At 52.6% G+C, this 230,686-nt stretch carries 181 protein-coding genes, 13 tRNA genes, 3 rRNA genes and 2 pseudogenes (1 of these 199 only partly in view); 58 read left to right on the forward strand and 141 right to left on the reverse strand.

Annotated features, from left to right (window positions below; translation table 11 throughout):
• From MKX42_RS29405 to MKX42_RS29420, 4 genes are all read right to left on the reverse strand, one after another.
• A protein-coding gene (locus tag MKX42_RS29405) for a vWA domain-containing protein (RefSeq protein ID WP_340756689.1) crosses the window boundary here: on the reverse strand, positions 1 to 1,019 show its 5' portion. The gene continues 253 nt to the left of window position 1, outside the view; 1,019 of the gene's 1,272 nt are visible here — the first part of the coding sequence; its start codon is at positions 1,017 to 1,019; its stop codon lies off the left edge, out of view.
• Positions 1,020 to 1,771: 752 nt separating this feature from the next.
• Positions 1,772 to 4,198 (reverse strand): transcription initiation factor TFIID, encoded by a 2,427-nt coding sequence (locus MKX42_RS29410; RefSeq protein ID WP_340756691.1) that lies wholly within the window; start codon positions 4,196 to 4,198, stop codon positions 1,772 to 1,774.
• 4 nt (positions 4,199 to 4,202) lie between these two features.
• Positions 4,203 to 7,592, reverse strand: a complete 3,390-nt coding sequence (locus MKX42_RS29415; protein ID WP_340756693.1) for a tubulin-like doman-containing protein — start codon at positions 7,590 to 7,592, stop codon at positions 4,203 to 4,205.
• Between the two features lie 85 nt (positions 7,593 to 7,677).
• Positions 7,678 to 9,498: a vWA domain-containing protein gene (locus MKX42_RS29420; protein ID WP_340756695.1), complete on the reverse strand. Its 1,821-nt coding sequence runs from the start codon at positions 9,496 to 9,498 to the stop codon at positions 7,678 to 7,680.
• A gap of 244 nt (positions 9,499 to 9,742) precedes the next feature.
• On the opposite strand from MKX42_RS29420, the gene MKX42_RS29425 reads away from it, so the two are divergent.
• From MKX42_RS29425 to MKX42_RS29435, 3 genes are read left to right on the forward strand one after another with little or no spacing between them, the layout of a single operon-like run.
• Positions 9,743 to 9,895 carry a hypothetical protein gene (locus MKX42_RS29425; protein ID WP_155991665.1) on the forward strand — a complete coding sequence of 51 codons (153 nt, stop codon included), beginning with the start codon at positions 9,743 to 9,745 and terminating at the stop codon, positions 9,893 to 9,895.
• Positions 9,888 to 10,811 (forward strand): hypothetical protein, encoded by a 924-nt coding sequence (locus tag MKX42_RS29430; protein ID WP_340756696.1) that lies wholly within the window; start codon positions 9,888 to 9,890, stop codon positions 10,809 to 10,811. Before MKX42_RS29425 ends, MKX42_RS29430 begins: the two co-directional genes overlap by 8 nt.
• Before the next feature lie 57 nt (positions 10,812 to 10,868).
• Positions 10,869 to 12,671 carry a hypothetical protein gene (locus MKX42_RS29435; protein ID WP_340756697.1) on the forward strand — a complete coding sequence of 601 codons (1,803 nt, stop codon included), beginning with the start codon at positions 10,869 to 10,871 and terminating at the stop codon, positions 12,669 to 12,671.
• Positions 12,672 to 12,804: 133 nt separating this feature from the next.
• Here the strand turns inward: MKX42_RS29435 and MKX42_RS29440 are convergent, their stop codons facing one another.
• From MKX42_RS29440 to MKX42_RS29455, 4 genes are all read right to left on the reverse strand, one after another.
• Positions 12,805 to 13,137 carry a hypothetical protein gene (locus tag MKX42_RS29440; protein ID WP_340756699.1) on the reverse strand — a complete coding sequence of 111 codons (333 nt, stop codon included), beginning with the start codon at positions 13,135 to 13,137 and terminating at the stop codon, positions 12,805 to 12,807.
• Between the two features lie 62 nt (positions 13,138 to 13,199).
• A complete protein-coding gene (gene aroB / locus MKX42_RS29445) occupies positions 13,200 to 14,342 on the reverse strand; it encodes a 3-dehydroquinate synthase (protein WP_340756701.1) in 1,143 nt (380 codons plus the stop codon).
• Between the two features lie 41 nt (positions 14,343 to 14,383).
• Positions 14,384 to 15,133 (reverse strand): WecB/TagA/CpsF family glycosyltransferase, encoded by a 750-nt coding sequence (locus MKX42_RS29450; protein ID WP_340756702.1) that lies wholly within the window; start codon positions 15,131 to 15,133, stop codon positions 14,384 to 14,386.
• Positions 15,134 to 15,164: 31 nt separating this feature from the next.
• Complete coding sequence (locus tag MKX42_RS29455) at positions 15,165 to 16,049, reverse strand: hypothetical protein (RefSeq protein WP_340756704.1); 885 nt, start codon at positions 16,047 to 16,049, stop codon at positions 15,165 to 15,167.
• 161 nt (positions 16,050 to 16,210) lie between these two features.
• Here MKX42_RS29455 and MKX42_RS29460 point away from each other — a divergent pair, with 161 nt between their 5' ends.
• Positions 16,211 to 16,912 (forward strand): class I SAM-dependent methyltransferase, encoded by a 702-nt coding sequence (locus MKX42_RS29460; RefSeq protein WP_340756706.1) that lies wholly within the window; start codon positions 16,211 to 16,213, stop codon positions 16,910 to 16,912.
• A 719-nt stretch (positions 16,913 to 17,631) separates the two neighbouring features.
• On the opposite strand, the gene MKX42_RS29465 is transcribed toward MKX42_RS29460, so the two are convergent.
• The 5 genes from MKX42_RS29465 to MKX42_RS29485 form a co-directional block, all read right to left on the reverse strand.
• Positions 17,632 to 18,555: an ADP-ribosylglycohydrolase family protein gene (locus MKX42_RS29465; RefSeq protein ID WP_340756708.1), complete on the reverse strand. Its 924-nt coding sequence runs from the start codon at positions 18,553 to 18,555 to the stop codon at positions 17,632 to 17,634.
• Positions 18,556 to 18,591: 36 nt separating this feature from the next.
• Complete coding sequence (locus tag MKX42_RS29470) at positions 18,592 to 19,590, reverse strand: Gfo/Idh/MocA family protein (protein WP_340756711.1); 999 nt, start codon at positions 19,588 to 19,590, stop codon at positions 18,592 to 18,594.
• Positions 19,591 to 19,701: 111 nt separating this feature from the next.
• Positions 19,702 to 20,493, reverse strand: a complete 792-nt coding sequence (locus MKX42_RS29475; protein ID WP_340756714.1) for a hypothetical protein — start codon at positions 20,491 to 20,493, stop codon at positions 19,702 to 19,704.
• A 120-nt stretch (positions 20,494 to 20,613) separates the two neighbouring features.
• Positions 20,614 to 20,937, reverse strand: coding sequence for a hypothetical protein (locus MKX42_RS29480; RefSeq protein WP_340756715.1), 324 nt, complete (start codon positions 20,935 to 20,937; stop codon positions 20,614 to 20,616).
• 17 nt (positions 20,938 to 20,954) lie between these two features.
• The gene (locus MKX42_RS29485; RefSeq protein WP_340756716.1) at positions 20,955 to 21,668 is read right to left on the reverse strand and encodes a YceI family protein; all 714 of its coding nucleotides are present in this window, start codon (positions 21,666 to 21,668) and stop codon (positions 20,955 to 20,957) included.
• Positions 21,669 to 21,812: 144 nt separating this feature from the next.
• Here MKX42_RS29485 and MKX42_RS29490 point away from each other — a divergent pair, with 144 nt between their 5' ends.
• From MKX42_RS29490 to MKX42_RS29505, 4 genes are all read left to right on the forward strand, one after another.
• Complete coding sequence (locus MKX42_RS29490; RefSeq protein ID WP_340756717.1) at positions 21,813 to 22,493, forward strand: response regulator transcription factor; 681 nt, start codon at positions 21,813 to 21,815, stop codon at positions 22,491 to 22,493.
• Positions 22,481 to 23,911 carry a HAMP domain-containing sensor histidine kinase gene (locus tag MKX42_RS29495; RefSeq protein WP_340756719.1) on the forward strand — a complete coding sequence of 477 codons (1,431 nt, stop codon included), beginning with the start codon at positions 22,481 to 22,483 and terminating at the stop codon, positions 23,909 to 23,911. The genes MKX42_RS29490 and MKX42_RS29495 overlap by 13 nt, the downstream gene beginning before the upstream one ends.
• Before the next feature lie 178 nt (positions 23,912 to 24,089).
• Positions 24,090 to 24,605 (forward strand): hypothetical protein, encoded by a 516-nt coding sequence (locus MKX42_RS29500; RefSeq protein ID WP_340756721.1) that lies wholly within the window; start codon positions 24,090 to 24,092, stop codon positions 24,603 to 24,605.
• Between the two features lie 145 nt (positions 24,606 to 24,750).
• Positions 24,751 to 25,488 (forward strand): hypothetical protein, encoded by a 738-nt coding sequence (locus MKX42_RS29505; RefSeq protein WP_340756722.1) that lies wholly within the window; start codon positions 24,751 to 24,753, stop codon positions 25,486 to 25,488.
• A gap of 108 nt (positions 25,489 to 25,596) precedes the next feature.
• Here MKX42_RS29505 and MKX42_RS29510 read toward each other — a convergent pair whose 3' ends face one another.
• Positions 25,597 to 26,523 carry a DUF6612 family protein gene (locus MKX42_RS29510; protein ID WP_340756724.1) on the reverse strand — a complete coding sequence of 309 codons (927 nt, stop codon included), beginning with the start codon at positions 26,521 to 26,523 and terminating at the stop codon, positions 25,597 to 25,599.
• 427 nt (positions 26,524 to 26,950) lie between these two features.
• Here MKX42_RS29510 and MKX42_RS29515 point away from each other — a divergent pair, with 427 nt between their 5' ends.
• Positions 26,951 to 28,408 carry an amidase family protein gene (locus MKX42_RS29515; protein WP_340756726.1) on the forward strand — a complete coding sequence of 486 codons (1,458 nt, stop codon included), beginning with the start codon at positions 26,951 to 26,953 and terminating at the stop codon, positions 28,406 to 28,408.
• Between the two features lie 124 nt (positions 28,409 to 28,532).
• Here MKX42_RS29515 and MKX42_RS29520 read toward each other — a convergent pair whose 3' ends face one another.
• Positions 28,533 to 29,090 (reverse strand): DUF1273 domain-containing protein, encoded by a 558-nt coding sequence (locus MKX42_RS29520; RefSeq protein WP_340756728.1) that lies wholly within the window; start codon positions 29,088 to 29,090, stop codon positions 28,533 to 28,535.
• A 238-nt stretch (positions 29,091 to 29,328) separates the two neighbouring features.
• On the opposite strand from MKX42_RS29520, the gene MKX42_RS29525 reads away from it, so the two are divergent.
• Genes MKX42_RS29525 through MKX42_RS29535 form a run of 3 tightly spaced genes read left to right on the forward strand, consistent with a single transcriptional unit; the run spans position 29,329 to position 33,293 of the window.
• Positions 29,329 to 30,981, forward strand: coding sequence for a spore germination protein (locus tag MKX42_RS29525; RefSeq protein ID WP_340757886.1), 1,653 nt, complete (start codon positions 29,329 to 29,331; stop codon positions 30,979 to 30,981).
• Positions 30,982 to 31,009: 28 nt separating this feature from the next.
• Positions 31,010 to 32,113, forward strand: coding sequence for a GerAB/ArcD/ProY family transporter (locus tag MKX42_RS29530; RefSeq protein ID WP_340756730.1), 1,104 nt, complete (start codon positions 31,010 to 31,012; stop codon positions 32,111 to 32,113).
• Positions 32,106 to 33,293: a Ger(x)C family spore germination protein gene (locus MKX42_RS29535; protein ID WP_340756732.1), complete on the forward strand. Its 1,188-nt coding sequence runs from the start codon at positions 32,106 to 32,108 to the stop codon at positions 33,291 to 33,293. The genes MKX42_RS29530 and MKX42_RS29535 overlap by 8 nt, the downstream gene beginning before the upstream one ends.
• 88 nt (positions 33,294 to 33,381) lie before the next feature.
• On the opposite strand, the gene MKX42_RS29540 is transcribed toward MKX42_RS29535, so the two are convergent.
• A complete protein-coding gene (locus tag MKX42_RS29540; RefSeq protein ID WP_340756734.1) occupies positions 33,382 to 35,412 on the reverse strand; it encodes a beta-galactosidase in 2,031 nt (676 codons plus the stop codon).
• Positions 35,413 to 35,531: 119 nt separating this feature from the next.
• Here MKX42_RS29540 and MKX42_RS29545 point away from each other — a divergent pair, with 119 nt between their 5' ends.
• Positions 35,532 to 36,368: an AraC family transcriptional regulator gene (locus MKX42_RS29545; protein WP_340756736.1), complete on the forward strand. Its 837-nt coding sequence runs from the start codon at positions 35,532 to 35,534 to the stop codon at positions 36,366 to 36,368.
• A gap of 177 nt (positions 36,369 to 36,545) precedes the next feature.
• Here MKX42_RS29545 and MKX42_RS29550 read toward each other — a convergent pair whose 3' ends face one another.
• On the reverse strand, positions 36,546 to 37,472 hold the full coding sequence (locus MKX42_RS29550) for a LysR family transcriptional regulator (protein ID WP_340757887.1): 927 nt from the start codon (positions 37,470 to 37,472) through the stop codon (positions 36,546 to 36,548).
• A 125-nt stretch (positions 37,473 to 37,597) separates the two neighbouring features.
• On the opposite strand from MKX42_RS29550, the gene MKX42_RS29555 reads away from it, so the two are divergent.
• The gene (locus MKX42_RS29555) at positions 37,598 to 37,786 is read left to right on the forward strand and encodes a hypothetical protein (protein ID WP_340756737.1); all 189 of its coding nucleotides are present in this window, start codon (positions 37,598 to 37,600) and stop codon (positions 37,784 to 37,786) included.
• Between the two features lie 193 nt (positions 37,787 to 37,979).
• On the opposite strand, the gene MKX42_RS29560 is transcribed toward MKX42_RS29555, so the two are convergent.
• From MKX42_RS29560 to MKX42_RS29570, 3 genes are read right to left on the reverse strand one after another with little or no spacing between them, the layout of a single operon-like run.
• Positions 37,980 to 39,284, reverse strand: a complete 1,305-nt coding sequence (locus MKX42_RS29560; RefSeq protein ID WP_036731279.1) for an ABC transporter substrate-binding protein — start codon at positions 39,282 to 39,284, stop codon at positions 37,980 to 37,982.
• A gap of 59 nt (positions 39,285 to 39,343) precedes the next feature.
• Positions 39,344 to 40,177 carry a carbohydrate ABC transporter permease gene (locus MKX42_RS29565; RefSeq protein ID WP_340756739.1) on the reverse strand — a complete coding sequence of 278 codons (834 nt, stop codon included), beginning with the start codon at positions 40,175 to 40,177 and terminating at the stop codon, positions 39,344 to 39,346.
• Positions 40,177 to 41,058, reverse strand: coding sequence for a carbohydrate ABC transporter permease (locus MKX42_RS29570; RefSeq protein WP_036731275.1), 882 nt, complete (start codon positions 41,056 to 41,058; stop codon positions 40,177 to 40,179). The genes MKX42_RS29565 and MKX42_RS29570 overlap by 1 nt, the downstream gene beginning before the upstream one ends.
• A 133-nt stretch (positions 41,059 to 41,191) precedes the next feature.
• Between MKX42_RS29570 and MKX42_RS29575 the strand changes: the two genes are divergently transcribed.
• On the forward strand, positions 41,192 to 43,030 hold the full coding sequence (locus tag MKX42_RS29575; protein WP_340756741.1) for a sensor histidine kinase: 1,839 nt from the start codon (positions 41,192 to 41,194) through the stop codon (positions 43,028 to 43,030).
• Positions 43,027 to 44,706: a helix-turn-helix domain-containing protein gene (locus MKX42_RS29580; RefSeq protein ID WP_340756743.1), complete on the forward strand. Its 1,680-nt coding sequence runs from the start codon at positions 43,027 to 43,029 to the stop codon at positions 44,704 to 44,706. The genes MKX42_RS29575 and MKX42_RS29580 overlap by 4 nt, the downstream gene beginning before the upstream one ends.
• A gap of 174 nt (positions 44,707 to 44,880) precedes the next feature.
• On the opposite strand, the gene MKX42_RS29585 is transcribed toward MKX42_RS29580, so the two are convergent.
• Entirely contained in the window at positions 44,881 to 46,056 is a 1,176-nt protein-coding gene (locus MKX42_RS29585) for an SGNH/GDSL hydrolase family protein (RefSeq protein WP_340756744.1), read from the reverse strand.
• Between the two features lie 438 nt (positions 46,057 to 46,494).
• The gene (gene yicI / locus MKX42_RS29590; protein ID WP_340756745.1) at positions 46,495 to 48,816 is read right to left on the reverse strand and encodes an alpha-xylosidase; all 2,322 of its coding nucleotides are present in this window, start codon (positions 48,814 to 48,816) and stop codon (positions 46,495 to 46,497) included.
• A gap of 126 nt (positions 48,817 to 48,942) precedes the next feature.
• On the opposite strand from yicI, the gene MKX42_RS29595 reads away from it, so the two are divergent.
• Both MKX42_RS29595 and MKX42_RS29600 read left to right on the forward strand, forming a co-directional pair.
• Positions 48,943 to 49,860, forward strand: a complete 918-nt coding sequence (locus MKX42_RS29595; RefSeq protein ID WP_340756747.1) for a helix-turn-helix transcriptional regulator — start codon at positions 48,943 to 48,945, stop codon at positions 49,858 to 49,860.
• 161 nt (positions 49,861 to 50,021) lie between these two features.
• The gene (locus tag MKX42_RS29600; protein WP_051494108.1) at positions 50,022 to 50,372 is read left to right on the forward strand and encodes a nuclear transport factor 2 family protein; all 351 of its coding nucleotides are present in this window, start codon (positions 50,022 to 50,024) and stop codon (positions 50,370 to 50,372) included.
• A gap of 72 nt (positions 50,373 to 50,444) precedes the next feature.
• On the opposite strand, the gene MKX42_RS29605 is transcribed toward MKX42_RS29600, so the two are convergent.
• The 9 genes from MKX42_RS29605 to MKX42_RS29645 all read right to left on the reverse strand — a co-directional run bounded on the left by MKX42_RS29605 (position 50,445) and on the right by MKX42_RS29645 (position 61,069).
• Positions 50,445 to 52,535, reverse strand: a complete 2,091-nt coding sequence (locus MKX42_RS29605) for a class I SAM-dependent methyltransferase (RefSeq protein ID WP_340756749.1) — start codon at positions 52,533 to 52,535, stop codon at positions 50,445 to 50,447.
• A gap of 170 nt (positions 52,536 to 52,705) precedes the next feature.
• Positions 52,706 to 53,644, reverse strand: coding sequence for an alpha/beta fold hydrolase (locus MKX42_RS29610; RefSeq protein ID WP_340756752.1), 939 nt, complete (start codon positions 53,642 to 53,644; stop codon positions 52,706 to 52,708).
• Positions 53,645 to 53,768: 124 nt separating this feature from the next.
• Positions 53,769 to 55,136, reverse strand: a complete 1,368-nt coding sequence (locus MKX42_RS29615) for a sensor histidine kinase (RefSeq protein ID WP_340756754.1) — start codon at positions 55,134 to 55,136, stop codon at positions 53,769 to 53,771.
• A complete protein-coding gene (locus tag MKX42_RS29620) occupies positions 55,133 to 55,807 on the reverse strand; it encodes a response regulator transcription factor (protein WP_340756757.1) in 675 nt (224 codons plus the stop codon). The genes MKX42_RS29615 and MKX42_RS29620 overlap by 4 nt, the downstream gene beginning before the upstream one ends.
• A gap of 114 nt (positions 55,808 to 55,921) precedes the next feature.
• Positions 55,922 to 56,797, reverse strand: a complete 876-nt coding sequence (locus MKX42_RS29625) for a radical SAM/SPASM domain-containing protein (RefSeq protein WP_340756758.1) — start codon at positions 56,795 to 56,797, stop codon at positions 55,922 to 55,924.
• 42 nt (positions 56,798 to 56,839) lie between these two features.
• Positions 56,840 to 57,826: a Gfo/Idh/MocA family protein gene (locus MKX42_RS29630; RefSeq protein WP_340756760.1), complete on the reverse strand. Its 987-nt coding sequence runs from the start codon at positions 57,824 to 57,826 to the stop codon at positions 56,840 to 56,842.
• 796 nt (positions 57,827 to 58,622) lie between these two features.
• Entirely contained in the window at positions 58,623 to 60,011 is a 1,389-nt protein-coding gene (gene thrC / locus MKX42_RS29635; RefSeq protein ID WP_340756763.1) for a threonine synthase, read from the reverse strand.
• A gap of 98 nt (positions 60,012 to 60,109) precedes the next feature.
• Entirely contained in the window at positions 60,110 to 60,604 is a 495-nt protein-coding gene (locus MKX42_RS29640; RefSeq protein WP_340756765.1) for a CYTH domain-containing protein, read from the reverse strand.
• 120 nt (positions 60,605 to 60,724) lie between these two features.
• The gene (locus MKX42_RS29645) at positions 60,725 to 61,069 is read right to left on the reverse strand and encodes a winged helix-turn-helix transcriptional regulator (protein ID WP_340756766.1); all 345 of its coding nucleotides are present in this window, start codon (positions 61,067 to 61,069) and stop codon (positions 60,725 to 60,727) included.
• 155 nt (positions 61,070 to 61,224) lie between these two features.
• On the opposite strand from MKX42_RS29645, the gene MKX42_RS29650 reads away from it, so the two are divergent.
• Positions 61,225 to 62,142 (forward strand): DsbA family protein, encoded by a 918-nt coding sequence (locus MKX42_RS29650; protein ID WP_340756768.1) that lies wholly within the window; start codon positions 61,225 to 61,227, stop codon positions 62,140 to 62,142.
• 297 nt (positions 62,143 to 62,439) lie between these two features.
• Here MKX42_RS29650 and MKX42_RS29655 read toward each other — a convergent pair whose 3' ends face one another.
• A complete protein-coding gene (locus MKX42_RS29655) occupies positions 62,440 to 65,004 on the reverse strand; it encodes a beta-mannosidase (RefSeq protein WP_340756770.1) in 2,565 nt (854 codons plus the stop codon).
• Positions 65,005 to 65,209: 205 nt separating this feature from the next.
• Positions 65,210 to 65,905 carry a TetR/AcrR family transcriptional regulator gene (locus MKX42_RS29660; RefSeq protein ID WP_340756772.1) on the reverse strand — a complete coding sequence of 232 codons (696 nt, stop codon included), beginning with the start codon at positions 65,903 to 65,905 and terminating at the stop codon, positions 65,210 to 65,212.
• A gap of 133 nt (positions 65,906 to 66,038) precedes the next feature.
• Between MKX42_RS29660 and MKX42_RS29665 the strand changes: the two genes are divergently transcribed.
• Together MKX42_RS29665 and MKX42_RS29670 are read left to right on the forward strand one after the other, a co-directional pair.
• A complete protein-coding gene (locus MKX42_RS29665; protein WP_340756774.1) occupies positions 66,039 to 67,391 on the forward strand; it encodes an MATE family efflux transporter in 1,353 nt (450 codons plus the stop codon).
• A gap of 216 nt (positions 67,392 to 67,607) precedes the next feature.
• A complete protein-coding gene (locus MKX42_RS29670; protein ID WP_340756776.1) occupies positions 67,608 to 68,348 on the forward strand; it encodes a spermidine synthase in 741 nt (246 codons plus the stop codon).
• On the opposite strand, the gene MKX42_RS29675 is transcribed toward MKX42_RS29670, so the two are convergent.
• From MKX42_RS29675 to MKX42_RS29705, 7 genes are all read right to left on the reverse strand, one after another.
• Positions 68,311 to 70,836 (reverse strand): chemotaxis protein CheW, encoded by a 2,526-nt coding sequence (locus tag MKX42_RS29675; protein ID WP_340756778.1) that lies wholly within the window; start codon positions 70,834 to 70,836, stop codon positions 68,311 to 68,313. The two genes, MKX42_RS29670 and MKX42_RS29675, sit on opposite strands and share 38 nt — an antisense overlap.
• Before the next feature lie 34 nt (positions 70,837 to 70,870).
• Positions 70,871 to 71,299: a chemotaxis protein CheW gene (locus tag MKX42_RS29680; RefSeq protein ID WP_340756780.1), complete on the reverse strand. Its 429-nt coding sequence runs from the start codon at positions 71,297 to 71,299 to the stop codon at positions 70,871 to 70,873.
• 15 nt (positions 71,300 to 71,314) lie between these two features.
• Positions 71,315 to 72,886: a methyl-accepting chemotaxis protein gene (locus MKX42_RS29685; RefSeq protein WP_340756782.1), complete on the reverse strand. Its 1,572-nt coding sequence runs from the start codon at positions 72,884 to 72,886 to the stop codon at positions 71,315 to 71,317.
• Positions 72,887 to 73,076: 190 nt separating this feature from the next.
• On the reverse strand, positions 73,077 to 75,188 hold the full coding sequence (locus MKX42_RS29690; RefSeq protein ID WP_340756783.1) for a LuxR C-terminal-related transcriptional regulator: 2,112 nt from the start codon (positions 75,186 to 75,188) through the stop codon (positions 73,077 to 73,079).
• A gap of 703 nt (positions 75,189 to 75,891) precedes the next feature.
• Complete coding sequence (locus tag MKX42_RS29695) at positions 75,892 to 80,877, reverse strand: DUF4132 domain-containing protein (RefSeq protein ID WP_340756784.1); 4,986 nt, start codon at positions 80,875 to 80,877, stop codon at positions 75,892 to 75,894.
• A gap of 13 nt (positions 80,878 to 80,890) precedes the next feature.
• Complete coding sequence (locus MKX42_RS29700) at positions 80,891 to 81,310, reverse strand: hypothetical protein (protein WP_340756787.1); 420 nt, start codon at positions 81,308 to 81,310, stop codon at positions 80,891 to 80,893.
• Positions 81,311 to 81,369: 59 nt separating this feature from the next.
• The gene (locus MKX42_RS29705) at positions 81,370 to 81,999 is read right to left on the reverse strand and encodes a hypothetical protein (RefSeq protein ID WP_340756788.1); all 630 of its coding nucleotides are present in this window, start codon (positions 81,997 to 81,999) and stop codon (positions 81,370 to 81,372) included.
• Between the two features lie 206 nt (positions 82,000 to 82,205).
• Between MKX42_RS29705 and MKX42_RS29710 the strand changes: the two genes are divergently transcribed.
• A complete protein-coding gene (locus MKX42_RS29710) occupies positions 82,206 to 82,958 on the forward strand; it encodes a 3'-5' exonuclease (protein ID WP_340756790.1) in 753 nt (250 codons plus the stop codon).
• A 242-nt stretch (positions 82,959 to 83,200) separates the two neighbouring features.
• On the forward strand, positions 83,201 to 83,965 hold the full coding sequence (locus MKX42_RS29715) for a MerR family transcriptional regulator (protein WP_340756791.1): 765 nt from the start codon (positions 83,201 to 83,203) through the stop codon (positions 83,963 to 83,965).
• Between the two features lie 79 nt (positions 83,966 to 84,044).
• On the opposite strand, the gene MKX42_RS29720 is transcribed toward MKX42_RS29715, so the two are convergent.
• From MKX42_RS29720 to rbsK, 6 genes are all read right to left on the reverse strand, one after another.
• Positions 84,045 to 84,605: a PepSY domain-containing protein gene (locus tag MKX42_RS29720; protein WP_340756793.1), complete on the reverse strand. Its 561-nt coding sequence runs from the start codon at positions 84,603 to 84,605 to the stop codon at positions 84,045 to 84,047.
• Positions 84,606 to 84,721: 116 nt separating this feature from the next.
• Positions 84,722 to 85,324, reverse strand: coding sequence for a PepSY domain-containing protein (locus tag MKX42_RS29725; RefSeq protein WP_340756795.1), 603 nt, complete (start codon positions 85,322 to 85,324; stop codon positions 84,722 to 84,724).
• On the reverse strand, positions 85,321 to 86,688 hold the full coding sequence (locus MKX42_RS29730) for a sensor histidine kinase (RefSeq protein WP_340756797.1): 1,368 nt from the start codon (positions 86,686 to 86,688) through the stop codon (positions 85,321 to 85,323). Before MKX42_RS29730 ends, MKX42_RS29725 begins: the two co-directional genes overlap by 4 nt.
• Positions 86,685 to 87,377, reverse strand: a complete 693-nt coding sequence (locus tag MKX42_RS29735; protein WP_340756799.1) for a response regulator transcription factor — start codon at positions 87,375 to 87,377, stop codon at positions 86,685 to 86,687. The genes MKX42_RS29730 and MKX42_RS29735 overlap by 4 nt, the downstream gene beginning before the upstream one ends.
• A 173-nt stretch (positions 87,378 to 87,550) precedes the next feature.
• Positions 87,551 to 88,315, reverse strand: coding sequence for a type I 3-dehydroquinate dehydratase (gene aroD / locus MKX42_RS29740; protein WP_340756800.1), 765 nt, complete (start codon positions 88,313 to 88,315; stop codon positions 87,551 to 87,553).
• A gap of 112 nt (positions 88,316 to 88,427) precedes the next feature.
• Positions 88,428 to 89,366: a ribokinase gene (gene rbsK / locus MKX42_RS29745; RefSeq protein ID WP_340756802.1), complete on the reverse strand. Its 939-nt coding sequence runs from the start codon at positions 89,364 to 89,366 to the stop codon at positions 88,428 to 88,430.
• A 303-nt stretch (positions 89,367 to 89,669) separates the two neighbouring features.
• Between rbsK and glgP the strand changes: the two genes are divergently transcribed.
• Entirely contained in the window at positions 89,670 to 91,286 is a 1,617-nt protein-coding gene (glgP, locus tag MKX42_RS29750; RefSeq protein ID WP_340756805.1) for an alpha-glucan family phosphorylase, read from the forward strand.
• Positions 91,287 to 91,634: 348 nt separating this feature from the next.
• Entirely contained in the window at positions 91,635 to 93,089 is a 1,455-nt protein-coding gene (gene katA, locus MKX42_RS29755; protein ID WP_340756807.1) for a catalase KatA, read from the forward strand.
• Between the two features lie 192 nt (positions 93,090 to 93,281).
• Here the strand turns inward: katA and MKX42_RS29760 are convergent, their stop codons facing one another.
• The 18 genes from MKX42_RS29760 to MKX42_RS29845 form a co-directional block, all read right to left on the reverse strand.
• Positions 93,282 to 94,124, reverse strand: coding sequence for a DNA-binding protein (locus MKX42_RS29760; RefSeq protein WP_340756808.1), 843 nt, complete (start codon positions 94,122 to 94,124; stop codon positions 93,282 to 93,284).
• 176 nt (positions 94,125 to 94,300) lie between these two features.
• Entirely contained in the window at positions 94,301 to 95,254 is a 954-nt protein-coding gene (locus tag MKX42_RS29765; protein ID WP_340756810.1) for a helix-turn-helix transcriptional regulator, read from the reverse strand.
• A gap of 727 nt (positions 95,255 to 95,981) precedes the next feature.
• A tRNA-Gly gene (locus tag MKX42_RS29770) sits at positions 95,982 to 96,052 on the reverse strand.
• 17 nt (positions 96,053 to 96,069) lie between these two features.
• Positions 96,070 to 96,143: transfer RNA gene (locus MKX42_RS29775), tRNA-Pro, on the reverse strand.
• Between the two features lie 32 nt (positions 96,144 to 96,175).
• Positions 96,176 to 96,252, reverse strand: a tRNA-Arg gene (locus MKX42_RS29780).
• 10 nt (positions 96,253 to 96,262) lie between these two features.
• Positions 96,263 to 96,337, reverse strand: a tRNA-Gly gene (locus MKX42_RS29785).
• Positions 96,338 to 96,344: 7 nt separating this feature from the next.
• Positions 96,345 to 96,428: transfer RNA gene (locus MKX42_RS29790), tRNA-Leu, on the reverse strand.
• A 16-nt stretch (positions 96,429 to 96,444) separates the two neighbouring features.
• A tRNA-Lys gene (locus tag MKX42_RS29795) sits at positions 96,445 to 96,520 on the reverse strand.
• Positions 96,521 to 96,546: 26 nt separating this feature from the next.
• Positions 96,547 to 96,621, reverse strand: a tRNA-Gln gene (locus MKX42_RS29800).
• Positions 96,622 to 96,716: 95 nt separating this feature from the next.
• Positions 96,717 to 96,794: transfer RNA gene (locus MKX42_RS29805), tRNA-Asp, on the reverse strand.
• 75 nt (positions 96,795 to 96,869) lie between these two features.
• A tRNA-Met gene (locus MKX42_RS29810) sits at positions 96,870 to 96,943 on the reverse strand.
• 32 nt (positions 96,944 to 96,975) lie between these two features.
• A tRNA-Val gene (locus MKX42_RS29815) sits at positions 96,976 to 97,051 on the reverse strand.
• Positions 97,052 to 97,167: 116 nt separating this feature from the next.
• A tRNA-Glu gene (locus MKX42_RS29820) sits at positions 97,168 to 97,242 on the reverse strand.
• 149 nt (positions 97,243 to 97,391) lie between these two features.
• Positions 97,392 to 97,481: transfer RNA gene (locus tag MKX42_RS29825), tRNA-Ser, on the reverse strand.
• 3 nt (positions 97,482 to 97,484) lie between these two features.
• A tRNA-Asn gene (locus tag MKX42_RS29830) sits at positions 97,485 to 97,560 on the reverse strand.
• Between the two features lie 51 nt (positions 97,561 to 97,611).
• A 5S ribosomal RNA gene (rrf, locus tag MKX42_RS29835) occupies positions 97,612 to 97,728 on the reverse strand.
• A gap of 78 nt (positions 97,729 to 97,806) precedes the next feature.
• A 23S ribosomal RNA gene (locus MKX42_RS29840) occupies positions 97,807 to 100,733 on the reverse strand.
• 297 nt (positions 100,734 to 101,030) lie between these two features.
• Positions 101,031 to 102,591: ribosomal RNA gene (locus tag MKX42_RS29845) — 16S ribosomal RNA — on the reverse strand.
• Together the 16S, 23S and 5S rRNA genes with 13 tRNA genes alongside form the textbook arrangement of a ribosomal RNA operon.
• A gap of 471 nt (positions 102,592 to 103,062) precedes the next feature.
• Here MKX42_RS29845 and MKX42_RS29850 point away from each other — a divergent pair.
• On the forward strand, positions 103,063 to 103,188 hold the full coding sequence (locus MKX42_RS29850; RefSeq protein WP_076161612.1) for a DUF4023 family protein: 126 nt from the start codon (positions 103,063 to 103,065) through the stop codon (positions 103,186 to 103,188).
• 90 nt (positions 103,189 to 103,278) lie between these two features.
• Here MKX42_RS29850 and MKX42_RS29855 read toward each other — a convergent pair whose 3' ends face one another.
• Together MKX42_RS29855 and MKX42_RS29860 are read right to left on the reverse strand one after the other, a co-directional pair.
• The gene (locus MKX42_RS29855; RefSeq protein ID WP_340756813.1) at positions 103,279 to 103,995 is read right to left on the reverse strand and encodes a hypothetical protein; all 717 of its coding nucleotides are present in this window, start codon (positions 103,993 to 103,995) and stop codon (positions 103,279 to 103,281) included.
• Between the two features lie 104 nt (positions 103,996 to 104,099).
• On the reverse strand, positions 104,100 to 104,609 hold the full coding sequence (locus MKX42_RS29860) for a GNAT family N-acetyltransferase (protein ID WP_445669398.1): 510 nt from the start codon (positions 104,607 to 104,609) through the stop codon (positions 104,100 to 104,102).
• A 344-nt stretch (positions 104,610 to 104,953) separates the two neighbouring features.
• Between MKX42_RS29860 and MKX42_RS29865 the strand changes: the two genes are divergently transcribed.
• Positions 104,954 to 106,492, forward strand: a complete 1,539-nt coding sequence (locus tag MKX42_RS29865; RefSeq protein ID WP_340757888.1) for an acyl-CoA synthetase — start codon at positions 104,954 to 104,956, stop codon at positions 106,490 to 106,492.
• A 133-nt stretch (positions 106,493 to 106,625) separates the two neighbouring features.
• On the opposite strand, the gene MKX42_RS29870 is transcribed toward MKX42_RS29865, so the two are convergent.
• Positions 106,626 to 107,198: a hypothetical protein gene (locus MKX42_RS29870; protein ID WP_340756818.1), complete on the reverse strand. Its 573-nt coding sequence runs from the start codon at positions 107,196 to 107,198 to the stop codon at positions 106,626 to 106,628.
• A gap of 101 nt (positions 107,199 to 107,299) precedes the next feature.
• Positions 107,300 to 107,740, reverse strand: a complete 441-nt coding sequence (locus tag MKX42_RS29875; RefSeq protein ID WP_340756820.1) for a HEAT repeat domain-containing protein — start codon at positions 107,738 to 107,740, stop codon at positions 107,300 to 107,302.
• Positions 107,741 to 107,941: 201 nt separating this feature from the next.
• On the opposite strand from MKX42_RS29875, the gene MKX42_RS29880 reads away from it, so the two are divergent.
• Together MKX42_RS29880 and MKX42_RS29885 are read left to right on the forward strand one after the other, a co-directional pair.
• Positions 107,942 to 108,886 carry an NADP-dependent oxidoreductase gene (locus MKX42_RS29880; RefSeq protein WP_340756822.1) on the forward strand — a complete coding sequence of 315 codons (945 nt, stop codon included), beginning with the start codon at positions 107,942 to 107,944 and terminating at the stop codon, positions 108,884 to 108,886.
• A 167-nt stretch (positions 108,887 to 109,053) separates the two neighbouring features.
• On the forward strand, positions 109,054 to 109,470 hold the full coding sequence (locus MKX42_RS29885) for a hypothetical protein (protein ID WP_340756825.1): 417 nt from the start codon (positions 109,054 to 109,056) through the stop codon (positions 109,468 to 109,470).
• 24 nt (positions 109,471 to 109,494) lie between these two features.
• On the opposite strand, the gene MKX42_RS29890 is transcribed toward MKX42_RS29885, so the two are convergent.
• On the reverse strand, positions 109,495 to 110,205 hold the full coding sequence (locus MKX42_RS29890) for a DUF554 domain-containing protein (protein ID WP_340756827.1): 711 nt from the start codon (positions 110,203 to 110,205) through the stop codon (positions 109,495 to 109,497).
• Between the two features lie 203 nt (positions 110,206 to 110,408).
• Here MKX42_RS29890 and MKX42_RS29895 point away from each other — a divergent pair, with 203 nt between their 5' ends.
• Positions 110,409 to 111,605: a nucleotidyltransferase domain-containing protein gene (locus MKX42_RS29895; protein ID WP_340756829.1), complete on the forward strand. Its 1,197-nt coding sequence runs from the start codon at positions 110,409 to 110,411 to the stop codon at positions 111,603 to 111,605.
• Positions 111,606 to 111,789: 184 nt separating this feature from the next.
• Here the strand turns inward: MKX42_RS29895 and MKX42_RS29900 are convergent, their stop codons facing one another.
• From MKX42_RS29900 to MKX42_RS29925, 6 genes are all read right to left on the reverse strand, one after another.
• Entirely contained in the window at positions 111,790 to 113,586 is a 1,797-nt protein-coding gene (locus MKX42_RS29900) for an ABC transporter ATP-binding protein (RefSeq protein WP_340756832.1), read from the reverse strand.
• 13 nt (positions 113,587 to 113,599) lie between these two features.
• A complete protein-coding gene (locus tag MKX42_RS29905) occupies positions 113,600 to 114,058 on the reverse strand; it encodes a lasso peptide biosynthesis B2 protein (protein WP_340756833.1) in 459 nt (152 codons plus the stop codon).
• The gene (locus MKX42_RS29910) at positions 114,055 to 114,360 is read right to left on the reverse strand and encodes a lasso peptide biosynthesis PqqD family chaperone (RefSeq protein WP_340756836.1); all 306 of its coding nucleotides are present in this window, start codon (positions 114,358 to 114,360) and stop codon (positions 114,055 to 114,057) included. Before MKX42_RS29910 ends, MKX42_RS29905 begins: the two co-directional genes overlap by 4 nt.
• Positions 114,357 to 115,295, reverse strand: coding sequence for an aldolase (locus MKX42_RS29915; RefSeq protein ID WP_340756838.1), 939 nt, complete (start codon positions 115,293 to 115,295; stop codon positions 114,357 to 114,359). The genes MKX42_RS29910 and MKX42_RS29915 overlap by 4 nt, the downstream gene beginning before the upstream one ends.
• Before the next feature lie 178 nt (positions 115,296 to 115,473).
• Entirely contained in the window at positions 115,474 to 115,599 is a 126-nt protein-coding gene (locus tag MKX42_RS29920; protein WP_036694602.1) for a paeninodin family lasso peptide, read from the reverse strand.
• A 28-nt stretch (positions 115,600 to 115,627) separates the two neighbouring features.
• Positions 115,628 to 117,553, reverse strand: coding sequence for an asparagine synthase-related protein (locus MKX42_RS29925; RefSeq protein ID WP_340756839.1), 1,926 nt, complete (start codon positions 117,551 to 117,553; stop codon positions 115,628 to 115,630).
• A gap of 270 nt (positions 117,554 to 117,823) precedes the next feature.
• On the opposite strand from MKX42_RS29925, the gene MKX42_RS29930 reads away from it, so the two are divergent.
• Both MKX42_RS29930 and MKX42_RS29935 read left to right on the forward strand, forming a co-directional pair.
• Positions 117,824 to 118,408 (forward strand): GNAT family N-acetyltransferase, encoded by a 585-nt coding sequence (locus MKX42_RS29930; RefSeq protein WP_340756840.1) that lies wholly within the window; start codon positions 117,824 to 117,826, stop codon positions 118,406 to 118,408.
• A 42-nt stretch (positions 118,409 to 118,450) separates the two neighbouring features.
• Positions 118,451 to 119,326, forward strand: coding sequence for a GNAT family N-acetyltransferase (locus MKX42_RS29935; protein ID WP_340756841.1), 876 nt, complete (start codon positions 118,451 to 118,453; stop codon positions 119,324 to 119,326).
• 32 nt (positions 119,327 to 119,358) lie between these two features.
• Here the strand turns inward: MKX42_RS29935 and MKX42_RS29940 are convergent, their stop codons facing one another.
• The 13 genes and pseudogenes from MKX42_RS29940 to MKX42_RS30000 all read right to left on the reverse strand — a co-directional run bounded on the left by MKX42_RS29940 (position 119,359) and on the right by MKX42_RS30000 (position 136,752).
• Positions 119,359 to 120,015, reverse strand: a complete 657-nt coding sequence (locus MKX42_RS29940) for a M48 family metallopeptidase (RefSeq protein ID WP_340756843.1) — start codon at positions 120,013 to 120,015, stop codon at positions 119,359 to 119,361.
• 33 nt (positions 120,016 to 120,048) lie between these two features.
• The gene (locus tag MKX42_RS29945) at positions 120,049 to 121,350 is read right to left on the reverse strand and encodes a hypothetical protein (protein ID WP_340756845.1); all 1,302 of its coding nucleotides are present in this window, start codon (positions 121,348 to 121,350) and stop codon (positions 120,049 to 120,051) included.
• Positions 121,351 to 121,595: 245 nt separating this feature from the next.
• Entirely contained in the window at positions 121,596 to 122,621 is a 1,026-nt protein-coding gene (locus tag MKX42_RS29950) for an ABC transporter ATP-binding protein (protein WP_340756847.1), read from the reverse strand.
• Positions 122,618 to 123,634, reverse strand: coding sequence for an ABC transporter ATP-binding protein (locus MKX42_RS29955; protein ID WP_340756849.1), 1,017 nt, complete (start codon positions 123,632 to 123,634; stop codon positions 122,618 to 122,620). Before MKX42_RS29955 ends, MKX42_RS29950 begins: the two co-directional genes overlap by 4 nt.
• The gene (locus MKX42_RS29960; RefSeq protein WP_340757889.1) at positions 123,601 to 124,560 is read right to left on the reverse strand and encodes an ABC transporter permease; all 960 of its coding nucleotides are present in this window, start codon (positions 124,558 to 124,560) and stop codon (positions 123,601 to 123,603) included. Before MKX42_RS29960 ends, MKX42_RS29955 begins: the two co-directional genes overlap by 34 nt.
• Positions 124,561 to 124,619: 59 nt before the next feature.
• Positions 124,620 to 125,591, reverse strand: a complete 972-nt coding sequence (locus tag MKX42_RS29965) for an ABC transporter permease (RefSeq protein WP_340756851.1) — start codon at positions 125,589 to 125,591, stop codon at positions 124,620 to 124,622.
• Between the two features lie 120 nt (positions 125,592 to 125,711).
• Positions 125,712 to 127,454 (reverse strand): ABC transporter substrate-binding protein, encoded by a 1,743-nt coding sequence (locus MKX42_RS29970; protein ID WP_340756852.1) that lies wholly within the window; start codon positions 127,452 to 127,454, stop codon positions 125,712 to 125,714.
• A 595-nt stretch (positions 127,455 to 128,049) separates the two neighbouring features.
• A pseudogene (locus MKX42_RS29975) lies at positions 128,050 to 130,518 on the reverse strand (ABC transporter permease); the annotation flags it as partial.
• Between the two features lie 103 nt (positions 130,519 to 130,621).
• The gene (locus MKX42_RS29980) at positions 130,622 to 131,323 is read right to left on the reverse strand and encodes an ABC transporter ATP-binding protein (protein ID WP_340756855.1); all 702 of its coding nucleotides are present in this window, start codon (positions 131,321 to 131,323) and stop codon (positions 130,622 to 130,624) included.
• A gap of 634 nt (positions 131,324 to 131,957) precedes the next feature.
• On the reverse strand, positions 131,958 to 132,854 hold the full coding sequence (locus MKX42_RS29985; protein WP_340756858.1) for an SDR family oxidoreductase: 897 nt from the start codon (positions 132,852 to 132,854) through the stop codon (positions 131,958 to 131,960).
• A 163-nt stretch (positions 132,855 to 133,017) separates the two neighbouring features.
• Complete coding sequence (locus MKX42_RS29990) at positions 133,018 to 133,857, reverse strand: aldo/keto reductase (RefSeq protein ID WP_340756860.1); 840 nt, start codon at positions 133,855 to 133,857, stop codon at positions 133,018 to 133,020.
• Between the two features lie 43 nt (positions 133,858 to 133,900).
• Positions 133,901 to 134,356 carry a putative immunity protein gene (locus tag MKX42_RS29995; RefSeq protein ID WP_235218408.1) on the reverse strand — a complete coding sequence of 152 codons (456 nt, stop codon included), beginning with the start codon at positions 134,354 to 134,356 and terminating at the stop codon, positions 133,901 to 133,903.
• Entirely contained in the window at positions 134,353 to 136,752 is a 2,400-nt protein-coding gene (locus MKX42_RS30000; RefSeq protein WP_340756861.1) for a GH36-type glycosyl hydrolase domain-containing protein, read from the reverse strand. The genes MKX42_RS29995 and MKX42_RS30000 overlap by 4 nt, the downstream gene beginning before the upstream one ends.
• 171 nt (positions 136,753 to 136,923) lie before the next feature.
• Here MKX42_RS30000 and MKX42_RS30005 point away from each other — a divergent pair, with 171 nt between their 5' ends.
• Positions 136,924 to 137,898 (forward strand): DUF4003 family protein, encoded by a 975-nt coding sequence (locus MKX42_RS30005; protein ID WP_340756863.1) that lies wholly within the window; start codon positions 136,924 to 136,926, stop codon positions 137,896 to 137,898.
• Between the two features lie 492 nt (positions 137,899 to 138,390).
• On the opposite strand, the gene MKX42_RS30010 is transcribed toward MKX42_RS30005, so the two are convergent.
• On the reverse strand, positions 138,391 to 139,770 hold the full coding sequence (locus tag MKX42_RS30010) for an amino acid permease (RefSeq protein ID WP_340756865.1): 1,380 nt from the start codon (positions 139,768 to 139,770) through the stop codon (positions 138,391 to 138,393).
• Positions 139,771 to 140,010: 240 nt separating this feature from the next.
• Here MKX42_RS30010 and MKX42_RS30015 point away from each other — a divergent pair, with 240 nt between their 5' ends.
• Positions 140,011 to 141,786 carry an ABC transporter ATP-binding protein gene (locus MKX42_RS30015; RefSeq protein ID WP_340756867.1) on the forward strand — a complete coding sequence of 592 codons (1,776 nt, stop codon included), beginning with the start codon at positions 140,011 to 140,013 and terminating at the stop codon, positions 141,784 to 141,786.
• The gene (locus MKX42_RS30020; RefSeq protein ID WP_340756868.1) at positions 141,773 to 143,548 is read left to right on the forward strand and encodes an ABC transporter ATP-binding protein; all 1,776 of its coding nucleotides are present in this window, start codon (positions 141,773 to 141,775) and stop codon (positions 143,546 to 143,548) included. The genes MKX42_RS30015 and MKX42_RS30020 overlap by 14 nt, the downstream gene beginning before the upstream one ends.
• 503 nt (positions 143,549 to 144,051) lie before the next feature.
• Here the strand turns inward: MKX42_RS30020 and MKX42_RS30025 are convergent.
• Both MKX42_RS30025 and MKX42_RS30030 read right to left on the reverse strand, forming a co-directional pair.
• Entirely contained in the window at positions 144,052 to 144,654 is a 603-nt protein-coding gene (locus MKX42_RS30025; protein ID WP_340756872.1) for a GNAT family N-acetyltransferase, read from the reverse strand.
• Positions 144,655 to 144,678: 24 nt separating this feature from the next.
• Complete coding sequence (locus MKX42_RS30030; RefSeq protein ID WP_340756874.1) at positions 144,679 to 145,596, reverse strand: AraC family transcriptional regulator; 918 nt, start codon at positions 145,594 to 145,596, stop codon at positions 144,679 to 144,681.
• Between the two features lie 66 nt (positions 145,597 to 145,662).
• Between MKX42_RS30030 and MKX42_RS30035 the strand changes: the two genes are divergently transcribed.
• Positions 145,663 to 146,217, forward strand: coding sequence for a histidine phosphatase family protein (locus MKX42_RS30035; RefSeq protein ID WP_340756875.1), 555 nt, complete (start codon positions 145,663 to 145,665; stop codon positions 146,215 to 146,217).
• 76 nt (positions 146,218 to 146,293) lie between these two features.
• Positions 146,294 to 146,824, forward strand: coding sequence for a ClbS/DfsB family four-helix bundle protein (locus MKX42_RS30040; protein ID WP_340756876.1), 531 nt, complete (start codon positions 146,294 to 146,296; stop codon positions 146,822 to 146,824).
• Positions 146,825 to 146,878: 54 nt separating this feature from the next.
• Here MKX42_RS30040 and MKX42_RS30045 read toward each other — a convergent pair whose 3' ends face one another.
• The 7 genes from MKX42_RS30045 to MKX42_RS30075 all read right to left on the reverse strand — a co-directional run bounded on the left by MKX42_RS30045 (position 146,879) and on the right by MKX42_RS30075 (position 154,317).
• On the reverse strand, positions 146,879 to 147,127 hold the full coding sequence (locus MKX42_RS30045) for a hypothetical protein (RefSeq protein ID WP_340756877.1): 249 nt from the start codon (positions 147,125 to 147,127) through the stop codon (positions 146,879 to 146,881).
• Positions 147,117 to 148,682, reverse strand: a complete 1,566-nt coding sequence (locus MKX42_RS30050; RefSeq protein ID WP_340756878.1) for a glycosyltransferase family 39 protein — start codon at positions 148,680 to 148,682, stop codon at positions 147,117 to 147,119. Before MKX42_RS30050 ends, MKX42_RS30045 begins: the two co-directional genes overlap by 11 nt.
• A 325-nt stretch (positions 148,683 to 149,007) precedes the next feature.
• Positions 149,008 to 149,868: a formylglycine-generating enzyme family protein gene (locus tag MKX42_RS30055; RefSeq protein ID WP_340756880.1), complete on the reverse strand. Its 861-nt coding sequence runs from the start codon at positions 149,866 to 149,868 to the stop codon at positions 149,008 to 149,010.
• A gap of 161 nt (positions 149,869 to 150,029) precedes the next feature.
• Entirely contained in the window at positions 150,030 to 150,653 is a 624-nt protein-coding gene (locus MKX42_RS30060) for a glycoside hydrolase family 11 protein (RefSeq protein WP_209875283.1), read from the reverse strand.
• Between the two features lie 477 nt (positions 150,654 to 151,130).
• Positions 151,131 to 152,171: an NAD(P)-dependent alcohol dehydrogenase gene (locus tag MKX42_RS30065; protein WP_340756882.1), complete on the reverse strand. Its 1,041-nt coding sequence runs from the start codon at positions 152,169 to 152,171 to the stop codon at positions 151,131 to 151,133.
• A 204-nt stretch (positions 152,172 to 152,375) separates the two neighbouring features.
• Entirely contained in the window at positions 152,376 to 153,503 is a 1,128-nt protein-coding gene (locus MKX42_RS30070) for an ROK family transcriptional regulator (RefSeq protein ID WP_340756883.1), read from the reverse strand.
• A 169-nt stretch (positions 153,504 to 153,672) separates the two neighbouring features.
• A complete protein-coding gene (locus MKX42_RS30075; protein WP_340756885.1) occupies positions 153,673 to 154,317 on the reverse strand; it encodes a hypothetical protein in 645 nt (214 codons plus the stop codon).
• Positions 154,318 to 154,391: 74 nt separating this feature from the next.
• On the opposite strand from MKX42_RS30075, the gene MKX42_RS30080 reads away from it, so the two are divergent.
• Positions 154,392 to 154,847 carry an acetyltransferase gene (locus MKX42_RS30080; RefSeq protein ID WP_340756887.1) on the forward strand — a complete coding sequence of 152 codons (456 nt, stop codon included), beginning with the start codon at positions 154,392 to 154,394 and terminating at the stop codon, positions 154,845 to 154,847.
• Here the strand turns inward: MKX42_RS30080 and MKX42_RS30085 are convergent.
• From MKX42_RS30085 to MKX42_RS30110, 6 genes are all read right to left on the reverse strand, one after another.
• Entirely contained in the window at positions 154,842 to 158,225 is a 3,384-nt protein-coding gene (locus tag MKX42_RS30085; protein ID WP_340756888.1) for a HEAT repeat domain-containing protein, read from the reverse strand. The two genes, MKX42_RS30080 and MKX42_RS30085, sit on opposite strands and share 6 nt — an antisense overlap.
• A gap of 142 nt (positions 158,226 to 158,367) precedes the next feature.
• The gene (gene yaaA, locus MKX42_RS30090) at positions 158,368 to 159,126 is read right to left on the reverse strand and encodes a peroxide stress protein YaaA (protein WP_340756890.1); all 759 of its coding nucleotides are present in this window, start codon (positions 159,124 to 159,126) and stop codon (positions 158,368 to 158,370) included.
• An 81-nt stretch (positions 159,127 to 159,207) separates the two neighbouring features.
• The gene (locus tag MKX42_RS30095) at positions 159,208 to 160,374 is read right to left on the reverse strand and encodes a GyrI-like domain-containing protein (protein WP_340756891.1); all 1,167 of its coding nucleotides are present in this window, start codon (positions 160,372 to 160,374) and stop codon (positions 159,208 to 159,210) included.
• A gap of 58 nt (positions 160,375 to 160,432) precedes the next feature.
• A complete protein-coding gene (locus MKX42_RS30100) occupies positions 160,433 to 161,704 on the reverse strand; it encodes an AraC family transcriptional regulator (protein ID WP_340756894.1) in 1,272 nt (423 codons plus the stop codon).
• A 154-nt stretch (positions 161,705 to 161,858) separates the two neighbouring features.
• Positions 161,859 to 164,039, reverse strand: coding sequence for a 1,3-beta-galactosyl-N-acetylhexosamine phosphorylase (gene gnpA, locus MKX42_RS30105; protein ID WP_340756896.1), 2,181 nt, complete (start codon positions 164,037 to 164,039; stop codon positions 161,859 to 161,861).
• A 12-nt stretch (positions 164,040 to 164,051) separates the two neighbouring features.
• Entirely contained in the window at positions 164,052 to 165,071 is a 1,020-nt protein-coding gene (locus MKX42_RS30110; protein WP_340756897.1) for a glycoside hydrolase family 88/105 protein, read from the reverse strand.
• 194 nt (positions 165,072 to 165,265) lie between these two features.
• On the opposite strand from MKX42_RS30110, the gene MKX42_RS30115 reads away from it, so the two are divergent.
• The 3 genes from MKX42_RS30115 (at position 165,266) to MKX42_RS30125 (ending at position 166,930) form a co-directional block, all read left to right on the forward strand.
• Entirely contained in the window at positions 165,266 to 166,207 is a 942-nt protein-coding gene (locus tag MKX42_RS30115; RefSeq protein WP_340756900.1) for an AraC family transcriptional regulator, read from the forward strand.
• A gap of 283 nt (positions 166,208 to 166,490) precedes the next feature.
• Positions 166,491 to 166,670, forward strand: coding sequence for an IS3 family transposase (locus MKX42_RS33515; protein ID WP_445669399.1), 180 nt, complete (start codon positions 166,491 to 166,493; stop codon positions 166,668 to 166,670).
• Positions 166,671 to 166,720: 50 nt separating this feature from the next.
• Positions 166,721 to 166,930, forward strand: coding sequence for a hypothetical protein (locus MKX42_RS30125; protein ID WP_340756904.1), 210 nt, complete (start codon positions 166,721 to 166,723; stop codon positions 166,928 to 166,930).
• Positions 166,931 to 167,110: 180 nt separating this feature from the next.
• On the opposite strand, the gene MKX42_RS30130 is transcribed toward MKX42_RS30125, so the two are convergent.
• Both MKX42_RS30130 and MKX42_RS30135 read right to left on the reverse strand, forming a co-directional pair.
• On the reverse strand, positions 167,111 to 171,838 hold the full coding sequence (locus MKX42_RS30130; protein ID WP_340756906.1) for an S-layer homology domain-containing protein: 4,728 nt from the start codon (positions 171,836 to 171,838) through the stop codon (positions 167,111 to 167,113).
• Positions 171,839 to 172,115: 277 nt separating this feature from the next.
• On the reverse strand, positions 172,116 to 172,850 hold the full coding sequence (locus MKX42_RS30135; protein WP_340756908.1) for a hypothetical protein: 735 nt from the start codon (positions 172,848 to 172,850) through the stop codon (positions 172,116 to 172,118).
• Positions 172,851 to 173,001: 151 nt separating this feature from the next.
• On the opposite strand from MKX42_RS30135, the gene MKX42_RS30140 reads away from it, so the two are divergent.
• Positions 173,002 to 173,604, forward strand: a complete 603-nt coding sequence (locus MKX42_RS30140; protein ID WP_340756910.1) for a DUF4304 domain-containing protein — start codon at positions 173,002 to 173,004, stop codon at positions 173,602 to 173,604.
• Positions 173,605 to 173,694: 90 nt separating this feature from the next.
• On the opposite strand, the gene MKX42_RS30145 is transcribed toward MKX42_RS30140, so the two are convergent.
• The 6 genes from MKX42_RS30145 to MKX42_RS30170 form a co-directional block, all read right to left on the reverse strand.
• Positions 173,695 to 174,864 (reverse strand): DUF4317 domain-containing protein, encoded by a 1,170-nt coding sequence (locus MKX42_RS30145; RefSeq protein WP_340756912.1) that lies wholly within the window; start codon positions 174,862 to 174,864, stop codon positions 173,695 to 173,697.
• A gap of 180 nt (positions 174,865 to 175,044) precedes the next feature.
• Complete coding sequence (locus MKX42_RS30150; protein ID WP_340756915.1) at positions 175,045 to 175,545, reverse strand: hypothetical protein; 501 nt, start codon at positions 175,543 to 175,545, stop codon at positions 175,045 to 175,047.
• 269 nt (positions 175,546 to 175,814) lie between these two features.
• Positions 175,815 to 176,432, reverse strand: coding sequence for a hypothetical protein (locus MKX42_RS30155; RefSeq protein ID WP_340756916.1), 618 nt, complete (start codon positions 176,430 to 176,432; stop codon positions 175,815 to 175,817).
• A 147-nt stretch (positions 176,433 to 176,579) separates the two neighbouring features.
• Positions 176,580 to 178,127, reverse strand: coding sequence for a GGDEF domain-containing protein (locus MKX42_RS30160; protein ID WP_340756917.1), 1,548 nt, complete (start codon positions 178,125 to 178,127; stop codon positions 176,580 to 176,582).
• A gap of 73 nt (positions 178,128 to 178,200) precedes the next feature.
• Positions 178,201 to 179,955 (reverse strand): ABC transporter ATP-binding protein, encoded by a 1,755-nt coding sequence (locus MKX42_RS30165; RefSeq protein WP_340756918.1) that lies wholly within the window; start codon positions 179,953 to 179,955, stop codon positions 178,201 to 178,203.
• Entirely contained in the window at positions 179,952 to 181,685 is a 1,734-nt protein-coding gene (locus MKX42_RS30170; protein ID WP_340756920.1) for an ABC transporter ATP-binding protein, read from the reverse strand. Before MKX42_RS30170 ends, MKX42_RS30165 begins: the two co-directional genes overlap by 4 nt.
• Positions 181,686 to 181,854: 169 nt before the next feature.
• On the opposite strand from MKX42_RS30170, the gene MKX42_RS30175 reads away from it, so the two are divergent.
• Together MKX42_RS30175 and MKX42_RS30180 are read left to right on the forward strand one after the other, a co-directional pair.
• Positions 181,855 to 182,058, forward strand: a complete 204-nt coding sequence (locus MKX42_RS30175) for a helix-turn-helix transcriptional regulator (RefSeq protein WP_340756921.1) — start codon at positions 181,855 to 181,857, stop codon at positions 182,056 to 182,058.
• The gene (locus MKX42_RS30180; RefSeq protein WP_340757893.1) at positions 182,058 to 182,489 is read left to right on the forward strand and encodes a hypothetical protein; all 432 of its coding nucleotides are present in this window, start codon (positions 182,058 to 182,060) and stop codon (positions 182,487 to 182,489) included. The genes MKX42_RS30175 and MKX42_RS30180 overlap by 1 nt, the downstream gene beginning before the upstream one ends.
• A 30-nt stretch (positions 182,490 to 182,519) precedes the next feature.
• On the opposite strand, the gene MKX42_RS30185 is transcribed toward MKX42_RS30180, so the two are convergent.
• The 4 genes from MKX42_RS30185 to MKX42_RS30200 form a co-directional block, all read right to left on the reverse strand.
• Positions 182,520 to 184,241, reverse strand: coding sequence for an AraC family transcriptional regulator (locus tag MKX42_RS30185; protein ID WP_340756923.1), 1,722 nt, complete (start codon positions 184,239 to 184,241; stop codon positions 182,520 to 182,522).
• 51 nt (positions 184,242 to 184,292) lie between these two features.
• A complete protein-coding gene (locus tag MKX42_RS30190; protein ID WP_340756925.1) occupies positions 184,293 to 185,060 on the reverse strand; it encodes a (2Fe-2S)-binding protein in 768 nt (255 codons plus the stop codon).
• A gap of 1 nt (position 185,061) precedes the next feature.
• Positions 185,062 to 186,129: an ABC transporter substrate-binding protein gene (locus MKX42_RS30195; protein ID WP_340756927.1), complete on the reverse strand. Its 1,068-nt coding sequence runs from the start codon at positions 186,127 to 186,129 to the stop codon at positions 185,062 to 185,064.
• Positions 186,130 to 186,374: 245 nt separating this feature from the next.
• A complete protein-coding gene (locus tag MKX42_RS30200) occupies positions 186,375 to 187,532 on the reverse strand; it encodes a 5-methyltetrahydropteroyltriglutamate--homocysteine methyltransferase (RefSeq protein ID WP_340756928.1) in 1,158 nt (385 codons plus the stop codon).
• A gap of 222 nt (positions 187,533 to 187,754) precedes the next feature.
• Here MKX42_RS30200 and MKX42_RS30205 point away from each other — a divergent pair, with 222 nt between their 5' ends.
• The 5 genes from MKX42_RS30205 (at position 187,755) to msrAB (ending at position 192,359) form a co-directional block, all read left to right on the forward strand.
• Positions 187,755 to 188,207 carry a hypothetical protein gene (locus MKX42_RS30205; RefSeq protein WP_340756930.1) on the forward strand — a complete coding sequence of 151 codons (453 nt, stop codon included), beginning with the start codon at positions 187,755 to 187,757 and terminating at the stop codon, positions 188,205 to 188,207.
• A gap of 75 nt (positions 188,208 to 188,282) precedes the next feature.
• The gene (locus tag MKX42_RS30210) at positions 188,283 to 188,987 is read left to right on the forward strand and encodes a response regulator transcription factor (protein ID WP_340756932.1); all 705 of its coding nucleotides are present in this window, start codon (positions 188,283 to 188,285) and stop codon (positions 188,985 to 188,987) included.
• Positions 188,987 to 190,027: a sensor histidine kinase gene (locus tag MKX42_RS30215; protein ID WP_340756935.1), complete on the forward strand. Its 1,041-nt coding sequence runs from the start codon at positions 188,987 to 188,989 to the stop codon at positions 190,025 to 190,027. The genes MKX42_RS30210 and MKX42_RS30215 overlap by 1 nt, the downstream gene beginning before the upstream one ends.
• Before the next feature lie 43 nt (positions 190,028 to 190,070).
• Positions 190,071 to 190,787: a cytochrome c biogenesis CcdA family protein gene (locus MKX42_RS30220; RefSeq protein WP_340756937.1), complete on the forward strand. Its 717-nt coding sequence runs from the start codon at positions 190,071 to 190,073 to the stop codon at positions 190,785 to 190,787.
• 18 nt (positions 190,788 to 190,805) lie between these two features.
• Positions 190,806 to 192,359 carry a bifunctional peptide-methionine (S)-S-oxide reductase MsrA/peptide-methionine (R)-S-oxide reductase MsrB gene (msrAB, locus tag MKX42_RS30225; protein WP_340756939.1) on the forward strand — a complete coding sequence of 518 codons (1,554 nt, stop codon included), beginning with the start codon at positions 190,806 to 190,808 and terminating at the stop codon, positions 192,357 to 192,359.
• Between the two features lie 95 nt (positions 192,360 to 192,454).
• Here the strand turns inward: msrAB and MKX42_RS30230 are convergent, their stop codons facing one another.
• Positions 192,455 to 193,558, reverse strand: a complete 1,104-nt coding sequence (locus tag MKX42_RS30230) for a slipin family protein (RefSeq protein ID WP_340756941.1) — start codon at positions 193,556 to 193,558, stop codon at positions 192,455 to 192,457.
• Positions 193,559 to 193,582: 24 nt separating this feature from the next.
• Positions 193,583 to 193,819, reverse strand: coding sequence for a hypothetical protein (locus MKX42_RS30235; protein ID WP_340756943.1), 237 nt, complete (start codon positions 193,817 to 193,819; stop codon positions 193,583 to 193,585).
• Positions 193,820 to 194,091: 272 nt separating this feature from the next.
• Here MKX42_RS30235 and MKX42_RS30240 point away from each other — a divergent pair, with 272 nt between their 5' ends.
• From MKX42_RS30240 to MKX42_RS33525, 3 genes and pseudogenes are all read left to right on the forward strand, one after another.
• Positions 194,092 to 194,574: a hypothetical protein gene (locus MKX42_RS30240; protein ID WP_340756945.1), complete on the forward strand. Its 483-nt coding sequence runs from the start codon at positions 194,092 to 194,094 to the stop codon at positions 194,572 to 194,574.
• Positions 194,575 to 194,613: 39 nt separating this feature from the next.
• Positions 194,614 to 194,676: pseudogene (locus MKX42_RS33520) on the forward strand (putative holin-like toxin); the annotation flags it as partial.
• Between the two features lie 308 nt (positions 194,677 to 194,984).
• Positions 194,985 to 195,068, forward strand: coding sequence for a putative holin-like toxin (locus MKX42_RS33525; protein ID WP_367272796.1), 84 nt, complete (start codon positions 194,985 to 194,987; stop codon positions 195,066 to 195,068).
• A gap of 184 nt (positions 195,069 to 195,252) precedes the next feature.
• Here the strand turns inward: MKX42_RS33525 and MKX42_RS30245 are convergent, their stop codons facing one another.
• The 7 genes from MKX42_RS30245 to MKX42_RS30275 all read right to left on the reverse strand — a co-directional run bounded on the left by MKX42_RS30245 (position 195,253) and on the right by MKX42_RS30275 (position 203,919).
• The gene (locus tag MKX42_RS30245) at positions 195,253 to 195,927 is read right to left on the reverse strand and encodes an NADAR family protein (protein ID WP_340756948.1); all 675 of its coding nucleotides are present in this window, start codon (positions 195,925 to 195,927) and stop codon (positions 195,253 to 195,255) included.
• Positions 195,928 to 195,966: 39 nt separating this feature from the next.
• Entirely contained in the window at positions 195,967 to 196,794 is an 828-nt protein-coding gene (locus MKX42_RS30250) for a DUF6602 domain-containing protein (protein ID WP_340756949.1), read from the reverse strand.
• A 66-nt stretch (positions 196,795 to 196,860) separates the two neighbouring features.
• Positions 196,861 to 199,275, reverse strand: a complete 2,415-nt coding sequence (locus MKX42_RS30255) for a restriction endonuclease-like protein (RefSeq protein ID WP_340756951.1) — start codon at positions 199,273 to 199,275, stop codon at positions 196,861 to 196,863.
• Positions 199,247 to 201,487 carry an MrcB family domain-containing protein gene (locus tag MKX42_RS30260; protein WP_340756953.1) on the reverse strand — a complete coding sequence of 747 codons (2,241 nt, stop codon included), beginning with the start codon at positions 201,485 to 201,487 and terminating at the stop codon, positions 199,247 to 199,249. The genes MKX42_RS30255 and MKX42_RS30260 overlap by 29 nt, the downstream gene beginning before the upstream one ends.
• Positions 201,488 to 201,579: 92 nt before the next feature.
• Entirely contained in the window at positions 201,580 to 202,602 is a 1,023-nt protein-coding gene (locus MKX42_RS30265; RefSeq protein WP_340756955.1) for a restriction endonuclease, read from the reverse strand.
• 33 nt (positions 202,603 to 202,635) lie between these two features.
• Complete coding sequence (locus tag MKX42_RS30270; protein WP_340756958.1) at positions 202,636 to 203,319, reverse strand: nuclease-related domain-containing protein; 684 nt, start codon at positions 203,317 to 203,319, stop codon at positions 202,636 to 202,638.
• 141 nt (positions 203,320 to 203,460) lie between these two features.
• Positions 203,461 to 203,919, reverse strand: coding sequence for a hypothetical protein (locus tag MKX42_RS30275; RefSeq protein WP_340756960.1), 459 nt, complete (start codon positions 203,917 to 203,919; stop codon positions 203,461 to 203,463).
• Positions 203,920 to 204,110: 191 nt separating this feature from the next.
• On the opposite strand from MKX42_RS30275, the gene MKX42_RS30280 reads away from it, so the two are divergent.
• The 3 genes from MKX42_RS30280 to MKX42_RS30290 all read left to right on the forward strand — a co-directional run bounded on the left by MKX42_RS30280 (position 204,111) and on the right by MKX42_RS30290 (position 207,524).
• A complete protein-coding gene (locus MKX42_RS30280) occupies positions 204,111 to 204,359 on the forward strand; it encodes a helix-turn-helix domain-containing protein (protein WP_340756962.1) in 249 nt (82 codons plus the stop codon).
• 887 nt (positions 204,360 to 205,246) lie between these two features.
• The gene (locus MKX42_RS30285) at positions 205,247 to 205,852 is read left to right on the forward strand and encodes a DUF2971 domain-containing protein (protein ID WP_340756964.1); all 606 of its coding nucleotides are present in this window, start codon (positions 205,247 to 205,249) and stop codon (positions 205,850 to 205,852) included.
• 73 nt (positions 205,853 to 205,925) lie between these two features.
• Positions 205,926 to 207,524 (forward strand): hypothetical protein, encoded by a 1,599-nt coding sequence (locus MKX42_RS30290; protein ID WP_340756966.1) that lies wholly within the window; start codon positions 205,926 to 205,928, stop codon positions 207,522 to 207,524.
• Positions 207,525 to 208,018: 494 nt separating this feature from the next.
• Here the strand turns inward: MKX42_RS30290 and MKX42_RS30295 are convergent, their stop codons facing one another.
• Positions 208,019 to 208,375: a hypothetical protein gene (locus tag MKX42_RS30295; protein ID WP_340756967.1), complete on the reverse strand. Its 357-nt coding sequence runs from the start codon at positions 208,373 to 208,375 to the stop codon at positions 208,019 to 208,021.
• 384 nt (positions 208,376 to 208,759) lie between these two features.
• Positions 208,760 to 208,882, reverse strand: a complete 123-nt coding sequence (locus tag MKX42_RS30300; RefSeq protein WP_340756968.1) for a hypothetical protein — start codon at positions 208,880 to 208,882, stop codon at positions 208,760 to 208,762.
• A 399-nt stretch (positions 208,883 to 209,281) separates the two neighbouring features.
• Between MKX42_RS30300 and MKX42_RS30305 the strand changes: the two genes are divergently transcribed.
• A complete protein-coding gene (locus MKX42_RS30305; protein WP_340756970.1) occupies positions 209,282 to 209,614 on the forward strand; it encodes a hypothetical protein in 333 nt (110 codons plus the stop codon).
• A gap of 412 nt (positions 209,615 to 210,026) precedes the next feature.
• Here MKX42_RS30305 and MKX42_RS30310 read toward each other — a convergent pair whose 3' ends face one another.
• The 6 genes from MKX42_RS30310 to MKX42_RS30335 form a co-directional block, all read right to left on the reverse strand.
• On the reverse strand, positions 210,027 to 211,643 hold the full coding sequence (locus tag MKX42_RS30310; RefSeq protein ID WP_340756972.1) for a type I restriction-modification system subunit M: 1,617 nt from the start codon (positions 211,641 to 211,643) through the stop codon (positions 210,027 to 210,029).
• Positions 211,644 to 211,662: 19 nt separating this feature from the next.
• Positions 211,663 to 212,880 (reverse strand): restriction endonuclease subunit S, encoded by a 1,218-nt coding sequence (locus tag MKX42_RS30315; protein WP_340756974.1) that lies wholly within the window; start codon positions 212,878 to 212,880, stop codon positions 211,663 to 211,665.
• Positions 212,881 to 212,922: 42 nt separating this feature from the next.
• A complete protein-coding gene (locus MKX42_RS30320) occupies positions 212,923 to 215,979 on the reverse strand; it encodes a type I restriction endonuclease subunit R (RefSeq protein ID WP_340756976.1) in 3,057 nt (1,018 codons plus the stop codon).
• 4 nt (positions 215,980 to 215,983) lie between these two features.
• Entirely contained in the window at positions 215,984 to 216,562 is a 579-nt protein-coding gene (locus MKX42_RS30325; protein WP_340756978.1) for a restriction endonuclease subunit S, read from the reverse strand.
• Between the two features lie 794 nt (positions 216,563 to 217,356).
• Positions 217,357 to 218,865, reverse strand: a complete 1,509-nt coding sequence (locus MKX42_RS30330; RefSeq protein WP_340756980.1) for a DNA/RNA helicase domain-containing protein — start codon at positions 218,863 to 218,865, stop codon at positions 217,357 to 217,359.
• Positions 218,866 to 218,884: 19 nt separating this feature from the next.
• Entirely contained in the window at positions 218,885 to 219,214 is a 330-nt protein-coding gene (locus MKX42_RS30335) for a nucleotide pyrophosphohydrolase (RefSeq protein WP_340756982.1), read from the reverse strand.
• Positions 219,215 to 219,521: 307 nt separating this feature from the next.
• Here MKX42_RS30335 and MKX42_RS30340 point away from each other — a divergent pair, with 307 nt between their 5' ends.
• Positions 219,522 to 220,160, forward strand: coding sequence for a hypothetical protein (locus MKX42_RS30340; protein ID WP_340756984.1), 639 nt, complete (start codon positions 219,522 to 219,524; stop codon positions 220,158 to 220,160).
• 104 nt (positions 220,161 to 220,264) lie between these two features.
• On the opposite strand, the gene MKX42_RS30345 is transcribed toward MKX42_RS30340, so the two are convergent.
• From MKX42_RS30345 to MKX42_RS30370, 6 genes are all read right to left on the reverse strand, one after another.
• Positions 220,265 to 220,672 (reverse strand): hypothetical protein, encoded by a 408-nt coding sequence (locus MKX42_RS30345; protein ID WP_340756986.1) that lies wholly within the window; start codon positions 220,670 to 220,672, stop codon positions 220,265 to 220,267.
• Positions 220,673 to 220,778: 106 nt separating this feature from the next.
• A complete protein-coding gene (locus tag MKX42_RS30350) occupies positions 220,779 to 221,105 on the reverse strand; it encodes a DUF3139 domain-containing protein (protein WP_340756988.1) in 327 nt (108 codons plus the stop codon).
• 17 nt (positions 221,106 to 221,122) lie between these two features.
• Complete coding sequence (locus MKX42_RS30355; protein WP_340756990.1) at positions 221,123 to 221,683, reverse strand: DinB family protein; 561 nt, start codon at positions 221,681 to 221,683, stop codon at positions 221,123 to 221,125.
• A 48-nt stretch (positions 221,684 to 221,731) separates the two neighbouring features.
• Complete coding sequence (locus MKX42_RS30360; RefSeq protein ID WP_340756992.1) at positions 221,732 to 222,196, reverse strand: hypothetical protein; 465 nt, start codon at positions 222,194 to 222,196, stop codon at positions 221,732 to 221,734.
• Positions 222,197 to 222,410: 214 nt separating this feature from the next.
• A complete protein-coding gene (locus MKX42_RS30365; RefSeq protein ID WP_340756993.1) occupies positions 222,411 to 223,739 on the reverse strand; it encodes a 6-phospho-beta-glucosidase in 1,329 nt (442 codons plus the stop codon).
• Complete coding sequence (locus tag MKX42_RS30370) at positions 223,736 to 224,716, reverse strand: N-acetylglucosamine kinase (protein ID WP_340756995.1); 981 nt, start codon at positions 224,714 to 224,716, stop codon at positions 223,736 to 223,738. Before MKX42_RS30370 ends, MKX42_RS30365 begins: the two co-directional genes overlap by 4 nt.
• A gap of 199 nt (positions 224,717 to 224,915) precedes the next feature.
• Here MKX42_RS30370 and MKX42_RS30375 point away from each other — a divergent pair, with 199 nt between their 5' ends.
• Entirely contained in the window at positions 224,916 to 225,632 is a 717-nt protein-coding gene (locus tag MKX42_RS30375) for a GntR family transcriptional regulator (protein WP_340756997.1), read from the forward strand.
• 91 nt (positions 225,633 to 225,723) lie between these two features.
• On the opposite strand, the gene MKX42_RS30380 is transcribed toward MKX42_RS30375, so the two are convergent.
• The gene (locus MKX42_RS30380) at positions 225,724 to 228,273 is read right to left on the reverse strand and encodes a hypothetical protein (protein WP_340757000.1); all 2,550 of its coding nucleotides are present in this window, start codon (positions 228,271 to 228,273) and stop codon (positions 225,724 to 225,726) included.
• A 16-nt stretch (positions 228,274 to 228,289) separates the two neighbouring features.
• Complete coding sequence (locus tag MKX42_RS30385; RefSeq protein WP_340757001.1) at positions 228,290 to 230,200, reverse strand: S-layer homology domain-containing protein; 1,911 nt, start codon at positions 230,198 to 230,200, stop codon at positions 228,290 to 228,292.
• Positions 230,201 to 230,686: the final 486 nt, after the last annotated feature.

Raw genomic sequence — 230,686 nt, forward strand, 5'->3', positions numbered from 1 at the left:
CTGAAGCTCCGGGCCAGATGGCGGTTATCGAACACAATGCCAAGGCCCAGACCCAGCGCCGTGCCGAGCAGCATCAATGCAAGCACACGCACCACAGCATAATAAGGGCTGTCCGCCGTCTGGTCGCTGCGCTCGGTCAGCAGTGTCCGGTCGCCCAGACGGTCATAAATCTGCTGGAATACATCGCCCAGCCGGTTCGCATCGGCCACATCATAATACTGTCCGCCGGTGCTGCTGGCGATATTCTGGAGCAGACTTGCGCCGGACGGATCATCCAGGGCCAGCCCGATCGTATTTACTTTAATTCCCCGGGCCACATAGTCTGTCAGCTCCGTTGCGGTATTGAACTGGCTGACACCGTCGGATAAAAGAATAACCATCGCCCCGCGGTCCGCGCCGTCTTCATGAATCACCTTCATCGCTTCGGCCAGCGCGCCGCTGATATTCGTTCCGCCTTCGGTCGTCTTCAGGCTGCTGATGACCTCCATGACCTTCTCGCGGTTCGCCGCTTTGGAGAGCGGGAGCAGCGGCTGGACGACGGAAGCCTTGTTGCTGAAGGTGACTACAGCGACTTTGTTGTCTTTTTTGAGCTGCTGCACCAGATTCTTGGCCGCCGCGTAGCGCCGGTCTGACGGGTCGCTCTGCGACATGCTGCCGGAATCGTCAATCACCATGACGACATTCTTAACCGGCTTGCTGCCGCCGAAGTTCAGCTCATACACGAACTCGGTCAGCGTGCCCACGCCAAGCAGCAGCACGACCATGAGCGGGAACATTTTCCATGAGGTGCCCAGATAACGCAGCTTCCAGGACTGTCCGTTCAGCCTCGGTGAGATCGTCTCTGCGACCAGAGCGCCTATTCCAACACATAAGGCCACAATGGCAAAATAAATACCGACCAGCACCATCTGAGGTAAATCATACGGCCTGCGGTCCAGCAGCAGCTCACCGAGCACAAACGCTACACCCGCGCCGAGCAGACTGAACAGCAGCAGGAGCAGATTGATTTTTCGCTGCATTGCATTTCATCCTTTCCGGGAAAAGCTTGATCATCACACGCTTCCCCATTCCATTCTATTGCACATCCGGCAGTGGAATGAATGAGAATTGTCCTACAGATGCACTTGTGCTCCTCATTTGGTGGGTTAGCGCGCTTTGGCTGAATTTAGGTGCACTAATGCTCTTCATTTGGTGGTTTGGCCAACTTTCGCTAAATTCAGGTGCACTATTGCTCCTCATTTGGTGATTTAGCACACGTTCGGCGAATTCAGGGGCACTTTTGCCCCTCATTTGCTCGTTTAGCATGCGTCCGGCGAATTCAGGGGCACTTTTGCCCCTCATTTGCTCGTTTAGCGCGCGCCCGGCGAACTCAGGAGCACTTTTGCCTACACTCACCAGCATCAGAGGGATTTATCCCTCTCTTTCCGCCATCCGGCCTACTTTCAGCAGCATTAAAGGGATTTATCCCTCTCCTTCCGCCATCCGGCCTACTTTCAGCAGCATTAAAGGGATTTATCCCTCTCTTTCCCGCCATCCGGCCCACTTTCAGCAACAGTAAAGGGATTTATCCCTCTCGTTCCTCCATCCGGCCCACTTTCAGCAGCCCATGGTCAGCCGCCGAACTCATGTGGACTATAGATCCAGCGGCTATAGCAGCCTGACCATGAATGATATTTTGTCATAGCACTCTATCATCTCATCTCCGCTCATCTGCCCAGCACAGCACTCATCCCGTCTCCGCTCATCAGCACTAATCACATCTGATCGCCACTTATCTCATCTCCGGCAGCAGTTCTTCTTCCAGACCGTGGAGCTGGTATCCGTTGCCGGCATAAGTCTCGTAATAGACCTTACCGTTGCGGTAGTAGAGCAGGTCTTCCAAGTGGAAGCCGCCCATCAGATTCAGCTTCTCCACGCCGCTGCGGCGCTGCTCATGGACGAAGCCGAGCCGGTAGATGCGGGTGGTCTCGTCTGCACTGAAGGCATAACGCAAGAATTCGGAGGAGCTGTCGCCGAAGAAGTACTTCTCCTCATGCCGGTGCTCCTGCGTATACTCGAACAGGCGGACATTCATTGCCGCCTCCTCCTCCAGACTGCGGTAGAGCTGCTTGAACAGCTCCTCCTTGGAGACGATGTCCCGGTTCTCGTAAGCGGCTGCAACATTGGCGCGCCGCAGCAGCTCCTCCTCGAACGGAAGCGTGAACGGCCCCGCCGTCAGCAGCTCCCGGCGGCACAGCTCGATTAGCCGCTCGGCCACCGCCTGGCCGCCTCCGTTCACCAGCAGCCCGGAGAGACTGCCCAGGAACCGCTCGCTGAAGAAGATTCCCGCGCCGCGCCGAGTCTCAATATCCTTCATCACCTCATCCGTCACACTGCGGTAATACTCCATGATGTTCTGATCCACCGTCTCCTTGCTGCGGCCGATGCTAGCGAGGGCCACGTTGTGCAGCTCCTCCTCCAATGCGTCCATCGCCGCAACCTTCGTTCTGCTGTCTGCGTGCAGCTGCTCCAGTGCAGCGTCATAGCGGAGACAGAGGGCCAGCTCGCTCTCCAGCAGCAGAAGCTCATACTTCTTGCCGTAGACGGACTCGAACAGGTAATGAATGAAATTGCGCACCGTCCGTTTGTCCAGCAGCGGCACCCGCTGGAACGGCTGGCGCTCCACGCTCTCTGCATAGAGACGCTCCAGCTCCTCCTGACCGGAGAGCAGGGCGGAACGCAGGCCGCCCATATGCTGGCGCAAGGCCTGTAGAACGCTGCCTCCCTCCCCTGTCTTCTCACTGGTCCATTCCGCCAGCTGGTAGAAGGTGACCGGGGAGGCTCCTGCTTCCCCGGCAGCCAGTACTCCGGCCCACTCCCGGGCCGGGTCGATGCCCGCCGCCCTTCTCACTGACACCTCCGCAAAATTACTGCGGAAGTAAGCCTGCGCCCCTTCCCCAAAGAGCAGCTCCTCAGCCTCGCGCAGCGAGAGCATCCGAAGCTGTGAATAGGACGGACGTCCATGGCTCATCAGCCCGGTCATCTCGGCAAGAGCGGACTGCTCCGGCAGCAATTCCGCCGCGCGGTCCCGCAGGGTATCCGCTCCAAGGCCAAGCATCGCCTGCCGCTCCTTCAGACTCCGGGGTTGGCCTGCACGCAGCCGCCCGGCCAGATAATGCAGCGCATGGTACAGCACCGCCAGCGCAATCTGGCGGTTCGGCCGCCGCACCGCCGAGAAGCCGGCAGACGCGTAGCCTTGTCTGCCTGTGCTGCCGCGGATGCCGCTTTTGAACGTCATATTATTGTAGCCGCCATGCCCCGAGGCCTGGTCGGCCGCAGGCCGGACCCGGTTCTTCAGCAGGCTGATGTGGGCGATAATCTCGTAATTGTCGTCCATGCCATGGACCGACATCAGTCCGCGCTCGTTCTTGTCGGAGAGCAGATAGACCAGATCGAACAGCGGAGAAGGGCCATGCGTCACGGGAATGGACAGCCCCTCCTCCGTCACCAGCAGGGGAGCACTTAAGGCATAATCTGCCGCCTGCATCCCATCCAGCTCACGCAGACAAGCCAGCCCGACCGAGCTGGAATAGCCGAAGTTATCCCCCTGCTCCCGTTCGTTAATCAGCGCGTACAGATCAATCTGTACCGATTTGAACGACTGGCTGAGAATCGCACGGGCCAGCAGCACGATCTCCGGCAACAGCACATTCTGCGGGTCATCGACCCGTGTAATGACAGACAGATGGATGACGTCAAAAGAAGAATACAGCCGCCCGTAATCCGCTATGCTGTTGCTTAACTGACGCAGCGTGCGGTTCATTCCGGCCAAATACTCGCTATCCTCATGAAATTCGCGGTACAGCTCACGCCGGACCGTACGCGGATCACGCCCTGCCGTATCCGGCAGGGTCATGTGCATCACGCGTTCATGGACGCTGCTGTTTCCGCTGCCGATCCGCCCCTTGACTCCCTCCTTCTCCTGCGTACTGCCGCTGCCGTTATGCGAACCGGCATGCAGTGCCATAACGCCGCCTGCATTGTCCCATTTGCGCTGGCAGCGTTCCAGCACGGGGCTGATGGCCGGGGTCACCTTATCGCCCAGGAACAGGAACAGTGCAGGGTAATGGATACTGCTGCGCCCATCCCCCTTATGATGTTGTGCTTCCTCCTGGGCAGCGTATTGCTCCGCATATTGTAAGGCCTGATCTCTGATCATAGGCCTACTTCAGCTTTCTGCGGATGCTGCCAAGCTTGCCGGTCAGGCTCTTGTAGAAGCCGTACATTTCATCTCCGTTGGCATGCTCTACCCGCTCATATTCCAGAGCGTCACGCGCTTCCAGGAATGAGACATACATTCCTTCCAGCTTATACAGCAGCGGAGTTACATCTTCAGCTGCGGTCATTTCTCCGGCCCGGCGCGCTGCCTTGCGGAGCAGGAGACTGCGGCTTTTTTCATCCAGCTCACGGAAATGGCGGTAGACGGCATACTCCACATAGCTGCGTTCCTTCATCAGATTCGCGAACGGCTCCCAGGCATCCTCGTCCTCGTCGCGATCGTAGACATAGAGCGCACCTTTTTTGGTGATGGTATCGGTGTATAGCGCTTCGATGAACTGGTCCAGCCATTTGTCTTCATCCAGATGCTGATGCACCAGTGCTTCCAATTCCGCAGATTTGGCTGCCAGCGCATCGTATTTCGCCAGCTCCTCACGGACACGGGCAATGAGCTGCGGGGAACGGATCAGGTTCTCCTGGGCCAGCTCCAGATTAATGCTGCCGAAGATATCCTTCACGGCTTCGCGTTCAAGACCTCCTGTGCGGAGCGCTTTGAGCTCCTCAGCAGCCTTGCGTACTTCACCAAGATTCGGGCGCGGCGCATCCAACTGCAGATCATAAGCGCCCAGCAGCTTGCCCAGATCCAGCGGCTTCGTGAAAATTACGGAGAAGCGGCTGCTCGTGTTCTCATCTACACCCTTCTCGATAATCACACCAGACTCCAGCGCCCGGCCGAAATCTGCCCGCACTCTGGCATTGTACTCACGAACCCGTGGATTCGCATACGTATCACCCCAAGACTTCTCCGGGATCGGCGAAGGCAGATAGGTCCAGTTGTCCTTATCGGTCATCACCAGATGGCGGCCGATGCCTTCCTTGTCAAGAATGGTCCGCTCGTAGTTCTCCTCGTACACCCGCAGCGGCGTATATACGAACAGCGGCACCCCGTTGCGTGTATTCAGCCAGAAAATCCGGTTCTTGACCTCGCTCTCCTTGATCGTGAACTGCGATTTGCCCAGCGCATTGTTCTGATAATTCCGCACACCCTTCAGAATCCCCGGCGCCTTCACCGGCACAGAGACGAAGCCCCAGGATGGGAAGTGCAGACTGCCCGAACTGTTGCTGAGGTGGAAAATCGGCACCGCATCCTCATCCAGACGTCCGGCAATGATCCGCTCCACGAACTTATCCAGCGGCTCCTCACGCCCGTATTTCATCACCAGGAAGTCCTCCATTGAACGGGTAATGAGGTCCCCGAACTTGTCGCTGAGGAACTCGGATATGGAGCGGACAATATCAATCTCCTGCTCTCTAACCCAGCGCCCGGAATGCTTCAGCATCTCGCGTGTGAAGTCACGGATCAGATCATCGCCGTCCTTCTGGTCCATGATTTTGGAGATGGTCGCCGAGATATCCGGCACATTGACGATATTCCAGTAGTAGGTTTTGTTGCCCTTGTGGTCTGCCTGCTCTTCGCCGTTAATCAGAATATCGCCGTTCTTCTCGAAGATCGAGCTGAGCGCGGTCAGAATCTCGGTGAACACACCGTAGATCCGGCTGTTCTCTTCATTCAGCAGCTCATACAGATCTTCATAGAACTGGATCATCTGTTCGGTGCGCTCCACATCGGCATGCAGCCAGTATTCATTGATTTTGGCTTCAATATAGGCGTTCTTCTTCTTCTCCTTGGACACAAAAGCGCTTCGCGCATCGCCCAGCTTATCCTCTGCACTCTCCTGTGCGGTCTCAATATCACGCGGCAGGCGCAAGAGACTCTCGCGCAGCGCTTCAATATAAGACTGGATCAGCTTCAGGATGCAGAAGCCCTTCTCTGTGTACAGCAGCCGCGACACATAGAACGGCCCCTGCTCAGGATGCAGGAAGATGCGCTCCAGCTCTTCGCCGAAGCGTCCGGCAATCTCGCCGGGAAGCTGCTTCTTGGATTTGATATATTCCTCACGCGCACGGGCCAGGAAGTTCTGCTCCAGCTCCGTATCCATGCTGACGACCTGATTCTTGACCACGTTCGCATGGCTGAGACGCTCGCTGTTCTGATAGCCCGGCAGCGGCTCCGGCACACGGGACTCGAACGTTTTGATCATCGTATCGAGATCAATGCCGAGCTTGCGCGCCATCTTCTCCACATCCTCCTGATTCGGGGCGTGATGGAACATCTTGTCCATTTTGTCGAAGAGGCGGTAGGCCAGGTATGTTGTCATTTCCTCAATCGGCAGCACGGCCGAGGATGCCCCGATAATGTTGTATTCATAGTTGGCAGGATAAGTCTTGTTCATCTGGGCAATGTTCGTGCGGATGTTGCTGATATAGTCATGGATGGCGAATTCCTCGCCGGAGGCCTTCTCTTCACTGGCCATGAAGTTGGTGATGTTCTCAGCCGTCACGTTCATGCAGTAATCGTAGGCATTCTCCAGCAGCTTGCCCTCCGTATTGGTTGCGGAGATGAGATGACAGAGATTGAACGGCGGGAGCGGCGAGTTAACGCTCAGAATATTGCCGTACTTCTGGCGGAAGCGTTCGCCCCGGCTGTCCACGTTCATCCAGTAGTCCAGCTCTTTGAGCGCGGCATACCCGTTCTTGCGGATATACTCGCGGGTATGCTCACTGAGGCTCTTGTTCGACAGATTGACGTCCGGTGTGAACAGATAGCCCAGCGTATTGACACGGTCTATCCCGGCTGCGCCGTAGTCACGTTCAATGATGCCGCGCACGATGTAGGCTATATCCAGAAACGCCCCGCTGCCTGTGCCGCCGGACAGACCGGTAAGCAGGAAGACCATGAGCTTCTTGCTGGTGCCGACAGACAGCGTCTTGATCTTCTTGTCGATGGCGGCAACCACCTGGTTGATCTTCGTGAACAGCAGCAGGCGTCCGGCCTGGCGCACCCCGGCAGCTCCGTTCATGCCGTCTGTGATGCTCAGCTCCGGCGACAGCCAGTCTGTAATGTAAGAATCCAGGATGCTGCGGTTCTGCAGCAGTCCGCCGATCTCTGCATTGGCCAGCAGCACGAATTCATTCTGCGGGTCGAGGCCGATGCCCTTGTATTTTTTGCCGCGGTCCTGTTCATTGGTCTCGAACGCCAGGAATTCCACGTTATCGGGCTTATCCCGCTTCTTCTTGGACAACGGATCTTCAGGCAGCTTGAAGCGGCGGTTAATCTGGTATTTGAGCCGCAGCAGGGCATCAATGCCCGTGCCGCCAAGCCCGATAATGAGGATCGGGTTATCGATGGTATCCACTCTGATCTTGTCGCTGACGATCCCTCCGCCAAGCGATACATCCAGCTGTTGAATATGTTCTCTTACTACCGGTTTCATAGGTTTTCCCCCAAAAGTTGTGATAGCCTACGCATCCCGAATCACTTCGCATGATTGCTTTGGGAGCGTACGCTTAGCCTGCTTATCAGATCAGATATTCCAGAGAAATCGTCTTGTCTACCGTCTGCAGAGAGACCGTCACCCGGTCCCCGCTCTTCATCTCCAGGCCCCGCGAGGTATCAGCAGCACGCCCTGAGCGTTCTACAGTAATGCCCTCGCCGCTGCGCAGCAGCAGGCGGTCATTCGTTCCCGGCGTGAAGACCAGCTTCTCGCTCTCCTTCAGCTCCGGGGCCAGCTGCAGCAGCTGATGAAGCGTGAACTTGCCGCGGAAGCCGGAGAGCTTCTTGTACTGCGGATAGGTTTTCTCCCCGGTATTGGTATCCAGCACCTCCACCACCATCTGTCCGACGAACCCTCTGTTTGCCTTACTCCGCAGCAGCCAGAATGCGGCAGCCGCAGCCAGCAGCAGCACAATGCCGCCGATGATATAGTACAGCGTGTTCGAGGTCTCTTCAGCGGCTGGCTCTTCGCCCGCAGGAGTGCCTGCTGACGGCGGGGTGGTCGCCACCGTTCCGGTCTTGGCATTGATGGTCAGCACATCGCTCTCCCGATAGAAGCTGCTCTCTTCGGCCCGGACCTTCAGTTCGTATTCATGATTATCCTTGATTTCAAAAGCACCCTTGAACTCGGCACCCGAGTTATCCAGCGGAATCTCCTGCACCTGGCCGGTGTCCTTATCTGTAGCCAGCAGCACAGCCTTCATCTCCTGATACAGGCTGCCTTCCGTTACCTCCGCCCCGTTGCTGTACAGATGGGAAGAGATCTCAACCTTGTCGCCTTTGCCGTAAGACTTGGCGGGCAGGGCATCCAGCTTCAGCTCCAGATCGTAGTTGAATACCAGATTAATATCGATCTTATCCTTCGGCACGCCCTTGACCTGGAGCTTCCAGTCCCCCTGCTCCGGCGAGAGCAGCTTGATCAGGGTGTAGGTGGACGACTTCGACAGCAGCACCTTATCCGAGGGAATAGCAACTTCCTTGCCGGAAGGATCGCTCAGCTTCGCCGTCACCGGCTTCGAGGACATAATGGAGATATTCGCTTCCAGCACACTGCTGTTCGGCACGTTCACCGTTACGTCCTGATAATCGCCGTTTGCCGTAATGGATGGCACCGGCACCACCTTCAGCTTCAAATGGCTGGCAAAAATCTCGCTGAGAATCTGCGGCAGATCATCGGCGGAATTGGTAGTGAATGCCTTACCGCCTGTCTCACTGGACAGCCCGGCCAGAATATTCTTGTTCAGCTTGCCGTCTGCATTCAGCCCTATGGTATATACGGGATACCCCTTCTGCTTGGCAGCCTCTACTGCCGCCTTCAGCTCCTTGTCGGAATCGGACTGCTTCCGGCCGCTGGCTTCATTCAGGTCATTGTTGCCGTCCGCCAGCATGACGATCATTGGCTCATGGCCGGGATCGCTGCCGTTCTCCAGCACCTTTACCGCCTCTTCCATCCCGACCGCAAGGTCCGTGTAGGGTCCGCGGCTAAGCCCGTCGATGAAATTCTTCAGATCCTCCTTGTCGCCGGCGGATTTGATGCCGAGCAGCGCCTTCTCGCGCTGCACCTTATCGGTGTAAGCTACAATGCCTACCTTATCGCCTTGAGTGGACAGCATATCTATGAACATCTTCATCGCTTCATTGGCAATCTTGTTCTTGTCGCTCTTGTTCATCGAGTTGCTGACATCGATCAGCAGCACAGCGTCGATATGTGAGGGTGCGGCCGAAGCCGCGCTGGCTCGCGAAGCAGCATATGGAGATACAGTGATGCATAAGATCATAAGCAATACAGGCAATATGCGCTGCAGTCTATTCTTGGCCTTGCTGAAATTACGTTCGTTACGAAGCATAAATAGGGCTCCTCTTGTGTGAAATTAGGCGGATATGGCAGATCCGTAACGCATAGCTAAATTCTGTCAATAGCATGCCATTATGATATAATTAAACCTTGTAAACTTCAACATAGTGACCGCTGGACCGGCACTTCCGCTAGTAACAATCGCCATCCTGAGCCGGATAGACTATTCTAAGTATACGCCGCATTCCTGAATATTTGATTAAAAGACCGTAACCAGAGCAGAAAGGAAGAGTTCCATGATTACATACGCCATACTCGGGATAACGTTTCTCTATGCTGTGATTCAGATCATTCTATATGCTTCCCGCCAGCGGAAGCCGCTCACCCGTGAGGATATCGACGAGCGCCTGCTGGCTGCATTGAACGGAGGAGATACGGCCCGTGAGTAAAAAGAAACCGGTGATCTTCCGTCCCTTCAAGGCTCCCCGTTACGCCTTCGAAAAGCTGCGCATCTGCCGCCGCTGTCACCGTTACACCGCGCTGGGCGAGGAACGCTGCACCCACTGCGGCCGTGCCTCGCTGGCTCCGGTAGAGAAGCATGCTGCTTCCTTAGCCGGGCGCAGGGTACAGACCCGGCTGCTCGTTATTCTCCTGCTGACCCTGGCCGGAATCTATTTCGGACAGAATCTGCTGCAGATGGTATTGTGCGGCGCAGGCGGTCTTGTATTAGCCGGACTGGTCTACTATACGCAGCGAAAAGTTCGGCAGAACGAAAATCTGTATGCGCTGAACAAACTGCTTGGCCGTAATATTATCAGCATCAAGGAAGATCTGGAGCTGAACCGCCAGGAAGCCGTGACGGTACTGCGCGAGAATGATGTGCTCGCTTATGAGAAGCTGCGCGAGATCTCCGTGCTGCTGCGCGGAGACCGGATCTCCCGCCAGCGCGTCGCCCTGCTGCACGGCTTCCAGCTGCGCAAGGACATGACGCTGGAGTTGGAGCAGCTGCTGCTGAAGGACTTCGAGCCGCTGCTGGCTGAATATATCGGCGAGATCGCCAGGGTCCGTCCCGAGCTGATCAAAGACCGCACTCTGCGCTATGTCAAGAATTACGAGGTGCAGATTCTCGAAATGGATGAGGGATTGGTCATTATGACCGCCGTTGCCAGTGCTGCGGTCCGCATGAAGCGATACGCACTGCTCTACTCCGGCATGATCGGCCGCTATGTGCAGGAGCTGCCTAAGGACCGGTTCCTGCGCTTATCCAAACTGATTGCCGCAAATCCCTATGAGCCGTGGAACGGCCTGGATGCCAAGGTGGAGGAGATCCGTGAGCTTAAGTACCGCTGGGACCCTGAAGTATAAGGTTAGAAGCATACTGCCGCTCTAAACCTTATCTATGAAATAAAGGGGCTATATTATATGACGATCATGCGGGCTATAACCCTGCGGAATATTATGATTATTCTGTGTATTTTGATGCTGCTCCCGCTGGGACAGAAGGCGCTGGGGATTAAGAATAAGCTGCAGGATGTACAAGAAGCCGGAAAACTGTACGCTGCCGGGGAGCTTATCGCTGCCGAGAACCGGTACCGCCAAGCAGCGGCCAATCACGCGATTTCCTATAAAGAAGAAGAAATTAATGCAAGACTGGCAGAGCTGGCTCCCATCACGGGCATCCGCAGCAGTCTAAGCAGACTGTCCTTAACACTTGCGGACCAGCTGACTGTGAAGGATTTCGCAGGGATGATGGAGAGCTATGCTTCACTGCTCAGCCTGAAGAGAAAGTATATGACGCCGGGCGGTCCCTATGAAGCCTATTATCGCCAGCTCTCGGCGGATTCAGGCGTCTCAGACAAGATGACCGCCGGGTTCCGGCAGTTCAAGGATGAGTATCTGGCCGGACTTGCCGCAGGTTCGTCTAAGGAGTCAGATTCGGGGACGGGCAGCGGCAGTACGGACAGTCTCAAATGGAGCCTGTTGCAGATTCCGGCAGACTATTACGGGGGAGCCGCCGCCAAGGATAAGCTGCTCGCTGCGAGCTTCAAGGCTCATGATACCGCGAGGCTCAAGGCTCTGGCCGCAGCCGGAAGCTTCGGGCCTATGCTGGAGAGCGCCCTCTCTATGGAAGAAGCTTATAAGAATCATAGTTATACCGCGCCCTGGCTTAACAAGCAGGTTCAGGAGAGCGCTTCGCTCATCCTGAACAAGGATCTGGACGGTGACAACACCGCAGCCTTCGCCGGACATGCCGCCCGCTACCGCAGCTATGCGGCATCCGCCGGCATCACCAGTTCCAAGGCGCTGAAGCTGATCGATAACAGCATTGCCCGGCTGCTCCGCGAGGGCACGCGCCATGTGCGCGGCGGCCAGTATGCGGATGCCATCAGGCTCTATGCGGAGCTGGCTCCAGTGCAGGATACCTCCAAGGAGACCGCTGCCGCAACGCTGGCCTGGAACCTGGCCGAGCCGCTCCGGCTGCTGCCGGGCGGCGAAGTGCAGGGCAGCTACTCCCTTACAGCCTCCGTCACTGATAAGTACGGTGCCAAGGTGGCCGTAGCCGGAGTAGACACTGGCGGCAAGCTGGTCTACGCCGAGATGAGCGGGGACGGCACGGTCTCCACCCGGACCGGGGAGGTGATCCCGGGTTCGGGGATGCTGAGCGCTCTTTCTTTTGACGAAGCGTTGTCTGCTTACTCCGAAGTTCCAGTAGTTGTAGCTAACAGCGGTGAGACTGACGGACGCAGCACCTTCACAGGCTATGCCATCCGGCCGGAGGGAATCTCCCTGCTGTTCAGCTTCACAGGCAGCAGCTATGAGCTGATGGCGGAGGATGGCTCCATCCGCGTAATGAACACCGATCTGGCCGATGGTGCCGCCGGCAGGACGGCTATCTTCCGCCAGGTGAACGGGATATATGAATTCTCGGAACTCTATCAGGAGTTCACTTACACGCCTATAGATGCTACACAACTTGAGCTGTTTCCTTATGAGAAGGTGATGCTGACCTGCGAGATCTCGATTGACGCTGCCGGAAGAGCCGTCGCCCGTTCGAACGGCCGCTATCTGCTGCTTCAAGGCGAGATAAGCCAGATTACCGGACTCACCGCAGTCAGCGGCCAGTTCGAGAATGGATACGGCACGGTGGTGACGGAGCTTGGCGAGGAGTCTGTCCCTGTGTTTGTAGTCGATTCGATGGGGAGCTTAAGCTTGACGCCGCCTTGATGTGCGGAAACGGCCCTTCAGTCCGCATGGACCGGAATACCAAAAACGCAAGAGCCACACGGTACGGATGCCGCATGACTCTTGCGTTTTCTTTTGGCGCGTGGAATATGTCCCAGCACAAGTGGGGTGTAGATTACAAACGGAGGGCCTTGGCGGTTTGCGGTTTTCTTTTGCGGCTGAACAGTCTTAGATATCGCTTCCTCTTGTACAGCACCTCCGCCGATGCGCTCAGCGTCTCCTTCACCTCACCGAGCACCTCCTGAGTATCCTTGACCGACTTTTTCATCCGCCCAAGCTCCGACTTCACCCCGTCACTCCGCAGCTTTGCCGACTCCACCGTCTCCTGCATATTCGCTTTGAACTCCTCGACCGGAGCCTTCAGTCCATCGACTGACTGCTTCACTCCATCCAGTGACTGCTTCAGCCCATCGATGCTGTTCTTGAATTCCTTCAGCGGGTTACCCATGTTCGTCCCTCCTAAGCTCTCTTTCTCTATATTACCCTGAATGGAGGGATGCGGATTCAGCTTCAGCTCCCACGAATCTCCTCCAGCAGCTCCATGACCTCCGATTCTTCAACCGGAACCGAATAAGAGCCGTCTGCGAAAAGCTTCATCCTCCCGATACCGTCCTGGAAGACGAAGCGGATGCGGCCGCTGCGCACTTTTTTGTCCGTGTACATCTTGTTCACTAACGCCCGGTTTGAAATGTACTCCGGAAGCTCTGTTGGCAGACCCGCCTTCTTCAGCAAAGCCACTACCCGGTTAGCCTCTTCCTCCGTCATATAACCAAACTTCACACCCAGCTTCGCCTGGATGACCAGCCCCACGGCAACGGCTTCACCATGCAGCAAGCGGTAACCGCTGAGCGCCTCAAGCGCCCGGCCTGCCGTATGCCCCAGATTCAGAATCTGCCGCAGATTATGCTCATGCTCGTCCTGCTCCACCACTTCATATTTGATCCGGCAATTCGTCAGCGCAATATGCTCGCACACCTGGGCATCGAGGATCAGCTCCCCTTGCTCCGTAATGATTCTGTCCATGTTCGCTTCCAGGTAACCGAAGAACTGCTCATCGCCCAGACAGGCATGCTTGATGGTCTCGGCCAGACCGCTTCTGAACTCACGGGACGGAAGTGTGCGCCAGGCAGCCAAGTCTATGTATACTTTACGGGGCTGGTGAAATACGCCGATCAGGTTGGTGGCGACGGGTGTGTTCACGCCTGTTTTGCCGCCAACGGAGGCATCTGCTGCTGCCAGCAAGGTGGTAGCATAATTCAGAGAAGGTACTCCCCGGCCAAAGGTTCCTGCCAAAAAGCCCGCCAGATCCGTCACCGCTCCGCCCCCCACCGCAATGATGCAGCAATCCCTTCCATAAGCATGGCTTAGCAATTGGTCCTCCAGTATTGCCTTCGTCTCCCGGGTCTTCGAGCCCTCTCCCGCCGGAAAGGAGAACAATTCCGCCTGGAATCCCTCGCGCTGCAGCAGCTCCAGTAAGGGACGGCCATATAACGGCTCCACCGTAGAGTCTGTGATAATAGCAAATTTACTAATCCCCGTAAGCAGCCCCTGCTGCAAATCGCGAACTAATGAGGCAAACAGATGCTCACCGATTTCAATAGAGTAAGAGTGGTCGACTACTTTTTGGAGTGTTACTTCAAAGCTCTTGGACATGGGTTTAGCCCCTTTCTCTATAAGACTATTGCTTGTAGATTTCATTTTCGGATCATTGTCTGGTAGACGAACTTCGGCAGCGCAGATTGTCTGCGCCAGCGTGACTTCTGGCCTTTGGCGACGGGTGAGAACAACAGTCTGTGCGCCCACTCCAGATTCATTTTTTTCCAGATGGCCGGTGCCGGTCGTACTTTCCCGGAGATCACATCCAGACTTCCGCCCACGCCAAAAACAAGCTTAATCCTCTGTAATTCTTCCTTGTGCTTATACAGCCATTTATCTGAGTACGGAGCACCCAGGGCAAGAATGAGCACATCCGGCTTGGACTGCTGAATACTGGCGATAATCCCTGGCTCTTCGTCAGGTGCAAAGAACCCGTGATGCCTCCCGGCAATCTTCACCTGCGGATAGCGCAGATTAATCTGCTCCACCGCCAGTCTGCTAGTAGACTCATCTGTACCCAGAAAATAAAAACTCCAGCCCCGTTCATTTCCCTTCGCAAGTAAACTCAGCAGCAGATCGTAGCCGGTCACCCGCTCCGCAATAGGATTGCCTTGTCTTCGCGCCGCCATCACAATGCCGATCCCGTCAGGGACAATCAGATCTGCCGAGTCGATGATCTCCTGCAGCTGTTCGTCCGTTTGACTCGCCAGGGTAATCTCCGGATTCGCCGTAATGAGATGAAACAGCCCTCCCTGCCCGTCCATGATCTGCTCGTCCAGCAGCGAAGTCGTCTGTTCCAGCGTCAATTTGGAGAAGGGGACTCCCAGAATACACACCTTGTCCTTCATCTTTTCACCTCTCCCATTTATCTAACTCCATTTAATCCTCTAAGTACTTCCACCATTCCACCAGCCAAGGCTCATCTACGCCGCGTAGGCGGAATTCCTCCAGCAGCACCTGACGGACCCGCTTCTCCATCTTCACAAAGCTGTTATCTTCCTGGTACATTGGCGCGTAGGACAGATCTTCTGATAGGTAGAGCCGGAAGTCCTTCATACAGTCAAGCACCCTTTTCCCTACTGGAAGCTGCTCTGCTACCTGTACAAGCCATTTGTCATACGGGTACGGGTAGCCCTCCACCGTGATGGCACAGCGTAAGGCCTGTTTGAACACCTCCACCGCCTGAAAAAGAATCGGAAAAGCGTCTCCCCGGCGCACGGGATTATCCAGGCTTTTGGCAGCACTCCGAAGGTCTATGTAGGTCTTCTTCCGCAGGCTCATCAGAAGATCTGAAGACAGCGGAACCGCTTTCGCGAACAACGCTTTCAGGTCCAGCGGATCATGATAGAGACAGGAGACGGATGCATTCCACAGCCAGTCCAGTTGCCCCTTCCCCAGAGCCTGCTCCAGCTCCGATAATGTGAGCAGGGTGTAATGTCCTGTTTTGCCGCTGGGCAGATGCACATCGACAAATAAGCTGCTGCTCTCCGGGATCAGCCCTGCCCGTTCAAACCGGCTCGTAATCGGCTCATATTGTTCATTCCGGCAGACCAGAATCAGATCGATATCCGAGCTGTCGTCCACAATCCCCAAGGCCGTTGATCCATCAAGCAGGATGCTGATATGCCCGCAATCTTCCGCAAGCAGCGGATGATTCAGAATATGAGTGCTTATATAGCTGGCGATTTCCTGAAGTAATTCGCTGTGCCGCTGCCGGTTGTCCGGCTTCAGCAGCAGATTGGATAGACTTGCCGTCCATAGCACACGCTTCCCTCCTTCTCATAGAATTTCCGCTCCCTGCAACCAACCGCACAGAACGTATTCCCGGAATATTATAACATAATTTAGGAGAGTCACTATCTGGATTGTCTCATAGTGTACATTCGGTTTGCCGCATGATGATGAGAAGGGAGACTGTGATAAGAATGGCAGAGGAAACGATTTATAGCCATGAGGACACGCTGAGGATGCTGGACTCCCTTTTCCGGGACGAGGGGGAGTGGTGGAATGGGTTCTATGCGGATAAGGAGAAGGGCATTCCTTTTTTCCGGGATTGTCCCGATGAGAATCTGGTGGAATCCTTCAGCAGCGGGGTGCTTACCCCGGGCAGGGTGCTTGAGCTAGGCTGCGGAGGCGGCAGAAATGCGGTGTACATGGCGCAGCAGGGCTGTAAGGTAGACGCTGTGGATATCTCTCAGGCAGCGGTCGATTGGGGAATGGAGCGTGCGGCGGCACACCGGGTAGAGGTTAGTTTTACTTGCGGGAATATCTTTGACCTGGAACTGGCGCCCGGGAGCTATGACCTGATCTATGACAGCGGATGCTTCCATCACATCTATCCCCACCGCAGAGCCAGTTATCTGGAGCTGCTGAACCGGACGCTCACGCCCGGCGGTTATTTCGGCTTGACCTGCTTCGCAGCGGGCTCCATGGGTGCAGAGATTACCGATTGGGAGGTCTACCGTCAACGGCGGATGAGAGGTGGATTAGGGTTGACGGAGGAGCAGCTTAAGATGTTCTTCAGCGGGTTCGAGAATGTGAAGTTCCGGCGGATGCGCCAGACGGAGCAGAGTGAGAACCTGTTTGGTGAAGCTTTTCTGTGGACGGCCTTGTTCCGAAAAAGATAAGGAGTAGAGCATCAGAGCTATAACAAACCAGCGCCTACAGGAGCAGTTATTCGGATGCTGTGGGCGCTGGAACTGTGGTAACTGTATTTTGTACAATGGAATGCTGTCAAAAAGGCTACGAAATAGAATCTACTGTATTCGGTGCAATTGAATGTTGAATAAAGGCCATTTTCCGCCCAAAACGCAACATTCCGCTGCACGAAATACAATAGAATCTCATTTCATGGTCAAATATGAGTTTTCTAATGCAGGAAATACAATCAGCTACTTTCAAATCAGCGTAGAAGTCGGCGATGGGTGCAGAATCTGCCTAAGATCATCATTCATGCCCCCATTAAGTCACAAGCGATTAGTTAAGTGCATTCTGTACAACTAAAACGACTGATGTACCATCGAATCGCAGTTTAGCTGTATTCCGTACATCTAAAATACCTCCATGCCCCGGTTCTCGACCACTCGGGTAAATTTAGTTGTACAGACTACAGTTAGGAGAGGAAAGCTTACCATTTCGCGGTTTTTAATTGTACAGAATACACTTATCTCTGAATGTCTCCTCCAAACGCAGATTCACACATTATAGCGTTAACGCAATGAACCAACTTCAATAGTTCACATGCGAAACTCCGCATGTCCTGCACTGCACAACAAACAGGCGGGGCACCCTGTAACCCATGCGCCCCGCCTGTTTGTTGCAGCTTAACTACCTCCGCTTACTCCGCCTATTGCACCCGCTCCGTAAACAGCCGCCCCGCGTAGTCGCTGATCAGCTCACGCATTGCCAGCTTGCGGCTCCATCCCGCTGGAATGCCGCTGAGCCCATAGTATGCCCCGGCAATCTGGCCGTATATGGCACCAGTGGTGTCGGCGTCATTGCCGAGATTCACGGCGAGCAGCGCGCCCTCTGCGAAGCTGTCCGACTTATGGAATGCCCATAATGCCGCTTCCAGCGACTCCACGACATAACCCGAGCCTTGAATCTGCGGCGGCTCCTTCAGCTTGTAGGAGCCTTGCTTGATGTTCAGCGTATGCGGCGTCAGCGAATCTTCATCCAGCCATTCATGGAAAGCCTCCGGCGCCAGCATCTCCTGCTTGCTCCAGCCGTGCAGCCCGGCGAGAATATATGCCGCAAGCAGGCGGCAGGCAGCAAGACACTCGGCGGCCCCGTGCGTGGTTCTTGAGCTCATTGCTGCATAGCGGATCGCCTCAGCGGGCTGCTCCGCGTAGTACATCACCACCGGAGCCAGACGCATAATTGAGCCGTTCCCGGCCGAGAACGGGTCCTCTGAACCGCTGTACGCCTCCCCGCTTGCTTCAAACCGGTGCAGCGCTTCGCGCGTTGCGTTACCGATATCAAAGCACCGGCCGGTGCTGCTGAGTGCTCCTTCGCGGTACCATTTCACATAACGCTGCATCTGATCTGCCGGATCGAAACCCTGCATGGCAAGCAGACTCTCCGCAAGGCTGAGAGCCATGGAGGTATCATCCGTCCACTGACCCGGCTGGAGGGCGAATACCCCGCCGCCGACAATATCTGTCATTGGCTTGAAGGTGCCCGGCGCTTGGAACTCTACAGTTGTTCCCAGTGCATCTCCGGCGGCCAGCCCCTGCAGGCAGCCCTGATAACGGTCCATTGTCAATGTCACTTGGTCTCCCCCTTTCCAGAAGCCTCATGCCGGCGGTTATTCGCCAGGGTATTTCAGCCCCCATTGTGCCCGGACAGTATCCAGCAGCTTCATTATGGCTAAGGATTCATCCAGGGTCATTACCGGACTCTCAATAAGCCCCGCTTGAAGGCAGCGGCCCACCTCTTCCGCCTCGAAGGCATAGCCTACCGAAGCACGGTCATCTTCGAACTTCTCCGCTAATTCGCCGTTCACGTAGAGCTCGGCCGATTTCGGATTAACCAGGGTGCCATTAACCACAATACGGCCTTCCGCTCCATAGATATAGGCTTCATCGTCCAGATTCAGGCGGATGCCGGCATTCAGTGAAGCAGATACGCCATTCCCGTAGGATAACAGCAGCGAGAAGTGCTCATCCACGCCGGTCTCCCCAATATGAACGGTACTGGCGATCGATTCTGGATGAGGTCCAAGAACCATTGAGGTAAAGGAGACCGGATAGATGCCGACATCCAGCAACGCACCGCCGCCAAGGGCCGGATTCAATAGGCGTCCCTCCGGCTTCCAGTCGGAGCGGAACCCAAGGTCCGCCTTCACCAGCTTCACCTCGCCAATCCGCCCGGCGGCCAGCCATTCCCGCACCTTCACATGCGCCGGGATATACCGGCTCCACATCGCTTCCATGAGGAACAGCTTATGCTCCCGGGCATAGGCCACGACTTCCTCCAGCTCACCACTGTTCACGGTAAAAGGCTTCTCGCACAGCACAGCCTTACCTGCACGCAGCGCGAGCAGCGCGTTCTCACGGTGGAACGGATGCGGCGTTCCAATATAGATGGCGTCCACTTCAGGATCGCTAACCAGCTCTTCGTAGGTGGCGTATGCGACAGGAATGCCGTGATCGGCGGCGAACTTATCCGCGCTCTCCTGCGAGCGCGAGCCGACCGCATAGGCCACCCCATTGCTGGCGTGGGCCAGATCCGTGGCGAACTGATGGGCGATCCAGCCTGTGCTGAGAATGCCCCATTTTATCGTGTAAGCGTTATCTTCTGCCATAGTAATCTCCTCCTCTTAATGAAGCTCAGGTCCCTCTGATTCTATCAAAATCTCCCTGGTGTGTACATGTCCGCCTCCCGGCAGGACCCTCCAGCTCCAGACAAGTGTGTATTACAGCCCGAACAACAGATTCAGGCGTTCCTCCGAATAACCGTCCTCACCGCGCCAGTTAGCTACAGCGTTGAAGTCATTGTCTCCGCCCCGTCCCTGGCGCGGCTCCTCCTGCGGAACCAGAATGCCAGCATATCCCCAGATCTCCATCACCACATCCCGCTCATACTGATTAGAAGGGAAAATATTCTTCCAGTGCTTCTCCAGCTTCCGTGCCCCGTCCTTGCTGCCGCATTGCTTAACGGCCTCGGCCATGTCCTGCAAAAAACGAAGATCCTGCGGAGTTGCCTCCACCTCCTCTTCCCGGCTAAACAGCTCCAGATCCAGCCAGCAATACAGCAGCTTATTGAGGCGGATGCCGCCCCATTTGACCCGCTCGAAATTGAGCACATTCAGATCCACAGCGTTGTACTGCTGATCAGACATCAAGTGTCTGGCATCACAGGCCGCACAGCTGCTATACCTTGGCTGCTCAGCGGGGGGCTGGGCGTAGGTATGTGCAGCCAGCTCCGAGGTCAAAGCCCAACTGGACAAGGCGCTCCGCAGATGAACCTTCCGGGTAGACAGGCTATGCAGGAAGGCAGCCGCCACCTTGTCCCGGGTCACACTTCTGCTGTGCAGCACCCGTAGCTTCTCCACCAGTTCATCATGAGTGATTGTGAGAGGATCGAACATGACCCCCTTGCTCTTGGCATAGTCGAAATCTTCACCGGAAAAAGGCCCGTACGCCCCCTTCCAGCCGCTGGCGCTCCAGAATGTTTTTTGCAGTATGGTCTTGGCCTTTCGGTCCATATATCTTAGCTCCCTTCCTTACTTGATGGTCCTGTTGAATGACTATGTATCTCTTATACTTAACCTGGAGGCGGGAATTTGCACCGTCAGCACGAATTCGCCAATTCTGAGAGCATTCTCTCACCGACCGCTTGTATGAATAGCATATGTCCATCTCACCGCAGCAGCACCGATAGTGTTCGGTTTATCGTCTACATTCCGCTCATCCGCCCAGCTCCAGCCTAATGTAATCGTTTTTTCGATTACATTCCGGCCATATGCCCACGCTGAGCCTAATGTAATCGTTTTTTCGATTACATTCCAGCCATACGCCCTGCGCCGGCCCAATATGGTCGGTTTTCCACATACAGCCGCCCCCACCTTCGCCTCCGCCCAAGTTACATCAAAAACCCTCCCCGCCAGCCGCAAATCCACGGCAACGGGGAGGGTCCTCTCCAACTTCATCTTCTCCAACTTCTATGTTATTTCTTAAGCACAAGCTCCAGGCGCACCTCAAGGTTGTTCTCGGTACTGAGCACGATGGAGTGCGGATTGCTGAGGCCGAAATCCTCGAAGGTTACGGTAGTCGTGCCCGACAGCTTAAGCTCTCCGCCGCTGTATGCGGCCTGCGAGTCGAACGTGACTTCCTTCTCAATGCCCTTTACAGCCAGCATCCCCTTCAGTTGTACCGGTACCGCTGTACCCTCTGTCCATTCCTTCGGCAGCTCCGAGAAGGACTTCACCTTGAAGGTGGCTTCCGGGAACTCTGCCACGGACAAGAAGTCCGATCCCTTAACATGCTCGTCCCGTGGGGCGGTTCCCGAATCAAGTGCGTTCATCTCTACCGACCCTTCGCCGGTCATCGCGGAGGCATCCTCCAGATTCACCTTCCAGGTTCCCTTAACGGAAGGGTCTACGAAGTTCACGGTTTCTTTGGATGTGGTCACAGACCAGTAGACCTTGGACGGCTCTGTAATGTTCCAGGTTCCGTTCAACTGTTCTGGCGTTACAGCAGCAGCGGCCGCAGCCGCATTGGCTGTTCCTTCCTTCTGCGCTTTGCTGTCCTGGGCCTGCTCAGGAATCACCGATTCAATCTCCACCTTATTGCCAAGGCTGTTGTTCACTAAGATGAAGGCGGTGATGGCTCCTGCAATAATTACAATGGCTGCGGTTATAGCGACGGTTCTCTTCTTCATACGATCTCCTCCATTCCATACTCTTATCTCTGCTCTATTGGCTTGGCTCCCATTCTACCAAAGGAATATGTCGGGAATAAGTCAAAGCATACCGGCCTGCAATGTGATAGAATTGTCGTACTTTTAACTAGGAGACTGAAGCTGATGAAATCGATACTAATCGTTGAGGATGAAGAAGCCATCGCACGGGTGCTAAGTGCCTATCTGCGAAAAGCAGGCTTCCACGTCACCCGGGCCGCAGACGGCCGGAGTGCCCTGGACACCTTCGGGGAGGCGCCTCCCTCGCTGGTCCTGCTCGATATCATGCTGCCGGAAATGGACGGCTTCGAGCTGCTGCAGCTCATCCGTGAGCGGAGCAGCTGCCCGGTCATCATGCTCACCGCCCGCGACGGCATCAATGACCGGCTCGCGGGACTGGACGGCGGTGCCGACGACTATATGTCCAAGCCCTTCATTCCCGAGGAAGTGGTCGCACGGGTGAAGGCGGTACTGCGCCGTCCCTCGCAGTGGTCGGACGGCAGCCGCAAGCGCCATTTCGGCAGTCTGTTCATCGATTTCTCGGCGCGCAGCATCTTTCTGAACGGGGCAGAGGTCAGCCTTAGCCCGCGCGACATGTCGGTACTGCTGTTCCTGGCCGAGCGCCCGAATCAGATCTGCACCCGTGACCAGCTGCTGGAGCATGTATGGGAGATGGATTACGATGGAAGCGACCGGGCCGTTGATCTCTCCATCAAGCGGCTACGTCAGGCACTGTCGCACTGGCCGGAACGCGAGGGCGAGATCCGCACACTGAGAGGAACAGGATATCAATTATGGACAACATAAATAAGAGTAAGAGGAAACGCAACAAGAAGAAGACCACCTCCATTCTCACTTACTGGACTCTGAGGTATCTGCTGATCATCAGCATCGGTCTGCTGGTGACGGCACTGTTCACCTTCTGGTGGATTCAGCAGGAGGCGATGAGCAACCGGATGCAGACGACCGCCCTGCTGGCGCAGGAGATCGCTGACCGCAGCGTGGACACAGACGGTCAATTAGCCATTACCAGGGGCCTGAATAAGCTGGTGGAGGACCGCAAACGCTTCTTTAAAGTAAACGAGGAGATGTGCGTAATCATTACCGGATCAGAAGGCGAGCTGCTGTACTCCCAGCCCCCGATGACGGACGAGGAGATGCGGTACAAGCTCAATGATAGCCTGACCGATTCGCGGACCTCGGAATACAAGGCCGCTGCCGCGCAGATCCAGGGGGACCAGGGCACGCTGGGGCAAGTGCTGGTTATGCAGTCCAAGCGCTCTCTGCGCCACATTCCGACAGAGGAGATCACCTTCTTCTCGATCATCATCGTCTTCCTGATTATCTTAAGCTGGCTGACGATCTATCTCTTGTCGATCAAGCTGGCCAAGCCGGTTCAGCGGGTAGCCGCCGCCGCCGCGCAGATCAGCAGCGGCCAGTATAATATCGTGCTTGAGACCGGGGCCAGAGAGCGAGAGATTCACGAACTCCTCGTCTCCTTCCAGGAGATGGCGGGCAAGCTGCAGCAGTTCGAGCAGTCGCGGGCCATCATGCTGGCCGGCGTCTCCCATGAGCTGAAGACGCCGGTCACCTCAATCAAAGGACTGCTCCATGCAGTACGCGAGGGCGTTGTCGAAGGCGAGGAGGCCAATGAATTCCTCGATATCGCTCTGCTTGAGACCGAACGGCTGCAGCATATGGTCGCCGATCTGCTGGACTACAATGCGCTGACCGCAGGCATGGTTGCCGTCCGTCATGATAACCTTGAAGCAGCGCCGCTGCTGGAGGAGATCCTCTATCAATGGATGCTGACCCAGAGCGAGGAGGTCAATAAGCCCATCCTGCTGCTGCCGGAGGCCCCGCTTGTGCTGCGGGGAGACCCGCTTCGCATCCAGCAGATTATTGTGAATCTGCTGGGCAACAGCCTGCAGGCGAAGACGCCGGACCGCAAGCTTCAATTGAAGCTTGAACTTACGGCTACGCCGGAGGGGCAGGCTGAAATCACCGTTACAGATAACGGGCCGGGCATCCATCCGGACAGCCGGGAACGGATCTTCGAAGCCTTCTACCGCAGCTCGGGCAAGCAGAGCCTTCTCCGCGGACTCGGGCTGGGCCTGACGTTCAGCAGACTGCTGGCCGAGGCCATGGGCGGCAGTCTGGAGCTGGGCAGCCACCAGCCGCAGGGCTGCTCCTTCGTGCTGCGGCTCCCGCTGGCAGAGTCATGAGCCTAGGAAGCACGCCTGTAGTCCCGCGCCACACTGCGTGTTATAATCAACTGACTACAAGTGGAAACGGCATTGTCGTCCTTTTAGAGGATGGGACCGTTTCAGCGAGAAATAGAAGGATAATTTATAGCGTAAAACATATAAATTCTTATATTTCAAGTGGAAACCGGAGGCGTATATGCTTACTTTTGAACAGAAATTAGCTATTCTTGATTCCTATCCCCAGCTCGAAGCGCGGAAGGTCTCGCTGGGACGGGTGAACTATCACCTGGAGCAGAGCCGTCACGATAAGAAGACCGTGGCTTCGCATATTCACCCGAACGGGAACGGCTTCGTCTATGCCGGGCTGCTGCGGGGCTATGAGACGGATGATAAGGGACTGGTTAACATCCGCGATTATTCGGAGGCTGCGCTGCGCGAGCTGCTGGATGCGTCCATCACCTCTCTCTTGATGTACATTCCCGAGGCCCCGGCCCCTTCCAAAAGAAAGAAAAAAGCGCAAACTGTCGCAGCTGAAGCGCAGTCGCTGTGGACGAATGAGGATGGCCATACGCTGAGCCTGAGATTCGAAGAGGATCTGTGGTATCTCTATGCCGGACTGCAGCTTGAAATGGCCTTCGAGACGGTGGCTGAAGCGGAGGAATATCTCGCTGAAGAGGGCTTTGTCCGGGTGGCGGACGAACCACAGGAATAGAATGGCCCCGGCCCGTTAATCGACGATTAACGGGCTTTTTCGCATGAATTGCTGCATATTCCGGCAAATTTATAGAATTTCCCGGTGAGTCCCCTTATACTATAGCCAATGGCATTTTCCATATATTTCACAAGGAGGAATCACCATGAACAATCCGGAAGGCGGAACCCCCTTCACGAATCCTGATGGGCCAAACAACCAACCCCGGCAACCGCAGCCCCAGCGCAAAGTAACTGAGCAGTTCAATAATCTGCTCAAGGATGAACGTGTACAACAGGCACAGGCGGTAGGCAAGCAGTATTGGAGCTTTTACCTGAGAGCCCTTACCCGCCCGTACAGTACAATGAGGGAAATTCCTGTAGCCCATTTCATGAACAGCCTGATCACTATGGGGCTTACGGCCTTGCTGACGGCCTTATATTTCCTCACCCTGTTCATCAAATGGGATGTCTCAGCCATCTTCGGCCCCGGCTTCCTGAAGCCGCTGCTAATGACGGCTGTAGGTCTTGCCGTTGCTTGCGGAGCTACTTATGCCGTACTCCGGCTGGAGAAGGTCAGCTTCGATTTTAAATTGCTGATTACCCGAATGGGGACGCTGCTCGTTCCGGCCGTGGCGCTGTTGGTGCTGGCGATTCTCACACTACTTGTCAGCCTGCACTCCTTCTCGACCACACTGGTGGCGTTGTCCTTCCTGTTCGTCTTCATCAGCATGAATACGGCTTTGTTCCAATATCCGCTGAACACCGCAGGCAGCAGGGGAATTGACACCTTATACCCGATTGCCCTCGCTAACATTGTGACCGGATATATTTTCTACAAGCTGATCACCTCCGTCATTGCCGGTGCAGCCTTTGGTATGCTCAGCAACTCGTTTAATTTATAAAAATGCCCCGCAAAACAACTTATGCAAAAAAAAACGGCGCTGCTGTCCTTGTTAAGGACGGCAGCGCCGTTTCCATGTGCTACATTGCTATTCAGCCCGATACGCCTGTTACGGCGTTGTTGGGGCTGACGGTGCTGAAGGCATTTCAACTTCCTTCGCGTCCAGCGCTTCCTGCGGAATCTTGATCTCATCAACCTTGTTGTGATCGCTGATGGTCGCCTTCATATCCATATCAATGGATACCGTCTGGTCTCCGGTGGTCATATCCATGACCATGGTAACATCTGTACGGGTTGGGAAATAAGTCTTCTTATCCACCGCATACGCGATATTCATGCTCTTGATGTTCATCTGCTCCATCATGGCAGCCATCTGCTGATCGGAGCCTCCGTTCTGGTTCATATAAGACTTCGCCAGCTCCTTGACGTCATCGCCGGATACCTCTGCACTCAGCAGATAATTATCGCCATCCTCCGTGATCTTCGTCTTTTCGGAAATCGCCTTGAATTGCTCCAACTGCTTCTCCGGGTTAGAGGACTGCTGCATAGCCGTAAGGACCTGTTGACCCATCGTAGCAGGCAGCTTCATCCATTGACCGTTCATCTGCGAATAGAAGCCGTCCGCAGTCACATACTGCTCAAACTTCTGGTCGCCTTGAGCGGATTTCATCAGCACCTCCTGATGCATCATTACCGGGTCCTTGATGTATTCGGATTTCGTGGTCATATCGGTATCTTGCTCGTTATTCTCTGTGCCCTTCTTCACGTTGATCTTCTGCTTCACTTGCGATTCCATCGCGAAGCTCTTCAGCTGATCCGACGCAGCAACCGTCTTCTTAATCAAATCCTCTACACTTGGAACTCCATCCGATGTCTGTTCAGCAGGCGCAGCCGATGCAGAAGCTTCTGGAGCCGCGCTCCCTGCAGGCGCAGCTGTTGCAGCCCCCTCCGAGGGTTTGAGTTCCTCATTATTGCCGCAGCCAGCCAAGGCAGCAGTTAGCATAACACCCATAAATATCGTAGTCCATTTCTTCAAGTTCGATTCCTCCTAGTCATATCAGCAAGTAGTATTGTTAAATCTTGTGATGTATTTAACCACAGGAGCCCTCCTTTTAATCAGCCGTTTAAAAGTTACATCCAAAGTTAGCGTCGTCCCGCCCGCAAAACAACACTATGAAGACTGGCAAAACTGTGCTTATATATGGAGAAACCAATATATAGATTGAATTTGGAAACACAAGGACAAGGAAAGTGACGGAAGAGAATTTTGGAACTGTAGGAGCGGTAGCGTCCGCCTGAAAGCTTTCCGTAGGAAGCTAGCTTCGGAAGCATCAGCAGTCACCCGATTTCTACCGCATACAGCGGCCGGAGGACCAAACATTCTTTGGAGTCACGCATTCCCGGTCCGAAAAACTTACAAGAACAATCTATATAAATCCTAAAGGGAAAGAAGCGTGGACCGCATGAGTTTTGAAATCGTAGAGGCTACCATAGCGGAGATTGGGGCTGCTCTGGATACTGGTGAGATCACGTCCAGACAATTAGTCCTGATGTATCTGGAGCGCATTGCCGATCATGACAAAAGCGGCCTGACCGTCAATTCCGTGCTGGAGATTAATCCGGATGCGCTGTTCATCGCTGAATCCCTGGATGCCGAACGCCTGCATCAGGGGCCGCGCGGACCGCTGCACGGCATCCCCGTGCTATTGAAGGATAACATTAATACCGGGGATAACATGCATACCAGCGCGGGCTCGCTCGCGTTGGCCGATTCTTTTGCCCGAGAGGATGCCTTCATCGTCAGCAGGCTGCGCGAGGCGGGTGCTATCATTATGGGCAAAGCCAATATGACGGAATTCGCTAACTTCATGACAAACGGCATGCCCTCCGGCTACAGCTCCCGGGGCGGGCAGGTGCTTAACCCCTATAACATCTCCACACCGACAGGCGGCTCCAGCGCCGGGTCCGCAGTAGCGGTAGCCTGTAATTTCTGCACCGTCTCCGTTGGAACAGAGACCTCCGGCTCCATCCTCAATCCCGGCAATCTTGGCTCTATTATCGGTATTAAGCCCACGGTGGGGCTGATCAGCCGCTCGGGTATTCTGCCGCTCTCCAGCACGCAGGATACCGCCGGGCCCATGGCACGAACGGTCCGGGATGCCGTCCTTCTGCTGAATGCTCTGCTTGGTCAGGATACCGGAGATGCGGCGATGGGTACGAACAGAGGTAAGGTTCATGAGGATTATACTGTTTTTTTGGATGCGGACGGTCTGCGGGGAGCAAGAATCGGAATTCCGCGCGATTATTACTTCGAGGAACTGACGGAGGAGCAGCTTGCGCTGTTCAATGCCTCTGTGGAGAGAATGCGGGAGCTCGGAGCAACCATCATCGATCCGGCCGAGATTACAACGGCGCGGGAGATCAGCTATTCATCCGTGGTACTGAATGAATTCAAAACCTCGTTGAACGCCTACCTGGCCCGCCTGGGTCCAGGTGCACCGATGCGCACCCTGAAGGATATTATTGATTTCAATCATGCCCATCCGGTCCAGACGCTGAAGTTCGGGCAAGCTACCCTGCTCGATGCCGAACTTACGACCTCCGGCACCTTCACTGAGCCGCAATATCTGCGTGACCGCATGACGGATCTCAGGCTCTGCAAGGAGCTGGGGATCGACGCTACCATGCGCGAGCATCAGCTTGATGCCCTGCTGTTCCCCGCTGACTTCGGTGCACGGATTACCTCAAGAGCGGGATATCCGTCCATCGTTGTGCCGTCAGGCTATACCTCAGCCGGTGCCCCCTTCGGCGTAACCTTCTCCGCCCGGGCCTATGAAGAACCGGTGCTTATCAGACTCGCCTATGCTTATGAGCAGAACTATAAGGTGCGCAAGCCGCCTTCACTTCGAAGCTTCATCTGATCCCGCTTCACTCTATGTACTCTATTATTCATAATACAATGCCTAATCTGCGGCTATGCCCATATGCCTGTTGCCTTCATGGGACAGGCCCCAGGTGCGCAGCTCGTAGCTGCGCACCCCCTTCTCAATCATAGTCATGCCGGTTCTCTTCATCGGCAATGCTCTGAATCTCCTCTGCATGCATCAGATGCAGCTCATAATTACCTTCGGCATGAAGCTTCACGACCCGCTCTTTGGTGAACTTCGCACTGCTCTCCGCTGCATCCTCGTCGTAGAACAACAGAATCCCGTCGCTTTTGCGCAACAGCAGATCATCTCTGGCCTTGAACTGCCAGCTCCCGTCATAGGGTGCATTGCTAACGGCTCCGTAGTAGTCGGCTCCGGCAACAATGCGGCGGTATTCATTCTGCTTCTCTTCCTTCCACTTCTCCTCCGGTGACGCATGAGCTGTAATAATGCCCAGCTTCAACCCGGGGTATTGCTGCTTCAGCTCCAGCACCACCTCGCAAGCCCACAGATCGACGCCATATTGCCCGGGAGTGATAACCCATTCCAGTCCCTCCTCCACCAGCGGAATAATCCGGTTCGCGAGTGCTTTTTTGATATAGGGAATGCCCTGATGCTTGCTGTCATAAATGCCGAGCTCATGGGCCCGGTAGCCTGTGACCAGTAAAGTCTTCATGTGCCCCGCCTCTCTCCTGACTGCTTCATTCCGTAATGTATGGAACAACCTGTACTCTAAGCATTATATCTTATTTCACGTGGCAGGGCTGCCGGAACCGGGGAGCATATAAGCCGGACTCACCGTGCTAAATTATTTTCGGTATTTACGAGTAAATTTAGATAAAGTTTGGAAAACTGCATGAAGATGAAAGCTCATACTCCGTTATACCCAAATTCGAGAGCTGGGGATGATTACACTGTTCGGTATGATTCTATCCTATATACCCGGCTGGGCAATCTTCGCCCAGGCGGGCGTGGCTATGCTTGTTCCGCTGCTCCTGGCCTATCTCTATAAATCGCTCTACAAGCTGGTCGGCAGCGGACGCGGCCAGATCGGGCACGGCGCAAGAACTCTTCCTGCGCAGCAGCCGCCGCCGCTGGCTCCAGAGGAATCCTCCGCCCGGTTTACCGGTGATCTCCAGGCTGACCTGCAGGCGGTTAAATCCGGCATCGGCAACAACAGCGATGTCCATTTCAGAGCATTCACAAATGCGAACACAGGTGCACAAGGAGTCGTCATCCATGTCGACGGGATGCAGAGTGACCGGCTGCTCAGTATGGAAGTCATGCAATACCTGATGCATGAGATGCCTGCCGGTTCACAGTCTTCTGTTGAAATGGCCGGGCATCGTCTTCCTTTCAGCGAGCTTAGAGAAGAAGAGCATATCAGGGACTTCAATAAGTCTGTCCTCTTCGGCCATGCCGCCCTCCTGATCGAAGGGCTGCGCTGCGGGCTCCTGATCGAGATGCCCGGTGCTCCCAGCCGCCAGGCGGACGAGCCGGTCTCCGAAGCCCTGCTCCGCGGCCCCAGACTGGGCTTCACGGAAGTGCTCAGCGAGAATACCTCTATTTTGCGCCGCCAGGGCCTCAGCGATCAGCTTGAGATGGTATCCTTCCGGGCAGGGACCGCTATTGAAAGGGAGATCGTTGTGGCCTACATGAAGGATATCGTCAATCCCGACCTGCTGGAGGAGATCAAGAACCGGATCTCCAAAATCGATATGGATTTCCTGGCTGAATCCGGTTATATCGAGCAGCTCATTGAGGATAATTATCTCAGTCCGTTCCAGCAGCTGCAGAATACAGAACGGCCGGACAGGGTCATCAGTGCCCTGCTGGAAGGACGGGTCGCCATTCTGCTGGACGGCACGCCCTTTGTGCTAATCGCACCGGTAACCTTCAGCATGCTGCTGCAGTCACCGGAAGACTATTATGAGCGCTGGCTGCCGGGAACACTTCTACGGCTGCTGCGTTTTGGCGCTTCCTTCTTTGCCCTGATGGCTCCGGCCCTGTACATCTCATTCATCTCCTTTCATCCGGGGCTGATTCCTACAGAGCTGGCGATTACGATCATCAAAACCCGGCAGGGAGTGCCCTTTCCCTCGCTGATTGAGGTGCTAATTCTGGAGGTCGCCATTGAGATCCTTAGGGAAGCAGGCATCCGGCTGCCGAAGCCGATTGGTCCGGCGATGGGCATCGTCGGCGGTCTGATCATCGGTGATGCAGCGGTCCAGGCGGGGATCGTCAGTCCGTTCCTGGTCATTACGGTCGCCGTAACCGCCATCTCCTCCTTCTCCATTCCGATGTACAGCGCCGGGATCACCCTGCGGATGCTGCGCTTCGCCGGTATGCTGTTCGCCTCGGTGCTGGGAATGTACGGGACCATTCTGTTCTTCCTGCTGATCTGCTGCCACCTGACCAAGCTCAAGAGCTTCGGAGTGCCTTATCTGACCCCGCTCTCCCCGTTCCGGCTCAGTGACTGGAAGGATCTGTTCCTGCGCGCTCCGATGGCACTGATGAAGCGCAGACCGAAAATGATGAAGACTAAGCAGAGTAAACGAAGATCATGACCGCGCCTGGCATAAGGAGGAATGCAGTATGTTCATACGTACCGATGATAAAATTTCTGCTACACAAACGGCCATTTTCCTGAACAATACACTGCTGGGCGCGGGTGTGCTCACACTGCCGCGCAGCGTGAGCAAGAGTGCCGGAACCCCGGACGGCTGGATCTCCACCCTGCTCGGCGGGGCCATTGTGATGCTGGCTGTCCTCCTTATGGTGAAGATCAGCCAGCAATTTCCGGGAAAAACCGTCTTTCAGTACTCAAGGCTGCTGACCGGCCGGTTCATCGGCGGCATTCTGTCCATGCTGTTAATCCTGTATTTCATCACTATCGCCGGCTTTGAGATCCGTACACTGGCTGAGGTTACCCTGTTTTTTCTGCTGGAGGGGACTCCGATCTGGGCAGTCATCCTTCCTTTTCTCTGGCTGAGCACCTACCTCGTGTACGGAGGCATCAACTCTATTGCCCGTGTCTACACCATTGTTTTTCCGATCAGCATTATGATTCTGCTCATCTCCTTCGTGCTCAGCCTGCGGATGTTCGATATCGATAATCTGCGTCCTGTACTCGGCAAGGGATGGTCCCCCGTCTTCGCCGGGCTCAAATCCACCGTGCTTGTATTCACCGGCTGTGAAGTCACTATGACGCTTGTGGCATTCATGGAGGACCCCAAAAAGGCTGTCAAAGCTATGCTTGGCGGCCTGGCCATCCTGATGTCCATCTATTTCCTGACCATCATTATAGTGATCGGAGGCATCTCTATTGATTCCACCATTACCAGCACCTGGCCCACTATTGATCTATTGCGCAGCTTCGAGGTACCGGGATTTTTCTTCGAGCGTCTGGAATTCCCGTTCATGGTCATCTGGCTGATGCAGATGTTCTGCAACTTCAGCAGCTTCTTTTTCCAGTCCTCGCTGGGTCTCTCACAGATCTTCAAGCTTAAGGTGCACCCGATTATTTATGCGCTGGTCCCACTGCTGTTCATCTCGGCGATGCTGCCCAAATCCTTAGGCGATCTGTTCGCACTCGGAGATACCATAGGCAAGATGGGATTGGGGCTGTTCCTGCTGGTGCCTGTCCTGCTCTCTGTCGTCTGGCTCATCCGGGTGAAGGGGCTGAAGCAGCATGTGTAGACGAATCCTGGTGGTGCTGTGCAGTCTGCTAATCCTTGCCACACTGACCTCCTGCTGGAGCAGTAAAGAGATTGAGGATCTGGCCCTATACGCAGGGCTGGCTCTGGATGTCGGAGAGTTCTCGCCCACAGAACAGGAGCTGGAGGACAAGGGCGCTACTTATTATAAAAAGAATAAGATTACCGCCACTGTGCAGATGGTTCCCGCTAACTCTGTAGGAGGGGTAGATAAACAAGGTAACAGCAGCAGTCCACCCTATATGAATGTAACCGGAACCGGAGATTCTGTGCTGGAGATCTTCCGTCAATATTCGATTCTGCGTGAACGGCCGATTATCGGACATCACCTCAAGGTTATAGTGATCTCAAGTGAACTGCTCAAGCAGCAGAGGATAAACCAGTTAATGGATTTCGTCCTTCGGGATAATGATATCCGTCCCAGCACGATGGTGTTCTTAAGCCAAGGCCGCGCAGCAGACACCATGGTCGCGAAGCAAAAAAATGAAATTCCTGCCTTTCACATCAGAGATATGCTGCGCAATCAGAAGAGAACCAGCAAGGTGCTGGACCCTGTTATTTTATCGAAAATGGATGCCTATATGCACTCCAAACGCAGTTATGCACTGCAGAACCTGGTAACGGCGAATGGGGAGGTAGAATTCTCGGGAGCCGGAGTCATCAAGGGAGATACCGGGCACTGGGTGGGCCCGCTGAATCAGGAGGAAACCGAATGTCTGAGCTGGCTGACCAACGGGGGGCAAAGCGGGGTCATCAAGACCTACGACTGGAACAATGAGCCGATTACCTATGAACTCAAGTCCATGAAGAGTAAAATCACTGCCAAAGCAGACGGCGGCGAGCTGTCCTTCGACGTCAAGCTTGTAACGGAAGGAAGGCTAAGCGAAACCTGGAACGTAGAGGAATATCCTGCAGCCACCCATCTACCCCAAAAAGCAGAGAAGCTGTTCAAGGAGCGGCTGGAGCGGATGATGGAAGGCCTGTTTCACAAGCTGCAGTCTGATTACAAAGCAGATGCAGCCGGATTCTCCACCAGGCTCAGCATTCAGGAACCCGCCTTATGGAAGAAGCTTGAGGATCACTGGGACGAGACGTTTAGCCGGACCCCTATTCATGTCACCGTTGATTTGAAGATTACGGACTTCGGCTCCTTCACACAATAGAATAATCCTTTTAAGTGAATCTGTATAAAAAAAGCTGTCCCGGCCAGCCGTGTGTAATGAACGGCCTTCGGGACAGCTTTGTCGTGCCTTACTGTTTGTCTGAGAGAATCAGTACTCCACGGCCAGGAACTGGAGTGGAGCCGCTGAACTTCTTCCCGGTAAGCAGATCGGTCCGCTCGCCGGCGCCGATATCCGCCCGAAGCTCCTCTGCTGAATGGTTCAGCAGGAACAGATAGGACACGCCGTCCTTCACACGCTGGACGGACTCAATGCCTTCCGGGGCGCTGACCAGCGGCACAATGCCGTTATCCGCGCACAGGTTAGCGAGGAAGCCGCTAAGGAAGGCCGCGTCCGGGCTGGTGGCCACATAATAAGCCTTACCAGCGCCGAAGCTGTTCACCGTTAGGGCAGGCATGCCTTTATAGAAATCCGCGCCATACTGGGCGAGCACCTCTGCGCCTTCGGGATGAATCAGGTCACAGAGCAGGCCGCAGGCATAAGAACGGTTCAGGGCCCCCCATTCCTTATTCATCACGATTTCATTGCTCATGCCCGGCAGCAGAGCATCGATCTCCTCGGACCAGATGCCCAGCACCTTGCGCAGCTCTCCCGGATACCCGCCAACCGTAACCAGATCATTCTCATTAACGATCCCACTGAAATACGTCGTAATGAAGGTGCCGCCTGCCTGGACGAAGGCTTCGACCTTCTCGGCGAAGCCCGGCTTCACCATATACAGCACCGGTGCAATGACAATCTTGTATCTCGACAGATCCTCTTCTACTCCGATCATGTCCGCTTCGATGTTCTGCTGATAGAGCGCGTCATAATACTTATGGACCTCGTCCACATATTTCAGTGCAACGGACGGGCCGCTGGAGAGATCAAGCGCCCAGCGGTTCTCCCAGTCGTAGATAATCCCGATCTGCGCCGCACTGCGTGCATCCAGCAGCTCGCCGCCAAGGCTCTCCAGCTCCCGGCCCAGCTCGGCGCATTCACGGAATACGCGGGTATGTTCATGCCCTACATGCTCAATGACGGCTCCGTGGTACTTCTCACAAGCGCCGATGGACCGGCGCAGCTGGAAGAACAGCACGGTGTCGGCACCGCGCGCTACCGCCTGGTAGCTCCAAAGGCGCATGACACCGGGGCGCTTCAGGGAATTGTACGGCTGCCAGTTCTGCTGGCTTGGCGTCTGCTCCATCAGCATGAACGGCTGGCCGTTCTTCAGGCCGCGCATCAGATCATGCGTCATCGCCGTATAGCTGACCGGCGTGTCCAAGTACGGATAGTTGTCCCAGGAGATCACATCCATATGTTTGGCCCATTTGAAATAGTCCAGCTCCGGGTAGAAGCCCATCAGGTTAGTCGTAATTGGAACATCCGTGCTGTACTGCTTAATCGCCTCATATTCAAGGATGTAGCATTCCAGCAGGCTATCCGACATGAATCTGCGGTAATCCAGAGAAATCCCCTGGAAGTTGGTCCGGTTGCCGCCCCACTCTTCACTGAGTTCATTCGGAACAACGATTTCCTCCCAGTCATAGAAGGTATGGCCCCAGAACCGGGTGTTCCAGGCTTTGTTGAGCGCATCCAGCGTTCCGTAACGGTCCTTCAACCAGATGCGAAAAGCAGCCTCGGACTGCTCGGAGTAATCGTAGCCGCCGTATTCATTGGAGATATGCCAGGCCACCAGGCCCGGATGATCCTTATAGCGCTCAGCCAGCTTACCGGCCAGCAGCGCCGCATATTTGCGGTAGACTGCGCTGTTCGGATTGGAGTTGTGACGCCCGCCGAATTTGCGCTTGCGGCCCTGGACATCCACCCGTGTCACTTCAGGATAGCGGTGAGCCATCCAGGCCGGATGTGCTCCTGTACCCGTAGCCAGACATACATATGTGCCGTTCTTATATAAGCGGTCGATTAACTCATCCAGACCCGTGAAATCGTAGGTATCCTCAGACGGCTGAATCAGCGCCCAGGAGAACACATTGATAGTTGCCACATCTATACCCGCGAGCTTGAACATCCGCTCGTCCTCCGTCCAGACCGGGGCGTCCCATTGCTCCGGGTTATAATCTCCACCGTACCAGATCTTAGGTAACTTCTCGTTGATCACGCTAAGCACATCCTTTATAGTATAAGTATATTCTTATTTTAATCGCTACCTCTATCGCTATAAATATAATATTAGTGAATTGAAATATAATAATATGGAACAACAGGAGATGAACCGGAATGTCACTGGATGCCGTCCGCAGAATCGTATTCGCCCAGGAGAGCGGCCAGCTGCTCCCCATCACCCTCGACAGTATGGGGTATAACCCTGATCAGGAACAAGTCTCCCGGCCGCAAGGCTATCACACCTATCACTGGCTGCAGACGGCGCATGGCAGCGGGATGATCCACTTCGACAACAAGAAGCTCACCCTCACCGAGGGCAGCGGCATTCTGCTGATGCCGGGAACAGCGCACCGCTATGAAGCGCTCTCCTCAGAGACTTGGCGCACCTATTATCTCACCTTCGGAGGGACCTCAGCCCGGCATATTCTGGATTCGCTCGGGATGAACACCAGTCTGTTCTACCGCTGGGAGAGCGGGGCACCGCTGCGCTGGATGCTAAGGGAGATGCTGGACCGCCACGATGCTTCGAATGACATGTTCAGTCTGGGGGAATCCAGCGATGCCTACCGGTTCCTGCTGACCCTGAACAAGTACGGACAGCTTCATAACAACACGGCAATCTCCCGCAATGTAGACAAGCTTCAGCCGCTGCTGAAATGGATGGACAGCCATTATGGCGATCCTGAGGTAGGCCTCAGTGATCTCGCTTCCCGGCTTGAGGTGTCCGGCAGATATCTGAACAGCCTGTTCCTGCAGACCTTCGGGCTATCGCCTTATGCCTATTTCGTCCGGCTGCGCATCCGCAAGAGCAAGGAGCTGCTGGTCGCGAAGCCCGAGCTTACCGTCAAGGCCATCTCGCAGCTGGTCGGCTTCCGCGATGTCAGCCATTTCGTAGCCACCTTCCGCAAGCAGTCAGCGGTTACGCCGGAGCAGTTCAGGAAGCTGCACTGAGTAGCACGTAAGATTGTATTCGGTTTTTCGCATACATTCGGCCTATCGCCTTCGCAGCCGCCCATTGTATACAAACACAGAAACAGATACCCTCCTTATAAATGGAGGGTATCCGTTTCTGCGAGAGCCAGCTACACCGCTTGTTTCGCATCTTATTCTTATACTACGCTTATGACTTCACTGTGCCTGTTCCTCCACGGCACCGGCACCGCCGCCGCCTTGCAGCGTGTCTGTACAAGTCACCGCTTCCGGCAGACCTGCCTTCAGCTCTTCTATGAACTCCCGGAACGCACTCGTCATATAGAGGTCGCGCCGCCGGATGAATACCGTTGGCACCTCTGCATACTGCTCGGGGAATGGATAGATCCTTATGCCCTCCGTGACATTCATCCGCGTGAAATAGGATAACGGCAGCACCGCGTAACCGATCCCCGCCCTTACACAGCCGAGTAATCCCTCCATCGTCCCGAACTCCATCACCTTGCCCAGCCGTCCGCCCTCTTCCGCCAGCCAGCTCTCCAGCCTGTTACGGTACAGACATTCTGAATTCAGCATCAGCAGGGTCTTGTCATGAACAGAGCGGATGCCCTGATAATCCATTGTATCGGGAATCACCAGCCCGATCCGCTCCTGGATGAGCAGCTCCTGAACAAGCTCCGGGTGCTCCACCGGCCCGTCCATTAAGGCTCCCTGCACGTTATGCTGCAGAACCGACTCGATAAGCTCCCCCGCCCGTCCCACCTTAAGATGAACCTCCACATCCGGGTAGCACCCGCGGTAAGTGGACAGGATGGCAGGCAACCACACTGCCGCCGTCGTATCCGAGCCGACCCTAATCGAGCCTGTGGGAACCGGCGAATCCAGCACCGCCAGCTTGGCTTCATCCAGCAGATTAAGAATCTTGACCGTGTACTCCTTGAACGTCCGTCCTGCCGAGGTCAAGGTAATTCCCCGGCTATGCCGGTAGAACAGCGGAGTCTTCAGCTCCTGCTCTAATTGCTGAATTCTCGCAGTCACATTCGACTGCACATAGTTCAGGCTTTGGGCTGCCTTGGAGATACTTCCTTCTTCGGCAACCGCCAGAAACACTTTGAGAAGACCCATATCCACGCCGCATCGCTCCCCCCGGATCACCCATCAGCCGCAGTGATGGCCACCATCATTTCCCTTCATTATACATGATCCGCTCCACCGATTATGATAAAAATACCAAAGAAGGAGTGATACTCATGGGAAATAAACAGTGGAATTTCAAGATCCCCGGCAGCACGGAAGATACCGCATTAACTATAGATACGAAGCACATCACTACCGTCTATGACCTGCTGGACAGGCTGCGGCAAGCACAGTCCCAGACTCCCCAGGTCACCCCCTTCCACTCCTCTGCCATTAGAAAAAGACGCTATCCTTCCGCCTGATGATTGGCCCTCCGCCGCCGGATCAAGTGGAAACGGCTTTGCCGTCCTTTTAAAGGACGGTACCGTTTCAGCGAGAAATAGAAGGATAAGTTATCGTGTGCAACACATAAATTCTTATATTTACACAAAGGACGCCCCGCCTCCCCTCCTATTCGGAGAGAGACTGGAGCGTCGCTTACTCAAGCGCTGCTGCTTATTTCTTCAGCTTATCCCAGGCAGCCTGCATGCCCTTCTCCCAACCGGCTTCATCCACTTTGCCGGCAATCAATTCCTGAATGGAGCTGGCGAATTCCTGTGTAACGCCATCCGGGAATTTGGAGGCTTGCAGCCCGTAGACCTTGCCTTCTTTGACATAATTCCAGACATCCGCACCCAGCAGACCGATATCCTCAGGGGTTGCCGGAATGGTGGACAGCGCAGGAATGAACTTCCATTTCTTCACGATATACTCTTTCCCCATATCCGAAGTGACCAGCCAGTTCAGGAACGTCTTCGCTTCTTCCTTGGAGCCGGATTCCTTGTTCACTACCAGGTTCGCCGGAACGCCCACCGACAGCTTATCGTTCATCGCCGCATCATCGTTGATTGGCATTGGGAACATCCCGATGTTCATGTCCGGCGTAATGTTATCTACCAGCGTCTGTGCCCAGTTGCCTTCCTGCATCATAGCCGTTTCGCCCTTGGCGAACAGTGCCAGGTGAGTATTGGCATCGGTGGTCAGCGGATTCTTCTGGCCGTATTTTACCGTCAGGTTCAGCAGGTTGCTCCAATCCTTGAACTTCTCATTCCCTACAATGGATGCAGTTCCGTCGTTCAGGCCCTTGATGAATTCATCCACATTATCCTGCTGTGCAAAAGCTACGCTAATCCCCTGAATCCCCAGCAGCCACCATTCCTGATAAGCGTTGCCGAACGGAGTTACGCCAATCGCCTGCAGCTTTTTAGCTGCTTCTTCAAGCTGTGAAATGGTTTTTGGCGTCTCTGTAATCCCGGCCTTGGCGAACAGGTCCTTGTTGTATACATAACCGATTCCTTCAAGGTTCATTGGCATCCCGTAGGTTTTGCCGTCCTTGGTCATAGGCTCTGCTGCAAGTGGAATCAGATCCTTCACCCAAGGCTGATCGGACAGGTCTTCCAGTTTGTCTTGCCACAGTGCCATTTCGGCATACCCGCCGTTACTGAAGATATCAGGAGCATCGCCGGAAGCGAATTTGGTCTTGAGCGCTGCACCATAGTCTGCGCCGCCGCCAACCGTCTGGATATCCAGCTTGATGTTAGGATGCTCTTTCTCGAATTCCACCTTCAGCTCATTCAGGCCTTCCACGATCTCAGTCTTGAACTGGAAAATCTTAACCGTCTTCACAGCGCCGCTGTTGCCAGCGCTTCCATTCGAAGCATTATTTGAGGCAGACTTATCGGCATTGCCGCCACAAGCCGCGAGCACTACTGACATTAGCATTACGGATGACATCATCAGTGCAGAATGTTTCTTCTTCATTAGATATTTCCCCCTTGAATAATTTAACTGCTTCTTATGTGGAACGGGAGCCCGGTGAATTAACCCTTCACCGAGCCAGCCGCTATTCCCTCAACAATGTAACGCTGCATGAACAGATAGAAGATGACGATCGGGGCAATCCCGATGGTCAGTGCCGGAAGCGCCATATCCCACTGCTTCGTATACTGGCCGAAGAAGGAGAAGGTCGCCAGCGGAATCGTCCGCAGTCCGGGTGCTTGAAGAATCAGGGACGGCAGCAGATAGTCATTCCAGATCCCCAGCGCATTCAGCACGATAATGGTCATCAGCATCGGCTTCAAGAGAGGCAATACAATCCGGAAAAATGCCGAGATCGGGTTACAGCCATCCACCGTGGCCGCCTCTTCAATCTCCAGCGGCACAGACTTGATGAAGCCGTGGAACAGGAAGATCGCCATCGGAATGCTGAGGCCCAGATGGGAGATAATGAGACCTGTGAAGGAGTTATTCACGCCCAGGACGTTCACAACCTTCAGGATCGGAATCATAATCGTCTGGAACGGAACCACCATCGCCGCTACCATCAGCAGCAGCAGAATCTGGTTGAACCGGTTATTGGCACGCACCATGCGGTACGCCGCCATCGCACTGAACAGCGAGATAAGCGCTACACTGATGATCGTAATAATCAGCGAGTTGCGGAAGGCCTCGGAGAACCGGGCCAGCTTCCAGGCATTCGTATAGTTCGACCACATGAAGCTCTGCGGCCAGCTGGCCGCGTCGCTCAGAATCTCGCCGAAGGATTTCACCGAATTCGCCAGCAGGAAGTAGAACGGAGAGAGGAACAGAAGCGCCAGAAGGATCATCATCACTTCAATGCCGATATTCCATCTGCTTTTGGTCTTGGCATTCATTAAGCTTCTACCTCCTTACTCTTCGTTATACGAACCTGAATGACAGTGATCAGCGCTACAATGAGGAAGAATAACAGCGCCTTAGCCGTACCCAGACCATAACGGTTGTTCAGGAAGGCTTCGTTATAGATGTTCATCGCTACTGATTCCGTAGATTTGAACGGTCCGCCTTTGGTCAGCGAGAGGTTCAGGTCGAACATTTTGAAGGACCAGGAGATCGCCAGGAACAGTCCGATTGTAACCGCAGGCATAATCAGCGGAAGAATGATGTTACGCAGCACCTGCATCCGGGAGGCGCCGTCAATCTCAGCAGCTTCGAGCACCTCTTTGGAGACGTTGCTGAGTGAAGCGATGTAGATGACCATCAGATAACCGGAGGACTGCCAGATGAAGACCATGACAATCGCCCAGAAGCCGGTGGTCGCATCCCCGAGCCAGGGAAGGTTGAAGAAGGACAGGCCCGTAAGATCGCCCATCGTGGCGAAGCCTTTGATGAAGATGAATTGCCAGATGAACCCGAGCAGCAGGCCCCCGATCACATTCGGCATGAAAAAAATGGTCCGGAGCATATTGCGTGTCTTCAAAGGTTTGGTCAACAGATAGGCCAGGAAGAAGCCTACTATGTTAGTCAAGATCACACCCAGCACGGTGAATCTCACGGTAAACCAGAAGGATGACCAGAAATCGTGATCATTCGTAAAAATACTTTTAAAATTCTCAAAGCCGACCCAGCTTACATTACCGGATACGCCGTTCCAATCCGTGAAGGAGTAGTACATCCCCATCAGAAACGGAATTATCATGATCAAGGTAAAAAACAATAATGCCGGGCCAACGAAAAATACCTGCTGACCGAATTGGGACAATTTATTGCCGCGCATGTTATGGCCCCCCTTTCTTTTACTCACTCACTTGTTTATGATCTAAAGATATTATCTGTTTTTTGCAGAGCCTCTTACACCTACACAAGTGATCTTTAGGGTGTAAAATATTGACCTGGATGTGACCCGCCCCATGAAATGGACCAGTATCCGCACGAAGCTGATCGTCTTCCTGCTTGTGCCTACCTTAATCTGCATTATGGCTACGATGTATGTTAGCTATTCCCATACCACCAAGTCGCTGCGGGACCGCGCGGTGGATGAGAATAAGAATCTGCTCTATCAGGGCTACAAGAACATTAACAGTCTGCTGCAGGAGATCAACCGTCTGTCGCTGAACGTGTATTCGGACGGCGATTTCTACCGGCTGCTTGAAGCAGGGTACGACGATCTGTCCTCCGATATTGCCATCTATAACTCGCTCAGCTATATCTCCACCTCGCTGCCCCACCTCTCACAGGTGTACTTATACAGTGTGAAAGACTCGAAGGCTACGCTGATTACCGACAACACAACACCCAAGCGCTGGCTGGCTGCTGCACCCTACCACCAGTCCAGTCTGAGCGGAAGCTCGCCGGTAAGCGTTCAGAGTACGCATCTGAGCAACGCATACGGGCTAAGGCTGCCGTTAACGCAGTTCATACCGGAGCCGGTCTTTACGCTGCACCGCAGAATCGAGCGTGTCCCTACCTCTCAGGCACTCGGCTATCTGTCGATTGATGTCAAGCTGGCTGCCCTCAGTGAGATTGTGGACCAGCTGTACGAGCAGGATCAGGAGAAGCTCTACCTGGTGGACAGCAGCGGCAGGCTGGTCTACAGTCATGATTCCGGGCTGCTCGGCAAACCGCTGAATGCTGATTGGTATAACACTCAGATTGCGGACAGCACGCAGTTGCAGGGTTATTTTGAACAAGACAGCTCCGTATTCATCTATCAAAAAATCGACAGCATCGGCCTCGGCTGGATACTCGTCAAGCAGATTCCCGTCTCCTACCTGTTCCGCGAAGCCAAGGAGGCCGCCGCGATCAACCTGCTGCTGCTGGCGCTGCTGCTGGTGACAATCATTGTCCTGACGGTCCTCGTCTCCTTCCGGATTACAGCGCCGATCAAGCAACTGACCCGGTATATGAATCAGGTCCAGACCGGGAATCTCAACATTGAGATCCGACCGGCGGGCAACGACGAGATCGGCGTGGTCACCGAGCATTTCCGCAGTATGATGGACACAATCAACAACCTGATCCTGCGGGAGTACAGGCTGGAGCTGGCGAGCCGGACCCATGAGCTGAGGGCGCTCCAGTCCCAGATTAATCCGCATTTTCTGAACAACACTCTCCAGATTATCGGTACGCTGGCTCTGGAGCTGAAGGTGCCGCAGATCTACGGCCTGCTCTCGGCTCTGGCCAAAATGATGCGCTACAGCATGTACAATGATGAGAAGGTGGTGACGGTCCAAAGTGAGCTGGACCATGTCAAAGCGTATATCCAGCTGCAGAAGGAGCGTTTTGAGAATAAGTTCAGCTTCCGCTGTGAGGTGGAGGAGCCGCTGCTTCAGGCGCTGATGCCCAAAATGATCCTCCAGCCGATTGTGGAGAATTACTTCAAGCACGGCTTCCAGCTTGACAGGCAGGACGGATACATGGAGATTAACGTGGCCGGGCTAACCCCGGAGCGGATGGAGATCAGCATCGCCAACAATGGGCTCCCCATTCCGGCAGGCAGGCTGGAGGCGCTGCGCAAGGAGCTGGAGCAGTCCAGCACCGCTGAAGAACGGGAGCTGCTGCAGAACGCCGGACAGGACAGCCCCAGCAGACGCGATGCTCCGGGGGCGGGCATCGGCCTCGGGAATGTGCTGGCCAGGCTGCGGCTGGTCTGCGGGGATAACGCCCTGCTGACCGTGGATAATCTGAAGGCAGGCGGGGTAATCATCCGCCTGGAAATCGATATCGTAGTGGAGAGTGAACAGATATGAAGGCACTGATTGTAGATGACGAAGCAAGAGTCCGGAAGGCCGTCCGCCTGCTGGTAGACTGGGAGGCCCATCAGATTGAGGAGATTCTGGAGGCCGGTAACGGCAATGAGGCCATCGGTCTAATCCGCCAGGAGAAGCCAGCGCTGGTCATTATGGATATGATGATGGAGTCCGGGAGCGGCCTGGAGCTGATGACCTGGGTGGATGAATTCGCAGGCAGCACCAAGTTCATTGTGGTCAGCGGGCATAATGACTTCGACTTCGTCCGCCAGACCGTCCGCCATGGCGGCATCGATTATATCCTGAAGCCGATTGAGCCGGATATGATTAACAGCGCGGTATCCAAGGCGGTAACCGCCTGGCGGGCCGAGGAGGCGGAACGCAGCCTCCGCCAGCACCAGAGCCTCCGGCTGAATGAGATCAAGCCGATCTTCGGGGAGAAGCTGCTGTCCGCGTTGATCGATGACAGGGTGAATGCCGAGGCCTCGCTGCGCCGCCTGATCCATGACGGCATCCTTCCGCCGGACATTAAGATTTCGCGCCTGCTCCTTGTGCAGACGGACAGCGGCAACAATCCGCTGCTGCGGCGCTTCGGCGGCGACAGCGAGCTGCTCTACTACGCCATCGTGAACATCTGCAATGAATTTCTGCAGCAGCAGGGCACGGGCATCGCATTCCGCTATTGGGGAGGGCCGCCGGAGATTGCCATCCTGCTCTGGGAGCCGCATGAATCCGTCACTTCGCTGATCAGCCGGATGAATCAGGGCATCTTCCTGACGCTGCAATTCCGCATGCATTTCGGAATCAGCACGCCGGGCGCCTTCCCCGCGCATCTGCCGGCTGGACGCGCCGAAGCCGCCGAAGCGCTGCTGCGGCGGAATCTGCTTAGGCATGAGGATTACTGCCATTTTGCGGGGGCGGGGGCGTTGCCCAGCGGGGGGGCTGATGTGGGTGCGGTGACGGGCGGGAAGCAGCGGGATAAGCGGGAGAGTGCGATTCAGCTGAGCTTCACCGATGTCCAGGAAGACTGGCGGATGGCAGTCATCAGCGGGACGCCCGAAGCTCTGACCGCAGCGGCGCAGCACTGGACTCAGGAGCTGAGCCGCCGAGGCGCTGTTACCCCGCAGATGCTGAACGACTGGAAGTCCGATGCGCTGCTGTTTCGCTCCCGTCTGGTCCGGGAAGCGCTTGGCAGCCAGGCGGCTAACGTGCTGGCTGAGCTTGAGCATGGGGACCTGCAGAACCCCTCTCCGCAGCCCAGCGGCTATTCCTTCTCCCTGTTCGCCTGGCGCGACTGGTCTCTGGCATTCATGCAGCAGTTATCCCGGGCGCTCGCGGACAGACAGCAGAAAGAACGGAACCCGATGACGGAGATCGTAAAGTACATCGAGCAGAACTACCCGTCTGACCTCTCCCTTCAGGAGGTGGCGGGCAAATTCCAGGTCAGCCGCGAGTATGTCTCACGCCGGTTCAAGCAGGAATACGGCATCAACTTCTCCGACTACATCGTCAGTGTCCGCATCGAGAAGGCCAAGCTGCTGATGCAGAATCCGGGCCTCAAGCTGGCCCAGATCTCAGAAATGGTCGGCTTCCACGACGTCAAATACTTCAGTAAGGTCTTCAAAAAGCACACCGGCCATTCGCCCAAGGACTACCGGGATCAGGCGGAGCATTAGGCTCTGCCTGGGTGGTGGATGGATGCTGATTACTGGGGGAGAATGTATTCGGTTTTCCGCCTACATTCGGCCCGGTTACTTCACCCTATTAGTCCTTCAAGCCTCTTCACCCACCCACAGATGAAGAGCTGATGCTCTACTAACTTACTGGAGTCCGTTTGCTGTTAACATTGGCTAACCTCTGTACCACGCCAGAAAAGCCTCCGCCACCGCCTTGCCCGCCGCACCGTTTGGATGCGGGTCGAACTCGTCGCTCATGTATTCCGGCTTAATTCTATGGTCAGCGGGAGCCGCAACAGAGAGCACGGCGGCCATGTCGAATACGCGGTCCACTCCGGCCGGTGGACATGTACGGATGCAATCATTCACTTTCCGCCAATGGATTTCCCGCCCCCCCTCGAAATTGAAAGGTGGCACCGTACTGAGAATTACCGCTGCCTCCGGCTGTGCTTCCTTGATCCGGGAGATAATGTGTGCTAAGTCCCCTAATAATTCATCTGCCGGGCGCTGGCCGATATCCAGATCATTCACGCCCAGCACGATCAGCACTTCATCACCCTGCTGCGCCTTATGCAGCCAAGGTCCGTCCGTGGCTACATCGTAAGCCCGGCCCCAGCCGGAGCCGACGTTCCACAGTCCGAACTGTGTGCCCAGCCCCTCTGCAATTCTTGCCGCCCAGTATGTGTATTGATCCTTGGCCGTCCGTACGCCCTGCGTGATGGAATCACCCAGGAATACCAGCTTCTTTGTTACGCCCTTCTTGTAGCCCAGGAAGCTTGGGAGGACCTGTAGCTTGTCCGATTCTCTGAACGCATCCGCAGACTCCTGAGCGGCCAGATTACCCGGCGCATCATAGCCGGATACCAGCATTCCCTCTACATTGTAGGGGAAGGACTTGCCTGCGTCAGCCGTCTTCAAGGTCCAGGTGAAGGCCAGCATATGCCCCTCCGGCAGCTCCAGAAGCGCTTCGTCGCTCCAGAACTGCCCGCCCGGCTCCACACACCGCGTCCGTCCACCGCCGAAGGTAACCGGTACCTGCGATCCCGGCACAATGCTGCCGTCCGGCGCGGCTCCGCCATCGGCGACATATGCCGCTTCGATGCTCCATTCGCCGCCCGGTTCACTGGCTACGGCATCCGCGCCCAGATCCCAGGTCGAATCCACCGCATTGCTATGCCAGAACTTCAGCGTCAGGCTCCCGTTCTCCCGCAGCCGGATATAGGTGCGGTACGTATGAGTGAACGGCTCCGGCGCGTTCATAATATAATTGGCGGCTGTAGACAGCGCGGTGGCCGAGGTGAACTCCGGCTGGCTCAGTACTCCGCCTAGACTGTTCTCAATATTGTTCATAGTTATCGACTCCTCTATTCTATTTCTGCTACTTTAACCCAACTTTTCCACGACTCCTGCCCGACTAATGTTGCACTATCTGCAACACTGATGCCGTAAAATCGGCTGTTCCGGTGCAATGTTGCACCAAATGCAGGCATTTTGCCGCTGATTGGCCCAAGGAAGCTGAAATGCTGCATTTTGGACAACAATTCGCCATAGCCCTGCTCCTGCTGCGGGGAATGTTGCATTCCTGGCAGCAATTAGCCCGTTGTGGCTCATCGTGTGTGACATTGCACTCCCCCATAGCCGCCAATCCCCAAAAAGCTCCCCGATCCAGGAGACTAATGTCCCCTGTCATCAGAGAGCTTGGTTACTTAAGCACACAGCCATAGGCTAAGCCAGCGTGCGGGCGTGTTAATTCGGTCTATAGTTGTGTTAATTCCGTCTATAGTTCACTTATTTCAGCGTAATCGTGAACGAAACGGACTTCTCGCCCGCGCCCACGCTCACTGTAGTCTCATCTACCTTCTCAGCACCTTCCACGGAGGCAATAGCGCCAAGATCCTTCACCGCCAGAGTGAATGCTTTGCCGCTGCCTTCGGCAGTTACTTTTACAGTGCTGCCGCTGCGTACAGCCTTCACCTTCAGCTCAGGAACACCATTCAGATCACGGACCGTAGCTGATGCAGACTTGCCATCCTCCAGAGCGTACAGTCCGAACTTCACACCATCGGCAAAATCATAATCCGGGCGGCTGTCCTCACTGCCGAGCGCTAGCAGGGAATTCTGACGGACGAACAGCGGCAGGCTGAAGAAGTCATGCTTCTCCTTGCGCCATGATCCGCCCTGTACGGTCTCGCCGTTCAACAGGTGTGTCCAGCGGCCGGCCGGCAGGTAATACTTCACTTCGCCGTTCTCCTGGAAGATCGGAGCGACCAGCAGGGAATCGCCCAGCATGTACTGGCGGTCCAGCACCTCACACGTCGGATCTTCCGGGAATTCCATTACCATCGCACGCATCGAGGCCCAGCCCTGCTCATGTGCCTGTCCGGCTACATCATACAGGTAAGGCATCAGGCTGCACTTCAGCTTAGTGAAGAAGCGGGTAACGTCCACAGCTTCGTCGTCGTACGCCCAAGGCACACGATACGAGGTGCTGCCGTGCAGGCGGCTGTGGCTGGAGAGCAGGCCGAAGGCCAGCCAGCGCTTGAAGACATGCGCCGGAGCGGTGTTCTCGAACCCGCCGATGTCATGGCTCCAGAAGCCGAAGCCGGACAAGCCGAGCGACAGGCCGCCGCGCAGGCTCTCTGCCATCGATTCATAGTCAGCGTAGCAGTCACCGCCCCAGTGAACCGGGAACTGCTGCCCGCCGGCTGTGGCGGAGCGTGCGAAGACAGCTGCTTCATTTTTGCCGAGCTTCTCTTCGAGCACTTCAAAGACAACCTTGTTATACAACTGGGTATAGTAGTTATGCATCTTGTACGGATCGGAGCCGTCGAAATAGACCACATCCGTCGGAATCCGTTCGCCGAAGTCTGTCTTGAAGCTGTCTACGCCCATGTCCACCAGGTCACGCAGGTATCCGGCATACCATTCACAAGCCGCAGGGTTCGTGAAGTCGACCAGGCCCATGCCCGCTTGCCAGAGGTCGGTCTGGTAGACGTCGCCGTTGGCTTTTTTGAGCAGATAACCGTTCTTGCGGCCTTCTTCAAACAGCGGGGAGCGCTGTCCGATATAGGAGTTGATCCAGACGCAGATCTTCAGTCCCTTGTCGTGCAGGCGCTTCAGCATGCCCACCGGGTCAGGGAACACACGGGAATCCCACTGGAAATCCGTCCATTGATATTCGCGCATCCAGAAGCAGTCGAAGTGGAATACATGCAGCGGCAGATCTCGCTCCGCCATCCCTTCCACGAAGGAGTTCACCGTAGCTTCATCGTAGTCTGTAGTGAACGAAGTCGTCAGCCACAGGCCGAAGGTCCAGGCTGGGGGCAGCGCAGGTTTGCCGGTCAGGGAGGTGTATTTCGTGATGACCTCTTTAATCGTCGGCCCTTCAATCACGAAGTATTCCAGGCTCTCGCCCGCTACGCTGAACTGGGCCTTCTTCACCTTCTCAGACGCAATCTCATACGATACAAGCTCCGGCTGGTTCACGAATACACCGTATCCCTTGCTCGTCACATAGAACGGAATATTCTTGTACGCCTGCTCAGAGCTTGTACCGCCGTCTTTGTTCCACAGATCGACCACCTGGCCGTTTTTGACAAAAGCCGTAAAGCGCTCGCCCAGACCATACACGAATTCTCCAACGCCCAGATCCAGCTCCTCACGCATGAAGGTGTTGCCGTCCTGATCCGTGATGTAGGCCATCGATTTGTAACCGCTGCCGGTAATGCGCTCATCGCCGCGGTAGAAGTCCACGGACCAGTGTGTGCCCTTGTTGATGACCACGCGAAGTCCGCCGCTGATCAGCACCGTCTGCGCCTCTGTCTCCTCGATTTCCACGTGATCGCCGGTTCCCTCAGTCAGCTCAAACGAAGGTCCGCGTGGAATAACGCCGTCGTTATGAATAATTTTGACGCCCACCACGCCTGGAAGCGGGGAATGGAATTTCACCGTCAGCAGTGTGGAGTTGAGTGTCGCCGAACGTCCCGTGATGGGAGTTGTCTGCGTGATGGCGGTCAGGCCTTCCTCGGTTTTTTCTACTACATAGTTCTGCACTGCACCATTGATTGTAATTCCGTCACGAACCAGCCATAAGCCGTCTGTAAATTTCATATGTGCACTTGCCACCCTTCGATTTGGTGTATATAGTTGCATTATACCGATAATAAAATCTCAAAACTAATAATATATAGCTCATTTATAACACTATTTTGACGTCATCAGATAAGGAGGCCCCTAATGGACCGTACCTCGCAGCGCTTGCTCAAAGAAGACCGCGAACACGGGGATGTCATGTTCCCCCTGGCTGCCTACTGGATCGACCTCCCGGCCGGAGCGCATGTCCTGGACACCCACTGGCATGAGGAAGCCGAGTTCTTCCTGCTGCTGGAAGGCGAGATTCTGTTTCAGGTGGACACCGACTATTTCACGCTTCGCCCCGGTGAGGCAGTGTTCATTGAATCCGGGGATATCCACGCCGCTCACGCGCTTACGGAGACCCCCTGCCGCTTCTGCGCCCTTGTCTTCCACCCCGACCTGCTGGCCAGCGCCCAATTTGATACCATCCAGCAGAGCGTCATTCTGCCGCTTCAGGAGAAACGCCAGAGCTTTCCGCGCCACCTCACCCCTTCTGTTCCCTGGCAGGCGGAGCTGCTGCTGCATCTGAACCGCTTGATGAACGCGTATGATCAACAAATGCCCGGATTCGAAGCTTTTATGAAAGGAACCCTGCTGATTATGCTCTCACAGATTACGCAGCCGGGGCGCTTCGTCAACCACAGCCAGTCCGAAGGCGCGGAGCCCACGAAGATTGACCGCCTGAAACGGGTGATTCTTTATATCCAGGACAACTACCAGGAGCCGATCCGTACCCGTGACCTGTCGGGGCTGATTCCGATGAGCGAAGGGCAATTCTGCCGTTTTTTCAAAAGCATGACCCGCAAGACACCTGTCGATTACATCAACTCCTACCGGGTCCGCCAGGCCGCAGCCCTGCTGAAGCAGGGGGACCGCAAAATCTCCGATATTGCCATGGATGTCGGCTTCGACAACGTCAGCTACTTCATCAAAGTGTTCCGCAAAGTTATGAACTGCTCGCCTTCGGAATTCCGCAAGGACGCCAGTCCCTTCGCCGGGCAGAATCAGCTATATCCGTAGGCTGAACCCCGCTCCCAATCTTTTTCCTGCTTACGGTTGCCCGGATACGTTTAAGTTAGTGTATGGATGACCACGGCACCTGCCGCTTCGGCGGTAGCCTAATGGCTCATTCCGGTGGACATGCCGTTCCCCGCTAATCTACTTACAGGAGGCAGATATTCATGAATCAACATGTTACCTTGCCAATTGAGGTACAGGACTTCTACAATGCAGTGAACCAATACCAGCCCGACGCTCTGATCGAATTGTTCGCTCCCGGCGCTACCGTGAAGGATAACGGGAAGTCGGCCGAAGGCACAGAAGCCATTGCGGCTTGGGGAGAATCCGAGCTATTCTCTGCTAAGGTCCGCTTTACTATTATGGAAATTGAAGAAATCCAGGGCCGCATTGCGGTGACCGCTGAGATGGAGGGTGAGTTCAATAAGAACCGTGTCCCCGCCCCGCAGCAGTTCACTCATGAATTCAAGGTACAAGGCGGTAAAATCAGCGAGCTGATCATCACGCTTAAATAGGCCTATAGTGTTCTTCCCTAACAAAACAGGCTGTCCCGTAAGTCAGAAATGACTAGGGACAGCCTCTTTTGTTCAACCTGCCTTACGAACCACAATGAAGCAAGTGCTATCTGGCAGCGGCACAGGCTCTCCGCTCTCACCCATAATCTTAACCCTGTTCTCCAGTGCCTCCGTATATCCCTCCTGCAAATAATGACGGAGGACCTCTATCTTCGCCCGGTCCCCAAGCGTCTGCTGAATGAATGCGGAGTACTGCGAGGGTGTGAAATAACCGAACTGCTCCTGAACCTCATGAATGTAAGCTTCCTCCCCCCAGGTGTAGGTATAGAGGAATTCCATCGCATCATTTACCGGCATCAGAACCTCCTGTTCGCCAAGCTGTTCATAACGGATATTCCGTCCGGCAAAATCCTTCGCATACCGTTCCAGCCACGCCATGCCGTCCGTCTCCAGAAACCGTACGCGGCGCTGCTGCTCCTCAGGCTCGCTCATAATACCGTCACGGATAATAATCGTCCCGCCATCTGCCAGTACATCGAAGGCGCTGGTCAGCGCTGCCGCCACCGTGCCGTGATTGAACTTCCGGCCGTCAAACGGCACATAGGAATACAGCTCATGCAGAATCGATGAGAAAATCACCGTGTCCACCGTGCCCGGCTCCACATAATCCTTCAGGTTCAGGGCATCGCCCTGGAGCACCTCCCAGCGGCGGCCCTCCCGCTGCTTGCGCTGCCGCAGCGCTTCAATCACATTGCTTGAGATATCAATCCCCACCGGCACGGCCTCCGGCATCCGCTCCTCAATCAGATCGAGCAGCACCCCGCCGCCGGGTCCGATGTCCAGCACCTTCCGTCCGGTAACGTAGTCCAGAATCACTGCCTTATAGTCAGCCGTATCATTCATCTGGCTTAAATACGTGTCCTCGTTGTGGAAGCGGTCGAAGGCGTCCCGCCGCAGATCGAACAGGTCGAACAGCAGCAGGACCGCCCGCTCATACAGCGCCGACTTCTCGGCCTCTATGCAGAACTCAATCAGCTTCTCCGCTGCCGCTGAGAACTCAAAATGGAAGAATAGCGTATCCGGCAGATGTTCCTTGCCCAGCAGCCGGTGCGTAAGATGCGGGTTGCTGCCGGAAGGCTTCACGCCGCTGTAGATCTCCTCCCAGCCCAGCTCCGAGAGATATTTCTCAATAATCCGTTTTTTATAGACATTGATCTTCTTGCTGCCCTTGTAGTCATAATGAATACTGTTCATGACCGCCTCGAAGCTCAGATGGCTTAGCTGAAGCGGGCCGCTGCCGGCCACCAGACTCATGACCTTCAGGAACTGCTCCAGCGAGAAGGTCTGGAGTGCCGACTCCACATACCAGAAGGTGGCAGGCTGCAGCGGATCCAGCGCAGCAGGGAGGAAGCCCTCCTGTACCAGCCTGTCCCACTCCGCCTCATAATCCTCCCCCTGGGCAATGGACCCGGCGCGCATTCTCCGCAGACGCTCCTTCATCGGGACCTCAGGCTGCAGATTTCCTGAAGCAATAACAGCAATCAGCTCCATGACCTGCAGGCGGACCTCCTGCCACAGCTCCGGGGATACCGCAGCAATGATGCAGTGATTCAGCGCGAACAGAAGCCGCTCCAGCTCTTCTGCGCCCAGCAGTCCCTGCTCCACCAGTGCGGACAACGGAAGATTGACGGAAGGCGGAACCTCGCCGCGGATTTGCTGTCCAATCAGCCCGTGAGTCTCAATCAGCGTATGTATCACCCGTCTCTTCTCCGCAGAGCCTGCCTCGTCCCGCTTCAACCCTTCCGCATACCGCCGGTATAACTCCGCGGAGCCGATATTATGAACGAAAATATTAATGCCCTCTTCCTGCCAGCTCCGGCGCTGACGGAGAGTCCCCCCCTTGGCCGTCTCCGACCAGATCAGCGTCTCCTCGGCCAGCTCCTTGATCCAGTACGACAGCGGCAGACTGTCCAGCACCCGCAGGCTCCGCTCCACATAATCCAGCACCGGATTCTGCTGCGCAAGCGACTGCAGCGATTCTACCCGCTCCAGGTTCACAATCGTCTGCTCCGCCTGCACGATGGACTCCAGCCATGGATAGCCTTCTCCGGCAGGCCACCCTCCTTCACGATACGCCTCTATAGCCCGTAATGATTTCAGCATTTGCATGCCTCCCTATGTAATAGCAATCTATATACAATAGCCCATGTACTTCAGGTTTGAATCAGAAGCTCTGACGAATTGAACAAACCGCAAGCTTCTGGATAGAAGCTTGCGGCTGCGGAGAGCTCTTGTTCAATTGTATCAGATTTATGGCCGGGAATCAGATCCACTCATTTCACGCCTGCCATGAATTCTCTGTAATACTTGCCAATCTCTTTGGACAGCGTATGGTGCAGATAATGACCGCCTTCGAGCGGCACCAGCTTACCGTACACGGAATCCTTCACCTGTTCTTCATGCAGCTGCATCCAGCCCTCAACATCGGTATTATTCGACTGTACGAAGAGCAGCAGCGGAAGCTCTTTGGGGAAGGTCAGCGCCTGGGCTGCTGTGAAATTCTCCTTGAAATGGTCGATCTCATTCATGACAGTGTCATTGTTTAAATTCTTTGTGGCGATCATTTTCATCTGCTGCTTGGTATGCTCGTCGAACGGAAGCCCGGCATACGGGTCGGGGCCTATCTTTTGGAGCAATCGCATGATGCCGGATTTGTCGAGGAACTTCAGCGTCCCCACCGGTATTTTATCGTCCAAGCCCCCTTGGTTCGGCACACTGCTGTCGATTCCTACAAAAGCCTGCACTTCATCCTTATACTTGTTCACATAATCCAGCCCGTAGATTCCGGCGATGGAATGTCCCATAAGCGTGTAACGCTTGATTCCAAGCTGCTGCAATGCTTCATGAATCTCACTGACGATATTGTCCGAGGTCCGTTCCTTATCTGTCCGGTCACTTAAGCCATAGCCGAACGGCTCCACCACGACTACTTTGTAATTAGGGGACAGCTCGTCTACCAGCGGTTTGAAGTCAAGTGCAGGCGCCCCGGTGCCATACCCCGTCAGCAGCACCACGGTCTCCTCACCCGATCCCTGGATGAGTACATTCATCTTCTTGCCGTCTACAGGCACCAACTGGCCATAGGGTTCAATCTTCTTGAGCTCCGATTTGCTGCTGATGATATTGACCACAAATACTACGGCAAAAAACAATACAATCACAATCAGCAATACCGCTATAGACTTAAGCAGGATTCTGAGTCCTTTTTTCATTATACAATCACCTGTCCTTATGAATCGAATGTGTTGCTTGAATCAACTGCTAAGGATAGCTTATACAATGAAAATGTACTCCCCGTGACGGTAGTATGAACGGAGGATGAACGGAAGAAATAATCTAATTCGCCGGTGTGTTCAGCGGCAGCGTTACAATGAAGCATGTGCCTGCGCCGAGCTCACTCTCGACCCGGATATCCCCTTGATGAAGCAGGACGATCTGCTTCACGATCGCCAGCCCCATCCCGCTGCCGTTATACTTGTTGCTGTGGGAGCGGTCCGCCTTGAAGAAGCGTTCGAAGATCCGCTTCTGGTCCTCGGGGGCGATCCCGATGCCGGTGTCGGATACACGAACGGTCACATTTTTATTATCTTGATCCGTATGGACACTGATTACTCCCCCATCCCCGGAGAACTTAATGCTGTTCCCCAACAGGTTCGTCCATACCTGGTTCAACAGGTCGTAATCCGCCGTCAGCACGGCAGGCGTCAGCTGAAGATCGAAGGTGATGCGGCGGGCCGACCATTGCGGCTGAAGGGCAACAATCACGCGCCGGATCTGTTCATCCAGGCTGAAGGTCGTGAACCGAAGCTGCTGGGACTGCGATTCAAGCAGACTCAGCTTCAGCAGACTGTCGCTCATCTTGGACATGCGCTCGGCTTCCCCGATGATGATATCGAGATAGCGGTTCCGTTCGCTCTCCGGGATATCCATCTGCTTCAGCGCCAGGGCATAGCCGGAGATGGAGGTCAGCGGCGACTGCACCTCATGGGATACATTCGACACGAAGTCACGACGCATCTGCTCCAGCTGCTGCAGATCATGCGTCATCTCCTCGAAGCTGCGCGCGAGAGTACCAAGCTCTCCGTTCTGCTTGATGTTCAGCTTCACGTTGAAGTCCCCGGCCGCGATCCTGCGCGTCGCGTTGGTCAGCTTCTTAATCGGGCGGACCAGGAACATCGCGGCCACCAGAATCACAAGGCTCCCGGATACCAGCGAATAGAGCGCAAAATTCAGCAGCCATTTCACCACAAATTCGGTAGACGGGGGACCGACAGGCTCTACAAACAATGCTTCTGTGCCCGTCTCCGTAGTTAATTGCAGTCCCAGGAGGCTGACCGAGATGCCCGACGGATTAACCTTAACGATGCCGCCAGCCAGCACCTGCTCCACTTGCCCCCTAGTTACGGTCTCCAGCTTAAGGCCGTCAGGCCCGCCATAAGACCGGACCCCGCCGTTCTCATCATAAATCCGCACATGGTAGGTCTCAAGCTGCTTCAGGCCCGATACCAGCTTGTCGGCTTCATTCAGCGGGAAGGTATCATAGATCTGTACGACATCTTGTGCGAAGCGCAGCATGAGCACCTGCAGATTCTCGTTCAATTCATCTTTGTATATCCAGATCGACAGATTGAAGGAGATCACCGTCCCCCCGATGACGGAGACCAGAAAGGTCAGGACCACACGGGTATATAAGGACTTGATCATTCAGTAACCTCAAGCCGGTAGCCCAGCCCCCGTACAGTCTCGATCCGAAAATCCGGCGAAGCCGCAAACCGTTCACGCAGGCGCTTGATATGTACATCTATCGTCCGGTCATCTCCTGAGTAATCAATACCCCAGATCTGGTCGATCAGTTGCTCGCGGGTGTAGACCTGCCCTGGTGTTCCAGCCAGCTTATACAGCAGCTCGAACTCCTTCAGCGGCAGGGACAACGTTTCAGCCCCGTTCATCACCTTGTAGGTCTGCCGGTCCAGCGTTACCTCTCCGATACGGATCGTATGCGACTTGCCGATTCCCGAGCGCTTCAGCAAGGCTCTGACCCGGACCGTCAGCTCCAGCGGATCAAAGGGCTTGGTCAGATAATCATCGGTTCCCAGCTCGAATCCCTTCACCTTCTCCCAGGTTTCCCCCTTTGCCGTCAGCATTAACAGCGGCAGCTCCGGGTCTGCTCTGCGAAGCTCCTTGCATAGCGCCCAGCCGTCCATCACCGGCATCATAATATCCAGGATGACCAGATCTACCTGTGTTCTCGCATAGACCGCCAGCGCCTCTTGGCCGTCTGCCGCTTCGGCGGTATCGAATCCGTCATTGCGCAGAAATAGGCAGACAAGCTCGCGTATATTCGCATCGTCGTCTGCAACAAGTATAATAGGCATCTATTCCCTCTTTTCGTATGATCCGGCCTTATAAAGCTCTCTTCCCTCTAGCATCACCCTGCTGCCTTGCCGGTATGCACCGGCACCAACATCCGCTCCGGCCTCGCGCTCCGGCTAGGTGCCGAACCGCTGCCGGTAGCCGCATTTGCGGCACAGCTCCTCAACAGCTTCCCGGCGCGAGAAGCCGTAGAACAGATTATTCGCCCGTTCCCCCTCGACAATCTCGGAGAACGGCTGCTCATGAATATTGCCGAGGTTAATCACCCCTTCGCCATCCAGACAGCACGGTACAACGGTGCCGTCTACCAGGACCGCCGCCTGGCTGCGCAGCGCATGGCAGAAGCCCTTGCCGTCATCCTCCGGCTCATGCAGCGCCGGCCATCTGAACTCGTGGTCCTGGTTCAGGTACACGCGCGGGGCAATCTTCACGCCGCTGCCGGGGATGACCTTCTCCTCGATCCTGTAGTCAAGCCCGAAGGCCTCCTCCAGCAGAGCCAGCGTCTCACGGTTGCGCTCCTTCTCCAGATTCGTCCGGTTGTCCTCTGTCAGATTCCAGAGCCGGAACGAGACAATGACGCCGCTCGCAGAGACCTCCCGGACGAACTGAATGATCTCTGTAAGATAATCTTCGCGGTTCTCCGAGCCTGCATGGCCGTCGAAGCTGTGCAGCGAGAAGTTCATCTGCCGCAGCGCCGGCTTGCCAAGCAGCTTCGGCCCTGCCTTACGGATCAAAGTACCGTTGGTCGTAATGTTGACCTTGAAGCCCTTGGCATGCGCTGCATCCAGCAGCTCGCCCAGCTTCGGATGCAGCAGCGGCTCGCCTTTGACATGCAGATAGATATGATTGCTATGCGGTTTGATCTCATCAAGAATGGTACCAAACGTCTCCAGCTTCATGAAATTCTTCTCCCGCTCCGTAGGCGGACAGAAGCTGCAGGCCAGGTTGCAGACGCTTGTGATCTCGATGTATACCTTTTTGAATGTCTTCAAGTTCCGCTCCCCATTTCATCCAAAGTGTGGTTTCAGCTGCTTCTAGAGATCCGAAGCATAGCGAAGGCCGATCTGGGCTCTCGCCTCTTCCATCAGCTCTGCCACCGCCAGGGAATTAGCGTGGCTGTTGGTCGCGCTCTCCCGCTGCCCGCTCTTCAGCAGATGAATGAACTCCTCAACCTCATAGTACATTGCCTCATACACCTGCGGGAGCGTAAGCTCCTCGACGGTTCCGTCGCGGTAGTGGATTTTGACCTGATAGGGCTGGTTAATCTTGTCGATAACCATTGTTGCGTTCTCTCCCTGAATCTCGGCAGGCAGATAGGAGTCCGCAATCTTGGAATGCATAATGACCGCCCCCATGTCCGGGTAACGCATCACCATGCTGCCTTCGCCGTCCACACCCGAAGCGAGCATCAGGCCTGCTGCCTTCACTGTATCCGGCTTGCCGAACAAGACCACCATTGGATACAGGCAGTAGATGCCCAGATCCATCAGAGAGCCGTTAGAATATTCAGGATTGAACGCGTTCAGCACCGTCCCCTGGCGGTAAGCATCATACCTCGAAGAGTATTGACAATAACCTGCGAAGTAGCGCCGGACTTGACCCAGCTTATATAAGTTATCCCGGATCACGCCAAAATTCGGCATGAACGTGGATTTCATCGCTTCCATGAACAGCACATCATTGCGGCGCGCAGCGATGATCATCTCCTTCAGCTCCCGGCTGTTGGAGGCCGCCGGCTTCTCACAGAGGACATGCTTGCCGTGATTCAGACAGATCAATGAATGCTCCGCATGCATTGAGTTGGGGCTGGCGATATAGACCGCGTCCACCTCTGCGCTTGATACCATCGCCTCCAGATCCGTATAGATTGAAGCCCCGGCATACTTGGCGGCAAAAGCCTGTCCCTTCTCCTCTGTGCGGGAATACACGGCCGTAAGCAAAAACTCCTCATTCTCAAGTCCCGCCTGTACAAAGCGGTCTGTAATCCAGTTAGTCCCTACAACCCCGAAACGAATAGTCATGAATGATCCCGTCCTTTTTCAATATATATAGAATTTATATGTTTCACGCTATACATTATCCTTCTATTTCTCGCCGAAACGGTACCGTCCTTTATAAGGACGGCAAAGCCGTTTCCACTTGAAATGTCAGCTATAACTGCTATTTTCTCATTCCATGATAGGTATGTCCACTTATATACCGTAATTTCCGACAAATTCCGCTAGATTTCGCTTGTGAAAAAAAGCACCTGAGAATAGGCACAGGATTCACCTTCATTTGTCCAACACCGCCCATCGGACCAAGGGGCCATTCGTCCAGCCTTTACCTCCCGGGGGCCATGCATTAACTCACACAGATCCACTCCACTCTAACTTACCTTGCATCCCACACAGAGACATTCACTCCAACCTAGCCATGCATCTCTACTTAGCCTTGCATTTCCCACAAGCCAGCCTGCAATTGTACTTCGTACAATAGAATCCGGTGTAAAGCTCCCATTTTTCCATTCTGCTGTACTTCGTACAATAGAATTTGGAGTTTGCGCCTGTAGCAGGCCTTCCCCCATAAATCTACTGTATCAAATACAACAGAATTGATTTTAGAGGTGTTTTGGGGACTTTCTATTGTACATAATGCAATCACCTGACTGGCGGAGGCAGGTTAGGTGCAGTATGCAGTTGGCAGAGCGAAATGGCAGTGGCAGTTAGGTACGTGTACTATCCAGTGTCCCACAATACGGGCGACAGCAAACAGCCCCCGCTCATCCCGGCGGGGGCTGTCTACATCCTGCGCGGGCCCACTGGACACGCACCTATTTTACCCGTAAAAAGCCACAAGCTGGCGGACAATCTCCGCCTTATCATGATCGACCACGACCTGATGCTGCGGCTGCTCGAACAGCGCCGAGATCTGAGCCGGGAACTCCTGCTTGATGCCGGTCAAGGCAATCGCCTCGTCGAACTTCGCCGGATGCGCTGTAGCGTAAGCAATACTTACCTCATCCGGGGCACTAAACTTCTCGTACGCAGCTACGCCACATGCCGTATGCGGGTCGAGCAGATAGCCGGATTCCTGCTGGTACTTGCTGATGATTTCCAGACACTGTGCGTTCTTCACGCCCAGCGCCGAGAAGTCCGCCTGTACCCGGGCCAGCAGTTCGCCATCCACCTTAATTGCGCCCTCGCTCTGTAAGGCTGCCATGTACCCTGACAGCTTCTCCGCATCCTCGTCCAGCAGATAATACAGATAACGTTCGAAATTGCTCGCCACCTGGATATCCATCGACGGGCTGTAGGTGCCCGTGAAGCTGCCCGGTTTGTATTCACCGGTAACCACGAACCGTTCGAGGATGTTGTTCTCATTGGTGGCGATGATCAGCTTGTGGATCGGCAGACCCATTTTCTGCGCCAGGTAGCCTGAGAAAATATTGCCGAAGTTGCCCGAAGGCACGCTGATATTGACCTTCTTCTGATCGCTTCCCGGAAGCTGCAGATAAGCATGGAAATAATAGACCGTCTGCGCCAGAATGCGCACGAAGTTAATGGAGTTAATCGCCCGCAGGTGATACCGTCCCTTGAAGTCGAGATCGGCGAACAGCTCCTTGATAATCTTCTGGCAATCGTCGAAGTTGCCTTCTACAGACAGATTCAGCACATTGCTGTCATCTACGGTGGTCATTTGCAGCTCCTGCACCTTGCTGACCTTGCCATGCGGATGAAGGATACAGATCTTGATGCCTTCCTTGCCGCGAACGCCCTGAATGGCTGCAGCACCGGTATCGCCGGAGGTTGCCCCGAGAATATGGATGATCTCACCGCGCACCTTGGCAATGTAGGAGTACAGCTCGCCCATGAACTGCAGCGCCACATCCTTGAAGGCAAACGTCGGCCCATGGAACAGCTCCAGCACATATAGAGAATCGCTCACCCGGTGCAGCGGCGTAACTTCCGGAGCGCGGAAGTTGGCATAGCTGGTGTAGACCATCGAGCGCAGATCATCATAAGGAATTTCGTCATTGGTATAGTAGGAGAAAATCTCAAGGAACAACTCCTGAAAGCTCAGGCTTCTCCATTCCTCCAGCTTCTCCGGGGAAATCACCGGAATCTCAGCCGGCACCATCAACCCGCCGTCATCCGCCAGCCCCATCAGAACTGTATCAATAAAGCCTCTGGCCGCTACCTTGCCTCTTGTGCTTATATACTCCATACCCGTCTCATCCTCCTGAACCCCTCTTTATTTACTGTACATAGTACCACGTTTACGCGTTAAAGTCCGCTGATTCTATAAGATTAAGGCTCACCGGGCTATTTGCCCTGAAGCTCTTTCCAGACGGTTTTGTTGCTGTACTTTTTCTCTGTGCTGACATCCTGGCCGAACCATTCCGGGGCTGTAAAGCCTTCCGCCTCCTCCAGCGAATCGAACTCAACCTCAAGCACCGTTAGCTCCAGCTGGGTATAAAGATCAATCTCCACCGTTGTACCGTTCCATACGCCTGTAATGCGGGTTTTGACCAGCGGGATCGCCTTCACAGCCTCAATCATCTGATTATACAAGCCTGCGGAAATGAAATATTCAATCTCCTGGCGGCTGATGCCCTTGCCATCCTTGAACGTATGCGTGTACGTAACCTCACCCGTGTCCAGATCCGTAATCTTCCGCACCCGCAGCTCCTGCCCGTCCTCAATCGCAAGATACGTCTGGTCAATACTGTGACGGGTCAGCACCTTCAGCTGTCCTTCTTCAATCAGCCGCTCCGGGTATTCCGGCAGCAGGAATTTGCGTTCAATCTCCATAGCCATGCTGTTTCTCTCCTCTGTGTGCGAGCTTTGTGCGAGCGTTAATGTTACATATTATTTATCATCATAGGGGCGGGTCATACGCAAGTCAACCGGAGGGAACGGATTATCCGGGAAAAAATCCTATACCTTCTGCCCGCCTAAGGCATGAATGTTATTCGCTCCCCAAGCCACGATCTCTTCGATTAACGGAACCAATTCCTGCCCGGAGGGGGTCAGGGAATACTCGACGCGAGGAGGCACCTCATGATATTGCTCACGGTGGATAATCCCGTAGTCGATAAGATCCTTGAGGCAGTTGGTCAGGGTGGTTCCGGTGATGCCGTTCAGCCTTCTTTTTAGTTCGTTATACCGGATCGGCCCCTCTTCGCTCAGTAAAGCTAGGATAGGCAGATTCCATTTTCCGCTGATGACATGAAAAGCAAAGGTGGCGGGGCACATCTGCGTTAAGTCGTCCTCATATTTCATAGGCGATTCCTCCATTAGTATATTTTATATACCAGGTATTAAAAACAATAGTACTTGTTAATCTGATTCCGGATATTATAATCATACTACAAGTAGAAACGCTTTGCCGTCCTTTAAATTCTTATATTTTGAAAAAGAAAGTGAGGTAAACAGCTATGAATACAAATCCTATGATCTGTGATCTGAAAACAGGTGTATGCGGGGTCAGCGACGAGGAGCATACCCAAATTATAGATTTCAATCCGCAGCCGCAGCCCAAAGTTACTCTCTATTATGCGACGGATCCGATCTGTTCACACTGCTGGGCCATCGAGCCTACCCTGAACCGGTTTATTCAGCAATATGGCAAGTACTTTGATCTACAGCCTCTGATGGGCGGATTATTAGCCGGGTGGAACGGCTTTGCTGACAAGGCGAATGGAATACAGCAGCCCTCCGATGTAGCGGAGCACTGGAAGGAAGTCGGGGCGCATTACCGCATGCCTATTGACGGTAGCCTGTGGCTGAACAATCCGGTCATGTCCTCTTATCCGCCGTCCAGAGTATTCAAGGTTATCCAGCAGAGACATCCGGGGAAGGAACTGGCCTACTTGCGGAGCGCCAGAGAAGCAGTCTTCGTCTTCAACCGGAATATCGGGGAAGACGAGGTACTCGCGGATATTGTGGATAGTCTGGGATTACCCGGCGATGAGATCATTCAGGCCGCAGGACTAGAAGCGGCTCAGGAGCTGCTGGAGGAGGATTTCCAGAAGGTGGCCCAGCTAGGCGTGCGCGGCTTCCCGACCCTTGTCATGATCAATGAAGAGAACCAAGGCATCAAGCTGGTCGGGTCCCGGACCCTGCAAAACTACGTGGACGCCTTGCAGCAGCTTATCCCTGAGCCTCTTGCTCCTGCCGCTCTACCGGTTATGCCGGAGCTGCTGGCCGAAGGACATCTTCTCTTCTCCAGAGAAATCGAGGCCATGTACGATATCGGGCAGGATGAGGTGGAGGCCTTCACCGCCACTGCGCTTCCCGAGCATTCATACCGTACCCGGCAGATCCTGGGTGAGATGTTCATCGAACCGGCCTGAGGCAGCCGTATTTAACAAACAGCGGTCCCCCGTTTCGGAGGACCGCTGTTTGTTGGATTATACTAAATCATAATGCCCATATACTGAAGCATGGTGCCCATGCGGACTGAGAATCCGCTATTCGGCATAAATAGCCGTTTTTGCCATACCATATGGATTCAGAGGCCCTTATTCGTGCGATTTCGCCTTGAAACGGCCAGCCCGGAAGATAATAAGGTCTTCTGAGTCCGAAAGAACAGAAATCAGGTTAGTTTAGGAGCAAATAAGATCATGTCAGTCCGCAAGGCGTTACCACCCCTAGATATAATCCGCCATCGAGCGGACTACAAGTCCTGTCGGAGCTGCCGGGATGAAGTCTGCACCTCCGCCCCGAATTGAGAACTCCACCGTCTTCGGCTCGCCCGGCAGCAGATCGAAGTAATTATCCGAGAAGATGCCCTCTTCTTCTACGGTCAGATGAACACCCCGTGCCAGCACATCGCTGCTCAGCGTGAAGCTCTGCCCGCCGCTTCCCGGTACCTCGGTCACGGTAATGACCGGTTGGCTTAGCGGAATATCCTTCGCCCGGGCGAAGTAATGCTCCTTGCGCTCCAGCACTTGCCTTGACCCCGGCCCCTGCTCCAGCACCTGCCCGCTTTCCAGCAGGGAAGCTATCAGCAGTACCTGAGCCGGTTCGCGGCCCTCCAACACTTCGGCCAGCGGCAGCGTGAAGATCACAGCCGAAGAATCCGCAGCCAGAGTGACCGGCTGTGACCATTCGCGCAGCAGTACGCCGCTGATGCCATGCAGCCGCAGCACCAGCTCTGCGTCCAAGGCTTCCCGCCGGTCAGATACCCCATAGACCTTGACGTTCTCCCCATCCGAGCTGTCTACAGACAGCAGCACCTCCTGGAAGCTGCGGCGCACTGTATATTGCAGCGCCTTCCAGCGCCCGTAATAATCCATGCCCGCCCATGACGCAACCGGCCAGCAGTCATTCATCTGCCAGTACAGCGTGCCCATGCAATAAGGCTTGTTGCGGCGGTGACTCTCCATAGCCATGCGGATCGCCTCGGCCTGAAGCACCTGGCTCATGTACAGGAAGCCCCGGAAATCCTTCGGCTGCGGCAGGTACATATCCATATACTCCTTAATCAGCTGATTGCCCGCTCCATTCTTCTGATGGGCCAGCATGACCTTCGATTCCAGCGCCAGCTCCTCTTCCTCTGCATAGCTCAGCACCGACTTCAGCTCCGGGAAGGACTGGAAACCGTATTCGCTCATGAAGCGGCCTACCTTGAGATTATAGTTCTCGAACGGCTCCTTGGCATGCCAGACGCCCCAGTAGTGGATATCCCCGTCACCCATAATCCGCGTCGCATGCTGATCCTGACCACCTGTGAGTTCGCGCAGCGGCGAGGACGGCCAGTAATCCATACCCGGATGGTTCGCAGCCACGGCTTCCGGCAGAATCCGGTGGAAGATTTCCTCATAGGCAGTCCATAAGCTCTGGCGAATCTCAGCATTCAGCTTCTCCTTCCAGCCCCAGCCCATGTACTCCTCATACTGCGACCAGGCCGAGTCAATCTCATTGTTCCCGCACCAGAGCGCGATACAAGGGTGGTTACGTAATCTGCGGACATTATATACCGCTTCTGCGCGGACATTATTCAGGAACGCCTCATCACCCGGATACATGCTGCAGGCGAACATGAAGTCCTGCCAGACCAGCAGCCCGTATTCATCACACAGCCGGTAGAACACTTCTTCTTCATAGAAGCCGCCGCCCCACACCCGCAGCATATTCATATTGGATTCCACGGCCGTGGCAATCTCATGGCGGTAACGTTCTTCCGTAACCTCCGTAATGAAGCTGTCGTTCGGAATATGATTGGCACCCTTGGCGAAGACCGGCACCCCGTTCAGCTCAAAATGGAACGACGCCCCCTGCGCATCCGGCTTACGCACCAGCTTAATTTCCCGAAGCCCCGTCGTGACCTCCGATACTGCTACAGCATCCGCTCCTTGCAGCAGCTCTGCACGGAAAAGGTACAGCTCCGGCGTGCCCAGGCCGTTGCACCACCACAGGCGCGGGCGGTCAATCACCAGCTCAAGCTCTAGCGTCTGCTTGCCCGGAGTGAGCGTAACCGCCTTTATCCATTCCTGCCCTTCGGCACTTAACCGCAGCATCCCGCTCCACGTTTCCGGTGCGTCCGCTTCAATCACGGCCGTCAGCCGGGCCTCCTGCTCATTCACCACATGCTGGCGAATGTACAAATCCTCAATCGCCGCAACGTTACGGCCTGTCAGCACAGCTTCCCGCCAGATCCCGCTGGTCAGGAACCGGGGGCCCCAGTCCCAGCCGTAATGATACGGCGCTTTGCGGGCAAATACACTGATCCGCTGCTCCTGAAGACCACCTAACTCAGACTGGTCATTCGGTGCTGGCAGAGCGTAGCCCAGCGCCGCCAGCTTCGGCAGATCCTCCGTTACCACCGAGCGGAAGACGATACGGATCTCATTCTCACCTGCCCGCAGCAGCCCCTTCACATTCACGGTCCAGGACAGGAACATATTGTCTGCGGACAAGGCGTGCGCCCCGTTCACATACACATCGGCATACGTATCCAGCCCCGAGAACACCAGCTCAGTTACCGCCAGCGTCTGCCATGCCTCTTCTAATACAAATCCGGTTCTGTATTCCCAGTCCTTTTTATCAATCCATTGCAGCTCATGTTCATTCGTTCCATAGAAGGGCTGATCGATAACACCATTGCGCAGCAGATCCGTATACACCGTTCCCGGTACCACAGCCGTAAGCCATTCTTCATCTCCGCAGGCTCTGAATTCCCAGTTAGACAGGTCGATTTGTAGTCGTTTCATAGTTCCTCCTATACTGTTTTTGCGCATTTCAGCGCTTAGCTACCCTCATTATATTTTGTTATAATAACGTTAGCAATAACAATATTAAAAGCAGCTACAACACAAACAAAACAAACATCTCATCAGACCTCTCAAACACTGCCCCCTATATTAAGCCGCAATCACCAATGTACCATTTGTTATTTTTGTTATCTTCCCCCTGCGCTTACTTCTGCTTCTGCTGCTCCTCATGCTCTTTAATCACCTGCTCCGTCCCGAGCAGAATCAGCCTCAGTCCGAATTCAAAGGCCCGGTCAGTCCCCAGCAGCTCGAACAGTCCGTTCTTGAACATCCTGCGGAACAACCCGACCTCCTTATCGCTCATCGACTCCATCAGACGAAGCAGTTCCTCGCCTGGAGGCTCCTGCTGTTCCTTAACCATCATAGAGACATTGCGCTCATGCTCATAATCATCCAGCACGAAGAAGAACACGAAGTTCACAAGTGTTGTAACCACCTGCACCTTCTGCGCTTCCTCAAGCGGCGTGGATTCCACGCAGTGCAGCATCCGGTTGTTGAACCGGATAATGTCCGGCTCGTGGGGCAGTGTCATCATCATAAGCTGCGTGGAGCAGGAGTACCGGCTGAGTACACTCCGTACCGTTACCGCAAATTCTGTCAGCTGCTCCTTCCAGTCGCCCTCCGGGCGGTGCTCCTCCAGAATGACTCTGGAGATGTGGTTGGCCAGCCGCTGGTAGAGGTTCTGCTTGCTCTTGAAATACCAATACAGCGAGGGAGCCTGAATTCCCAGCCGGTCCGCCAGACGCCGCATACTGAATTTCTCGATGCCCCCCTCCTTAAGAAGCTCCCATGAAGCTTCCAGAATCCGGTCTTCCGAGATTTGAGGTTGTGCTTTTTTCATCGCTATCCGCCCTTTTATCTAACAGTGTAAGTTTATGCTTTACAGTCTCTTAGGTTCATGATATCATCTAACACTGTAAGGTTCAATCTAACACCGTTAGTTTAACAAAAATCAGTGAAAGAAGTGATCCCTAATGGATACCGAAAACCTTTATTATTTTGAAAAAGCACCCATCACCAAAGCCGTTGCCCATTTCGCCGTGCCCATGATGTTAGGCACCTCCATGAACGTCATCTATTCGATTCTGAATGCCTATTTCCTGGGCACTCTCCACAATACGGCTATGCTGACCGCACTCGCCTTGACCCTGCCGCTGTTCGCCATCATTATGGCGCTGGGCAATCTGGTGGGCATCGGCAGCGGCACCTACATCTCGCGGCTGCTTGGTGAGCACAAATATGATGAAGTGAAGCAAGTGTCTTCCTTCGCGTTTTACAGCAGTCTCCTGCTTGGCCTCCTCGTGATGGCCGCAGGACTGCCGCTGATCGGCCCGATCCTTCACAGTCTGGGGGCAACGCCGGATTCCTATGGATTCACGAAGGATTATGTCACTGTCATGCTGATTGGCGCGCCGTTTGTCGTGTTGTTCTTTACGCTGGAGAATATGGTCCGCTCCGAGGGTGCAGCCATCGTCTCCATGATCGGGATGATGCTCAGCGTGGTGGTTAATATCCTGCTCGATGCACTGGTCATCTTCGTGCTCCACTGGGGTGTAATTGGCGTAGCGTCGGCAACGGTTGTTGCCAACATGGTTGCGAGTGTCTACTATGCCTTCCATATGGGCTACAAAAGCCAATTCCTCACCGTCTCCTTTAAATGGTTCAAGGCCACCAAGGATATCTTAAGCAATGTATTCAAAATCGGCGTTCCGGTCTTCATCATGAGTGTCTTTCTGGGAGCCATGTCGCTGATCTTCAATCTGTTCCTGATCGAATATGGGGATGCGGCTGTAGCCGCTTACGGGATATCCTCAAGATTGCTGCAATTCCCCGAGTTTATTCTGATGGGCTTGTGCGAGGGAGTGGTGCCGCTCATTGCCTTCTCATTTACAGCGGATAAGCTGCGCATGAAGCATACGATCGGATTCACGGTAAAAGCGATGGCCGCCATGGCTGCCGTATTCGGTATCGTCGTCTATCTGATCTCCGACCATCTGATCGGTCTGTTCACCAGAGACCCGCAGATGATTGAGATGGGCAGCTACATTCTGCATGTCACCTTCTTGTCCTTATTCATTTCAGGGCTGACCACCTTGTTCATGGGGATCTTCCAGGCTACCGCGCAGGGAACGGCCGCATTCGTAATGTCGATTATTCAAGGGGTCACACTGATTCCTGTGCTCTACTTCGCCAACCGGATGAACGGCTTCCATGGCGTGGTGTGGTCGCTGGTCATTGCCGATGCCGCTGCCTTCCTGGTCGGTGCCGCCATGCTGTACGCCCTGCGGCACAAGCTCCAGCCCGAACTGGAGAGTCTGGTTCATTAAGTGGGCTTAAGCCCCCTCCAAGTGGAAACGGCAATGCCGTCCTTTTAAAGGACGGTACCGTTTCAGCGAGAAATATAAGGATAATTATAGCGCGAAGCATATACATTCTTATCTTTTGAGAAATACAAGCAGCCGCAGGAAGCTTCCTGCGGCTGCTTTATGTTACTATGAAGGTTGTAACGAACGAATCCCATCTGCAGAAGGAGTCTGATCCGCTTGCACGCACCCTCCCATACTAACCACGACTCTCAGGACATCGAGGTCTACGATACAACCGAGCTATATGGCGAGACCGGACGGTTCCGGGTTCTGCAATTCTCGGGGGAAGCTGTTCAGGGCGCACTGGATCTGGACCATCCGCGCCGGGTGATCTTCGAATATCCCCGGGCGATGATTCATCTGATGGAGGCGGGCAATCCGCATTTCGAGCGTGTCTTCCTGATCGGACACGGGATTGGTACGATTGCCGGTTATTTCGCCGAGAAGCAGTTTACGGTGGCTGAGGTGAATGCGAAGGTGGTGGAATACAGCAGAACCCGCTTTGGCTACACGCAGGATAACATCCTGATCGGTGACGGCCGCAGCCTGCTGGAAGCCGCGCCGGAACGCGGCCATGACTATATCCTGCTTGATGCCTTCACCGCTGCCGGGACGCCGCCTCATTTCACCACGCTGGAGTTCTTCCGCCTAACCCGTGCCAAGCTGAACGGACACGGCCAGATCATCATGAATCTGATGGGCCGCAGCGGCAATGACCGCTTCATCAGTGCCATCCATACCACACTCTGCGAAGTGTATCCATATACCAGAACCTTCGCCCTCCCGGCAGAAGGAACCGCCGATCTGCGCAATATCCTCATGACCGCCAGCGCCCGGCCTATCCCCTATCAGTCCCGCCACATGGCCGGCTTCAGCGAGATCACTCCAGGCTTGGGGCATGTAATCCGGGACCGGTGATGGCGCAAGCTTCCAAGTCCAGCAGGTTCTCCAGATTCAGCAAGTGAATAAACTGGCGGTTATCTTTATAGACCGCATCCAGTACCTCCGGGTTCTGGAGAATGTGATCCGGCGCCTCATCCATGTGCTCTCTTGGCAGCAGCTGCACCGCCGACACCTGATCCACCCACACCCCTACCTCCTGTCCCGACACCTCGCAGATCAGAATCCGGGAGCCGGCTGTCTGTTCGCCGCTGTCCATTTCGAGCTTAGGCCGTATATCATAGACCGGGAACAGCAGTCCGCGCAGATTGATCATCCCCAGGACATGAGCCGGGGCGGACACCAGCGGATGAATCTCGGGAACAGGTACAATCTCCTTCATTTGCCGGATTGGAATCCCGAAATCCAGCTTCTCCAGCTTGAAGGTAATATATTTCTCGCTCTGACTATCCTGATTCCCTGCCGTAACTGTGTTCTCTTGGAGCAGTGTATCGCAGGCTGAGCCTGTTTCCCTTGCAATCGAACCTATATCCAGGATATGGGCCACACGGCCGTCGCCAAGTATGGTTGAGCCTGCGATATACGGAACGCTGCCTATGTAACCGCCCAGTGACTTGATGACAATCTCTTGATTGCCGATCGTCTCATCTACCACCAGACAGACCCGCTTATCCGCGAAGCCGACGATGATTACGAACAGCCGGCTGTTCACCGTAGGCTCCTCTTCCTCCACTTGCAGCATACGGTGCAGACGGACAAGCGGAAGCACCTGATCGCGGAACCGGCAGACCTCCTGTCCCTGAATGGTAACAATATCCTCCACCGTCATTCTGAAGATTTCAATGACATTGATCAGCGGAATGGCAAAGGTACTGCTCCCCAGCTTAACCAGCAGGGAACGAATGATGGCAAGGGTCAGCGGGACCTTGATCGTGAATATACTTCCCTGATTAGGAGCCGTCTCAATATCTATGATGCCGTTTAGTTTTTCTATATGTGCTTTGACAATATCCATGCCCACTCCGCGGCCGGATAAATCTGTGACCGTACGGGCTGTTGAGATGCCAGAGCGGAAAATCAGCATCACCAGCTCTTTGTCCGTCATACGCTTCACTTCATCAGTAGTGACGAAGCCTTTACGAACAGCAGCTTCTTTGACCTTGCCGGTATGAATGCCCCTGCCGTCATCAGTTACCGTAATCACAATCATGTTCCCTTGGTGGCTTGCGCGCAGAGTAATGGTCCCTTTCCTCGGCTTGCCCAGAGCTGCACGTTCTTCCGGCGACTCCAGCCCATGGTCCACGGCGTTGCGCAGAATATGTATTAGAGGATCGCTAATCTCCTCAATGAGGCTTCGGTCCAGCTCGGTCTCATTGCCCTCAATGATGAATTCGATCTCCTTGTCCGACTTCTGCGCCAAATCCCGGATCATCCGGGGGAAGCGGCCGAACAGATGCTCCATCGGCAGCATCCGGGTCTTCATCATCCCCTCCTGAAGATCGCTGATGACCATATTCAAATGTCCTGCAATATCATTAAGCAGATGAACATCACTGTTGTTCTTGAACTGCTCGCTTAATCTGGAACGGACACTGTGCAGCCTGGTATTATCTATAATCAGCTCGCCTACCAGATTCAGCAGTCCCTCCAGCCGCTCCACATCCACACGGACCGTCTGGGCCGCATAGCCGTTATTTTTCCGGGCCTCTTTTCCTTCGGTGAAGGTGTCGAGGTTTGCTTTTGTAATAGGATCTGTATGTATAATTTCAATCTGTGAGATTTCTTGCAGATTGGCAATCACATCCTGCCGCGATTGCTGTGTAAGCAGGATATATGCTACAGTACCGGAGAACTGCGCATCCCTCTCGATGGCTTCCAGCTCGGGGTAGGTGGCAACCACCTCGCCCGTTTCCCGCAGCTTGGCCTCTACAAGCTTCGCGCGGACATATTTCATCGGCTCCTCAGCAGCCAGTTGAATATGAACCGCCATAGCCGTAGAGCCTTGATCTATGGCCGCCTGGATCTGCGCTTTGCGGATAGTATCGAAGACAATATCCGGCACAGCTACCGCTTCTCCCTGCGGAATCTCCTCTCCAGCAGGAGCGGGGGATTCGGCTGCTGTCTTACGCACTTCTTTTAACCGGCGCAACAGCTCTGAGGTGTCCCCCTCCACCAGTGCACCGCTCAGAATGGATTGACGAAGCTCCTTAATGAAATCTACGCAGTCAAAGAGAATATTCAATAACTCGGAGGTTACATCCAACTGTCTGCCCCTGAGCAGCTCTAACACACTTTCCATCTGATGCGTCAGCCGGTTAAGCTGCTTGAATCCCATGACCGCGGATGAGCCCTTGAGCGTATGTGCGACCCGGAAGATCCTCTGAATAATGTCATTCTGATACCCTTTGCTCTCCAGCATGAGCAGGGCCTCATCCAAATACCGCAGCTGCTCGTCCATTTCGTCCAGAAAAACGCCCAAATACATCATATTATGAAATTCGTTCATCTCTGTTCTCCTCCCTGCCTTCATGCATTAGCCTTCACCCGTGACTTAGCAAACGCCCGATGTTCAGAATACTGATCAGCTCCTCAGCACACATACCGATCCCGTCCATGTACTGCACGCCCTGCACTTCATGGGATTCCAGAGGCGGCTCCACTTCATGAAAAGAAGCCACTTTTTCTACAGAATCCACCATAATCCCTATGGCCTCCTGCCGGTAATGCACCACTACGATCCTTGACCGGGTATCCGGTATAGATTCTGCCAGGCCAAACCGCCTGCACAGACTGACCACCGGTATAATTTTGCCGCGTAAATTAATCACGCCCTTAATAAAAGACTTGCTGTTAGGCACGGCTGTGATAGGCTCCATCTTGATAATCTCGTTAATCTCCCGGATATCGATGGCCAGCTTCTCCTGTACCAGCCGGAAGATGATGTACTGCTCCGTTCGTGCAGCCAGCATGGCATACTCCCCCCTCTACAATCTGAACACCGAGACAGAGCTATTCAGTTCATCCGCCAGGGAGGCGAGCATTTGCGAAGAAGAAGCCGTCTCCTCGGCTGCTGCTGCGGATTCCTGGCTTCCGGCCGCAATGGATTCTATCGAGAGCAGTACCTCGTTCGTCTGCGCCGCCTGTTCCTCACAAGCCGCAGCGATACCTGTAATCTGCTGGGTAGTATCATTGACGCGGGTAACAATACCGTCGATCAGCCGCTCTGTGCGCTCGGACAGGGCTGATACGTCACTGACAGCCTGCACACTCAGAACCGTATTCTTCTGCATCACCCTGATGATCAGGGCAATCTGCTTGGTAGCTTCACCGCTCCGTTCAGCCAGCTTACGGACCTCATCGGCTACAACGGCGAAGCCCCGTCCCTGCTCGCCGGCACGCGCTGCCTCAATCGCTGCATTGAGCGCCAGCAGATTCGTCTGCTCGGCAATCTCATCAATCACTTCGATAATTTCACCGATCTTCTGGGAATCCTGCTCAAGCAGCTCCATCTTCTCCGACAGGTTGCTCATGCCAAGGCCGGATTCTCTGACCGCAGTGCTTCCCTCCTCAGCACCCTGACGCGTCAGCAGGGACAGCTCCGATGCCTGCTCGGCATTCTTCGCCACCTCATCGATGCCCCGGGTCAGATCCTGAACCAGCTGATTGATATTTTGCGCCGCCTGGGCCTGGGATTGGCTGCCGCTGGCGATTTCTTCGGTCGTTGCCGATATTTCCTCAGAGGAGGCCGCGACACTTTGCGCCGCTTCGACCGTCCCGCCAATCAGCTTGCGCAGGCTGATAATCATCTCATTGGCTGCTGCGGCCAGCCGGCCGAACTCATCCCGGTTCTTGATCGCAATCTCCTCCCTGAGGTCACCGCCTGCCATGCGGACCATCGCAGCGAGCAGCTTGGATACCGGACCCACAATTCCCTGCGAGATCACGATGCCCAGCGCAATGGCTGCAAGTGCCGCAAGGATGGAGATGATCAGGATCATTAATCTTCCCGAGGTATAGCTGGCAACCGTAGAGTCGATCCGTTTATCTGCACCTTCGATTATATTACTGGCGGCCAGATCGGCGGTATCCTGAGCCTTCTGCAAATCAGGCAGTGCGTCGATTAAGACGCCGTAGGCCTGCGTATTCTGATCTTTATCCAGCAGTTCATTGACTTTGGGTACGGATTGGTTATAGTTATCCACGCTCTGCTTAATGATCTCTAACGCAGCCCGTTGATCCGCATTCAGTGCGAGCTCTCCATAGACCTTCATCCGGTCAGCAATTTTGTCCTGATCCGCTTTAATAACTGCCTGAATCTCCTCCTTCACCGAATCATCAGTTTCGAGGATAAGCTTGAGCAGATCACCGCGCAGCTTGTACAGCTCGGTCCGGATCTCAGCAATATTGACGAGCGCGGGGAAGTTGTAGCTTTGCATCTGTACAGAGTTACTGTTCATGCCCGCCATTTTCATAATCGATAGCCCGCTGATAAATATAAGCAACGCTACAATAACCAGAAAGCCTCCCAACAATTTGGTGCGGATGTTTAGTTTCAAATGAAGCACTCCTCAATATGTATTTTGTCGAGCCTGCAAAGCTTCCCCTATTATGTATAACGTATGACCTCTGCGCCTATCGCCCCTGGTTCCTTAGTTTCGACATAATCTTCCTTTTTTCTACAGGCCTTCTTTCCTTTTACTGCACAAAAAAAGCAATGTACGCTTACATGCTGCGTAATCATTGCTTTTATAAAGAATCTTTTTTGCCGGTAGCTTGATATATTTGCGAGATCGCCTGTGATCTGCTATGCACACCAAGCTTCTCGTAGATTTTGGTTATGTGATTCTTGACAGTATGCGTACTGATAAACAGTTTCTCCGCAATTTGCTTGTTATTGAGGCCTGTCAGCAGACCATCCAGGATATCGTTTTCCCGGGTAGTAAAACGTACGCCTCCCTCTTGCTGCACTGCAACCGGCGGAGGAGCTATCAGTTGTTCAAAGGACCGCATAAGCGGCTCTGCTATGGGAATAGGAAGTGTTTCCTTCCATTGCCTGCCGCCCTGCTCCGTATACTTCGTGAGCAAAAGCAAGACTTTCGCCAAGTACAAATAGGAACTTTCTCCTACATCCTCTTCTCCATTGCAATCCGACAGGTAATATTTCATATGGCCCAGAATACATACCGCCGGGATATCCCCCAAATATTCGCGGAGCAGGCCTATATGATATGGAGCAAGGAACGCGGCCTGGCCAATCCATATAATCTCCTCTGCAGAGTGATTTAGCGGCTCCAGCAAGTCCTGTGCAAGTCTTTGAATCTCCGCAGCTCTGCTATGGGCTACCGGCTGCTGAATCAGCAGATTATCCTGTAGTAGCCGCATGAAGTCAGTCCCGGAGGGCGTGTCCTGAGGCTGCTGTGCAAGCAGCTTGGTCACTAGCAGCACATTGGTCATATGGAAAATCGTTTCATATTCCCGCCGCTGCCCCTCATCACTGAACTGGACCGTGAATAACCCCAGCAGCCTTTGTTCAAATACCATAGGATGCTCTACCAGCTGCCAGCTCTTCCATTCCCGCCGGATCGGCTTGTTCAGCAGATTGAACCCCGGTATCCCGTCAGCGAAATAGATCTGTTCAGCATCTTCTGCGTAGACGGTGTACAGTTCATTCGGAGCAGAAGAGGATGAATAGATCCTCAGTCCGGCTTCGTCAGGCGTATGTAATAACAAGCACATGAACGGACTGCCTAGCTGCTGCTGAAAAAACTCAATGAACAGCTGCAGGTAATCCTCCCTTTCCTGAGTAACCAGAATCCCTTGGACAATTTCTTTATAGGTATCATGCCTCTTCCTTTGACGTTCATATAGCGCTTCACTCTCCATATGGTACAAGGAAGCAGCGAGCTGATGGGCCACCAGCATGCCCATATCCGCCTGCTCCTCCGTCAGCTCCGGGCGGACCGGGTCTCCGGCATACAATAACCCATACAGCTTGTCCTTGTATTTGATGGGATAGCAGATTAACACCTTCGGCCTTACCCCATGGGCAGCAAAAAAAGAAATCCGGAGATCGCGGTCAGCATTCCTCCAGTACCCCATTTGCTTGGAGAGTCCCACCTGTCCCAGAAATCCCTCACCGTAAAAAAAAGAAGCCCCCTGCAGGGAGTTATCCTTAGGCATACCGGTTGTCTCCACCACTGTGAATTGGTCCCCGTCTGTAGCATTCATGGCATAGCCCGCAAATTCTACTCCAAGAATACGTACCACAATGCCCAGTATTCCTTGCAGCCACTCCGGGCTTGCCGGGTCCAGCAGATAAATCAGATTCATAAGCTGCAGGTCATACGCAGAATAATCTCCACCCTGCTCCCGTTCAAGCAATGCCTGCACGGTATCACCAAGTATATCCAATTGGCTGATAATCCTGGCGACGCCCTCCTGATCCAATACCGGAACCTTATCCAGAGCTTGAATCCAGTCCTCCCATTCTCCGGAGGGAACGGTTTCATGAATCCTGCCGGTAATCAGCTCTTTCGTACAACCGTCCACCCAGACGCCTGTCAGAATATAATAGGGCCTTTGCTTACTGAGCCCGATGGAGGTAACCAGCATTTTCAGCCCGGAGCGGGTCTCATAGACAATAGTTTTCGATACATTCCTGACCTTCTCCAGCAGGTTCGCAATTGCATGTTCAGCGGTTGCACAAGGAGAACCGAACAACAGAGATGCCATCTCGGTTAAGCCGGAGGGTTCTGTTATTCGTTTGTCCGCTTGATCGGTAATAATAATTGTCAATCCGCATAAGGAGGCGTATGCGTCTTGCAACGACTGCAGATTTTGGCGGAGCCTGTTCTTCATTGCTCATTCCTCGCTTTCCCCTCCAAAATTCGCCATAGCCTGACCGATCCCCTGCTTTTCCACCCTTTCATTCTACAAACGTAGCCTAATAGTCCAGGAATCTTAGTGAAGAAATGCGCATATGCGAAACAACCAACCTGCTCCGCCCTCCGCAGCTCTAGCCACCCGTTATGGTCGGTTTTTCGATTACATTTCCCCCACGCCACCCTCGCCAGCAAAATGTGGTCGGTTTTTCGACTACATTTCCCCCACGCCCCCTCGCCAGCCCAATGTGGTCGGTTTTTCGATTACATTTCGCCCACGCCCCCCTCGCCAGCAAAATGTGGTCGGTTTTTCGATTACATTTCCCTCACGCCCCCCTCGCCAGCCCAATGTGGTCGGTTTTTCGATTACATTCCCCCCACGCCCCCCTCGCCAGCCCAATGTGGTCGGTTTTCCGACTACATTTTGCTGGCGAGTCTAGCTCCGGCCCATTGTGTTCGGTTTTTCGACTACATTTGGCCCACGACCGATCGTCGCACCAATTGTATTCGGTTTTTCGCATACATTTTAGCCCACGAGCCCTCGCCGGGCCATAGGAGACACCTTTCCTCCCGCGCGACAAAAAACACCGGCGCTGAAATCCAGCACCGGTGCCTTGGCATCCCTCTATAAACGGCTGCGGCAGGTAATGCACCGTCCGTTCCTCCGTCCGTGCAGCAGCTCATCTGCTCAGCTGCGCCAGAATCTGCGGGTCTTTGATCTTCGTATCATCAGCGAGCAGCACGACCTTGGAGAGAACCTCCGCTGTGCGCGGGTCCTCATCCAGGAACGGCAGGAACAGCCGGCCCCGGTGCTGCGAATGCACCGGAATAATCGACAGGGCGCCCGCAGCCTGCTTGTACGCCTGGCCGCTGCCCAGATGCACAGCGTACTCGCCCAGTGTACCGTCTATACGCGCATAATTGCCGTCCAGCCGGACGTTCTCAATCTTCAGCAGCCGCAGCGACTCGCTGACAATCACCCGGCGCATCTCGACAGTCGTCAGACTCGCTTCCGGATCGACGCCGCCGACATGAGCTACGCTGACGACAAGATCCACATCCCGCATGACCTCCGAGAACAGCACGGGCGGCACCTGATCCAGCGGCACGCCCTTGTAGGTCTTCCGGTCGAAGAACTGCACAGTCTCCAGTGTCGGCGCTTCGGTATCCGCTGGCGAGAACCAGTCCGCCATGGCATAGAGCCGGACGATCAGGTTCTCGGCATAGAACACCTTCTGCAGCCCTTCCTCATAGCTGACCGTCCACTGCCGCCCCTTCAGAAGGGCGACCGTCTTGCTCGGCTGCACCTGATGGCCCGCATAACGGCGGGACAGCACGCCATGGGCCAGCTCATCCTCATTCGGCAGGTACAGCTCGCGGAAGACCTGCTTGAACGGCTGGCGGAGCTGACGGTCGAACAGATCCTTCTGATACAGGCTCCATTGTCCGCTGCGGTATAGATCCAGCGGATGGGCAATCCGCAGCGCCGCCTCCCCGCTCAGGGCCGTGGATTCGCCCGCAGGACTGACCAGTGCCCCCTGATCCGCATCGTAATACCCCAGCACATCGCCGCTCATCAGCACCAGCTTGCTAATCAGCGGTGCCAGCACCGGATTCCGGCTCAGCCCGGCAACCTCTGCTGGTGTGAAGCTGCTGCCGGACTCCATCGACCGCTCCAGCTCGGCCCGGGCGCGCCGGAATTGTCCGGTTAGCTCACTCTTGGCCTCCTTCAGCGCCTCAATCCACTCATGCTTCTTGAAGCGTGCAGGCACCGACTTCAGCGCCTTCCCCTTGCTGGTGACTACATAATCGCTTTGCCCTTCTTCATCGATACTAAGCGAGACGAAGGTCTCTTCGTCCAGCTCATAAGGCTCGAAGTACGCAGCATAATCATCCAGCTTGCGCGCCTCCATATCCCAGATCAGGCGGGTAACATCGGCATATCCGGCATTGCGAGCCAGGTTGCCCAGGGCAATCTGTGCGGCCTGGCCTTCGCTGGCACGGCGCTGTGCGCCGAACTTCTTGCTCTCCGCCAGGAAGCGCTGGATGAATTCATACCGCTCGCGGATATCCTTCTCCCGGTCTGCATTCAGCGGGATCAGGCTGTAGCTGAGCAGATGATCCTTGCCCCGCTTCTGCTCTACAGACTGCTTCATCTCTTCCAGGTTCAGCTTGCCGAGCGTGGCGTCGGCGAACAATTGGGAACGGCGGTGGTTCGCACCGGCAGAGATGTATTTGGCACAGTCATAGAGCAGCTCGAACCGCTCTTGTCCAAGCTCCTTGTAGGCGGACTGGAACCAGTTCACATCGAAGGCGCCGTCGTTGAACTCCTGCGGCGTGATCGGCGAATAATGCGCCACCACCGTCTCTTTTTCGGCCGAGAAGCTCTCGTTAATGTGGGCATGGAAGTACCAGGCGGCACTGCGCAGCCCTTCCCAGCCGAGGTACTCGGCAATAATCTCGATCCACTGCGGGGCGTACATGGCGGCCTCCAGCAGCTTTTGATCAGAGAGCTTGTATTCCTGCAGCAAGGTCTTCAGCCGCTCCGCATGGTCGCCCTCGCGCGGATAACATACCTTAAGCAGATGGCTGAAGGATTCCTTCTTCGTAATATTGTTGCCGTAGCCGTACACATATCCGCGTATGAAGGTATCCTTATTCAGCCCTGACAGGATACGGATACAGTAGTCCAGCCCCTCGATCCGCTGCAGCCCCATCGTCATGCCGGTCACCTCGGTCGGCAGATCGCCGCGCCCCAGCTCAACCGCCAGCAGACGGTCGATGATCCGTGTACGCAGTGCAACCATCTCTGGACTGTTCTCAATCCAGTCGTACCGGCGTGAACTGATCCAGCTCATATGGTTGCGCGCATCCTTACTCAGCAGCAGCTCCTTAAGCAGCGTCTCCTCGCGGATGATTCCACCGGTGAAGGCCTCAACATAATGCTTCAGCCCGATGATGCTGTCCCGCTCTTCGCCGCCGTTGATTCCCTCGAACCGGTAGCAGGTACGGAACATCTCCTTGAACTCCTCCGGTCCCTTCCACAGCTTCTGGACCATGTCGATCCAAGGATCTGCCAGCACCGAGAGGAAGGGCCAGTCCGCCGCCAGCTTCTCTTCGGGGAAGGCAGCCACCAGGGCGTTCACCGCACCATTTACCAGCCGGAAGCTCTCCGGGCTCTTATGGTCGGCGCGGAATGCATCCAGCAGCGATTCGACCTGCCATCTGTACTTCAGCTTGTCCACCAGCTTCACCACAGCCTCGAGCTGCTCCAGCGGGTACACCTTAGCTGCGAACTCCTTCCGCCAGCCGGACAGCAGCTTCTGCTTGCTAAGTTCATCATCATCGATGCCCATCGTATCGTAGCCGTCATAGTTATCCAGAGTCTCATCCAGCTCATCCAGACTGATATAGAAATTCAGTTCCATCAGGTCCCGGGCGCTCCAGCCGCTTTTGTCCCAATATTCAGCCCATACCTCATGCAGCGGGTACTGCTCAAGGACGGATTTGCCGGTCTCCTCATCATTAATTAAGTACCCCTGCAGCGGTCTGAGATTGGTCCCGATCAGCAGCGTATCCTTATATCCGCTGTAGTATTCGACCTCATACTCCACATCACGGTGCTTGTGAATCGTGTTATCCAGTCCCTTAAGGAACGTCTTGATCTGCTCCAAGGACAGCTTGAACACCTGATTCCACTCGAATCCGTCCGCTGCCGGTCGCTGAGTCAACCACTCCTCTGTCTGCTTGGGATCAAACAAGCCAAAACCATTCGCCTTGGTATACTCATTCTTCTGGCTAAGCCTTCCAATCAGCTCGCGCTCCTGGTCAGAAGGCTTCTCCAGCGCCTCCGCCAGCGGACGGACCGCTTCAAAGAGCGCCTGACGCTCCTCATCCTGGAACAGCACCGTCATAATCTCCAGTCCCGCCTGACGCTGCAAGGCATTCTTGCCCTGCACCAGTCTGCGGACGGAGTCCTTCAGCGCTTCATCCGGCTGATTCAGCAGCATCCGGGTCACACTCTGCCGCAGCGTACCGGTCTTGAGCTTCAGCAGCCCTTCGGCCATCAGCAGCTCATCCTCCGCCAGGGTTAGCCCTTGCGCCAGGTCCAGCGCCAGCTCCCGGTTCTTTATGCTCTTGTCGGAGAGGCTGGCGAAGATGAATTCGCGCTGCACGGTATCCTCCGTATGTTGCACGAAGTAATTCAGCAGCTCCCCCCGTATGTCCGTGCTGAGCTTGTCCTTCAGCGCCAGCAATTCATTGACCCAGGCCGGGTCCATATCATAGGAGATCAGATAGAGCATCTTTTGGACCGGCAGATCACGGGTATAGTTAACCTGCAGGAAATCCAGCACCTTAGAGGTGCCGGTCAGCTCCCGGCTGTCCGGATTCAGGAAGATGTCCTTCAGCAGGCTGAAGTCGCGCTGCCGTTCACTTTTATCCTCAAGCTGCGGGCTCGTTACGACCTCGATCTTCGGCCCATTATCCTTCGGCCCTCTCCACATCCGGTTATACTCATAATTATAATTCGTCAGAATCCAGTACAGCAGCTCCGGCTCTTGCTCTGTCAGATACTTACGGGCGCTGCTCAGGCGCACCTCCCGGTTCTGGCTGCCGGAGAGTACATACTCTGCTACGATCTTCTGGTAGGACTGGCCTTGTTCCATCAGGACATCCACTTTGCCGATCAGTTCATTCTCCTCGTAGACAGCCGTCCCCCACAAGCTCAGGTAGACATGGTTGGCATTCTCACTTGTCAGCCACTCAGCCCGCAGCGCTTCATCCGTCAGCACCTGATAGGCTCCTTCAATCAGTTGCTTCGCCACCCGCTGGTTCTGGGCTTCCAGGCCCATCCCTGTCCATACGCCCAGGGCACGCACCACCGAGCTGTAGCGCACGAGATCATTGTCCAGAATCACCTTCAGCATATACAGGTTGTTCTCTATCGTCCCCTCATCCATCGTCTCCATAATGGACTGGCGCAGTCCCTCCTGCAGCCGGGCAGCGAGCAGCAGCTCGCCAATCATCTGAACAGCGGCCTGGTTATGGCTGAGGAATGTACCCTTTATCATATTGCGGCTGAGCAGTGCCCCCTGGTTGTCCCCGTACACTGCATCCTTAAGCAGCTCCTCCATTCCGCTGCCGCTGCGGTTCAGTTCATAGGAGACTATATCGGGAACGGCAACATCTACGCGGTAAGAGATACTGTAATCCTTTTCATAATCCCCCTTCAGGTACTCCGGCAACGAGAATTCAATCAGCTCCATATAGATCAGGGCATTGATTTTGCGGAGGATCTGCAGCCGGTGTGGCTGCACCTCCCGGGTCCGGAACGGCCTACGCAGATACCCTATGGAATAAGGGTACTCCACTGCATGATTAACTATGTAACGGGCAAGCTCAACAGTATGTGTGCTGTACAACTGCTGCATGACCCCAATCAGCGGCTCCCAGTATCCGGTAAAGTCAGTCTGAGCCGCCGCAGCGCGATCATCCATGATAACAAGGAAGCGGTCCAGCGAATCCTCCCCTTCATGAAGGTAGCGGTTCTTGCTGAACTCCGCGAGCAGACCTGCCAGCTCCGCGCCTTCCCCCTTCAGCCCCTTGGCTTTGCTCTCAACATCCGCGTACCACTGAGTTTCCCACTCTGCATTTCCGATTTTCATCCTGTCATCTCCCTCACCATAGTCTTCCTGCCAGCATCGTGAACCGGATCAGCGTCAGCTCATCGTCCTCTTCGAGCCTCAGCGGCTCATCCAGCGCGGAGCATTCCTTCTCCTGCACGAACACCTTGTACAATCCGTCTTCGTAAGCAAGCAGTGCCGCAGCCGTAGCCTGCTCTACCTCAGGCTTCGTCTCACCGTACACCGTGCCGAACCCGACCTTGCCGTTATCTCCCTGCTCCGCAATTTCATTTGCGGTCAGGTAAGGGATCAGATCTCCCCGCTCCTGCCGCTCCAGCATCGCCTGCACCTGCCCGGCTACAATCTCCGAGATCAGCGCGCGCAGCGTCTGCGGACGGTCAGCAAGCAGCAGCTCCCTCCGCTCCAGCACCGGCCTGCGTTTGCCCAGGCTTTTGACAGTTACATACAGCTTCATAGCCTTCCCTCCTTACCTCAATAGCTCTATTCGACAGATTATCTAGTTCATTACCCCATTTAGAGATAAATGTCACACCCAAACCAACGGGAAAGTACATTATAATTCTGCTCCAGAGTCTGGCTTCCATCCACCTCCAGCACCTTCAGCTTCCGATCCTTCGCTTCCCGTTTAACCTTATCAGCAAACAACGCGTCTCTCCTCATCCAATTTTCAAAAGAACGCTCAGGATTCTCTGTAGCTTGTAAGATGCCGTGAATCCATTCCCGCCTGCTGTATTGACTGCGCTGAAATTGTTCTGACGGAATCAACCAGATCGCTCTTTCTTTTCGTTTCAGGAGAGGTTCTACCAGATCCGGCAATAATTGATTTCCTTCTACAACAACAGGATCGCTTCCCCCGCCCACTACATCGCTCAGTACATACAGGAAATCCTCCCGCAAATATTCGATATAAGTATTCAGCTGCTCCGCAATCTTCCTGGTGAAGAATACCTCATTCATCGCCATCCGCGACACCCGGTGCATTGTAGGCTGCGCTTCCTCTGTAATATGCTGCAAATGCTTCCCGGAATGTTCATCACAGGCATAGAGTGCAAAACCATTCTCCTCTGCAAACCGTTTGGCAAGTGTGCTCTTTCCCGCACAAGCCGAACCGCCAATCCAATAGATTTCCCTGTTCAGACCCATCCTTGTTCCTCCCGGGCAATTGATCAAATCCCTAAGTTCATTGCCCCATTAGTTTTTCTCCCTGACCTTTTCGCCATCTTCCTATGACTCACCTTTGCTTCTTCCTCTTCCTTATTTCCCACGCGGCCTCTTTTTTTGCTAAAATAGAAGGGTCGGCGCATTTCCGGGCAATCTTGGCGCCAGTCACTGAAACGGAGGCATTACCTGTGGATTATATTATTCTGGACATCGAATTCAACGGCCGCAAATTTGCCAGCGAGCATCCCATGGAGGTCATTGAGATCGGAGCGGTCCGGTTAGACGCTTCATTGCAGGTTAAGGATGAATTCTCAGCCTTGATCAGACCCATATACTTCTCCACCCTGAATTCATTCATCAAGAAAAAAACCGGCATCCCCCAGGAGGATATCGACGTCGCCAGCCGGTTCCCGAAGGTCATTACCGCCTTCAGAACGTGGCTTGACCAAAGCGCTGACGGCGTGCTGCTCTTAACCTGGGGCGGCGAGGATATGAAACGGATTATCCAGGATGTGCGGATGCACAAGATGGATGATGCCTACTGGATGGAGGCCACCTACTTCGATCTGCTCAAGGGCGTCCTGCGCGCCCGCGGCCTCAGTAACGACATCAGCGTCGAAGGGGCCATGGCCCTCTTCGGCCTGGAGCCTTCCGGCTCCGCCCACCGTGCGCTGGACGATGCCAAGATGACGGCGGAGATCTTCCGCGCAGTCTTCAGCGAGCTGGACTTCGGACGGTCGCAGCATTATGTCGATACCTTCTCGAACGCCAGGGAGCGCAAGACGGTTAAGATCGCTATCAAAGCGATGACCGCCCAGAAAATCGTCCCTACCTGGGAGCTGGTCGCCGAGCATTACTTCCCTGCGGAGGATGCCCTGGCGGACCCCCGGAAGCTGGCAGAGCTTAAGGCGTATTTCGCCGCCCAGCTCGGCAAGAAATAACCCCATATGCCCGCGCAGCAGCGGCAATCTCCCGAGGCATAGCCCGGGTGGTTGCCGCTGTTTGCTTTTCCAGCACCCACGGTTACCCGCCCTGCTGTCTGGTTATTCTACAAAATAAGAGTTGACCTTGCCGTTACGTCAAAGTATACAGTTAGATCTGTAAGCGGCCGCTTACCCGGCAGGAACGCCTTGAACCCGTTCTCTGCTGTATACGCCAAGACAGATGGGAGGCAGATTGGACCATGGAATATACGGTGCAGAAGCTGGGGACACTTGCGGGGATCAGTGCACGGACCCTGCGGTATTACGATGAATTCGGCATTCTGAAGCCGGCCAGAATCAATTCCTCGGGATACCGGATCTACGGCCAGGCCGAGGTGGACCTGCTGCAGCAGATTCTGTTCTACCGGGAGCTGGGCCTCGGCCTGGAGGCGATCAGGGATATTGTCCACTCGCCCTCCTTCGACGGGGCCCGCGCCCTGCGCGAGCACCATGACCAGCTGCTTCAGCGGAGAGCGCAGCTGGACCGGCTCATCGCGAACGTCGAGCAGACCATTGCACACACAGAAGGGAGAAGTATAATGAGCAATCAGGAGAAATTCGCAGGCTTCAAGCAGAAGCTGATTGACGATAACGAGCAGAAGTACGGCCAGGAGATCCGGGAGAAATACGGCGCGGAAGCCGTGGAGCAGTCGAACCGCAAGCTGAGCCATATGACGGAGGAGCAGTACGCTGCCCTTCAGCAGTTGGAGGCTGATATGTTCGCGTCACTAGAGCAGGCGATGGAGGATGGCGATTCGGCCAGCGAGCTGGCACAGAAGGCCGCTGACCTGCACCGTCAGTGGCTAAGCTTCTACTGGGATACGTACACCAAGGAAGCCCATGCCGGTGTTGCCCAGATGTATGTCCAGGATGAGCGCTTCACCGCTTATTACGACCAGCACCGCCCCGGCATGGCCGCGTTCCTGCGGGATGCAGTGCATGTGTATACCGGAGCGAAGCAGTAGACGTAATCGTTTGGCATAGCAAAGAGGCAGCCGGATTAACGGCTGCCTCTCTTTTATTCTGCTGAAACGTTATACCAGCTCAATCATCATCCTCGTCGGAATCGGTATCGGTGTACACAACCTTGGCAGTATACGCATCGACACCTACTTCTGTCTTGACCTGCCCGTTTCTGATTTCAATCTCATAGACAGCGCCCCCGTGATCCCGGTCCAGATCAATCTCGGTGACCGTCCCCTTCACAGCAGCTTGGGCTGCCTCCGCCGCCTTGCCTGCGGTAATCAACTTCCCGCCTGAGGCCGGAAGTGTCTTATGAGAGTCATCATCGTCTGCATCCTTGCGCACGCTGATCACTTTTCCCGAATAGGCATCTACCCGGACATCTATCTCCTGCTTGGTCTGCTGAATTTCGATATCGTAAAACGTGCCGCTGGCCTTCTTCTCCAGATCGATGCTCTCCACCTGTCCCGGAGCTGCCTTCAAGGCAATCTGCTCAGCTTGGCTTACACTGATCAACGTTTGGCTCTGACTCTTCGCCGATGCGGCTGCTTCCGCCGTACTGCCCTTCAGCTCGCCTATACCATAAGCGCCTCCGAGAATAAGTGCTGCCGCCGTGATGCTGCTCCATATCTTTGTCTTCAATGTTAACGCCTCCTAAGTTCATTCTTCGCTGCTTCATGTAGTAACTATAACGCTACAATCTGAGAGAACAGCGGGAGCAACATTAGAATTCGCTGAGAAAAAAGTAAACAGATACCCTAGGAATCCTCTCCATCCGGCTCTTCCCAGGTCACAGACATCATATGGCCCGAGATTGCATTCACCTGGACTACGGCCTCCCGTCCGTCTGAAGTATGAATCTCCACCAGATAATAAGCGCCCGCCGCATCGATTCCCGTATCCACATCGTCCAGCTTCCCCGGTACCTCAAGCAGAGCCAGCCTGACAGCCTCCTCTTCGGAGACTACGCTCTGTGCCGCTGGGCTAGGGGATGGTGACGGGGTAACGGCAGCTCCGCCAGATGGAGCTGGAGTAGCGGCAGGCGTAGGCTGCACCGCCGGTTCGTCCGTGCGCTTCAGCAGCACGATGGAGAGAATCTCGCCGGTCACTCCGTCCAGCTTCAGCTCGTACCGTCCTTGCTCTGTCTGAAGCTCTGCTACATAAGCTCCTGCTTGCAGCTTCAGATTGTCTACCTTACCGGGATATTCGCTCAGCACAGCCAGCGTAGCCTGATCTCTGGATAACAGCGGCTCCGAATCCTTCCCGAATATCCGGAAGGCAACCCAAGCCAGCAGCAGGAAGACAACCATACCTATGACTGCCTTGTACATTTTGCTCTTGTTCGTTGAATTCTGCTTCATTGTCCACCTCCCCTGCGGTCCGCAGCCATGCGGATCGTCACCGAGGTTCCCAGGCCTGCCGTACTATCCATGGACAGCTCCGCTCCAATCGCCCCCGCGATCTCTGCGGCAAGCGACAGCCCCAGGCCTGCCCCTCCGTTCTTACGGGTTCTCGCCTCATCGACTCTATAGAAACGGTCGAATATCTTCGGCAGCTCCTCCGGCGGAATTCCAATGCCGCGGTCAGTAATCACTATCATCCGTTCCTGCCCGGCAGCCTCAATACGCACGGTTATCTGCTCATCGCTGTATTTGCGGGCATTGTCCAGGAAGATGAACAGCAGCTGCCGGAGCTTCGCTTCATCGCTATAGCCCTCAGCCGGCCCCTTGACCTGAACTACGACCTCTCTCCCGTACGCATTATGAAAAGCCTTCGCCGAAGAATGGGCCAGTTCTTCGAGATCAATCACCTTCAGCTCCAGCTCCCACTGCTCCGGGTGCTTCGCCAGCAGTAGTAGCTGCTCCGTCATTTCCTTCATCCGCACAGCTTCGGAATGGATGGCCTCAACCGATTCATCGAACAGCTCCGGGTGCTCCAGCCCTCTGCGCTTCAGCAGACTGGCATAGCTCTCAATAACCGTCAGCGGTGTGCGCAGCTCATGGGAGGCATCTGACACGAATTTCTCCTGCTTCACATAATTGCTCTCCAAGAGGCCGATCATTTCATTGAAGGTATGCCCCATCTCCACCAGCTCATCCTTCGAGTGTTCTTTCAGCGGAAGCCTGCGGAATTTCCCGCTGCTCTGAATCTCCCGCATGGTCGCCGTCATTTGGACGATGGGCCGCATAATCAGGCCCGACAACAGGCGGCTGGAGAGCAGCAGCGGAAGCAGCGCCACAAGCGTAGCCCCGGCCAGGACTATCCGCAGCACCCGCAACGTTTCCATCGTGCTCTCCAGACTTTTGGTCATCTGGACATTCAGGACGTTCCCGTCCGTCCAGATGACCGGAACGCTCACGAACGCATACAAGCGTCCGTCCACCCGGACCCGCTCTGCCTGCTTCCCGGAATGGTAGACCGGATTCATCCGGCTGACCTCCTGCCCGGAGGCTGAGGTAACCGGCGCCGGTCCGCTACCGTCCGCAGAGAGCAGCCTCAGCATTCCCTCCACCGGCACATAAGCCCGGAGCAGCTCCGGTGCCGTTACCCCGTCTCCCGCTTTTCTCATCGCGGCAGCAATTCTGGCCGTCTCGGCAGATGCCTGCCCGAGCTGGCTGTCTAGTGACATCCGGCTGAACACGGCATAGATGAACAGATTCATGAGGATAAGCAGCACGGCGAACAGCACGCTGGAATACAGATGAATGGTGCTCCGCAGCTTCATGGGGCATCCTTCAGCACATAACCAACGCCCCGCACGGTATGAATCAATTCAGGCTCGTGGTCCAGCGTAATTTTTTTGCGGACATAGCGGATATAGACATCCACAATATTCGTATCGCCGTAATAATCGTATCCCCAGACGGCGGCCATGATCTGTTCCCTGTTCAGCACCTGGCGCTTATTCTTCAGCAGGTAGACCAACAGGTCGAACTCCCGGGGAGTCAGCTCGATGCTTCGGCCTGCCCGCTTCACCTCCCGCGTAGCTTCGTTCAGCTCCAGATCATCTGCCAGCAGCAGGTTGACGGATTCGTCTCTCCTCCGCCCCGAGGCCAGCCGCAGCGCAGCACGGACACGGGCCAGCAGCTCCTCAATTTGAAATGGCTTCGTAATATAATCATTGGCCCCAAGGTCCAGGCCTGACACTTTATCCTCTACCGAGCTTTTCGCCGTAAGCAGCAGAACAGGCGTATCGGGATCACCCGCCCGGATTCGCCGCAGCAGCTCTATGCCGCTGAATCCAGGCAGCATCACATCCAGCAATAGCAGATCCGGCTGCTGCTCCTGGTACATCTCCAGCCCCTGATGGCCGCTGCCGGCAATGGACACACGGTATCCCTCGCATTCCAGCTCAATCTGCAGCAGACGGGCAATTCTCACCTCATCCTCCACAACCAGAATCAATTCTGTCATCGGCTCTCCGCCCCTTCTACTTGGTTGCCTCCATTGTAGGGCATGGGCAGCTACAGTTTCAAACTCCGCCCGCTATTTACTATCACTCTATATATGCAAAAGGGTGCTTCCACCGTTTCACCGGCCGGAAACACCCTCTATGCCCATTCCTGCTGCGTATGAACCGGCAGCCGCTACAAGCTGCGGTGCAGCAGCGTAAGCACCCCGCGCAGCTCGGCAACCGCCACCTGCCCCGGTGCCGAAGGCTTATGCGCCGCACCGAAAGTCAGCGCCGAGCCGAAGATCTCTCCGGCCAGCCGGCTGATCACGCCCTCCCCATTCATCGCCATCGTAATGATCGGACGGTCCGCATACTGCTCCTGCATCCGGTTCGTCGCCGCCAGCAGGGTCAGCACATCGGCTGGACCTTGCGGCATTACGGCAATCTTCGGCAGATCGCCGCCCAGCTCCTGCGCCCGGCACAGCCGGGAGACAATCTCATCTTCGGACGGTGTCCCGTCGAAGTCATGATTCGAGAGAATTACGAACACCGCCTGACTATGCGCTGTTGCAATCAGTCTGCGGACCTCCGCTTCCTCTTGGAACAGCTCCACATCCACAATATCCACCAGCCCGCTCTCTACCGCCGCTTGGATCAGACGGAAGTAGTATTCGGTGGAAATTTCCTTCTCGCCGCCTTCTCTGGCACTGCGGAAGGTGAAGATCAGCGGAATCTCCGGCAGCAGGCGCTGGATATCCTCCAGCACCTGGGTCACGGCATTCATATCTTCCACCTCCGTGAAAAAATCACTGCGCCATTCCACCACATCCGGCGCCAGTGCGATCAGCGCCTCAGCTTCTTCACGCAGCTCCGTCCGCGTCGTTCCGACCAGCGGAACACAGATTTTGGGCATCCCTTCTCCGAGGGTTATATTCTTCACAGTTACTGTACCGCTCAAACGTGTCAGCTCCTTAGCGGACCCGGAGTCTCAAAGCTTCCTCTGATGCTCCCCGCTTAATTTGTCTATTAGCATCTTCTTCCTCTATCTCACATACGGAATCTGCTGGATTCTATTGTTCATGTGGCTCTGCCTTAGCAGCTGAACGCAGGAACTGCTCTACCTCTTCCAGTCTGGGCAGAGAAGCAATCGCACCGGTCTTGCCAACCGCCAGCGCACCGACTGCATTGGCGAAGCGTACCGCTTCCTCCAGCGTTCTGCCGCAGGTCAGCTGCCAGGCCAGCGCCCCGTTGAAGGAATCTCCGGCTGCCACTGTGTCTACCGCCTGCACCGGGAACCCCTGTACATGCCGGCTTCCGGCAGCATCCACGATTAGCGCTCCTTTGGAGCCCAGCGTTACAATCACGTGCCGGACCCCTTTTGACAGCATCATCCGGGCCGCACGTTCTGCATCCTCTACACTCTCCACGGAGATACCGGCCAGAATCCCCGCTTCGGTCTCATTCGGAGTCAGGTAGGTCACATGGTGCAGCAGCTCATCGCTCAGCGGCTGGGCCGGAGCCGGATTAAGAATCACCGGAATCCCATGCCGGAACGCCAGGACTGCAGCTGCCTCGCACATCGCCATATCCGTCTCCAGCTGCATCACCACGATCCCGGCCCCGCTAATCACGGTCTCAAGCGCTTCAATATCCTCCGGCTTCATCTCCACATTCGCACCAGGCACTACGATGATCCGGTTCTCACCGGCTCCGTCCACCACAATGGAGGCAACACCTGTAGCCTGGGATTCACTCTGTGAGATATACGTGGTATGAACCTGCTCCTGCTCCATAATCTCCAGCAGCCCGCTGCCAAAAGCATCCTTGCCCACTCTGCCGATCATCGTCACTTCCGCGCCCAGTCTGGCCGCCGCAACGGCCTGATTCGCCCCTTTTCCGCCCGGAGACAGAGCAAATCCCTGACCGAACAGGGTCTCCCCGGCCTCCGGCGCACGCTCTGCCCGCACTACCATATCCATATTCAGACTTCCAATTACGACTATACTCAATCCTTTACACCACCACTTGGTTTATTGTTTGATTTATGGTTTAGCTTATGATTTAGATGGACCTTGTACATTTATTCTCCCCTTATCTTATGGCCTTCCGGCAGGTTAATCAAATTTTATTTATCAGCTCCGCAGGCGGCCAGTTGTCACCGAAACTTCGCTGTGCTTTTTAAGGATAAATATGCTAGAATGAGGTGCAATCGCTTCCAGAGCCTGACCTGCCTCATTGAGCAAACGTTTGCATCTTAGATACATCCGACAGCATTTCGTTATTATCTAAATCGCATTTAGGAGGCTTATCACGTGAGCGAGAACCACTTACCGTCAGTAGCTTATTTCAGCATGGAGTATGGACTGCATTCCGATTTCAAAATGTACGCCGGAGGCCTGGGCATTCTGGCCGGAGATTACATCAAGGGCGCGCAGGATATCGGGGCACCTATCATCCCCATCGGACTCAAATGGAAACAAGGCTACACGGACCAGAAGATTGATGCGGACGGCAACCCCTACGACTCTTACCACAACTATGTGTACGACTTCCTGGAAGATACGGGCATCAAGGTCACGGTAAAAGTCAGAAAGACCGATGTGGTCTGCAAAGTGTGGAAAACAGACCATTTCGGCAACCGTCCGCTCTATTTGCTCGACACTGATATCCCGGAGAATAGTGATGCCTGGATTACCGGCCAGCTCTACGGCTGGTTCGGGGAAGAGCGGATAGCGCAGGAGATCGTGCTGGGCATCGGCGGCGTCAAAGCCATGCGCGCCCTGGGAATTAAGATCGATGTCTATCACTTCAACGAGGGGCATGCGGCGCTCGCAGCGATCGAGCTGATCCGGGAGAAGATGTCCGGCGGCAGTACCTTTGAAGAAGCCTGGAAGGCTACACGGGAAGAGGTTGTGTTCACTACACATACACCGATTAAGGAAGGCAATGAGACCCATCCGCTGGACCGTCTGGAATACATGGGGGCATTCAATGGTCTAACCCGTTCCCAGATGGAGCGGATTGGCGGGGAGCCGTTCAATATGACCGTCGCCGGTCTAAGGCTGTCGCGGATCTCGAATGCGGTTGCTCAGCTTCATGCCGATACCGCCAACAAGATGTGGAAGGAAGTCGCCGGCCGATCCGCCGTCATCGGCATCACCAATGCGATTCACACCCCTACCTGGGTAGATGAGCGGATGACCCGTGCGTTTGAGGAGGGCGGCGACCTGTGGGCCGTGCACAAGGAGATCAAGCAAGAGCTGATCGGCTTCATCGAAGAACGCTCCGGCATCGCCCTGAATGCAGATCAGCTGCTAATCGGGTTCTCCCGCCGCGCCGCTCGCTACAAGCGCAGTGACCTGATCTTCTCCCAGCCGGACATTATAGAGCCGTACCTGGAGAGCGGCAAGATTCAGATTGTCTTCTCCGGCAAGGCGCATCCGCTGGACGACAACGGCAAAAAAATCGTCAGCAACCTTGTAGCCATGATGAAAAAATATCCGAAGAGCGTAGTCTTCCTGGAGAACTACGATATGACCATCGGAGCCCAGCTCACCCGCGGCTCTGACATCTGGCTGAACAATCCGCGCAGACCGCTCGAAGCCAGCGGAACCTCCGGGATGAAGGCCGCCATGAACGGCGTCCTGAACTGCTCCATCCTGGACGGCTGGTGGCCGGAGGCCTGCATCGACGGTGAGAACGGCTGGCAGATCGGCGGCGGCTTCGAGACCACCGACTTTGCGGTGCTTGACCAGCATGACAGCGATGCACTATACGAGACCCTTCTGAACCGCGTCCTCCCGGTCTTCTATGAGGATCAGGCCAAGTGGGTGCAGATGATGCACCGCAGCATCGAGACCACCCGCACCGAGTTCGCCACCAAGCGCATGCTGGATGAATACTATAACCGTATGTATATCAGAAGCTAACTTGCAGCAGTTCTTGCTCCATCAACCGTACCCAGTTGCTGCTGCTCCGTTACTGTTCACGAATCCCTCCTCCTGTCCGCTGCTGCGGGCGGGAGTTTTTTAGGCCCTCCTGACATTTCCCATACCGCTACTTGTAGCTTCATCCGTCCTCAATATGCCCATCTCCCCTCTGCTCTTAATGGAACTTTATTTCTCACCCGCAGACCATCGCTCATATCATGAATCTATCTTCTCCCGCATACACTTAATTATAATAATTATAAAAAAGGATTGATTTTATTTAAATTCTTGCTATCATAGAACTTATACTTAATCTAAAATCAAATCCTATACGAGGTGATTGTGTTCATGACCACAAACAATAACAACAAGCTAACGACTAGCTGGGGCGCCCCCGTAGGCGACAACCAGAATTCAATGACCGCCGGTGCACGCGGCCCCGTGCTGCTGCAGGACGTCCATCTGCTGGAGAAGCTGGCCCACTTCAACCGTGAGCGTGTTCCTGAGCGGGTCGTTCATGCCAAAGGTGCCGGTGCCCATGGTTATTTTGAAGTCACCAATGATCTCTCCCAATATACGAAGGCTGCCTTCTTGTCCGGAGTCGGCAAACGCACCCCGATGTTCATCCGTTTCTCTACCGTAGCCGGGGAACTGGGCTCATCCGATACCGTGCGCGATCCGCGCGGCTTTGCTGTGAAATTCTACACAGAAGAAGGCAACTACGACCTGGTCGGCAATAACACGCCTGTCTTTTTCATCCGTGACGCCATCAAATTCCCGGACTTCATCCATACCCAGAAGCGTCATCCGCAGACCCATCTGAAGAACCCGAATGCGGTATGGGACTTCTGGTCCCTCTCCCCCGAGTCTCTGCACCAGGTGACGATTCTGATGTCTGACCGCGGCATCCCGGCTACGCTCCGCCATATGCATGGCTTCGGCAGCCATACGTTCAAGTGGGTGAACGCCGAAGGCGCAGCCGTCTGGGTGAAATACCATTTCAAGACAGAGCAGGGCGTCAAGAATCTCGATGTTAAACTGGCAGCACAGCTAGCCGGGGAGAACCCGGATTATCATACAGCGGATTTGTTCAACGCCATTGATACCGGGGACTTCCCGGCCTGGAGGCTGCAAGTACAGATTATGCCTGTGGAGGATGCCGATACCTACCGCTTCGATCCGTTTGATGTAACCAAAGTGTGGTCGCAGAAAGATTATCCGCTGATTGAGGTAGGCCGCATGGTGCTGGACCGCAATCCGGAGAATTACTTCGCCGAAGTAGAGCAGGCCACCTTCTCTCCCGGCTCATTCGTTCCAGGCATCGAGGCTTCTCCGGATAAAATGCTTCAAGGCCGCCTGTTCGCATACGGGGATGCCCACCGCTACCGGGTAGGAGCGAACCATAACCATCTGCCGGTTAACCGGCCTATTGCAGAGGTCAACAATAATCAGCGCGACGGCGCGATGAATGCTACGAATAACGGGGGAGGCTCCGTCTACTACGAGCCCAACAGCTCCGGCGGGGCAACCGAGTCTGCGCAGCATAAAGCGGCTGCTTTTGAAGTCTCCGGCCAGGCAGACAGCGTGTCTTATGACCATGACGATCACTACACCCAGCCGGGTGACCTGTACCGTCTGCTCAGTGAAGAGGAGCGCGCCCGGCTCGTAAGCAATATTGTTGGTGCCATGACTCCAGTGGAGTCCGAGGAGATCAAGCTCCGCCAGATTGGCCACTTCTACAAAGCCGATCCGGAGTTTGGCCGGCGAATTGCAGAAGGACTCGGATTGGCTGTAACAGAGTAACCTCTATCCGCAGCAAAGAAGGGATAAGCATCGCTTATCCCTTCTTTGCATGATATGCAGCTTATATTTCCAGATTCATGAGACAGAGAGATTTTAGACTAGTGGCCTGCTCCGTGATTGTTAATAGAGATATTGCCGGAGGATGCGGATAGTTGGCCGCCTGCGCTTGCCGTTGTTACCACTACGCTTGCACTAATCAACAATACGGCTGTTAATAACGAGATCGCCTTTTTCATCTTTTAAAAACTCCCTCTCTAAGATATTTTTCATTATATTTTGATAAGATTCTTGTTGTTCTGCGGTCGCATGGCTTCGGATATGTTCATAAAACGACACGATCTTCCTAAAGCCTGTCCCGTCATAAAGTTTACTACTTATTACCAAAATATAGAGAGTCAAATTAATTGCATCATGAATTTTCTCCCTTTTATACAAATAAATTGCACTAAGATGCATGTAGTCTATGTAGTATCTGATATCTTCCTGTTTCTCTCTGCAGCTTAGTTCCTGTAGCGGCTCATTGAATTCATCCAGTACCCAGTCGATAGAAAAGTTGTACTTAATGGCAGATTCCAGCACAGTAATCAGGCAGGCAAGCAGCTCCTCCTGGTCTCCTGTGCGAATGAATTCAACATAATCAGGGAGAACTTCTACCTTCCCTTCCAGCAGATCAATGACGAAAGTGTTGGCTATCGCAATGTTCCTGTAGTATTCCACTTCTGCGGCAGCTTCCTGATCCACATCCGTGATCCAGCTCAAATCCGAATACAAGCCTATACACTTTCTTGATTCAGCGAGGTTACCGAGCTTTTGATAGGCAATCCCCTTCATGCACGCACTGTAGCCGAGATAATACACTATATTTTTTTTCAAATAATACTTCTTTGCACCCTGTTGATGGGAGCCGTAGGTTAGAACTGCAAGTTCAAAGAGCTTGTCTGAAATCTCGAGAATTGCCGCCCAGTTCTCCCATGAGAACGAGACTTTAAGCATATCTGTCAAAGAGTCTTCATTCATCCCATCCAATTCCAGCAATTTCTATCTTGCCTCCTATCATTCCATTATATTCCAATAATAACCTGCTTCACCGCTCCGGTCAATTCATTCCCGGCATATATATCTCTAAAAAAGCCTTTATTCTCCAGTTGAGCTATTCAATCTAACCTTTTCGACACATTTTATTCCATATTATGTAATACTGTAGTCTGCGGCTACTGCTGATACACATCCAGCCACTGCTCCAGTTGCTCCTTCAAGCGTTCTCTGGCCGACTCCGGCTCCACAATCTCCGCATTCGGGCCATACTGCAGAATCCACTTGATGAACTCCTTCTCATTATTAACCGTGACTTCGAACAGCAACGTTCCATCGCCTTCTTCGCTCATCCGCGGCTGTACGAACAGCTCCTCTTCCTTAATGTAACGCGCCACCTCCGGATCGAACCGTACCTTGAAAGTGACATTCCGGGTACCCCGGTTGATCGACCAGGTATTTTTCAGATATTTTTTAATATTGAAATTTCCCTTATCAAAAGTGGAAGCCGTCATCTCGACCTGCTCAAACCGGCTGATCCGGAACGTACGAATTGCGCCCTTCAGATGGCAATAGCCAATCAGATAAAAGCGCTGATCCCGCGGGATCAGATAATAAGGATCAATCTTCCGCGCTGTAGTGGCGTTGCGTGACTGCGAGTGGTATACCGTCCGGATGCTGCGCTGCTCCAGAATGGCTCCAATCAGCGGCTGCAGGAAGTTCCGGCTCTCCTTGCGGTAGGCCGGGGTACCCATTTGAATAATATCCGCGATATTCTCCAGCAGGCCATTCTGCCGCGATTTCTCCTTCAGATGAGTCCCCATCACCTTGTCATACGCAGAATGAAAACCCGGCGGAATTCTATCCGGATTCAGCACAGAAGGCAGCAGTGAGAATGCCAGCGACTCCTGCTCCGAGAAATCCAGCGGATATAAAAAGAATTTGCCCATGAACCGGTAGCCCGTACCTCTTCCTTCATTCGTAACCGGTGCAAAGTGGCTGATCACCTCAAGATCCCTGTAGATCGTTCTAATATTCACCTCGCACCTAAAAGCCAAGTCTGCTGCGGTAATCCCCGGGTTCGACTGAATGGCGTTAATGATTCTGAAAATCCGTATTACTTTGTCTGTCATAACAAATGCTCCTCAGTTTCCAAGTAAGTGTTGCCTATGATCCAATAGTCCAATAGTTATACTATATCAGTTCTATAGAAACATAACGCCCTCCCATACTATTGCAACATCCCGGCCCTTACAACAAAATCACCCTGGCGGGTGAATGATACTGGTGCCTCTATACCACTCTTACACGAAGCTCACTTTTCTCCATCAACCTGCCTTCTCTCCATCTCTCTGCCTTCTGGCGGCCATTTGACAGCTGCAGCCCTTAGCACCCTGGCTCATTGATACTCTGAATTCTATTGTGTTCGGTGTTTCGCACACGTTCTGAAGTGTTTCTTACTTTAATGGCGGTGCTTACACATCCTATATTTTTCAATAATAAGTATTTTCTCTCACCGACTGTTTGCATTGAGCCGCATTGTTGCACATCTTGCAAGATTTCTTAACAATGTTACGGGCTACACTATATTGTTGCATCATTTGCAGGAATTCCGGTGATTAGAGCAAATTAGCGCGGGCTTTGTTGCATTTCTTGCAGGATTTCAGCATCGGTCGCTTCTATTGGGCAGCATTGCTGCATTTCTTGCAGGATTTCTTAACAATGTTACGGGTTGCGAAGCATGGGCCAATACTTTATCGCAGCAGCATCGATTGTATTCGGATTTCCGCATACATTTCCAAATAGCAAAAAAAGTCCGCCTTCCCCATAGGGCTGACGGACTCATGCGATACAGATATAAGCGGGTGATGGGAATCGAACCCACGCTATCAGCTTGGAAGGCTGAAGTTCTACCATTGAACTACACCCGCATAGGTGAAATGAAGTATCGGGATGACACGATTTGAACATGCGACCCCCTGGTCCCAAACCAGGTGCTCTACCAAGCTGAGCTACATCCCGTTAATACAAAAGTTAAATCAGTGAAGTAATAATGGCGCGCCCTGAGAGATTCGAACTCCCGGCCTTTTGATTCGTAGTCAAACGCTCTATCCAGCTGAGCTAAGGGCGCAAAATCTATATGGAGCGGACGACGGGAATCGAACCCGCGACCCTCGCCTTGGCAAGGCGATGCTCTACCGCTGAGCCACGTCCGCAAAAACATGGTGCGCGTGAAGGGACTTGAACCCCCACGTCGTGAAACGCCAGATCCTAAGTCTGGTGCGTCTGCCATTCCGCCACACGCGCACACGTTACAAGAAAATGGTGAGCCATGAAGGACTCGAACCTTCGACACCCTGATTAAAAGTCAGGTGCTCTACCAACTGAGCTAATGGCTCTCATAAGAGAAACAATCGAAAATAGATGGCTGGGGATATAGGAATCGAACCTATGAATGACGGAGTCAAAGTCCGTTGCCTTACCGCTTGGCTAATCCCCAATATTATAATTAGCAAAATACTACGGAATCGGATGGATACTCTATACTTCGAGATATAGGATGCTCAATCCCTCATGTCTTAATACCAATTAAAATGGCGGAACCGACGGGATTCGAACCCGCGATCTCCTGCGTGACAGGCAGGCATGTTAGGCCAACTACACCACGGTTCCATGTTTGGCACTTTGGGGTCCCCGGAAAGTATTCGGAATATGCTACAGAGCATCTCTTCACTTTGTGGGGATAAATTGCGGGGGCAGGATTTGAACCTGCGGCCTTCGGGTTATGAGCCCGACGAGCTACCGGGCTGCTCCACCCCGCGTCATTGTACAAAATCTATTCGGTTAAGATAGATGGTGGAGGCTGAGGGGTTCGAACCCCCGACCCTCTGCTTGTAAGGCAGATGCTCTCCCAGCTGAGCTAAGCCTCCATATATGACTCGTATGGGATACTCTTCACTCCGTTACGAGATTGCGGAGCATTCCTTACGATGCCTATGCTTCAACGAACCCAGGGATTTCTCATCCCATCATTCAGAGAAGAAATTGGTGACTCGTATGGGATTCGAACCCATGTTACCTCCGTGAAAGGGAGGTGTCTTAACCCCTTGACCAACGAGCCATGCTGTGTAAAAACTTCAGTGAGAAGTAATGCTACGGAGAGAGAGGGATACTCTTCACTTCGTTACGAGATTGCGAAGCAGTGCTAACGAAGCCTATGCTCCAACGAACCACTGAGGGTTCTCATCCCTTTGCAGAGAAGTAATGCTACGGAGAGAGAGGGATTCGAACCCTCGAGACGCTTGTGGCGCCTACACGATTTCCAATCGTGCTCCTTCGGCCAAACTCGGACACCTCTCCATATGGCTCCCCGAACAGGACTCGAACCTGTGACAACTCGATTAACAGTCGAGTGCTCTACCAACTGAGCTATCAGGGAATATGTAATCAATTAGGGCAAAAAAAATACCACAGTGTGTGTGGATGGTCCGCTTGGCGGCGTCCTACTCTCCCAGGACCCTTCGGTCCAAGTACCATCGGCGCTGGAGGGCTTAACGGTCGTGTTCGGGATGGGTACGTGTGGAACCCCTCCGCTATCGCCACCAAACGGGCATTTACAGCGTAAATGCTTCAGGAATTTGATTCCTGAAAACTGAATCCGAAACGAATCTGCGTGTTAAAACTTTTGGATAAGCCCTCGACCGATTAGTATTGGTCAGCTCCATGCATTGCTGCACTTCCACCTCCAACCTATCTACCTCGTCGTCTTCAAGGGGTCTTACTAATTGGGAAATCTCATCTTGAGGGGGGCTTCACGCTTAGATGCTTTCAGCGCTTATCCCGTCCGTACGTAGCTACTCAGCCATGCTCCTGGCGGAACAACTGATGCACCAGCGGTACGTCCATCCCGGTCCTCTCGTACTAAGGACAGCTCCTCTCAAATTTCCTGCGCCCACGACAGATAGGGACCGAACTGTCTCACGACGTTCTGAACCCAGCTCGCGTACCGCTTTAATGGGCGAACAGCCCAACCCTTGGGACCTACTTCAGCCCCAGGATGCGATGAGCCGACATCGAGGTGCCAAACCTCCCCGTCGATGTGGACTCTTGGGGGAGATAAGCCTGTTATCCCCAGGGTAGCTTTTATCCGTTGAGCGATGGCCCTTCCATGCGGTACCACCGGATCACTAAGTCCGACTTTCGTCCCTGCTCGACTTGTAGGTCTCGCAGTCAAGCTCCCTTATGCCTTTGCACTCTGCGAATGATTTCCAACCATTCTGAGGGAACCTTTGAACGCCTCCGTTACTCTTTAGGAGGCGACCGCCCCAGTCAAACTGCCCGCCTGACACGGTCCCCGTACCCGATGAGGGCACTAGGTTAGAACCTAGATACGATCAGGGTGGTATCCCAACGGCGCCTCCGCAGAAGCTTGCGCTCCTGCCTCTACGGCTCCCACCTATCCTGTACAGATCGTACCCAAATTCAATATCAAGCTGCAGTAAAGCTCCATGGGGTCTTTCCGTCTTGTCGCGGGTAACCTGCATCTTCACAGGTATTAAAATTTCACCGGATCTCTCGTTGAGACAGCGCCCAAGTCGTTACGCCATTCGTGCGGGTCAGAATTTACCTGACAAGGAATTTCGCTACCTTAGGACCGTTATAGTTACGGCCGCCGTTTACTGGGGCTTCGGTTCACAGCTTCGGATTGCTCCTAACCGCTCCCCTTAACCTTCCAGCACCGGGCAGGCGTCAGCCCGTATACTTCGCCTTGCGGCTTCGCACAGACCTGTGTTTTTGCTAAACAGTCGCTTGGGCCTTTTCACTGCGGCCCCCTCGGGCTATTCACCCTACCGAGGCACCCCTTCTCCCGAAGTTACGGGGTCATTTTGCCGAGTTCCTTAACGAGAGTTCTTCCGCGCGCCTTAGAATTCTCTTCTCGCCTACCTGTGTCGGTTTGCGGTACGGGCACCTTCTCCTGACTAGAGGCTTTTCTTGGCAGTGTGAGATCATGACCTTCGCTACTATAATTTTCGCTCCCCATCACAGCCCAGCCTGTGCGGTGTGCGGATTTGCCTACACACCAGCCTCACTGCTTAGACGGACATCCATCAGTCCGCGTCACTACCCTCCTGCGTCACCCCATCGCTCATAGCGGATTACGGTGGTACAGTAATTTCAAACTGTTGTCCTTCGACTACGCCTTTCGGCCTCGCCTTAGGTCCCGACTTACCCTGAGCGGACGAGCCTTCCTCAGGAAACCTTGGGCTTTCGGCGGATCAGATTCTCACTGATCTTTTCGTTACTCATACCGGCATTCTCACTTGTGTAGTGTCCAGCGCTCCTTACGGTACACCTTCAACCCCTACACAACGCTCCCCTACCCCAGATGCAAAGCATCTAGCCATAGCTTCGGTGGTGTGTTTAGCCCCGTTACATTTTCGGCGCAGAGTCACTCGACCAGTGAGCTATTACGCACTCTTTCAATGGTGGCTGCTTCTAAGCCAACATCCTGGTTGTCTGTGCAACTCCACATCCTTTCCCACTTAACACACACTTGGGGACCTTAGCTGATGGTCTGGGCTGTTTCCCTTTTGACAATGGATCTTAGCACTCACTGTCTGACTCCCGGCAAGAAGTTAATGGCATTCGGAGTTTGACTGAGCTTGGTAACCCTTGCGGGCCCCGCACCCAATCAGTGCTCTACCTCCACCACTCCATTCACCGAGGCTAGCCCTAAAGCTATTTCGGGGAGAACCAGCTATCTCCGAGTTCGATTGGAATTTCTCCGCTACCCCCACCTCATCCCCGCATTTTTCAACATGCGTGGGTTCGGGCCTCCAGTGCGTGTTACCGCACCTTCACCCTGGACAGGGGTAGATCACACGGTTTCGGGTCTACGTCCACATACTTAGTCGCCCTATTCAGACTCGCTTTCGCTGCGGCTCCGGCTTCTCACCTTAACCTTGCATGTTAAACGTAACTCGCCGGTTCATTCTACAAAAGGCACGCCATCACCCATAAAGAGGGCTCTGACTTTTTGTAAGCACACGGTTTCAGGTTCTATTTCACTCCCCTTCCGGGGTGCTTTTCACCTTTCCCTCACGGTACTGTTTCACTATCGGTCGCCAGGTAGTATTTAGCCTTAGCAGATGGTCCTGCTGGATTCATACGGGGTTTCACGTGCCCCGCACTACTCGGGATCCGTCTCGGAGAGAACACAGTTTAGGCTACAGGGCTTTTACCTCTATCGCGGGCCTTTCCAGACCTCTTCGCCTACCATATTCCTTTGTAACTCCATGTGAGACGTCCCACAACCCCAAGAGGCAAGCCCCTTGGTTTAGGCTGTTCCGCGTTCGCTCGCCGCTACTGACGGAATCACTATTGTTTTCTCTTCCTCAGGGTACTTAGATGTTTCAGTTCCCCTGGTCTGCCTCTGCGTATCCTATGTATTCAGATACGAGTAACTGCGAATTACCACAGCTGGGTTTCCCCATTCGGACACCCCCGGATCAAAGCTTGCTTACAGCTCCCCGAGGCAGTTTCGTTGTTCGCCACGTCCTTCGTCGGCTCCTGGCGCCTAGGCATCCTCCGTGTGCTCTTAATAGCTTAACCAACGTTCCGGTGTTTTGCTTGTTTGCACAATCAAAAACCTTCACTTAGCATCACTAAAATATTGAAACTTGTTTACACAAGTTCAGCTTAAAGGAATGTTCTAAAACGCAAATTCGTTTCGGTATCCAGTTTTCAAGGATCAAGTTGCTGTAAGTTCGGGTCGATCACAACAGTGACGATCGAAGTTACAGCCGGTTGAGAGTTTGAGCTCTCAAAACTGACCAACGAGTGAGTAGCTAGCCGACCGGCTAGATTTAAGATTTGAATGTCTTCATTGCAGAAGACAATTCTCCATAGAAAGGAGGTGATCCAGCCGCACCTTCCGATACGGCTACCTTGTTACGACTTCACCCCAATCATCTACCCCACCTTCGGCGGCTGGCTCCCTTGCGGGTTACCCCACCGACTTCGGGTGTTGTAAACTCTCGTGGTGTGACGGGCGGTGTGTACAAGACCCGGGAACGTATTCACCGCGGCATGCTGATCCGCGATTACTAGCAATTCCGACTTCATGCAGGCGAGTTGCAGCCTGCAATCCGAACTGAGACCGGCTTTGCTGGGATTGGCTCCACCTCGCGGCTTCGCTTCCCGTTGTACCGGCCATTGTAGTACGTGTGTAGCCCAGGTCATAAGGGGCATGATGATTTGACGTCATCCCCACCTTCCTCCGGTTTGTCACCGGCAGTCACTCTAGAGTGCCCAGCTTCACCTGCTGGCAACTAAAGTCAAGGGTTGCGCTCGTTGCGGGACTTAACCCAACATCTCACGACACGAGCTGACGACAACCATGCACCACCTGTCTCAACTTTCCCCGAAGGGCACCTGATGCATCTCTGCTTCGTTAGTTGGATGTCAAGACCTGGTAAGGTTCTTCGCGTTGCTTCGAATTAAACCACATACTCCACTGCTTGTGCGGGTCCCCGTCAATTCCTTTGAGTTTCAGTCTTGCGACCGTACTCCCCAGGCGGAGTGCTTACTGTGTTAACTTCGGCACCAAGGGTATCGAAACCCCTAACACCTAGCACTCATCGTTTACGGCGTGGACTACCAGGGTATCTAATCCTGTTTGCTCCCCACGCTTTCGCGCCTCAGCGTCAGTTACAGCCCAGAAAGTCGCCTTCGCCACTGGTGTTCCTCCACATATCTACGCATTTCACCGCTACACGTGGAATTCCACTTTCCTCTTCTGTACTCAAGTCACCCAGTTTCCAGTGCGACCTCAGGTTGAGCCCAAGGTTTAAACACCAGACTTAAATAACCGCCTGCGCGCGCTTTACGCCCAATAATTCCGGACAACGCTTGCCCCCTACGTATTACCGCGGCTGCTGGCACGTAGTTAGCCGGGGCTTTCTTCTCAGGTACCGTCACTCCGGCAGCAGTTACTCTACCGGACGTTCTTCCCTGGCAACAGAGCTTTACGATCCGAAAACCTTCATCACTCACGCGGCATTGCTCCGTCAGGCTTGCGCCCATTGCGGAAGATTCCCTACTGCTGCCTCCCGTAGGAGTCTGGGCCGTGTCTCAGTCCCAGTGTGGCCGTTCACCCTCTCAGGTCGGCTACGCATCGTCGCCTTGGTGGGCCGTTACCCCACCAACTAGCTAATGCGCCGCAGGCCCATCCCCAAGCAGCAGATTGCTCCGCCTTTCATTCTCTCCTCAGGAGAAAAAAGAAATTATCCGGTATTAGCTACCGTTTCCGGTAGTTATCCCAGGCTTGAGGGCAGGTTGCCTACGTGTTACTCACCCGTCCGCCGCTAAATCTGAAAGGAAGCAAGCTTCCTCTCAAACTCCGCTCGACTTGCATGTATTAGGCATGCCGCCAGCGTTCGTCCTGAGCCAGGATCAAACTCTCCAATTAGGACGCTTACGAAGTAAGCGTCACCTGCAATCTCTTCGGTCCAGCTCAGCTGAGCGGACGAAGAGATTGCAGTATAGAAAGAGCGATTGCTCATTTTGAAACATCTGACGAGAATTGTTACATTCTCTAATTTGGATCTCACCGAAGTGATTTCCAGGTACTCACTCGTTGTTCAGTTTTCAAAGATCAAGCTCGTCGTCAGCGCCGCTCACCGCGTCACCAGCAACTCTTATAATATAACACATCCAACCGATCAATGCAAGCTCTTTTTTCAACTTCTTTTTCGAGCCAGGCGTTGATGTTTCGCGGCCAGAAATAGAATATATCACGGATAGAGATTCATTACAAGCATTATTTTATAACCAACATCTTAGAATGATATTAGCCGCGAATGGACAGAATAACCGAATATCTAAACGTAAGCTCTGGAAGCCTCAAGCCTACGTTATCTAACCTTCTAGGGGGATTGTTATGGACACTCATGAATTCGTGGAGAAGTTCCAGGAGAATCAGCGTAAAGCGCTAAAGAACAGAAACCGCGGTAAAGGAACTCCAGGCGCAAGACTGGCCAATAAGCAGCATAGCTCTAACAAATAACGGCGACAAAACAAAGCAGGGATGTCTGCACGGCCAGTTACGGCTCTGCGGACATCCCTTTTGCATTCTATTCTATAGAAGCAGTTGTAATTATTTGCTCAGTTTCGTTACACCTACAGCCACTTTCTCGATTTGTGCTTTGCTGAGTGATTTGTCAGCGGAGCTGATGGTTACAAAACGGTCTGCCAGCTTGAAGGTCAGCATCGGCATATCCGAAGGGGTGTACCATTTCGCTTCTGTTCCATTGGAGAGCTTCACTGTACTGCTGTCATAACCATCGGAATAGTCACGCGGCGAGACAGTTACACGCATTTTATTGAACAGGAAGCTTACGCCGTCATCACCGCCCGCAACCTTCTGGAAGGCATCTCCGCTGACCATCTGTGTAGGGGCATAGGCTGTCTCAAAGCCCTCGAAGTTGGCAAACGCCTTAGTAATCTGCTCCTTCTGCGCCGCACTGTATTGTACCGCCGTCAGCTTCACAGCTGAACCATTATCCGGCGTTGTGGCCCCTGTTCCAGTTCCAAGGATAACCTCATTCGTGGATGGATTAAATGTAACCGGCACCTTAAGTGCATCTGCCATCGCCCGGACCGGAAGATACGTTGTATCCTTATAGGTGATTGGCGCCATTGTTTTGCCGTTGTTATCGACCGGGGTATAGGCCGCTCCGTTAACTTTGAACCCGATGCCGTGGTTAAGATAGGCGCTGATCTTCTGCATGTTCGTTCCTGCGTAGACCCCTGCTGAACCTGTAACGGCCATTCCGAATACCATCGTTGCTATGATCATTTTTTTGCTTTTCATTGAATATCGTCTCCCTTAGCCTGTGATGTTAGTGTGTTCCTTGCTATGAATTCATTAAACCATTAACTTGTTTCTAACTTGTATCCGGATTGTAAAGAAGTAACTCAAACGCTCACCCCATAGACCTCTGTGTATAAAATATCTCTGAATCGGCGGAACTCCTTCATCGTCACCGGCTCCGGGTAGGTCATAATGCGCAGCGGAAGATCGGCTTGCCCCGCACGCAGCGGCGGCTGCAGGTAGTCATAGGGATTCAGGTAAAAGCCCAACCGCTCGTAAAATCCGATTCTTCTCTGCTCCAGTTCCCCGTCCGGCGGCTCTACCTCAAGCAGCACCGGCTTGTCCGAACGCATAAGGTAGCTGCTCATCAGCTTGCGGCCGATCCCTCCGCTCCGGCGCTTGGGATTCACGGCAATATGCTCGATGAACCGCAGTTCGGGTAATTCCCATGCCGCCAGAAAAGCCAGTATCTGCCCCTCCGTATCCTTGCTGGTACACAGATGATAATTCGGCTGATCCAGCAGAGCCTGCTGCCCGCTGCGGGTTCTAAGCTCACTTACCGGAAAAGAGGCTTCCATGATAGCGAATATTTCATTGAATTCTGCTTCACTAATACTTCCTTCATTAATAAATGTCTCATCAATAAATGTCTCATCGATCACTGTATTCTCGTCCATTGCAATGGCCTGCTTTCTGCCGCTCCGCTGTGTGAAGGGCTCTAATGTATGGTTCCCTTATCCGGTTAAAAATACCTTAAGGGATTCTGTACTCACCAAGATGCTTCAAAATAAAGACTGTCACAGAACATTCTCCGCTTCCCTATGCGCCGATTAGCATCTGGTACTAGGAGAACGTGCTATACTGTAGTCAACAGATACATCATCACACTTATATAGGAGAGGTTCATTTGGATAATCAACGTTGGATCGCACCTGAATTCTACAATCTGACTTCGGAAATGGAGCAGCATCCTGAAGATAAGATTGCAATTAAATGGTTACATGAAAATGGGAGCCTGGAGCAAATCACCTATGGTGCGCTCATGTCTCAGGCTAACCGTCTCGCAGGCGGCCTGGCCGGTCTCGGACTTACCCAAGGCGACCGGGTCCTGGTCATGGTCCCCCGCCGCATCATCGCCTATGCGATATATCTGGCCTGCCTGAAGCTGGGACTGGCTGTTATTCCTTCGTCTGAAATGCTGCGGGCGAAGGATCTCTCGTACCGGCTGCGCCATTCCGAAGCGCGGGCCGTTATTGTCTGGTCTGAGGTTACCGGAGAAGTGAACAAAATCTCCGATGATCTGCCCGCACTGGACTACCGCTTGTCCGTCTCCAGCGGTGAGGCTGAGCCTGAAGAAGGCTGGATCGACCTGGAGGGTCTAATGGAAGGACAAGCTGATTCTTATACTACGGTTGCCAGCCGCCGCGATGATATCGCCATTCTGGCCTATACCTCCGGAACCACCGGCAACCCCAAAGCAGTAGTTCACACGCATGGCTGGGGATATGCCCATCTGCGGATCACTTCCTCCCTCTGGTTCGATATTCGTGAATCAGATACGGTCTGGGCTACAGCCGCACCGGGCTGGCAGAAGTGGATCTGGAGTCCGTTCCTGACGGTACTCGGCAACGGGGCCACTGGCTTCGTCTATAACGGAGCCTTCCATCCGGAGCGCTACCTGCAGTTGCTGCAAGATGAGAAAATCCAGGTATTATGCTGCACACCGACAGAATACCGCCTGATGGCGAAGACTGAAGGTCTGGCAGAATACGATCTGTCCAATCTGCGCTGCGCTGTGTCTGCCGGTGAACCGCTGAATCAGGAAGTGATTCATACCTTCCAGCAACACTTCAATATTACAATTCGTGACGGCTATGGACAAACAGAGAGCACACTCATCATCGCAGCGCTGAAGGATGAACCGATCCGGGTCGGCTCCATGGGCAAATCGATTGCTCCGGGCATTGTCGAGGTGATCGACGAGGACGGACATCCGCTGCCGGCCGGAGTGGTTGGCGATATCGCCGTACATCTGAGCATGCCTGCATTGTTCCAGAACTACTACAAAGATCCTGAGCGCAAAGCGAACTGCTCGCATGGGGAGTATTTTGTAACCGGCGACCGGGCGCGCAAGGATGAGGACGGCTATTTCTGGTTCGAAGGGCGCGGAGATGACATCATCATCAGCTCGGGCTACACGATCGGACCCTTCGAGGTCGAAGAGGCGCTGATGAAGCATACCCTCGTTAAGGAATGCGCCGTAGTCGCAAGCCCGGATGAGATCCGCGGGTCAGTCGTCAAGGCTTTTATCGTACTCAAGGACGGCCATGCCGGAACACCTGAGCTGACCAAAGAGCTGCAAGCACATGTGAAGGAGCAGACCGCTCCCTACAAGTATCCGCGTAAAATCGAATACATTACGGATCTGCCGAAGACTACCTCCGGAAAGATCCGCAGAATCGAGCTGCGTGAGCAGGAAAAGCGCGCTAATCTGTAGCAAAAGCTGCTTTGTACAGGGAGTACTGCAAATCTGGCAGCTCCCCGCCAGCCGAAATTATAAAATCCCCGTTCCTACAGTGATGCAGGACGGGGATTTTTGTTTTTGGACGCCTAAGCGTGCAGTGCATACCTTACTCGGACCAATACTCCGCATCTGGATTGAGCGCTGCGCCTACTTCGCCTTCTTTTACCAGATCGCAGTCCAGGTAGCCTTCCTCATCCAGGAAATAGACCTCCTGCTTATAGAATTCACACAGCGTCTCCAGGAACTTCGCCGGTGAATCGTACATCACCACCAGATCTCCGTAGTCGTGCAGCAGATCGCAGATCCGTTCCACGCCTTCTTCAGAGCGGTAGTAGCAGATATAATCACTTCCATAGTTCGTCAGCAGCGGCAACACGATTCCACCGCCGGTATATCCCTTTTCCTGCAGAATCCCTGACAGTATCTTCACTTCATGGCCGTATTCCCCGATATGAATCAGCCGGTAGCCCGGAATGAACTCCAGCAGACTGGGATCTTCCTCGGCGCCGCCCGTTCCAAGAACCGTATCATAGACCGCACGCAGAAGCGCAGGTACTTCGGGTGTAAACTCTAATATCGCATCACTGCCCCCCGCCTGAGCTTTCCCCAGACTGGCGGTGTACCCGGGACGCAACTGCGTGGACAGCTTAAGGAATTCCTGAAATGTACCGGTAAGCATGTAATCATCCTTTCTCACAAAAATATAGCGGAGCAATAAGGAACGCCCCTATCTCTCCGCTTGGTGCTGCCATGCTAAATTGCTATGTTATTTGAGATTGGTTACTTGGCAGCCGAGGCCCACATCTTCTCCAGCCACTGATCGAAATCCGCGCCCTTCTCGCCTTCATAGGCATCGTAGACATCAACCCGCATTTTCTTCAGCTTCTCTTTGAACTCTTCGTAAGTATGGTCCTTGGGCAGACTCTTCTTAATCCGCAGAATGATCTTGGACACCCCTTTGAACAGTTCGGCTTTGTTCTTCGATGGAACCTTGACCTCTTCGCCAAAAGCAACCAGCTTGTTGTATGCGGCTTCTTGCACGGTATATACAGGATCGCTGATCATCAGCCGATTAAGGATATCGATAATTTGTTTGTGGTTGTAGCGGCCCAGCTCTTCTACCGCTTCAAGACGCGCTCTCCAGTCTGCGGAACGGCCGGCGGCCTTCTTCAGTTCGTCATAGTTCTCTGGCAGCTCTTGGATTACTTCTTCATTATTCAAGCGTTACAATCCCCTTCTTGGTTAAATCTAATATATAGAACGTTACCTAGTGCAATTCTACCGTACTGCGCTGCTTGATTTCAATCTTTTGTCCAAACATTCATGGAAAAAGACTTGGAGGACGGGTTTTGACTAACGCTAGCCGTATGCGTATAGTATGTACCAAATCATCCGCCAGCAGATAAAGGAGACCCACTATAGATGAAAGCCATTGCTATACATATGCCCGGCCCGCACGGGCATCTAACAGAAATTGACCTCCCCCTGCCTGTTCCGGGTGAGCATGAGGCGCTGATTGAGATGTATGCGACCTCGGTTCATCCTGCAGATTGCAGGATACTGGAAGAAGCACGGTTTGCCAGCGGGGAACGCCCTGCAGCCTGTCCGTTCATTCCAGGCGTTGTTGTAGCCGGAATCGTTGCGGACACTGGCGCAGGGGCGAGCCGCTTCAAGGCTGGCGACGAGGTATTCGGCCTGAAGCCCGCTGCCAAGAGCGGAGGTTACGCGGAATATACATTAGCCAAGGAGCATGAGCTTGCGCTTAAGCCCCCGGGGTTATCCTTCGCAACAGCCGGGGTGTTACCCGCTGCCGGACTTGCGGCCTGGCAGGCGTTGGCTGCCGCCAAGGTCGCAAGCCGGGACCGCGTGCTGGTGCAAGACGGTACAGGCGGAACCGGCAGCTTCGCGGTACAGCTGGCAAAGCTCCGGGGCGCCACGGTGATTACTACCGTTAGCAGTGAGGATGAGCTGGATGTTGCCTGGGGCCTAGGGGCCGATCAGGCGATTAACAGCAGCGGGCAGGATTTTGCCGCGATTCTGGGACAGAGCATCGATGTGGTGATCGATACCGCAGGAGGCAGTGTGCTAAGCAGAAGCTTCGCGGTACTGGCTCCGGGCGGAAGGCTGATCTCCACTGCTGAACAGCCTGATCCGGCCTTGGCAGCACAGCAAGGAGTTACAGCAGCTTATCTGACTCCGGCTGCCGATCCCTATCAGCTGAGCGAGCTGGCCCGGCTGACGGCCGGGTGGAAGCTGCAGCCGCTGATCGGCGGTGCTTTTCCACTTAGTGAAGAAGGGCTGCTCACTGCAGAGGCGCTTAGCGCAAGCGGGAAGGCGCGGGGTGTTATTGCTATTGTAATCAAATAATAGAGGGATAAAAGAGGAATATCCGGAGCATTAGCTGTAGCCGTGCGAGCGCATCTGACTATACTGTGCGCAACCTCATTTCCATCGGCCACAGCATATGATATTTTCCTCATAGAAGCTGCACAACGGATAATCTCAAATCAGGTAAGGGGCTGATTGACATTACAATGATCATTGTATTCACAGTACTGTTGCTTGCTGCAATCATAGTAAGTGTCAGGATCTTGCGAATCCGCCGCCAGTTGCAGGACCAGACGATTATTGTCTCGGACCGTCTTGCCAACTTCTATGGCCGCTCTACACTGGGTCAGGGACAAATCCGTGGTAATGGCTGGCTTGTTCTGTTGAAGGACGATCTGATATGGGAAATGTATCTGCCCGCCAGAAGCCTGGTCCTCCCGCTGAAATCTATCCTGAGTGTTGATACAGCCGCTGCACATCTCGGCAAAACCGGGAAGGCCGGTCAGCCACTGTTAAGAATTACATACACAGACGGAGAACAGGAGGAATGCGCCGCTTGGAAAGTAGATCAAACTCAGCAGTGGGTTAGTTCGATCAACGAGAGACGCAAGCAGGTTCATTGAAGCTCAAGCGGAAAAGATCCTCCCTCAATTCACTTGAAAGTTATGTACCAGCACAACCAGCAGTACAGCCACCATGATACCGGGCAGCAGGTTAGCTACCTTGATCTTGGTGATCCCGAGCAGGTTCAGCCCAATTCCGATAATCATCACCCCGCCTGTAGCGGTCATCTCTGCAATACAGTCGCTCAGCAGCGCATCAGGCACAAACCGGGTAATCTGCGCAGCCAGTAAAGCGATGGCTCCTTGATACAGAACAACAGGAATGGCCGAGAACATCACACCGATGCCCAGCGTTGAAGTCAGAATCATGGCAATGAAGCCGTCCATAATGGATTTGGCGTAGAGAATTTCATGATTGCCTTTGATGCCGCTGTCCAGCGCGCCCAGAATAGCCATGGCCCCTACGACAAACACCAGGCTTGCTGTGACAAAGCCCAGCGAGATACTTCCCCGGTTGCCCGCACCTACTCTGCGTTCCAGCCAATCGCCCGCACGGGTGAATTTGTCTTCAATGTTGATCCACTCTCCGGCCACAGCACCGATCACTAAACTTAGAATGACGATGAGGAAATTTCCGCTTTTCAGGCCCATCTGCACCCCCAGCAGCATAAGCGCCAGTCCAATCGCTTGCATCACAGTGTTCTTCATACTCTCCGGTATCCGCTCCAGCAGCTTACCCAGCAGAGTTCCGGCAATAATGGCTATTCCATTCACGATTGCTCCGAGCAGTACCATTCCTCAGCAACTCTCCCGTCAATTCTTTTCTCTCTTAATCTGCATTATAAGGGCAGCTGTCACTATGGAGTCAAGACTATTCTATGCCGGCAGGAATGACAAGCTCCGAGACGCACCCGGCGAAAAATTGACAAATTTCGGTTATCGATGGTACGCTCACTAATATCATTTTTAATAGAACAACTCAGGTAAGGAGCGTCTCGATGACTGACCGGATGATTCTTAATCAGGCAAGCTTAACCAAAGAAGTCACCCTTATTCTTGCTCTACTGAATTCCGGAAATCCAGATGAGACGGCGCGGAAGCATCCGCAGTTGTTCACAGAGGTGAACTGGGACTTATTCGTGGAACTGAACCGGCAGCACAGGGTGTATCCCTACCTTTATTCCAGGCTGAGCAAGATGGAGGAGAAGGTGGTCCCTTCTGACGTTCTGGAGCAGTTGAAATGGCAATACCGCAGGAATACGGTGCAGATGCTTCAGCTTAGCGGTGAAATGAGCAATATCGCAGGTCAGCTGGCCGAGCTGAATATCCGCTGTCTGTTCCTCAAAGGGCCGGTGCTTGGGCAGGAGCTGTACGGAGACCTGTCGCAGCGCACCTCCCGGGATCTCGACTTCCTGGTGCCGATTGAACAGCTGGAGGATGCCGAAACCTTGCTGATCCGGCTGGGCTATGAGAAGGAAGACAAGTTCGAGAGCCTGCTTGGCGACTGGAAATGGCGGGAGCATCATTCGACGTTCGTGCATCCTGTCAGCAACGTCAACCTGGAACTTCACTGGCGATTAGGACCGGGGCCTGCCAAAGAGCCCGCGTTCGACGACCTATGGCGTCATTCCCGGACCAGCAGCACCTTCGGCCAGAATGTCCGCTATCTGGGGCCGGAGGATCTGTTCATGTTCCTGGCTGTACACGGTGCCAGACATGCCTGGTCCCGGCTGAGATGGCTGCAGGACATCAAGATGCTGTTAATGGGACAGCAGCCGCCCGACTCCGCCAACCTGGTCCGCCTACTACAGCGCTATGATCACAACGCCATAGGAGGACAGACGCTGATTCTGGCCAGAGAGCTGCTGGAGACGCCGGTTGACCCGGCGCTGTCCCCGATGATGGACAACCCCAAGGCCCGCAGGCTGGCACAGGACATTCTGTTCTATCTCCCGCGCATCGTGAATTTGAATACCCCTCCGCTGGAGCCGGAGGTGGAGCAGCATTTCAACCGGTACCTTCCAAGCATTCTATCCACCCGAAGCCGGATGCTCCGCTCCGCCAGCTTCCTCTATCCCTATGCAGCGGATGCCAAGACCCTGCCGCTGCCGAAGCCGCTGCATTTCTTGTATTTCCCGCTGCGGCCTTTGCTGTGGAGCTGGCGGAAGGTGACGGGTGCGGAGAAGGAGATGTAGGCAGGGACAGCCATACCAAAAAGGCAAGTGCTGCGTTAGATTAGCAGCACTTGCCTTTTTACGGTTTCGGAGCCGGGTGGCGGTCAGCCAATGTAATCGGTTTTTCGATTACATTCGGGCCACACACCCACGCAGCACCGAATATGTTCGGTTTTTCGCCTACATTCGCGTTTTAGGTATACCCTTATCCAGCCTCTTCCTGCCCCTTCAATAGCCGGCTAAACATGCCGCCCTTCTCAGAAGCCAGACCGCTGTAGACTCCCTGCTGGATGACCCGGCCCTGGTCGATGACCAGAATCTGATCGGCTCCACGGATTGTGGACAGGCGGTGGGCAATGACGATGACGGTCACCGAAGCCTTAATCCGCTCCAGCGCCTCTTGAATCCGCTGCTCGTTCTCGGTGTCGAGCGCACTAGTCGCCTCATCAAGCACCAGAATCGACGGCTTGCGGATAATAGCGCGCGCCAGCACCAGACGCTGCCGCTCCCCGCCCGACAGGCGGACTCCCCGGTCGCCGAGCAGTGTATCCAGTCCGTCCGGCAGCCTGCGGACAAAGTCCGCCGAGGAAGCAAACTCCAGCGCCTCCCACAGCTCTGCTTCCTCTGCATCCGGCTTAATCATCATTAGATTATCTCGGATAGTAGCGTTGTACAGGAACGGGTCCTGCGCCACATACCCGATGGATCTGCGGTAGGACAGCAGCCGCTCCCCTGTGACCGGCTCACCGTCCGCCAGGATCTCCCCGTTCTCCGGCTGCATCAGTCCCATGAGCAGATCGACGAGTGTGCTTTTGCCGGCGCCTGAACGTCCGACAATCGCCGTCATCTGCCGGGCGGGAATCCGCACATTGACGTTCTGGATCGAATATTGCGGCTCGTCCGCATGATAACGGAAATCGACATTTCGGGCCTCCAGACCGCGCTCCAGTGTCATCGGCAGCACACGTGCTCCGCCTTGATCCGCTTCATGCTCGACAGCAGCCAGACATTCTTCCTGCAGCGATTGCAGTTGTTTGAAGGATGGCACTACTGAGGCCAGCTGCTCCAGCAGCGACTGTAGCGTCGAGAAGGTTGGCCACAGCCGGGTGAAGACGAGAATGACCAGCAGCAGATTCGGCCCCTGCACTTGCATGAACCGGAAGGACACGAAGATAAATACAGCAATCAGCAGCGTGGAGGACAGCTTATACAGGAGCTGGGAGTTAGAGCGCAGGCGTGTGTAGTCGAGCTGCTCCTGCTTGACCTCGCCGGTGAAGGCATGCAGCCAATCGAGGCGGGACTGCTCCAGATTATTGCTTTTGATGTCCTTGATTCCGTTCAGCTGATCGGTAATGCCGCCCAGATACGTCTTGCCCAGCTCTGTGCTGCGGCTGCCCAGCCTCTTCGCCTTACGGATGAACCGCCGGGAGAAGATGGACAGCAGCGCCGCGCAGACGAGAACCGCCAGTGTCATCTTGGGGGAGAGCCAGAAGGCAAAGGCAATCTGCACCAATGTGAACAACAGCGAAGTGAGCAACTGCAGGAAGCCGCTGATACCCGCCAGGACTCTGGCCAGCTCGGTGGTCATCATATTGATCAAATCGGAGGTACGCTTCTTCAGAAAAAAAGACCATTGCGCCCGCAGCAATGCGCCATAAACCTCAACCCGCAGCTGTCTGCCATAGGTCTGCTGAATCTCGACATTGCGGATTGCCACGAACCTTGCGATCAGATTCTGGCAGAGCACAATTAGAACGTAACTGCCCAGCACCAGCAGCAGTGCTGTGGATTGCGGCAGTTCACTGATGAATCCGAGCATGGGAAGATGGTAGCCAGCCGCAGCGCCGCCCAGCTGAATGCCGGCCATGCCAAGCATGGGAACCAGCAGCAGAATGGCAGAGCTCTCCAGCAGACCACTGATCACCATGCCAAACAGATTAAGATACAGCTTCACGCCCGACAACCGCTGAAGCTGCCGGACGTAGTAGATTATGGCTTGCATGGACCCACCTCGATTACTCGGCTTGTAACACCTTTGCGAACTTCTCCACCACCACGAAGCCCTGCATAGCGTCATCCCCGGACACATAATGGGCTCCGCTGCGCAGCCAGGCGTGGGCAATCATTTGTCCCTGCTTATCGCGGGCCACCCCCATATAGAGAGTACTCTCAATGCCCCGCTTCTCCAGCATCTTCAGGGCGGCTACCGCCCGGACCATACAGGTGCTTTTCCAGGGAGTATAGCGGCTCATCACCCGAATCGCCTTGGTAATCTGCTGGATGCGGCGAATATCGGAAGCTTTGGATAATGCGGGAGTCTCCAGGGATTTCACCCCAAGCTGCGGGGCTGTCCTGGCAAAGGGGAATAACAGCTGGATTCGGACCAGCATCAGCCGCCATAATGCCTCGGGAATCAGCGCAAGCAACGCCTTGTCATGCACCAGCAGAAGACGGAGCCGCCGGAGGGTCATCATGGTCCGCTTACGATGGAGACAAGATCCTCATTCAGCAGGTTCTGTACAAAATCAATGACATCCTGCTGCGCCAGCTCTGCCGGTACCTCAAAGATGTCCTGCATCTTCCCGGCAATCTGCCGAAGCGATACCGGTGAAGCCAATGCTTCCCAGATCACACCGCCGACTTCGCCGAGGTTGTAGTATTTGCCGTTTTTCACATTCAGCATGACCTTCTCGCCGTCCATGTCACTTGCGATATTGCCTTCCCGTTGAACCAGTACCGAATCCAGCGACAGCACTTCTGTAATATTCATATTCATAAGTTCATCTCCTTCACCTTGGGCATAATCGTCTCCATAATCTTTTCCGTCTGCTGCGGTGCACTGAAGCCCTGCTCAGGGCGGGTCAGCCGGTACATCGGCAGCCGGTTTACGAACGAGGCCAGCAGCCCGAAGTGCCATTCTCTGACACCCATCGGATCGACCAGCGCTTTTTGATAAGTATGATTGTATAAGGTATGAAGCCGGTCCAAGCCGCTTATCGCCTCTACGGCCACCTGCCCGTCCTGCACCACAGACAGTTCAAATATGCCGGCCAGCGGCAGCGGCTCACTCTGGAACCGGTCATGCACCGGTACGGCGAACTTGGTCTCCCGCTGAAACAGCGGACGGTACGCAGACGAATTCATTCCCAAATAGTCCAGGCTCTGCTGCCACAGCTTCTGCTGCGGATAACCTGGAACAGCTAATGGATGTCCATTATGCACCAACACGGGAATAACGTCGTCACTGACCAGGAGATGTCCCTGATCCATCAGATAGGAGGCAAGCGTGGATTTACCCGCACCTGAACGCCCCACCAGCGCATAGGCCTTATTGTCCAGCACAAGCGAGCTGCCATGCAGGGCCAATATGCCTTTTTGCATCAATACTACCCCCATACAGCTGCCCAGAATAAACAAGCGGATGCTATCCGGATCTGCGCCTGCTGCTGGAGAGACTGTAATCGTACTGCCGTTCTGTATAGAAAAAATAGCGGTACCCTTCACCATAAACATCACTTCATGCTCCGCGATACCCAGATTCGGCGTAATCTTCGATATCGCTTCCCAGCGCTCCGACAGACGGCCTTCAACTACCGACAGGCTCCCTATCCTACCCGGTTGATCCGTACGGGGAAGTTCTGGTAGCGCGAACTCACTGAGGATTTGTAGGCCAAAAGCCTTATAACCGTGGCATTGCACTGTGCCAGCCATACTGCTCACTCCATCTCAGTCAATTTCACCCGTTGTCTTGCGGATGACAAGTGGAAACGGCATTGCCTTCCTTTGAAAGGACGGTACCGTTTCGGAACATTACTTCGGATAAAGGGATAGCCCTGATCCCCCTCCAGCAAGCTAAGAGGGATTAGGGCTGAGCGGTAATGCAGGAAGACTAGGAGTGACTAACGATTTCATCTGGATCGGCTTGGAACGCATCGGCAATGGATACCCCTGGGCCAGCCATAGTCATTTTCACATCCAACACTTCCAATGCAGGCTTGCTGTATTCCTTTTTCATCATGTCACCCCCTTTCAAGAAACGTCCTTCAGGAGAGCCGCTTCAAAAAGCGGTAGAAAACCAGTCCTCGTGTAAGAAGGCGGAAATCCGTGTTAAAGATTAATAATGGTTCGGGCTCACTACCCAGCCGGTCCAAACATCCGGCGAGCCCGGGACGATTCAGATAAGACGAAGTACGGGGGTCTTGAAGCATCTCCCTCAGCTCCTGCTGGAACCTCTGCCACTCGGGCAGCATACGTGTAATGCCATCCGCCCCCTGAATCCCGCGCCGGGTCTGGTTAAGCCTGACCTTATCCGGCAGCCGCCCCTCCATCGCCCGGCGGATAAGCGAGCGGTCCATTCCGTTCTGGACGTATTGCTCCTCAGGCACCGACATACAGAAGTTGATGACACGCAGGTCATTGGTCGCATCCCGGTCCCATACCCTGTACTTCAGCGACAGCTTGGTCGCCGCCGTTCCGTTCACATTCCAGACATGCGGCTGGCGGAAATGCTCTCTGCGGATATCGTACACGGTCTGGGAAGCAGGCGACTGGTCCAGCTCCTTCAGCCGCTCCTGCACCCCTGTCCGCCGGGCAAATTCAGGATGGATCAGCTCCGGCGCAGCCTCCTGCTTCCCGGCCATCAGCTGGCCCAGGGCGGGGAATACCTTGCGCCCGGCAATCTTCAGCATTCTTTTGCGGCTTACTCCCATCGAATGGCTGTACAGCTTATTCTCCCGGTAAAAGCGGAACCAGCGGAATTCACGCAGCAGCTTCGCCTGGTAATCCAGCGCCGGTCCCCAGGAGATACTCCAGTTGCCCCGTTGTCCGCTAAGCAGCACTCCGGCATTCTTCAGTCCGGCTTGTTCATATATGCCCCTCAGCCAATAGGAGTTCTCTATGAATTTGTAGGGCATCTCCATAATATCGAGCCATTCGTCGATTTCGCCATAAGAGCTGCGGTCAGGAAAATTGTAAAAGCTAGGCTCAATGTTCCCGACATAGGCGATGGTCTCCTGAATATATGGACGCTCATCGGTCACCCGCTGGCCCAGCTTGAAACCTGTAAAGTGATCCAGGGGATACGAGCTGAAGGTGTAAAGTGGCTTGCCGGTGCGGCGAAGCTCCTCCGCTGCAAAGCTTACCACCGCTCCTGAGTCCAGCCCGCCGCTTAAGTTCGCGCCAGCTTCAAGGTGGGTGCGCAGCCGGTCCCGGACTGCGCGTCCGAACACCTCACGGAGCGCTTCCTCATACTCGCCATTGCTGCGCAGCCGGAGTGGAGACGGAGTCTGGAAGGTGTAATACCTGGAGAAGGTTATCCCCTTCGCGCTGACTGTCATTGAATGCGCCGGGGGAAGCTGCTCCACACCCTGATATACTGTGGAGAACATATCCGCGACATCCATCCGGCCCTGGCCCGCCAGATATTCCGAGATCCAGCCTTCATGCAGCGCGTGTCCGCCATCCATTAGCGTGAGCAATGGATGAATCACGGTGCAAAAGGAGAACTGTCTGCCTGAGCGGTGGAAGTACAGCGTCCGGCTCCCCGAGAAATCCCTTGCTCCAAACAGCGTCTGCCTGCCGGCATCCCAGATCATGAAGGCAAAATCTCCGACCAGATGCACCGGAGCCTGATCCCCCCATTTCTCATAGGCCAGAAGAATCAGCAGGCTGTCCGGCATCGACTCCTGATCCTCCCGGACAACCTGAAGTTGTCCAAAGAGCTCGCTGCGGTTATCGATGATGGCATCAGCTACGATCGCCAGCTTCCGCTGCGGATCATAATAGGGAAGCACCTCGCCCCGGGACTGCGGAGTAATCCACTGTGCATGGCACCCGAGGAAGAGTCCTTCCGTACTCCAGCCCCGGGCATCATCCGCCGGATAACGCTGCAGCTCCTGCATCAGGCGCGGGCCGAGCTCAGGGTCCAGCGGCCCATGCTGCATAGAATAGATCCCGGCGATTGCACTCATGGGTTGACCTCCAGCTGTCTATAATTTCGCTACCGTTTCAGTACTAGGTTCATTACAACAGGTTCTTAATAGTGAACACTTCTTATTACCTAAGATAACGTTCTTGCCATTAAATGTGAATAGTACCAGAGAGTACTTTTAGGTATCCTTTAGCGTATTGACTACAGTTAAAATCTATGGTATTAAAACCCTGAAATATGACCTATGGTATATAATGGCTTATACTGATATTGACTGATTCACCAAATACCTTTAATAGGAGCTAGATTCATGGACAATTACTCAATGGACCCCATCCTGATTCCCGTACCGGAAAGCTTCGAAAGCAGCCGCCTGCAAATCCGCTCAGTATTATGGGGAGACGGTGTCGCTGTACATGAAGCCGTTCGGCAAAGTGCCGCTGAATTAAGCCCTTGGATGCCCTGGGCCCAGCGTATCCCTTCTGTCGAAGAATCAGAGGTATCCATCCGGAAATCACGGCTGCAGTTCCTGGAACGCAGCGATATCCGGCTGCTGCTCTTCCATAAGAAGACAGGGCAGCTTATCGGGAGCAGCGGACTGCACCGGATCGACTGGCAGGTGCGTAAATTTGAAATCGGATATTGGGTACACACCTCATTCGCGGGTCAAGGTTACATCACGGAAGCGGTGAATGCCATTGCGGATTTCGCCATACAGGAGCTACAAGCTAACCGGCTGGAGATCCGCTGCGATTCCCGCAATACACAGAGCGCTCGCGTAGCCGAACGTACTGGCTTTACTTTGGAAGGTATCCTGCGCAATGACAAGACTGATGTACAGGGGAGCTTGAGAGACACAATGGTCTACTCAAAGGTTCGCGGGGTTGAATATTAAATGGGTGAATGAGGACAAATATACTATATGGAGTGATAGACCATGCAAGAATTGAAGTTTGTTAGGGATTACAAAGATATAGAGCCGCTGCGGAATAGCTTTTTCGAGCTGGCAAAAGATACGTTCGAGCTGGAGCTGGAGCGCTGGTATGAGGAGGGCTGCTGGACGGATAAGTATGTTCCTTATTCTTATGCGGAGGGAGACCGGATCGTGGCGAATGTCTCGGTGAATCTCATAGAGCTAATTATTAATGGGGTGAAGTCTCCTGCTGTGCAGATCGGGACGGTAATGACTCATCCTGACTATAGAGGGCGGGGCCTGTCTGCCCGGTTGATGGACAAGGTGCTGGAGGAATATGGACAAGCGTGTGAATTCATGTATCTTTTTGCCAATGAGTCAGTCTTGGAGTTCTATCCTAAGTTCGGCTTCCATCCGGTGGAAGAACAGATCTTCTCCATGGCCTGCCCCGGAGGTGCTGCCGGCTCTGGGCCAATCCGTAAGCTGGATCTAGCCAACCCGCGTGATCTGAGTCTGGTCTCTACCCTTGGAGCGCAGCGGGTACCGGTATCTGAGCGTCTTGGCGTAAGCGGCGCCCATGGACTCCTGATGTTCTACTGCCTGAATGTGTTCAGCGATCAGCTCTACTACCTGGAGGACGAGAATCTCATTGCCATCTTCCAGCAGGAGAATGGACAGCTTGAGCTGTTCGATCTGATCAGCACACAGCCCGTATCCTGCCGCGACATCGCCCTGAAGCTTGCGGACAGCGACACGGAGACGATCGTCTTCCATTTCACCCCGGATGACCCTGGCCTGGAGTTGTCAGGCAACAGCCATTCAGAGGGCCTATTCGTCCGCACTCAGGGCGGGCAGCAATATCCTGCGAACGTTAAGCATCCGGCTACTTCCATCGCCTAGGCGTACGCTACACTTTTACCCTTGTAGAATGTTCACAGCGTCATGAACTGCCCCTGCCGGGCCAGGTACGCTTCCTTCTCCTTATAGTCCGGCATGATACTTCCCAGGCGCCGCCAGAAGGAACGGTCATGATTCATATGCAGCAGATGACACAGCTCATGAATGATGACATAGTCGATCACTTCAGGCGGCGCCATGGCCAGGCGATAGTTGAACGTCAGCTTGCCGTCAAAGCTGCAGCTCCCCCACTTGGTCCGCGACTCCACAATCTCCACACTCTTCGGCTTCACTCTGAGCTGCGTCTGGTAGGGCTTGATGCGCTCTGCGATGATTTTCTTCAGACTGGCCGTATAGAACTTCTTCAGCGCAAGCTTCAGCTCCTCCGCCTCCGCCTGCCGGTCCCCAATCAGCTCATGCAGCGCATATTCCTTCCCCAAGTACAAGAAGGCTTCTTCGTCGCCCTCATAAGCCTTAACCCTCGGCACCTGCCGGGCCGCCGCATTGCTGCGCAGCTTCTCCAGAATCTTCGGGCCTAAGATTGCTACCGCACCGAGGATCATCTCTTCACTCGTTCCCTTGGGCGCCTTAACGGTAATGAGGTCCGAGCCGTCCACCGTTACGGATAGCTTCTTGCGCTTGGCATACTGGACATGTAACGTAACCATCTGATCTTCTAGTTGAATCTGCATAGCCACCATCGTTTCTGTAATTTCTAGTACACACTAATATACCGGATAACCGGATACAAACACCGCCAGATACAGAAGACCCCCCGCAATAAATAGCGTCGTGAGCAGGATATCCTTCCACTTCTTATCCTCCGTCAATAGCACAGCCGCGAAGGCCAGCGGAAAAGCTACAGCGAAATAACGCGGAGCAGACAGCAGCCAAGTCGGGGCCACCACATAGACGAAATAGGCGATTATGTACGCCATGTAGGCGGGATTAAGCTTCTTCGCACTGCGGAGCATCATGAAGAGAACCAGGAAGATCGCGCACAAATTCGGCAGCCACAGCCCCAGGAACGACCGGTAATCGGCCTCTTTGAAGGTATTCACCGCATACTCCATCTGATATCTCAAGGTATCGAAAAAGAAGTAGAACCGCTGCGACCAGTGCTCCCGCTGATAAATACTGAACTGGAACGCGTTGCCCGTCACATTGTAATTGATGTAGAGATAAGCCAGCAGACCGAAGGAGACGCTCACCAGGGAGAGAACAGCCAAGATCAGCTTATTCGTAAAAGCCTTCCGGTCCATAGTCCTATAGCCAGCGGCCAGTTCCCGGGCAAATTCCACGGCAATCGGCACGGCCAGCAGAATCCCCGGGGAACGGGTGAATCCGGCCAGCGCCGCACAGAGGCAGCCCAACAGCCAGCGCTTTTTGCGCACAAAATACAGCGCCATCAGGGAGAGCAGCAGGAACAGCGCCTCCGTCATGGGAAGGAAGAAAAAGAAGGCTGACGGAAAGATGAAGATATACTTCACTACCCGCAGGGCATTCCTGCGTCCCATATCCAGCCGGGCCAGTTCATAAGCGAACAACGCTGCTGCAAGCGTGCAAAGATTGGCCACGGCAAATCCGGCAGCCATATAATTGCCCGTGAAGAACTGCGCGAGCTTGATCATAACGGGGAAGAACGGCAGAAATACAATATGAAATCTGGGGTCCCCTTCCGTCACATACCACCGCTCAGCAATGCCCAAATAGGACATCGCATCAATTCCGCGGATATGCCACATCTCAATGAAGCGGGAGAACAGGCTGCCGGAGCCGCCCTCCCGAAGCACCCAGAATACATAAGCCGCTAGAATCAGCAGCACCCGGCTAGCGATCACCCACAGCACAATCTTCCACCAGGTCCGCTGCCGTTCCTCCGGCGAATCGTCTGTATTCACCGTCCGCAGTGCGCCGGGGCTCAGGATGTACCCGGTTATAGCAGGGATGGCCCGCAGGCCTGTCCAGATAAACAGGACCAGACAGAGCAGGGAAGCCAAGGTTCCCGCCAGGGTCCAGGTATGCACTGACACGGCCCATACCCAGACAACTATTATCATAACAAGTATAAAGAGAGCTGAAATTGCTGTATTGACCTTTTTCACCATAGCCTCCGGTTCCGCAAGCTTTGCGGTATTGATTTGTCTTTTTCTCATTTTCTTATAGAAATGCCCGTAGCACAATGATTAGTTTGAAGCGACCAAACCAAAAAAGGAACACCGCATAAAATTCAGCAGTGTTCCTCTTCGGTACAGCATAGGGTAATGCTTGATCAGGATTTCGGAAGCAACGGGAAATGACAGGCTACCGGACGGCCCGGCAGGACCTCTTCCAGCAGCGGCTCCACTAAGCGGCATTTGTCCTGTACGAACGGGCAGCGGGTATGGAACCGGCAGCCCGAGGGCGGATTGGCCGGGGAGGGCACATCTCCCTCCAGCATAATACGCTCCTGCTTGCGCCTTGGCGTCGGCTTCGGAATGGCCGATAGCAGGGCGGCAGTATACGGATGCAGCGGGGCCGCGAACAGCGCCTCCGTCTCCCCCACCTCCACCAGCTTGCCCAGGTACATGACCCCCACACGGTCAGAGATATGCCGGACTACGTTAAGACCATGCGCGATGAACAGGAAGGTTAGGCCCAGCTCCTTCTGCAGCTTCATCAGCAGGTTAATGACCTGGGACTGTACCGACACATCAAGTGCGGACACGGCCTCATCGGCCACAATAAACTGCGGATTCAGTGCAATCGCCCGGGCGATGCCAATGCGCTGGCGTTGTCCGCCGGAGAATTCATGCGGGTAGCGGTTCCGGCGGCTGGCATCAAGACCCACCAGCTCCATCAGCTCGACCACTCGGGCATCAATAGCCTTGGCAGACATCTTCCAGTGAATGCGCAGCGGCTCGCCGATAATATCCTTGACGAGGAAGCGCGGATTGAGCGACCCGAACGGGTCCTGGAAAATAATCTGCATCTCTTCCCGCAGCTTCCGCATGTCACGCGAACCCAGCGAATGGATATCCTGGCCCTTGAATAGCACCTGCCCCCCGGTCGCACTTTGCAGCCGGAGCAGTACCCGTCCGAAGGTGGATTTGCCGCAGCCGGATTCCCCGACCAGCCCGAACGTCTCGCCTTGGCGGATCGCCAGATTGACCCCATCCACCGCCTTGACCTGCCCGACGGTCCGGTTAAGCAGACCCTTGGTGATCGGAAAATACTTCTTAATATCCTTAACCTCCACCAGTACTTCTGAGGAGGCAGCTACCTTACGATCTGGCTTGGCCAATGTCTTGTTCATCATGCGCGCTTCGCCTCCCCGCTGGTATACGCTGAAACCGGCTTATCCTTGAACAGCCAGCAGGCGGCCCGGTGATCATCAGAGATCAGGAAATCCGGCGGCTCCTGGCTCCGGCAGATCTCCATCGCATGCGGACAGCGCGGATGGAAGCGGCAGCCCGCAGGTATCTGTCCTATCGGCGGGATCGTTCCGCTGATCGTATAGAGCTCGCCTCCCCGTCCGCCTTCGAACCCCGGAATCGACTGGAGCAGACCTATCGTATAAGGATGACTGGGATGGTCGAAGATCTCTTCCACACCGCCTTCTTCCACGATAGCGCCCGCATACATGACAGCAATGCGGTCCGCCATCTCAGCGGCAACTCCCATGTCGTGGGTAATCAGCAGGATGGACATGCCAAGCTCCGACTGAAGCTTGCGCAGCAGATCCAGAATCTGCGCTTGGACCGTAACATCAAGTGCGGTGGTCGGCTCATCGGCAATCAGCAGCTCGGGGTTACAGGCCAACGCAATCGCAATGACCACGCGCTGGCACATCCCGCCGGACAGCTCATGCGGGTACTGCTTCGCACGGATTTCCGGGGCCGGTATGCCGACCAATCTAATCAGATCGACCGCCAGCTTCAGCGCTTCTGCATCCTTCTTATTCTGATGCAGCCGCAGACTCTCAGCAATCTGTTCCCCTATGGTGAAGACCGGATTCAGCGAAGACATCGGGTCCTGGAAGATCATAGCAATCTGGTTGCCGCGGATCTCCCGCATCTCCTCCTGGCTCTTCGCCCCCAGATCCTGTCCATGGAAGTCAATGGTTCCATTCAGGATCATACCGCCCGCATAATCAATCAGGCGCATAATTGCCAGCGAGGTGACACTTTTGCCGCTGCCGGATTCCCCTACAATACAGACCGTCTGACCTTTATCCACCGTAAGCGAGATACCGTCGGTTGCCTTGAGCAATCCCTTCTCGGTCGCAAAGCCTGCGGTTAGTTTCCTGATTTCGAGTAGTTTTTGCGCCATTGTTCCAGCCTCCTCCGGGATTTGGTCACTTGCTGTCTGGGATCAAGAGCATCCCGGATACCGTCGCCGATGAAGTTAACCGCCAGCACGACGAGCAGAATGCACAGACCCGGATACACGGCTTGCATCGGATCAATTAGCATGAATTCCTGTGCACTGCTGAGCATCAGTCCCCAGCTTGTGGCCGGAGCCTGGATACCAAGACCCAGATAGGACAGTGCAGATTCACTGAGAATCGCTCCGCCGACCATCAAGGTGGCATTGACAATGATCGGGAAGCTCGCATTGCGGAGCAGATGCCGGAAAATGATCCCCCAGCTGGATACCCCGATGGCTCTGGCCGCCTCCACATACTGCATCTCCCGCAGTTGCAGGAAGGTTCCCCGGACCAGCCGGGCAATACTCATCCAGCTGGTGAACGCCAGAATCAGGATCATGAATTCAATCTTTGTGCCGAACAGCGCCATCACCAGGATATTCAGGAACAGGGATGGGACGGAGTTCATGACATCAACAATACGCATGAATACCGTATCTATGAATCCGCCGAAGTAACCCGAAATCGCCCCGACCACCGATCCGACCAGCACGGATACAAAAGCAACGGAGAAACCGATAAGCAGCGATATCCTCGCGCTGTACAGCAGTCTGCTGAGAATATCGCGGCCCAGCTCATCTGTACCGAGGAGATGGCCCTCCGCTCCCGGCTTCAGGTTGGCGAACATCAGATCAATCTTCTCCGGTCCATACGGGGTCAGCCGCGATGCGAAGATTGCCAGCAGCACAAAGATAAACAGCACGATCAACCCGCCCATAGCAAACGGATTGCGCGAGAACTTCTTCCACAGCACTCTCCACGGGCCGGGAGGTCTGTCCATATCCACCACCGGAATTTCCGGGTCGGTCCCGCCCGGCATCGGACTCATATCCGGCGTTCCCAGCGGCTTGGAGACCTTCCCTTTGATAAGCTCAGTATTGTCTGTACTCATGCTGCCTTCCCCCCTTGCTTACCGAGCTTCACCCGGGGATCAACGACTACATACAGTATATCTGCCAGAAGATTGCCAATGACGACCATCACAGCCGTTACAATAGTGACAGCCATCAGTGCCGAATATTCACGTGCAGTGGCCATCTCTACGAACCAACGGCCCATTCCCGGCCAGTTGAATACATTCTCAGTTAATGCGGCCCCGCCCACCAGGATCGGAAGATCAAGGCCAAGTATCGTAATAATTGGAATAAGCGCATTGCGCAGGGCATGACGGAAGACGACCTTGCGTTCCTTCACACCTTTGGCCCGTGCTGTCCGGATATAATCCTGATCCAGCACCTCCAGCATACTGGCCCGCGCATACTTCATATAAGAGGCCAGGAACCCAAGCGCCAGCACCGTTACCGGCAGCACCAGATGCATGAATAAATCAGCGATACTGCCTTCCTTGCCTCTTGTATGCATATCCGACAATGGGAACCAGTCCAGCTTAAGCGACAGCCACTGCTGCAGCAGAATCCCGAACCAGAAGGTCGGCATGGCGAAGCCCAGATATGAAATGAAGGAAGCCGTCTGATCCGATAAACCATAGACTTTGGTACTATTATAGATTCCCCAGGGGATTGCGATCAGCAGGGATACCAGCCAAGCCGCCCCCATCAGGATTACGGTATTGCCGATACGCGGCCAGAGTAAGTCCGAGATGGCAATATGGTTCTTGAAGGTATATCCCAGGTCTCCTTGCAGCAGGTCGCCGATCCAGTGGAAATACTGGATATGAATCGGTTGATCCAGACCCAGGTTCTTGGCTTGCTGCTCGAAGATTTCCGGCGTCAGGCCCGGCGCGAGCATCACTTGCGTAGGGCCGCCCGGAGCTGCGTGGATGAGAAGAAAAGTTAGTATGGTAATCAGAAAGATGACCAGTACCGATTGAAGCACTCGACGCATCAGATATTCTGTCATTGGCTAGCCTCCTAGAGATGGTAAGGCGATAGATTACGGAAGGCCCCCTATTTATACAAAAGGGGGAGGTGAAAGAGAATTCTCTTTCACCTCCCGCAAGTCTATTCAGTTAGCGGCACGTTACTCGGTTACCCACCATTTGATGGCGTGGAAGAACTGTCCGTAGCCCAGTGACGGCTCAGGAGCATCCTCCTCTGCCCAGTGTACTCTAGGCCCTGTTCCGATCGCCTGACCATACTGATACAGGAAGACATAAGGAAGGTCAGTGGAGATTTCCTTGCCTACTTCTTTGTAGATATCTTTGCGCTTGGCCTGGTCTACTGTGGAATATCCGTCTACCCACAGCTGATCCAGCTTCTCGTTCTTATACCAGCCGCTGTTCTGTCCGGCAGGCGGGAAGTATTTGGAGGAGAAGATACTCTCAGCATCCGGGTCCGGTGTATTCAGGGACCATGCCAGCAGCAGGGCCTGGAATTTACCCGGTGTCACGTTCTGGTCAATCCATGCCGCGAAGTCGATCGCCTTAGGCTTCACTTCAATGCCGACATCCTTCAGGTTCTGCTGGATAACAGCGGCTACTTGCTCGCGGCGGCTGTTGCCGGCATTGTACTGCAGTTCGAAGGAGAAGCGGTGGCCGTCTTTGGCAAGAATGCCATCCGTTCCGGCAACCCAGCCGTCTTCAGCCAGGAGCTTCTTGGCCGTTTCGGCATTGTAATCATAATTCACAGCGGCATCCTTCGGATCAGCCCAGGTATCAGGCAAGAACGGAGCGTTCATCAGCGCACCTACGCCCTTAAGGATATTGTCTACCATTCCTTGACGGTTCAAGGCATGGGCGATTGCCTGTCTGGTCTTCTGTCCCTGGAACAGGCCGTAGCTATCCGGGAAGTTCTTGCCGTCGAAGTTGAACATTACATATTCATACTGCGCGCCGGGCTTCTGGATAATATCAATGTTTCCGGCAGCCTTAACCGCTTCGACCTGCGTTACCGGAATCGCACTGATATGGTCCGTGTCACCCTTCATAATCGCCTGAACTTCAGTGTTCTGGTCGGCGTAGACTTTGTAGATAATCTGAGCGATATGAGGCTTCACCGTTCCCCAGTAGTTCGGATCAGCATCCAGGGTATGGCTCTCGCCCTGCTTCCAGGCTGTCCACTTCCACGGTCCGCTTGTGACCGTCTTGGCCGGATCAGTACCATAGGCATTCTTCTGCATTTCGGTCGGCTTCACATCCTTAAGGACATGAGCTGGAACAATCTCCTGAACCAGCGCGTACAGGAACGGGGCATAAATCTGGGACATTGTGAATTTCACCGTGTGGTCATCAACCTTCTCCACGCTCTTCACCTTGTCATATTGGCTGATCAGGGGCGAGCCTGTCTCCTTATTCTTGGCCGTTTCAACGGTATAGACTACATCATCTGCAACGACGGGCTGGCCGTCACTCCATTTGGCGGTATCCTTCAGCTTCACGGTGTAGGTCAAGCCATCTTCGGAGATCTCAGGAAGCGCAGCTGCCAGCGACCAATCCTCGGCCTGCACATTGCCTTCACGGTCCAGATTATACAGCTTGGCGAAGACGAATTGCGCCACATCGCCTGAAGCGGTGTCATTGATTAAGAGAGGATTAAGATTAACAATATCGGAGAATGTGCTTGTAACGAGCGTTCCGCCGTCTACCGGCGCGTCAGCCGCAGGTGCTTCAGTAGCATCAGGTGCCGTGCTCTCTGCCGGAGCTGTAGTGGCTGCAGGCGCACTTGTTGAAGAACCCGCAGTGTTATTCGTACTGCAACCTGTAAATAGAACCCCTACCAACGATAAGACTAGTAAACCTGACCACCATTTTCTCTTTTTCGCCATTCCTTTACTCCTCCTTAGTTAGGTGCTTGTACCTGCTCTTCAAAGCTTCTCGGGAGACTGGATGCTCCGGATCGTTATGCGCCTAAGACTGCTAATGACCGCCTTCGCACTACATGTGACATAACATCACACCTAATATATATTGAAGGAATGCGTTGAATAGACCGCAGGTCAATTAGAATCAGGGATAACTTTTCCGGCGGAAAGCCTTACAACTTCCCTCATAAATTATGGTTTATATTACATGTGAATATATCTTACGTCAATATATTTATTTACCGCTGTATAATCTTACTTTTTTGCTTCCGAAACATTTACTTCCAATGTATTTTGGAATAACTGTAAAAAAACCTTTTCCTCATCATTATCATGAGTTTAATCGGGTTAGTTTTAATGACACTTTCTTATCATTTTCGCGATTTTCCGACACTGTTCGCCATATTTCCGTATGTTTCAGCGCTAATCCGCTTGCTGTCTAGCCCTTTCCCGGCACAAAAAAGAAGGATAACCGCTCCGGGCTCTCTCTGCCCTCGGCTCATTATCCTTCCTTGTAATGCTGATGCTTTTTTATTTTTTTGACAAAATCGTGACTGAACTACTCTACCGACTTCAGCGCTTCAATCATATGAATCCGCTTGAGCTTGATGTGCATGAATGCCATTACAATCCCTGAGAATAGTATGGTCAGTAGCGCTGCATAGATGTAGCTCTGCCACTTGATGAGCGGAGCGAACATGGTGGCATCCAGCTCGGCAGTCGACAGGACGAACCGGTGCAGGATCACCCCCAGGGCACTGCCGGACAGGATACCGAGCAGGGTCAGCAGAATATTTTCCCGGTAAATATATAGAGTGACTTCCTTATCATAGAAGCCGAGCACCTTAATCGTAGACAACTCGCGGACCCGCTCGGACACGTTAATATTGGTCAAATTGTACAGAACTACGAAGGCCAGCGCGGCAGCAGAGACAATCAGCACCACAATGACGATATCCATACTGTCCATAGTTTCCTCGAAGGCTTCTCCCACACCGCTGGAAAAGCTGACCAAGGCCACCTGTCCATTCGCAGTCAGCTTCTCCCCGAAGGCACTCTCCCACCTTGTATCCTTGCCGCTGTAAATCAATAATTGAGTATTATAGACCGGCTCCTTGCCGAACACCTCCGTGTAGTAAGCCGGAGTCATGTATACATAATGCAGCACATAGTTCTCAGTGACCGCCGCTACCTTGACCTGGAATGGCTCATTGTTGCTGTCAAGAAGCGTCAACGTATCCCCGGGGGCAACATCATACAGCTTAGCCAGCTTCTCAGTAATGACCGCGCCCCCGTCACTCAGTACATGCGGCTTACCCGTGCTGCGGTCCTTAAGATTAACAAAAGACGCCAGCTCAGCTGTATCCGAGGGAACAAAAATCCGCACTTCCTGGTCATTCACGCCTTTGGCCCGGGCGGTCATAGCCTCCTGCAGCACATTCAGCGTGCCTGTCACCGCAGTCTCCTGTTCAATCAGCTCCTTATAGGAAGCCTGATCTGAGGCTGTTGCATTATCATGCAGGGCCACCAGGGCGCTGTATTTCATAATCCCGCCGAACTGCCGCTCGGCAATGCTGCCGATGGAATCCTTCAGCCCAAAGCCGGTCAGAATCAGCGCGGTACAGCCTGCCACCCCGATAACGGTCATGAACATCCGCTGCTTGTAGCGGAACAGGTTGCGGGCCGTGACCTTTTGCACGAAGCTGAGCCTTCTCCACAGGAAGGTGAAGCGCTCCAGCAGAATCCGCTGCCCGCTCTTCGGTGCCTTGGGCCGCATCAGCACAGACGCGTTGCTCCGCAGCTCCACCCGTGAAGCGATCATCGCCGTCATTGTTGTACAGACCAGCGCTACCAGGATGGAGACCACCGCATAGTCCAGGTAGAAGCTCTTGATCACATCAGGCAGGTTATAGAGCGAGCTGTAGGCATTATAGATGAGGTCCGGGAAAAAGGTGAAGCCCACCGCCAGGCCCACCACCGAGGCGGACAGACTGGCAAGTGTGCCGTACACCAGAAACTTAGTCATTATGTCCATAGCGCCGTATCCGAGTGCCTTCAACGTCCCAATCTGGAGCCGCTGCTCCTCCACCATGCGGGTCATCGTGGTTAAGCTGACAAGCGCTGCAATCAGGAAAAAGAATACCGGAAACGCCGAAGCAATCGCGGACAGCCGGTCCGCATTATCCTTATATTCGGCGTATCCGGGGTTAATCGTGCGGTCAGCCACATATACCTTGGGCAGCTCCGGCTGGCTCTGTGCGTCGGATGCTGCCTGTTGTTGCGGCTGCGGCTGTTGCGTCCCCTGCTGAGCCGCAGCCTGCTTGGCCGCCGCTACCGCCTCCTCCTTCAGCTCTTCCAGACGCTGCGCCGGGTAATCCTTCAGCGCTTGCTCTGTCTCTGTGAGGTGGCGCTCAACCAACGTGTCATAGGCCGGAGTATAGGCCCTCTCCGCAGCCGTATCCTTGAAGCTGAGGTATGCCTCTGTATATACCGGAAGTGTGAAATCCCCTTCCGGGATGACGGCGAACGCATCGGCAGTCCCTTTGCCGATCCGGCTCGTTCCACGGTTCGCGGTCTCAATATATTGTGGGCTCTGCGCGAAGCCTACTACGGTATAGGTCTTGGTCCGGAAGCTCTGTTCGGGCTTCTCTCCGGCCTCCCCGCCGAAGGTAATGGAATCGCCGAGCTTGAATTTCTCCTGTTCGCGCAGGTGTTCATCCAGTACAATCTCTCCAGAGGCTGCCGGGAGATGCCCGGCGGTGAGCTTGTAGCCGTTCAGTTCATTATTGTCCGCATACGAATAGACCTTGGCAATCAGCCCGCTGTCGCCAAGAAAGACATCAGCGCTGTATACAGGCTGAACCGTCTGCACCCCGGGTATGCCCTGAAGCTGTTCAATCCCTTGCTCCGACAGGCCGTAAGTGGACTGGACCCGCAGATCCATCAGCCGCAGATCCTTATAATACGTAGCTGCGGTGTCCAGCATATCCGGCCCGGCCGACTTGATCCCGGAGAAGAAGCTGACCCCCAGCATAATAATTGCAAAGATCGAGAGGAACCTCGCCTTGGTACGGCTGATCTCCCGAAAAACATCCTTCCATAGTGCCCGTTTCTTCATCATTCCCGGCTCCTTACCATTCGATATCTTCCACGGATACCGGTGCTGGATTCTTCACCATTTTCCGTACCTTGGCGTTGTTGATCTCAATGACCCGGTCGGCCATCGGAGCAATCGCCAGGTTATGCGTGATCACAATCACCGTTGTGCCGGTGTCACGGCAGGTATCCTGCAGCAGCTTAAGCACCTGCTTGCCGGTATTGTAATCGAGCGCACCGGTCGGCTCATCACAGAGCAGCAGCTTCGGCTGCTTCGCCAGCGCTCTGGCGATAGCCACGCGCTGCTGCTCCCCGCCCGAGAGCTGGGCCGGGAAGTTATTCAACCGCGCGCCAAGGCCTACATCCTCCAGTACCTTCCGGGCATCGAGCGCCCGGGGCGAAATCTGCGAGGCCAACTCGACATTCTCCAGGGTGGTCAGATTAGGGACCAGATTATAAAACTGAAACACGAAACCCACGTCATTACGGCGGTAGCCGGTCAATTCCTTGGCGCTGAAACGTGCGATGTCAGTACCGTCCACAATGACCTGGCCTTCGTCGGCGGAATCCATTCCGCCCAGTATGTTAAGCACCGTTGACTTTCCTGCTCCGCTGGGCCCTACAATTACAGCAAATTCACCCTTCTCGATCTCGAACTCAATGCCGTCGTTGGCAACAATCAGGGTCTCCCCCATCTTATAGCGTTTATATTCGTCCTTCACCGTTACGAATGCCATGCCGTCTCCTCCTGTCTTCTCCACAAACCGCTAATGCACCAGAACTAGCAGATACGATTCAATTAATCCAGTGTAGCACATGAACCCCCTATGATTGCAAAAGTGGAGTCATCACGCATTGCTCCTCCTGGCGGAAAAGGAAACCCGCCGCTTCGCGGCACGTACGCGGAGCACGCGCGAGTACGTAGAGCAGGCGGAAGGACGCGGAGCACGTGCGAGTAAGAGGAGCAAGCGGAAGGACCCCGGAGCAAAACAGGCGGGTCGCAGCAAGAGTAAGCAAATGGAAAAACGTATCTTAATTCCCGGATTACCGATATATTTCCGGAAGCAGGTGGAAAAACAGCATTTAATCAGGTCAATTTTGCTATTTTAGATGAAACGGGCGGATTTAAGTGGCTTTTTTCCAACTGTTGTCTGTTATTAGACCCAACCTTAATTAGCAAATGCCATTCATCCAACTATTTCCTGCTGATCTGCCTGCCAGTCTCTTCTCCAAGCCCATTTCTCCCTCAAAAGAATGAAGCTTCATCCTCCGGCCGCTCCGGCTGCCAGCAAGTATTCCCCTCACAGCAAAAAACCTCCTGACGGAGGTTTTTACCCGATGTTCTTGCCCGATGTTGTTACTCAGCCTTATTTATGGTGTCGGCATTCCGCCGTTAGCATTCAGGGTCTCGCCGCTGACATAGCTTGATTCCTGGCTGGCCAGGAATACATAAGCCGGGGCCATTTCAGCCGGTTGGCCGGGGCGTCCCAGCGGAGTCTTGGCTCCGAACTCCTTCAGGACTTCCTCCGGCTGTCCGCCGCTTACCTGAAGCGGAGTCCATACCGGTCCCGGTGCGACAACGTTCACCCGGATTCCCTTAGGTGCGACCTGCTGGGCGAACGCTTTGCTGAAGGTGTTGATCGCACTCTTCGTTGTAGCATAATCCAGCAGAATCTCAGAAGGCTCATAGGCCTGAATGGATGAGGTGTTGATGATCGTGCTGCCCGGCTTCATATGCTTCACCGCTGCTTTGCAGAGCCAGAACAGCGAGTAGACATTCGTCTTGAAGGTAGCATCGAACTGCTCTGTGGTCAGATCTGCGATGTCCTTCACGAACTGTTGCTTACCGGCAATGTTAGCCAGGATATCAATCCCGCCCAGCTCCTCTACGGCCTTGGCAATCAACTGCTCGCAGTACTTCTCGTCCTTCAGATCACCCGGCAGGGCCACCGCCTTGCGTCCGGCTTCCTCGACAAGCTTAACCACTTCCTTCGCGTCAGCTTCTTCCTCCGGCAGGTAGGCCAGCACCACATCCGCGCCTTCACGGGCAAAAGCAATCGCTACTGCCCGCCCGATTCCGCTGTCCGCTCCCGTAACAACAGCCTTCCGTCCGGTGAGCTTCCCGCTGCCTTTGTAGGTACCCGCCCCGTCATCAGGACGCGGATGCATCTTCGTCTCCAGGCCGGGGCTGGGCTGCTGCTGCTCGAATTCAGGTGTAGCCTTTTCATATTGCTGCACAGGATCTTGAATCTTATATTGATTACTCATGATAATATTCCTCCTCTGTTCGCTTCTGATTGTGTAGGCTTCTGACTCTTTCTATGTAACCAGCTTCCCTTTTTCTTAAACGAATTATGTATGAGTGCAGCCACAAAAATAAAAGCCCCCTGCCAAAAGAGCAAGGGGCCCCCACTGTATATCATTTAATGAATCAGAACTCTTCGTACACGGCCGGGTCCTGCTCCCACAGCGGTCCGGTGGTCGGAATGTCCGAGATCATCTTCATCTCTTCCTCCGACAATTCGAAGCCGAAGATATCTATATTCTCCCGCTGATGCGTCTCCGACTGCGACCTTGGAATCGGAACGGCTCCTAGCTGCACATGCCAGCGCAGAACAATCTGCGAGACGGATATGCCCCGGGCTGCGGCAATGGCCCGCAGCTGTTCATTCTTCAGCAAATCCTCGCCGCGTCCCAGCGGACTCCAGGATTCTGTAATGATTCCGTGCTTCTCATGATATGCGCGCTGCTCTGCCTGATTATAGAAGGGATGCAGCTCAATCTGGTTCATACTCGGCACCACACCCGTCTCCTTGATCAGGCGGTCCAGATGCTCCGGCAGGAAATTACTGACTCCGATCGAACGGATCAGCCCTTTTGCCCGCGCATCAATCAGTGCCTGCCACGCTTCCACATACAGGTTCACCTTAGGATTCGGCCAGTGGATCAGATACAGATCATAATAATCCAGCCCTGCCCGGTACAGCGATTCCTCAATCGTCTTGACTGCTTCCTCATACTTGTGATGGCGTCCGGGCAGCTTGGAGGTAATGAACAGTTGGTCTCTGGCTACGCCGCTCTGCCTCACCGCCTCTCCGACAACACCCTCATTCTCATAGTTGAATGCGGAATCGATCAGACGATAGCCTAAATCCAGCGCTGTCTTCACACTTTCCACACCCTCAGCGCCTCTGATCCGCGCAGTTCCAAAGCCAATTGCAGGTGCCTTCCTTCCATCATTCAGCAGTATTTCCGGAATATGATTTGTCATGTTTAAGAGCCTCCTGTGTGAAGATCATCGATCTCATGCTTCGTTATTCCTCATTCAGACGGATCAAATGCCGGTACTGCCATTCGCGCTCCTGCATCACGGCAGAAGCGGCCAGGCCGGGTCCGGCTGCTTCGTACACTGCCTTAACCGCATAAGTGGCGGCATGCACCGCATGGGTGGCTACATGGGCGGTGGCCGCTGCATGACCCGCAGCGCGGCAAGCCGCGCAGGCCGCTGCCGGACTTACCTCACGCGCAGCCGAGTGGGCCGCGAACGCAGCTTGCCGTGCAGCGGTCATCTTCAGCTCCCTGCGCACCCAGGCGCGTCCGGCTTCTACTGCCTGCCGGGGCCGCTTCTCTTCCGGGGATGCCGCCTCCACATAAGGCAGTACCCGTTCTGCACAGTCCCCGGCCCAGGCAGCCAATACTTCGTGCTGACTTGTGGCGGCCAGTGCGGCGATGGATTCATCCAGCCCGTCAGCGGCCAGTTTGGCCTTCACTCTACTCCTCCAGCAGCCCCTGCCGGAATCTTAACCAGCACCTGATACTGCTTACCCGGTCTTAGTTCCTTCAGAACACCGTCTTCCACAAGCTGTCCGCCCAGATATACCTCGATTGCCGCCACGCCGGACTCACGCTTCATATCAATCTGCAGCCCGGCGCCTCTGAAGCTACGCTTCACGGTTGCCTCCTGCCAGCCGGACGGAAGCTGCGGCTTCACCTGAAGCCCTTCCCGGCAGCCCTGCAGGCCGAACAGCCCGTCGATCAGACAACGGTACACCCAGGGAACGGTTCCGGTGTTGAACAGATGGCTGGAACGTCCGGCGGTCTGCGGGAACTGCTTGTAAGCGCCCCGGTAATAGTTAGGGATGAACACCGGCAGTTGGCCCCGCCGGATGATATCCTCGATATCGGGCCCGGGGAGCATTTTACGCAGCAGACGGTACGCGTGGTCCTGCTCACCCACTGCATACAAGCCATAGATATAGAAGGCAGCGGCATGGTTGTAGACAGCACCGTTCTCGGCTGTCCCCGGATGCTTCTGGGTGACCCGGCCCACATCCTCGCGCATGGCGGTATAGGACGGGGCGAGCTTTTCCACTCCATACGGGGTCTCCAGCTGTTCATGAACCGAATTCATCAGCTTCGCCCGCTTCTCCTCATCCGCCGCACCGCTGAGCAGCGCCCAGCCCTGGGGATTAATGAAGATCCGGCCTTCCTTGTCACTGCTGATTCCGAACACCACATTGTCATCGGTAATTCCCCGCGCATACCACTCGCCATCCCAGAAGTACTGATTGACGAGCGCATTCGTCTCCTCCGCCGCATGGCGGAAGGTCTTGGCGACATCCGTACGGCCGCTCCGCTCACAAATATCCGCCCAGACCATACATGCATACGCGGTAGCTATGGTCAGCCAGCCGGACACGCCTTGTCCCCGGTACCCTACCATATTCATCGGGTCACACCAGTCTCCCTGATTGATATAATTCAGGCCGCGCTCATCCCGCTCATGAAGCAGCCACTGCACCGCCCGGTCGATATGCTCATGCACAGGTCCTGTCTCCAGGCCGCCCGCATACGATACTTCCTCATCCAGAATGCTGTAATCATCCGTCTCATCCAGGTAGGTACTGAGGCAAACCGGCAGCCAGACACAATGGTCCGTATGCGGAACCTGATTGATATATTTCAGTTCAGCCGCTTCATGCAAAATAATGCCGTCCGGCATCGCACCGCTGGCCTCCTGCTGGCTTAAGGCCGTCAGGAACGCTTCTCTTGCCGTCTGCGGCTTAAGATAGCTCATCCCCATATTATCCTGCAGATAATTCCGGGTCTGCGGGTCGGTGGTCAGGCGGTTGGTCTGCCCGTGATAATACATCTGCCGGGGCAGCCAGTGGTTGACCAGATTGTCGAGGTCCGCATCCGGCGTGGAGATCTCAATGCTCCCTCTGCCTTCTGCGATGTACTGGGCATATTCCCGCTCGGCGCGCACGAATCCGTCCTCGCCTGCCGCATCGGTATCCAGGAACAGCTTCCGGCGGATCTCCGCGATTCTCTGCTCACTCCGGGCCGGGCCGAAGATGAAGCGGTATTCACGTTCTTCCCCCGCAGCCAGGTCCATACTGTATTGCAGGGCGGCAACCGGGGTCTCATAACGGGCTTCGCCTTGCGCCAGCCGCTTACTCTTAAGCGCTGACGGCGAGCCGATACCGCCTTCGCCCTCGAAGGCTTCCTGATTCACTTCCCAGGAGGCCGGAGCATGGTCGGCCAGCAGGAAGGTTTTGTCCTTCAGATGCTTGATTTTGGCATAATCCTGATATTTCTGATAAGGTGTGACCGCTGTAGCCACGATTCCCTGCAACGCTTCCTTATACTCGCCCGACTGATTCATCCAGGACATGTATCCGATGGTGAAGTAGGGATAGATGCTGATACTCCGCCGCGCCGCAGACAGATTGGTCACCTTCACCCGCCACAGCTCCATCGGGTCATCCTTAGGCAGGCTTAGCGTCATCTCTATCGCGATTCCGTTCTTCTCGATGGTCCATACAATATTATGTTTACCAACCGCAAAAGTGTAATGATCCGGAGGGTTGCGGACAGGCTCATAAGGGGCAGAGAACAGCTCCCCGTTCTCCTCATCCTTGACATAGACGAAGCGTCCGGGGTGGTGGGCATAATAAGGCTGCTCCGGCTGCATGAACGTCTTGGCCTCCAGATTCGGCGCATAGGAGTATTTGGCAGGCTCGGGCTGCATGAACTGGGCTACCGCATATCCCCGGCAGTTCATATGAATCATCATCTGCTCATTCCACAGGAACCCCGAAGCCTTGGGGAGAATGGTGGGACTGGACAGCTCATAATATTCGTTATCTTCAGATGCTCTTATCATACTCGCGCCTCTCTTTCCGGAATAAATATCCATCATTCTAGTAATCTTTATTCAAGAATACGCTCTCATAGGTTTGGGGGCAAGTCTACTGGAAGAGTTTCAATTTCATTGATTTGGTTTTTATAGTAGAATACACCCAGGTTAACTACCACTAAATGAGAGGTGCATCATATGAAGCAATCGTACATAGCCAGACTTGAATTATTCGTAACTAACGCCCAGCAGATTAAACAGGAATTCCCGTGGCAAAATGCCTCCGTGAACCGGCTGGCCGCCTTGCTCTACGCAGTGGAAGACAAAATGGCCAATGTGCAGGCGATCCGCATGTACCATGAGATGGTTAAGGATAACACCCGGGGCTTCTCTTCCTTCCGGGGAACCTCAGCCATCTGTATTGCTGCGCTGCTCTCCCTGTCCCCCCAGCCGGAACAGCAGCTTGCAGCTACGCTGGCTGTATATGACCTGCTCAAGGAACGTAAATTCCGGGCCTCCGACTACCTGGTGATTGCCGCCTATCAGATCGCTGTCCATACCCCGTACGATCAATATGCCGCAGCCATAGACCGCACCCAGGCTTTCTATGAAGGAATGCGGTCGAAGCACCGTTTCCTCACCGGACGGGACGACTATATCTTCGCTGCCATGCTCGGCCTCTCCGATATCCCTGTAGAGCAAGGGCTAGAGCAGTTGGAACAGCTCTATGTTACGCTCAAGCCCGAGTTCTTCTCCGGCAATAGTGTTCAGGCACTGACGCAGGTGCTGGTGCTGGGCGGTGAGGATCTCACAAGCCGGGTGCTAAGTCTGCGTGAGGCGTTCCGGGCAAGGGATATCCGGCTGGATAAGGAGTATACACTCTCGTCCCTCGGCATCCTGTCCCTGATCCCTTATGAGCAGCAGCAACTTGTAAGTGATGTCTCGGACACCTATGAGTTCCTCCGTCCGCAGAAGGGCTTCGGCGGCTGGTCCATTAACAAGCAGGAGCTGCTCCTGCTGTCTGCCGCCCTCGTCTCCTATCAATATATAGTCGATGTACGAAACGGCATTATTGAATCCACCCTATCTACCAGCCTGACCAACATCATCATTGCCCAGCAGACAGCGATTGCTGTAGCTGCTGCCTCTGCTGCGGCGGCAGCTTCTTCTTAAGGGTTGACATGCAAAAGGCCTCCGGAGCGTAATTGCTTCGGAAGCCTTTTTAATTGTACCTCGAAGCCGGTTCGTCACTGCGGTGAACATTTGGACTTCCGGCCGCTGTTGTCGTAAGAATTTCTTGATTTGTACCGCTAATCGCGGTTGAAATCCAGAGACAAAGGCGGTCGCTATCGCTCCTGCAGTTCCAAATTTCCCCTCCGCTTCTTTTTGTTTTTTTAAATTTGTTGCTGAACGTTGCGAGAGCAGGCTTTTAGTTGGATTTCAGGCACTTGTTAACCAGCAATCTCCCGTGTGACGGAAATTAGTTGGATTTATGACACTTAGCTCTGCCCATATCTGCGATGTTACCTATATCCGCTGGATTAGGTGTATAATTTCCAACTTCACTTCACCAAACAACGTTTTTGTTATAATTAGATGACGTTTTTCCACTTGTTGTTATGTTAAGTAGCTGCGGCCGCTTGCCTGCCACCCTTCCGCAACAACCTACACTTCCTCCCCATCCCCGGGCATCCGGCGTCTGCCGATCCCAAACGCATAGTACCCCGCTACAACAATAGCCAGGAAGGACGCGCCGACGATCAGCGACAGATGGGTATCCGGGTTGAACCACATGCCGATGATGACCAGCGACAGGAAGATAATGATAATGTAGTTGCTGACCGGGAAGAAGCGGGACTTGAACGGATGGGCTGCCATCTCGCCTGCCCACCGCTCTCTGAATCTGAACTGGCTGAAGGCCAGGGCGAACCACGGAATCATTCCCGGAAGCACGCTGGCACTGTAAATATAGAGAAATAGCTTGGAGTCCGGCATCAGATAGTTTAACAATACGCCGACCAGCAGCAGGGAGATCGTTGTGATAATACTGTTGCGGGGCACTCCGCTGGCAGAGACTCTGCCGAAGAACTTCGGAGCCTGTCCGTTCTGGGCCAGCGTGTAGAGCATTCTTCCCGCACTGTAAATCCCGCTGTTGCAGCCCGACATCGCCGCTGTCAGCACCACGAAGTTAATAATGCCGGCCGCAGCGACAATACCCACCTTGGCGAAGGTCAACACGAACGGACTGCCGATCTCGCCGATCTCATTCCACGGATAAATGGTCACAATGATGAAGATGGCCCCCACGTAGAAAATCAGAATGCGCCAGATGATATTCTTGATCGCTTTTCGCAGCGTTTGCTTCGGATTCTCCGCTTCCCCTGCCGTAATCCCTACCAGCTCAATCCCCTGATAGGCCGCCGTGACAATGCAGAGCGCGAACAGAAATCCCTTCAATCCTCCGGCAAAAAAACCGCCATGGCTATACAGATTGGACAGACCGAGCGGCTGCCCGCCATTGCCGAGACCGAAGAAAATCACCCCGGTGCCGATCACCAGCATCACAACAATGGCAACTACCTTAATCATCGCAAACCAGAACTCAAACTCCCCGTACAGCTTCACCGCCGCCAGATTGGCTGCTGCAATGATGCCCACACCGATCAGTGCCGGAATCCACTGCGGGATATCCGGGAACCAGTACCCGACATAGATTCCAATCGCCGTAACCTCGGCCATGCCGACTGTCACCCACAGGAACCAATAGCTCCAGGCGGTCAGGAAGCCGGCCAGCGGGCTGATATATTTATGCGCAAAAGTGGCGAACGAACCGGTCACCGGCTCCACCACCAGCATCTCCCCCATAATCCGCATCACAAAAAACATAATGATGCCTGCCAACAGATACGCAAGCAGCACGGAAGGCCCTGCCCACTTAATCGTACTTGCCGAGCCCATGAATAATCCCACGCCAATCGTGCCGCCCAGTGCGATCAGCTCGATATGCCGCGGCTTAAGTCCTCTGGTTAACTGTTTGGATTCCAACGAAATGCTCCCCCTCATATGTACATCTGTACACCTCACATGTACTCAACGCAATCTATCTTAATATGTAAGCATCATTGTATGCTGTGATATACATTAACGCAATGCAGAATTACTGGATTACTCCAACGCATAATTCAATCGATTGTAACAACAAAATTAGCTGAGAACCTATACATTTTGCACCATAGTGTTATAATCACTTTGTTTATCACAAGACAACAGGAAACAGGTGATCAGATGTTTGAAATCAAATGGCTGTGGCAGAACCTGGAGGGCAACCGGGCACGGTATATCGTGGCACTCTGCCTCTCGGTGGTGGGCTCAAGTCTTACGATTGTGAACCCCTACATCAGCCAGCGCATCGTCGATACGTTCATTGCCGGTGACCACGCAGGTGAGAATCTTGCTACAGGACGCGGACTGCTCATTGCACTGTGCCTGGGCATGATCGGCTTCTCTCTGCTCCGTACAGGGCTGGCATACTTCACGACCATGCAGTACGAAATTTCTTCACAGAATATGATGTACAATATCCGGATTTATCTGTACAACAAGATTCAGGGCCAGGACCGGGAATATTATGACCGCAACCGCACCGGGGACCTGATGACCAAAATGACGGGGGATCTGGATATGGTCCGCCACTCGATGGCATGGATTTTCAAGACGATCATTGAATCGCTTACGATTTTCCTGGCAGCCGTCATTTATTTCCTCACAATTGATGTGAAGCTGACGCTGTGGATGCTGATCCTGTCACCGCCGATTTTTGTGGTGGCCTTTATCTTCGCCAAGAGAGTACGTCCAATGTACATCGACCTGCGCGAACGGCTGTCCCAGCTGAATACGACGACCCAGGAGAATATCTCCGGGAACCGGGTAGTGAAGGCTTTTGCCCGTGAGGAGTTCGAGATTGCCAAGTTCACAGAGAAGAATGTCAACTACGCGGTGGCGAATAAAAAAGCGGCCCTCGTCTGGCTCGACTACTTCCCTTATCTGGAGTCGTTCGCCCAAGGGTTCAACGTGGTCCTGATGCTGGCCGGCGGTTACTACGTGATGGAGGGGCGGATTACCTTCGGTGAGTTCACAGCGTTCTCCTCGCTGATCTGGGCGGTCTCGAACCCGATGCGCAATATCGGAATTATTATTAATGATATTCAGCGTTTCTTTGCCAGCTTATCCAAAATCGTCGATATCTATTACGCCCGTCCGGCGATTGCCAACGATCATAATCCGGTGGAGCGCCGCCGCTATGAGGGACGGATTGAATTCGACCAGGTCCGGTTCAAATATGATAACGCTACCGTGCTGGATGATGTGAGCTTCACGATAGCCCCCGGTGAGACCATTGCGATTATGGGGGCCACCGGCTCCGGCAAAACCTCACTGATCAACCTCATTCCCCGCTTCTATGATGTGGCTGGCGGGCGTGTGCTGGTCGACGGACGGGACGTCCGGGAGCTGGAGCTGGATGAGCTACGCGGGAACATCGGAATGGCTACGCAGGATGTCCTGCTCTTCTCCGATACCATTGACGGCAACATCGCTTACGGCGATCCCGATCTGCCTGAGGAGGATGCGAAGGCTTATGCGGCTCTGGCCGCTGCCCATGATTTCATTGTCAAAATGCCTGAAGGCTACGATACCGTAGTGGGGGAACGCGGTGTCGGATTGTCCGGCGGGCAAAAGCAGCGGATTGCGCTGGCCCGCGCCCTGGCGGTCCAACGTCCGATTCTGATCCTCGATGATACGACCTCTGCGGTCGATCTGGAGACCGAGGAGCATATTCAGCGCAGCCTGCGTGAGCTGGAGTACCCCTGCACGAAGATCATCATCGCACAGCGGGTATCCACTACGGCCCAGGCTGACCGCATCTTGATTCTTGAGGGCGGGCGCTTGATTGAGGAAGGGACCCATGCCGAGCTATTGGCGAAGCGGGGCTATTACTACGATGTATTCATGCTTCAGAACGAGGGCATTGGAAGGCAGGTGACCGAGAATGGCCAGGAATAAATTCGATGTCGATGAGAATCTGGAATCGCCGTTCAATATCAAGCATTTCCGGCGGGCCATGGTCTATATCAGACGCAAAAAGAAGCCGATGCTTATCGCATTCGCGCTTAGCGCATTGTCGGCGGCAATCGCCTTGTCGGCTCCGCTGATCATGCAGCATGTCGTGGATGTGACTATTCCGGCCAAAGATATGGGGGCATTGGCCGGCTGGTCAGCACTGATGCTGGCGACCATCGTGGTCAGTGTCATTCTGGCGACTATCCGCTCACGGATTATGACCCGCGTCGGTCAGGATATTATTTTCGATATCCGCACCGACCTGTTCAAGCATCTGCAGGATCTGCCGTTCAAATATTACGATGACCGTCCGCAGGGCAAGATTCTGATCCGGGTCGTGAACTACGTCAATGCGGTATCCGATGTATTGTCCAACGGAATTATCAACTTCATTCTGGAAATCGTGAACCTGATCTTCATCGCGGTGTTCATGTTCGCCGTGGATGTGCGGCTCTCCTTCATCATTCTGGCCGGACTGCCTGTCTTCCTCGGCATCATGCTGCTGATCAAGACCCGGCAGCGCCGGGCCTGGCAGGCCGTATCGAACAAAAGCTCCAACCTGAATGCTTATCTGCAGGAGAGCATCAGCGGCATCGGCGTCACCCAGATGTTCTCCCGGGAGACACGCAATGAAGGCATCTTCACCCGTCTGGCCGGCAACTTCCGCACGGCCTGGATGAAGGCACTGCGTTACAACATTCTGATTCCGTTCAGTGTCGATAACCTGTCTACCATTGTTACGGCTATGATCTTCCTGGTCGGTCTGCTGACTCTGGACCCGCAGAACATGACGCTGGGTGTGATTCTCGCCATGAGCAGCTATGCGGCCCGCTTCTGGCAGCCGATTCTGAACCTGTCGAACCTGTACAACAACTTCATTAATGCTGTGGCTTACCTGGAGCGGATCTTCGAGACGCTGGATGAGCCGGTAACGGTCAGCGATGTTCCCGGTGCGAAGGCGCTGCCGCCGGTTCAGGGCCGGGTGACATTCGATGATGTCACCTTCGCCTACGATCCGGGCCTGAATATCCTGGAGAACATCTCCTTCGATGTCGCAGCGGGTGAGAGCGTGGCTCTGGTCGGTCCGACTGGTGCGGGCAAGACCACCGTCGTCAACCTGATCTCGCGCTTCTATAACCTGACCGGCGGACGCATTCTGATCGACGGGCAGGATATCTCGCAGATTACCTTGAAATCGCTACGCGGGCAGATGGGGATTATGCTGCAGGACAGCTTCATCTTCTCGGGAACCATTCTGGATAATATCCGCTACGGCAGACCGGATGCGACCGAGCAGGAGGTCATCGCCGCCGCGAAGGCGGTCTGCGCGGACGACTTCATCCGCGAATTCGATCAGGGCTACCAGACCGAGGTGAACGAACGCGGCTCCAAGCTCTCCCAGGGACAGCGGCAGTTGATCTCGTTCGCCCGCACGCTGCTCGCGAACCCGCGGATTCTCATTCTCGATGAAGCCACCTCCTCCATCGATGCGCAGACCGAACGCCTGCTCCAGAAGGGGCTGAACGAGCTATTAAAGGGCCGGACCTCGTTCATCATCGCGCACCGCCTGTCTACCGTGAAGAACTGCGACCGGATTATGTATGTCTCGAACAAGGGCATCGCCGAGAGCGGATCGCATGATGAGCTGATCGCCCGCCGCGGCCTGTACCACCGGCTGTATACGGCGCAGAAGATGGAAGCCTGATGTGCAAAGCAGGATAAGGCTATATAGATTGTACTTGTAGTTCAATTTATATAGGTTCAAACAAGTGGAAACGGCTTTGCCGTCCTTTTAAAGGACGATACCGTTTCAGCGAGAAATAGAAGGATAATCTATCGTGTGAAACATATAGATTCTTATATTTTAAGAAATCGCCAAAAACCGCAGCAGGGGCTCCCCTGTCTGCGGTTTTTGGCATGCTTAGTTGGACCGTACAGCACATCTTCAGTGAAGATTGCGCCCTCACGTAAGATCCGTTACCGCCTAAGACTACTGTTACTGACTTTCTCAATTTCGTGCAATTAAGCAATACTAATACTCCTGCTGCGATCCATGCGGACTGGAAAGCCGCTATTCCTGTAAATCGCACCATTATGCAGGCTAAGCGGACTCACATGCACTTAACCAGTCGCTCTTGCCTCATTTCTACCACCAACTGGCCTTATAACGGCCTCTCAGTCCGCAGGCGAGCGACAAAGCTGTCTTTTTCACAAAATAAGAGCCATAGGGTCCGGCTGTAGAACCTTCATATACTCTTCCCTCAGCATACTGTAGATCTCCAGATCGACAACCCCCTTGCCGGACCAGAGGGCCGCTTGCCGCAGCATCCCTTCCTTGACATATCCGTTCTTCAGCAGCACCTTCTTGGAAGGCTCATTATTCAGCATCACTTCCGCTTGAATTCTGTTCACCTGAACCTGCTGGAACAGGAATGCTGTCAACAGCTCAACAGCCCTGGAGGCGAGGCCCCTCCCCCACTGGGCTTCCGCAAGGAAGTAGCCAATGGTGACCATATTAACCCTCTGATTGAAGTCGCAGGCTTCAATGATTCCGAGCAGGTGCGTATCGTCCGCTGGAGCGAAGATGCCCCACTTGATCCGCGATCTTTTGCCATAATCCCGCTCATAATGACCGATCATGCTCTTGACTGTAGTCTTATTGTGCTTGGGAATAATCCCGCAATATTCGAACACATGGTCATTGCTGTAAATCTCGAACAGCCCGTCCAGATGCTGCTCTTCAATCTTGCCCAGTACCAGCTCCTCTGACCTTAAGACAGGGAACTGGTCAAACACAATCTCCATCTTCACCCGGGGCACTCCCTTCTCTGATCCTTAAGCGCTTGGCCTAATGGGGACGTACAGCTCAACCATGCACTTGCCCTGCGGGTCCTGCGCAGGATCATTCAGACAGAATTCAAGACATGGCCGGTCATCGGCTTCATAGCCGCTGCGGGGTAACCATACGCTGAACATGGTATCATACGCAAGGACAAATCTCTCTACCGTATCATAGTAGGAATACACCGCATACTGCCCGCCGGATAGAGTCTTGTATGCTACCTCCTCCCGATGGGCCTCCCGTTCGAATCCCTCCGGAAGTGTAACGCAAGCATCATACCGGCAGACTGACTCCTCCGTATGCTCCCCGTCATCCAGTGAGATTCCGATAAACTGCTGATTCGCCGCATACAACCCCTGCTCAGCAGCCCAGCCGGTTAGCTTGTTCCAGGCGTGGTGCGTGTCCAGGTAACTTCCAATATGCCGGACATAAGCGACCTCAACTTCTGCAATTTCTCTGAGTTCAACCATACTGTCCCATGCCCTCCTTAACAGCGGATTACCTTCTGCTACATTGTAATCCGTCAGGGCGGCCGGCTCTGCCTGCTTATTGCTGAGGAGTGACGGGAAATTGCTATGTTTCTGCCTGCTATTCCTGACACTGCTGGGGGTACAGCCGAAATGCCTTTTGAAATGGACATTCAGGACTGATACCGATTCAAAGCCGCTCTCCCCTGCAATCTCCAGAACGGTCTGATTCGTCCGGCTAAGCAGCACCATGGCCTGCTCGACGCGCTTCCTGGTAACGAAGGCCATAGGCGTCATGCCGGTGAAGGCTGTAAATATTCTGGTGAAATGATATTTGGAGAAATGGGACACCTCTGCCAGCTGATCCAGCCGCAGCGGCTGGCTGCTGTGATTTTCTATGTAGGCAATGACCTGCCTGATCCTCTCCCCATACTGCTCCTTCATCGCTGAATCCTCCGTCTCCTTCGTGTTACAATACTGTATAAATATTAATAGATGAGGCGATAATCAATGGTTACAACATTATACTTCGTACGACATGCCCACTCTACTTATTCTACCGATGAATTGAATAGACCTTTATCTGAGAAGGGGCGGGCAGACGCCTGGAGAGTTACCCGACTACTCCTCGATGAGAATATTAATATTCTCATCTCAAGTCCCTATAAACGGGCTATACAGACCATTCAGGGACTGGAGAAACCGCTTGGGACTACGATTGTAATCGAAGATGATTTTAAAGAAAGAGTGTTGTCTGCAGAGCCTGTCACCGATTTCGAGCAGGCAATAACTAAGGTGTGGGAGGACTTTTCCTTCGCCTGGCCGGGAGGAGAATCCAATCGGGTTGCCCAGAATAGGGGCGTACAAGCACTCTATAAAGTTTTGCAGCAATATAAAGGAAATTCGATCGCTATCGGAACTCACGGTAATATGATGGTCCTGATCATGAATGCTCTGGATAAGCGTTATGATTATAGCTTCTGGAAGCAGTTAGAAATGCCCGACATCTATAAGCTAAGCTTCCATGAGGACAAGCTTGAGGGTGTACAGCGTATTTGGAAATAACTCTCCATCATCCTATTAAACTGGACAGACTGTTGTCACAACCCTGTGGTATAACCAAAGGAAAGGAGTGATTATTATGGCAAGCTATGAATACTCGTCCCGGCAGGAGCTGATGGACATGATCCATAATCTGTACCTGCTCTTGGATGCAGAGTATGACGGAATTAACAATACATATAAGGATACGCGAATTCCCGAGGTGGACAAAACCCCTGCCGAGATCATCGCTTATCAGCTGGGCTGGCTGGAGCTGGTGCGGAGCTGGGACCGGAGTGAGTTGGAAGGACAGACCTTCTCCATGCCTGCTGCGGATTACAAGTGGAATCAGCTCGGCGGGTTGTATCAGTCCTTTTACAGCAAATATGCGGAGTATTCTCTGCCTGAGTTGCGCGAGCTCTTCCGGCAATCAGAGCAGCAGTGGCTGGACTGGATCGAAACATTGACGGAGGAGGAGCTGTTCATCCAAGGCGCGCGTAAGTGGACCGGAACCAAGGAGAACTGGCCGATGGCCCGGTGGATTCACATTAACTCTGCCGCTCCGTTCAAGACCTTCCGGGGGAAGATCCGAAAGTGGAAAAAGCATTGTCCTGAAGGACTCGCAGAGTGACAAAGCGGCAGCATCACCAAGTGGGATATCAGCTTAGCACCCACTGCTTCGCAATTATTGTGTGCTGTCTGCCCTCCCGTCTGGCCCCTGCATCCCCCTCCTGCCGGGGCCTTCCCGGTTCATTCCCCTGCTCCCGTCCTTGAAGTTGGTGCCGCCGCCATTCATGCCGGGGAACCCGCCGGGCCGGAAGTTGAAGTCTGCACTAGTAATATTCTGAGCAGTGACCGCTTCGCAGGAAGTGAGCAGCAGCGAACAGCTAAGCATACTAATGATTAAGGTGATGTAATATTTCTTAGTCCGCATAGTTAGACCTCCTTGTCCCGGTCAGTAATGCATATAAATCTCGAACACCCAAGTAGGATAAGACAAGCAGCAGCGGATACACGGGATACAGATACCGGGACTTAATCTCCCAGAGCAGGTAGAACCCGATGAAGCCAAGAATCACCAGAAGGAGCGGGGTCTCCGCGAAGCACTTAGCCCGCAGTCCCCGGATTAACCGGATCAGAATGAAGACGTACATCAGGAAATTCTGGACATATAAGGCCCACAGCAAGCCGCTCCGGTACATAGAAGCACCTTCAAATAGTCTGCTTGCAGCTGTGGAATAGCTGTAATGGCCCATCACCATACCGCCCCTCCCGCCAGTGGAGGAGGCTCCTTCATTTCCTATCCCGTAGCGTTCTATCTGATACGTCCCTTCCGTCCAGGTCCAGATCAGCTTTTTATAATACATTTCTGCAAGCCCGGTTAAGGTCGCGCCGGAGAGCTTGCTGCGGATGGACGTCTTGAACAGTTCTACACTCTCCGCCTTATTATAGCCGGCTTCCTGTTGGTAGATATTATAGCTCTCCCGGTCATCCCAGAACCCGAGTGTCTCCAGATTAATCCCCATATTCAGCCACATGTATACTGGAGCAGAATTGCCGGACGGCGATTCGTCCACAATGCCTGCTGCTTGAAGCGCCGTATTCTGAATCCAGGCAGGAAGAACCCACAGCAGCAGGGTTATGCCAAAGGCAGCAATGACCTTCTTCACGCCAATCGCCCGCAGGTTCAGGAGCAGGCTGAGAACAATGGCAATCAGGAAGATCATACCTATACTGCGGAAGTAGTTGCCGAGTGTCAGCAGTACTGCCGCGAACAGTATATCCTTCATGGATCTTCTGCGGATGAACCTGACTGCGAAGTAGAGCGCGCTGGTGAGCAGAGCCGTGGCAATTCCATCATTATAGATGAAGTTGCTCATGAACAAAGCCGGAACATAGGTCGCAGCCACAATCAGAAGGCCATAGTCCTTCCTGCTTGATTTAGGATTCAGCTCTTGGCAAAGCAGGTAGATGACCAGCGTGGTGACGAGTGAGAAGAGGATATTGAAGCTTTTGATCACCAGATAATTGTCCGGGAACAGAAGCAGCAGCGTCTTCAGATACAGCACGAAGGAGAAATTAAAAGGGAACATGTACAGATATCCGCCTGACTGGAAGGAGGAATAATCCTTGTCATAGAGCATAGCCCAGGCCAGGGACAGCACCGTCTGTGAATCATCTGTAGGCATGCGGGTGAACAGAAAAATAATCACGAGCTGCATGGCACCAGACAACAGCAGAACGGCTGGAATAACCTTGGCCCGGCTATACCCTTCAAGCTTCCGGGAGAGTCTGTACAGCACGAAGCCCAGTCCCAGAACAACTACAATCCATAGCAGGAACACAAGCGGCTGCTGCCCTTCCAGCACCGCCCGGTCTCCATACACGGAATAATTATATTTTGCCCGGATGAAGAACGATGAAGCGATGAACAGCCCAATGAACAAGGCAAGGATGATCGTTACGATTTGCTGGATTCTTTTTACCATGATACCCTCCTGATCGGCAGCGTCCGGCGAGTCTTTCGCGTGCCTTAATCCATATACGGAGTATACATAGTGAATCTGAATGTTAGTTGAAAGGATGCTTCAGACACCAAGTGGAAACGGCTTTGCCGTCCTTTTAAAAGACGGTACCGTTTCAGCGAGAAATAGAAGGACAATTTATCATGTGAAACATATAAATTCTTATATTTGCCAAAAAACCTCCGGGTCCTCTCCAGCTGCCGCATCCATTGATGCGCTCATGCCGGATTAGCTTCCCGAAGGCTTGCTGCTTAAACTATTCTGTTCCTGTTGAATACTTGCGGGTGAATCACTTGCCAGCAACAGCACGAACCACACGAAAGCCCTGGTCATTCCCCCGGCTGCTCGGCTCGAATTTGCCCCGGAAGGATACCTCCGTATTGTTCACCCCGCCGATCCAGCCGCCGCCCTTCACCAGCCGGACCGAGCCGGTCTTGCTATTCGAATCCCCTTCCCCGTACCAGTTCCAGCACCATTCCCTTACGTTCCCTGACATATCGTATAGTCCCAGCTCATTGGGCTGCTTGAGGCCGGTATTTCTCGGCTGGCTATGGTTGTTCTCAATCGCAGGCCAGTTCCAGTCCCCGGTCAGGAATTGATCGCCGGAGTTCCTCCAGTACCAGGCTACCTCCTCCGGATTGTCGCTTCCGCTATACGGGTTGCTTGTGCTCATCTGGCCTCCGCCTGCTGCATATTCCCACTCGGCTTCTGTCGGCAGACGGTAACCATCCGCCCCTTCATTGGCCGTTACAGTCCATTTCATGAAATCCCGGTCACTTGTATTATTCGGATCGACCGTGTTCTTGTCTATATTATAATAGGGGGCCAGGCCTTCCTTCACACTCCGCTCATTGCAGTACTCCACGGCATCATACCAGGTTACGCTCTCCACAGGCAGCTTGTCTCCTTGGAACTGCGAGGGGTTACTCTTCATCACTTCCAGCCATTCTTGCTGGGTGACCTCATATTTACCGATGTAGAAGTCCGGGAGGGTCATCTCTGTCCCGTAGTAATTGGATTTCGTATCTTTAAAAGTACCGCCCTCTACCCGCACCAAACGTTCATCCGTGGCAGGCTTCTCCTGCGAGCAAGCACTGGCTATAGCCGCGATTGCTATACATAGAATCAGAATCATTAATGGTTTTCTCATGAATACCTCTCCTTTGAGCAGATGGGCAAGGTACAGGACCTAAGCGTAGTTCATTGTATAAAAATGATAAGGCCGGCAGCTTGTCCACCCGGCCGGCCTTAGCCCTGTCTACCTGAGCCCTGCCATTGCCGGAACCGGCAAGGCGCCTATCAGCTTGTCCATTACCACACGGTTACGTTGGAGGAGCCGCTGCTCTGGTATCCTTCGGTAGCCAGTACCTGGTAAGACCAGCTGCTTCCCAGATTCATGCCTTTGCTCTTCCAGGCATTCACGTGGTTGTTGAATGTGATCTGAACATTGCTGCCGATCGGTCTTTTGGATTGTCTTACACTCCAGTACTGAGGGAATGTGGCATTCCCGTCAATCGAAGGAGCATCGTAACGCATTGTGGTGTAGATATCATAGGTACCTCCATCACTGTTCACAGTACCTTTGAACTGGCCGGTAGGTCTGTAAGTCCCCCAGCTATCGACCACGTAATATTCAATAAGGGCATTCCGGGTCCATCCATAGAAGGTCAGATATCCGTTACCGGAAGGTGAGAAGACACCCGCGTTATAATTGACGACCCTGTTCGCTGTGCCGTAGGTCCAGCCTTTACCCACTACGAAGTTCCCGGTATTGTACCAGTTCACACTGTAATTCCCGCCACTGCCGTTCACCGCATTCACGGTTCCTCCGCCATCGGTCCAGTTCTGCCAATAATCCGTTGCGCCTGCAGTCGCTGCGAATGCACTGAAGCTTAGTGCCGCTGTCATTAATACCGTAAGAAGTTTCTTTTTCATTGTCGATTAATACCTCCCGATTATAATGTGTTTGCTTGCTGCTTGCTTCTCCCCGCAGGATATAACTTATCCTGAGGTTTATCCCATATATTTACTTGTCCTCCTTTCGAGAAAATTATATCTAGTAAGCGTTTACATTACTCTCTGCAAACTAAAGATTAACCCCCAATTTTTATTGATATTATGAAATAATTGGGATGAACGTGCGCAAAATGACCCTAAAAGGTGAATGATGTAACAACTTCTGCGGTTCATCCGGCTCCCTCTGAGGGCATTCGACGCATCCGGGTGCAGTAGCGCCCCATATGCTGATTCGGCTTACACGCAGTCCACGCTCTTTCGTGCACCGATTGTATTCGGTTTTCGCATACATTCAGCCCGTGTACCCGAGCGCTGTTACATGAACAAAAGCCGCCCCGATACGGGACAGCTTTGCACTGGCATTCCTAATTTCTCCTAAGCGCTTTTACAATTCTCTTAGCCCATCTTAATGACGGCCTTAACCACATCTTCCTTGTTGTCGATCACGTAATTGAACGCTTGCTGCGTCTCCTCGAAGTGGAATTCGTGAGTGACGATGCCCTTGACGTCAACCTTGCCGTCTGCGATGGCGCCGATGGCTGCCGGATACAGGTTGCGGTACCGGAAGACCGACTTGATATCGGCTTCCTTGAACATAATCTGCATGAAATCGAAGTCGATGATGTCCTTGGCTGCGAGGCCGACGAGAACGATGGTTCCGCCTCTTTTGACCAGATAAGGGGTCTGCTTCACCGTATGCTCACTGCCTGCCGTCTCAATCACCTTATCCACGCCCGCGCCATCGGTCCAAGCCGCAACGGCCTCCAGCACATCCTCCTGTCTGGCGTTGATCACCCGCGTAGCGCCCAGCTTCATTGCCGCTTCCAGCCGCTTCTCAATGATATCGACCACCACAATCTCCGTAGCCCCGTAAGCCTTGCAGGCCAGCAAGGTAACCAGCCCGATGCAGCCCGCTCCAAGAATCACCACACGGTCCCCCAGCTTAACGCCGCCCTGCGCCGCAGCATGGAGTCCCACCGCCAGCGGCTCGACCAGCGCGCCCTCCACTGAAGACACATTATCCGGCAGCTTGAAGGCCATGTTCTCAGGATAAGCGATATAGTCCATCAGGCAGCCATGGTAGGGCGGAGTCGCTAGAAACTGTACATCCGGGCACAGATTGTACTTGCCACTCTTGCAAAATTCACACTGGCCGCAGGTCACTCCCGGCTCCAGGGCCACCCGGTCTCCCACCTTCAGATGCTTCACACCAGGGCCAAGCTCCACCACTTCACCGGCACATTCATGCCCGAGAATAAAGTCGCCATCGACCACGAAGTCACCGATCCGTCCATGCTCCAGATAATGCACATCCGAGCCGCAGATACCGACTACCTCCAGCTTCACAATGACCTCGCCCTCCCGGGCTACGGGCATATCAATGTCTTTCATTTGCAACTTTTGCAAATCGGTCATATAACAAGCTCTGTTCTTCATCCGTTTCTCCTCCTCAGGAACATATAGGTACTCTTAGTATTGTAATATACTTTTATAAAACTATTTAAATAAGATTATAATCGGAATTGGAGTGAAGTCAACAAAAACTCCCCCGGAGAGGGACAAGGCCGCGATTGCAGCAACGTCCCTCTTCCGGAGGAGCGGGGAAAGCAGATATTGGATTAGAATAAAATCGACCCGGATCTAGATGCTGGCGATAAATTCAGTCACCAGCTCCAGGGCAGCGCCCACAGCGGTGGCCTCCAGCTTATATTTGCAGATCCGCAGGTAGGAGCCATCCTGCTCGAAGGTGTTCTTGCGCGCTGCCAGCGCCTGAAGTTCATCGATGTATTCCTCCATGTGAGCCCCGGCATAGCCGCCGAGAATCACATCGCAATCGTACAGCATCCGCAGGTTATTCACTGTAATCACCAGATAGCCCACATACTCCTGCCAGATGGCCTGCTGCTCCTCCTTGCCCTCTCCCAGCAGCCGGAAGAATTCCGCAATACTGCCCCCTGTACTATCCGAGAGAATTCCCGCTGAGCAATAGGCATCTACACAGCCCTTCTGTCCGCAGTAGCAGGTACGCCCTTCAGGCAAAATCGTCATATGTCCGAACTCTCCGCTACGGTGGTTCTGGCCTGCATAGATCTGGTTACCGACTATAATGGCACCGCCCACGCTATTATTAAGGGACAGATAGACCACATTGTGTATGTCCTGCTCGCCCCACAGTTCAGTAAGTCCCGCCGCATTCGCATCATTGCTCAGAACGCAGGGATAAGGGATGTATTCGGCGAACCGCCGGACACTGCCTCCCTTGAAATCTATGACCGTAGCATAGCTCACTGTCTGCCGGTCCCCGGATAGAATCGCGGGCAGTGCAATCCCTACTCCCAGAATCCGGCTGCGGTCCAGCTGGCAGGCCTCTACGAACTCCTCCACCAGCTTGCCTACCCCCTGGAAGTAGGTCTCCTCATTCGCAAACGGATAATGATTCCTGACATTCTTAATGATTCTGCCGCTCAGGTCAATGACGACAATCCCCACATGATTCAGGGTAATATCCAGTCCGACGGCATATCCCGCCACACTGTTACAGGCCATCGACTTGGCCTTACGCCCCCCGGTGGATTCATACAGCCCGGTCTCCACAATCAGCCCGCGTTCCTGCAGCTCCTTGAGATTCTGTGTCACGGTTGGAAGACTGAGACCCAGCGCCTGTGCAATCTCCTGAATGGAGGTGGATTCACGGTGATACAGGTACCGGTAAATGGCGTTCCGGTTCATCTTTTTAACTTCCATACTGTTCAAGCGATGTGTCGCCATTCCAATCCCCCTCACTTTTACAAATGTACTTTATAATTTTATACATATAATATGCAATCACATCCGTTATAGCAATCATTAGCCGCTTTTATTGTGAATAATTTCACGTAAGTGGTTTTATTGTATCAAGAATTGGAAGTCCCGTCATTAATCTTTTGGGAAGATGGCCTTAATCGGTCCCTCTTATCGCAATCATTCGCATGTTAACGCCAAGCATGACGAACCAGCCGGCGAACAGTAACTGGGAGATCAGGATGATTCCCTCACCAAGTAACCATGGATAGGAGCCGATAAGATCAAACACGCCGGTCAGAAGCCCGAGGGCTGCCGTGAATGTTCCCAGTCCGCTCTTCCAAATTACAAGGCTCAGCAGAATCGTTGCGATTCCAACGACTAATGCAACACAATGCACGCCCCCGTAATAGAAGCTGATAATCAGTCTGTAGCTCTCCGGCGTAAGCTCAATCCCATATACCGGATAGACCAGCCTCCCCAGAATAATAACCAATACGATATAGACAGGAACGCTAACCGCCAGCAGGCCGCAGCCAAACACTGTCAGGACCGGATTCACCTTCACCAGCAGCCGGTATAATGCCGCGATGGAGGGGATGAGAAGTACCGCAGCGAAGAACAAGACCTCATCTGCCATCGACAACTGGAACCGCCACTCGCTCAGCCAGGACAGCAGCGCAGCAGCTTGCAGCGGTGGAGACGGTACCGGCCTCAGGAACAGATATTGGGCCAAAAAGAGCAGGCCGGAACAAATAAACGCCATTCCGCCAAACCGGCTCAGCCGCTGACGGGTCATCATATCGCTTCATCTCGATTCTTATTTATTCTTAATGCTATAATCTAAAAAAATGAATTAAGGAGAACGCTAACGCTATGAACCCAAACCCGATAAAGATCCTTACAGACCAAAATCGAAACCAGACACTCTCCCAAGAACTGCTAGTCATCTGGGAGAACGCTGTGCGGGCTACGCACCTGTTCCTCACCCCGCAAGATATTGAAGACCTGCGCCCCTTAGTCCTGCAAGGGATTGCAGAGATCCGGCATCTGATTACATATACCGATTCTGAGGGGCATCCCCTCGGCTTCATCGGGATTCAGGATCAGAAGATTGAGATGCTGTTCGTAGACCCGGCGGTCCGGGGACTGGGTATCGGCAAAAGTCTCGTGGACTATGCCCTACACCACTTGAATGTGCATTCCGTCGATGTGAATGAAGACAATCCCCAGGCTGCCGGATTCTATGAACATCTAGGCTTCCAGGTCTACGGCCGCTCCGAACAGGATGAGCAAGGCAAGCCTTGGCCTATCCTGCATATGCGGTTATAGCATGAACAGCCGGGATTCCCTCGCCGTCCAAATATTTAGTGCCTGTGTGCGGACTGCGGGATTCGCATGATTCCTGTACTCCCGCAGACGCTCTGACGGCTCAGCGCTCCAGCGCAGCGCGCTTCCTGCTGCTTCCATCAGAGACAGTCCGAGATACGGGGCTTCATAAGACGGTTCTGCCCGCAGCACATCCACAATCTCAAGCAATGTCTCCGCTGTCCAGTATCCGGCGCTGTTCTCCAGGCTGACGGCAAGCCCGCGGTACAACTCACTCAAGAGCTGTGGTTGACGGGTTACCTCCCGTGCGATCCGCTTCACATACCCGGACGCCTCCTCAGCGTTACTCCAATCGATCACTGCGATATATAAGGTCAAGACAAGCTCTTGTAACGTCTCATCGGCGGCCAGCGTGCCGGCCAGCTCCAGGTACAACGGGGTAAGCTGTACCCTTGTACTCTTAGGCAGACCTGTTAACTGCTTGATGAGTACCTGCAGGCGCTGCCGGTGCGGCAGGTCTCTATCCGCCGCTGCATTCCATTCCTGCGTCACGGGCGTCACCGCCAGCTCCCGGCAGATACCGGCTACAACCGCGTTCACCTTGCCGTCCCGGGCGGCTTCAATCAATGTCATCATCGCGAACTCCCAGCTGGAGCTGTCCTTCAGACCCGCAACCGCCTGAGCCGCAGCCGCCGCAACGGTGCCTTCATAACCGCTTGTCCACCACTTCATGGAAATATAAGCCTGGCTGCTGACGGATTCGTCCGGGTGAGCGGCAATGGCTATAATTAAGTCCAGATACAGCGGTCTGTAAGCAAGCGGAAGCCCAGCAGGCTGCTGGGACAACAAGCTCACTGCGATATCACGCTCTGGAGAAGCAGCGATGGCACGCAGCAGCCCCCAGCTTCGTTCATCGTCCAGCAGCCCCCTGGCAGCATGCCCTATAGCAATCACCACATCCTTATGCACAGCAGGATTCGCGAATTCATTCAACAGTAGCGGAAGACTGTCCTCAATTCTATACGCACCAAGCAGGCGGATAGCTTCCTTGCGGACCGTTATCTTCAGCTTCTCACGGCTCAGCAGCTCCTTCAGCGACTGGGACAGCTGTAGCGGACTGACCCGGCGGATACACCTTGGGATGGAGTACATCGCTACACGGGCCCGGTCGCTATCCAGATTCTCCAGCAGCACGGGCAGGGATTTCTCCGGCTCTTCCAGCAGCGACAAGGCATGAAGCGCCGCCTCCGCCACAGCCGCCTCCTGGTCCCGTACCAGCTCATACAGCCGCTCCGGGTTCACATCCGGCATGCTTGCCATGATTCTGATCGCTCTGGAACGCTCAAACAGGCTGTACTTGGGACCAAAGGCAATGGTTCTTAACAGGGCAGCATACGCCTTCTGCTGGCGTGGCAGCCAGCGGTAGAATCCGTCCGCAGCCGGAACAGGATAGACCGTTTTGCCTGAGAGGAACTTGCCCTTGATCGCAGCGCCCGACAGATAAGGGTCCAGCCATTCCTGACGCTTCAGGTGCAGATGCAAGAACACCTCGTGGATGGTGATATACGATGGATCTGCATCCAGCAGCTCCTTCACCCGTTCATCGCGCGTCTGCAGCGGCTCCAGCCAGAACCGGGTTGCCCGGATCGCGATTCCTTCGGTTCTGGCCCGGGTGGCTTCCCGTAGGAGCTGCTGTAGCTTGACGATACCGTACCCCCTTTTGCCAAAAGAAGTTGCCAGGCTCAGCACCAGATTGTAATTCTCCCGCTTGCCCGCCTGCGCAGCGTAGGAATAGATACCGTCAAAGATGATCTCTTCCACGCCCCGCGGCATGTTCTTCGCAAGTGACGGCAACGAGAGCTGCCCGTCCTGCTTCGCCAGCTTCTGGAGCGTGTTCAGCGCGAACTTGAACAGCTCCCCGCCCGGCTCCGCCGCCTGATGACGCAGAATCGAGAAGGCCAATTGCTGCACAGAGTATCTCGTACCGTAGGAGGTATCTCTGGCATCAATCACACTGTCTACCAGCACAGTAAGCGCCGGGACATGGGCAGCCTCGTACACAGACGCCGGACTCTCCGACAGCTCCTTGAACACCGCCGCCCGGACAGGGTCCTGATCATTACGGATGCGGCCTAAGGTCAGCAGTGTAGCCTCCATGCCCTGCCTTGCCAGAACTGTGCTGCGGATCAGCTGCATCAGCGCCGTAGCGCGTTCATCTGCATTCGATACCCGGGTTGCCTGCTCCAGCTGCTCTCTGACCTGAATAATCGAGCGGGCGGCAGTGATGCGCAGGGTGCGATCCCGGTTCTCCCTGATCTCACGCAGACCCAGCATGCGGGCAGCCTCCCGGTCACGCAGCGCATGCGGCAATACATATAGCAGCCCCTCCGGGAAAATCCACTCCCCGCGCTTCTCCTCCTCATACACCGCATCAAAAATCTCCTGGCGCTTGGACGGCGCAAGATGCTCCAGCAGCCGCGCCACATGGTGGGGCTGGTCCGCCAGCAGCTTGGCAAGCTGCGACCATTGGTCCCTGGAGAGGAGCTTCGCCCGCTTGAGCACAGCTTCAGGCACACCATAAGTCATAAGCTCAACTCGCGTCTGCGTCCGGATCAGCAGCTCATACACCGCGCCTGGCCGCAGGCGCATCAGTGTGCCGAGATTCGCCTTAAGCGCAGGCGGCAGCATGTCTGCCGGTCCATGGTTCACCGCATAGGCCAGCACCAGATCAGGCTTGCGACTACTCAGCTGCTCCATCGCGGAGGAGAACCGTGACCAGACCATCCCCTTGGCCCTTAGCGGGGCCGCTTCCAGCTCTCCGGTGAAATACTCCGCGACCACCTCCAAATGGCGGCTGGACAGCTTTTTCCAATCCTTAATGCCGTACCCCAGCTCAGCAAGCCGCGCACGGACGGTTGCCGCAGAGCAAGCCTGCAGCACAATCGCTGCCTCTTCAGGGCCCCACCGGGCCTGTACCACTGGCAATAGCCGTTCCGCCACCTCCTGGCGGTTCATCAGGGCAACCGTACGCAGCAGCTTGCGGCGGCAGTCCTGTGACAGCTGCGGAAGCTCGCGTTCAATCTCTTCAGCTGAGGCGACTTTGGGCAGCAGGCCCGCAGCCATATTCCTGATACCCGCCATAGAATGACGGAGCGCAGAGCGGATCACAGCAGCATCCAGCGTAGCGATCGCCCCCATCAGGGCCAGCCGCGCTTCATAAGCCCCGCCCTCCAGCAGGGAGGTAAGTAACTGTGAGTATTCCGGGGACCCCAGGTGATCGCGGCCTAATCCTGTGATTGCTTTGATTCTATTGGAATACCCCTGGGCATCCAGCTCCCCCAGTAAGCGCTCTTTATTCAATGGGTCTCGTCTACGAATCATAAGTCCTCCTCTTGAAGCTGTTCTGAGTTCTTCCTTATTTTACAAAAGGCTAGTTCCCGTCCGCAACAAACAAAAGGGTAACCCCGAATCCGGTGCTTCCACCATCTTCAAGATTACCCTCTATACTGCTCACTCTATCAGTCTACTCTTTATCTTGTTTGGCTTGGACGAACACATACGTGTTCTCGTCCGACAAGGCTGCTTCATACCGGAAGTCAAATCCGCTGAAGCCTTGAATCTCCTCCACGCGGGTAATCTGCTGCTCCGCCATGAACCGGACCATCTCGCCCCTGGCCATCTTAACCAGTGTCGCCCGCTCTACCACCTTACCGCCGATCTCCTGTCCGAATACACAGCTTACCATCCGGACATCGCTCTCCAAGTAGGGAGAGATGCATTTGCTATATTCCTTGGAGGCCAGATTCACAATCGTGTCAGTCTCTGCGAGCAACTGGTCCGCTAATCTTCTGTTCCAGAACTCATAGAGGGTACTGAAGCCCGGCCCGCCGAGCTTGGCCTGCATCTCCAGCCTGTAAGGGACCACCCCGTCGAACGGCCGGACGATCCCATAGAACCCGGACAAGATCCGCAAATGCTGCTGCAGATAGTCCAGCTCCTCCGTCTGAAAAATCCCCGGCGCCATGTACTGATACTGGATACCCTCATAGGCGAAGATCGCAGGGGTCAGATTCCGGGTTAGATCCATCTCTTCAATCCGCTGCATATTGAGCGCGGCAATAGCGTCATTGCATTTCCACAACGCCTTGGCTTCTGCATAATTCAGCTTACGAAGCAAGGCCAGGAGCGTCTGTGACTCGTTTAAGAACTGCGGAGCCTGGCGGGATTCCAGGAAATCCGTGTCCGTCTTCATCTTTTTGGCAGGTGAAATGATGATTCTCATGATACGCTCTTTTCTACCCCTACGGGAAAATAAATGTACCTCTATACTATCATATTATCTCCCCGCCGGTCCCCGGCCAAGTTATTCAGCAGCAAGCGGTACGAAGACAGAGGCACAGTTCGCCTGGCGGAACCGGGCAATCACGTGCCTGCTCCAATCGCGCGTATACTCAGGGTGGGCGCTAAGGTACAGCTCCTCCAAATGATTGAACGCGGCATCGTACGGGATGCCCGGATTATCGCCATTCACCTCAAGCTGGGTAATATGCAGATAGATGCCCCCGGGCACCGTCACCTTCTCCACACTATCAGGAAGGCCATCGAAGCTGCTGACTCTTGTGCCAAAGCAGGAATTCACCTTCCCCTCTTCCCCGCTGTTCACCGGGAATCCGTAATAGTCATGCAGGTAATACCGCGCTGCCCCGGTGGCGAACACCTGATCCTGCACGCCAAAATATTTGGTAATCACAAACTCTTCATCCTCCGGCAGCGTCATGCTGCAGGCAATCTTCATCTCCGGCAGCGTCACCGGCTTGAAGCGAAGGGAACTGAACTGTTCGGCCGTATTTGCCGGAAGGATCACTGGTTCGTATTTGGTAAGAATATCACCGGACTGGTCATATGTATTGAAGCTGAGGCCGGCGGGATTATAGACATAACCCGTATCCTTGCGGAATTCACCCACGAAATATTCATCGGCGTGCATCCGTTCCTCGTAGCCGGTCCGCCCGGCGCTTTTCGATTCATTGATCAGAACCTTGGCATACCGGCAAGCGGGTACTGTCAGCGTCTCCGTATACTCCGGCAAATGCGCAGGCAGCCCCTCGAAGCCGCTCACCTCCATGCCCACAATCACTTTGTAGTTGCCATCCCCCTGAACCTCGGTGCGTACTGTGACGATCTCCCGGCCCTTAATTTGGTGCTCTATCAGACTGGAGAGCAGTGCAATCTCTCCTTCTGCCGCCAGCTTTTTCGTATAAAAGTAATCATTAATCGTACCGCCCGCCTGCCCGGAATCATAATACCCGCCATAGCCCCGGCTCTCATACGATATCGGCAGCGCAATCCCCACAACCTTCATTTCCGGCCTGTCCACAATGCTGCACAGCTCCGTAACCTGCTCTACATGAATCTCACTTAACATCTCCATCTGCTTCAGCTCCTCCACCATTCTCAGGATTACCGGCTTCACACGGGGACTATAGCCTTCAGCTGCTTGCTGCGGCATTGCTTGCTTACTCAGATTCATAGGTCAGCTCCTCTCCTGGTTAAGCTCAAGTATAGTAGCTTGCGGTTCGTAAATATTATCACTTCTTAACATCTTTCAGCTTCATCCACACGCTCATGGTTATGGCATCCGGGCGGCCCGGGGCTACTGTCTCATAGGTTGTAAAAGCAAGTGCACCCTCCCTGCTCCATCCAATCTCCTGTACCCAGCTCTCCAAAAGCGCGATAAACATTCCCCGGTCCCCATATCTGCTGCTCTCAAGCACCGCATACCTGCCTTCGGGAGCCTGCAGAATCTGAAGGCCGCTATCTCCGGCCAGCGCTATCGCTTGCCCCCGTTCCAGCCGGACTCCGCAGGTATAGCGGCCGCCGTGCTGGATGACGCAGAACATGCTTGCCGTTCTTAGTACCTCAGGATGATACCTTGCGCAATAATTCATCACAGCTGCCGCCGCCGCCTCTTCCGCCTGCTCCCCTTCACTGGACGCAGCCAGAAATTCAAAGCCTGCACTGAAGCTCACACTAATCTTGTCATAATCCGTCCGCTTCCTTACCGGCACATACAGAATCAGCTTCTTCACCTCGCAGCCCTTGCGGATGTACTCTTCCCCGTAGCGCTCCTCACTCTGCTCGAACATGCTGGTCCTCAGCCACTTCAGAACCAGATAGTCCCAGGCCAGTCCGATCTCAGCCTCATCGCTTCGGACCGCCAGCTTGGCACAGGTTAAGCTGCGTTCCGGGACAACCACAAGCTCCCGGAAGATACTTCCGGTTAAGCTGTGCAGCAAGGCTGGGTCATGCTCCACCGCAAGCTCATAACAGAACAAACCGTCCTGCGGCTGCCCGTCTCGCCCGAAGAGTCTGCCCCGGTAGGCTGGGAGAAGAACATATAGCGATTCCAGCGCTTGCTGTTCAATGCCGCCGTGCCTGGTTGAATAGAATTTCATATGTATGGTTGCAGGAAAGATCTCTGTGCTGACGGTTACCTGCCGGACGCCTTCACTGTCGAATCTGGGGAAGAAATAGCAGGCGGTACTTTTTTGATAGGCTAGCGGGGTTAAGCCTGTGGCTGATTTCACATACTTGCATAAGGCTTGCTGGGAGCTGTAGCCGCAGGCGTATGCAATCTCGGCAAGCGGACGCTGTGAGCTCCTGATCATCCCGAGCGCCACCGAGAGCCTGCGCTTGCGGATGTACTCTTTGACCGAGTGTCCGGTGTAAGTATAGAAGTCACGGTATAGCTGCATCAGCGAGGTGAATCCGGCCTGTGCAGCTTGTTCAAGCGGAATCCCCTCATGCAGGTGCTCCTCGATGAAGGCGATAGATTGTCTGAAGCGGGCGGACCCTGGCATAGGTATTCCTCCGGGAAGTACAGCATGCATTTTCACATAGATTGTCACGGCTGCGGTTGCAAAAAAAAATCCCGCCTTGGTACGCATTATGAAGAGGCGTGGCGGGATTGGTTACCATTATTATACATACTTAACTCTAAAGGTTCAACGGATCTTAGTCATTCGTTTCCCCAATCACCCGAATCACCGTATCAAAAGCTTCCAGCTCTATAACCTGCGGACCGTAGTCCGTCTCGATGGTGGTCTGCTGCGGCTGGTCGCTATTGTTAATCACAACCAGTCGCTTGCTCTGCGGATAATACGCACACTCGGTGTAGAGATTATCCGGGAGGTAGCGGTTCTCCTCCAGCTCATTGCCGGCATAGCGGATCAAATTCAGCAGCAGGCGGGTATTCTCCCAGGTGAAGGCAAAGGACGGCAGGTAGATGCCCTTCCCTTTTCCGAAGCTATTCACAGTCAGGGCCAGCTTGCCCTCTGCCTCACAGACCACCGCAGCAGCCCCGCCGGTCAGATAGACCCCGTTCTTCGGCGTGAGGCTGACGCCATCCGGCACCAAACCCTGCACCGGCTGAACCTCATAAGCCCATTTGCCATGCGCTACCCTGGCGCCGGTGTCCTCATCCACCCCGAGAACATGCGCCAGCCGGAAGTAATGATCATAGCCGTCCACGGCGGAAGGCTGATTCACCCCGATCAATGTGCCGCCCTTATACACCCACTCTGTCAAGGCGTCCACCGCCTGGCTGTCCTTCCAGTGATCCCCGCCGCTCCACGCTGAACCGGCGCTGCCTGCATTGATCACCACATCCACATCCTGCAAGGCACCCTGGCGGACATCCCCGAAGTCGATGAACTGCACCTCCACCGGCAAGCCGGACAAGGCCTCATTGATATGAATCAGATCATGCATATACGTCTCATGGAAGTGGCCGGAGAGGGTCCACGACCGCAGCTTGCCCCACGAGTGCAGAACAGCTACCTTAGTCTTGATGTGATACGGCTGCCCCTGCCGGTGCAGCTCCTTGATCTCCCTGAATTCATCCGCAATCTTCTCAATGTATGCACAGAAATCCGGGTAAGGCTCGACCAGATGCAGATAGCCGCCCAGGCCAATCCGGTCGATCGGCTCACGCAGGAGGGCACGCCGGATGTTAATCCAGTATTGCTTCGCATCGAGTGTGGGATTGCCTCCTTCCATGAAGGTGGGTGCGCCGCCCAGGCCAACCGGGAACAGATACGGATGCAGCCGGATCTCATGCGTCTCCACCTTCACCCCTGAACAGAGTCTGGCTTCATAGCCCGAGAACACGCATTTGATCATCCCGTCGAAGCCGAACTCCCCGAAGCGGTCATTGTAGGGCTCAGCGCCCACCCAGCTGTCATCATAGAAGACATAGGCCAGCTTGCCGTGCTTATGAACAATGTCAATTAACTGCTTGCCGAACCCGATGACGAAATCGTTGATAAAAGCCATATAGTCGAGCTTACGCTGCTCCGCCGGAATATGACCGACTCGGTATTTGCCGCCGTTCACGAAATCCTCTGCGCTCAGCGAATAGCCGTATTGCTCTGCGAACAGATCCAGTCCCCGGGCGCTCACCGTGAAGTCGTAGGACCCCCAGTCTGAGAACAGATGGCGGTTCCGCCCGCTGCTGCCCCAGATCCAGGCGAAATTGTAGAACAGGGAGGTGAACCGGACCACGGTCGTCGCCTGATGCTCCCCGCACCAGTCCTCCATCCAGTCCAGCAGGTACTGCCGGGTCTCCTTATACATCGGATCGATCTGCATCAGATGCTCTTTATCCCAGTGATTCGTCGTGTGGTTGTACATAGAGATCTCTTCCCAGATCCGGTAGGCCATGAAGCTGACGGTATATTTATGCCAAGGCGTAATGCCGGTTAGCACCACATTGCCGGACTCCCGGTCGTAATTCCACTGCTCCCCCGGCACCTCCTTCCCGGTTGTCCGGTCGTACACCTGCCAGTACTTGAACGCCTCACGGGAATCATTCACCCTGAATTGCTCCGCGAAGAAATCCTCCAGCAGATAAATCGATATGTAATCCTGCACAGCCACCTTCGGACTTGTAATCAGGAAGGTCTGCTGCAGCTTGTCCGGGTTCCTCGACGCCCAAGCGTTATGGTCGCGGATGATACACAGGGTCGAATAGATGCCGTAACCGGCACTGATAATCTCTTCCGACAGCTGTGTACCGTCACTGTCACGAATGACATCGGCCCCCCAGCGTTCGGCAAGCTTCAGGGTCAGTGCTTCATAACCGGCTTCCCCCGGCAGGGTAAAAGCTCCTGTGGAGCCTGTAGATAGTGTCGGCAACGTAAATTCCTCCTATTTGAGCAGATCCGACAGGAACGCAAGCGCGAGGCCCTGGCCCCAGCCCTGAGTCCAGTCCTTGGGAATATGGCGGTACCCTTCACGGTCCTTCATGACGGCGGTGCCACCCGATACGTTCAATACACGTCCGTCTTCCGTGATGTTCTCCAGAATGCCCTTCAGGGCCTTTTGCACATATTTGGTATGCAGCGGATTGCCGTTATTCACCATGGCCGCCGCGATCCCGCAGGACGCCGACACCTCTTCATAGGACTCCTCATCGTCCAGCAGCGTGCGCCACAGGCCGTTCTCCGTCTGCACCAGCTTCAGCGCCGCCAGCTGATCCCGCAGCGAGCACTCCACATCCATACACTGCGGGTACAGATACCACTCCTTAAGCAGCGGCTTCACCTGCGACATGGTATAGGCTCCCCAGGCGTTCGCCCGGCCCCAGTACAGCCCGGACATATGGTCCTGCTTCACATGGTTATAGCCGTGGAACCAGAGGCCGGCGCTTGGGTCCTGCAAGTATTTGATATGCCAGTAATACTGGTTAAGCGCGTCCTGGATCAGCTCCTGATCCTCCAGCTTGCTGCCCACACGCAGCAGGAAGAACGCCGCCATGAACAGCGTATCCGCCCAGGCCTGCTCCGGGAAGTCATTGGATACCGAAACTGTATGCTGCAGCACCTGATCCCCGAACCGCAGCGCGCTCCCCCGGATATAGCCGATTTTACTCAACACAATATCCCAGTACTTCTGGTCCCCCGTCTCCTCATACAATGTGATCAGCATATGGCCCATCGCACAGGTGTTGACCGTAAAGGCGGGCAGTCCCAGCTCAATATATTCATCTACCCACTTCACCAGCTGGTCCAGGTAGTCCTGGTTCCCCGTCGTCTGGTAGGCTCTGGACACCCCGTAATACGCAACACCGCAAGGCCACTCCCACGTTAAATCCATCGCCAGTGTCTTCCTTGCAACCTTATCGATTACGCTTAAGATTTCTTCCCGGTTATATTGAACTTGAAGCATGTGTATTCCCCTCTCCTGTTCCCTGCGTCTCTGAAGGCAGCTATCATCCGTCCATCCGCTTGCAAGCGCTTTACAGAATCTATTGTAAGCAGTAAAATGTTCTACATCTAAGCACATTCACATCAAAACTGCGCAATTTCGACCCTTTATTCTTCATTCCTATTCTAACGCAAGAAGGACAGGAGCTGCTGAAGATGCCCAGAAAAAAGAAGCCTGTCATTGAGTACCGCCACTACAGCCTGCCGATCCATTTCCCTGTCCTGCTGCTCAGCGGCGAACGCTGGAGGATCTCCGATATCAAGAGCGAGCACCTGCATTTCCACAACCACCTGGAGATCGGGATCTGCTATTCAGATAGCGGGATTATGGAGATTAAGGGCGAGAACGTGCCTTTTGCCGCCGGGGATGTGACCTTCCTGCCGCGGTATCTGCCCCACACGACATACAGCTCTCCGGGAGAGGCCAGTCTGTGGTCCTATCTGTTTTTCTCGCCGGAGGATCTGTTTCAGCATTCCTTCAAGAGCGCCTACGCCGGCTTCGAGCCGAATCTCTGGGCAGTGCAGGGCGCGAACTGTATTCTGAGCAGGGACAAGCACCCCCTCGTCTATACGCTGGCTACCTCCATCGTCCTCGAATTGCAGCAGCAGAAGCCTTATTATCAGGAGAGTGCGTACGGCTTATTGCTGTCCCTGTACATTGAGCTGGTTCGTATCCATTCTACGAACGAAGCCTTGAGCGGCCAGGAGGCCGGGCATAGCCTGAAGGGCGATTTCGTGATCTCCCCTGCGCTGGAGTATATCACCAGGAACTATATGACGCCGATGACCATTAATGATCTGGCCGAGCTATGCCACTTAAGCACCACCCACTTCCGCCGCAAATTCCATGACATCATGGGCACCGCCCCCCTCGATTTCCTGAGCAGCACCCGGATTGAGGAAGCCTGCAAGCAGCTGAAGAGCACCGAGGATTCCATTCTGGAGATCTCGGAGAAGGTCGGCTTTCACTCCATCTCCAGCTTCAACCGCTGCTTCTCCAAGCTGATGGGCGTCTCCCCCAAGGACTGGCGCAAGGGCGCGCAGTCGGAGGCGCAGTCGGCGAAGGCGAGTATTCTGGAGTTCACGGGGTGGGTGTGAGCCCCATACTGAACGTAACTAGGAGGTCTTTCCCATGAAGAACGCAGATCGAAGGTATGATTCGACAGAGCCGGTGTCATCAACTGATGAGGAGCTTGCCCGCCTGCAAGAGCGCCTGCCTGAGCACCCGCTGTCCAAGTCACTGCGGTTCCAGTTCATTGAAGATCACCGCTCCGAGTTCCCTGTAGAGAAGATGTGTAAGGTGCTTGAAGTCTCACGAAGCGGATTCTACAAATGGAGAAACGCCGAGGTCAGCAACCAGGCGAAGCGCAAGGCCCTGCTGCTGACACGGATCACCGCCCTTTTCGAAGCTAACCAGGGCCAATTCGGCAGTCCCAGAATCACCCTTCTCTTAAGAGAAGAAGGCTACATTATCAGCGAACGGACCATAGGCAAGTTCATGAAGGAGCTTGGTTTACGCTCGTCCTACTCCCCCCTGGCGAATCGACCTGCCGAGGACTGACGGTGAAGAAAGATGGTGAAGAGGACTGGCGCTAGGAGGGACTTACTTTCTTGGGGGGCCAGCCTCCTGCCGCTCCGTTCAACCAGCAAGTGGACAAACGTATCTTAATTTATCGCTTTCCGGGGATTGTACGCAAACAGGTGGATAAACAGCAACTAATTCTTGGGATTGTGCCAATTTCGCTGAATAGTGATCCATTAAGTATCATTTATCCAACTACTGTCCCTGTAGTACTCATCCGCTCTGCAGCAAGTGTATAAAATCCAACTGCTTCCGCCCGCCATCCTGCTATCTCCCTCCCCACAGGTTATCCAAGGTCCAGATCGATCCTTATCCTAATTGGCTATACGCCAAACCCTAAACTTCATCGGTCAAAAAAAGCGAATTCAGCTCAATGCCTGAATCCGCTTTTTCTGATTCGAGTATCTTAGTCTAATCCGTTAGTCAATCAGCTTCGACTTCTGGAGCAGACGCTGAATCAGCACCGCCACTTCTGCGCGGGTGACGTTAGCCTGTGCCTCCAGCTTATTGCCGCCGCGGCCGGTGATTAAGCCGGCGGAGGCTGCGAGCGCCAGGCTGTCCTTCGCCCAGGCTCCCGTGCGGCTTGCATCCGTGAAGCCTGCAAGCACGCCTGCGGTGTTCACTGTGCCGGTCTGTTCTGCGAGACCGGTCAGCTTCATCGCCTTGGCGAGGATGTTCATGGCCTGCTCACGTGTGATCCGGTCTCCGGGACGGAAGGTTCCATCCTCGAAGCCGGTAATCAGCCCCGCCCCGGACGCTGTCCCAACTGCTGCTGCATACCAGCTATTCGCCGGAACATCTGCGAACTTCGCAGCTTCCTCTCCAAGCTTCAGGCCCAGACCGCGTACAATGATTGCTGCGAATTCTGCCCGGGTGATGTCAGCGTTCGGGTTGAACGTGGATTCGTTCACCCCGTTAATGACCAGACGGGAGCCCATGTCATTCACTGCATTCTTCGCCCAATGCTTCTCCACATCCGCGAACGTCAGCGGATGCCAGACCACCGAATAGGTGCTGTTCGTCAGACTGTGGATCTCTGTGTAATATTTACCATCCTTCTGAATGATTCTGGTCGGTACATGACGCACCGTTCCATCCGGATCGACAACGATACCCGTGGTAAGCCGATTCGGGTTCACCCCCTGCGGAAGCGCCACGGTCCGCGATACATAAGCATTGAACCGGTTCAACTCTACTGTTGTGGCCCCGGAAGAAGCAGTAACTGTGAAATCCAGGATAGGCGCTGCAAGGGTGAGACCGCCTCTGCCTGCCGCAGCGCTAACTACCTGGTTCATGGCGGCCGAAGCCTCACCAATGGTAATTCTCAGTGTAATATCCTCAAGCTTAACCCCGTTGCCTAATCTTGCGGCCAATGCGCCGATGTTAATCTCGGATGCAGGCAACGTATAGCTTCCCTTGCTGGTCTGAAGCACCAGGGTAGCCGCCACATTCTCCATATTCTTGATCATCTGGCCGCTCAATTCGCCGACAATCACATTCGAATCCAGCATCATCGGAATAGTTACTACAGCCCCATTCCCCTCAGCATCCAGCTTGGCCTGCAATCTGGCCGGATCTACCGCGATGGTCGTCGTTCTAACGTTACCGGAGGTCGTGGTCGTTGCTTTGCCCGCGTTCTCCTCCTTGCCATTCACAAGGACAATCACATCGGTAACCGTACTGGCCGGATTCCCGGAAGGGGTCCCGCTGCCCGGGCTGACCGGATCGGGAGTTGGTGTTACCGGAGTAGTCATCGCAACTACTGCAATGACGCTGCCGTATTTTACCACCTTGCCGTCAGCATCTACCTCAGCAATCCCAAGCGTATCCCCATCGGCTGCCGGAATCAGCCCTTCACTGCCTACAAGCGTGTATCCGGTCAGGAGCTCTCCCACATTCGGCACGATGATGCTGCCAGCACCAAAATTCTTAGACAGCAGCTTATGTCCATCCGCCGGTGCAGGCGTAACCTTGATTTGTGTATAGCCGTTCCTCTCTGCACCGCTCGGATCACTGGCACTCACAGCCAAGTCCCCGGCAGGGATCAAGACATTTGTTGTAAAAGTCAGCGTAGTTGCCGGTCCTGCCGGAACTGATCCGCTGGCCGCAACCCGTACCTTCACAGTATGCTCGCCGCTGAGGTCCGGCAGGTTCGTTCCGTCATAACGTACGAAAGGTCCCTCATCCACGGAGAATTCCATGCTGGTGTTCAGGCCCGCAATCGTATTGTTCAGATCATCCGCCACCACTTCTGGAGCCGCCGGGATCATGGCATCCGAGTCATGCACCATCACCTGAGCAATAGCAGAAGCAAAGTCCGTTGACGTAGCCTTCACCCGCACATAGTACGTGCCTGGTGCAAGACCGGTAATTGTAGTGTCTGTTACTTCTGTCCAAGCGTCTGCGTCCCCAATCCGGTATTCCATCTGGACGGTCAAATTCTGCAGTGTTCCGTCATTGGCTCCGTTATAGGTCACATCCGTTACACTCACTCCGACTGGAGCGGCCTGACGCACGGGAACACTTATTACTTGCGCAGCACTATCGGTGGTAGTTACCCCGTTACCCGTCTTCACGATATTCAGCACACTTCCCAGCCAGCTGCTGTCTATAACCAGCGCCCCGTCTGCTGTCGTCGTTATCGCCGAGCCGTTCACGGTGTATAAAGCGTTCGGTATCAGTCCCGTTAGTAGCTCAGCGGCATAATCAATGATACCAATAGGCGTCACTTCCGCCGTTGCCGCGAATGACGTTACCGTCAATGGCGCCGAAGCTGAGGTGAAGGCAGTTGCTGTCGCCTTCGTGCGGACTTCATAGACGCCTGGTGCAAGGTCTGTGACGGTGGTGCCTGTAACATCTGTCCATGCGCCTGCTGTAGCTTTTCTGTATTCCATCGCAGTAGTCACATTCGTGAGCGTGCCGTCCTTCGCTTGAATCGCGGTCTCATCCGTTGCCGCTACACCCGCAGGCGCTGCCGGGCGGGACGGAACATTCAGCGTCTGCGCCACGCTGTCTGTAGTCGCTGAACCGTCTCCCTTTTTCACGATGCTTAAGGGTGTTCCCAGCCAGCTGCCAGCTATAGCCAGCTTACCGCTGCTGTCTGCCGTTACAGGCTGACCGTTCACGGTATACGCACCGCCTGGTGTCAGGCCAGTCAGTTGCTCAGCAGTATAGTCAATGACAGCTGCCGGGGTTGCTTCCGGCGTTGCCCCCACTCCACTGTCCAGTACAATTCTTGTATTGTCGTTACCTACAATATAGAATTTATCATTCTGGAACCTAACCTGGTTTAATCCCTTTCCGCTGACTCCCAGCGCCTGCTCATCATATTGGGTCCAGGTAACCAGGTCTTTGGAAGAATAAACCACATGGGAATCCTGATCGTTGTACACTATACCCGCAGCAACATAATACCCGTTACCATAATCTATGGAATGCAGCTCCGTCCAGGCCGAGTCTGGATCAATCCCGTGCTTCGTCCAGACAGAGCTGCCGCTTAACACACCGCTTGTCTCCAGCAGCTGCGGGGTTCCATCATTGCCATTCGTAGCCATAACGGCATATTTTCCATTTGCATAAGTAATATCATAGAAAGCGAAGTCGCTGGAGGGCTCGTAATCCTTCAATGAGTCAAGTGAGCTCCAGCTTGTTCCATTCGTAGAAGCCCAGATCCCCCCATCACCAAAAGCCACATAAACCCCGTTCACAACCTTCACATGATTGAATGAAGCTCCGCTTAAGGTTGCTACAACAGCCCATGAGACTCCATCAGCAGATTGGAGAACATTATTGGAAGTCACAGCAACAAAACCATTAGTGCCATAAGCTAATCCTTTTACAAGACCGGCAGCTCCGGCTGGAAGAGCGGTAACCGTCCAATTCTCTCCATCTCCAGAGATACCCAGCATCCTCCCCGCTGCAACGAAAACATTGTTTCCATAGGCAATTTCAGCGAATCCCAGCTTAGGCAGCAGGTGGTTAGACACACTCAACTGATCCCAGCCGCTTGAAGAGGACATGAATATACTATCCTGAACCTCCGAACCCGCGTTTGAAAGAACGTTTCCAACAATCTCCCACTTGCTTCCATTATACGCGCTTCCTTGTAAGTTCCCGCCGAACCTGACCCAGTGGGTCTGATCAGACGTCACGACAAGACTATGTGATGACTTGGTTATCAGAACCATTCCTGGACCGTTCGAAGCGGCCGATATAATGGTATGATTCGTTACGGACTCCGCCGCTGTCCACGCCCCTCCACTATTGGACGAAGTATACATTTTACCTTCCCTGCCATATCGGTAGAGTAATGATCCCGTCTGCACAACGCCAAGCATATTATCATAAGAAGAGTCTGCGGCAAAGGTCATTCCATCGCTGCTTACATAACCGTTCTCCCAGTTTTTCGATACATAGAGCTTACCGTTGTACACAGCTAATGCATCCAGTCCAAACGTTCCGCCCAAGAATGCAGAAGTCCAGCTTGACCCGTCACCCGAGTGGGCATAAGAGGCGAATACATTGCCCGTAATCACATATTTTCCATTGAAAGTAATAATGTCTGTTAGGAAAAAAGGACTACTGGTGGTCGATTGGGCTGGCCAGAGCGCCGGAACCGTACTCCACTGGCTCCAATTCTGTCCGTCTGCAGAAGAATAGATAACGCCCAGGTCTTGCGCCCGATTAGTGGCACTCCATCTGCCGCCGGCTGCATAAAATGTTCCGTTGATGTAACGCACCTTTTGCAGGATATCAGCATTTACAGATGAGGATTTATCACTCCAGGTTCCGCCTCCGTCCGTAGAGACAATGACCTTAGCCTTTGCAGTGGAGTTTGAATAATCTACACCTACCGCTACATAAGTACTTGAAGTAAATGCAATACTCCTCCAAGAAATCTTGGCATTAGATGACGGGGTGCTAATCTTGCTCCAGCTCATCCCATCTGCCGATTGTACAATTCTCCCGCCCTCTCCTACTGCGGTATAAGTTCCGCCCGCATAGATAACACTGTTCAGATTCGTATCCAGGTTCTCTGCCACCGCCGATGCAACAGTCAAAGTATCCGCCGAAGCCTGTGCTCCGGCAATGCTCATATTCGGGAATATCAGCAATAATATAAGAATGAAAATCGAGCTTTTTTCCATAACAACGGTCTTTTCATACACAGGTCCCCTTATGTCCACTAAATGTGCCGTCCAATTTATCCGTTAATCAGCCTTCAACCCGTTAGTAAAAGTGCCCTCCTATGAGCAGAATGTAATTCTCCACATTGGATTCGACAAAATTCGCCATAAACCCTCAAAAACACTATACTAAAATTTAAAATATATCATTATATTTTTTAGCTGGATTTGGATGCGTTACCATACGCGCAAAAAAGCCCGCTCTGCCGATTGAACAGAACGGGCTGATAAATCTCCTCTACATTTCTTCCACATACCGCTTGGCTTCACCAAGGGACATATCGGTATGCTGGCGGACCAGCTTGATGGCTAGAATGAGCTGTCCATCCTTTTTTAACTGCCGGACATGCTCCTGGACCTCTTCGGGAACGACCTTCAGTGTAGTGCTTGCTGCTTCCCGGCGCTTCAGTTCAGCCGCTACCCGCTGCTCCATCTCCGGCGTCAACGTCTCGTCTACAGCCGCGGCAGGCTCCGGCCAGCGCTCCGGCTTACTCCCCCGGACTGCTGCGAGCAAAGTACCTACAAGCGAATAGAGCACCATATACTGGGCCAAACGGTACAGGTATAACCATATGGTACTTAACGTGACCACCTTCCCACCTGGCTTCAGAACGGCGAGGTTATCCGAAATGACGTACTGGCCTGGCGCATAATTATTAACATCTTGGTTCAGCTGCAATTGACCTATAGGTGAGACGATCCATTCCAGCGGCTTGTTGGTTACGGGGTTCCCGGCGGTGTCGATCATCATGCCCAAGAACGAGAAGAGGGCGACAGCAAAGACTAAATAAGCGGACCAATTCAACCTTTTGACTAACACTATAATACTGAACACAACCAGCAACGTCAGACTTCTTATGTAATCGTTATGTAGAAAAAATTGAAAAACTACCGGCAGCCCCCATCCAAACAGCAGCACCATCACAGCCGCAAACCCAAAGAAAAACAATAGAATCTTAACATTCTTCATCACTACCTGCATTCTCCTTTCCTGTCTCCTATCCTATATTTACCCAGAATGAAGTCATTTGAGGCGATCCTGTTTATAGTACAGTTATAGCTGTCAGCCGACATGTTATAAATGCAGTCTCTAATTAACCCAGGTGAAGGAGGATTTACTTACTATGAATGAATTGTTAAATATGAAGGAATTGTTCACGCAGATCATCAAGCAGGACGTCAAACCTTTTTTCTCCGCACAGGGCTATCGTACAAAGGATCTGAATTTCTACAAAACAGAAGGCCAGCTCAGCTATAAAATCAATATCCAGAAATACAAGTACAATACACACAAGGAGCTCAGCTTCTATGTGAATTACAGTATTAATTCCGAAGAGCTTGCGCAATATAGGCCTGCTAAGTCTCTGGGCTTGGCTCACTTCTATACCCGGATCGGGAACATCGTCCCCGCCGCCCCGGAACGCTACTTCCTGACGCCGGAGGTAGATGTGGACAAGTTCACGGCAGACCTGCTGCTCCACTTGGATCAGGGTCTCCAATTCATGTACACCCTAACCGATGCCAGGGCCATTATTGAATACTATATGCCGCGGATAGCACTGCATTTAAGTGAGGAGACCTTCGGGTTCCTGCTGGATACAGGGGATACAGAGACTGCGGAGCAATATCTGAAGCAGCTCCAAGCGAAATACGGCGCTGAGAAGCGCTGGGCGATCTTGGAGAAGAAGTATGCAGCGGTCTGGGAGAAATACGGAAGCCCTTCCTAGCGCACCCACCCTACACCTTCACAAAAAAGGGCTTCCCGCTCTCGTAAGGAGACATCGGGATAGCCCTTTTTCAATATACATCTGTTCAGGTTAGGATAAGTTCTCCGTCAGCAGCGTGAAGCCTTCGATCACCGCATCCTCATCAATCTCAATCATGATGCAGCGCTTGCCCTGGTAATTCACCTGCCGTACATATCTCAGGTCCTGCGGGCTGATCGTGATGGAAGCGACCTTCGTATCGATCTTGATCGACTTGGAGGTGAACTTCGGGATGACACTGCTGGCCTTCAGCTCATAGTGCTTATTGTCCACAATGGTCTCGAACGCGCGCTCCACCTTCTCCGCCGTCACATCCTCCACGCCGCTGGCCTTCAGCACACGCTCCACATCTCGGTAATCAAGTCTCGGCGGCTCTTCCTCTTCCGCGTTGTCCTCAATCACTTGATGAATCTCCTCGTACACCTGGGCAATGGTCGCCACATCGATCTGTTCGCCCGCCACTTCCTTCACGATGTCCTCAAAAATAGACCGTTCCTCCAGCGCCGTCACCGACCGCTCCGCATTGAGAACCTGCTCGATAAATTGCGCATTCGGGTTATTCGAACTCCCTGTGCAATAGAGCACACGGTTGATATCCGAATAGTTGTCCGTCACACTCGGGTAGAAGAAGCCCTGCTCCGGCGTGCTGAGCTTGATGATGGGATCAACCATGATATTATATTTGAATTCCCGCTCCACATAATCGAACAGAAGCGTCTTGCGCTGCTGCTCCGTGGAATTCACGCTGCACAGAATGAACGGATGCGCGAATACCTCGTCCTTGCCGGTCTCCTCAGCTTCGTCATTACGCGCCTTGGTCGGCCGGAAGTATTGCCCCCGCACGAACGTGACTACGGCATCCTTCTCATACTTGGCATCCACCAGCATTTTGTCCACCAGCATGAGCATCAGGTCCTGCCACTCCTCCGGGTCACCGGTTATCAGCCCCTGGTGCAGCATCACCTGCGACGGCTCCTCCGCTTCCTCCAGGAACTTCAGCTCGAACAGCTTCTGGTCCAGCTCGCCCGTCAGCAGCTTGCGGAAGTTGCTCATATACAGCTCCTGCTTCTCGCGTTCCAGCATGGCGAACGGCTGGCGCTCGAAGTGGTAGATTTCGTTCGTTTCTTTCATAATATAGACATTCAGAATATCGTACAGATTCAGCTGATCATGGTCCATCTTGAACTGCTTGCGTATATGTGCGGCTTCTTTCTTGATCATGGGTTGTGACACAGCTCCTAAGTAATTGATTGGTTAGGCAGTAGCCTCCTTAATTATAGCACGTACGTTCTCCATGCAGTAAAAATTCCGATTTTTCTCCTCACCTCAATGAAGGTGAATTCTCAACGTTGGTGATAATAAACCCCCTTCCGGCGAAGGGGTTTCATTTATCAGTTCTATTCATTTTTTGTAGGCGGCTTCAAGGTCCAGTAGATTCTTATCCGAGATTACCTGGTAATTACCAGCCTGTTGGGGAAATTCCAGACTTGCCATAACTTCAGCTTTGAACAATCCATTCTCACTCTCTACTGTCTTGTCTGTTCCTGAAGATATCTTAATTAAGACCCATCCGGTGCGATAATTTTCCTCCTTGCGGATAATGCTGATCCATGAATCTTCAACATCGGCAGGCTGTATCTGCGGGTCTCCGTAGAGGTAGTTCCAGTAGAAGCGTTCCCCGGATTTCTTAGTGTTTCCTCCTTTGCTAAGGCTTTCAAGCTTCCCCCCAGCATCAACACATAAGTAAGCAGTATCTCCAGATAATTCATAGATAACATCATCACTGCCACGCAGCTCAAACAGAATACCTGGAGTTACGCTGATTGCTGGCGACCACCCAGCATTCCAGGATATATCAACTATTTCGTCAGCAGGCACATCAACAGCATTCAGTTCCTTCACTTTTTCCTCCGTATTGAGCGAGCACCCGGTACCAATCAGTGCCAGAGTAAGGACTACGCAGATAAATCCCCACCTTAATCTGCCACCTTTGATTTTGTTAAATCTTATATTCAGCACCTCCTCTATTCAATTTAGAAAATTAAGATCAGATTGCAGGCTCCATCTTGTTAGGCTGGGGCCCAGGACCGTTTTTTGCCCAATAAATAATATAATAAATAGAGCTATCGTATGTTATGTTCCCTGGGTTACTTATATTATTTACAGAATATTCATTTGTCCAGGTGGTATATCCTGGGGACGAATAATTCCATCTTAAAGGATTTAGCAACTACTTTTTGATAATTAGCTAGTGGCGAAGGTTTAGTGGTTGTTTTATAACCCCAATATCCAAGAGTATTCAAATCATCAACTACTAAATCCGCCATACTAGCTATAGGTAAACTCATACTGAAACCCTGACCTGAATGATAGCCTGGATTTTGGAATACATGCACACCAATAGAATATCCATAACAATTATATCCGGTATAGCTGTTTGACCATGATCCTATCACTGTGCTATTTATTAATGAATAGCTGGCTTTAGCAGAGCTTTTTGAGGAAGAGACATCGAGAATCCTCCTAGCCAACTCCGCTAGTTCTGTATAATTATATGGGATGTGGTCCTCATTTACTACTCCCCGCACAATGTCCGAAACGATTGTTTTCACAGCATTCTCAGTGTATTCATTCTGTTCTACTCCCTCAGGCAAGATCAGCCCGTTATCAACGAGGGTATCCAGTAATTTATCGCTGCTTAATAATTCACACAAAAATTCCATGTTTTTATTTTCTGCGAATGCTAAAAAGCCTTTTCTGCCATTGAACAGAAAAGGCCACTCCGACATCAAAACATATCTACTACACAATAACCATATCCAACTATCGCCTGTTAATCCGAATGCAGCGGGGTGCTCTCGATATCAAGGACCCTTGCCTTATCAGACAGGAATTGCCGCACAGTCTCCTCAATTAAATCCTTCCCCCCGCCAATCTCAAATCTCATGATTTCCCTCCGTCTCTCCCCGCTTGATCGCATACATCCGCTTGTCGGCTTGGCGCAAAAGAGCATCCGGAGCCGTTCCGTCCTGCGGATACAAGCTGATGCCGATGCTCATATCGATCTTCAGCTCTTCGCCTTCATAATCCAGCGTGACCTGTGCAGCCGACGTCAGCAGCCGGTGCTCCAGCTCTGCGGCGGTCAGCCCGTCCCCACCCACGGGGCAGAACAGCACGAATTCGTCGCCGCCGAAGCGGGCCGCCAGCCCGTCCGGCTGAACCAGCTGATGGATCATGCCCGCTACCTTGCATAACATCTGGTCTCCGGCCTCATGACCCCAGCGGTCGTTCACCTGCTTGAACCGGTCGAGGTCGAGCAGCAGGATGGCTACTTCTCCGCCACTGCGCTCTGCTTCCGCAAGAATCTCCTCCAATTTGTCGTAGAACTGCCTGCGGTTCGGCAGCCCTGTAAGCGGATCATGATAGGCCATGAAGGCAATCTGCCGCACATGCTGATTGCGCAGCCGGATGTCCCGGATGAGCAGCACAGCATGGATCTCATGATCCACGGTCACGTAATCTCCGTTAATCATCACCTCAACCGGACTATCCCCGTTACGAAGCACCATCTCCAGCTCACCGATATCGTCCTGCGCCTTAAGCTTCGCCACAATCTCTGCACCGCCCAGATCGGTAAGGTTAGCCTTCCCCAGGGTCAGACGGCCAAACATCTTACCGGCACTCGGATTCGCTTCCTTAATGCTGCCTGACAACGAGACGAGCAGCGCCGCCTGTGAATTGATTTGGAACATTTTCTTGTAGCGCTGTCCCGCATGATTAAGGAACTCATACCTCTGCATGGACAGGCGCAGCACGAAGCACCAGATCAGTCCTCCGTAGATATACGTATAAGGCGGCAGCACTTCATTGAAGCGGAAATAGCCGAACACAGCGACCCAGAGGAACGTCACCCAGGAGCCGTGCTCCAGCAGCTTGAAGATACCGCCATGCTCCTGATAATCAGGATCGGCGGCACTCCACTTGCGCCTACTTCGCAGCATGACGATGGGGATGAAGCTAAGCAGCAGACTTGCCGTTAAGGTCCCGTAGTAGGCTGCATTGGCTATCGGCCATTTCCAGACCCCGGATACCATGAACAGTTGGACGGAGGTATAGGAACGTTGACCAATGAGTCCCGCCGGGATCGCCAGCGTTAGGATATGGAACAGATAGGGGTACCACGGCCGGGACATCCGCTTATGTAGGCCAATCAACCGTGCAATCAGATGGAAGCCAAGCCCTGGAATGAGGATACCGACATTGGCGAACCAGACCGCAGCCAACACCGGACTATATTCAATCGGCAGCATATACCGGATGTACTCCTCCAGGAACAGCAGGAAATAGCACAGAATTGTAGCGCTTACCAGACGATGTTCAATCTTCCGCGGGTTGCGCAGCAGCACATCCATTCCCATGTAGAAAAAGAAGAGCATCGGCAGCCAATAAAATACGACAGGTATCCACACATGGGTCGGGCTCATTTCTCTTCTCCTCTACAGTCTGTCACGGACATAGTTAATCTTAATTTTAATATATTACCGGGCGGAGACGCCGTCAATGAACAAGTTCTGTGGTATGGGTTAAGGCGGCGTATTGGCTGCGGAACAGCAGATCATAGGCTTCATTCCGGCCACGCAGGTTAGCATGGGTATCGCAGGCTGCCACCTTACCGGCTTGCAGAACCAGCACCTTGTCACAGTCTTGAATTGTAGAGAGGCGGTGCGCGATCGAGATCATGGTTGTGCCGGCAGACAGACGCTTCAGCTCATTCCTAATGCCGCTCTCATTCTCAGGGTCCAGGGCGCTTGTACTTTCATCGAAAATAATAATGTCCCGCTTCTGCAGCAGCGCCCGCGCAATCGACAGCCGCTGCTTCTGGCCCCCGGAGAGCTTCATCCCCTTCTCCCCGATAACCGTATCCAGTCCTTGCTCGAGCGATGTAATGAAGTCAAAGATATTGGCGCTGCGGCAGCAGGCTATCAGCTCTGCTTCCGTTGCCCCGTCTCCCGCCAGCAGCAGGTTCTCCCGGATCGTCATATTGAACAGAACAGGCTCCTGCACCACGATGCTTACCTTGGCGGCCACACTCCCGCTGTTCACCTCATGCAGATCCGTGCCGCCGATGCGGACGCTCCCGCCCTGGGGCTTCATCTGTCCGGTCAGCAGCCTGGCAAGCGTTGACTTGCCGCTTCCGCTCTGCCCTACAATGGCTAGATGCTCCCCCTTCCCCACCGAGAACGAAATTCCCTCCAGTGCGAAGGCCTTCGTCCCCTCATAGCGGAACTGCAAATTCTGAACCTCAATCTCCTGTCCGCTTATGCCCTTGTAAGGCCGCTGGTCCGCTTCTGCACGCAACAATCCGATCACTTTACTGATATTCACCGAATCATTCTTGTAATTCATCAGGCCATTGCTGATGGTCTCGATGAACCCGAAGAACTGCCCGTAGAAGCTGATGAACACCAGCAACACACCGACCTCCGAGTAGCCTTTAATTACGAAGAGTCCGCCAATGAAGTAGATGAACAGTTGGGTAATGAAGTTCTTGGTGAAGAACGAATAAGTAACGCCCAAATGCTGATAGAGCTGGCTGCGGAACCACACCGGACGGATAGCTGCATAATGCCCGTTCAATTCCTCCAGCTGGGCCTCCTCCAGATTATTGGTCTTAATATCCTTCCAGTTCTGCAGACTTCCATATAAAAAAGATTCGTACCCGTTCTGCAGCCTCCATAGCTCCTCCCCCGCCTTCCTCGTCTTCTCGCCCAGGAGATTCACCGTCAGCAGGGAGACCGGAACGAAGACGAAGCTTAGGAGGGCAATCCGCCAGTCATAGCTTACAAGAATCCCAGCCAGCGCAGCAGCATACAGGACAGCATAGCTGAAATCTAACAGATGAACCGTAAAGAACCGTCCGGCTGCAGCTGAATCTTGCTCGATCCGGCTTTTTAGATCACCAACACTGTACCTGCTATACTCCTCATAATCCAGGCTGCTCACTCTATTCAGCAGCTTGCGCTTAAGCCTGAGGTCATACTTCAGGAGCAGCTGGTTGGAGTAGCGCTTGCTGACCGCAATCCCGGCCGTCGTAAGCAGGAATACTCCCAGATACCCCGCGATAACCGGCCATAGCACATCCATATGCGCCTCTACCAGCACACGATTGACGAGCAGGGAGTACAGGAATAACGGAAGAAGTCCGCAGACCAGATTCCACAGCTTGAACAGCGCGAGCGCCAGCAGCGGCTTATGGACACCTTCAATCCCCTGAGTCAGCGCCTTATAGGCGGCCCATCTTGTCATGGTCATACCGCTTCGCCTCCTGCAGACTGTTCGCTAAATAGATCTATGTACGTTTTGTTGCTTCTGATCAATACATCGTGAGTATCGTAGCCTGTGACCCGGCCATCCTCCAGCACTGCAATCCGGTCACAGCCTCTAAGCGTGGACAACCGATGGGCGATGATGATCAGCGTCCGGTCTTGAGCAAGCTCACTGGTCATCTGCCGGATCAACGCCTCATTCTTGCTGTCGAGGGACGAAGTCGCTTCATCGAAGACCAGAATTTTCGGATTCTTGACCAGGATTCGCGCAATAGCCAGACGCTGCTTTTGGCCACCCGATAATTCCTGCCCGGAAGTCCCCAGCACCGTGTCCAGCCCGTCCGGGAGATTCAGGACCAGCTCATGCAGCGCAGCTCTCTTAAGTGCTTCGAGTAGCAGACTGTCCTGATCACGATTATTCGTAAAAGAGAGATTATACCGCAGCGTGTTATCGTACAGAACCGTTTCCTGATGAACCACGCCCACCTGACTCCGCAAGCTGTGCAGGTTATATTCGTTCACGTTGCGGCCATCGATCAGAAGCTCACCGCCGTCAATGGGATAGAGGCTACAGAGCAGGCTTCCGAGCGTTGTTTTCCCGGCTCCGCTCCTTCCGGCAATGCCCACAGTGCTCCCTCCCTCCACACGGAGATTGAACCCGTCCAGCACCCGTCTCTCCTCCGTATATCCGAAGCTGACATTGCAAAATTCAATCGTCCCCTCTGTAATCAGTGTGGGCAGAAGGCCTTCTCTATAGTCCTCTTCCTCTTCATTCAGAAGCTCCGCAACACGCTGCAAAGATACATTTTGGCCCCAGGTATCGCTAATCTTGCTATTGATCGAGCTGAAGTAAGTCACCGCCATATTGAAATAGCTGGCGGCAGCCACAAAAACACCTAACTGCATCTGCCCCTTCACGATCAACCGGGCGCAGATGATGAACAGCAGCAGCTGTGCGGCAAGCGTGATGAATGCGTTCACCCGCTCGGTGGTTACCTCGATTCTTCCATTGTCCACATTCTTGTGATGGATAGAGACTGTCCGCCTAAGATAGGTACGGGTTACCAGCCTTCCGGCATTCAGCAGCTTGATCTCCCGCATATTGGCCACAATTTCAAATAAGTACGAGGACAGCCTCCCCTGCTCCTCTGCCAGATCCCGGTTAACTCTAAGCGCCCGTTGCTTAAAGTATTTCGAGGCCAAGAACACGACAGGCACCAGCACCACCGTGAACACTCCCAGCAGGACATGATAATAGAACATGAAGCCCACGGCGAACACGATATGCAGCAGATTGGAATACCCCCACAGTCCGCTCCAGAAGAGGAGATTCATAATGTCCTTGGCATCGCGGTTTATCCGGCTGATCAGGTCGCCGCTGTACATCCCCGAGAGGTCCTTCCCCTTTTGATGCAGAATTTTGCGGAATAGCGCCCGCCGGATATCGAACACGAACCCCGTCATCATCTGGGAGGAGATCAGATTGTTCAGCGTCGCCACAATAAACTGATTGAACAGGAGAATTCCGGCATAGATCAGGCATAGCTTCAGGAAAGCATTCAGATCCTGTTCATAAAAAGCGATATCAATCAGCCGTCCGCCCAGGAACGGATACATCAGGTTCACCAGAGTCATTAAAGTAGTCACAAAGAAACCGCATACAAACACCAGCTTGTGCATCCGTATGAACGTCATCACCCAGCGTCTTGCAGTCACCGCTCCACCCCCTTCCATATATTCACAAGGAATATTGTAGCACGGATGTTCGTATATGGGGAGTGACCAACTCTCCATTTATCTAATAGTGGAAAGTTAACTTTACATTTGGATCATCATGCGATACACTCTCCATGTAAAGTTAACTTTCCATGAAGAGAGTGATTCCATGAACAACCATTTGGAAGAGTTACGCAAGCAGCGCGGAATCAGGCAGGAGGAATTAGCAGCGGCGCTTGAGGTGTCCAGGCAAACGATTGGTTCACTGGAGAACGGCCGCTATAATCCGTCCATCCTGCTGGCGTTCAAGATCGCCCGGTATTTCGGGCTGAGCATTGAGGAGATTTTTATTTATGAGGAGGAAGAGAATTGATGAAGAAATCCGCCACCGCTTATCTTCTGGTTATTGCAGGTGTAGTCCTGCTGGCAGGCAGTCTGTACCTTATTAGAACCAATTCAGACCCGGAGGGGTTAATGCGGACACTGCCCTATGTCTGTATCGGGCTTGCTTCCGGCATGTTCGGAAGTGGCATGGGAGAGCTCATGAGCCGGCAAGCGATGAAGAGTAACCCTGCCGCAGCCAAGCAGGTTGAGATTAACAAGCACGATGAACGCAATATCGCCATTGCAACCCGGGCGAAGGCGAAGGCCTATGACATGATGGTTTTTGTATTCGGGGCTTTAATGCTGGCTCTTGCCTTAATGGAAACTGAACTCACCGTTGTGCTGTTACTGGTATTCGCCTACCTGTTCACGATTGGATACGGCATCTATTACCGGTTCAAGTATGATCGGGAGATGTGAGCGGCGACCGTTCTGACTGTCGTGATCCGCTCAAGCCAGCAACGCCCGGGCGACCTGATCCACGATACAATTGATGCCTGTAGGTCCATAGCAGCCGATCCAGGTAGCCGCATCTACCGGGTATATACGCTGCTGGTCTGTACCCAGCATGCCTCTCACGCTTTGTTCTGTCATTGATATTCCTCCCTGCATTCTCTCGTTGCTAAGCAAAAAGTAGTAGTTAGCATGCACAGCCGGAAGTCTGTCCACGGAAATATGATAGGCCGTGTCGGAGGCGGTGTCCGCCACAAATAACGGGGCAGGCAGACCAAGGTCGCGGTACAGTACAGCACCTGTGCGGTGAGAAGCCGTGTGTACCCGGACGATGGACTCGCGCGGACGGATCAGCGCCACGCTTTTACCCGCGAGTACCGGAGCAAGCTCTGCGGACAGCAGTTCCGTACGGCGCAGGTAATCGGCAATAATGCGATCTGCCTCCGCCTGCTTGCCTGTCAGTTCGCCGAATAGCTTCAGAATGGTCTGCCAGCTCTCATTGCGCTTGAACATGATCGCCGGCGCCACCCGGCTTAAGCGTTCATAGTGCGGAGCATGCACCTCGGTGCAGATAATCAGATCCGGGCGCAGCCGTTCTACAGCCAGCAGGTCCGGGTACTCATAGGTGCCGAGCATTTCCGTTGCCATCAATCTCTCCCGGAAATACGGAGGGAAATTCAGCGCCCCGCTTCCGAAGCCTACACTTCCTGCGGGGGATATCCCCAGCGCATGCAAATGGTCAGCATATTGGACGTCAAGCACGGCGATCCGCCGCGGAGCAGCGGTGACACGATATTCGCCCCGCAGATGGCGGATCACCGGACCCTGTGGTGATCCGTGCGGGAAGGCCAAACGATCCGGCAATTCCGCAGGAACGGTAACCGCACCGGAATCTAAAGCGGCAGTACGCCTGAAGAGCTGCGGAGGGACTCCATAATGCTTCTTGAATGCCCTGCTGAAATAATACATGTCGCGGTAGCCTGTCCGCTCAGCGATCTCCCCGATGGGAGCATCCGTATAACGCAGCATCCGCTCTGCATTCTCCATCCGCAGCCGGATTACGTATTCCATCGGGCCGAGCCGCTTCTCCTGCTTGAACCGCCGCTGGAGCTGCCGCACGCCGCATCCGGCCAGCGCGGCCAGCTCCTTAAGCCCCAGCTCCTGACGATAATGCCCCTCGATATAGGCGGCAACAACCTCCACCATATCCGGCTCTCTGCCGCCCTGACCGCGTTCATGCTCCATAATAAGCTCGTAGAGCATGCCTTGTAGCAGCGCATTGGCATGGAAGCGTTCCAGCCCTTCTCCCCGGCTCCATTTGGCGGCAATTCTCTCCGCCGCCATATGCAGCTCCGCCGGGGGCGCGGAATGATACACAAACGAAGTGCGCAGCGGGTGATTGCGCTGCGGGAAGAGCACATGTGCTGCTCCCGCCACAGGAATGGCCTTGTAGCTAATAGCTGTATAATGAATGTTGTCTGATCCCGCACTCAGAGTATAGGCTGATCCCTTGGCAGCATGACAGGCAAAAGAGGCCTGGACATGGCAGCCTTCACCATTCATCACAAGCCCTCCCTGCCCGCCAATGGCCAGCAGCAGCTGATTTGCCGCCAGTTCCGTTTCGCTCAGCACACCGCCGGGCGGCACAGTACCACTGCGCACATCAAGCGTCTTGACTGCTGTATCACTCCATAGACTTGCCTGTTCTTGTTGCGGCATTTCTCTCATCTCCTGACAACAGTATCCTTTGCTAAACGGATAGACCTGCTGTCATTTTAATTGAGATTCATTCTCAATGTCAATCTTCGGACACTTTCTGCAATATTCCCCGGACATCCGGTAGTAGAAACAGCACGTAATGCGCTTGCTCTTCGCAACCGGAGCCTCGTCATTCCCCCCGGTGAACCGGGTGAACGGGTTGCGTCTTGAGCCGAACAATGTGCCGGGAGCCGTCCGGGTCAGAAACGCAAAATCCTCTTGCATCCGCAGCCTTTCTTCACCGGATAGGTCTGCTCTAGGCGCATACAACGGGGCAATACGCACCATAATATTCTCCCACAGCACGGCCATGGAGACGGGTCCAACGTTGGCAAGCATCTGCAGCAGCGGCGCAAGCCGTGCCGCAAAATTCTCCTCAATAACAGCTTCGCGCCACACGGCCCTATCCTTCTGTGGTGAGGCTGACTGAAGCCCGTCCAGCGCCAGGAATGGGAATGTCGTCTCTTCTGTAGAAGCCGGATGATAGAGGAAGCTTCTGTCCAGCGGGAAGAAGACTTCATGATTATGAACGGTCATGGCGGTCAGTATTGGCGCGATCCACAGATAGCCGATCCTTTTGGCCAGCATGGAGGCAGCAACCTGCATGTCCGGCGCACCGATATAATCCTTAAGCCAGCTGATATATTCGCGGCATACCGCTTCATCTTGCAGCTCACTCAGAGCGATGGTGCGGACGCTGTCCGCAGGCGGCTCCCCCAGCCTCATCCGGTAATCCTCCGCCAGTTCCCTCCAGCGGGCCGACGACAAATAGCGGTCCATCTCAGTTGGCTCCAAGCAGCGCTTCCGAGGCCTGATCTACAATAATATTGATCGCCAGGGGACCATAATACGCGATCCAGAGCGTTGAATTCACATCATAGGCCCGGTTATTCTTCACTGCATCAAGGGATTTCCAGATCGGACTGCTGGCCAGAGCCTCTGCCTCTTTGGCGAACAGATCATCTGAGAGCAGGAAATAGCGGTCTGCCCCGATATCAGAGACAGTCTCCATCGATATTTCGACCGAGGTGTCATCCTTGATGGCTTGAACGAACGCAGGTGCCTTTAATCCCAGATCCTCATACAGAATGCTTCCTGTCCGGTGCTCGGGACCATGTACCCGAATCCCTTCCGGTCTTGGACGAATCAGCGCCACCGTCTCGTCGCCCAGCTTCGCCGACAGTTGCTCACGCAGTCCGGTGATTTTGTCCTCGTAGGCCTTCTTCACTACTTCAGCCTCTGCCTGCTTCCCTGTTATTGTACCGATGGTAGCCAGCGTATCCCGCCAATCCTCATAGAAGTCCAGGACGATTGTAGGCGCGATTTTACTGACACTCTCATAAGCTTCTTCCTGAAAATCAGTCATCAAGATCAGATCCGGGTTCAGCGCCACAATGGCTTCCAGATTGGGCTCATCGCGTGTACCCAGGACCTTCACCCCGTCCATTTGAGCACTCAGATATTCCGGGAACTCGTCCTTGGTTCCGGCAACTACGCTGCCTGCCGGCTTCTCTCCAAGCGCGATCAGCTGATCGGCGAATTTCACGTCAAGCACAGCGATCACCTTCGGCTTCTCCGTAAGCGTATATTCGCCCTTGATATGTTTGAAGGTAACCGGGTAGGCTGCTGTAGCCTGTGCTTCCGGTGATGCCTGCGCCTGTACTTCAGGCGACGGGGACGGCTCAGCTGAAGCTGAAGGCTGTGCGGCTGTGCCAGCATTAGCTCCCCCTCCAGACCCGCAAGCTGTCAGTACCAGTACCAGCGCCAGCATCCATACCATGAATAATCCTGATTGCCGGGCGGCAAATTTCTTCCTGCCGGCCTCTTGTTTCTGTGTTGCTCTGTTCACGCTGACTCCCCCTGTTATGTATTATGTGATAATGATTTTCATTATCATAATTGTTACAGCGAGTATAGCCGATCTGCCGCCTCTGTTTCCATGTACTTTTGCGACATTGCAGCCGGATAAATGCGACATGGGTTGCTATTAGCGTGTGTTTCCAGCCGGTTCCATAGTCGGATACAGCAACAAGCCCGCATCCTGTTGCCAGATGCGGGCTTGCTTTTATGAACAGCTGCTACCTATTAATGAAGTTAAGCCCAATATTGCCGGGCAATCTCTTGCCCCTGTCTAATCTTCGCCCATTGCTCCGCTTCCGTCAGCTCATTCCCCCCGTCACAGGAGGCGAAGCCGCATTGGTGGGAGAGCAGTAATCTCTCCTTCGGAATGATCGTGGACGCTTCATCCAGCATGCGGAGGACACGGGTCTCATCGTCCAGCGTACTGGTTTTGGAAGACAGCAGGCCAAGTACAATTTCCGTCTCCGGTCTATCCTTGAACACGGCAAGTGCCTCCAGCGAGCCCGCGCGTTCGTCGTCCCACTCCAGGAAGAAGCGGTCGTACTTCAGCTGCTTCAGGAACAAGTTGGCAATCTTCACATAAGAGCCGCCGCCCATATTCCGGGAATCGTAATTGCCGCGGCAGTTATGGGTCCACATAAGCAGCCCCAGGCTATGTCCGTAATCAATAATGGTGTTGTTAATATCGATGAACTCTGTCGCGAGACTCTGTACTTCCTCGTGGTTGATTGCCTCACCGGTAAATGGCGAATTTGGATTATCGTCCGCGAACAGCTCCCAGAGGCAGTCGTCGAATTGCAGAATCTTACCGCCAGCAGCCGCGAATTCCCCTACAAAATCCTTATAAGCCGTCACCAGACCGGCCTTCAGCTCATCACGGTTCTGGTACACTGCCCCCTCGCCGCCAAGGTTATCCGACCAGGACAGCTCTCCGAAGATATGGGACGGTGAAGGCACGCACAGCTTCGTCTCCCGGTCTCCGGCATGCTCCTGAAGCTGGCGGTACGCCTGAAGGAAGTGGTGATTCTTCCCGCCCAGCTCGCCTGTGATGCGCAGACCGATGTCTTTGCGCGTCTCGTATTTGGAGGTGCCGTCAATGTCTCTGAAGAAATACCCGTGAGGCGCAATATAGCGCTGAATTCCCTGGAAGCCCCACGCGAAGTCCAAATGCCACATCGACTTAGAGTACTCCCCGTCCGTCAGAACCGTCAGCCCATTCTCGCTCGCTTGCTCGACTACCGACTGAATCGCCTTCGCCTCACACTGCTCATAGCCCTGGAAATCCCCGTAAAAGGGATACTGAATATCGTCCCGGTGTTCAATCTGCTGCTTATATTCTAATAGCTCCGCCGGACGCAGCAGGCTGCCTACAATCTGAAATCTATCACACATGATTAGTCCTCCTCTAATTCCACTGTTCTGTCTTTGTGTATAAATTCTAGCATGGAGTACGGCCTTAGACGTAACACTTATAACTGATATCTGGCTATAGGGAGAAGTTATACGCTCACTCCGCTGCCGTAATACAATCGTAAGGTTTCGCTTAGAGAATCGTAAGCTCTGCCGCTTATGCTGTTCCATGTAACCACTACAAAGAAATGGAGCGTGATTAGCATGGGTAACAGCAAAGCAGGCAAACGGTTCATGATGGCGGCAGTATTGGTACTTTCTCTGGCGGTGTCCGGCATCTCCGGCGCAGCGGCAGGCATCAAGACGATGAAGAAAGACGGCATGGAGTTAATGAACCTTAGACAGGCCGCCATGATGTACGGCTACAGCATTGAATGGAACAGCAAAGACCGCTCCGTCTCGCTGATGTACATGGACAAGATGATGGATGACGGCAAGATGATGGACAACGATAAGATGACGGACGACGGCAAGATGATGGATGATGGTATGATGCCGGCGGCCAAGATGATCAAGATCATGATCGGGTCGAAAAAAATGATGGTCGATGGTAAAACGGTCAATCTGAGCATGGCTCCGGCCCTGTACGATGGCAGTACTTATGTGGCGGATACGGTAGTGACCATGTACATGAAGCCTGCCAAGGCCATGAAATAAGACGGGATGAGCGATGAACTCACCCTGTGATATGATGGAATCAAATGGATTTTTCCGGATATGGGGTGGGTTAGGATGAATGAACGAGTGCTGGTCGCGGATGATGATCCGAATATTACCGATGTGTGCCGCAGGTATCTGGAACGGGAGGGGTATCTGGTCACCACCGCCAAGGACGGCTTGGAGGCGCTAGAGCTATGGCGCAGCCAGCCGCCCAGCCTAATGGTGCTAGATCTGATGATGCCGCATAAGAACGGCTGGGAGGTGTGCAGTGAGATCCGGCAGACCGAAGATCTCCCGATCATTATGCTGACAGCGCGCGGCGAGGAGCAGGATCGCTTGATGGGGCTGACGATGGGAGCGGATGATTATCTGACCAAGCCCTTCAGTCCAAGGGAGCTCGTCCTGCGGGTGCAGGCGATTCTGCGCAGAATGAGATATGTCCAGGTATCGCCGGTTACTGCCACTGAGCACACGATCAAATACGAAGGGCTGACCCTCGATGTCGGCAAGCGTACGGTAGAGATCAACGGGCAGGCGATTGACTTGACGGTGACCGAATTCGAAATGCTGTATCTGCTGGCGAGCCATCCGGGGCAGGTGTTCTCCCGGACGCAGATGCTGAGCAAGATCTGGGATTTCAGCTATGAAGGAGATACGACTACCGTTACGGTGCATATAAGAAGATTACGCGAGAAGATCGAACAGACCCCCTCCGACCCGAAATACATCAAGACGGTCTGGGGAATCGGCTATAAGTTTGCAGGTGATGGCATCTGATGAAGCTGCGTACCTATCTGCTATTGTCCAGTCTCACGGGGATCGGCGTATTGTTGATCTGTCTATTCGTCAGTTATTCCCGGATGCTGCTGACCATCGATCAGCTATATTATCTGTCCGGTATCACAGCCGGGATCGGCGTGTTCTCCTTCATCGTCCAGCATCTGCTGACACGGCCGGTGGAGAAGTCCATTGCCCGGATTACCGAGCAGACGGTACGGATTGCCGAGGGGGATTTCCACACCGAAGTCCCCACGATCGGCCCGCACGAGTTCAAGCTGCTGGCCCGGCAATTCAATGAGATGAGCAGTAAGTTAAAAGAGAGCTTCGACCATCTCCACCAGTCCGAGTCCGCCCGGCGGGAGCTGATCGCGAATGTCTCCCACGATCTGCGGACCCCTCTTGCCTCCATTCAGTCATTCGTGGAAGCACTGGAGGATGATGTGATCAAGGAAGAAGAGACCTTCCAGCGGTATCTGAATACGATCCGGCTGGAGACGAAGCGGCTGGCGGGGCTGATCCAGGACCTCTTTGAACTATCCAGCCTGGAGGCCAGCGGCGGAACCTTCGACCCGCAGCCGTGCCATGCAGATGAACTGCTGATCAGCACGCTGGAGAGCTTCTCCTTCCATCTGGCGGAGAAGCGGCTGAAGGTCGAAATTGAGCTGCCGGATAAGCTGCCCGCGGCCCTGATGATGCCCACGCAGATTAAGCGGGTACTGTCCAATCTTGTGCAGAATGCGATTCAACATTCCCCTGAAGAAGGCAACATCGTGCTGTCCGCCGCCGAGGAAGGCCCGTTCCTGCGAATCGCTGTTAGCGATGAGGGGCAGGGAATTGAAGCGGCGGAGACCGCACGGATCTTCGAACGGTTCTACCGGATAGATAAATCACGCAATAAGAATAGCGGAGGCGCCGGACTGGGTCTTGCCATCGCCCAATCCATTGTGGAGCTGCATGGCGGCAAGATTGGTGTAGAGAGCACTAAGGGTTCCGGAAGCTGCTTCTGGTTCACGGTCCCCATCTACACCAGCCGGTAAGCCTTAGTATTAGAGAAGTGTATTCATATAGGTGGTGACAGAGATGGCTGGTGATTTTGTATTCCTGTTCTGCGTCTTCGGCGCAGGGGTATTATCGTTTTTTGCACCCTGTATTCTGCCGCTGCTTCCGGTCTATGTCTCGTATCTGTCTGGAAGTATGGCGGGCAGTGTGAATCAGGGCGGGGTGGACACAGGCTCCATGCGGTTCCGTTCGGTATTCATGCTGCGAACGCTAATCTTCGTGCTTGGGCTATCTGTGGTCTTCATTACCCTGGGCTTCGGCTCCGGTATCCTTGGCAGTGTCATTTCAAGCTCCAGGTTCATTGCCGTCTGCGGAGCGATTGTCATCTTATTCGGGATCTACCAGACCGGGCTGATCAAGATCCCCTGGCTCGAACGGGAAAAAAAGCTGTCCAGTCCCCGCGCTGCACGCGGCGGCTATATCGGGGCCTTCCTGCTCGGCCTGACGTTCAGCTTCGGGTGGACGCCGTGCATCGGCCCGGTACTCGCGGGCATTCTCAGTATCGCTGCCGGGGAAGGCTCCCCTGCTTACGGAGGATTCCTCATGCTGCTGTATACGCTGGGTCTGGCGATTCCTTTTCTCGTACTATCCATCTTCTCGGAGGTTCTGGTGCAGCGGATTCGCCGCTTGTACCGGTTCATGGGAGGGATCAAGATCGCCTCCGGCTGTATGCTGATCGCCATGGGGCTGCTGCTAATGACAGACCAGCTGAATACGATTGTGAGCTGGATTCAATAACGGGAGGAGGAATCAGGCATGAAAAAGATATGGAAGTGGATGGGATATATGCTGGTGATTGGCGGCCTGCTGTCGATCCTGGCCGCATGCGGCGCGAAGCCCGATACAGCATCCGGCAAGACGGTCTCCCCGGCAGCGATGAACAAGGGGAAGCCTGCACCTGCATTCGCATTAAATGATCTGAAGGGCAACCCTATGAAGCTCGAGGATCTGAAGGGCAAGAAGGTCTATGTGAAATACTGGGCCTCCTGGTGCTCCATCTGTCTTGCCGGTCTGGAGGAACTGAACACGCTGGCCGGACAGGAGAAGGACTTCGAGGTAGTATCAATTGTAACTCCCGGCTACAAGGGCGAGAAATCCGCCAAGGAGTTCACGGAATGGTTCAACAAGCAATCCTACGGCAACTTAACCGTGCTGCTGGATGAAGATGGGACATGGGCCAAGGAGTTTCAGGTACGGGCATATCCCAGCTCTTTTTATATCGATGAAGAAGGGTTGCTGGTAAAGTCCCTCCCGGGTCATGCCTCCAACGAGCAGATTAAGGACACCTTCGCGGGAATGAGCTCCGCCTCAGCGGCCGCTCCGGTGCCAGCGGTCAAGACCGCAGCTATAGCCGATAAGGATCTGCGTGACCTGTACCTGGCGGGCGGTTGCTTCTGGGGTGTGGAAGCATATATGGCCCGCATTCAGGGCGTTCAGGATGTCACCTCAGGCTATGCCAACGGGAAAGGCGAGAATCCTTCTTACGAGGATGTCATTCGCGGGGACCGGGGGTTCGCGGAGACTGTGCATGTGAAATATGATCCGAAGCAGGTCACCCTGAAGCAGCTCCTGGAAGCTTACTTCAAGGTCGTTGACCCGACCAGCCTCAACAAGCAAGGCAATGACCGGGGCGTTCAATACCGGACAGGAATCTACTATTCGTCCCCGGAGGATGCAGCCGTTATCCAGCAGGCTGTAGCGCAGGAGCAAACCAAGTATGACAAGAAGATCGTAACGGAAGTCCTTCCTCTGGAGAACTACTATCTGGCGGAGGAATATCATCAGGACTACTTGGCGAAGAACCCGAACGGGTACTGCCACATCGACTTAAGCATCCTGGATGAGCAAGAGCCGGTCATCGATCCGGCCCAATACCCGCGCCCTTCCGACGCAGAACTGAAGCAGCAATTAACCGCCGACCAATACGCAGTAGCCGTCAATAATGACACGGAGCGTGCCTTCAGTAACGACTATTGGGATAACTACGAATCCGGCCTGTATGTCGATATCGCCACAGGTCAGCCCCTCTTCTCCAGCAAGGATAAATACGACTCCGGCTGCGGCTGGCCCAGCTTCACGAAGCCCATTGCCCCGCAGGTCGTCACCTATGATACGGATACCAGCTTCGGTATGGAACGCACCGAGGTCCGCAGCCAATCCGGTGACATCCATCTGGGCCATGTCTTCGACGACGGCCCCGCAGATCGCGGCGGCAAGCGCTACTGCATCAACAGCGCCTCTATCCGCTTCATCCCTCTGGACCAGATGGAGAGCGAGCATTACGGGTATTTGATGGGGCTGGTGCAGTAGATTAAGCGGAACCGTACAGATGAAGGAGCCCCTCATACAGCAAGAATCGCCCTCCACTAGCTCATAAGCTGAGCCGTATGGAGGGCGATTCTTGTCTATTTACTTGCGCCGATCAGTGAGCTTAGCCGCTCCAGCAGATCGCCGCCGCCCGTAACCGAGATGGAGCCAATCCGGTCGCAGATTTTCTCCAGGAACTCCAGCTCCTTGAGCCGGAACAGTGTCTGGTTCTCATCCATCAGCTTCGCTGTATTCAGCAGGCTGCGCGTTGAGGCTGTCTCTTCCCGTCGGGTGAGCAGGTTGGCCTGGGCTTTTTTCTCAGCGAGCAGCACGGTGTTCAATATGTCCTTCATGTCCCCCGGCAGAATGACATCCTTCACGCCCGCCCCAAGGAAACGCACCCCGAACTCCCCCTCCTTCTCCCGGATACGGTCCAGGATGAACGTCGCCACATCCTCCTTCCGCTTCAGCAGATCGTCCAATCTCAGCGTCCCGACATACTCCCGCAGCAGGAGCTGAAGCTGGATGTGGATCTGCTCATCGAAATCCTTCAGCTCCAGCACACGGTGCGGACTTACGATCCGGTACTGGCAGACGAAGTTCAGGCGCAGCGTGACCTTATCTTCGGTCATCATCTCCTGGCCGAGCAGATCCATCTGCTGCTGTCTCAGATCGACCTTCTTGGTCAGCACCGAGACCGGTCCCTTCCAGAAGTAATATTTCCCCGGCGTCAGCTCCCGTTGGAGCGTATGGTCATAGAACAGGAACCCCAGCTCGTGGCTGGCGATTTCGCAGCTCTGCAGGTGCGGCGTAAGCCGCGCGATGATCGAGCGGTCGATCCCGGCAGGCAACTCCGGCACACGGATATCCGTGTGGATGAAGGTGTGCTTTTTCAGCAGATTCCAATACGCATACACCCCCGGCTTCAACACCTGCATGAATTGACCATCCTCGTAGTGCAGCACATTCTCATGATCCTGTACGCGTACCACCTCAAGCTCCCGCAGGAGCTCATCATCCTGTAAGAACAGCTGCAGGTCCTTCCCGCCAGCGCTAAAAGGCTTCGTAATATCCACTACTACCACAGTATGCTGCGACCATGAAAAATAACGGTAGGTTCCCGGCAGCAGCCGCTTCACATAACTTCCCTTATGAAAGAGCAGACCGCGCTGGTCCGCTTGAATCGTGATTGATTTCAACATCGTATGTATTACCCCCTTCATGATTTAACCAATGGAAGACAGAATCCCGCTGCGGACCCGGACGGAATCGCGCTTGAGACAAGCGGTCTGCCGGGAGATCCGGGAGGACTGCCTGAGACCTGAGGCTAACCCAACCTTCAGCCAGCCTTCATTCCCTTCTGTCCTTGCCCCAGTCTCCGCAAGCTTCCCTGCTGCCGATATCCACGGATTACAAAGCCCTGCCGCAGTAGCGCTATGCCAGCCGCCAGGGATTCTGTCCATTGGTTTCGTTATTCTGATTTTTGCTTCAATAATCGCTCGATGGAAATCGAGTAGTGTACCAACGTCGCTGTGAAGGCGATTAGGGAATCGAACCCTATAGTGACTCTTACCGCAACGGACCGTACAGGATACCGTAACATACATGCCGGCACTGCGGGATCACCAGAGATCCCCGCCTCGTTACGCCCGCCCGGATAAGAACCGGATATAAGATGAACGCGCTCAGCGTTTTCTTACAGGGTCTATCATCGCTTAGATCAGGCGGAACGAACATGGCGGAAGTATTACGATGGGAGAATAAATTTCCAGAGGGTGGGAAGAGGCATGAACAAAATGCCTGCGGCATCGCCAATGTGGCCGGTTTTTCGACCATATCCCGACATCATGCCTCTGCTGCACCTAATGTGGTCGGTTTTTCGACTATATCCCGCCATCGTGCCTCCGCTGTACCGAATGTGGTCGGTTTTTCGACCATATCCCGCCATCGTGCCTCCGCTGTACCGAATGTGGTCGGTTTTTCGACCATATCCCGCCATCGTGCCTCCGCTGTACCGAATGTGGTCGGTTTTTCGACCATATCCGCCTCCAGCCCAGATGTCCACGTGCAGCCCATTGTGTTCAGTGAAATCAGCGAAGTCATTCCAGAATATAGTCTCCTGCGTATGCTCCAAGACACTTATCCACATTGCACGAAAATAATAATTTCCCAATCAATGAAAAAAAGCCCAAAGGCAGGTGGGGGAGCCTGCTTTTGAGCTTGAGTAGGGGATTTGGTTTGTGTATTCCATTCGTAATCCCTGTTGTTCATGTTCGGCATGTTCATTATCGCATTGCTTAATTCCCCCATAAAGAAATAGGTCGCCCTGGTCTAAGGAAGCGATCCTATTTCAATGGATAACCTTTTGAAGCCACCGCCCTTAAAAGTGGATATTGCTCTGAGAGTCGTGTTAGAGCACGGCTCTCTTTTTTCATTATACTTTCTTCTGCCTATTGTACCACTCTCTCAAAACTTCTCATTAGCCTGAGCCCACTCATCCGGCGAGATCCATTGGAAGAGTCTGCGCTGTTCGTATATTCAAAATTTTCCATTCATGGTATAATCGCTGAAGCAATAGAAAGGCTTATATGGGCGGTCGGCTAATCTCCCGGAAGGGAGGTGAGGCCTGTGGAGGTATACCAAGCATTGACGCTAATGATTTCGTTCGCGACTCTGGTTGTGTTGATTCTCTCTTTCCACAAAAAGAAATAGACCGCCCTTCTCAAGGGAAGCGGTCTATTCTTTAACTGTTTTACCTATCTGAAGCCTCCGCCCTTAAAAGCGGCTATTGCTCCGAGAGTCGTGTTTGAGGCACGGCTCTCTTTGTATTCTACGTTTTTTCTGCCTTTACTATACCACAAATCATTTCATAAAGTAAGAAAATGTATGAAGTTATCTAATTGAAATACGCATCGTACTCCTTAAGAGCTTCCGGTGACTGCTTCTCTCTCCATTCCTGCAGATGCACCAAATAGTCCTCCCCCGCCCCCATTCTCCAGCCCATACTGGAGGGAGGAAGATCAGGATACACCATCCATTCGGGCAAAAAGAATTCGGGGTTGTATCCCGCAAGGCCATCCCGAATCTCCATCAGCAGCTTCCCCAGCATATTGCCTCCCTGACCGTCCCCGCCGTCTCCCCAATAAGCATCATTCGAGGTATGCTCAACAAGGGTACAATCGCCTGTAGATAGCAGGATGGATCTGATCACGGGATGCTGTTCGATCTTAGCAATCAATGCTTCCCGCATCACCTGCACCTTGCACTCCTCCCAATCCGGGCGCAGCGGCCGATTCCGCTCCCTGCCCATTCTGGCCGCTTTCATAGGCGTACTGGCGAGCCGGATTTCCTCTTCATGCTCTGTTCCTGCGAACTTTTGCGCCTGGAAATAATGCTCCGATGTTGCCCACTCTTTGCCCTTTAACAGGATCGGATACTTCGCAAAATTAGAAAAGCAGCCATAAGGCTTATCCGTCTCATAGAAGCGTATCACACGCGCCTCTGGCTTAGCCGATATCCATTCCTTTCTATCTTCATTGTGTATCTTCTGGATATGTTCCGGGGTATCCATGGCAGGCCCTGGCCTCCTTGTGTAGGTATTATGTGGCCGTCATTCTCTCATGACATTGAACTCGCTTGATCGAAACCCAATCCTCTCCTTAAGTAGCACGCTAGACTCCTTAGACTGAGGAAACCACAGCGGCTTAGAGAGAGTAATCGCATTATTATCTAATGTACTTAATAAATTGGACATAAAATAATTGAAGGATTGTTCTCCAGTATCATAAAATCCAAATTCGGGATTACTATGAGTTGCATTATTCCAATGTAGGCCATACAGCTGCCCATTCATACATAAAGACGTTAAAGTTCTCGTCTGCAAAAATTGCAGGTCCGTCCCTTCATATTCCTGCCTTTTATCCTGGTAGAATTCTTGGATTCTCGTAAATAATCGTTGTGCGACAAGCGCTGGTCCAATGTTTCGATAATCCTGATAGCCATATGAAAATATCCCAAAATAAACGTTGTCAGAAACCCGCTCCATTATTGATTGTACGGTATAGAGATTCTCTAAAGCATCAACCAACTTCGAACCTACGCTTAAACTAGTCTTCACTTCTATTACTGCTCTAACATATTGATCTGGAATAATCACAAAGTTAGGCCCGTTAAATAGTAAAGGGGAAGCTTGATCATAAATAATAATATCCAATTGCTTACTGCATGTTTCTCCATCATTGGAGAGAATGAACCCACTTGATATTAAATATTTCTTAGGGATAAACCTCTTTAATACATCTTGCAAAATAGCCTCTTTATGTGTTCCATCGGAAATCCAATGAGCATTTCCGATGATATCTCTCACCCGATTTTTGGCAACATCTAATTCCTTGCTAAAGCTCTGATAATAATTTGGCAAACTTCTCTCAACTGGCATTCAACCACCTCAGTCATCTGTAACTAAACTACTTTATTTTTAGTTTTTCATTTAGAGTCATCCATTTCAAATATTCCGCACTTCTACCACACGCCCCAAATCCACATACTCCTCATGATCCAGCCTAACCTTAACTCTGCCCTTACGCCGCTTTTCCCGCCATTCCCGCAGCGCTTCCCCCGTATCCAGCCGCAGCTCGGCAATCTCCAAAGCCCGGTCCAGGATATACTTACTCGTATAGAGCACAGTGAGAATCCCTTGTCCCCCTAACGCAATAGGGTCGGCTAACCTCTTCCATTCTTCAATGGTGAACCGGACATACAACTCCTCTTCTGTACCCGGCCGGCAAGGAACCTCCGTGATCTCCTTACGCCGCAGCACCTGCCAATCTGCTACCTTGCCTACCCAGTGAATGCCTGTTTTGGGAGGATCGATGAACTTCTTGCGGGATTGGCACATCGCTATATATTCAATCTGGGTGAGGAACTTCTGACTGGCAAGATTCCTTAGCGGCATATGATAAAAAGCTTCCCGCACCGCCACCCCAACCTGCTCCGGCCCCCGGACTGAACCGACCAGCACATTTTTGCCCGCCAGCTGATTGGCGTAGTATTCTTTCGTCCCACGTGGACGTGTCGAGCGTTCGTAAGCTTTTTCTGGACTATCCTGAATAATCTCCGCTAGGAATTGCTCCACCAGACTTGTGGAATTCGGCAGAAACGGCAAGGCGCCAATATTGAGCAGCTCAATGCTGCGGTAGAACTGGTGGCTCTTGAACCGCTCTTCATCCGGATAAGGAAATAGCACATACGCCCCGAACATGCTTCGCTCGTATTCCCCTGAGCCCTTCTCCTGATACACAATCGCATCCCGGTAGCGGTGCATCGTATTAATGTCGTCCTCCTCCGGCCCGGGCTGGCCATATTTCTGCTGATAAGAAGTCCCCTCATACGCCGGATTCAAGCGGTACTTGGCATCGAACACATACTTATACTCCTTGATCTGACCCGCATCCTTCTTCTTCAAGGTAAGCACATTGTCGGGACGTTGACTGAGCGTCGGGGTCCTATCTGTTCCAGGAATCGCATTATAGTACAGGATGAACTGTTCCCCGTTGACCGGATTCTCGTAGACCATCTGCGCACTCTGCGAGCGGTCCAGCGTAACGAAGATCCCGTTCCGGTTCACCTTAATGATATCCTGCTTCACCAGCTTATACTTCTGCCCCAGCAGCTGATTCAGTTTGAGGAAGCACCAGTACTCATAGAGCTGCGCGACATCCTTCATGGATAGGCGAAGGAGATCCCCTTGGATCGACAGGCCTTTGAGCAGCATGAGATAACAGCGATAGACCTCCCGGTATCCGGGGGCCATCTGCAGCACCAGCGTAACGGACATCTGCTTCAGCGCTCCCGCCTCCCGCACAAAATCCATCTGCAGCACCCGGTCAATCTGCTTCAGCATCGAATCCAGCCTTGCCATCAGCAAGGGGTCTGAGGTTCGGCTATTCTCTCTCCAGCGGAGCTTAAGCTCCTTCAGCTTCCCGCGAATCCGTTCCAGCATCCAGCGGACGAACCGGTTCTCACTCGTATCATAGGCGAGGCGCTTCCGTGTCTCCATTAAGTGGGATGCTGTGTAGCTCCGGTTACCTATCGTTAAGAACCCATGGTTCATGTCTTCTCTTAACCGTTCAGGATGCTTCGCGAGCTCGCGGATGTTCTCTCTTCCGGCTTTTTTGACCCGGCCTGCATCCATTAACCGCCGCTGCTGGAGCAGCGCAACATTAGGATTCTTGTTGATCCGCTCAACGGCATCCAAGAGCTGTCTGAATACATGCTGTAGGATGGCGAAGAACTCCGTCAGGCTCTGATACTGCGTCTCCTTAAGGCCAGTTAGCTGATAGGTCCGGCGCAGAAAATCAAAAGCCAAATTATAAATCTGCGCATTCACCTCATGCAGAAGGTTCTGGTAATCCCGCTTATAATCCATCTTCGAGGGGAAAATCTCCATCTCCACCCGCAGCAGCGTCTGCCCCTCGCCCCGGATCTCCCATTCCGTCAGCCCAACCTCGTTCCCAAAGTTCAGCACACCTGCAAGAATAGAATCACCCAGAGGCTTAACCGCTTGCCGGAGCAGCACATTGTCATGATAGAAAGTAAGTTTGGTCGCCTTCTTGTTCTGAATCACCAGTTCATACGGCTGCGTCTCATAAAAACTAGGAAAGGACGACTCCCCCGGCTGCCAGTCGATCAGCCCATAAGCTTCAGGCGAGAACACCTTAATCTGTACATCCCCAAGCCGCTGCGCGCAGGTAATCCCAAGCTGAGCATTCACCCACTCCTGCTCCGGAGAGCGATGAAGCTGCAATGTCTCCACCGTAGGATGATAGGGCCGCCCCTGTACATATAGCGTAAAAAGCTCCGTCTCGATACGGAGCAATTCCACCGCCTGATTAAGAGAGCCAGTATGAGGTGAATCCATCTTCCTCCAGCCTCCTCAGCATATAAGCCAATTTACGAGCACTTTGCGGATGTTTGACCCCAGGCGGCGTCTGCCCGGCAGCCCACCTCAGATAGAGTGGCGAAGCATCATCGTCCATGAGTTCTCGAACATTAACCGCTATGCCAGCATCGCTGCCTATCGCAACCTTCATCAGATTAAGCAGCACCCGGCGCACGGAGGAATGACTTCCCTGGATACGCGGCAGAATCTTTTGCAGCAGCTGCCAGTCGAACGCCTCTTCCTCATCCATCAGGCTAAAGCGCTCGTTATAGATCATATAGAAGCAAATCGCATCCCGCACCCGGAAGCCCACATGAGCATGGATATCCTCCAGCAGCGTATTAATCTGAACCAGTCTCCCCGTTGTCCGCACAACGAGCTCCTGATGGGTATCATAAGCATCCACCAGCTGCAAATAATCGGAACGGAGAAAGAGATGATTCAGATCATTAAGATCAGCGGGATCACCCGCGTCCTGCTCAGCCCCTTGCGGATACTGCTGCAGATTGATGTAATTGAACTCCAGGGTGCTTGCGCGGTCGAGAACTTTTTTGCTAAAAGGATGCGTGGTCTCGTCCATATTCACCGTCCCGATCAGGAACACATTCTCCGGGATGCCCAGGCCGCCGTACTTCAGCTCATCCTCAGGCGTACCCAGCATGGCAGAAGAGATCAGGGCCTGCGTCTGAATCTCCCCCTCCCGCCACTCCTGCGTCTCCAGCACACTTAACAGATCACTGAAATAATGCTCCACCCGGGCCAAATTCATCTCATCCAGGCAGATAAAATACGGCTGATGCCGGTTCTCCGGCTGCCGCGCCTCCGCGAACACCTGCGTCACCGGCCCCGGCTGGAACCGCCCCGCCAGATCCTTATACCCCAGCAGATCCGCAGGATCACTCCAATCCGGCCGCACCGGAATCAAGGTATACTGCCCATTATCCCGCGTCGCCCCCAGCGCCTCAGCGAACAGCTTCACCAGCCTCGTCTTCCCCGTGCCGGATATCCCCGCCAGAATAACAAACGGCTTCGCCTTCAGCGACAGGTAGAAGTTCTCGATTAGATGCTCCGGGAAAAAGAAGCCCTGGCGGCGGATGTGGGATTGGATGTGGTGGAGGATACCTGTTACTTGTTCATCCTTCAGAGGTTCTGCTTGTTGTGGCAATAGCTCCACCTCCTCGTCAATGGATTCGTCATCACTGGGAGCTATCGCCGATTCCACATATAGACGGTACTCTTCGATTACATTCTCGAGATCTTGAATTAGCTGCTCATCATTCGGAACATTTCCTCTGTCATATTTAATGTACGCAATAGTCGATACTTGATAATCTTGACCAAGGCCACTATCAACTAGACGAATATTCTCATCCTTATTCATATTAGTCAGTACAAGAAGGTCTAGAAGCACTTCTTTACGGTCTCTCAGATAAGCATAGCCTTCTCTACGCCCCTTCTCTTGAAGGGGTATCGTTACCCCTTGGTTAAACGTAAGATATACCGCACTCATATCCTCAGCGAAAAGATACACAACATATTCTCCACGTTGAGTGGTTTCCGTTATCCGTTTATCTAGGACTGCTAGCCAAGGAACCGTCGCCCAATTCCCTTGTCCAACTGAACCTTGAACCTTGTATTGCTCATCTATGAAAGGTAACGCTTTAAGCTCAGAAGGCAGGGTCTGGCGAAACAATGTGCCAAGAGAATGACCTGCGAATCCTTCCATTTTAGCAGAGGTGTACTCCGCCAGGATTTTCTCCAGATAACCTTGCAAAGAGAACCGTTGCAAAGCAGCGTTGTAAGCCCGGAGTTCCTCGTTGGCAAGCCGCTCTAATTGCGAAAGCCCCTCGTCCCCTAGCTGTCTATGAATCTGGCTATGAAACCCAATAGTATTATCCTTCAAATCCACAAACAAAATATCCGAAAGTGCATTAACAGGACTGTTAATGATATCTTTCAACCGACTTTTAGATGCCTCTCTCCATAACTTCTTACCTTGTGGCAAGTCTACCCGATTTCCTTTTTCTTGTTCAGCTATATAATAGTTAAGAAACCGCTTTTTAACACGATCATATGACACTCGCTCCCGCTTGGACGCTCTAAGCTCTTCAATTAAGGATAGGATTAGGACCATCATATATGACTTTTGCTTACGCTTGAATATCTGTGTGAATGTTTCTGGTAGTGGCATGGAGTCCTCCAGGATCGTTAATTATTTTAGTAGTCTAGGATTACTTAAGAATAAGGACCGTCTCATGGACAGCCCTAAGAAAAAATTCAAACTTATAACGGCCAATATATCTTTCTTAACGGTACTAACGTTCGTGTCTCAGAATCAAATTGATCATAGTATTGCGTTACTAACTCCGCTAGTAGATTCAAGTCTATTAGTGTTATAGGGATATTCGATCTGTCCGCTTCATATTTCGCTTCTTTGGTGAATCCGCCACTAGACATGTAAATCCCCCTATCTTTTCCTCTTAGCCCTCCAGTAAAACTGCGTATTTCATTAGCCCCCATACGTTCTTTACGATGCTTCACTTCTGCTATAATTCTGGGCTCTTCAAGCCCCAGACCATCTGGAGATGCCAAAATATCTCTGCCACGATCTGGTCCTTTAGGTGTGATTCGTGTCTTGTAACCCATTCCTCTAAGCACCCCCGCGACAAACTCCTCCATTTGTTCCCAACTTAACTTAGCAATTTTGTCCTTGATAAACTCGTTGGACTTCTCAATGACGTCATCCTTAATCTGATCTAATTCTTCAGCTTCTTCCTCTGTCTCAACTTGCACAAAATCTAGGGGGTGACTTGGCTGATTCCCCTCCATCTGTCCGGTTACCATTTGTTTGAGCAATTCCTTCTGAACATCATTGGGAATAGCTATAATAGTCATAATAGAACCAAGTGTATTTCGGGCACTCGCTGATAAAACATCCCTGGAAACCGTCCCCTCCCAATTTACTCTGCGAATATGGGGTTGATCCGTAATATAACCAGGTTTATATTCATAATTCGAATGAATTTTTCCTATGTAATAGAGACGCTCTTCCGGATTATAAGTAATTACAAGATCATCTATTTTAAAATCACTCACAAACCGAAAAATCTGACCTGCAGTAATGTTGATTTTACCATCCTTATATTCAGGATACTTCACCTTCAAAAGCTTCTTCATCTCTTGTAAAGTTTTCACCGCATTAATGTTACCCAGTTCTTCCCAACCAATTGCCACAGCATTTTTCCCTTTAAATTCGTCAATAAGGTATGCACTTTCCCCTGCTCGTACAAGCCACATATTCCCCATAGTTAACACCCCTCTATAGACGTAATGGTTTCACTAATTCTTGCTCCCTTTTATTCTCTGTACATGAAGTTTATGAATCTCGACATCGGTGATATTAGCTTGAACCAGATGATCATATATAGTTTGGATCTGCCCCGCAGAAATAGGAGGCTCAGAGGTTTCCGCCTTCAAGCTGATCAGCTTCCTGGAGATAAACTCGCTTAATTCCACATCATAGACAACCAGTTCATCCGAGAGGATCTTCCGCAGCTCAGGGTCAATACTGAACCGACATCTCATCGTGAATGAAATCATAGAGATGTATTTTACGGCGGCTACATCTTTCAGCAAACTCTCAATGGCCTTGATATGCCCATAATTCTGCTTCAACGGATTATACATCTTGTACCGGTTACTCACCGACCATTGCTGATCCGCCCTGCCACCTTTAATTTCTCCATTGTAGTTTTTCGTCTCAATAACAAATAGACAATATGGAGATATAACAACATGATCAATCTGAGCGTAGCCTGTTCTAGATTTGGGATTAGGGAGCAGCAGATCGCTTAAGAATTTGCAATCCTTTGGAAGCTGATCAAGCTGAATGTTAATTTTATACTCGCCTAGTTCACCAATTCGGGTAGGAGCAACCTTGGGCTTAGCCTTTGGAGCGTGTGCCACAGCCTGTGGTGGCTTAGGGTCTGATTTTCGGAAGAGTTTCTTTAGTGCTTCAAACATACCCCAACCTCATATCCTCTAGATTTACAATATGTATGGTAATTCGACAATATGGGAAGGATTCCCTCCAAAAAAGAGCATAAGAAAAGGACTGTCGCGTGGACAGCCCAATCGTGAATATGCTTATGTTGTCTATTGTGCTTACTCCGATAGAACAGAAGGAGCATTAAAGGAATGTGCAAGTTGCATTCCATCCTTTAGTCCTTGTAGATATAAGCGTTCATAAATAACGGATTGCTTTACCTGGAGTTTATTCTCCCAATCCTCAAATTTCGGCATACGTGCGATATCTAAGGAGTCGAACAACGCCTGAAACGCCTCGCTTTCCTCTTCAAAGGCTTGTCTAGGCTCCGACTCATATTCTATTTGTGCAGTTACCTCATTTAATCGACCTTGAATTGTTTGTATGAACCACGCTGGAAAACTCATCACATCTCCTCCTGGACAGAAGTTTAAACGGAAAGCCTCTGAGTATCCATTCCTTTCTTGGTACATCTGATTAATAAGTTCATCTACCCTGCGGCTCTGAGCCTGAAGCGCTTCATTGGTGCTTAACGGAATACCTTCCTCCAGCAGTCTCTGCCCGAGTTCATTCAGCATGCGCTTCTCCTCCTCATACTTGTGAATCAGATTTTGCATTGCACCCTCACCTTTCTGGCAAAGCTATGGTTGTAGACGAAGTATAGATATTTTAATGCGTTTATCGGTTTATTTCATTTTAATTCGATATCCGCATTAAAACAACTCCTACCTCGCATACAATTTGGTTAATATTGTGAGGTGACACGGAAATGAGACATCGCAAAGAGCCCCCAGGTGACAAAAACATCATCGGGACCCGAGTCGTAGCTATTCGCAAAGCTAAGAAAATGAAGCAAAAGGATTTCCTTGCGAGGTTGCAAACCTTCGGTTTAGACATCAGCCCGACCAGTTTGTCAAGATTGGAAGGCCAATATCGGCTTGTGCAGGATTATGAAGTGGTTGCTATTGCGAAGGCGTTGGAGGTTTCGGTTGGGGAGTTGTTGGGTGAGGGTGGGTGAAGAAAGGGGGAATCCTAATTTCTCATCGGTATCTACATTCCAATCTAAAGTGAGCAGCATCCCACATGAACTGTATGCAGGAACATATTGTGCTATGAGTGATCTGTAGCTATCCGTGGAAACCTTTGTTTGACAGGGTTTTAGCGAATACACATCCGTTCTAAAGGGCTGAATACGCACGTTCTTTTGGTGTTTTACATCAATTTTACATCAATGTTTTAAATACATAAACTACTTACTGCCAGTGATATCTCGCTTCAATAATCTGTTGAATCTTATTACGAACTAGTATTAGCTTTACTTGGAATATATAGGAGAGCGCCATCCTTACTTATTAATGTCTCATGCGTTTAAGAATACCGTTTCAATTCATCTGGAGACCAAATTTTCTTTGTTTGTACTGTTCCGTTTTCTTCTAAATAGTCCGACATATAATAACACTCCGATAAATCACAAAATTAAAATTAACATTATACGCACTTAATTTGCTTAAACCAGCATTTTCCCACATATCTATAATATCCGCTGGAAAATCTAAATTTAACAATTCCCTAATTTCCATAAGGCACTCGGCATTTAATAAGAGCCATTCAGAGAGTCCCTTTGGGACTGTGTTGGACTTTTTATTCGATAGCAAATAGGTCGTCACATCATTGAAAATACGTTGAGACTGCCCTATTCGTCTATATTCCCCTCGTTTAACTGATCAAATAAATAAAAGGCTGTTTTCCCGGAAGGAAATGGCTATCATTTGGCGAATATTACCTGTGCTGCGTTAACTTTGCGGAAGAAGAGTGAAGTATGCGGCGTTTACATATGGATATCGAATTGCCAGAGTTTATTCTTGCGTTCTCAGCAGAAATTCTTAGTTTCGGAGGCAGTTTAGCGTGAGTTACACATATGAACAGATGGCTAGGAGAATTAATGGTAGATCAGACATGTCAATATATTTGACGCACCTCACTCGAAGAACAGACACTCAAAGTGAAGTTGATACTTTACTACAAATCATTAAGGAACAAGTTATACGAGGCAGTAACGGTAGTGGCTATATTATCGGAGAAGATAGAGCAGCATGTTTCCAAGATGCCCCATTACATGGAATAAGTCAGAATATCATTCACGAAAATCAGTATAGAAAAGAGTTGGGCTCAAAGTTAAGGTATGATGCATGCGGTGTTAGCTTTTCAAAGCAATATGTATATTTACTAGGCGGTCGTCCCTGCGTCTACGAGAAAAAAGAAGTGGCAAAGAAGATACTACCGCCGGAGGAATGGTGGAGAATAGTAAACTTTGACATGTCGGACCCTCTTAATATAGTTGATTGGACTCATGAAAGAGAGTGGAGAGTAAAAGGCGACTTTATTTTTCACCATGGTTACGCTACAGTATTACTTCCTCATAACTCGCAGTACAGAGAGTTTATTGACAAAGTGGATAAAGAAACCCTCAAGGCTTTACAGGGTTTGGTCGTATTATCTAGGACGATATAAGTGTTGCGTTCCGCGATTCGTACTCTTATCTATAGTAAAGAATCTTGTAATAAAAAACGAAAGGGAGAAACTCATGCCTCCATTACTTCGTAGGGACAGCATTAGATTCTTTGAAGCTAGCATAAATAGCTTAAACTTAGCTATAATCGGCTTATCTCTTCCTATTAGGGCTGAGCCAAGGGAAAAAACATCACTGTACGCTGCTGAAATAGGGTTGATAGGTACTGCTGCTGAACAAGCAGTCAATGCGTGCATTTGTCAAACGCACGGGGTGAAATGGCTTCTAACTTTTGACAAAAAATTTAAACCAGCTTCTCAAATCTTCGACCAATTTTCCAACATTTTAAAAAAGCCAACTGTTACATCTTCTTTTTTAACTCAGGGAATATTAGAGAAACAAAATCATTTAAAAACTCTGCTAGATAAGACTACTAAGTTCCGGCTGCTCGCCAAAGCACGCGCTGGCGGCCTTCATGCAGGGATAGGGCCTTCTAGGGAAGTTACAGTCGCTTTAGCTCGTGACGTTTCTGATTTCCTTATCCATCTCTCCTATTCCTCCAGGATAAGACCTTACCTCAACCACATACCTAAACCACACGACATAGTAAGAGACAGGGCCATATTGATTGAGGAATTAGCTAACAAGATAAAAGATACCCAAAATTTTCAAGATAGGGCCGTACTAATTAGCTCAGCATTTCTCATCCTTCCTGAGATCAGTGACGTTCAACCTGAATGGATAGATGCTTTTGAACGGGTAAGTATAAGCCCAAATTCGAACGACGTAGTGTTGCTGTTAGATGCCTTAAAACAGGCCATACCCTCTTCATTAATTCGAGCGACTGGTACAGGGGATGCCCTTCCAGTTAGGATTGATAGTAAGAACCCTTCCGCATTTATAGTATCCCCGCAATTTATAAAGCGCGAGTTCAACCAGATCAATGAGCAATGGTACGCGGATATCGCAAATGCTAACGGTCGTCTGAAAAATAATATCCTCGATTTGTCTCCTCAAGACTTCATATTAGATGTTTTTGGATTAGGTTTAGAGAATATGAACATCCTAGAATTCCAGACAGGACTTCCAGCCCAGCAAACGTGGCCCTTCGTAGCTTCTAGTCTAAGCGTAAATGGTACTCCATACCCGTATTGGTTTTTAGTAAGGGAAACAGCTAATCTCCCCGAATTAAAGAGCTTCCTGATAAAGGCAGGAGCAATTGGAAATGGTTATCTGAGAAAGAATTCTAAAGAGTTTTTTGATGGTACTTTATCAATACTAGAAAGCAAGCCACTTCAAACAAGTGAGAATAGTTGGGTACGGGAGATACTTGTATTATCTACCCAAATAGAAAATCGTAGAGGCAAGCTTCAGTCATTATATGAGCAAAGTAAATTAACAGACGATAAGTCTATTTTACATATTATTGAAATGTTACTAAATGATGAAATAGACATTAGCGAAACAATAAACCAATTATGCAAATTACCTGATGCCAACAAAAGCCAAAGAAAGACTTGGATGAACGTTCTTATCGGCTGTTGTTACGAGATAGAGGATATACCTGGACTTCTCTATGCTTTCAAAAACGAAGATTTTTATAACTCAAGATCTTCAATAAGACGAGGGCTGAGAATTATAGACTTTTTAGTATATGGACCCCAATTTTTATAATATCGAATCCGTTAATAGAGAACGCCAGTCTTACGTACTACTCTCCGTTTTCCTGGCGCTCCCTGTTGTGTCTGACGTGAAATAAGCGTACAATAGCGTTGAATAAGTACAGCGGAGTGATAACCGGAATCTTTGGTCGGATGGCCGGTTATTTTAGCTCCGTTTTTTTCTGTCAATCATCAATACCAATGAAGCAAATGATAGCATTAGTGTTAAAGCCTCGTTTAGTGTCAACATCTTTCTCTCACCTCCTTTACGTTCGCGCGAAAATTCGTTGTTAATAGAAACAGTTCAGTTATCCCTACACTTGATCCTTGGCGCAACTGTAGCAAATCATGCCAAGCTCGGACTGCAACGCGATGAGGTGGCCGCGATCGATTCAGCGCATTGAATCCGGTGAAACTGACGTTGATTACGAGAAGCTATTAGTACTCGTGGACTCTTTAATGTTTCTGTGGACTATCTATTAGGTCACCGCGATGAGGAACAATAACCTAGTCCCTAGCTGACTCAACGAGATTCTCCCACTCATCCTCGCTTATACCTAAAGATGCAACAATCTCTCTTATATATTTTGTTCTATAGTGGAGGTTTAAATCGCCGAGCTGGGTGTAGTCCTTAGCGTCTATGAGACCGAGTTCACTCTCTATATCCCGGAGTGCAGCCTCAATGATTGTTTGTATAAAGTCCTGCTTCGAGGTCGAAAGTTTACTGGTGAGTATTTCTAGCCTCTTGTTCTGCAGATTCGTAAGGGTTATGGAAAATCTAATGCTCTTATTTAAGATTGAATTCGGTGTTTCTTTCTTATTAAGCATTCCCTGAAGTGCGTTTTTGAAATTGCTATCGCTCATTTCGGCTCACTTCCCGAATCAGATTTTGGTGCAAATTTAGATTACACCCTTTTTCTCAGTTTGTAAACCGTAATATTCCACGCCTAAAACCCGCTGGCAAATTGCGCAGCTTCCTCCGCTAAATCCGTCTCCTGTACGATGCCCCAGTTCAGCAGGTACACGATCTCGACGCGTTCACCTTCGCAAAGAAGTCAGTGAGCGAACACTGCGCGGGTAATATTCAGTTTTAACACGGCTCATTGCGTTTTCTCCTTTGCTTGTCCTAATATATCATCTTCTTATTCGCTTGGGTAATTTCTCAATATCGATTTTTCTACTTAGTCATACAAGATCGCAGTAGAAGATCTCTTTAAATTGCCCTCTTACTCACTCTCTTTCGGTTTTTCATACTTCTTTAATAAACTCCGCAATCTCCTCCGCCGTCATCCCGGCATTTACGACCGCACTTTCCGCCCGTTCCTTCCGTATTCCCTCCGCCAGCACCTGCGGCATCACACGCGGCAGCATATACGTTATCAGAACCCCCGCCGTCAACTGCGGATACTGTGCTGTTACACAAATTCGCGCTTGTTTTGAAGCCCATTCGGTAAACCTCGATAGTACTAATGGGGTCAAAAACAACGCTAAAGGCGATGTAGAAAGTGATGAAAAACACTTTGCTTCTTGGTCTAGTGATGCAGGGGGAGCGGAGACTATAGAGTTTATCTTTACAGCAATAAACCAGGAGATACTACCATTCCCTTCCTATTGAGTTTTGCCGTAATTCAGGAGCAAACGAATAAACAATACTCCCTCCTATCGAATGTGGTAAGCGTAATTGAGGAAATGAACAGTAACCTTGTTGAGGAGCAACGGTAACGGGAGATTGGGCGTAGTTCCGATATTGTTAAACAGTTCTAGATTCTTTTGAAGGAGAACAGTTTTCGGATCGATGACGGTGAGGGGGATCATCATGATATTCTAACACTGATAGAGCTGTTTACCACTTCACAAAACTTCCCCGAGAAGGAACTGAAAGAGGTAGCTGCGTATTTGAACTGCCTGCATCTACTGGTAGATGAGCTATACGAAACGCTTCAAAACATGACATTTGGCGAAGTGGATTTGCCGCACATCCCTCTGCTACATTCAAGTTCTAGCAGATTCAAAGAAGTGTCCTACGATCTAGGCAAGGTATTTGAGTATCTGAACAAACGTTTTAACGGCTTCAAAATCAACTTGATTACAGCTGCAGTCTAAGACTTTATTTATCATCTCCTGGCTTGTTATTAATGAGTCAAAACTTATTTTAAAAATTTTCAGACTCAGAAACTACTTATATCAAAAAATACAGTCTAACACTTATTTTCTTTGCACATTTGATCAGTTACACTAAAATCGATATTAACATCTGATTCTGCAAAAGCACAAAAAAAGAAGACGCACAAGAGTTGAAATTTCCCGGTGTCTTCTTTCATTTAGGCTGGTATTCGGTAGATTTACACATCAATTTTACATCAAGTCTGTTCTCCGCTACCCGACAAATTTATTAATTACTTCTTCTTGACAACCTATTTACGGTGAAGAAGCAATGTTTATTTCCATAGACTGTTCCCACGCGCTCGTGAAAAGAGCCAAGGTTTAAATTCACCTTAGCTCTTTTCTAACACTATTATTTACCTAAAAGACTGATAAATTTGCTCAGTTCTTCTTTGGCTTCATCGGTAGTCCCTTTCAACTCATTCAATAACTCATACAAGTTATCATATGAATTTGCAATTTCTGCTCTAACTTCTACCAACTCTTGAGCCACTTGTGAAAGTGAAATACCTTCTTCTTCTTCAAACGTATCGACATAACGTGGAATGTTCAAATTGTAATCATTTTCTTTGATTTCATCCAAAGATGCCACATGAGCATATTTCTCAACGTATTCCCGGTGACTGTAAGTTTCAATAATTTTGTCGATATTTTTAGGAGAAAGTTTGTTCTGGTTCTTTCCTTTTTCAAACTCATTTGAAGCATCGATAAACAAAATATCTTTACTTTTGCGAGCTTCACGCCCTTTGAACACCAGCACACATGTTGGAATGCTTGTCCCATAAAACAAGTTAGACGGTAAACCAATAACAGTATCTAATAGATTGTTGTCGATAATATTTTTACGAATTTTACCTTCAGACGCACCGCGGAAGAGTACCCCATGCGGCAACACGATAGCCATTGTTCCAGCTTTATCTAAATGGTACAGTCCATGAAGAACAAAGGCATAATCTGCCTTAGATGCAGGTGCTACACCATAACCCTTAAAACGTGTATCTTTTTCTCTATCAACGTCTTTTGTATCCCAATTTTGAGAATATGGGGGGTTTGATACGACCGCGTCGAACTTCAAAGGAATTTGTGTGCCATCTTTTTCAGCAAATGGCCAGTCAGCATCAAGTGTGTCTGCGCGTTTCAACTCCATATTGCGATAATTTACCCCATGCATCATCAAGTTCATACGAGCCAAGTTATAAGTTGTCGTATTCAACTCTTGACCGTAAAACTCAACGCTTCCTTCTTCATTACCATTTGGCAATTCATTTTGAACTGTCAAAAGAAGTGAACCTGATCCCATTGTAGGGTCATATACACGGAATTGATCGCCAGTACCAGCTGCATCAACCGTAACAATTCTCGCTAAAATTTCACTAACTTCATGAGGTGTATAGAATTCCCCACCCTTTTTCCCAGCATTGGCAGCAAACTGTCCAATTAAATACTCGTACACGTCACCCAAAATGTCACGTCCTGAATCATCTTTGAAAGTGAACTCGTTAATCATCAAAACGATATCATTCAAAGCCTTCGCACGTTCATTTGTACTTGAGCCAAGACGTGTGTCCCCGAGGTTAACATCTGAGAATACGTTAGCAAAGTCCGCTTCTGCGATCGCGTTACGTTTAGCATTTGTATTGAATGAGTCAAACATGTCTTGAAAGTCACTAGCTTTGATTTTGTGATTTTCAATTTTTGATACGATTTTGTCCCAAGTGTAGGCTGGGTCAATCGCATATCCGATACCTTTACTGATTTCTTCAAGGTAATCTTCTTTTTCCGTGTCATCTTTCACTTCGAAAAACTCTTCCAACTCATTGACTTTTAAATATTCATCTTGATTTTCTGATAAGTAGCGATAGAACATAAATGGCAAAATATAGTTCTTGTACTCGCTTGCATCCATCGTCCCACGCAATTTGTTAGCCATTTCCCATAGCTTTGATGTAATAACTGTTGCATTACTCATTTGTGCAATCTCCTTTTTTTTATACAAACATTTGTTGAAGTAGACTCTTCTTCATATCCTTCAGCAGTTCCAACTCACGCTGATGAAGGGTGATAGTGTCGTCGAGGGTATCGATGAATTCACCAATTTTATGTTGTTCATCACAAGACGGCAATTTCAATCGTAAACTCTCAAATTCTTTCTGACCTAGTGTTTTATTCCTACCTGCGCCACCAGGTGAGGCCGATTCCAGTAGTTGTTTTCCCTTCAGAGTTAAGAAAAAATGAACGATGAAATCTAAGTCTAATAACTCTCTTTTCATCCTATACATCGGAAATCTATGAGATGCTATCATACCAACTTCTTTTTCAGTAGTTCTAGCAACCGCTTGTTCCCAAGCAAAAACGATGTTTAGGATTAAAGAGTCAGGCTCAACCCAAAATACACGTTTATTACCTATCGACTCTCCAGTTACACTTTCTTTATAAAATATCCCTTTTCCATGCGAACGAATACCTATTTGTTTGTACATCAGCTCTTTTTCTAATTCTACTGGAGCGCTTACCTTTTCAAGCATCTCCCCCAACCTACGCTGTTCCCAAGCATCAGTAAATCCTGCAAAGCGAATTTCAGGAACATCGGCTCCATCTTTCGGAAACATTTTTTCCAGCATGGATTTTTTCACGATTACCAACTTGTCATAACTACGCTGATGAAGGGTGATAAAGTTGTCCAAGTTTTTAAATAAATCACCAATTTTGTGCTGTTCTTCAATAGACGGCACAAAGATTGACTCTCTGAGAAAATGCTTCTCGTCGAGCTTATTTGACGAGTTTCCAGATGAAGTAATTGACTTGGTGAATATTGGGGCCATGATACGTTCAATTTGAATTGCGTGTTTCCAGTAGTTGTTGTCATATTCACACGTGTGACGATAAATTGGAAACAACTCAGAAACAACACCAGCGCCAATGTCATTGGCTACAAATCTACCAAACTTGAATTCAGCATTAGGATGACCTTCAAATGCAATATCACCTTCCCGCATAACGTAAGTTCGAGTATCAATATTGTTAGACTGAACTTTCTCAGGGTCTTGGAAGTACATCTTTGCAACGGAAATCCAATGTTCTTTACCAAAGCTTCCATCGTTACGCTCATTGACTTTCTTGAACTCGTCACCTAACTGACGCTGTTCCCAAGCATCCGTAAATCCTGCAAATCTAATTTTAGATGATTTTGTTATGTTATCGCTCATTCCTGATCTCCTTTTTGTAGTCTGTATAATTTCATCACTAGACTACTCACCCTTCTTAATTACATCAGCCATTTCATAAAATGCCTTACGGAATTCAATGCGATATCGTACCCAAGATAATTCAGCAATCTTTTCATCTGCGATTTCTTTATAATCAGCTCTTGCGTCATTCATGATTGCTGTTAACTCACCTTGTTTATCCATATCCTCTTGACCTAAACGGTGTCTCTTAATCAAGCTTTCAAGTTCCTTAGGTTTTGTGCTGTTATCAAGTCCCCAAGTACGGATGAAGTTCGTTACAAGTAGAATATTCGTATCCTTTTGTGCTCTATCCATCGCTTGGTTCATTTTTCCAACACTTCGAGGTGCTGGATATTGATCAAATTCAAACTCTTTTGAGAAAATTTTAGATACAAAGTTGCGCATCTTAGATTTTTCTCTTTCATTATCTGACTTGGCGATTTCAATATGAATTTCATCACGTGTTTTTTCTGCTTTAGACATAAAGTTCGCATGAACTTCGTCAGCCATTCGAGCAATTAAATCAATCAAGTAGTCATAGTTGATGGTAACGTCGTGAATATGAATCATAGAGAGATTGACTTGCGAAATATCGATGTTTTCTCGCTTAGCACGTCGTTCTTTCAACTCACCGGCGATGACAGTTGTTAAAATGACTTCCTGCTCCTCAGTAATCCCTAAACGTTCATAGAACTCTTCAGGATGATCATAAGCAGAAACAGGATTTTTGTAATCATCTTCGGTATATTGTTTCAACTGACTAAGCAAGCGATTATACTCTTTCAAATTATCAAAGACTTCATCCTGCGCTTTTTCACTTGGTGGTAATTGTACAAAATCATCTGTGAGCGCCCCAAGCTTCTTAATGACTTCTTGCATCTCAGCTTGAACCTTGCTAAATGGTTTAGAAATGATACCAGACTCTTCATTACCTTCTTTCAAATCTTCAAGTGAAAGCTGTTCATCTGCAGATGCACGATTTGAATAGATAGCAAAAGCCTTATTCATTTCATACTCGTTTTGCTCTGGCCAACGATAATTAACGACATTCCCCCAAGGCTTATCAACAAGGTTATGCATTCGGTTTGTACGTGAGTATGCCTGAATCAAGTTCCCCCCCTTAAGCGTTCGGTCAATATAGAGGGTATTCATCCCTGGAGCATCAAAACCGGTTAATAGTTGGTCAACAACGATAACCAAATCTAAATACTTACCATCATCAGCTGTCTTGTTAAGACGCCTTGCTAAGTCTTCTGTGTAAGCTTTAACTGTCGTCATATCAAAAACTGTGCCAAACAATGTGTTATAGACTTTAATGGCTCTATGCAAGTTCTCGTTCGTTTTTAGTTGATGAATACTATTAGATGTATCTGCTGAGAAACTCACCGCAACTTTTAATCGTTGCTCTACGGGACGATTCGCATTTTCTTCAGCAAATTTATCGAAGTATTCCATCGCTCTTGGCGTACTTGCTTTGTTACCTCCAACGTGGACTGTAAACAAGGCATTATACTTGCGGTCATTTGAACGTTTCTTCCAGTTATCCAATATGTCCTTGACTACCAGATTTACATGTTCAGGACTATAGTCGTAAACACTCCCACGAACATTATCATCGATATCATCTTCGGTTGGATCCACGGGAGCCTCGATTGTTTCCTTAAATTCAACGTTAAACCCTAAGACGTTTTTATCCGCAATTGCTTCTTTGATGGTGTAAGCATGTAGAATATCACCAAAGATCTCTCGTGTTTCAGGAAATTTTGGTGTCCCTGTATAACCTACCCAGGCAGAATTAGGAATAGCTTTTCGGATCGTTTCAAGCATACCATCATTTTCGGTACCGTCTCCAGTTGAACGGTGGGCTTCATCAACAATGAAAAGAATACGTTCATTCAGTGCCTCGAAGCTATCTCGCTCTACATAACGCGACATCTTTTGAATACTTGTCACAATGATGTTCTTATCGCTCTTCTTCGTTAATTTGCGATGAAGGTCTGAGATATTGGCTGTGTCACCCACCACCCCCGTTTTCCCTTCAAAACCCGCAACAGGATCATAAGCTTTATAGGCATCTGCTGTTTGGTTGGTGAGAGCAATTCGGTCAACCAAAAAGACAACTTTATCTACATTAGACAGACGACTTGCAAGCCACGCTGTTTTAAAACTTGTGATTGTCTTACCTGAGCCTGTGGTATGCCAAATGTATCCTAATTTACCATCATCGCATTTAAAGTCGAATTTTCTAACTTTATCAAGCACACGCTTCGTGGCATAGACTTGATATGGACGCATGACTTTAATACTTTCTTTGTTTTTAGTACCGTCTAATACCATGTAGCGTGTGGCCAAATCATGAGCCATTGGTATTGATAATGCTTTATCCGCAAACGTCTTCCACGAACGAATAGGGCGAGCATTATCTTCGTCTTGCCAGTTAAAAGCAAAAGCTCGGTTAAAGCTTTTGAGTGGCGTATTTGCCATATAACGAATATCAAACTGCGTCATTGCGATTAGAATCTGCAAAGTTGAAAAGATACCACTGTATTGTTTTTCAGCAATATACTGTTCCATCTGGTTCAAGGATTCTGTAGTGCTATGAAGTGCCTTCTTTAATTCAATTTGAATAATTGGCAAACCATTAATGAGCAACGTTACATCAAATCGACGATCAGGCTTTCCATCTATAACTTTTGGCCTTTTAATCTGATTTACCACTTGATAAACAGTGTTCCCGCCACCTACTTGGGCTTGGTCGAATACTGTCAGAAAAACATGCTTACCATTATCAAGGTCAACTTCAATTTCAGAAACACCATTAACACCATACAAAAATTGTCCAGCATGGTAAGGTGATTCAATACCAGTGATGATTTTCTTAACCTGGTTAAATTCAGTGACAGACAAAGGTTCATCTAAACGGGCACGATTGTTTTGTTCTAGGATCATTTTAAAGTTATCCCAGAGTTGTTCGGTTGTTCTGATGCCTTTTTTGTATTCCCATTGTTTTACGCCACCGATTTTAGTCAAATAATCGACGACTTCATTTTCGAACGCCAACTCCGATTGACTTTTCATTTGATTATTTCCCCTCTAAGGTTTCTTCTATGATTGAGCTCGTAAACTGCCAAATCAAGTCTGCGTATTTGTTTAGCTTACTTTGTAGCTTCAATGTTTCTACATATATGGCACCTATTTTATGCTGCTCCTCAAGAGGAACAACGGGAATAATAATCTCCTCTAGAGAACGAAGTGGAATTCTTAGAACAGGACCAATCCCCTGCAACTCCCTTTCTTTTTGTCGCCTCACATCTTTGTAGGCATTAAACAAGAAAAGAAAATATCTTTTATCAAGTTGTTCACTATCAAACTCTATTTTTGTGAAGTTGAGAGACAACACTTTACCAACATTATTTTTACCGACCATCGTTGCAAGCTGTAACGAGTTACTGATAACAACATCACCTTCATTTAACGATGGGTTATTTTGAGATAAAGATTTTCCTGCATCTTTAACAACTACGTCCTCATAATTAGAATCAGCTTCAAAAGATGACCGGTCATAATAATTTATTATTTGATTTTCAAATTGTTTTTGCGCCCTTGTTGGATTTATACCTGGAACGAATGTTACGAACTCTTTTAAGCCTCTTCTTTCCAAACAAATCACCTCCGAACTGTTTGTGTGATTTTTATGTAATATCTATATATTTCATATTAAATCACCTCGAACTTATTTCGTCAAACGATAATGTGAAATATTTATATATTCCATATTCGATTTAAGGAAAGCTTACAGAACTAATCTACAAACAAAGTTTTATTTCACTTTTCCGCAATAAGTTCTCCTCCCTCCAAATTGCTAAAACGTCTCCGTAAAACTCCACTCCCTCTTAATATCTTTCTGTTTCCATAGACGGCTTCAATAACAAAAAAACACGCCCATCACAATCAAATCCAACATTCTCTAAACGAGAAAAACCCTTGAACCCACCATATTGGGCGATTTTCAAGGGTTCTAATTCTTATATTAACTCTAGCAATGCAGTATGTAGGAGAACGTGCCGCACTAAAATCCACTTTCATGTTGGGGATGCTGAAAAGTCATGATTTTTTAGGGCTTTCTTGTCACTTGTAAAAGAAATATAAGGCACTTCCATAGCGCGACTCATCTATTAAAGTTAGCCATAAATCCCCTATAGCCACTTGTACTGGTGCTTGGATCAATATTAAGGAAGAAAATGTTTACTTTACAAAATCAAATCCGTGATGCTTTGGTTGAAAGTCCGTGTCTGAAACCTTTTCGCTCCGTTCAGCTAAAAGTTCCGATGTTCTATTTACTTTTCAGTGTTTTGGCAATCATCCATACCACTCACTCATAAGTTAAGCACCTCATCCAGCAGCCCGTCGGTTTCCGCTTCCAACGCCCTGATGTCGGTAATTATTTCAGAAAGTTCACGCAGCTGTGCCGCTTATAGAAATGCTTAGTGGAACGCCAGGATTGTTCTTACCATCGCTCTTCCAGTCCCAGCAGTAGCCGGCGAGCATTCGGGCCTTGTTATTGATCTGATTCTTGCTGAAGATTTCATCCCGCAGCTTATTTGGGTCATCATAGAGCCGGATGTCATATTCGAAGTCAAAGCCGTCGGCATTCGCCGTCTCCCGAATCTCAAGCACATCATCCAGCCAAGCCAAATATCCGTCGGAACCATTACAACGGAATTGGGAGGCCAGCGTTAACTCCGTGATATCCGCATCCATTTGCTCCGCATAGTGTCTAATCTGCTCCTTGCTGCCCACATCGTGCATGGCAATCTTCTGATATTCATCAATGAAGAATACCGAGAACCGGGAAGCACGGATGATCTCCATCGTCTGATTAATCCCTTTATTTTTGAACAGGCCGGACTTCTCATTTAAGCGGTGCGCTTCGTCCACAATCAGGCAATCGAATTCATCGGGTAATGCTTCATAATATACGCCTGAGCCCTTGAACAGGTTATCAATCATCGACTTCTTCACGTTCTGCTGAAGCTTCTTCATGTATACGGAACGCGGAGCGCTATTCTTGGTGACATATTGGCAGACGAGTTCCCGGGCCGTCAGTTCTACCAGCAGATTAATGCCAAGCACAGACTTGCCTGTCCCCGGCCCGCCTTCGACAATCAGGACTTGCTTTTTTTCCGACTGGGCCTGCTTCGCTAATCTTAAAGCTTCCTCATAGACGACCTTCTGATCATCAATCATGATGAATTCCTGGTTCCCCTGGAGCATACTGAGGAGTGAATCCTGCAACGATTTGGAGGGTTTAATTTTGCCATGCTCGATAAGGTACAGTGATTGGGTTCTATCGGTCTTTTTAATATAGGTCGTGATGAACCCTCTTAGCTTCAGTGCATCTCCCTTGGAGAAGATCGGTGCTTCCTCAATGTATGGATCATAGACTGGATGTAATAATGGATCGTTGTCGGTTTGAATGTAGTTATGTAAATAAGCGCACGGATAGAGCTGTACAGCTTCGTTCTGCACGGCCTCATTATAATCATTGATCAGCCTGGCATAAGACCACGCTTGGTAAGATGGATGCGACGTTCTAGTCTTTGTCCGGTTAAAATAGGTTTGCACCAGTCCATCTGCATCCTCAACCGTCTCCACTTCCGTCCACTGCTTAAGCTCAATAATGACCACAGAGTATTGATCCTGTTCATTCAAGCCTGTAATCATGAAGTCGACTCTTCTCGGGGTCGCTGGAATTCTATATTCAATCGCAACTCCTACGTCATCTGGAATATCCGATGTGTTCAGTACTTTATATAGATAGTTCATGGAATTGTTCCATGCGTTGATTTCGCCCATGGCGGCTCTGCCGATTTTTTGGACGTACTGGTTATGGATTTTTACCGCAATCGTATCCTCGGTCACATCATCCATAAATTGCTGCTTGGTCGATTCATAGATAATCATAGAGCTCTCCCCTATTCATTCACTGCTGTGTGCTTTTGTGTGAGCTTCCCTTGGAGCTGGATATGGGGTATTTCTTCGCGTTTTTGTCTATCTTCTGGAGGATCGCATCCTTAACATCGATCTCCAGATCATGAGCCAGCGTTAGCGTGTAGATGAGAATATCCGCGATTTCGTCCTGCATGTCGGAGGAATGTTGCTCTATCGCCTGCTGGCTGTTCTTCCATTGAAAAAGCTCCAGCAGCTCGCTAGACTCCAGCGTGATTGAGAGCGCCAGATCCTTGGGATCATGGAATTGCTTCCAGTCCCTGTCGTCACGGAATTGAATGATTCTCTGCATTAATTCGTCCATGTGTACCTCCGTCATGTTGATCAAATTCAATTTTCCACAATTTCTCTGTATGTAATGATGATAGCCCAATCCCTAATGTAAATCTATGATATTCCTAAAATTACACAGAAAAGGACTCCTTTTCATTAGAAGCCCCTTAGCTAATTATTTTTATAGAAAACAATAATCTTTCGAGTTTATGATAATTTTTTGATATCAATGTCCTTTCCATTAATTATATAATTAACCAAAGTGATCTATGAGGTTGTAAAAACCAGAAGCTTACTCCCAATCGGTATTGAAGTAAATCAATGGACGGGGCGATTAAATGAACGATTTATTCAAAGTTATATTTGATGACATTTTCGCAGGACAACCAAAAAAATCAAAGTTAAAGAAGAAAGACGATACTGAATTCGAGTTAAGCTATTGGATTCAGGAGTTAAGCAATCAAGGAAAGCAGCCAATACTTAATGAGACTACTTCGAATTCTGAAACGATCATTATTTTCCAGGAACCCGCAGACGATGAGATGCATCATATTGTACTCCGCAGTAAGATCTTTTCCAAAGAAGGGGTTAGCTCCTTTACTCCATCAATGTATCTCGTTTATAAAAAGAAATATGAGATCCTAGAAATTGCAGATCTTCAGGTGAATGTTCATGATGCGAATAAAGGATATGGCTCAGCTTTTATGAGAGCATTGTTTCTTTTAATCGAAAAATCCCCTTACCCCATTAAATATGTAACCGGGTGGATTTCAGGGACTGATTGGGGACATGTAGACCGAAACAAATGTTTTTATGAAAAGTTTGGTTTTGCAGTTACATTAGATCATAAAACAAAAGATGGAAGTATCTTATGGCTCAATTCCATGAACAGTGGAAGTAAGGAGCATTATCAATCATTGAACTACAAACCTGGAATTGCTGGACTTATGCAAGAACTGTCCGAATATGAAGATTGAACAAAATAAGGTAATGCAGGGCATGTCTTAAAATTAATTTTCATTGTGGTCTTCATTTTTTGGGTTTTTCAATGTTCGCCCGCTACTCTTGGTTTAGAACCATGTTAGAGTCGGAAATCAGAATTGGAGCTGGTAATTGCCAATGGAATTATTGCCTTCACGAAGGTATCTTTACTAGTTTGGATCGCTAGCTCTTTTAATTCGTCTTTCTCTTTAATAATGAAAAAAGGTGTGCCTGTATCATAATAATTCGAAAAATTGTTTGGTGTTGTTTCTTCGCTTGTAATAGAGTAACTGGTTACTTTTCCGATTTCCAATTCAACTTCACTGGCAGATACCTTTTCGTCAGTTATCAAATAAATTTGGTCATTCCATTTCAAGATAGGTGCTGCGTTACTTAGAGAGGATTTAATTTCGGTAAAGGTAATATCCTTCTTTGTTGGGTTAGATTCTTGAGGATTTGAGCAAGCGGTCAATAGTATCAATAGAGAAACCCCTATCAATCTTTTCATGATATTCCTCCGTACAAATATTTGAGAGCTTGTTCAATTGTATGCTTAATATTTTACTGGTATCACTACGGATAATCTGATCGGCTTTGCGAAAGGTCTCTTCTTTTCACTCCTCAATATGCTTATATCGTTTTGTTCCATCGTCCACACCTTGAACGGGTGCCCTACTATATTGATATATCTTTCCATTTTCTTTACGATACAAATATCTGGAGCTTCTATCATCTTCAAAAATAACGGTTGTACTCACCAGAGGAGCTTTACCAATTTGAGTATAAATCTCATATATATCATTAGGGTTATACCCTCGTTCTTCTATTAAGTATGTTTTTACTTCGCTCGTTATTTTATCTTTGAATATTTTTAATCCAGCTAATCCTAAGGCGCAAGCCATCAGAACAATTACCAGGAGTAGTATCTTTATTTTTTTCATGATAAATCCCCCAGTCCCTATGCCTCTATATACTCATCCATAACCCTCTGCATTTGCACAATATGCCGCTTGGCATGCTGACACAGGAAATAGATATATTGATACACATCAAGCTTCCCCAGGTTGTTTACCGTCATTGTGGTTGTGTAGAGTAGGCCCTCTCCGTTTTCCAGCTCCTTCAAAAGCTCTCTGCATTCGCTAATCTGCTCTTCCAGTAATGCTCTAATTTTCCCTAGTTCTTTGTCTCCTGTAGGCTCCATATGCTCAGGTCTGATCCATTCAAAAGCCTTATGCTTCGCTATTGCATCAAGCTCTTGTAGATTAATTGGACGGGACTCAATCACTGCGCGTAGATCTTTCTTTTTGGAGAGTTCAATGGCTTTCCGCATCCCTTTTCGAATGAGAATCAACAAAAAGTGATTGGTTAAGGTTACATGCTCCAATATTTGTTCAATACTCCATCCAACCTGCGGTTTGTAGGATAGTACGTCGGACTTCAAATTAAACCAGTCTTGATAATCACTTAACGTCTGAGATAATTCCTGATCAATGAAGCTTATCGATTGAGTTACGTTCACGCTTCCACCAGCTTTCAGTTATCTATGGACTCACCATAACAAGCAAAGCTAAATCCCGCAATGAAACAAATAAAACCCTCCTTCAAAAAGCTTATCCGCAAATGAAATCATCTTTTCAAACTGCTCAATAACCTCATGCCGCTCGTAGATCAATCGTTCATACTGCCCAGACTGCTCTTCGCCCTCAACCGTATAGAATTCTCCGGTGAGCTCTAACACTTGTGGTGAATTCAGGAATAGGTCTCTCCAAGCGGAGAAGATCCTGTGCAAGGCAGCCGCCGAATGCTGATCGAAAAGAGTCACGCCGTAATAGTTAATCCCGGCACCTGTCGGCATTCCCGGTAACGCCGGATTACTGCTTGGAACCCACTTCAAGGTATCGTTTATGTACAGAATAATGTCGTCATGTATGACCACACGATCCATGACTTTCGAGTTATCAGCTATATTCATCCATAAGTGTTCTGCATCCTCTACAGCAGGTATCAGATAAAATTCATGTACTAATGCCATCTTAGCCTCCTATATTTCCGTCTACTCAGCCCATCCTCCCGGCTCCCACACCAAAAAAGCAATGACTAGCTGGCCTCCCTCCCTTTACCCCACCTATTTTACAAATATACAATACTTCGCGCCATATTCTTCCTCATACATAACAACAGCCCCCATCAGCAGCGGGTTGGCGCTGTTGATGAAGGCTGTTGATGCAGTGCAAACTTCCAATCCCTTATCTCACCCGCACCCGAAACTGCGGCAAATAATCAGCATTCTGCTCCAGAATGTCCGCCAGGACTTCCTTGGCGAGGTGCTCGTCGCCTACGAGGGGGTGGATGGTGAGGGCTTGCAGGGCAGAGGCGTAATCTCCTCTGACGGCGGCCTCGATCGTCAGCTCCTCATAAGCCTTCACGACCTGCAGCAGGCCCCGGATCTGGGGAGGGAGGGGCTTGGTGGGGGCGAGTGCGTGCGGGCCGTCGGATTTGATGACGCAGTTGATCTCGATGGAGACATCGGCGGGCAGATCAGGAATGATCCCCTGATTACGCACATTGACGGTCTGGATGTCGCCGGTGTCGTTATAGATCGACTTCATCAATTGAACGGCGGCTTCTGAATAGTAGGCGCCGCCGCGCTTCTCTAGTTGCGCCGGCTTGCTGTTGACTTCAGGCTGCTTGTAGATCTCGAACAGCTCAGCTTCCACTTCCTTTACGTCATCGGCGCGTGTTTTGCCTGTCTCCTGATAATGCTCTGAGATCTCCCGGTACATCTCTTCCTTCATATAATAGTAACGGTGATACGGACAAGGCAGCGCACCCACAGACTGAATGAATTCGGAATCCCACTCCAGATCAGGGATGTTGGCCATGGATGGCCCCTTGGCCCCGGCCAGCTTGTTCAAGAAGTCCTCCGTCACATCCTCACCCTGCATCATCACCCGGGTTGTCCAGTTGAGGTGATTGATGCCGACAATCTCAATGAACATCTCCGCTTGCGGAACTCCATACAGCTCAGCGATCTGCATCTTGGTGCTGATCGGCAGATTGCATAGCCCCACAGACTTGACCCGGGAATGCTTGGAGACCGCTTCCGTAATGATACCGGCCGGATTGGTGAAGTTAATCATGAACGCATCCGGCGCCAGCTCCTCGATATCCCGGCAGATATCCAGAATGACCGGAATGGTGCGCAGCGCCTTGGCGAACCCGCCCGCTCCGGTGGTCTCCTGACCGATGAGATGATAGGCCAGCGGGATCTTCTCATCTCTGGAGCGTGCATCCAGCATGCCGACACGGATCTGTGTGGCCACGAAATCCGCACCGCGGATCGCCTCGCGCCGGTCCAGTGTCGTATGTAGCCGGATCGGCTTGCCGCTTGCCTCGATCATCCGCTGGGCAAGCTCGCCTATGATGGCCAGCTTGGCCGCCCCCGCCTCAATATCGGCGAGATACAGCTCAGCCACGGGAAATTCATCATGGTACCGGATCAGGCCCTCCACCAGCTCCGGCGTATAGGAGGAACCTCCTCCGATCACTGCAAGCTTCAAGTGCTTCTTCTTCATCTGTGATTTCCTCCATCTCTCTTGAATTGCTCTAGTATTGCACTGGTTACAGGAATGCCAAGCCGGTCCATCGCCAGCATCACGGCACCGAATACAGGCGGCAGCTCCGGAATGACCAGTGTGCAGCGGGGATGCTCCGCCCACACTGCCTCGAGCAGTGCATCCAGCAGCAGCGGACTTCTGCCCGATTGCAGGATGCTCCCGGTCAGGACGACCGGCACCGCTTCGTCTTCGAAGCCGCCCAGCCTGCGGATGACAGCCGCCGCAGCGATCCCCAACTCTCTGCCCATGTCCTTAAGCAGCTCACGGGAGAGCCAATCCCCCGCCGCTGCCGCTTCATGAACAACCAGTGATAGCTCCAGCGGCGCCGCTGTTATCTCATCATCGAGATAACGGTCCACCATCTCTTCGAAGCTTGTAAAACCCAGTCTCTGCGGTATCCGTTCCACCAGCTCGCTGTACGGCTCCCTTCCGTCCCAGCAGCGCACCGCTCTGCTGAATGCCTGCGCCGCAAGATAGAAGCCGCCGGCCCGGTCACCGAACAGGGTATCGAAGCCGCCTATCTGCACCGTCTGCCCGAGCCGGTTGCGGCCGGCCGCGTTCGTATTGCTTCCGCAGACAAGCACCACTCCAGTGTTATCCGGGCTCCCGGCACGGAGTCCCTCGAATGTATCGCAGACGATATCCCAGCTCCGCAGATCTAATTGACTGCTGATCTCAGGATATAGCTTGTCCATATCCGGTCTGCGGTCAGCGCCCGCAAGACCGAACTGCACATGATCGAGCTGGTCAATGCCTACCCCTGCCTTCGCAAGTGCACCGAACAGCGCTCCGCGAATGTTGAGCACCGCCGCCCGGACTCCAATGATCTGATGGTTGCCGCAGCCGGTCACTGCCGACCCAAGAATCCTGCCGTTATGATCGGCGATAACAGCGATGGTCTTGCTTCCGCCGCCGTCTACACCTGCTAGATACATAGCTTCCACTCCTGATTGGTCCATTGTTATTTTAATCTTCATAGCTGCAGACATTGTTCCTACAAATATCCTTGCTTCATTCCGCTGATTATGCATGTATAGCTTTCCATCAGCTTGAAATCTCAGTTGTTACACAATGGTTTCTCCGGCTCTTGTTCCGTGATATAATATAACAAATTGCCATCGGAGGACACTTGTAATGACAAAGAGAACAAATAATACATTATACTTCAATATTAAAGAACAACTGCTTAAGCAGATTCAATCCGGACACTATGCCGTTGGAGAGAAGCTTCCCACCGAGGCTGAACTATGCGAGATGTTCTCCGCCAGCCGGACCACCATCCGCCTCGCGCTCAGCGAGCTTGAGATGCAGGATATTCTGGAGCGGCACCAGGGCAAGGGCACCTTCGTCAAACGCAAAGAGCTCCAACTTAACCAGAAGCGCAGCTTCACCGAAGATGTACTGATGAGCGGCAAGGAGCCCACCAGTAAGATCATCGAAGCCAAGGTGACGCCTGCCGAGATCCCGCTCAATGAATTCCTGAATATTCCTATCAAAGCTCCGGTCAACCAGTTATTGCGGCTCCGCTACGCCGATCACGAACCACTCCTGTACGAAACCACTTATATCGCCTGGGATCTGGCCCCCGGGCTCATCAATGATTATAAGGACGGCTCGCTTTTCTCCTTCCTGGAGTCAGAATACAACCTGAAGGCCCACCGCTCTGTGGAGCAGCTGAAGCCGGTCCTCGCGGACAAAACCGCCAGCAAGCTGCTGGGTGTCAAAGAAGGCTCCCCTTGCCTGCAGGTGAGAACTTTTACTTATCTGGCTGACGGCTCGCCGCTGGAGTACAGCTTCGGCGTATTCCGGGGGGACTTCCCCAGCTATACGATTGAGCGGCAGTTTGGATGAAGCAGGGCCGGACGGGCATTAGCGCAGAGAGTATACGGAGCACCCCTGTATGGGGCGCTCGGCTCCGTTACCTCCAGTTCAGTTAGCCCTATTACTCTTTAATAATCTCGAAATATCTCCCCAGCCAGTAGGGCAGTGTGAATACTGAACCCGCCTCAATGCCGCCCGAACGGTAGTTATACCCCGGATTGGCACCGGTCGTCTGGCTGTCATTCTCGAACGGATTGGAGTTATGCTTAATGATCCGCCGTTCATCCGGAGCCAGTGCATAATTGGTCTGTTTATAATCATCGCGGTCACCCGGTTCAATATAGAGGACATCCTGACGGTCCCATTGTACCGGGAATTCAATCTGGAATTCAGGGAAACGGTACAGGAAGCGGACAGCCGACTGCAGATCCACATCGGTCTTGTCCGGGTGCGCAAGCTGGTAGAGGAAGGTGTAGAACGGATTCTCCTCCCGCACCTCATTGGAATACCACTGATCATAGGCGGCTACAATCTGCGCATGTCTACCTACATCCTGCTCAAGAGTCACCAGGATGAACACCGGGAACCAGCCCAGCTCCTCATCCGAATAATTGATATATTGGGTCCAGTCATTATGCAGCGTAGCATTGGTGTTAGTGTCGGCTCCCACATTGTTCATCGTTACCGGCTGGTTATCGTTCTCACTGTAAGCATTGGTCGCCTGGCGGACGAGTCTGCGCTCAATATATTCCTGCGCCATCGCCATATAGCCCTTGCCGTTGATGTATGGCTCTTCCTTGCTGTAGCTGCCGGCAAAAGCCTGCTCATAGGCCAGCTCATACTTCGCTGAATCAGCCGGATAACTCTCTGCGACAATATAACTCGCCGATTTCAGCGCAGCCATGACCTGGAGTGCGTTGAGCGGGCCGTCTTCGTACCCGTAGGACAGCGCATCATCCCCTTTTTCGTCAACGCCGATCTTGGACTTCCACTGTTCCTGCTTTTCCATGGTCCCAACGCTATCGTTGAAGTACTTAGCGAACCATCTGGACCACTGTGTCGATTTGCCGGTAGCGTCCTCAATGTAATAATGGTCGTCCTTCAGGATCAGCTCGGTCATGCGGTGCGTCGTTTCTTCAATGAGGGCTTTCAGCTCAAGCAGCTCAGGATCGGTGCTGTCCCCGATCAGATATTTATAGGCGGTATAGAACATGGCATAATGGCCATCCACCTCATCTGCCGAAGTATCGGCCTTATACACAATCTGGTTCATGTCGATGTGGCCGTCCACAATGGCGCTCTCCGGGAACAGGTCATTGAAGAATGACGGAATCTGCTCATATACGGGAGCTGTCAGCTGGAACAGCGGCTTATTATGAAGGCCCGTTGTCTTGTCTTCCTTGGCGTCATTATTGTTCGTGGCGGCCGTAATGACTGGCAGCACCTGATACACTGCGCCGGTTACAGACGTTCCAACCCGGGTCTTGATATCAATCCCCAGCTTCTGGCCTTCGGGACGCGTCAGGTTCAGCTCGTCAATGGCGGCTTGGCTAAGGCCAAGTCCATTGTAGTTCAGCACATCCGTGCCTCCGCTCGGGAACAGGGTGGAGCCTTTTTTGTTCTCGGCGTCTTTGGTTACCCTGACCATGGAATAGCCGATCGGCTCCACTCCGTCGTCACGCTGCATGCTTGGAATGATTCCATTCGGGTTGATCATGTCCGGCCCGACGAAGTTCTGGAACCAGAAGCCGTTCTGGGACTGGTAACCATACACTGAATTATCCACTGTAGCCGCACTGGCTTCGCTGGTCAGCATATAGGAGCGTGCCGGAAATCCGTTGCCGCGGCCGGAGACATAATCGAGCAGCAGTACAGCCTTGGTCGCTCTAAGCGCTGCGGCTCTGGCCGCTGCAATCTCTGCCTGCTCCCCGGAAGCCGGGCTCGTTCCGTACTGCTCCTGCAATGCCTTGTAGCGGAAGATTTCGCCCATCGCATACATCGCGGTCCATAGACCGTCATTATCGCTGGTGGTAGGCGTGGATGTGAATACTCCGGTCGCGGAGTTGTAATTGACCGCATCCAGCGTGCTGTCCGTCTCTGTGAAGGTGAAGCCTGCGCCATGCACCATGCCGCGCCGGTCAAGGATCGACTGCACAAGATCCTCATAGATAAACGATTTGTCATGCAGCGTCTTCTCCGGCATCGCAATATGCGTGACCCCGCTCGCCGTACGGACCCAAATGCCGTTCTTCCCGTCACTGGCCAGTCCCGTCACATGATCGTCTCCGCCATACAGATACCTCGGTCCTGCCATATACTGAACAATATCCTTGGTGTCGCTTGCGCTGAAGTCCACCCGCTGTAAGCCGGTCTCCGTTCCAATCCAGTAGACTCCCCCGTCCAGAACCACACTGGTAACATCGCCGATGACCGAGAGCGGCAGGAATTTGAGTGCTGAAGTATCGGTGACCCATTCAATGTTGCCCGGGATAGAAGCTGATCCGGCTTTGTAATAGGTCATTTCTTTGGTCTGCACAGCCTCCAGCTGAACCGGAGAGTACGCCGAGCCAGGCAGCTTCTCCGCAAGCACGGGCGCCGCCGGCAATACGAATAATGTTAAGGCAAGCAGTCCACCCGTGATCTTCATGCCCGTTCTTTTCATCTTGTCCATGGTAAGCTCCCCTTCCTTATTGGTAGATATGCGATACGCCGGTTTGTGTGATCACCAGTACCCCCGTATTTTCATCCGGCACAAGCAGCAGCACCTTGTCATCGTACAATTGCTTGCCTTGAGCGTTATAACTGGTCATTTCATTCGTGGCGAGATTAATTCTGGTGACTCCGCTGTCTGTTCCAATCCATAAATAAGTCCGGGTCTTGTCTAAGACAGAGGTGTTAATCCCCCGCATCGAAGCGAATATGGAAGGCTTGATATTAAATTCATAGTTAACAAAGGTTACGGCGTTCACAAGGTCCGGCATGACGACATCCTTGTTAGCGATCGGAGGATTGTAGGAAGGGTCCTGAAGGAAGGTCAGGTATTGCTTGGCCAGCCCTTCTGCTCCTGTGGAGCTGAACGTGCTTAATGCTTCCGTATAGCTGTACAGCTCGGCAGCCTTGGGCTCTGGCGTTGGCGTTGGTTTTGGCGTCGGTGTTGGCGTTGGTTTTGGTGTCGGTGTAGGCGTTGGATTCCCCGTACCCGGGCTAGGGGTTGGATTCAGCGATGAGGTTGGCGCTGGAGTTGGAGCCGGAGTTCCTGTGCCGCCGCTTGAACCCGATCCTCCCGGGTTGCCGGCTGCAGGATTGATAAGATGTCCTGAAGCGTCATAATCTTGTCCGCCTATCGTTACCTTGGCAGCATTGACCGTCAGCTTGTCCGGCTTGACCGGGAAAGACACCCCTTCTCCATTGACCACCGCTTCGGCGATTGTTCCTTCACCGGTGATCATTGCGGCACCGTTCAAGGTCATTTTCGTGACAACACTGCCTGTGTTCAGCTTAATTGTTGAGCCGCCTGCCTTAAGGGAGAGGTTGAAGCTGCCAATCCGGCCGCTCTCCAGCGTGAAGCCCGCCGGTGCAGCTACATTCAATTCATTGACATCCCCTGACATGGAGACAGCATCGGAAGTCCGCGTAAGCAAGTTCATGGTACTTATCGGCTGGCCGGATTCGTTAACAATTCTGGCACCCGAGGTTACATCTATCTTCCCGGCAGTGGTCTTCCCCTTGAGGATTACTCTTACCGGAGAAGCAGGCTTGCTGATCACAATGCTGCCCACTTGACTGTCTGTCAGCGTAATGCTGTTCACACCGCCGCCGTTGATGTAGACGACGCCTTCAACCGCTGCGTTATTGAGGCTCAGATTCCCTTCGCCAACGCCGGGAGTAATATATACATTCCCTGAGAGCTTCAGACCGGATAACGTACCTCCCGCTGTGTTAACGATCAGGTTGCTGCCGGAGATGCCTGAATGCTCTCCCCCGTCTGCCACCAGGGTTCCCATGGCATTGTTCATCATCTTCACCGCCTCGGCCCGCGTCAATGCCTTCTTCGGCTGGAATGCGCCTTGCGGTGTGCCCGCTACATAACCGGCCTCCTTCATCGCATAGACCGCTTCCTTGGACCAGCCGGCAATAAGGGCATCATCTGTGAACGGGGCATATGAATTTCCTGATGCGGCAACATGGAATACTCTGCTGAGCATCAGCGCTGCCTGCTCACGGGTCAGGATCTCCAGCGGCTGGATCTTCCCTCCGCCATCGCCGATAAGAGCACCGGCTGCAACCGCCTTGCTGATGTCAGAGGCGTACCAGGCCGTCTTAGGAACATCGCTGAAGCTCTGGCCGCTCTCCTCACTGAAATTAAAGATCCGGTTAATCAACGCGGCGAATTCTGTTTTGCGGATTCCCTCATTCGGGAGCACAAGGCCATCCGGATTCCCCTTCAGCAGCCCCAGCTCCTTCCACGAGGCGATTTCCTCAGCGGCCCATGCAGGAATCTTCTCGGCGGTTTCTGCCGACACCGTGGACACACCTGTCAATGCCACGGATGACACGACGGCGAATACTCCGAGCATCTGCTTCCATCTGAACTTCATATGCATTCCTCCTCAAAGTTTAATCGTTAACGCGATAAATCTGGCTCCGAAACAACCCTAACCAATGTCACCTCCATGTCAGCTCAACAATGTTGTTGTAGTAACATTTACACACATTCTATTTTTAATCATAACAAATTGTCAACACATTTATTATGCAGGTTCTACATTCGCACCCCATTTTCCACATCCTCCCATAACATCGTATATTTCCTTGTCATATCAACGTTGTTTGCGCTTACAAATTTTTACGCAGGAAGAGTTATACTCTGTTCATTTTCTGTTAATAATGAATTTTCTCTGTCTTTTTGCCTAAAAAACAATTGACAGGTCCTTGGCTATACTTAATAATGAAAACTATATTGTTACTACAAATTATCTTTTTCCCAACAAATCTTAGACCAAACCGGAAATACCTCACTTAATTGAGTTAAGTAATATTACATACGGGAGTGTGAAGGCGAAAGGGAGAGCAGGGAGAAGAGG

This window comes from Paenibacillus sp. FSL R7-0204, assembly GCF_038002225.1.
GTDB lineage: Bacteria > Bacillota > Bacilli > Paenibacillales > Paenibacillaceae > Paenibacillus_AQ.

Coding starts and splice junctions, on each gene's coding strand:
- MKX42_RS30345 (WP_340756986.1), bottom strand. CDS start 220,672: ATGAAAAGATTGATAGGGGTTTCTCTATTGATACTATTGACCGCTTGC.
- MKX42_RS30240 (WP_340756945.1), top strand. CDS start 194,092: ATGGCGGAAGTATTACGATGGGAGAATAAATTTCCAGAGGGTGGGAAG.
- MKX42_RS30370 (WP_340756995.1), bottom strand. CDS start 224,716: ATGTATCTAGCAGGTGTAGACGGCGGCGGAAGCAAGACCATCGCTGTT.
- MKX42_RS29935 (WP_340756841.1), top strand. CDS start 118,451: ATGCAAGAATTGAAGTTTGTTAGGGATTACAAAGATATAGAGCCGCTG.
- MKX42_RS29585 (WP_340756744.1), bottom strand. CDS start 46,056: ATGAACAATATTGAGAACAGTCTAGGCGGAGTACTGAGCCAGCCGGAG.
- MKX42_RS29665 (WP_340756774.1), top strand. CDS start 66,039: ATGGATACCGAAAACCTTTATTATTTTGAAAAAGCACCCATCACCAAA.
- MKX42_RS30330 (WP_340756980.1), bottom strand. CDS start 218,865: ATGATTATCTATGAATCGACCAAGCAGCAATTTATGGATGATGTGACC.
- MKX42_RS30300 (WP_340756968.1), bottom strand. CDS start 208,882: ATGCTGCCGCGTGTGATGCCGCAGGTGCTGGCGGAGGGAATACGGAAG.
- MKX42_RS29700 (WP_340756787.1), bottom strand. CDS start 81,310: ATGAAGCTGTATGTAACTGTCAAAAGCCTGGGCAAACGCAGGCCGGTG.
- MKX42_RS30035 (WP_340756875.1), top strand. CDS start 145,663: ATGGTTACAACATTATACTTCGTACGACATGCCCACTCTACTTATTCT.
- MKX42_RS29630 (WP_340756760.1), bottom strand. CDS start 57,826: ATGACTATTCGTTTCGGGGTTGTAGGGACTAACTGGATTACAGACCGC.
- MKX42_RS29910 (WP_340756836.1), bottom strand. CDS start 114,360: ATGAATATGAATATTACAGAAGTGCTGTCGCTGGATTCGGTACTGGTT.
- MKX42_RS30205 (WP_340756930.1), top strand. CDS start 187,755: ATGGGTAACAGCAAAGCAGGCAAACGGTTCATGATGGCGGCAGTATTG.
- MKX42_RS29535 (WP_340756732.1), top strand. CDS start 32,106: ATGTGTAGACGAATCCTGGTGGTGCTGTGCAGTCTGCTAATCCTTGCC.
- MKX42_RS29900 (WP_340756832.1), bottom strand. CDS start 113,586: ATGCAAGCCATAATCTACTACGTCCGGCAGCTTCAGCGGTTGTCGGGC.
- MKX42_RS29865 (WP_340757888.1), top strand. CDS start 104,954: ATGGAGCAGCATCCTGAAGATAAGATTGCAATTAAATGGTTACATGAA.
- MKX42_RS30130 (WP_340756906.1), bottom strand. CDS start 171,838: ATGGAAAAAAGCTCGATTTTCATTCTTATATTATTGCTGATATTCCCG.
- MKX42_RS30365 (WP_340756993.1), bottom strand. CDS start 223,739: ATGAAGAAGAAGCACTTGAAGCTTGCAGTGATCGGAGGAGGTTCCTCC.
- MKX42_RS30060 (WP_209875283.1), bottom strand. CDS start 150,653: ATGAAAAAGAAACTTCTTACGGTATTAATGACAGCGGCACTAAGCTTC.
- MKX42_RS30270 (WP_340756958.1), bottom strand. CDS start 203,319: ATGTTTGAAGCACTAAAGAAACTCTTCCGAAAATCAGACCCTAAGCCA.
- MKX42_RS30260 (WP_340756953.1), bottom strand. CDS start 201,487: ATGCCACTACCAGAAACATTCACACAGATATTCAAGCGTAAGCAAAAG.
- MKX42_RS30115 (WP_340756900.1), top strand. CDS start 165,266: ATGCCCAGAAAAAAGAAGCCTGTCATTGAGTACCGCCACTACAGCCTG.
- MKX42_RS29570 (WP_036731275.1), bottom strand. CDS start 41,058: ATGCGCGGCAATAAATTGTCCCAATTCGGTCAGCAGGTATTTTTCGTT.
- MKX42_RS29715 (WP_340756791.1), top strand. CDS start 83,201: ATGGAATATACGGTGCAGAAGCTGGGGACACTTGCGGGGATCAGTGCA.
- MKX42_RS29490 (WP_340756717.1), top strand. CDS start 21,813: ATGAAATCGATACTAATCGTTGAGGATGAAGAAGCCATCGCACGGGTG.
- MKX42_RS30015 (WP_340756867.1), top strand. CDS start 140,011: ATGTTTGAAATCAAATGGCTGTGGCAGAACCTGGAGGGCAACCGGGCA.
- MKX42_RS29960 (WP_340757889.1), bottom strand. CDS start 124,560: ATGAGTCCGATGCCGGGCGGGACCGACCCGGAAATTCCGGTGGTGGAT.
- MKX42_RS29660 (WP_340756772.1), bottom strand. CDS start 65,905: ATGAAAAAAGCACAACCTCAAATCTCGGAAGACCGGATTCTGGAAGCT.
- MKX42_RS29435 (WP_340756697.1), top strand. CDS start 10,869: ATGACGATCATGCGGGCTATAACCCTGCGGAATATTATGATTATTCTG.
- MKX42_RS29500 (WP_340756721.1), top strand. CDS start 24,090: ATGCTTACTTTTGAACAGAAATTAGCTATTCTTGATTCCTATCCCCAG.
- MKX42_RS30175 (WP_340756921.1), top strand. CDS start 181,855: ATGAACAACCATTTGGAAGAGTTACGCAAGCAGCGCGGAATCAGGCAG.
- MKX42_RS29695 (WP_340756784.1), bottom strand. CDS start 80,877: ATGAAAATCGGAAATGCAGAGTGGGAAACTCAGTGGTACGCGGATGTT.
- MKX42_RS29765 (WP_340756810.1), bottom strand. CDS start 95,254: ATGACAGACAAAGTAATACGGATTTTCAGAATCATTAACGCCATTCAG.
- MKX42_RS29655 (WP_340756770.1), bottom strand. CDS start 65,004: ATGAAACGACTACAAATCGACCTGTCTAACTGGGAATTCAGAGCCTGC.
- MKX42_RS30255 (WP_340756951.1), bottom strand. CDS start 199,275: ATGGATTCACCTCATACTGGCTCTCTTAATCAGGCGGTGGAATTGCTC.
- MKX42_RS29965 (WP_340756851.1), bottom strand. CDS start 125,591: ATGACAGAATATCTGATGCGTCGAGTGCTTCAATCGGTACTGGTCATC.
- MKX42_RS30210 (WP_340756932.1), top strand. CDS start 188,283: ATGAATGAACGAGTGCTGGTCGCGGATGATGATCCGAATATTACCGAT.
- MKX42_RS29550 (WP_340757887.1), bottom strand. CDS start 37,472: ATGGGTCTTCTCAAAGTGTTTCTGGCGGTTGCCGAAGAAGGAAGTATC.
- MKX42_RS29620 (WP_340756757.1), bottom strand. CDS start 55,807: ATGCCTATTATACTTGTTGCAGACGACGATGCGAATATACGCGAGCTT.
- MKX42_RS29555 (WP_340756737.1), top strand. CDS start 37,598: ATGGGAAATAAACAGTGGAATTTCAAGATCCCCGGCAGCACGGAAGAT.
- MKX42_RS29420 (WP_340756695.1), bottom strand. CDS start 9,498: ATGCTTCGTAACGAACGTAATTTCAGCAAGGCCAAGAATAGACTGCAG.
- MKX42_RS29680 (WP_340756780.1), bottom strand. CDS start 71,299: ATGCTGGCTGCACGAACGGAGCAGTACATCATCTTCCGGCTGGTACAG.
- MKX42_RS29675 (WP_340756778.1), bottom strand. CDS start 70,836: ATGAACGAATTTCATAATATGATGTATTTGGGCGTTTTTCTGGACGAA.
- MKX42_RS30185 (WP_340756923.1), bottom strand. CDS start 184,241: ATGCCGCAACAAGAACAGGCAAGTCTATGGAGTGATACAGCAGTCAAG.
- MKX42_RS29885 (WP_340756825.1), top strand. CDS start 109,054: ATGATCATTGTATTCACAGTACTGTTGCTTGCTGCAATCATAGTAAGT.
- MKX42_RS30160 (WP_340756917.1), bottom strand. CDS start 178,127: ATGAGCCCGACCCATGTGTGGATACCTGTCGTATTTTATTGGCTGCCG.
- MKX42_RS29460 (WP_340756706.1), top strand. CDS start 16,211: ATGGCAGAGGAAACGATTTATAGCCATGAGGACACGCTGAGGATGCTG.
- MKX42_RS29645 (WP_340756766.1), bottom strand. CDS start 61,069: ATGAAATATGAGGACGACTTAACGCAGATGTGCCCCGCCACCTTTGCT.
- MKX42_RS29940 (WP_340756843.1), bottom strand. CDS start 120,015: ATGCAGATTCAACTAGAAGATCAGATGGTTACGTTACATGTCCAGTAT.
- MKX42_RS29730 (WP_340756797.1), bottom strand. CDS start 86,688: ATGAAGCTGCGGAGCACCATTCATCTGTATTCCAGCGTGCTGTTCGCC.
- thrC (WP_340756763.1), bottom strand. CDS start 60,011: ATGGAGTATATAAGCACAAGAGGCAAGGTAGCGGCCAGAGGCTTTATT.
- MKX42_RS30230 (WP_340756941.1), bottom strand. CDS start 193,558: ATGTTGAAATCAATCACGATTCAAGCGGACCAGCGCGGTCTGCTCTTT.
- MKX42_RS29925 (WP_340756839.1), bottom strand. CDS start 117,553: ATGAGTGCAATCGCCGGGATCTATTCTATGCAGCATGGGCCGCTGGAC.
- MKX42_RS29505 (WP_340756722.1), top strand. CDS start 24,751: ATGAACAATCCGGAAGGCGGAACCCCCTTCACGAATCCTGATGGGCCA.
- MKX42_RS29580 (WP_340756743.1), top strand. CDS start 43,027: ATGAAGGCACTGATTGTAGATGACGAAGCAAGAGTCCGGAAGGCCGTC.
- MKX42_RS30020 (WP_340756868.1), top strand. CDS start 141,773: ATGGCCAGGAATAAATTCGATGTCGATGAGAATCTGGAATCGCCGTTC.
- MKX42_RS29855 (WP_340756813.1), bottom strand. CDS start 103,995: ATGAAAAGCAAAAAAATGATCATAGCAACGATGGTATTCGGAATGGCC.
- MKX42_RS29425 (WP_155991665.1), top strand. CDS start 9,743: ATGATTACATACGCCATACTCGGGATAACGTTTCTCTATGCTGTGATT.
- MKX42_RS30165 (WP_340756918.1), bottom strand. CDS start 179,955: ATGACCATGACAAGATGGGCCGCCTATAAGGCGCTGACTCAGGGGATT.
- MKX42_RS29610 (WP_340756752.1), bottom strand. CDS start 53,644: ATGAAAAAAGGACTCAGAATCCTGCTTAAGTCTATAGCGGTATTGCTG.
- MKX42_RS29725 (WP_340756795.1), bottom strand. CDS start 85,324: ATGAAGCAGAATTCAACGAACAAGAGCAAAATGTACAAGGCAGTCATA.
- MKX42_RS30235 (WP_340756943.1), bottom strand. CDS start 193,819: ATGGACAGAATCCCTGGCGGCTGGCATAGCGCTACTGCGGCAGGGCTT.
- MKX42_RS30215 (WP_340756935.1), top strand. CDS start 188,987: ATGAAGCTGCGTACCTATCTGCTATTGTCCAGTCTCACGGGGATCGGC.
- MKX42_RS29640 (WP_340756765.1), bottom strand. CDS start 60,604: ATGGCTATGGAGATTGAACGCAAATTCCTGCTGCCGGAATACCCGGAG.
- MKX42_RS30155 (WP_340756916.1), bottom strand. CDS start 176,432: ATGTCGGAGTGGCCTTTTCTGTTCAATGGCAGAAAAGGCTTTTTAGCA.
- MKX42_RS29980 (WP_340756855.1), bottom strand. CDS start 131,323: ATGGCATTCGTAACGGTGAAGGACGAATATAAACGCTATAAGATGGGG.
- MKX42_RS29985 (WP_340756858.1), bottom strand. CDS start 132,854: ATGAGTAATCAATATAAGATTCAAGATCCTGTGCAGCAATATGAAAAG.
- MKX42_RS29650 (WP_340756768.1), top strand. CDS start 61,225: ATGAATACAAATCCTATGATCTGTGATCTGAAAACAGGTGTATGCGGG.
- MKX42_RS30340 (WP_340756984.1), top strand. CDS start 219,522: ATGAACGATTTATTCAAAGTTATATTTGATGACATTTTCGCAGGACAA.
- MKX42_RS30275 (WP_340756960.1), bottom strand. CDS start 203,919: ATGCTGAATGAACTCGGGCAGAGACTGCTGGAGGAAGGTATTCCGTTA.
- MKX42_RS30030 (WP_340756874.1), bottom strand. CDS start 145,596: ATGAAGGAGCAGTATGGGGAGAGGATCAGGCAGGTCATTGCCTACATA.
- MKX42_RS29615 (WP_340756754.1), bottom strand. CDS start 55,136: ATGATCAAGTCCTTATATACCCGTGTGGTCCTGACCTTTCTGGTCTCC.
- MKX42_RS30005 (WP_340756863.1), top strand. CDS start 136,924: ATGAAGCAATCGTACATAGCCAGACTTGAATTATTCGTAACTAACGCC.
- MKX42_RS29600 (WP_051494108.1), top strand. CDS start 50,022: ATGAATCAACATGTTACCTTGCCAATTGAGGTACAGGACTTCTACAAT.
- MKX42_RS29415 (WP_340756693.1), bottom strand. CDS start 7,592: ATGAAACCGGTAGTAAGAGAACATATTCAACAGCTGGATGTATCGCTT.
- MKX42_RS30350 (WP_340756988.1), bottom strand. CDS start 221,105: ATGAAAAAAATAAAGATACTACTCCTGGTAATTGTTCTGATGGCTTGC.
- MKX42_RS30250 (WP_340756949.1), bottom strand. CDS start 196,794: ATGCCAGTTGAGAGAAGTTTGCCAAATTATTATCAGAGCTTTAGCAAG.
- MKX42_RS30190 (WP_340756925.1), bottom strand. CDS start 185,060: ATGGACCGCTATTTGTCGTCGGCCCGCTGGAGGGAACTGGCGGAGGAT.
- MKX42_RS30080 (WP_340756887.1), top strand. CDS start 154,392: ATGAACCCAAACCCGATAAAGATCCTTACAGACCAAAATCGAAACCAG.
- MKX42_RS29545 (WP_340756736.1), top strand. CDS start 35,532: ATGTCACTGGATGCCGTCCGCAGAATCGTATTCGCCCAGGAGAGCGGC.
- MKX42_RS29450 (WP_340756702.1), bottom strand. CDS start 15,133: ATGAAGGACAAGGTGTGTATTCTGGGAGTCCCCTTCTCCAAATTGACG.
- MKX42_RS30265 (WP_340756955.1), bottom strand. CDS start 202,602: ATGGGGAATATGTGGCTTGTACGAGCAGGGGAAAGTGCATACCTTATT.
- MKX42_RS29520 (WP_340756728.1), bottom strand. CDS start 29,090: ATGAAGACTTTACTGGTCACAGGCTACCGGGCCCATGAGCTCGGCATT.
- MKX42_RS30380 (WP_340757000.1), bottom strand. CDS start 228,273: ATGGACAAGATGAAAAGAACGGGCATGAAGATCACGGGTGGACTGCTT.
- MKX42_RS30290 (WP_340756966.1), top strand. CDS start 205,926: ATGCCTCCATTACTTCGTAGGGACAGCATTAGATTCTTTGAAGCTAGC.
- msrAB (WP_340756939.1), top strand. CDS start 190,806: ATGAAAAAGATATGGAAGTGGATGGGATATATGCTGGTGATTGGCGGC.
- MKX42_RS29950 (WP_340756847.1), bottom strand. CDS start 122,621: ATGATGAACAAGACATTGGCCAAGCCAGATCGTAAGGTAGCTGCCTCC.
- MKX42_RS29880 (WP_340756822.1), top strand. CDS start 107,942: ATGAAAGCCATTGCTATACATATGCCCGGCCCGCACGGGCATCTAACA.
- MKX42_RS30085 (WP_340756888.1), bottom strand. CDS start 158,225: ATGATTCGTAGACGAGACCCATTGAATAAAGAGCGCTTACTGGGGGAG.
- MKX42_RS30245 (WP_340756948.1), bottom strand. CDS start 195,927: ATGGATACCCCGGAACATATCCAGAAGATACACAATGAAGATAGAAAG.
- MKX42_RS30200 (WP_340756928.1), bottom strand. CDS start 187,532: ATGTGTGATAGATTTCAGATTGTAGGCAGCCTGCTGCGTCCGGCGGAG.
- MKX42_RS30180 (WP_340757893.1), top strand. CDS start 182,058: ATGAAGAAATCCGCCACCGCTTATCTTCTGGTTATTGCAGGTGTAGTC.
- MKX42_RS29575 (WP_340756741.1), top strand. CDS start 41,192: ATGAAATGGACCAGTATCCGCACGAAGCTGATCGTCTTCCTGCTTGTG.
- MKX42_RS30280 (WP_340756962.1), top strand. CDS start 204,111: ATGAGACATCGCAAAGAGCCCCCAGGTGACAAAAACATCATCGGGACC.
- MKX42_RS29895 (WP_340756829.1), top strand. CDS start 110,409: ATGACTGACCGGATGATTCTTAATCAGGCAAGCTTAACCAAAGAAGTC.
- MKX42_RS29470 (WP_340756711.1), bottom strand. CDS start 19,590: ATGGCAGAAGATAACGCTTACACGATAAAATGGGGCATTCTCAGCACA.
- MKX42_RS29690 (WP_340756783.1), bottom strand. CDS start 75,188: ATGAAGAACAGGCTCCGCCAAAATCTGCAGTCGTTGCAAGACGCATAC.
- MKX42_RS29890 (WP_340756827.1), bottom strand. CDS start 110,205: ATGGTACTGCTCGGAGCAATCGTGAATGGAATAGCCATTATTGCCGGA.
- MKX42_RS30385 (WP_340757001.1), bottom strand. CDS start 230,200: ATGAAGTTCAGATGGAAGCAGATGCTCGGAGTATTCGCCGTCGTGTCA.
- MKX42_RS29920 (WP_036694602.1), bottom strand. CDS start 115,599: ATGAAAAAGGAATACAGCAAGCCTGCATTGGAAGTGTTGGATGTGAAA.
- MKX42_RS30320 (WP_340756976.1), bottom strand. CDS start 215,979: ATGAAAAGTCAATCGGAGTTGGCGTTCGAAAATGAAGTCGTCGATTAT.
- MKX42_RS29515 (WP_340756726.1), top strand. CDS start 26,951: ATGAGTTTTGAAATCGTAGAGGCTACCATAGCGGAGATTGGGGCTGCT.
- MKX42_RS30075 (WP_340756885.1), bottom strand. CDS start 154,317: ATGATGACCCGTCAGCGGCTGAGCCGGTTTGGCGGAATGGCGTTTATT.
- MKX42_RS30055 (WP_340756880.1), bottom strand. CDS start 149,868: ATGAGAAAACCATTAATGATTCTGATTCTATGTATAGCAATCGCGGCT.
- MKX42_RS29410 (WP_340756691.1), bottom strand. CDS start 4,198: ATGATCAGAGATCAGGCCTTACAATATGCGGAGCAATACGCTGCCCAG.
- MKX42_RS30100 (WP_340756894.1), bottom strand. CDS start 161,704: ATGCCAGGGTCCGCCCGCTTCAGACAATCTATCGCCTTCATCGAGGAG.
- MKX42_RS29955 (WP_340756849.1), bottom strand. CDS start 123,634: ATGGCGCAAAAACTACTCGAAATCAGGAAACTAACCGCAGGCTTTGCG.
- MKX42_RS29565 (WP_340756739.1), bottom strand. CDS start 40,177: ATGAATGCCAAGACCAAAAGCAGATGGAATATCGGCATTGAAGTGATG.
- MKX42_RS29495 (WP_340756719.1), top strand. CDS start 22,481: ATGGACAACATAAATAAGAGTAAGAGGAAACGCAACAAGAAGAAGACC.
- MKX42_RS30095 (WP_340756891.1), bottom strand. CDS start 160,374: ATGAATCTGAGTAAGCAAGCAATGCCGCAGCAAGCAGCTGAAGGCTAT.
- MKX42_RS30045 (WP_340756877.1), bottom strand. CDS start 147,127: ATGCGGACTAAGAAATATTACATCACCTTAATCATTAGTATGCTTAGC.
- MKX42_RS29850 (WP_076161612.1), top strand. CDS start 103,063: ATGGACACTCATGAATTCGTGGAGAAGTTCCAGGAGAATCAGCGTAAA.
- MKX42_RS29870 (WP_340756818.1), bottom strand. CDS start 107,198: ATGCTTACCGGTACATTTCAGGAATTCCTTAAGCTGTCCACGCAGTTG.
- MKX42_RS29605 (WP_340756749.1), bottom strand. CDS start 52,535: ATGCTGAAATCATTACGGGCTATAGAGGCGTATCGTGAAGGAGGGTGG.
- MKX42_RS29475 (WP_340756714.1), bottom strand. CDS start 20,493: ATGGACCGAAAGGCCAAGACCATACTGCAAAAAACATTCTGGAGCGCC.
- MKX42_RS30050 (WP_340756878.1), bottom strand. CDS start 148,682: ATGGTAAAAAGAATCCAGCAAATCGTAACGATCATCCTTGCCTTGTTC.
- MKX42_RS29735 (WP_340756799.1), bottom strand. CDS start 87,377: ATGACAGAATTGATTCTGGTTGTGGAGGATGAGGTGAGAATTGCCCGT.
- MKX42_RS30295 (WP_340756967.1), bottom strand. CDS start 208,375: ATGAGCGATAGCAATTTCAAAAACGCACTTCAGGGAATGCTTAATAAG.
- MKX42_RS30335 (WP_340756982.1), bottom strand. CDS start 219,214: ATGGACGAATTAATGCAGAGAATCATTCAATTCCGTGACGACAGGGAC.
- MKX42_RS30375 (WP_340756997.1), top strand. CDS start 224,916: ATGACAAAGAGAACAAATAATACATTATACTTCAATATTAAAGAACAA.
- MKX42_RS30040 (WP_340756876.1), top strand. CDS start 146,294: ATGGCAAGCTATGAATACTCGTCCCGGCAGGAGCTGATGGACATGATC.
- MKX42_RS30360 (WP_340756992.1), bottom strand. CDS start 222,196: ATGGCATTAGTACATGAATTTTATCTGATACCTGCTGTAGAGGATGCA.
- yicI (WP_340756745.1), bottom strand. CDS start 48,816: ATGAAATTTACAGACGGCTTATGGCTGGTTCGTGACGGAATTACAATC.
- MKX42_RS30065 (WP_340756882.1), bottom strand. CDS start 152,171: ATGAAGAACAGAGCTTGTTATATGACCGATTTGCAAAAGTTGCAAATG.
- MKX42_RS30310 (WP_340756972.1), bottom strand. CDS start 211,643: ATGAGTAATGCAACAGTTATTACATCAAAGCTATGGGAAATGGCTAAC.
- MKX42_RS29485 (WP_340756716.1), bottom strand. CDS start 21,668: ATGAAGAAGAGAACCGTCGCTATAACCGCAGCCATTGTAATTATTGCA.
- MKX42_RS29480 (WP_340756715.1), bottom strand. CDS start 20,937: ATGAAGTTGGAGAGGACCCTCCCCGTTGCCGTGGATTTGCGGCTGGCG.
- MKX42_RS29930 (WP_340756840.1), top strand. CDS start 117,824: ATGGACAATTACTCAATGGACCCCATCCTGATTCCCGTACCGGAAAGC.
- MKX42_RS30145 (WP_340756912.1), bottom strand. CDS start 174,864: ATGATCAAGAAAGAAGCCGCACATATACGCAAGCAGTTCAAGATGGAC.
- MKX42_RS30140 (WP_340756910.1), top strand. CDS start 173,002: ATGAATGAATTGTTAAATATGAAGGAATTGTTCACGCAGATCATCAAG.
- MKX42_RS29705 (WP_340756788.1), bottom strand. CDS start 81,999: ATGGGTCTGAACAGGGAAATCTATTGGATTGGCGGTTCGGCTTGTGCG.
- MKX42_RS29560 (WP_036731279.1), bottom strand. CDS start 39,284: ATGAAGAAGAAACATTCTGCACTGATGATGTCATCCGTAATGCTAATG.
- MKX42_RS29970 (WP_340756852.1), bottom strand. CDS start 127,454: ATGGCGAAAAAGAGAAAATGGTGGTCAGGTTTACTAGTCTTATCGTTG.
- MKX42_RS30110 (WP_340756897.1), bottom strand. CDS start 165,071: ATGCTTCAAGTTCAATATAACCGGGAAGAAATCTTAAGCGTAATCGAT.
- aroB (WP_340756701.1), bottom strand. CDS start 14,342: ATGTCCAAGAGCTTTGAAGTAACACTCCAAAAAGTAGTCGACCACTCT.
- MKX42_RS29990 (WP_340756860.1), bottom strand. CDS start 133,857: ATGACAAATCATATTCCGGAAATACTGCTGAATGATGGAAGGAAGGCA.
- MKX42_RS29440 (WP_340756699.1), bottom strand. CDS start 13,137: ATGGGTAACCCGCTGAAGGAATTCAAGAACAGCATCGATGGGCTGAAG.
- MKX42_RS29915 (WP_340756838.1), bottom strand. CDS start 115,295: ATGGCTGGCACAGTGCAATGCCACGGTTATAAGGCTTTTGGCCTACAA.
- MKX42_RS29530 (WP_340756730.1), top strand. CDS start 31,010: ATGTTCATACGTACCGATGATAAAATTTCTGCTACACAAACGGCCATT.
- yaaA (WP_340756890.1), bottom strand. CDS start 159,126: ATGAGAATCATCATTTCACCTGCCAAAAAGATGAAGACGGACACGGAT.
- MKX42_RS30315 (WP_340756974.1), bottom strand. CDS start 212,880: ATGAGCGATAACATAACAAAATCATCTAAAATTAGATTTGCAGGATTT.
- MKX42_RS30000 (WP_340756861.1), bottom strand. CDS start 136,752: ATGATAAGAGCATCTGAAGATAACGAATATTATGAGCTGTCCAGTCCC.
- MKX42_RS30220 (WP_340756937.1), top strand. CDS start 190,071: ATGGCTGGTGATTTTGTATTCCTGTTCTGCGTCTTCGGCGCAGGGGTA.
- MKX42_RS29595 (WP_340756747.1), top strand. CDS start 48,943: ATGGACCGTACCTCGCAGCGCTTGCTCAAAGAAGACCGCGAACACGGG.
- katA (WP_340756807.1), top strand. CDS start 91,635: ATGACCACAAACAATAACAACAAGCTAACGACTAGCTGGGGCGCCCCC.
- MKX42_RS29905 (WP_340756833.1), bottom strand. CDS start 114,058: ATGATGACCCTCCGGCGGCTCCGTCTTCTGCTGGTGCATGACAAGGCG.
- MKX42_RS30070 (WP_340756883.1), bottom strand. CDS start 153,503: ATGGCGACACATCGCTTGAACAGTATGGAAGTTAAAAAGATGAACCGG.